This is a genomic window from Erwinia persicina (genome assembly GCF_019844095.1).
In the GTDB taxonomy this organism is placed as follows: Bacteria; Pseudomonadota; Gammaproteobacteria; order Enterobacterales; family Enterobacteriaceae; genus Erwinia; species Erwinia persicina.
Window position 1 is genome coordinate 3,561,135 of the sequence record NZ_CP082141.1, and the last position, 230,686, is coordinate 3,791,820.

Sequence of the window (230,686 nt, forward strand, 5' to 3'; positions counted from 1 at the left end):
CAGAGGTGCCTTCCCCGACCAGACGGGAGTCGATCACTTTCGTATCCACGGCAGAACAGAATGGGCAATACATGACGCGTCCTGTTAATTCTAAAGAGTAACGGCTAGTGTACCGCGAACCCGGCTGTGTGCCAAAGGCACGTCGGCAAAACCGCCCTGATTTTATGCGGCTTACGCAACAAAATCCCTTATTTCTTTGCAGGCGATCAAGACCCGTTTGCTCTAAGATAATGTCATTCGCTTTAATCAAAAGGAAATGAACAATGACAAGCACTTATCTTCGTCTGTCACTGGGTTCGCTGCTGTTGCTGGCGGGCTGTGCCAGCACGCCGCCTCAGCCAAAAATTAATCAGTTGCACAACGAAGTGGGTAAACTGACCCAGGAGATGCGAAAGCTCACTAAGCAGGCTGCCGCGCTTGAGCAACAGGGCAATCTGAACAGCGGTTCGGCACAGGGTGCCTGGCTGTTACCTGCAGCCAATACCGGCGTGATCCTGAAAAGTCAGGCCGGTGAGCTGAAGCTGTCGCTGAGTCATGTACAGCAGGAAGCCAACGGAACCCGTGCCATCCTGCATATTCGAGCCACCGGGGAGACGCCACTGCCGGCCTTTACGGCCCAGGTGGAATGGGGAGAACTTGACAGCACCACCAGTAAACCCCTGACGGTAAACAGTCAGGTACAGCCGATCGCGGTAGCCCGTGAACTGCTGCCAAAATCGGAAGTGACGCTGCCCCTGCGCTTGAGCAACCTCCCACCGGAGCAGTTGGGGTATGTCCGGATTCACGATGTCGTGGTCAGTCCGCCGCCTGCGGTGTCAGCACCATAAAAAAAGGGCCACGCAATGCGTGGCCCTTTCAGTCTGAAGCGGTTCAACCCATTAAGGCAGAATCGAAGGCTGGTCTGCGCCCTCTTTTTCCACTTTCTGCTGCAACATATGCTCGCGTTTCATGCCCAGCTTCAGCGCCAGCGCAGAAGAGACATAAATCGACGAGATGGTACCGATAGTGATACCGATCAGCATGGTTAACGAGAAACCTTTCAGTAACGCGCCGCCGAAGACAAACAGGATCATGACCATCGCCAGGGTTGTTACCGAGGTGATAATGGTACGACTCAGGGTCTGCGTCAGGGAGACGTTGGTGATGTCATAAGACGAACCGCGACGGATCTTGCGGAAATTCTCACGAATACGGTCTGATACCACGATTTTGTCGTTTAGCGAGTAGCCAATGACTGACATCAGTGAGGCAATGATAGTCAGGTCAATCTCCACGTGGAACAGCGACAGCAGACCGGCCGTGATAATCACATCGTGCGCCAGCGCCAGAACCGTTCCCAGGGCAAGACGCCACTCAAAGCGGAAACCGATATAGATCAGAATGGCAATCAGCGCGGATAACAGCGCCATCCCGCCAGCCTGAGCCAAATCGCTCCCCACGCTTGGGCCGACGAATTCGATTCGCTTAACCGTCGCCTGCTGCTGGGTGGTCTGATTGATCGTCGCCAGTACTTTCGCGCCCAGCTCCTGACCTGCATTCCCTTCACGCGGTGACATACGCACGATCACGTCACGGCTGCTGCCAAAGTTCTGCACCTGTGGCTCGTCAAATCCTGATTTCACCAGGCTGTCGCGCAGCAGATCCAGTTCAACGGGCTGCTCAAGGTTAATTTCAATCACCGTACCACCGGTGAAATCCAGACCCCAGTTAAAACCGCGCACGCCCATAATGGCTACGGATGCAATCAACAACAGCACCGAGATGGCGAAAGCCAGCGTGTCCCAACGCATAAAGTCATAGACTTTACGGCCGTGGTTCATTTGTTCAACACTATGTTCCTGTGACACAACGCACTCCTCAGATAGACAGCTTGTTGATGCGTTTGCCGCCGTACAACAGATTGGCGATGGCGCGAGTACCAATAATTGCGGTAAACATCGAGGTCGCAATACCGATTCCCGTGGTGATCGCAAAGCCTTTAATTGAACCTGTACCGACTGCGTACAGAATCAACACTTTGATCAGCGTCGTGACGTTAGCATCAACGATACTGGAGAACGCGCCTTTATAGCCCTCATGGATCGCCTGCTGAACGGAACGTCCGTTACGCAGCTCTTCCTTGATACGTTCGTTGATCAGTACGTTAGCATCGACCGCTACCGCCAGCGTCAGCACAATCCCGGCAATCCCCGGCATGGTCAGCGTGGCACCAGGCAGCAGGGACATGATACCGACAATCAGCACCAGGTTTGCCAGCAGCGCACTGGTCGCAATCAGACCAAACTTCTTGTACCACACCACCATAAAGATGATGGAGGCGATCAGGCCCCACAGGCAGGCTTCCAGACCCTGAGTGATGTTCTGCTGACCCATTGTCGGGCCAATCGTCCGCTCTTCAACAATCTGGATAGGCGCAATCAATGCACCGGCACGCAGCAGCAGCGAGAGCTGACGGGCTTCGTTCGGATTATTAATGCCAGTAATACGGAAGCTGTTACCCAGGCGGGACTGGATATTGGCGACGTTAATGACCTCTTCCTGCTTCTCAAGAATGGCGCGGCCGTTGGCGTCTTTCTTCCCGCTGTCTTTATATTCGACAAACAGGGTTGCCATCGCTTTACCGACGCTGTCCTTGGTGAAGTTGGACATGATGTTACCGCCCGCGCTGTCCAGGGAGATATTAACCTGTGGCTGGTTGTATTCATCCGTGCTGGAAGTGGAGTCAGTGATATGGTCACCAGTGAGGATCACACGCTTGTACAGCACAACAGGCTGGCCATCACGGGTGTCTTTCACTTCAGAGTCACCCGGTACACGGCCATTGGCCGCCGCCGTGGCATCCACGCTGGTATTCACCAGGCGGAACTCCAGAGTCGCTGTAGCGCCGAGGATCTCTTTCGCGCGAGCCGTGTCCTGAATACCCGGCAGTTCGACCACGATACGGTCAGAACCCTGGCGCTGTACCAGCGGTTCGGCCACGCCGAGTTGGTTCACACGGTTGCGCAGAATATTGATGTTCTGCTGCACCGCATATTCACGGGCTTCACGCAGACGTTCGTCACTCATTACCGCCGTCAGGGCATTGCTGCCGCTGCTGTTGATGACCATATCGCGGTGACGACCTGTCAGGTAAGTGACGGCCTGATCGCGTGCGGCGGCATCACGGAAACGAATTTCCATACCGTAATTGTTGGTTTTACGAACGTTAACGTAAGGAATGCTTTTCTCACGCAGATCGCTACGCAGGCTGTCGATATTCTGCTCCTGGAGTTTACCCAGAGCCGTATCCATATCCACTTCCATCAGGAAGTGAACACCGCCACGCAGATCAAGACCGAGTTTCATCGGTTCAGCGTTGAGCATGGCAAGCCATGATGGCGTTGCAGGGGCGAGGTTAAGCGCCACAACGTAACTATCGCCAAGCGTTTTGATAATCGCTTCACGCGCGCGCATCTGCACGTCAGTGTTGGCGAAACGCGCCATAATAGCGCCATTTTCCAGCGCCAGTGATTTGGCCTGAATATTATCTTGTTTTAATGCGGTCTGGATCTGAACCAGCGTTTGCTCACTGGCGGCGCTTCCGCGCGCACCAGTGATCTGAACGGCCGGATCCTCACCATACAGGTTAGGCAGTGCATACAGCAGACCGACGAGTAACACGACGATCAGCATGATGTACTTCCACAAAGGATAACGGTTTAACACGGCAGTTCCCTTAGGGAAATCGAAAATTAAAGCGCCTTCATTGTACCTTTCGGCAGAACGGCGGCAACGAAGTCACGTTTGACCACAACTTCAGTGGTTTCGTTCAGTGCGATAGCAACATAGCCGGTTTCAGCGACTTTAGTCACACGGCCTACCAGACCACCGGTCGTCAGCACTTCATCACCTTTAGAAATGGAGTCCATCAGTTTCTTGTGCTCTTTCGCACGTTTCTGCTGAGGGCGCAGGATCATAAAGTAGAAAATCAGACCAAACACAACCAGCATAATCACCAGAGAGTAAGGACTTCCCTGAGATGGTGCTGCGGCTGCTACGGCATCAGAAGTGAAAAAGCTCATTAAATTTCCCTCATTTGTTTAATTATCAGACGGTAATGGCGGAACCGCCAGACCCGTCCGTTGGTAGAATTCAGTGACAAACTGCTCTAAATGACCTGCTTCGATAGCCTGGCGTAACCCGGCCATCAGACGCTGATAGTAACGCAGGTTATGGATGGTGTTGAGACGCGCACCCAAAATTTCGTTACAGCGATCAAGGTGATACAGATAAGCACGGCTGTAATTGCGGCAGGTATAGCAGTCGCATTCGGCATCCAGCGGAGACGTATCATCTTTATATTTCGCATTGCGGATTTTCACCACGCCGTCGGTCACAAAAAGATGGCCGTTACGCGCATTACGGGTAGGCATCACGCAGTCAAACATATCGATACCCCGGCGCACGCCCTCTACCAGGTCCTGTGGCTTACCCACGCCCATTAAGTAGCGCGGCTTATCCTCGGGAAGCTGCGGGCAGACATGTTCCAGAATACGGTGCATGTCTTCTTTTGGTTCACCGACCGCCAGGCCGCCCACAGCGTACCCATCAAAGCCAATATCTACCAGTCCTTTAACTGAGACATCACGTAAATCTTCGTAAACTCCGCCCTGAATAATACCGAACAGCGCGTTCTTATTACCCAGTGAATCAAAGCGATCGCGGCTGCGCTGCGCCCAGCGCAATGACATCTCCATTGAGCGTTTGGCGTAATCCCAGTCAGCTGGGTACGGGGTACATTCATCGAAGATCATCACGATGTCAGATCCCAGGTCGAACTGGATCTCCATCGATTTTTCAGGATCAAGGAAGATCGCATCACCATTGATCGGATTGCGGAAATGCACGCCCTTTTCAGTGATCTTACGGATATCACCCAGGCTGAAGACCTGGAAACCGCCAGAGTCAGTCAGAATCGGCCCTTTCCACTGCATAAAGTCATGCAGATCACCGTGCAGTTTCATGATCTCCTGGCCCGGGCGCAACCACAGATGGAAGGTGTTGCCGAGGATGATCTGCGCACCGGTATCCAGCACTTCTTCAGGCGTCATTCCCTTTACCGTGCCGTAGGTACCCACCGGCATAAACGCCGGAGTTTCCACCACGCCACGCTCAAAAACCAGACGGCCACGGCGCGCGCGACCATCAGTTGTGTCTAATTCAAACTTCACATTGCCTCCATCAGAGAAACAGTCTGATGTTAATGGTTAAAAAGGGCCGGACGGTGCCGCCCCCCCTGGAAAGGATTACTGACCCGGAATTTCGCTGACAGCCTGCGGATTACGGGTAATAAACATCGCATCACCATAGCTGAAGAAGCGATATTTTTCAGCTACGGCCTGCTGATAAGCGTGCATCGTATGCTGATAGCCTGCAAATGCCGAAACCAGCATAATCAACGTGGATTCCGGCAGGTGGAAATTGGTCACCAGCACATCAATGATCTGATAGTGATAACCGGGATAGATAAAGATGCTGGTGTCGCCAAAGAATGGCGCAATCAGCGCATCCCGGGACGCCTGCGCGGCGCTCTCCAGTGAACGTACTGAGGTGGTGCCCACGGCAATCACCCGGTTGCCACGTGCTTTACATGCCAGCACGGCATCCACCACGTCCTGCGGCACTTCCGCATACTCGGCGTGCATGATGTGATCTTCAATGGTGTCTACGCGCACGGGCTGGAAAGTCCCGGCCCCGACGTGCAGGGTCACAAACGCGGTCTCAACGCCTTTCTCCCGCAGGGCGGCGAGCAGGGGCTCATCAAAATGCAGTCCTGCCGTGGGTGCCGCTACGGCGCCGGGTTTCTGGCTGTACACCGTCTGGTACAGCTCGCGGTCAGCGTCTTCATCCGGGCGATCAATATACGGCGGCAGCGGCATATGGCCGATGTCATTCAGGATATCCAGTACCGGACGCGGATCGTGAAATTCGATTTCAAAGAGGGCATCATGGCGGGCCTGCATGGTGGCCGACACGTTTTCCTCGTCGCCCAACAACAGCTCACTGCCGGGCTTGGGGGCTTTCGACGCGCGCACATGTGCCAGCACGCGTTTGTCGTCCAGCATACGCTCGATCAGCACTTCGATTTTACCGCCGCTGGCTTTACGGCCAAAAATACGTGCCGGGATCACCCGGGTATTGTTAAACACCAGCAGGTCGCCGGGATTGAGCTTATCCAGCAAATCGGTGAAGACCCCATGCGTCAGTTCGCCATCCGGGCCATTGAGCGACAGCAGACGGCAACCGCTGCGCTGGGCCTGCGGATAGTGGGCAATCAAAGATTCAGGTAACTCAAAGTTAAAATCGGCAACGCGCATGGTCATTTACAATCCGGGAAATCAGGGCGCACATTCTAGCTGAAAACTGCTCATAGCTAAACAATCTGCTGACTATCCCTGAAAACTATTGGCAAAATAAGTCCAATGCCGCCGGCACACCCGCTGCTTGAAGTCTGCCCGCTATAGGTTAGAATCCCGCCATGAATTATCTTGCCCACCTCCATCTTGCCACCCTTGCCGACAGCTCACTGCTGGGCAATATGATGGCCGATTATGTTCGCGGTAATCCTTACCAACAGTGGCCCGCGCCTGTTGCTGAAGGCATTGCCCTGCACCGCCGCATTGACGCGCTGACGGATGCACTGCCGGAAGTCCGCAGCGCGCGCCAGCTCTTCCGCAGTGAAACACGCCGTGTGTCCCCCATTACCCTTGATGTCATCTGGGATCATTTTCTGTCATCTCACTGGGATACACTGGTGCCGGAAATTTCTTTGCCAGCTTTTTTGTCACATGTCAGAAGTGTGATCGAACCTCAACTTGGTCCCACGCCGGAACGCTTCCAGACTCTTAACCATCACTTATGGAAAGGACGCTGGATGGAGCGCTACGCCGAAGCGCCGTTCCTGCAGAACGTGTTACAGGGTATGGCAAGCCGCCGTCCTAAGCTGGCCGCACTGGAAGAGAGTTACCGCGATTTTGTCGATAACTATCAGCGCCTTGAAGAGTTTTTCTGGCAGCTTTATCCGCGCATGATGACGCAGGCAGTACGGCGTGAACTCTAAAAGTCATTGCCACTTTTACACCTTGCCCTTTTTCAAAAAAGGGCTATTGTATGATACTGCTTTATAATTACTCGAATTTTGATAGGCACAACCTATCCGAATAATCGGTACAGCACGCTGGCCCGACACCGGGCACGCCCCGTATACTGCCTGCGTCTTGTCACCTTACTTCAACTTACTTTTACAGGAGTGAACATGGTCCTGGTTACTCGTCCAGCCCCAGATTTTACTGCCGCCGCCGTCCTGGGCAACGGTGAAATCGTAGAGAACTTCAACTTTAAAAAACACACCGCTGGTAAAGCCACCGTTGTGTTCTTTTGGCCAATGGACTTCACCTTCGTATGCCCTTCTGAGCTGATCGCTTTCGACAAGCGTTATGCCGAATTCCAGAAGCGTGGCGTAGAAGTTGTGGGTGTTTCCTTCGATTCAGAGTTCGTGCATAACGCATGGCGTAAAACGCCGGTTGATAAAGGCGGCATCGGCGAAGTTCAGTACGCGATGGTTGCTGACATCAAACGTGAAATCCAGAAAGCCTACGGCATTGAGCACCCGGATGCGGGCGTTGCTCTGCGTGGTTCTTTCCTGATCGACAAAGCCGGTGTGGTTCGTCACCAGGTGGTTAACGATCTGCCACTGGGTCGTAACGTCGATGAAATGCTGCGCATGGTTGACGCGCTGCAGTTCCACGAAGAGCACGGCGAAGTGTGCCCGGCTCAGTGGGAAAAAGGAAAAGAAGGTATGGGCGCATCACCGGAAGGTGTGGCTAAATACCTGTCTGAGAATGCTGCGAAGCTGTAATTACCGCTGCGTTTTCAATAAAGCTCGCTTCGGCGGGCTTTTTTTTCGTCTGTCCTCCCCTTCTCCGCACCTTTCGTCACACCTGTATGAAAAACTTTGTAATGATGCCCACTGGTACAGACACCACAACAAGGATGATCCTGATGAAAAAGCACGCTTTGCGTTTTTCCCTCGCCGCCCTGCTCAGTTCGCTCAGCCTGCTCGCTCAGGCCGCGCCCCATTACGTGCTGGAAAAAGTGGTGGAAGTCAGCCGTCATGGGGTGCGCCCCCCTACGGCAGACAACCGTAAAGAGATGGAAACCGGCAGTGGCCGCCCCTGGGCCACGTGGCTGACAGCTGACGGCCAGTTGACCGGCCACGGCTATACTGCGGCCTGGTTAAAAGGGCAATACGAGGGCAATGAATACCGCCGGGCCGGACTGATCGGGGCCGGTTGTCCCACTGAGAAGGATATTTTCGTCTGGGCCAGCCCGCTGCAGCGTACACGCGCTACCGCCGAAGCGCTGACGGACGGCGCGTTTCCCGGCTGCGGTCTGACCGTGCATTTCTCACCCGTGCATAACGACCCGCTGTTTCAGAACGACAGCCCGGGCGACGTCACGCTGGATGCACAGAAGCAACGTGCAGGCGCGCTTAAAGCCCTGGGGGGAAGCCTCAGCGAGGCACAAAAACGGCTTCAGCCGGAACTTTCCCTGCTGAAAAAAGCTGTCTGCCTGCCAGACCTGCCCTGCCCGGTGTTTGATAAGACGTGGGAAATTAAATTCGCCTCTGACGGGCGTATTATGATCACCGGCCTGGATACACTGGCCGCGATGGCCGAAACTCTGCGCCTGGAGTGGAGTGAGAATAAACCTCTCAGTCAGGTAGCGTTTGGTCATGCCTCCAGCGCCAGGGAGATGGGGAAACTGATGGCCATGCTGACACCGAAATATGACGCCACCAACGATCAGCCCTACGTTGCGCAGCGCGGCGGCTCCCTGTTTATGGATCAGATTGCCAAAGCGCTCCAGCAGGGGATTTCCCCTCAGGACAATGCGCCGCCGGATACCCGCTGGCTGCTGTACGTTGCCCATGATGTGAATATCGCCTATCTGCGTACCCTGCTGAACTTCAGCTGGCAGCAGGGGGACTATCCGCGCGGCACCGTTCAGCCTGCCGGAAGTCTGGTATTTGAACGCTGGCAGGATACAGACAGCGGTAAACGCTATATCCGCGTCGTGTTCCGCGGACAGAGCCTCAATCAGATACGCAATCTGACGCCACTCGGTGAGCAGCATCCACTGCTGGCCACCGAGTGGCACTATGCCGGCTGTCAGAAAACGGAGGCAGGTACCCTTTGTCCGTACGACAGCGCCCTGCAGCGCTTGCGCCAGCACATCGACCCATCGCTACTGCGCCCGGTCAGCTATGCGCAGTAAATCATTCCCGCAGTGATGCTGCCCTGAGGCCGGGAAGATATTGCCGGTGCCGCTTCCCGCCTCAGCACGCGAAAGGCGTGCTCTGGTGGTCAGGCTCCTGTAACAGCCTGTACCCGATACGCACAGCGGCGGGCCTGGCTGAGGATGTGCTCCACGCGAACCACCTCGGCCTCCAGGACTTCACTGAAAATGGCCTGCTCAGCGCGACAGAACCCCTGACAGCTGGCTGCGGCCGCGCAAATCGGGCAGTGGTTTTCAATCAGCAGCAGGCTGCCATCTTCCTGCACCGCGTATTCCGCCATATACCCCTCTGCAGAACGTATCTCTGCCAGACGCGCCACCCGCGCCGTCAGGTCTGAAAGGGCTGACAGCTCCTGGCGATAGAACTCACGGGTTTTCTCCTCGCGTCTGGCAATCAGCATGTCAATCGCCTGTTCACCGAAGGATTCACGCACCACATCCAGCAGTTGTACCGTGAGTTCAGGATGGGTATCCGGAAATTGTTTCTGCCCCTCCGGAGTAAGCTGCCAGAACTGGGAGGGACGCCCGACGCCTCGCGCCTGCGAAAATGCGGCCACCAGCCCTTCCGTTGCCAGCTTATTGAACTGCTGACGTGCCGCTTCAGCGGTCATGCCCAGCACGTTTCCCGCCTCAGAAGCCTGCTGCGGTCCACGCGTTTTCAGCAAATGAAGCAGTCTCTGTGATGTCGATAAATGCTCTTTAGCCTCGGCAGGCCAGGGATGTGTTGACAACATTTTTCTGCCTCAAATAATATAACAAGCGTTTTCTTGTTTTATTAATTTACCTCAGGGCATGAAAGCAGGCAACCCTGAGTGACTCACTATCGTCGTTTAAGGACGCCATTATGTCATCTCATGAAGGAAACTGGGGGGATCTTCTTTCCGGTAAGAATGCCCTGCGCTCTGTCGCGCTATCTGGTGGCGTGGCACTTCACGCTATTAATATTTACATCGCGACCACCGTGCTGCCTTCCGTCGTTAAAGAGATCGGCGGACTCACTCTCTACGCCTGGAATACCACGCTGTTTGTGGTTGCCTCAATTATCGGTTCGGCGCTGACCAGCCGGACGTTAAGTCGCGCCGGGTCACGAGGGACTTACGCTCTCTCCATTCTGCTGTTTGTTGCCGGTTCTCTGCTGTGCGCGCTGGCCCCCAATATGCTGACAATGTTAGTGGGGCGCTCCATTCAGGGCCTTGGCGGTGGTTTCATGTTTGCCCTGGGCTACAGCATAATTTACGAGGTCTTTGAAAGAGCGCTGTGGCCGCGTGCCTTTGCCCTGATCTCGGGGATGTGGGGGGTGGCCACGCTGATCGGCCCGGCGATTGGGGGCATCTTTGCCGATATAGATGCATGGCGGCTGGCCTTTGTTTTCCTGCTCCCCATGACAGCGATCTACGCCTGGGTGGTATGGCGGGCTTTGCCTGCGGAGAGTCGCCAACGCAGGCCAGCCGGCCGCCTGCCACTGATACAGCTGTTGCTGCTTACCGGCGCAGTCCTGGCCATCAGTATCGGCAGTACGAAATCACAACTGAGTGCCAACCTCACAGGGGTGGCCCTGGCCATGCTGATGATAGCGCTGTTAATCCGCCAGGAATGGGTGAGTGAGGCCTGCCTGCTGCCACGTAATGCACTGCGCCTGCGTTCCCCGCTGCTGAGTCTTTATCTCACCATCGGCCTGCTGGTGGTGGGCATGACCAGCGAAACCTTTGTTCCCTATTTCCTGCAGAACCTCCATGGTCAGACCCCGCTGATATCCGGCTATCTGGCCGCGCTGATGGCGGCAGGCTGGACGCTGGCGGAAATCTGGAGCTCAGGCTGGCGAGCGAAAAAAGTGTCGCGGGCTATCGTGTCCGGCCCCCTGCTTGTGCTGGCCGGGATGGTAATACTGGCTTTCTTCTTTCCGTTACAAAGCGACTCGGGTCGTATGCTGGTGGTGATCATTTCACTGGGGTTGTTGCTGGTGGGTTTTGGCATTGGTCTGGGCTGGCCCCATCTGCTGACGCGCGTGCTGGATGTCGCCACCCGTGACGAGCAGGATGCTGCTGCCGCCTCAATCTCCACGGTACAACTTTTTGCTACCGCGTTAGGTGCGGCACTGGCAGGGATGCTGGCCAATCTGGGAGGGTTGAATGTACCCGGCGGCGTGGAAGGTGCCAGCAGTGCAGCAAGGATCGTGTTTAGCGTGCTTGCTGTCGCACCTCTGCTGGCGTTCTTCAGTGCCCGACGGGCAGCGTTGTCTCAATAAGTAAGAAGGATAGTGCTGGTCAGTTAAGCTGACCAGCACTGAGGGTTTATCGATTTTTACGTTTCACCCACTGCCAGCTTATCAGCAACAGCAGGATCCAGCCCATCCCAACATAGAGCGATATGCGGGTGTCGGGAAAATAGCCGATCAGCCCAATCACAAACATCAGGAACAGGATGCCAACCATCGCGGTCGCCGATCCCCCCGGCAGCGCAAACTTCAGTGCGTTCTTTTGCTCAGGGGTCAGCGTGCGACGGAAGGCAATCTGAGAGAAGAGGATCATAATCCACACCCAGACGGTGGCAAAGGTTGCCAGCGAGGCAATAACCAGGAATACTTTTTTTGGCATCAGGTAGTTCAGGTATACCGCCACCAGCATCGCCATCATCATGGCCAGCACCGTCACCCAGGGAATACCCCGACGTGATACGCTGGCAAACACCTTCGGCGCATGCCCCTGCTCAGCCATACCATGAAGCATTCGCCCCACGCCAAATACATCGCTATTAATCGCTGACAGTGAAGCGGTGATGACCACAAAGTTCAGTATGGCTGCCGCTGCCGCAATGCCCAAATGCTGGAACGTGAGCACAAACGGACTGCCATTGGTTCCCACCTGATTCCATGGATAAATCGACATAATCACAAACAGCGTGCCGACATAAAAAATCAGAATTCGCAGCGGGACGGTATTTATCGCCTGGGGAATGGATACCTGAGGGTCTTTTGCTTCTCCCGCTGTAATACCAATAATTTCAATGCCGCCGAAGGCAAACATCACCACCTGCAGCGACAGCACCACGCCAATCCAGCCGTTAGGAACAAAGCCACCATGCGTCCACAGATTGCTGATCCCGGTGGCCTGGCCACCGTTGCCGATGCCCCAGAAAATGATGCCAAAACCGGCGACGATCATCACCATGATGGTGGCGACTTTGAACAGCGACAGCCAAAACTCGACTTCCCCAAACACTTTCACTGTGGCGAGATTCAGCGCGCCGATAATCAGCACGACGCTCAGTACCCAGATCCAGTGCGCCACATCCGGAAACCATACGCCCATGTAAATACCAAAGGCAGTCACATCGGCAATCGCGACAATAAGAATTTCAAAACAATAGGTCCAGCCAGTGATATAGCCAGAGAGAGGACCAAGGTAGTCACGTGCATAACGGGAAAAGGAGCTGGCCTGCGGGTTGTTCACTGACATCTCGCCCAGCGCACGCATAATAATATAGGCGGCGGCCCCGCCAATAAGGTAGGCGATCAAAACGCCTGGGCCAGCCATTCTGATGGCATCAGCCGAGCCGTAAAATAACCCAGTGCCAATGGCAGAACCCAGAGCCATAAAACGAATATGGCGGGTGCTCAGTCCTTTTTTGAGTGTTGTACTTGTCATATTTCCACCTGTCGGCCCCTTACCGGCAAGAAGGTAAGGGGGATTTTACAACGCTATTGCTGATGCGCAGTAACCGACTGGCGGCCTGAAACGCGATCGTACACGGCCGCCAATACCAGCATCACCAGAGAAGGCGGCAACCATGCCAGCCCCTGATCGGCTAAGGGCAGATTTTGGGTAATTGCTGGCAGCATTGCCTTAAAGTTGGTGCTTTTTATTGCATCGACAATGCCAAATACCAGACTGACCAGCATAACCGGAGCAATAATTATCGTGCTTTTCTTCCACCATTTCAGGGTAAAACTCAACAGTACCAGCACGATACAAGGCGGGTAAATCGCAGTTAACACTGGAATTGAGATCTGAATCAGATGGCTGAGACCAAGATTTGACACCACCATGGAGAACAGCCCCAGAATAAACACCAACTGACGGTAGGTTAGAGGCAATAACTGCTCAAAAAACTCCGCACAGGCACAGGTCAGCCCCACCGCCGTCACCATACAGGCTACAAAAATCAGCGCAGCAAGGAACAGGCTGCCCATGTTGCCAAACGTATGTTGAACATAGGCATGGAGAATGGCCGCACCATTCGCATCCTGGGCAACGATAGAGGCACTGTCAGAGCCGAGTTTAAACAGTGCAAGGTAGACCAGCGTCAGGCCCACCCCGGCAATCAGTCCGGCGATAACGGTGTAACGCGTCAGCAGTTTCGCATCGCTGATCCCACGTGAGCGGGCAGCGTTCACAATCACGATCCCAAACACCAGCGCCCCGAGAGTATCCATGGTCAGATAACCGTTCACAAAGCCGCTGGAAAAGGCCGCTCGCTGGTAATCCACCGTGGCAGGTGAAAGGCCCCCTGCTGGCCACAGCAGCGCTGCTACGCCCAGTACGGTCAGGGCAAAAATTTTCAGCGGGGCCAGTACGTGGCCAACGGTATCCAGCAGTTTGCCCGGATAGAGGGAAATACCAATGACCAGAGCGAAGTAAACCATGCTGTAAATGGCCAGTGGCCATTCGCCATCGCCCGACAGCGGTGCAATCCCCACTTCAAACGACACGGTCGCCGTGCGTGGCGTTGCAAACAGAGGTCCGACGGCCAGATAGCACACTGTAGCCAGCACCACGCCAGCGGCTTTTCCGATCGGTAAGCTGAGGGCATCAATACCGCCGCCGACGCGCGCCAGCGCAATGACGGTCATCACCGGCAGACCCACGGCCGTGATTAAAAAGCCAAGCGCGGCGATCCAGACGTGCTCGCCGGACTGAATGCCCACCATCGGTGGGAAGATGATGTTCCCGGCCCCCACAAACAGGGCAAACGTCATAAAGCCCAGTGCCAGAATATCTTTGGAAGTTAAACGATGTGTCATAAGAAATCGTGTTGCCCGTGATGGTGTGAAAAATCGTGTTATCAGGCTTTTTTATAAAGACCTGTGCCCCTGATGGCTCTAAATACGTGGTCTGATGCAACCTATGCAGTGGAAATCACTTACATTAGGTTTATCAACAGCGAATGTGAGCTGATTATTTTCTGTATGCAGAGGGATGACGAAAAAACGGGGGTAAGTAGAACGTTTATAGCGGCGAAAGGCAATACGGGATCGGAAAAGCAGGATGATATAGTGTAAAAAACTGCATAACCAGTGCATATATTTAGTTATAAGAAAAAATGCGTTACATGATTTGTATTTTTTTTGCCCGGTGCGGCGTTAATTTCTGCACTATATGTACTGCTGATGCACAAAGGGCGCGCAAAGTCGCGCCCCGTACACAGAATGATGCTGACCTACCAGACGCGGCTGGCGGCCTCCACGACCAGACGTACTTTTGCCCACTGCTGTTCTTCGGTCAGGCTGTTGCCCTCTTCGGTGGAGGCAAACCCACACTGCGGGCTGAGGCAGAGTTGATCCAGGCTGACAAAGCGAGCGGCTTCATGCAGACGTTTTTCCACTGTTTCCACCGCTTCCAGTTCACCGGTCTTGGTCGTCACCAGGCCCAGCACCACCTGCTGTTTGCCTGGCTTGATAAAGCGCAGTGGCTCGAAGCCGCCTGAACGTTCGTTATCATACTCCAGGAAGAAGGCATCAATGTTGACTCCGCCAAACAGAATTTCTGCCACCGGTTCATAGCCACCTTCAGAAATCCAGGTGGAACGGAAGTTACCGCGACAGACATGCAAACCGATCACCAGGTCGTCCGGCTTACCTTCAATCGCCTTATTCAGCACGCGGGCATAAGTGCGCGCCAGCGCTTCCGGATCGTCACCGCGCTCACGGATCTGCTGTTTCTGATCGTCAGAACAGAGATAGGCCCAGACCGTATCGTCCAGCTGCAGATAGCGGCATCCGGCCTTATAAAAAGCATTAATCGCATCACGATAAGTCCGGGCAAGATCGTCAAAATAGACATCAAGATCAGGGTAAACATCAGCATCAATGACTTTACGCCCACCGCGAAAATGCAGCACGCTGGGGCTTGGGATGGTCATTTTGGCGACGGCATCACCGCTGATGCTTTGCAGGAAGCGGAAATCATCCAGCATCGGATGGTCGCTGAAGCCAAGCTTACCGGTCACTTTCACGCCACGCGCTTTGGTCTGTACGCCGTTAAACTGAATGCCCTGTTCAGCCTCATAGCGCTCCACCCCATCCAGTCCGTCAAAGAAGTCGAAGTGCCACCAGGCGCGGCGGAACTCGCCATCGGTCACCACCTGCAGGCCGCTTTCACGCTGGCGAGCCACAACCTGACGGATCGCATCATCTTCCACCCGGCGCAGCGCAGCGGCATCGATCTCACCGGCTTCGAACTGCTTACGGGCCTGTTTAATTTCAGCGGGACGAAGGTAGCTGCCCACCACTTCGGCACGGTATGGGGTGAATGTTGTCATGATGAAAGCCTCCTGGCCTGCGCGTGGCCGCATAATTTAGTGACGAAATAGTTACCGTAGGTTATCCATGGACTTCCGGACGTCTACATGTCTGTCACTAAGAGTGTCATGAGAATCTTTCAGGGGCAAACGAGGAAATTTCATCGTACATGAATAAAATTCAACTCTGCTTATTGTCGCCGCTTGCTGTCACGGCGCTAACATTGCGCGGGCGCGCTGCATTTGCTGCTCCGACAGCGGCAGATAGCCCGCCTGGCTGACCAGCGCCTGCCCCTGCGGCGAGAGCGCTAAACGCAGGAATGCGGCGGTGAGGGGCTCCAGCGGTTTATCCGGGGCTTTATTGACGTAAATATAGAGGGGACGGGCATAGGGATAGCGTCCGCTGCGGATATTGTCGATGCTGGGCGCAATCCAGTCGTTGCCCTCTCGCGCCACCGGCACGGTTTTTACCCCGCTGATATGAAACCCGGCGCTGGCATAACCAATTCCGTTCAGCGTTCCTGCTACCGCCTGCACGACGGCTGCCGATCCGGGATACTCACCGACATCGTGGCGAAAATCGCCGTTACACAGCGCCTGCTGTTTGAAAAACCCCCAGGTTCCGGAGGCCGAGTTACGGCCAAAGCGCTGCAGGCCCCGTGTCGCCCAGCCGGGCTGAGTAAGCTGTAAATCCCCCCAGGTTCGGGGCACCGACAGGCCACCACAGCGGCGGGTAACAGAAAAAATGGCATCCAGCTGCTGTGCATTCAGGCCGGTAAGCGGATTGTCCTGATTGACCACCACCACCAGCGCATCCATTGCCACCGGAACGGCCAGTGGGGGATAGCCGTAGTTATCCTCAAACAGCTGACGCTCGGTGGCCTGCATCGGTCGGCTCATCGCCCCAAGCTGGGCGGCCCCGGCCGCCAGTGCGGTCGGAGCTGTTGATGAACCCGCCGCCTGGATCTGAACGTTTACCCCAGGGTACTGCCGGTTAAAGCTATCCCCCCACAAGGCCATCAGGTTACCCAGCGTGTCAGAGCCGACGCTGGTCAGATTGCCTGCCAGCATTCCCTCTTTCGCCGTCGCCGGTGACATCACCAGCACCAGCGCCAGCGCGATTAACGTTTTCATTGCATGGGTTCCGTAAGACTTAACGCAGCGCATTCTCAGCCAGTCCGGCACTGACAATCAATCGGAGTGGTAGCTGAAAGCTGAAACAGGTTTCGCTGCCGGGCTTGCTGGTGATATCCAGCCGCGTATTGTGGTGGCTGAGCGCGTGTTTGACAATCGCCAGCCCTAATCCGCTGCCGCCGGTCTGTCGGGAACGCGCTTTATCCACCCGGTAGAAACGCTCTGTCAGCCGCGGCAGGTGTTCCGGTGCGATGCCCGGCCCGTTATCTTTCACCTTAAACTGGGCCCCCTGGGGGTTGCGCAGCCAGCTGACATCAATGCGCGTCCCGTCCGGCGTATGATTGACGGCGTTATACACCAGATTAGAAATCGCACTACGCAGTTGCTCGTCATTGCCAAACACGCGCAAATGGGGGTCCGTGTGAAAATGAATCTCATGGCGGCCATTACTGAGGGTTTCCGCTTCCCGCTGCAGGACCCGGAGCATCATCGGCACATCCACTTTTTCCTGCAGATCGAGCGCCGGAGCCGCCTCAATGCGGGACAAGGTCAGCAGCTGTTTCACCAGGCTGTCCATGCGTTTGGTTTGCTCCTGCATGGTATGCAAGGCCTTGTCACGCAGACTGCCCTCCAGCACGGAGTCATTCATCATCTCCAGATAGCCCTGCAGCACGGTTAACGGCGTGCGTAGCTCATGGCTGACATTCGCAAAGAAATTGCGGCGTGCCCCCTCCAGTTGGTGCATCTGCGTTACATCTCGCGCCACCAGTAGCCACTGCCCTTCACTGTAGGGCATGACGCGGAACTCAAGATGACGGTGGCTGTTCAGCACCAGCGTCAGCGGACGGGTAAAATCGCGCTGGCGCAGATAACGGGTAAACTCAGGATAACGCAGTAAATTCAGGATGTTCTGGCCGTTATCTTCCGGCCAGCGCAGCCCCAGCATCTGCTGTGCCAGACCGTTACACCAGAAAATGGTGCCCTCTTCGGTGGTCAGTACCACCGCATCGGGCAGTGATTCGGCACCACTGCGAAAGCGCTTGATCAGATGGCCGAGCTCACGGCGGCGGCGGCGGTTACGCGCCTGCATTTGATACAGACCGTAGAACAGCGGTTCCCAGCTGCCACGGCCGCTGGGAGGCGTCATGCTGCGGTCAACCCACAGCCAGTGAGAGAGTCGAAGTAAGTTGTTGAAATGAAAACCCAGCACACACAGTACTGAGACTAACAGCAGCCAGGGCAGCCCACCCACCAGCAGCCCGAGGATCAGTGCGGGCAGACCGGCGAGCAACAGCTCAAGCAATAATCTCTTCCAGGAGAGGCGTTCCAACACGGTTCAGACTCCAGCGCGAACGATCAATAGCGTGCAGAGAAACGATAACCTGTACCGCGAACCGTCTGCACCATACGATCGTGCCCGGTCAGTTCCAGCGCTTTACGCAAACGACGGATATGGACGTCGACGGTACGATCTTCGACGTAAACGTTAGTCCCCCAGACGTGGTTTAGCAACTGCTCGCGGCTGTAGACACGTTCCGGGTGGGTCATAAAGAAGTGCAGTAATTTATATTCCGTCGGCCCCATTTCCAGCGGCTGCGTGTCGGACATCACGCGATGCGAGGACGGGTCAAGACTCAGCCCCTGCATCTCGATAACCTCTTCCACTGCCATCGGGGAGATACGACGCATCACGGCCTTGATGCGTGCCACCAGCTCTTTCGGTGAAAAAGGTTTGGTGATGTAATCATCCGCGCCCACTTCCAGGCCACGCACGCGATCCTCTTCCTCACCGCGCGCCGTCAGCATCATCACCGGAATATCCCGGGTCATGGCTTCACGCTTCAGGTGTTTGATAAACTGGATGCCTGAACCGCCCGGTAACATCCAGTCCAGCAGGATGAGATCCGGCCAGGGCTCAATCAGCAAGTTAACTGCGCTGTCATAGTCCTCGGCTTCGATCGGTTGATAGTCATTTTGTTCCAGAACGAAACACAACATCTCACGGATTGGGGCTTCATCTTCCACCACCAGAATTCGCTTGGCCATTATTGCTCCTGCTGCTGTGACAGGTTGTCACGGGGATATGCGGCGCCATTATGCGTCAGTTTTATGACACTTTTATGAAAAAAGCACCCCCTGAAGGCATTGATGGACTTAAATAAAATCCCCCGCACCGCATTAATCTGCCTGGCGTGAATAATTCGGCAGGCAGGACGGGTATACTTCCCGCCATGCATTTCCGCCATGAAAGGACCCCCATGCGCATCATTCATACTGCCGACTGGCATCTTGGCCAGTTTTTCTACACCAAAAGCCGGGCGGCTGAGCACCAGGCCTTTCTTGACTGGCTGCTGGAAAAAGCAGAAGCGCAGCAGGCGGACGCCATTATCGTCGCCGGGGATATTTTTGATACCGGCTCGCCGCCGAGCTACGCACGCGAGCTGTATAACCGCTTTGTCGTCAGACTCCAGCAAACCGGCTGTCAGCTGGTGATCCTGGGCGGTAACCACGATTCGGTGGCGATGCTGAACGAATCGCGCGAGCTTCTGGCGTGCCTGAATACCCGGGTGATCGCGGCTGCCAGTGACGATGTCAGCCAGCAGGTCCTGATGTTGAATCGCCGCGATGGCCAGCCCGGCGCGCTGCTCTGCGCGATCCCCTTTTTACGTCCACGCGATATTCTGCGTAGCCAGAGTGGACAGTCAGGGCGGGAGAAGCAGCAAAGCCTGCTGGAAGCCATTACCGATCATTATCAACGTTGCTGGCAGGAGGCGCTGAGGCAGCGGGAGGCGCTGGGACTGACGCTGCCTATTATAGCGACCGGCCATCTGACCACTCTGGGGGTGACCAAAAGCGACGCCGTGCGCGATATTTACATCGGCACACTGGACGCCTTCCCCGCCGACTGTTTTCCCCCGGCAGACTACATTGCCCTCGGCCACATTCACCGTGCCCAGCGCATTGCCAACAGCGACCATATTCGTTACAGCGGCTCACCCATTCCGCTCAGTTTTGATGAGTTGGGTAAAGCCAAAAACGTGTTTCAGGTCGACTTCGACGCGGGCCGTTTCGTTGCCGCTGAGGCGCTGCCGATCCCGTCCTTCCAGCCGATGCAGATGATTAAAGGATCGCTGGAGCAGATCGAACAGCAGCTGGCGGCGCTGACGCCCGATCCGCAGGGCAGAACCATCTGGCTGGATATTGAAATCGTCACCGAGGCCTATCTCAGTGAGTTACAGCGCCGCATTCAGGAGCTGACCGCACCGCTGCCGGTGGAGGTGGTGCTGTTGCGCCGCAGCCGCGAACAGCGGGAGCAGGTTATCGCCCGGCAAAATAATGAAACCCTTAGCGAACTGAGCGTTGAGGAGGTTTTTTCCCGCCGCCTGGCCCAGGAAACCGATGAACCGGAACGTCAGGCGCGGGCCAGCGCGCTCTTTGCTCAAACGCTCGAAGCGGTGCGCCATGAGGAGCAGCCCTGATGAAAATCCTGACCTTACGCTTTAAAAACCTCAATTCGCTCAAAGGTGAATGGAAAATTGATTTTACCGCTGAGCCGTTTGCCAGCAACGGGCTGTTTGCCATCACCGGCCCGACCGGTGCGGGAAAAACCACGCTGCTGGATGCCATCTGCCTCGCGCTGTATCACGAAACGCCACGGCTCAAGAGCATTACCCAGTCACAAAATGACCTGATGACGCGTGACACTGCCGAATGTCTGGCCGAGGTGGAATTTGAGGTAAAAGGGGTGGCGTGGCGCGCCTTCTGGAGCCAGAACCGTGCACGCGGTGCCGCTGACGGCAATTTACAGGCCCCGCGCGTGGAACTGGCGCGCTGCGATGATAATCAGATCGTGGCCGACAAAGTCAAAGACAAGCTGGAGATGATCGCCACGCTGACCGGACTGGACTTTGAGCGCTTTACGAAGTCCATGATGCTGTCGCAGGGCCAGTTCGCCGCCTTTCTCAATGCCGATGCCAATAAACGCGCTGAACTGCTGGAAGAGCTGACCGGGACCGAAATTTACGGAAGACTCTCTTCGGCGGTGTTTGAACGACACAAACAGGCGAAGGTGTTACTGGATACCCTGAGGGCGCAGTCCGGCGGCATGGCTTTGTTAAGCGAAGCGCAGCAGGACAGCCTGAATACGCAGCTGGCACAAAGCATTGCGGAGGAGCAGGCACTTACTTCGCAGCAGCAGGGCCGGCAGCAAAAAGTGCATGAACTGCAACAGCTTGAGCAGCTGCAACGGGAACGGCAGTTGCTGATCACCCGCGCACAGCAGCTGGACGAACAGCGGCAGCAGGCGCACACCGCACTGACGGCAGTGGCGGTGGCACAGCAGCAGGCTTTGCTGGCGCAGGAGCAGCACCAGACGCTGCATCTGCAGCAGGACACTCTGATAGCCGAAAAAGTGCTGCCGCTCGATCTGCAACTTAGCGCTCTGCGGGAGCAGGTTCAGCAGCTGGCGCGTGAGCAGAATGAGCATCAGCAGACTTTCGCTTCCCGTCAGCAGGAAAGCGTGCAGAACCTTCAGTTGCAGACGGAAAAACAGTTGCAGCAGCGACAGCTTAACGACTGGCGCAGCGCCCATGCGCAGTATGAACGTTACGGAGAGTCTCTGCCGCTGTGGCGGGAACGTTTCCGTCAGCAGCAAGAGAGTGAGCAGTCACTCACATCTTTGCGCCAGCAGGTGGCGACCCGCCAGCAGGCACTGGTGCAGTATGAACAGGCCTGCGAGCGGCTTCAGCAGCAGCAGACGCCGCTACAGCAGCAGCTCTCCGCCGCAGAACAGGCACTTGCTCAGGCCCGGCAGCAGCTGGTGCCGCTGCAACAGCAGCACCCGGAAGAAACCCTGCGCGCAGCGCTGGCGCAGTGTGCCCGGCAGCGGCCCCAGCGCCTGCTGCTGGCAACGCTGCTTCCGCAGGGTCAGCAGCTGAACGGCCGCCTGGTCCGGTTACAACAGGAACATCAGGCGCTGACGCAGCAGATCCAGAAAAACAGTGAGCAGTTACTTACGCTGCGTGCGTTATGGAAAGAGAAGTATCAGCATCAGCAGGATCTTGATAAACGCTGTGAGCTGGAACGGCGCATTGCCGATCTGGAGCAGCACCGGGCGCAGCTGGAAGCCGGCCAGCCCTGCCCGCTTTGCGGTTCAGAAACCCATCCGGCGGTGCAGGCGTATCAGGCATTACAGCTTTCAGAAAACCAGCAGCGGCTCGCCACCCTCAGGCGCGAAGTTGAACAACTGAAAGAGGAAGGAAGCACCCTCGGCGCACAGCTGAAACAGGCGCAGGCGCAGGAGGCCCGTCTGCAGGAGGAACGGGACGATCTGGGTCGTCAACTGCAGCAACTGGAACAGCAGTGGCAGAACGCCGCGGGCGCGCTCTCACTGACGCTGACCCCACAACAGCCTGCACAGGTCAGTGAATGGCTGGCAGAGCAGGAGCAGCAGGAAAGCACCCTGCAGCAGCAGTTGCAGCAGCTGGAGCAGGCCCTGCGCCACTGTCAGCAGCAGAAGGAAGGGCTTTATCAGCAACAGCAGGCCTGGCAACACCTGCAACAGCAGATCCAACTGCAGCAACAGGAGAGGGACGCCGCCGTGCAGGCCCTGAACGCACAGCAGCAGCAGCTTGAACAGGATGAAGCGCGTGCACAACAGCGCCTCAGCAGCCTGGCAGAAGCGCTGAGGGCGCTGGATCTGTCACTGCCGCAGGATGGCGACTATCAGGGCTGGCTGCAGCGCTGCGAACAGCAGTGGCAGGCATGGCAACGTAACAGCGAGGCGCTGGCCGCGCTGGTGCCCGAACTGGCCACTCTCGCCAGCCGCCAGCAGGCGCTGGAAGATGAACTGCAGCAGCAGCAGACACGACTGAACGCAGGGGATCAGCGCCTGCAGCAGCAGCAGTCGATGCTGAACCAACTGCAGCAGCAGCGTCAGGCGCTGTTTGGCGATCGACAGGTCGCAGAAGTTCAGCAGCAGCTGCGGGCGGCCGCCACGCAGCACGATCGGGACGTGCGCCAGGCTCAGGTGCAGTGGCAGTCGCAGCAGGACCGGATAAATACTCTGACCGGACAGCATAAATCACTAAATGAACAGTTGATTACTCTGCAGTCGAAATTAGACGATGCCTTAACCAAAACAGGCAAGGTCGACGACCTCCCTGCCCGCCGTGCCCTGCTGGAAGCTGAACTGCACGGGCTGAACCAGCAACTGCGTGAGCTGGCCAGCCAGCAGGGCCAGCTGCGTCAGCAGCTACGCGATGACAACGAAAGGCGAACTCGCCAGCAGGCGCTGCTGGCTGAGATTGCCGCTCACGAGCAACATCTTGAGGACTGGAGCTACCTGAATCAGCTGATTGGTTCCAGAGAGGGGGATAAATTCCGCCGTTTTGCACAGGGGCTGACGCTGGATCATCTGGTGTGGCTGGCGAACAATCAGCTGAACCGTCTGCACGGGCGCTATCTGCTGCAGCGAAAATCTCAGGAAGCACTGGAACTGCAGGTGATCGATACCTGGCAGGCGGATGCACAGCGCGATACCCGCACGCTGTCAGGCGGGGAAAGTTTTCTTGTCAGCCTCGCACTGGCGCTGGCGTTATCAGATCTGGTCAGCCACAAAACCCGCATTGAGTCGCTGTTCCTGGATGAAGGGTTTGGCACGCTGGATGCGGAGACGCTCGACAGTGCGCTGGACGCGCTGGATGCACTGAATGCCAGTGGGAAAACGATTGGGGTGATCAGCCACGTGGAGGCGATGAAAGAACGCATTCCGGTGCAGATCAGGGTGAAGAAGATTAACGGACTGGGCTACAGCAGGCTGGAAACGCCTGTGGCGTAGGGGCGTTCTAAGACGAACGCCCCAGCGGCATTGACGTTATAACGCCGTTTTCACTTTTGCACGCGGCCCCGGCAGAATGCTGCCGTTGCGGCCATCGGCGGTGAGCATGGTCGCTCCGGCGATGATGGCAATATCATGGCTTTTGTCAGACATGTTGCTGGACATCTGTTTCACCGCCGCGGTGATCAGCATCCCCAGCAGGCCGTTATTGCTGTTGTCCTGCGCGTCAGAAGCATAGCCCTTACCGGACCAGATTTGCTTACCGCTGCGCAGATCTACCAGCCGTGCAGTGGCGCTGACCTCAGTGACACTGTCCACGACCCGGTACTGGCTACCATAGCTGTCGATATCAATATACAGCGCCGCATCCGCATGGAAGATCTCATACAGTTTCGCGGTGCTGACTGCCTGAGCTTCCGCGCCGCTGGTCAGCCCGTTCTGCTCAAAGGTTTTGTCGACCACGGCGACCGGGAAGACATAGTAACCGGACTCGGCCAGCGGTGCGGTGACTACGGACACCAGGCTGCGGGCTGCTGTGATATCCGGGCTGCTGTTTTTTGCCGGCAGCACCACAATAGAACGTGGCTTACTGGCGCGGAACGCGCTGTAATCGTAAGGCGTTTGTTTCGCACAACCGCTCAGCACCAGCGTCGCGGCTACGGCAATAAGGGTCCATAGTTTCATTATTTTTTCACCTTATTGCGCATCAGGAAATCCATATAGGCCGCTGACTCAGGGAACAGGGTCTTTTCCATATTAAATTGCTGGAAGGCCTGGTCCGGATGGCCGGTTTCAACATAGAGCAAACCTGTCTGGGCATGGAGACCCGGCGGTACCGGTTTATTTTTCGCCTTCGCCTGCTCAACAATGGCATTCAGTGATTCAATCTGTTGTTCAGGCGATTTATCATTTTTGTAATAACTGTATATCGTGGACTGATAATCACCCCAGTAATACACGGTTTCTTTTTTTTCGGCGCAGGCGACCATCAGCAGCGCGACCAGGGTCACGCTGGCCATTTTAATCACGTTCATTATCTCATCCCTGTCGATTATTTTACCGGACGCCACGCGCCTGATTCGATTCCCTGCACCAGATGATTCACGGCTTCACGTACCGCTAAATCCATCACCTTACCATTCAGCGTGGAGTCATAGCTGGCCGTACCGCCGAAGCCAATCACTTCGCGGTTTGACAGGCTGTATTCACCCGCACCCTGCACGGAATAAACCACTTCAGAAGTGGCGACATCTACCACATTCAGATTCACCTTGGCATAGGCAACCTGAGACTTGCCGCGGCCAAGAATACCCCAGAGCTGCTGGTCTCCAACTTCTTTACGACCAAACTCGGTAATATCACCGGTGATCACATAGTTGGCCCCTTTGATGGTCTGCTGGCTGCCTTTGTACTGCGCTTCTGCTTTCAGCTCGTCAAGGTTGGCACGATCCAGCACGTTAAAACGGCCGGTCTGTTGCAGATGCGTAATAAGGATGGTTTTTGACTGATTGCCCAGGCGGTCAACCCCATCAGAGAAGACACCGTTCATATAAGAAGAGCGATTATCGAACTTACCGACGGCAATCGGGCTTTTCGCTCCCTGATATTGTGGCTGAGAAGCCGCAGCGACCTGAGGTGCTTCAATGGAACGGGAAGATTCGGTGGCACAGCCGGACAGCACCGACACGCTTAATAAAGATAAAGCAACAAGGCTTGTGGATTTCATTTCATTTCCCTGAAAGAATTCGTATTAAAATAATAACCCTGAACCTGATTAGCACGCAGATTATAGCCAGAATGGATTATTATAAAATAAAGGCGGGGCGCCTCTGGCACAGAAGATTACCACAGGGAAATTACAAAAATAAACGTAAACATTCAATTATTTTAATTTGTCACAGCCATAAATTATAAGAGCACTAAGCATTATCCTAACTTAATTCAAATAGGTCTTTCCCGATGTACATAAATAACACGACTTAGTTTTTACCCTGCCAGTTCATCCTGCCGCCACTGCCGGGGGCTGATGCCAAACCAGCGCCGGAAAGCGCGGGAGAAAGCGCTGACCTCTGAATAGCCCAGCAACAGCGCCATTTCAGAAATCGGCAGTTGCCTTTGCTGCAGGTAATGTTTAGCCATCTCACAGCGTACATTGTCCACCAGCAGGGTAAAACTGATACCTTCCTCTCGCAGACGTCGCTGCAGTGTCCAGCTCGACAGCCCCATTTTCTCCGCCACGTCCTCCAGTACCGGCTCCCCCTGCAGCATCGCCTGATGAACCTGCGCCCGAGTCTGATCGACAACATTTTGCTGTGGCGACCCGTTATTCAGACGTCGTATGGCATCCTGCATAACCCCCAGTAACAGCGGGTCGCTGTCCGGCATGGCGCGCAGCAGATCGCGTTTCGGGATTAGCAAAGAGTTAAACGGCTGGTCAAAATAGACCGGGGCGTCGAAGACTTTGCAGTGCTCGTGCCACTCGGAGGGGCGCGGATGTTCGAAATGGACTTCACGCGGTGCCCAGTTTTTTCCCGCAACGTGGCGAACCAGATTGAGGAACATCCCCAGCGTCAGCTCCGCGTCCTGACGGCGGCAGAGGATAGCGCCGTGTCTTACCTGATAATCCATACGCCAGCAGTCGCCCTTATCGACCAGTCGCGTGAGCGTATCGTGCTGATGCCACGGAAACGCAGTGGCGACGTTGTGCAGGGCCTGCTCCAGCGTGGCACTGCACAGACCGATATAACCAATCAGGCCTAATGACTGCGGTTTGAACTGCCGGCCATAATGCAAACCGAAGTTATCGCAACCGGAATAGCGTGCCGCCTCCTCCATGACACGGCAGTAGTTAATTAATCCGAGGCTGAGGGTCGGCTGCGCCAGCAGCTCCGGGTTGATACCGCTAACGCCAAAAATCTGATCAACATCCCCGCCGCTGTAGCTGATAAATTCGCTCAGTCCGCTGGCAGCCGCGGCCAGTACGCCGCGATTGCTGACGTTGCCGAGAGCATGGCTCATTTCTGGCCGGATCAGGTGATTTTGCATCATGGTGATTGCCTGTATGCTGCGATGAATATCCTGAATACAGCAAGTTTCATACCAGGCGGTAGAGTCAGCAAAATCATCTGCTTATTCTGTCAGTCGGGACCGTTAAGCACCGCCGGAGCGCAGGCTGCCCGCCAACGGTGCAAACCGATCACACCCCGACCGGCAGCTCGCGCCTTTCCAGATAGCGGCGGCACAGGCGCACGGAGTGATCGGCCCATTGCGATCCCAGACTCTGTGCCATCCCGGTTTCCGCATGCGATCCCACCCAGGCCAGCAGCTGAATGCGACGCTGGATCAGCAGCGTGGGCACCATCGCCATTTCAACATCGGTAATATGGTCGACCTGCTCGTAGCCCTGGATCCAGTGATCTATCCACTCCGCCGCACGCGGATGATGTTCGACAAAACTGATCGCTGCCGCCAGATCATGCAGATACCAGCCGAAACCGCAGTCATCAAAGTCAATCACCCGGGTTTCCCCGTTGTGCAGCAGCAAATTCGTCAGACGCAGATCGGCGTGGATCAGACCATAATACTGAGGATCCTGACCAAATCCGGCCAGGGCCGCCCCCACCCGGGCGACGGTTTCCTCAACAATGACGCCATCCTCCGCGCGTAAATTCGGTGCATCACGCCAGTCTCCCCAGTGGCTCTGCGGGCTGACCATCGTGTGATGATCCCAGATGATGCGCTGGAATCCCGCGGGACGCTGCCAGTTCCTGCTGTGCTGATGCAGACGGGCGGTAATATTGCCCAACTGGCGAAAGGCCCGGGGATCAACGTCGGTGCCTGGCATCTCTCCGTCTATCCAGTGGAACAATACGGCATGACGAACGGAACCCGCATTCAGCGTCAGCGTTTGCACCGTCTGCCCTTCGCGATCGGCCACCGCCTGCGGTACCTCAATACCGGTTTCACGCAGCGCATCCAGCCACTGCAGCTCACTTTCAATATCGGCACGCTGATGATAGTCCTCACGGTGCAGCCTCAGCGCATAACGCCTGCCCCCCGCCTCCAGTAAAAACGTGGCGTTTTCAGAACGACACAGCAGGCTGAGTTTGCCCTGCAACGCCACCGGATAGCGTAACAGTGTCATCTCAGCAAGGTGTTGCAGCTCGGCGTTGTTCAGCGTGTCATATTGTCTGGCAGTCATAGTCTGGCTCCGGGTCAGTTTCAGTCAGTACGTCCTGGCTGACAGCATCCGATCGCTTGCCCTTCTCCGGCTTGACCGCAGACTATCCTGTTTTGACCACAGCGTACCCCTGGCACTTTTTTGGCCTGCCAGTTGACTACAGAGCACAAAAATCCTCATGCCGGTGTCAAGTTTCACCCACCGGGCAGCGTCATTATCAGACCACACCTCTGCAAAGGTTCACGCGACCGTAAGCGACGACGTGTCCGATGGGGAAAACACACTGACGGGGATAACAGCATGACAATGAAATTAAAGCCCACGCTGGGCACCATACACCTCTGGGGCATCGCAGTCGGTCTGGTCATTTCCGGGGAGTATTTTGGCTGGAGCTATGGCTGGGGCGTGGCGGGTACGCTCGGTTTTTTGCTTACCACGCTGATGATTGCCACCATGTACACCTGCTTTATCTTCAGCTTTACCGAACTGACCACCGCCATTCCGCACGCGGGTGGCCCGTTTGCCTATAGCCGTCGCGCCTTTGGCGAAACCGGCGGTCTGATTGCCGGTATGGCCACCCTGATAGAGTTCGTTTTTGCGCCGCCGGCTATTGCGATGGCTATCGGGGCCTATCTCAACGTGCAGTACCCAACCCTGAATCCGAAGTATGCGGCCGTGGGGGCGTATATTGTCTTTATGACGCTGAATATTCTCGGCGTTAAGCTGGCGGCAATGTTTGAACTGGTGGTGACTGTACTGGCGGTGCTTGAGCTACTGGTGTTTATGGGCGTTGTCGCTCCTGGCTTCAGTATGGCGAATTTTGCCGCAAACGGCTGGGCAGGCGGTGAGCACTTCGGAATGCCTGCGCTTTCCGGTATTTTTGCGGCCATTCCTTTTGCCATCTGGTTTTTCCTGGCGATCGAGGGGGCGGCGATGGCCGCCGAAGAGGCTAAAGACCCGAAACGGACCATCCCCCGCGCCTATATCGCCGGGATCATCACGCTGGTGGTGCTGGCCATTGGCGTGATGCTGATGGCGGGTGGCGCCGGGGACTGGCGCGCATTATCCAATATCAACGACCCCCTGCCGCAGGCGATGAAAATGATCGTCGGTGAACACTCTAACTGGATGCATATGCTGGTGTGGATTGGCCTGTTTGGCCTGATTGCCAGCTTCCACGGCATAATACTTGGCTATTCACGCCAGTTCTTTGCCCTGTCGCGCGCCGGCTATTTGCCGGCGGGCCTGGCAAAGCTGTCACGCTTCCAGACGCCCCACCGCGCCATTATTGCGGGCGGCATTATCGGTATTGCCGCCATCTTCAGCGACAGCTGGATTAATCTGCAGGGTATGACACTGACGGCGGCCATGATTACCATGGCGGTGTTTGGTGCCATTGTGATGTACATCATGAGTATGTTGAGCCTGTTTCGCCTGCGTCGCACTGCGCCCGGACTGGATCGCAGTTTCCACGCGCCGGGCTACCCCATTGTCCCCGGCATTGCCCTGGTACTGGCCGTGGTGTGCCTGGTGGCCATGATATGGTTTAACGCTCTGATTTTTTCGGTTTTTTCTGCACTGATGCTGGTGGGCTATCTGTGGTTCCTGATGACCAGGAACCAGCGTGAAAATGCGCCGCATGATGCGATGTTACAGGGCGAATAACGCCCACTTATCTGCGCATTGCAGGGGCCGATCGACATCACGACCGGCCCCTGTTCAGATCATAACGGCCACAGCCAGGCCGCGCCGCGTACCCCGCTGGAATCTCCGTGAACCGCCTTGCGGACAGGCGTTTCACACTCTCCGCCAAATACCCATTTTTTGATCAGCAGCGGCAGCGTCTGATACAACCGATCGACGTTGCTCATCCCCCCACCCAGCACAATCATATCCGGGTCAAGAATGTTCACCACGTTAGCCAGCGACTTGGCCAAGCGAAGCTCATAGCGACTCATCGCCAGCTCTGCCACCGGATCCTGCTGTGCGACCCGCTGCATAATCTCCGCGCCCTTCAGATCGATGCCACTTAAGCGATGATAGTCGGTGGCAAAGCCGGTGCCAGAGATAAAGGTTTCAATACAGCCCTGCTTACCGCAGTAGCAGGGAACTTCAGCGCGGTAACGCAGCTCATCTTCATCCATCCATGGTAAGGGGTTATGCCCCCACTCTCCGGCATTACCATTGCCGCCGCTGTGTGCCTGACCGTTAAGCGCCACGCCTGCACCACAGCCGGTACCAATAATCACCGCAAACACCGTTTGCCGTCCCGCCGCAGCACCGTCAACCGCTTCCGATACCGCCAGGCAGTTAGCATCATTGGCGATACGTACTTCCCGGCCCAGCCGCTGCTGTAAGTCTTTATCCAACGGCTGGCCGTTGAGCCAGGTGGAATTGGCGTTTTTTACGCGCCGGGTAAAGGGCGACAGCGTGCCGGGGATCCCTATTCCGACGCTGCCCTGCTGACCGGTCTCCTGCTCTGCGCGCTGTACCAGCCCGATGATATTTTCCAGGGTTTTCGCGTAGTCGTCACGCGGCGTGGGCACGCGATAGCGGAACAGCTCCTCCCCCTGGTCAGATAAGGCAATCACTTCTGTTTTCGTGCCACCTAAATCGATACCGATACGCACTTGTTATTCCTCATTATTTAACGTGGAGATCATTACCTTAGAAGGTGCGGTGCGGAAAGGCAATGAAACGCCGCCGCCGATTCGCTATCATGCGCGCTGACTTTGAACTCGCGCGCCTTATTGCGCGCCCTGAGAGGGAATGCAGCATGCTGTGGTTTAAAAATTTGATGGTTTATCGTCTCAATCGCGACATTCCGCTGGTGGCAGACGAGATGGAAAAACAGCTCGATGCCTTCTCTTTCAGCCCCTGCGGTAGCCAGGATATGTCTAAAACCGGCTGGGTTTCACCGATTGGTCCGCGCAGCGAAGACCTGACTCACGTTACTAACGGTCAGATCCTGATTTGTGCGCGTAAAGAAGAGAAAATGCTGCCATCACCGGTGATTAAGCAGGCGCTGGATGCGAAAATCAGCAAGCTGGAAGCCGAACAGTCTCGCAAGCTGAAGAAGACTGAAAAAGACTCTCTGAAAGAGGAAGTGCTGCACAGCCTGCTGCCGCGCGCCTTCAGCCGTTTCAGCCAGACCTATGTGTGGATCGACACCGTCAACAACCTGATTATGGTCGACTGTGCCAGTGCAAAAAAAGCAGAAGATACGCTGGCCCTGCTGCGTAAAAGCCTCGGTTCGCTGCCTGTGGTTCCTCTGACGCTGGAAAGCCCGATTGAGCTGACCATGACCGAATGGGTGCGCTCTGGTGAGCTGCCTGCCGGATTTGCCCTGATGGACGAAGCCGAACTCAAAGCGATTCTGGAAGATGGCGGCGTGATCCGCTGTAAGAAACAGGATCTGGTGTGCGATGAGATCGCTAATCATATTGAAGCAGGGAAACTGGTGACGAAACTGGCCCTCGACTGGCAGGAACGTATCCAGATGATCCTGTCGGATGATGGCTCGATCAAGCGGCTGAAGTTCTCTGATATTTTACGCGAACAGAATGATGATATCGATCGTGAGGATGTCACCGGACGTTTTGATGCAGATTTTGTGCTGATGACGGGCGAGCTGGCGGCCCTGATCAGTAATACGGTCGAAGCGCTGGGCGGTGAAGCACAGCGTTAATGTGCGGGTTGCCTTGCTACACTTAACGGGCGATACAGGGGCTGACCTTATTCCGGTCAGCCCTGACAATATCAGTCTTTCAGATACCGGCACAGATAGGCAGATGACTCCGCTACCTGTAAATGGAATTCACTGTGGCCGGGCACATTAAACACCTGGCCTGGCTGGTAATGTTTCCACTCCACCTCGCCCGGCAGTAATACCTTCATCGAACCACTGACCACGGTCATCTCTTCTGCCTGACCGGTACCAAAGGTGTACTCACCTTCTGCCATCACGCCTACACTGGCGCGGCCGGTACTGGCGCTCTCATAACCAATCGACTTCACTTTACCGTCGAAATACTCACTAACGTTGAGCATATAAATTCCTTAAAATCAGAGACAAAGGTAAGTTTGCAGTGTAGAACCATAATTAACGGGCTGTCACGCACTATTGCGCGCCACGCGCAGCAATCGTGATTCAGGTCAGCAGTTCTGCCGCCCGTTGCCCCCACCATCCCCGGGCGTATCCTACTTTTTTCCAGGGATAAGAGTGTGATCCCCTGACAGACTCAACGATCTTTCTGAGATGATGTTGCTGCCTCTGAGCGGGCGTTTAAGATAATCATCCTGTAACGCATTGAGTGCCGTGGCCTTATACGGTGAGCCTGATGGTGCGAGGGACATGAGAGGAACAGCGCAATAGTTTCCCCCGGGGTATATTAACGATAGCCGTGGGGAAGATACTGATGCCCTGAAGCGTTTCCTCACGCGCCAGGGCTCATCCCTATTGGCGACTGCAAGCCGGTTCAGCCAGTAGGTGATCAACAGACTGTGGTGAGTGGGGTGAGCGGGACCGTCGGCATCCTTGCCCATGGACATTACTCTTTAGACTGATCTTCGTAGCGTTTTTTAGCATCCAGCGCTTCCTGCTCTGTTTCATGCTCGCTGATCAAGGTGTCAGGTTTCGGATGATCGGCACGCAGCTCGAACCAGATAACTGACTTGCCGGGTGCGCCTTTCTCTACCGGTACGATATTCGCTTCTCGTGGATATGGCGGTCTGCCTGGCATAATGCTCCCCTCTTTGATGTCAGTAAATTGCGTGGTCAGAATGATGACTCACAACACAGTATAGACAACCGTAACGGTTTAACCGCCAGGACAAGAGAAAAGGGGTCAGCATGATGCTAGTGTTAAAAACCGTTTAGCTGGCGCGGGCAAGGGAAAGCACGGTGAGGATCTGGCTGACAACGTCATCCGGGCACTGCATGGCATCAATAATATGGTGTGCAGACTGACGATATAACGCATCACGCACCGCCAGCACGTCGACCATCTCTTGCGCAATGGGGCGACCGGTAAGCGTCGGGCGCTGTTCCGCCTGTGGATAGGCTTCCAGGCGGTCAGCCAGTACAGCGGCATCGGCATGCAGATAGATGACCTGCCCCTGCTCACGCATAAACTGACGGTTTTCTTCCGACAGTACCATGCCTCCGCCGGTGGCGATCACCGTCGCTGCTGCGCTGACAGTTTTGAGCGCGGCGGTTTCACGCAGGCGAAAGCCGGGCCAGCCTTCACGGGTAACAATCTCCGCGACCGTCTGACCGCTGCTATTCTGAAGTGCGTGGTCGGTGTCACAGAAGCGATACCCCAGCGCCAGCGCAAGAGCGTGGCCAACGGTCGTTTTGCCGCAGCCGCGTGCACCGACCAGATAAATGGGTAATGACATAACAGGCCCTTCCTTAAGCAAACGCCAACACCGTTAATTGCATACGGCTGGCCAACCAATGATTAACGTTGCAGCGCATGATACCCGACATTATGCTGGCGAGCTATAAGTCACGTTTTATTTACAGCCAGCCGCCACAATTATCGATATAATGCATTGATTATATTAATATAAGCAGCGTAAAGAAAAACTTACACCGTCTAAATATCTTCCCTGTTAACCGCAACATTTCCTTACGCCAGCACGATTTACTTTCCCGCCACTCATGCCAATAGTAATGCTGTCGCCCGTTTTCGGAGAAACCTAATGCAGAACGAAGAACAGCAGTTAATTGACAGCCTGTTTACCCGATTGAAACAGGCAGAAGCTCAGTCCGGCCCCCGTGACAGCGCGGCAGAAAAACTGATCCAGCAGCAAATACAGCAGCAGCCCGGTGCCCCCTACTACATGGCCCAGGCTATCCTGATCCAGGAGGCGGCGTTAAAGCAGCTCAATGCACGCGTCAGTCAGCTGGAAAATGACCTGTCGCAGGCCCGGCAACCGCAGCAGAGCAGCGGCGGTTTTCTCTCTGGCCTGTTCGGCGGCGGAAAACCGGCTCAGAGTGCACCTGCTGCCCAGCCCTGGAGCAATAACGGTGCGCCCGCACCGGTACAGCAACCTGCCTATGCGGCCGCACCGCCTGCGGGGCGGGGCTTCCTGGGCGGCGCACTGCAAACGGCGGTGGGTGTGGCAGGTGGCGTAGTTATGGCCGAAATGCTGACCAGTATGTTCCAGCATCAGCAGCCAGAGGAAATCGTAAATATCATTAACGAACCGCCGCTACCTGATCCCGATCTCAATAACAATCTTGATACCTTTAACGGCAGCGACAATAACGCGTTCCTGGGCCAGGACAGTGGCCTGCAGCAGGATGACAGCAGTGACGATTTCAGCAATGACGCCTTTGCTGATAACGACTTTGATGACGATAATTTTGTCTGAGTGCGGAAAGCGTCTCTCCCCCACGGGAGAGGCTTGCTCACTGGCGCTGCTGCAGTAACCATTTATCCAGTTCATTGGCAAATTGCTGGCGGTCACGCTGGTTGAGCGCTGGCGGCCCGCCGGTCTGCACTCCACTGCCACGCAGGGTATCCATAAAGTCACGCATAGTGAGACGCTCACGAATGGTGGCATCACTGTACCGCTCGCCACGCGGGTTCAGCGCGACTGCGCCTTTTTCCATCACCTCCGCGGCCAGCGGAATATCTGCCGTTATCACCAGGTCACCCGCTTCCACTCGCTGCACAATTTCGTTGTCTGCCACGTCAAATCCTGCTGCAACACGCAGAGTACGCAGAAAACGCGAAGGGGGAACGCTCAGTGACTGGTTCGCGACCAGCGTCACCATTATCTGTTCGCGTTCCGCCGCGCGGTAAAGCACGTCTTTGATCACTTTCGGACACGCATCGGCATCCACCCAGATTGGCATGGCTGTTTCCTTTTAAAAATCGTGAAGGGTCAGATCTTCCCACTCTTTTCAAGAATGGCAAAGGGAATCTGCACCCTTTGTAGTGTAAGCCTGGTGAAAGCTGAGTTAAGGTGTACCTGTGGCATCTGACAGATTCTTACAGACTGATTAAGCAGGGAGATTATCATGGAAAAGAAAGTAGGCTTTATAGGCTGCGGCAATATGTCAAAAGCCATTATTGCGGGTCTGGTCAACGCTGGACACATTACACCGGAAAATATTCTGGTTTTTGACCACAAGCCGGAGACCAACCAGGCGATGCAGCAGCAGTATGGCATCACCCCGGCCGGTAGCGCCGAAGAGGTCGCCCGGGAGGCCAATATCCTGTTTGGTGCGGTGAAACCCAACGTGATCCTGTCGGTACTGAAAGATATTGCCGGTAGCCTGAATAAGGAGACGCTGATTGTTTCTATCGCGGCGGGTGTAACGCTGGACGCCCTGGCCACGGTACTCGGCCATGACCGTAAAATTGTCCGTGTGATGCCGAATACCCCAGCCCTGGTCAATGAAGGCATGACATCAGTCACGCCTAACGTGTTGGTTACGGCAGAAGAAGCCCGTGAAGTGGTCGAGATCTTTAATGGCTTTGGTAAAGCTGCGCTGGTACCGGAATATCTGATCCATGCGGTAGTGGGTGTCAGCGGTTCGGCCCCGGCTTACGTATTTATGTTTATTGAAGCGATGGCTGATGCGGCAGTGCTCGGTGGAATGCCTCGTGCGCAGGCCTATCAGTTTGCCGCTCAGGCCGTGAAAGGGGCCGCACAGATGGTGCTTGAAACGGGTAAACATCCTGCCGAGTTGAAGGATATGGTGTGCTCACCTGCCGGAACAACTATTGAAGCCGTGAGAGTATTGGAGCAGAAAGGCTTCCGATCTGCGGTGATCGAAGCAATGCACCAGTGTATGGCTAAATCAGAACAGATGAGCAGGCAACAATAACTTTTGCCAGTGCCGCGCCAGGCGCGGCACCATAACGTTTACGAACCGATACTGGGTAGAATAATCAGCAGTAAAATCAGGACAATCAGCGAGTGCTTTACCGCATAATATAACGCGCGATTACGCCTTTTCAGGTTCTGACCGGCATCTCTGACGTGATTGACGTATTTAAAAATGCGATTAATCCCCTCTACCCTGTCACCGTCATCATTCGGGGAACTGGCAGCGGACATCAGGGCATCTCCAACCCAGCGATTAACCGTCTGCGCCCAGCGCCATTTCATCGGCCTCTCAACGTCGCAAAACAGGATGATGCGCGTCTTTTCGCTGCTATTTTTTGCCAGATGTACGTAAGTTTCATCGAAAAACACCGCTTTGCCATCCCGCCAGCTGTGTCTGATGCCATCCACCTCAATAAAACAGCGGTCATCTTCCGGCGTCGACAGGCCCAGATGATAGCGTATCGATCCAGCGTAAGGGTCACGATGCTTACCAAGATGGCTCCCGGCAGGAAGTTCAGCAAACATGGCCGCTTTCACGCCGGGAATATCGCGCAATAAGGCGCAGGTTATCGGGCAGAGTGCTTGCGCAGAAGGGTGGACATCGCCATACCATTTTAAATAAAAACGTTTCCATCCCCGTTTGAAAAAAGTATTAAATCCCGCGTCATTATGCGTTTGTGCCGCTTTAATATGATCCTGCAAACGCACGGCCTCTTCCCGGATCACCTGCCAGTTATCGGTCAGTCTGGCTAATTCAGGAAAAGCGTCTTCATCAAAATAGGGTTGTTTTCCGGGCAAGGCAGACAGCCCGGTCATAAACATATTGACCGGTGCCATAAAGGTAGAGTGATCGAATAACTGTCGAGAAAACTTCAGTTTTTCTCTGCCACGCGAATGCGCATAAACCACACTAATAATAAAAATACCGATAATGATGATTGCCACCATACACCACGTCCTGTAGTTGTAAGTGAATAAGGGACGACAGCGTCCCGGCAGACCGATAATAACGTCGGGATAAAGGGAGATTATTTTAAAGAGAGGGTGGCACTGAATTTAACAATCAGTGCCATGATCGCGTAAAATCAGGAAAAAACACACGGTGAAGCCTGATAAATATCAGAAGGCCAGCTATTCAGCTCTTTTTCAGACAGGTGCTCATAAAGGTTTTACGATCGTCGCCTTTTAGCATTTTTTCACTTGCCTGGGCATTACAGGTTTTCATTTTCATCTGCTGCGGTGTCATTCCCTCCATCTTACTGTCCTTCTTAAGGCAGTTGCTCATAAAGGCTTTTCGGTCATCCCCTTTCAGCATTTTTTCACCTGCCTGCTGGTTACAGACGGTCATTTTCTGCTGCTGCGCGGTTTTCTCTGCGGCACTGACATATCCGGCGGTCGTCAGCGACAACAGAGCAGCTGCGATCAGTATTTGAATTTTCATGAATAACCCATCCCATTATTGTCATAAGTACGCACTGTTAGTGTGGCACGACTTTTTTTTTGAGCGAGTGAGGGAGCAAGAAAATTTAACCGGGTTAACATTAAAAGCGCCCATCGCCGCATACATGCGAGCAGGGGACGTGTTAAACGGAATGGAGATTACTGCCGGGGATGATTTAACAGACGCTGGATATAGTTTTCCAGCAATGGCGCATCTTTTGTATAGTCCGGAGCCATGGAGGTTGAGGCCATTCTCATTGCCTCAGAAATACTGGTCTGGATCGCCTGAAACTGGTCTCTCTCCAGCTTTCTCAGTAATGCCGTCACCACAATCTCCAGAGCTTCTACCTGCGCGACCAGTTCTTTTGACTCTTCTTCTTTTTCCGCCAGTCGGATCAGTAATTCGGCGATGAGGTTTTTCATGCGAATATCCTCGTAAGTTAAAGCCAAACGGTATCATCCGAATCCAAAAAAGAAAACTCATCTTTACGCTATATTTTCGCGACTTAGGCCCCAAAACAGAGCATTAAATGAGGCTTTATTACTCGAAACGTTTCGCTGGCAGTCCCCGCCGTAATACTTCGCACTTTTGTCTCTCAGGGGGCAGAAAACGCCCCCTGAGAGAGGGTGATTAACGCCCCTGCTCCGTAAAACCACCGCGCGGCCCGCCACCATGTCCGCCCCCCCAGCCACCGCCCCCTCCAGGTGGTGGGAACAGACAACCGCTTAATGCTGTTACCAGCGCCATGACGATGACCACTTTTACCGACCGAACCATGCTTCCCCCTGAACAACTGTGAATGACATACCGGCGCTGATAGTAAGCGGCGAAAGGGCGCTCCACAATGCAGATTTCTCCGGTTCCCCGCCCTGTTTACCGGCGGTAACACTGATTAACAGTTCCCTGCCATTTCCCTGTTCTGACCCTGCGTCAGGTGGGGAACTGCCACCTCCTGTGCACCGAAAATGTTGCGACAGGCATCGCATCCCACACTCTTTTTCCTTTACTTCATTTCGCTTCAGCATCAATGTGAGCGCATAACATTTATGAGGGATCTGGCATGACTGATATTACTCCACTCACCCTGCAGCAGCTTTTATCCATGCGCCACTGGGAAAACCCGGCCGTCACACAGCTTCATCGTCTGCCCGCCCATCCGCCCTTTGCCAGCTGGCGGGATCGCGATGACGCACGTCAGGATCGCCCCAGTCCCGCTGTGCAGTCACTGAACGGCGAGTGGAATTTCAGTTACTACCCGCGCCCGGAGGCGGTGCCGGACGAGTGGTTGCTGGGCGAACTGCCGCAGTCAGACCGCCTCAACGTGCCGGCAAACTGGCAAATGGCAGGCTACGATGCGCCGATCTACACCAACGTCCAGTACCCGATTCCGGTCGATCCACCGCGTGTTCCCGTCGATAACCCGACAGGATGTTACTCGCTCACATTCGAGTGCCACCCGGCGTTTCTGACTGAAGGGCAAACGCGGATTATCTTTGATGGCGTGAATTCGGCCTTTTATCTCTGGTGTAACGGCGAGTTTATTGGCTATTCGCAGGACAGCCGCCTGCCTGCCGAGTTCGACCTCTCCCAAAACCTGCAGCCGGGGAAAAACCGGCTTGCCGTGATGGTGCTGCGCTGGTGCGACGGCAGTTATCTGGAAGATCAGGATATGTGGCGTATGAGCGGCATTTTCCGCGACGTCACCCTGCTGCACAAGCCGGCCGTCCGTCTGTGTGATGTCCACATCGATACGCTTCTCAACCCCGAGTTCAGCTCCGCACAGCTTAACGTGATGGCACTGACCTCACTGACGGATGCCAGCGATTATCAGCTGGAAGTCACACTGTGGCAGGAAGACCGGGAGATTGCCCGCCACCAACAGCCTTTTGGCACGTCGGTGATTGACGAACGCGGGCGCTACCTCGATCGTACCCGCCTGACGATGCATGTCGATCGGCCACAGCTGTGGAGTGCTGAAACGCCTCATCTGTATCGCGCCGTGGTTGCGCTGCTGGATGCCAGCGGCACGCTGATTGAAGCCGAAGCTTACGACATCGGTTTCCGTAAAGTTGAAGTCAGCGGCGGATTGCTGAAGCTGAACGGTAAGCCCCTGCTGATCCGTGGCACCAACCGTCATGAACATCACCCGGATAACGGGCAGGTGATGGATGAAGCCACGATGGTCAAAGACATTCTGCTGATGAAGCAACATAACTTTAATGCCGTGCGCTGCTCCCATTACCCTAACCATCGACTCTGGTATCGCCTGTGCGATCGCTACGGTCTGTATGTGGTGGATGAGGCGAACATTGAAACTCACGGCATGCAACCCATGAACCGTCTGTCAGACGATCCGGCCTGGTTTAATGCCTTCAGCGAACGCGTGACCCGCATGGTTCAGCGTGACCGGAACCACGCGTGCATCATTCTCTGGTCGCTCGGCAACGAGTCCGGCCACGGCAGTACCCATGATGCGCTCTACCGCTGGATCAAAAGCCACGATCCCAGCCGTCCGGTGCAGTACGAAGGGGGCGGTGCCAATTCCGCTGCCACCGATATCATCTGCCCGATGTATTCCCGCGTCGATCAGGATCAGCCGTTCGATACCGTGCCGAAATGGTCGATTAAAAAATGGATTAGTCTGCCGGAAGAGACCCGTCCTCTGATCCTCTGTGAATATGCCCATGCGATGGGTAACAGTTTTGGCGGGTTCGATCGCTACTGGCAGGCGTTCCGTCAGTTCCCCCGCCTGCAGGGGGGATTCGTCTGGGACTGGGTTGATCAGAGCCTGACGCACAAAGATGAGCACGGGGAGAGCTTCCAGGCGTACGGTGGTGACTTTGGCGATACGCCGAACGACCGCCAGTTCTGTATGAATGGTCTGGTGTTTGCTGACCGAACCCCTCACCCGGCACTGTATGAAGCACAGCGCGCCCAGCAGTTCTTCCAGTTCGAGCTGACAGGCACCGCCCCCTTAACCGTGCGCGTCACCAGCGAATATCTGTTCCGCCACAGCGACAATGAACAGCTGCGCTGGTGCATTGAACATCAGGGGAGGCCGGTAGCAGAGGGTCAGCTTGACCTGGCTCTGGCTCCGGAAGGCAGTGTCGAACTGATTACCGGCGAACTGCCCTCCCTGGAAGGCGAGTTGTGGCTGCGTGTTGAAGTGATCCAGCCGCTTGCCACTGCCTGGTCGCCAGCGGGGCAGCGTGTCGCCTGGGATGGCTGGCGCCTTCCCGCCGCGCTGACCCTGCCTCTCGCACCAACTGCCGGCGAGTGCCCCCAGCTCCGCCAGGAGCCTGAGCATATAACGATCCAGCACGGTGAACAGCAATGGCAGTTCTGTCGCCAGAGCGGCGAGCTGGTGCAGTGGTTGCGTGGTGACAGGCCGCAACTGCTCTCCCCGCTGCGCGATCTGTTTGCCCGCGCACCTGTCGATAATGATATCGGCATCAGCGAAGTCACACGTATCGATCCAAACGCCTGGGTGGAGCGCTGGAAACGCGCCGGTCACTATCAGCTGGAGAGCCAGTTGCTACGCCTGCAGGCAGACACGCTGAGTGATGGTGTACAAATCAGTGCCGAACATGCTTTCCTGGCGCAGGGGGAAGTGCGTTTCCTCAGCCGTAAACGCTACCGGATCGACATGCAGGGTGAACTTCATCTTGAAGTGGAGGTGGACATCGCCGCAGGGCAGCCGGAACCGGCACGCATCGGTCTGCGCTGCCAACTGGCAGAGACGGCAGACGAGGTGAACTGGCTGGGACTGGGCCCGCACGAGAACTATCCCGACCGTCAGTTGGCGGCAGAGTTTTCTCGCTGGACGCTGCCGCTCGAAGGGTTGAGTACGCCTTACGTCTTCCCCGGGGAGAATGGCCTGCGCGGCGGCACTCAGGAACTGACCTTCGGCAACTGGCGCGTTAACGGCGCGTTCCATTTCTCACTCAGCCGACACAGCCTTGAACAGCTGCGGGATACCTCGCACCGCCATCTGCTGCGAAATGAGCCCGGATGCTGGCTGATTATTGATGGCTATCATATGGGGGTCGGTGGCGATGACTCCTGGAGCCCCAGCGTGAACGCAGACTTCCTGCTGTCAGCGCGGCAGTACCGTTATCAGCTTAGTCTGTCTGTGAATCACTGATCGTTAGCCCCGGCGCAGCATAGCGTTGCGCCGGGATCGACGATAGACCCAAATCAGCTGTACGCTGTTCACCAGGATCACCACCGCCGTCGCGGCAAATACCCAGCGGAAGCCTGCTGCAGCAGAAATGGCTGAGCCCATCAGTGGCCCGACAACGTTACCCAGGTACATAAAGGACTGGTTATAACCAAAAATACGTCCGGTAACCTGATCGCTGGAATAGCGCAGCAGCAGCGTCTGCACCGCAGGCATCATCGCCCCATCGGCAAATCCCAGCAGAAAACGAAAAATCCCCAGTTCCACCGCACTGTCTGCCCAGGACATGCCGACAAACAGCACCACAGAAAAAATCAGCGCGGCAAACAGAATACGTTCAGCTCCGATCCGATCACCCAGTTTGCCCAGCGTGGGCGCAGAGAGGAGCGCCGACACGCCAGGAATGGCAGCCACCATCCCACTGACAAAGGCGATATTTTGCACGTGCGGCTCAAGCTCGCGGACAAACAGCGTCAAAATCGGGCTGACCGAGCCGTTGCAGAGCTGGATAACCAGTGTGGTGACAAAAAGGCTGATCACCAGGCCCGGACGACTGAGCGTGTGAAATACCATGCTGCCGCTGAGTTTGTCCTCTTTTTTCACCCTCGGAGGGCCGCCCTCTTTGATCAGGAACAGGGTGATAAGAAAACTTATCATCAGCAGGCAGGCGGTGATAATAAACACTGCCTGCAACCCGAGCCAGTCTGCCAGCAGTCCGCCCATTAACGGGCCCATAATCACCCCGCAGATTTGTGCGGTACTGACCATGCTTAACGCCCAGCCGCTGCGTTCACGCGGAACCTGAGCCGCCACCAGTGCCATGGCGTTCGGGATATAGCCCGAGGTCAGCCCCATCAGCGCACGCAGTGCCAGCAGTTGCCAGACGCTGGAGACAAAGGCCTGAAGCAGGATCACCACGCCCATCCCGAGGGAGGCACGCAGCAGCATCAGTTTACGCCCTTTACGATCGGCAAGGCTGCCCCACATTGGCGAGACAATAGCAGAAACCAGGAAAGTGATACTGAAAATCAGGCCTGACCACAGTGTCAGGGCATCAGGGTCGGTAACGCCCAGCTGTTCAACGTAGAGGGGAAGAAACGGGATAATCTGACTGATAGCCAGCCCGGTAAACAAACAACCGAACCAGACGGAGATGAGGTTAACCTTCCAGGATTCCATCGTACTGTACGTAAAACCTGTCGCAGGGGGGACTGTATATTAAGTGTAACAACACTCTTCACGGCCGTCAGTCGCTTATGGCACAGTGTCAGAGAGAATTTTGTTAGCAAACGAATCTTACCGCTGATGTCTGGACGTTAAACGCAAAAAACCCGCCACGAGGGCGGGTTTTTCTTCACATCGAATCTGAGTTCATTACCGCCGAAGCGGAAAACAAACTTAGATAGCAGTTACGTTAGCAGCTGCTGGGCCTTTCTGGCCATTTTCGATAGTGAAAGAGACTTTCTGACCTTCTTCCAGCGTCTTGAAGCCGCCGTTCTGGATTGCAGAGAAGTGTACGAATACATCTTTGCTGCCGTCAGTTGGGGAAATGAAGCCGAAACCTTTCTCAGCGTTGAACCATTTTACTAAACCAGTCATTGACATGGGTCTTTCCTTCAAAATTGTAGTAAGCCACAGTGGGCACAGGGTTTGTCAACAGGGATTACTATGAGGCACTCAGAAGGAAGTCAGGAAGAAGCTTGAAATAACGCTTGAACTGAAGACTGCTTTACTAAAATTGCTCGCATACGTGGGTCTGTATCAAAACCAACGAGTGCATTTACTCATAACACCGACTTCAGTACAAGGGTTCGCGGAACAAAAAAACACGCAAACGCACAACCAATTGATTTAAAACATAAAATATTTTAAATTTTTATTCACTTTTTCCTGTGACGCTTCCTGTTTATTACTACCCTGCCCCATAAGCACCACGTAAGGCCTAATCCTAACGCCATGACTCAAGTTACACTTCGCATCCCTGTGGGGATAAGGCATGATGCTTTATCCCCTTTTATCGCGTAAGGATCCCCCAGCGATGTTAGAACTGATGAAAGCCATTAGCCTTGGCCTGGTGGTGCTGCTGCCGCTGGCGAACCCGTTAACCACCGTGGCTCTATTCCTGGGGCTGGCGGGTGACATGAACTATGAGGAGCGAAACCGCCAGTCGTTACAGGCTTCTATTTACGTCTTTATTATCATGGCCGTCGCCTATTACGCCGGTAATGTGGTGATGGATACCTTTGGAATCTCCATTCCGGGGCTGCGTATTGCCGGTGGGCTGATCGTTGCCTTCATCGGTTTTCGTATGCTGTTTCCACAACAGCAGGCAGGACAGTCGGTTGAAGCCGACCATAAAATGGATGAGATGAGCGAGCGTAAAGCAGTGAATATTGCGTTCGTGCCGCTGGCCATGCCGAGCACCGCCGGGCCGGGGACGATTGCGATGATTATCAGCACCGCCTCAACCATTCACAGCGGCACCACGTTTGAGCCCTGGGTGATCATGCTGGCTCCGCCTCTGACGTTTGCTGCCATTGGCGTTATTCTCTGGGGTTGCCTGCGCAGTTCCGGCACCATCATGCGCCTGGTGGGCAAAGGCGGCATTGAGGCGATTTCCCGCCTGATGGGCTTTTTACTGGTCTGTATGGGCGTGCAATTTATGATTAACGGTATTCTGGAAGTGATCTCCACCTATCATGTGTTGCCGGCCTAGCGCTGACAGAATTAAAAATATTTCTGTTTGTTACTGGCATTCCCCTCTCCGCCATCTAGAGTAATAGTCAACTCCCGCCTGTTTATCTTTTAAACAGGCGGCAGACTGCCGTTCTGGCAGTCTGAGTCATTGTCGCGAATATAATTAACCCGAACCTTCAGTGTCACCTCTGGTCACTGAAGGCGCGTTTGTGGAGGTTTGCCATGAGTCAGCAGCTACCCGGCGCGGGGCGCGCCATCACCGACTATTTCAACAGCCCGTCGTTTCATGCCCCGAAAGAGAGCGAACTACTGGAAGCCATTATGATGGAGCTGATGCAGAACGGAAAATCGCCCAGTAATAAAGCCATTATTGCCAACGTCATTGCACGTCTGGAGCATGAGGCTGATGAGTCGGTACTGGAAGGGTATCGTAACCTGCTGGCACAGATCCTGGAGAATCCTAAAGGGCGTCCGATCGGGTGAAGGGTTTCTGCGGAAGAGGGGTAAAAAAATCCCGCACAAGGCGGGAAAAGACGAGCATTGCATATTTTTCAGCGTCACGAGGAAATCACTGTTTTACCGGATGACCTTATCGCGCTGAGATTGCAGCCAGATGACAACTCACGCCCCTCCCTGCCCCCCTATACGAATGTTTACACGCGATAAGATTGCCATTCACCCTCGCCCCGTTAAGATATGCGCCGGACGCAGGCGGAGACAGGTAATGCGCAACTGGCACCAAAAACTCATAAATCAATTCAAGAAGGTGAGCCTTTATCTGCTGATGCCTGTCCTGTTACTGATCCTTTTTATCAGACTGGTGGATGCTTTTCGCTCCCCGGATCTTCCCGCCGATATTTCGACTCAGTCCCTGCATACAATAGACGGTCAGAATCTGACGCTGGCCGAATTGAGTGATAAAAAACCCCTGCTGGTCTGGTTCTGGGACCGCTGGTGTGGTGCCTGTAAAGACACGGTCCCCGTATTAATGCAGTTGAATGACAAACGCACCAGCGTACTGACTATCGCTCACCGTTCGGGCAATGACATTAGTATTGTTCGCTACCTGAATGGGCACCATCTGACCCTGCCTGTGGTTAACGACAGTCGGGGAGAGCTGGCCGCTCGCTGGAACGTGACCACAACACCAACCTTACTGATGGTGGCAAACGGGGAAGTCGTCGCGACCACCAGCGGCTGGACCAGCGCACCAGGGATCTGGCTGCGTCTGTGGTGGGTGAGGAAGTGGTATTACTGAGGGACGACCGGCACAGCGGGCGCCCCTGGGAATCAATCTGATGACAGGAGAGATCAGCCGCAGTAAACCTGGCTTATGTTACCCTGCTGATCGGCCATAAAGTTAATACGATTCAGGTTAAAATCCATCGTAACGGCAGAGTTATACGGAATGGCGCGCACAGCATTTTCAAAGCGCAAAGACGACACCGATGCCAGCGGCTTACCGACATATTGCTGATACTGAGAGGCGCCACATCTGTCCATCTCAGGATCGACCGGCGCGGCGGAAGCACTTTTATTGCTGCCCGACTGACAGCCTGAAAGCGCAACCAGCGCGGCAATTAAAGCCAGTTTCCCATAATATTTCACAGTTATTTCTCCTCTCTTTGCGTAGATATCCGGCAATTACCCTGAAAGGTTAACAGATTACACATTAATTGCGCAGCCAAAATCCCCCCTGACGCCTGGGCTTTTACGGGACACCAGCGCACATTCTGCTCAAATTTCAATCAGAGGAAGACTATAATTTTAACGGAATCCCCTGAGAGGATATTCTTATGGAACTGGCAATTTTTGTTACTTTTGCTGTCATCATGACGCTGGTGGCGGTAAGAATCCGTTAACCCTCTGAGCGCGCTTCTGGTCGACGGGAGCGCGCAATGTCGCTTAAGCTCCCGTGCCGTCCTGCATCGCGCCCCCGCGTAAAAAAATCTCCCTTTTTACACATTACGCTGCTGCCGTCGCCTTCTCGACAGCGTTCGTTGTGCTTGTTACCATCGCCTTCTTCACCGGCTATCGGACCCCCTGCCATGACACCCTCAACCGACCGGGTTAATCACACCCTGCTTTGCGCTGGCGTCTTTCTGGTCTGGTACAGCATCACGGTCATCGTCAGCAGTATTCCCCATTTCGCGGCGTTAAAGAGTCAGGGGCTGCTGATGCCGGTCCTCTGCCTGCTGGAGTTCGCCGCCCTGCTGCCCCTTTACCGCGCGTACTCGCGTCATTATTCAGATATCCCGCCAGGCAGACTTCGGCCGGGACAGACGCTGCTGTTCACCGGACTGCTGCTGGCTGTGATTGCCAGCCAGTCTCTCTATCTGCGTCAGGAAGGCTGGACCGGCGAGCAACTCAACGACAGCACCACCGTGCTGCTGGCCTTTGCCATCGCGGTCGTGTTTCTCGCGCCGGTATTTGAAGAGATCCTGTTTCGCGGCTTTATTCTTCAGGGATTCCTGCTGTGGGCACCCCGCCAGCGCGTGGCCTGTGCCCTACTGACCTCCCTTATCTTCGCGGCCATGCACACCCAGTATGCCCATCTGCAAACAGTGATTGCCCTGGTGGTACTCTCCCTGCTGCTGTGCGCCGCGCGCCTGGTTTCCGCCGGGCTGAAACTGCCCATATTCCTGCATATGCTTAACAATCTGCTCAGTATCAGCCCGATTCTGTGGAGCCACTTCAGCGGTCAGGGGGTCGGGGCATGATTCAATTTTATAACTGTTTCATTCACCTTATAACTTTCCAGCATAACGATAGCGAATAATCTACTATTGTTCTTAATGCTTGTTCCCTTACACTCGCGAAAAACGTCATTCCAGGAAACGTCATGAAAATTGCAGTCCCTTCCGTTCTTGCACTGGCACTGGCCGCCGCCTTTGCGGCCTCTGCCGCGACTCCGGCAGATACGCTGGTCATCGCTCAGTCTATTGATGATGCCAAAAGCTTCGACCCGGCAGACGGTTTCGAGCTGACCTCAGTTCAGGCGTTTACCAACCTCTATCAGCGCCTTGTCCAGTCCGATCCGCAAAACCCGATCGACCTGAAACCCACGCTGGCGACCCGCTGGACGCCAGGCAGCGATAACCGCAGTATGACGTTTACCCTGAAAGAAGGGGCTAAATTCGCTTCAGGGAATCCGGTGCGCCCGGAAGACGTCATCTTCTCCCTGTCGCGTGTGGTGAAGCTTAACCTCGACCCGTCGTTTATTCTCACCCAGTTAGGCTGGACTAAAGAGAACGTCGACGCCCAGTTTAAGAAAATCGATGATAATCAAGTAGAAATCCGCTGGAGTGCCGACGTCAGCCCAACCTACGTGCTCAGTCTGCTGGCCGCCCCGGTCTCTTCAATTGTTGATGAAAAAACCGTCATGGCGCATGAGCAAAAAGGCGATCTGGGTAACAAATGGCTGGCCCTGAATTCCGCAGGCAGCGGCCCGTATCAGATCCGCAAATACATACCGCATGAAGTCGTCCTGTTCAGCGCCAACCCGACCTCACCGGCCGGGGCACCTAAACTAAAAAATGTGCTGATCAAAAACGTCCCGGAGCCGGCGGCACGCCGTCTGCTGCTGGAACAGGGAGATGCCGATATCGCCCGTAATCTGGGGGCTGACCAGATGGCCTCCCTGAAGAATAAGCCGGGCGTGAAGACCCTCGCGGTGCCGATGGCCTCCCTGTACTACATTCAGTTCAACATTGATGCCAACCCGGCGTTGAAAAACCCGGCGCTGTGGGAAGCTTCCCGTTACCTGTTCGATTACAAAGGCATTGCTAACGATCTGCTGAAAGGCCAGTTCCAGGTGCATCAGTCCTTCCTGCCTGAGGGTTTCCTCGGTGCCCTCAATGACAACCCGTACAGCTATGATCCTGAGAAAGCCAAAGCCATTCTGAAGAAAGCCGGCCTGACCAACGTCAGCTTTAAGCTGTCTGTCAGCAATCAGCCGCCCTACCTCGACATTGCTCAGGCGCTGCAGGCCAGCTTTGCTAAAGGCGGGGTAAAAGTGGAAGTACAGCCAGGTATCAGCTCCGAAGTGGCGACCCGCGTGAAAGCGCACCAGTATGAAGCAACCCTGAATGCCTGGGGGGCAGACTACTTTGATCCCAATACTAACGCCGCCGCCTTTGCCTACAATCCTGAAGATGGCAGCAAAACCCTGGCATGGCGCTCTAACTGGCATATTCCGCAACTGAGCAAACAGACGCTGGCTGCGACGGCAGAAACCGACAAAGCGAAACGCGTCGAACTGTATGAAAACATGCAGCGCGAAGTGCAGAAGAACTCCCCGTATGTCATCGGCATGCAGGCCCGTAATCTGGTGGCACTGCGCGACAACCTGAAAGGCTACGTGCAGGGGATCAACCCGGATATGGTGTACTACAGCCAGGTCACCAAGTAATGGCGGTATCCGAACACAGCGCCGGGCCTTCTGCCCGGCTTTTCTGGCGCCGCAGCGGTGGGGCCCTTAGTGCCCTGCTTTCACTGGTGGTGACACTGCTCGGACTGCTGGTTTTCACCTTTGCCCTGTCTCATCTGTCTCCGGTCGATCCGGTGCTGCAAATTGCCGGCGATCATGCCAGCGAATCCACCTATGCTCAGGTCCGGGCCAGCCTCGGGCTCGATGAGCCGGTGCCGGTGCAGTTCTGGCACTATCTCGAACATCTGGTGCGTGGCGATCTCGGGATCTCCAGCATCACTAATCAGCCCGTTGCCAGCGATCTGCTGCGCACTTTCCCGGCGACCATTGAGCTGGCCACCTGCGCGATGATCTTCGGTGCCGTATTCGGTATTCTGCTGGCGCTGCTGGCCGCATGGAAACCGGGAAGCGTGCTGGATAACGTCGCCCGCCTGATCTCTCTGCTCGGCTACTCAGTACCGGTATTCTGGCTGGGGCTGCTGGGGCTGCTGCTGTTTTATGCCGTACTGCACTGGTCTGCCGGACCGGGGCGTCTGGATGATATCTGGATTTACACTCTGGAACCGAAGACCGGGCTGGTGCTGATTGACAGCTGGCTGTCCGGCGACCGTGAGATGTTCCGCAATGCCATCGCACACCTGTGGCTGCCGGTCGTGGTGCTGGGGCTGCTGTCGATGGCCACCATAACCCGCCTGCTGCGCGCGGCGTTACTGGAAGAGAGCAGCAAAGAGTATGTCACTCTGGCACGCGCCAAAGGGGCCAGCCGGGGGCGTATTCTGCTGCTGCATATCTTCCCTAACGTCCGTGGAACGCTGATCACCGTGCTGGCACTCTCCTATGCCACGCTGCTGGAAGGGTCGGTGCTGACAGAAACCGTCTTCGCCTGGCCCGGCGTCGGGCGCTATATGACCACCGCGCTGTTCGCCTCCGATACCCCGGCGATCCTCGGCTCCACCCTGCTGATCGGCGGCTGCTTTATCGCCATCAATGCGCTGGCGGATGCGTTAACTTATCTGACCGACCCGAGAACCCGATGACGCAATCTCTCTCTGATGCTGCAAGCGTCAAACCGCGCGCGCGACGTACCCGCCGCAATATTACGCTGATCGTTGGCCTGAGCCTGGTGGGGTTACTGATCTTCGCTGCCCTGTTTGCCCCACTGCTGGCCCCGTTTGATCCCAATGCCCAGGAAATGGCGGCGCGTCTGATGCCCCCCTCTGCCAGCCACTGGCTTGGCACTGATGGCTTTGGCCGCGACCTGCTCTCCCGGGTGATTTACGGCGCACGTCCGACCCTGCTGCTGGTGTCACTGATTCTGGTGCTGACCATTCCGGTCGGAATGCTGATTGGCATCAGCGCCGGTTATCTCGGCGGCTGGAGCGAACGTGTCCTGATGCGTATCACCGATATTTTCCTCTCACTGCCCAACCTGGTGATTGCCCTGGCGCTGGTGGCCATGATGGGGCCGGGCCTGATGAACGGTGCACTGGCGCTGGCGCTGACCAGCTGGCCTCCCTTTGCCCGCCAGGCACGCGCTGAAACGCTGGCGCTGCGCCGAAGCGACTATCTCGCTGCCGCACGTATGCAGGGCATCAACGGCCTTCGCCTGATGTTCGGGCACATTTTGCCCTTGTGCCTGCCCACCGCCGTGGTGCGTGCAGCGCTCAGCCTGGGTGGCATTATCCTCTCTGCGGCAGGGCTTGGCTTCCTCGGTATGGGTATTCAGCCGCCTACTGCGGAATGGGGCTCAATGGTCGCGGAAGGTAGCAAGGTCATCTTTGACCAGTGGTGGGTCGCTGCCGTTCCCGGCGGCGCTATTCTGTTCGCCAGCCTGGCGTTTAACCTGACAGGCGACGGCCTGCGTGACCGACTGGATACCCGAAATGGCAACTGATCCTTCTGCACAGATTGTCGCCGATGGTTTGACGATCGGCAGTGCCGACGGCACTGCGCTGGTAAAAAATATCAGCTTTACGCTGGGCCGCGAACGAGTGGCGCTGGTCGGCGAGTCCGGCTCCGGGAAATCGCTGACCGCGCGCGCACTGATGGGGCTGCTGGCGCCGTCACTGCAGATCCAGGCCAGAACGTTGAGCATCGCCGGGGAGAATGCCCTGACGCTGACCGAGCGACGCTGGAGCCAGTTGCGCGGCAGCGAGCTCGGCATGGTGATGCAGGATCCGAAATACGCCCTTAACCCGCTGCGGACGATCGGCTGGCAGGTGGCAGAGCCGCTCAGGCTGCATGGCCGCTTCTCACGGACTGAAATAAAAGAGAAGGTCTGCGATATGTTAGCGGCAGTGGGCCTGCCCCAGCCCGCAGAGCAAATGAAACGCTACCCCCACCAGCTTTCGGGCGGGATGGGCCAGCGCGTGATGCTGGCGATGGCGCTGATCGCTGAACCCCGTTTTCTGATCGCCGATGAGCCCACATCGGCACTCGATCACGCCATGCGCGATCAGGTGCTGGCGCTGATCCGCAATCTGGTGGAACAGCGTGATATGGGCCTGCTGCTGATCAGCCACGATCTGCAACAGGTCTCCGAACACTGTGACCGCGTAATGGTGATGTACCAGGGAGAAGTGCTGGATCAATTACCGGCCGCCGATCTTCCTCACGCCACGCACCCTTACACCCGCACACTGTGGTCGTGCCGCCCGAGTAAGTTGACGCGCGGCCAGCCGCTGCCGGTACTGGATCGTGACGCGCTGGCCGGGGGACTACAGCATGATTGATTTATCCCAACTGAGCGTGGCCCATAAGCAGGGTTACGATCTGCGCACCGTGGTGCATGATGTCACGCTGTCGGTGAAACCGGGCGAATGTTTTGGCCTGGTCGGCCCTTCCGGCTGCGGCAAATCATCGCTGCTGTGGGTGATGGCCGGTCTTAACCCCCACTGGCAGGGCGGGATGCAGCTGGCTGGCCATCAGGCAGCGCCGGGTAAGCCCTTCACCGGCCAGCTCAGGCGTGACGTGCAGATGGTATTTCAGGACCCCTATGCCTCACTGCATCCGCGCCATCGCCTGCGCCGGACGCTGGCAGAGCCGTTAAAGCTGATCCAGGCAGAGAATATTCACGATCGTATCGATCAGGGTTTCCGTCACGTCGGGCTGGATCCGGCGCTGGCCGACCGTTACCCGCATCAGCTTTCTGGCGGCCAGCGTCAGCGCGTTGCCATTGTGCGGGCGCTGCTGCTGGAGCCGAAAATCCTGCTGCTGGATGAACCCACCTCCGCACTGGATATGTCAGTGCAGGCGGAGATCCTCAACCTGCTCAATCAGCTGAAGCAGCAGGATAATCTGACAATGGTGCTGGTCAGTCACGATCCGGACGTTATCGATCATATGTGCGATCGCGCCGTGCAGATGGCGCAGGGGCGAATAGTCGCTTAACCGCTATACCCGGCCGGGATGCATCCGGGGTGACGCTTTTTTCGGCCGCCCCTTCGGATTGTGTCTTTAACAGCTAAGCATAGTCAGAACCGGCATTTCCGATGGCACGCTATCCGCCTATAGTCCTGATATCTTTCTCATTTCAGGACTTTTTATGCGCAACATCGTTCCTCTGCTCCTCGCCAGCACGCTGGCATTCACCCCTGTTGCTCAGGCCGCAACCCCTGCTGACACACTGGTGGTGGCCATCTCGCTTGACGGTATCATCAGCTTCGATCCGGCGGAGAGTTTTGAAACCGTCAGCACCAGTAGCCTGCGCAATGTCTACCAGACGCTGGTGTCACCGGCGATCCGTAATGAGCGCCAACTGTCACCAACGCTGGCCAGCCAGTGGCAGACAGGCAGCACAGAGCGTAGCCTGCGATTCACGCTCAAGCCGGGGCAAACGTTCGCCAGCGGCAACACGGTCACCAGCGACGATGTGATCTACTCACTCACGCGAGCGGTGAAGCTCAACAAAACGCCGGCGTTCATTCTTGGGGAGTTTGGCTGGACGCCGGAAAACATTGACGCGCAGTTCACCCGGCTCAGTGAGACGGAGTTTGAACTGCGCTGGGTATCCGACATTGGGCAGGATCTGGCGCTGCGTCTGCTCACCTCGCCCGTGGCGTCAACGGTCGACAGCAGGCTGGTCAAAAAGCACGTCAGTGAGCAGGATTATGGCAATACCTGGCTGCGAACGCATTCAGCGGGCAGCGGTGCCTTTGCTATCAGTCAATACATCCCCCAGCAGGCGCTGGTGCTGGAAAAAAATCCTCATGCCCGACCCGTCCCGCATCTGCAGCGGGTGATCCTGAAAAGCGTCACCGATACCGGTTCGCGCCGGTTGCTTCTTGAAAAAGGGGATGCCGATGTGGCCTATGACCTGGGTGCCGATCAGTTTGCCTCGCTGAAAAACCAGAAGAACGTGCGCGTCGCCAGTTATCCTTCCAGCCTGATTTACTACATCGGTTTCAACACCCAGGACAAACAGCAACCGGCGCTGGGTAATCCGGCACTGTGGCAGGCCGCTCGCTGGCTGGTTGACTATGACAGTCTGTCCACACAACTGCTGAAAGGCCAGTACCAGACGCATCAGACCTTCCTGCCTGCCGGTTTTGACGGCGCACTGACTAACCAGCCTTTCCACTACGATGTGGCAAAGGCGAAAGCCATCCTGGCTAAGGGGGGGATTAAGCCTGGCACCCGCTTCTCTCTGACCATTATTAATCAACCCCCCTATAGCGATGTCGCGCAGGCACTGCAGGCCAGCTTTGCCAAAGCCGATATCCAGATAGATATTCAGCCGGTGGCGGAATCAGAACTGTGGGGGAAAATGCGTGGGCGTAACTTCCAGTCCATCTTTATCTACTGGGGTGCGGACTATGTTGATGCCAACAGCAATGCCAGTACCTTCGCCTACAACGTGGCGGGTGGCCCCAAAACGCTCGCCTGGCGCGTGGGCTGGAACATCCCTGAGCTGAGTGCTAAAACGCGTGCAGCGGCGGCAGAAAGCGACGTCAAAAAGCGCACAGCGCTCTATCAGCAGCTACAAACTGAAGTGCAGCAGAATTCGCCGTATGTGGTGACATTACAGGGGCAGCAACAGGTTGGATTGGGTAACACTATTCAGGGCGACTATCAGGGGATCGGTATCAGTCTGCTCTATTTTGATCTGATCAGTAAAAAGTGATCGCCATCAGCTACGGGCTGTTGCCCGTAGCTGACACATTCAGGCATCTGAACAAGCGGCTCACGAGATCGCAGATTCAGAAGCGTGTTTATGCTTTTCCGCTTCAAAGTGCGTCTTAAACTGCTCATAGATCGAAATCATATTAGCCGCATCGCCCTGTAACGGGCTTAATTTCCCCGCGCGAACCAGTTCAATGACCAGCTGTAGGGCTGCTTGCTTCGGGCTGTTGGACGGGTGTGCAATTTCGTTCGACATATCTCATTCCGCTAATACAGTGTAACCCGCACTCTATCAAGGATAACCCGCCTGCGTCACTCTTTTTGCCAGCGATCCTGCGCAAACTTGTACATAAAAAAATAATGTTGTACAAGTTTACAGATGCAGGTAAAGTGAGCCCGTAACGAATTATGCATTTGCATGGCCTCGGGAAGTGTTCGTGGGTTTCCCACTTCCCGAGGCTTATTTTTCCCCTCCGCTTTCCCTCACCTCCTTCAATGATCTTTCTGTGCTTCTGACTCGCTATCTTTGATTTCAGACAAGGCAAAATCGCGCAAATAGATTAAATTTTAATCACCACAATGCAGTATGGGAGGGGATATGAAACGCCAAATGGTCGCCTCATCAGCGATTCACTCTGTCGGTTACGATGCCGAAAAACGAATACTGGAAGTGCAGTTACTGGGTCATGGCACCTGGACCTACCGCGATGTTCCACTGACCACCTGGCATTTTTTTATGGCCGCGCCATCGAAAGGCTCATTCTTCTATCAGCACATCAAGCATCAGTTTTTGCAGCAGTAGTCCCTGAGAAGTCAGGCGGAGACAGGCTGGTTTCCGCCTTTACTTCAGATCCAGCATAATTAAGAGTATTCTCATAGTGGTGCGCCCCCCTAAACGTCGATATTGCTTCAGCCTTATTACAGGCAACGGCCATAATGCGCAAAGGTCAGGGTGGCCTGCACTTATTGCCTGGAACAGTTAAGGCTAATGGAGGGCACACGATGTTGCAATTTCACGAAATACAAAGACTCTCCGAGCGCTGTGGTCTGATAGTGTTGCTCTCGGGCTTCAGTCTGTTCACGCCCTCTTCAACGGCAGAGAAAATTGTGATTTCCCTCTCGCAGGAGCAGGACGGCGGCGATGCTGGTCGAGCCTGTATCTATGTCCACCAGGGTAGCGCTGAGTTTCGTATCGTTAAACCCGACGAAACCTGTGCGGCAGAAATCACCGTTAATCAGCAGCGTAGTTAACCAGGCGGGAAATTTTACAGTAAAAGATCGGACTTCAACGCGGATATGATACCTTTAGTACAAGTGAACACCTGCAGATGCCATGCAGTGTAGCCCTCTGGCAAAGGAATCCGTTGTTTGAAAACGCTCAATATTAAATTGTTAACGCTTATCGCCACCTATCTGGTTATTCTGCTTCATACGGCAGCGATACCCTTCAGCACCTTTCATGGTGCCTGGTCGGTTGCGGTAATGTATGACGTACTGGGGAGAATTTCGTTTCCTCTTTATTTACTGATCGCCGGTTATATATCGCTAAATAAAAATGAATCTTTATTAAGCACGCTGAAAACGCGCGTAGTCGACTTACTGATCCCGCTTATTTTGTGGACGGTAATCTATTTCATTTATAACAGAAAAATAAACGAAAGCGCGACCCCCTTCAGCCTGCTGGACCTTCTGAGTACGCCAGCCTACGACCATCTGTGGTTTATCTATACGATGATTTTGCTGTTCCTGTTCACCCCGCTGTTGAACACCTTTATCCAGCACGGTAGCAGGCAGCGTATTAACTACATTCTTACCCTGTGGTTTGCGCTGGCATCGGTGTATATGCTGTTTGACCATTTTAAAGAGAGCGTGCTGGAAAATCACCCTGCACCGACACCCAGTAATATTGATATGGTAATCTACCTTTCAGGATTTTATATTATTGGAGGGGTCGTTCGCCGCTATAAATTGTCGCCAAAGGTCACTATCGCCAGTGTTATCTTTATTTTAAGTGCGGTATTAACTGCAGTGATGGGCTATTCTTTGTCGAAAAGCATTGGCGAACCCAATGATATCTTCCTGTTTTACTCTGCCCCGACCATCGTGGTGCTGGCACTGGCCTGCTTCTTTATGTTGCTGAATGCGCCACTGCGCTTTTCAAGACGAAAAAATCTGGTCATTCGCCATCTGGCCAGGCTGAGCGTGGGGGTGTTCTTTATTCATATGCTGGTATTGGAAACGGTACTCCGTGTCTGGAGCGTAAACTTTAACAACTACTACTCCGCATTAAGCATCCCACTGGTGGCTCTGGTCTGCTACGCGATATCAACACTGCTGATTGCCGTGCTGGAGCGCATCCCGGGACTCAGACGTTTGACCTGATGTCATGGCCGTTCAGCACCTTCCTGAACGGCCGCTGATAGCCGGTCGCAGACGTACCGGTTACTGGCCGGTTATCAGAACCGTGCCTCCGCAAATTTTTGCGGCTGATTGATTGCCCGACGGGCAATCCAGTACAGTAGTATGCGTTCGTCATCCTGATCCTGATCCGCCATCGCCAGTAGCTTTAAGCCCAGCGTGGATTTGTTAACGGGCTGTCCTGTAATACTCAGATCGACCACTGCTTTCCCAATGATATTGCACACTTCTTCTTCACTTGAAACCATCACTACATCATCAGTGCTCATTACATCCTCCTCTTGGGTTAAAGATTAAGCATAGCAAAGCTCCGCCTGTCTTTCGTCAGAGTCAGATCAATCTCATTTTTCGCTACGGTTCGCCCAGGGAAGCTGGGCCAGTGAGTGGCCACGGTAGACCCAGGCCGGTGGCAGGTTTGCCAGCACACGCGTACGATTCCAGGCAAAATAAGTGGAAAGCAGAGGCTCACAGAGTGAGGTGTACTGGAACTGCACGAACACACCATTAGCACTCAGTTGGGAGGCTGCCTGCTGCAAAATACGGTGGCGCACAGCATGAGGCAGCGACAGCAACGGCAGGCCGGAAAAAATGGCATCGAATTCTCCCTTCAGCGTTTCTGCCGACTCCCCAATCACCTGCAAGCGGGGATCCTGCAGTGCCATCAGTCGCGGATGAAAGCGCGGATTGGTCTCGAAGGTTAACAGCGTCGCCTCCGGCCGCATCCGGGTAAGCAGATGGCGGGTCAACACGCCATCACCGGCGCCCAGTTCAGCAATACGCAGACTTTCCTGCCAGTCCACAGCATCCGACATGGTTTTGCATAGGGCTTTTGATGAAGGCGCAATGGTACCGGTCTTGCGCGGGTCAGAAATAAACTCCTGCAAATAGCCGGTCTTATCTTTGATATATGACAGTGCGGATAGCAACATACTTCCCCTCAGTTCAACACGGCAGTCTTCAGTAGGCCATAAGTGACTCAACAAGTTCTTAAAAACCTGCTCTGTTTGGCTAAAACCAGGATTAATCGCAAATGGCCGCAGGAAGAGAGCGCGCGGTTCGGCGGGCGGAGAGGATATTCTGAAAATGAGACGGTGATTCCAGCTTCAGGCGGCCACATTTCACAACCAGCCTTATCCGTCCCTGACAGGAGAAAGTTCTTATTACGCGCTGTCCGTTGCTCGGCAGTAAAGATGACCGTTTGATGACAGCAGCGAAAGGTCAGTATTAGCTGGATCTTTTTTCCCGCCACGGTCGCTGGAGTCGGTCTGACACCATCGTGAGATGCCCATATCAACCCCTGTCAAATCTGATTATTCTTCTCCGGCAGCACCTGCTGTCTTCATGCCCGAGGATAATAAAATGAAATTCGCTAAATCAGTTTTTCTGCTGCTATTGCTGGCAGGAAGTGCCAATACCTGGGCCGTTACCGGTGCAGGTGAGGCAGCAGGAAGTAGTGCATCGACCATGTCAGACGGCACGTCAGATGCCGTTGGCGTCGGTGTGGTTGCCGCTTTGCTGGGCGTGGCGCTGGCCACATCAGGCGGCGGCGATGGCTCCAATACCGGCACCACGACCACCACAACATCGACGGTTTCACGTTAGTTATTTTTCAACACACAGCACTCAATGGCCCTGCGCATGCGCCGGGCCATTTCTGATCGCTCACACGACGTTGGGCATGTCTTTCAGTACCTGCTCAACCCGCCTGCGCTCTGCGCTGTCGAGCCCCAGCAACGGCCGGGGCAGAACCGGCTGGCAGATCCCCAGAATATCCGCTGCCGCATACATCACACGCAAACTGCTCAGGCTCTGAAAAAGCTGCCACAGCGGTTCAAACTGCTGGTTCAGCTCGGCGACCCGCTCTGCCTCTCCCGCCTGGGCGGCCCGGGTTAACGCCAGCGCTGGCTGCGGCAGCAGGCCGCCAACCACGCTAAACCACACATCGCCTCCGCCCAGCAATGCCCCGGCTGCAAACCAGTCGCCGCTGTAGCCGACCGCAAACTCCGCAGGAAACAGGTCGCGCAGCGCCGTCACATCCTGTTCACCGATACCACTCTGACCCGGCTGTTTCACCGCACGGATCTGCTTCAGCGTGCCCAGTCGCTGAAGCAGACGATGGCTAAAGGTAAAATGCGTGGTTCCCGGGTTATTGTAGACACAGACAGGCAGTCCGGTGGCACCGGCCACACTGGCATAGTGTTGAAACACTTCTTCTTCGCCCAGAGGGGTATAAGAAACCGGGGCCAGTAAAATACCTTTCGCCCCCGCGCTTTCAGCATCCTGCGCCAACAGGCAGGCTTCATCGGTGCGCAGTGCCCCGGCACTGGCGATAACCGGTATATCCGGCCCCAGACAGGCCACAGCAGCTTCAATGGCCCGCCGCTTCTGGTCACGGCTCAGATAAGCATACAACCCGGTGCTGCCGGGCAGGCCGACTGAGTCCACACCCGCCTGTTTCAACCGCAGCAACACCTTTTCCAGCGCCGGTATATCCACCACACCGGCTGCATCAGTCGGTGTGATGGGGAAAGCAGAAAGCCCCTTGAACTGCATGAATGACACTCCTGAAATGGCCAGCCTGACGCTGGCAATGGGTGGGTGAAATCAGAATCGTACAGCCGGGCACACGCGGAACACACCCGCTTCGTCCAGTCGCCTATACTTGAATCAGTTCCTAATCTGTCAAAGGAGTGAGTGATGTTAATCGGCTTCGTATTACTCGTCAGTGCCTGTGGATATGACGCCTGTGACGCACTGCCGGTATCCGAGCATATTTACCCCACCCGGTACGATTGTGAACAGATGGCCGAACGTATTCTTGCACGCCGCCCCAACGTCGTGCTGCTGTGTGGGGAGGTTTATCGTTAGCTGTTTTCTGTCGCCGCTGCGTCATCGACAAACCGCGTCACCGCCAGCAAACGGTTGACGTGCGTTAACAGCAGATCCACATCTGTCTGTAAAAAACCATCACCGCTCTGTGATGCAGCCAGAACAGCGTTCTGAATATTTTCGGAAATGGAGGCCGATCCGTCTTTACCCGCCGTTAGCAGCAGCGCGGCAATGAGCAGGGATTGGGCCTCGACCTGGGCTGTCAGCTCTTTAGTATCTACATCCATTTTGGCGAGCTTCATTAAAATATCGATGACCAGTTGCTTCATGTTGTTATTATCCTCATAAGATTATTCGTATGAAATTACCACCCTGATCGAAGCGGGTAAACAGGACAGTCCACAAGAAAGATCAATTCGTCGCATTTTCCGATAATGTCTGAGTGACGACTTTCACCCTCATCTGATAGCGCAATCGCTACTCTGCTGCCAGGCTTCCCCGAAACCCGCAAAGGAGAGACTATGTTCCGTTTTATTTGTTCACTGTTTTCCAGCCCTGAATCCCTGCTCCAGGTGATGAGCCAGCGTGATATCGCCGAATCCATTGAGGACGGTGATCGCATCCTGATTGATGAAGATGGCTGCGCTATGGTTAACTTTTCCAGCTATGAAGTGCATGAAGATTTTGCCCGGCACGTTAATACGTTAAAAGGGGCCTGAGATGGGAACAGCAATATTTATGGTGCTGATGGTGTGCGGCTACTGGTACACCAGCCGTGACCTTTCTACCCGGTTTAAAATCAAACGTTCATTTGGCTGGGATGTGTACTTTCTTGTCGCCCTGTACGGCTGTATCTTCGTCCTGCAGGGGGTGCTGGCGACCGGTCTGATCTGGCTGCTGCTGCTGGCGGCATCCGCCATTTTCAACGCGATTCCCCAACTGGCTGATGGCTTGCATCATCAGTGGCAAATCGAGTTTATGACCTGGAGCTTCTTAGGTATCCAGGCACCGGTCGTGGTCATGCTGGCGTTTGCCGTCGCGTTCTGCCTCTATCGTTCCAGCTGGTCTGGCAGTGCGCGGCTCGACAGCAACGGCCGAAAAAAACTGTATAAAAAGCTGTCACGCGCCAACGGCGTCGAAGGGTTACTGTTTCAGTGTATGGAAGAGGGGGAACTGGCATGGATCACCCTGAAGTCGCGACGAATCTATATCGGAATGATCCACGCGGCCTCGTATGACAATGTGGCCACCGCCAATGTGGTGCTGATCCCGATGCTGAGTGGCTACCGCGACGGTAAAAAACTCAATTTATGCATTGAGCACAACTACAGCCGCTGGTATGCCGAACACGACATCACGCTGGATTCAGAGCCAAAGTCAGCCATGGCTTTCCGCAAAGTGATTATGCTGGATCAGATAGAGAGCCTGTCACTGTTTGATCCGGCCAGCGCCAGCGCGCTGGCCAGTTGAGATTAAAACAGCACCGAGATCAACCAGAAGCCGGCAAAGGTCATCAGCAGCGATCCGATGACGTGGATCATGACAGACGCCATTGCCCAGAGATAGCTACCGGACTGCATCAGCGTGACCACTTCCAGCGAAAAGGTGGAAAATGTCGTCATACCGCCGCACAGTCCGGTGGTGATCAGCAGCTTCCATGCCGGGTCGATCCCTGGATGGCGGACAAACCAGGCCACCGTGGCACCAATGATAAATCCGCCCACCAGATTAACCAGCAGCGTACCGGGTGGCAGGTTGGGAAACAGGGCGTTGAGTCGTACCGCGAGCAGCCAGCGAATAACACAGCCCGCGCAGCCACCAATCATCACAGCCAGTAAAGGTTTCAGCATAAAGTCCTCAGGATAAAGAGGAAGGTGCCTGCAGGCAGATAACGAACAGCCTGATACACCGACCTCGTGAAAAGGGCCAGAGTTTCAGGCGTCATCAGCCCGGACAGTCGGGCGGTTGGGAAAGGTGGAACACCATCACCTTGTCGCCATTAAGATAATCAGCGAGCGCCCGTTTTGCAAGCCGCTCGCACACTGAAAAAAACAACATATTGTTGATTGCTAAACAGGGTGTTGATATTGTTCTTTCTCCCCTACTCTGCCGCCGAGTCACTATGTCCGCCCACTCTCCTGATATCGCCCATGAACGCGCCCTGATCCTGCAAACCCTGCACGCTGCCGTCACTGCACTCGGCAATGTGATCGGACGCAATACTGAAGTCGTCCTGCACGACCTTGAACACCCCGAGAAATCCGTGCTGGCCATCACCAACGGCCATGTTACCGGTCGTGTGCTGGGCAGCCCGGTACTGGATGTTCCTGCTCAGGATCGGGGGCTTCAGGCGTTAATTAACGAGACAACTCCTGCGAACGATAATGTCCCGACGGTGATCCCGGACTACCCGACCCGCGGTAAGCAGGGTCAGACGCTGCGAAGCGCAACTGCACTTTACCGCGACAGCAACGGCCAGGCATTTGCAGCACTCTGTATTAATACCGACAACAGTGAGCTTCTGGCAGCAAGACGCTGCCTCGACAACCTGTTGAACAGCCCGGACAGCCCGCCGCCTGCGGCTGAAGAAAGTGCAGATATGGCACAGCTGATGGCGGAGATTATTGCTGACTCGCTCAGTGAGCTGAATGGCGACCTGCGCCTTTCACGTAAACAGGCCAAGCTGGCAGCGGTGAGAAAAATGCAGGAACGCGGTATGTTTATTGTTAAAGGCGGTATCGAAAAAGCCGCTACAGCCCTTGGCGTTACCCGCTACACCATATACAACTACCTGGATGAAATCCGCGATGGGCAACAGCCCGGGAGTCCGTCATGAGTCTGCATATTGCCACCCCACTCCTTACCTCCCGCCCGCTGAGCATGCTGACCGGCCATAACGTGTTGCTAAAGATGGAGGCGTTACAGCCTCCGGGCTCGTTTAAAATTCGCGGCATCGGCCTGGCATGCGAAACCTGGCAACGCAGGGGTGCCCGACGATTTGTATCCTCATCAGGCGGCAATGCCGGGCTGGCGGTGGCCTGGGCAGGGCGACATCTTGGCGTACCCGTGACGGTCGTGGTGCCGGAAACCACTTCGCACTGGGCACAGACGCTGTTGCGGCAGGAACTGGCAGAGGTGATCGTCCACGGCAGCTCCTGGCAGGAAGCGAATCATTACGCGCAGTCACTGCTGGGTACGCAGGATGCCTTTCTTCACCCCTTCGACGATCCGCTGCTGTGGCAGGGCCATGCCACCATGATTGATGAAGTGGCGCAGAGTGGAATGCGTCCTGATGCCGTGGTGCTGTCGGTGGGCGGTGGGGGCCTGCTGGCCGGTGTGGTGGCAGGGCTGCAGCGTAACGGCTGGCAGGATGTGCCCGTACTGGCGGTGGAAACCGAAGGGGCCGCTTCATTTCACGCGGCAATGGCGGCCGGGTATCCGGTCGAACTGGATGGCATCCACAGTATCGCCTCATCGCTGGGTGCAAAACAGGTCTGTGACCAGGCACTGCGGTGCGCCCGCGAACATACTGTACAGAGTCTGCTGGTATCGGATCGGGCGGCGGTCAATGCCTGCACACGCTTTCTGGACGATCACCGGGTGCTGGTGGAACCGGCCTGTGGAGCCAGTCTGGCGGTGGTCTACGATATGCATCCGCAGCTCGCCGCGTATCACAATCTGCTGGTGATTGTCTGCGGCGGGGCGACCAGCAGTATCGCCCAGCTGCACGCGGCCTCGACCGCACTGAATGATTAGTGGTCTTCCACTTCATACTGCACGGATAACTGCCCTTTCTTCTCTTTAACACGGGTGATGTGTACCAGGCCAACCTGCGCGGTCGTCAGCACGTGTGTGCCGCCGCAGGCAAAGGCGGGAAGCGATCCCCAGGTCACGTTGCGCAATCCCGCCAGCTCACTCACTACCCGGGGGAGATCGGCGGCGACCAGCTCGCGTGTAAGCCGTTCCAGTGCCGCCCTCTCCACCTCAGCTGAGGTTATACCGGGTGCGAAAACTATCCGGCCCGCACCAGGACGGTGATCGCCTTTGGTGGCATGCCAGCCAAACTGTTCACCGGCCACGCCGATCAGATGCCCCGCAGAATGCATTTGCGTGTGCCGTCTGCGGACCTCTGCGTCGACGACCAGGGTAGTGGCCCCCGTAGGGACGGGCGTGGCCAGCAGGTGGATTACCTGACCCTCTTCCTGACTGATTTTCACCACCTCTGCCCCGCCCAGCGTGCCGCGATCGGAGGGCTGGCCACCGCCCTGTGGATGAAACAGCGTGGAAGCGAGAATGACACGGTAATGACCGCTGTCATCCGGTTCACAGCGCAGGACCTCAGTGGTCATTTCAAGGCTGTCGCTGTAGTAATAGGCTTTTTCTGTCATGGGGGGGTCAGACTCTCCAGGTGGACGGAATGCAGGCTGTAAATTAGCATCTCTCAATAACAAATTAAACAAAATGTTGAAATTGATACCTGAAAAACGCCATTAATCAACAACAGGGGTAATTTACTCGTTGTGACGTACGTCGCCGGAACAGAGACAATATGCCAGCCCATTCAGCGGTTTTTTATCTCGCTGTTTTAGTCCATGCTGGTTACCCCTTTTCTTTCAGAGACGATGCTATGACTAAAAATCTGAATAAAGACACCCAGGTCTGTATGTCACTGGCGGCGCGCCCTGGCAACTTTGGCACCCGTTTCCATAATTATCTGTACGATGCTCTCGATCTTGATTACCTCTATAAAGCCTTTACTACCCGGGATCTGACGGCGGCCATCGGCGGCGTTCGCGCGCTGGGTATACGGGGTTGCGCCATCTCAATGCCATTTAAAGAGGAGTGTATTCCGCTACTGGATGAGCTGGATGCCTCCGCCAGCGCCATCAACTCGGTCAATACCATCGTTAACACAGATGGCTATCTGAAGGCGTATAACACTGACTACATCGCCATCGTCAGCCTGCTGAAGCAGTATCAGGTGAACACCGGGCTGACTTTCGCCCTTCGCGGTAGCGGCGGTATGGCAAAAGCCGTGGCCTGTGCCTTAAAAGACAGCGGATTCAGTCAGGGAGTGATCGTTGCACGTAACGAGACCCGGGGCCGTGAGCTCGCTGCGCTGTACGGTTTTGAATGGCGTGCCAGCCTTGATGGATTACAGCCCGGACTGCTGATCAATGCCACCCCCACCGGAATGGCGGGTGGCATTGATGCCGACGTGCTGTCATTTGATACGACCACGATTGACGCGGCGAGCGTGATCTTTGAAGTGGTCGCGCTACCTGAGCTGACGCCACTGGTGCGCTATGCACGCAGTCAGGACAAAACGACGATCACCGGTTCTGAAGTGTTTGCTATTCAGGCCGTAGAGCAATTTGCCCTGTACACCGGGGTGCGCCCGGATGATGTGCTCTTTCGCAAGGCCGCAGAGCACGCGCGCCTGGGATAGGCGCTTCACTCAGAGATTAAGACTCTGGCTCAAAAGAGCGATCATGGTGCTGTCACTGCCGGACTGCTTAAGATGGCGATCGCTATCGTAGATCTCCAACGGCTCGTGCGGATAGTCCTCCGGTACAACAATAATAAACCGCCCTCCCTGGCGCTCGGCATTGCGTTTCGACGCAGTAATACGCATTGCTGAGCAGTCATTGACGATGCTCAACTGCGGGAAGGCGGCTCTCAGTCTTCGCCCCAGAGCCAGCGCACACGCCCTCACCGTCCATGAGCACGAGATAATCACCACATCGGTCATACGTGGCTTCAGCATCGTTTTATTAGTGAGCTGCTGAAGTCGCATTAATGGCTCCAGCATAAAGGCGAAACCAAAGGCAAATGTTTCCCGCCCGATGAGTTCGCTGGCGCAGCGATCGTAGCGGCCGCCGCGACACAGCAGGCTTCCCTCCTCCAGCCTGTCGCTGTGCCACTCAAAAAGGGTATGGCAGTAGGCATTAGCCGGGTAAAGCGCCTTATCCACCACAAAGGGGATACCTGCCCGGGTTAATGCAGCCATTAATGACTCAAAGCGCTGCATCGACGATGTCGAAATAAAATCGCCGGGCTCTGGTGCCTGGGTTTGCAACGTCGCCAGCAGGCTGTCGGTGGACTGCAGCAGTTGCTCCGGTCTGTCAGCAAGCCAGTCTATCCACTGCGCCTGGAAGAGAAAAATAAACGGCTGATAGTACTGACGCAATGCGTCTCGAAAAGCAGCAAACTCACGGGCACTGCCCAGCGTATTAATTTTTAGCTCAATATGGTTTTCCAGCCGCAGGGATTTGAAGAAATCATACTGCATGATGAACTGCTCAAGTTCGATATCCACCCTGGGATAACCAAAAGCCTCCACGCCAAGCTGCTGGTACTGCTCGACAGGGGTATGCTCGCCTCTGCGCACACGAAACATCGTCCCCAGATACCAGAGTTTGCTGGTTGACTGCAGATCCCGGTGCGCTTCAATCGCATGCAGACATCCCTGCGTCCCTTCGCGCCGTAATAAAGCCGAGTGCTCGCCACCAATACGGCACGCCCCCGCGTCTCCCTGAGCAAAGTCAGGGGGGCGTGTTAATGCTCCTTCTTTTTCCAGCAGAGGCAGGCGTATTTCCTGATAGCAGTAGCGCTGCAGCAGTTGCGATGCCTGGTTTTCAATCCACACCCAATCCAACACCTGATTATGATAATACTTTCTTGGCCGCCCACACTGACGCGGTCTGACCCGGCGATGAAGCGATATTTCCTGCTGCTGACAATACTGCGATGTACCCAGCACACAGTTTTGACTGAGACAATTTTTGATTTTGTCTGATACCGCCGCACTGAGCGGTGTCTGCATAAAGCGACGGTACTGTAACGCCCGGGCTGAGGGCGTTTTCCCGAGTTTTAGATACTCTTCATGGAAGGTGAGACGGGCTATATGCTCCTCACCAATATTGTGCCGGTAGCTACTTCCTTTTGATAAGTACGGCTTATCTTCTTTAGCACTGTCAACAAACTGTTGAGCCAGTAAAAAATAAGCCCCCGGTTCAATCAGGGAGCTATTGTAACGCCCCTCCCACAGCGCCCCACTACGATGATATCTTTGATTGAAATAGCGCACATAGCTGCGACCGATATGCTGAACAAGGCGGCTGAGATCCTCTTTACTGCCAGGCGTTAATAGCAGAAAAAACTCTTTTGCATGCAGAGAGTAAGCATGTAACTCACAGGAATAGAGTGCAAACGCCCGATCAAGACTAATAAGAAAAACATCACAATCCATCTTATCCATAAAGATAAAATTATGATTATGCCCTTTTAGCTGTATAAGCTGCGGCAGACCCTGAATATAGATTCGTTCTTTTCTGGACATATCACCCTGGAATTTATGTATAAAAAACTTAAGTGAATATCAAAAGATTCGGCGCTATTTATTTTTAATTAGCTATTGTGGCAGGGTGCATGAAAGCGTCTGTCATTGTCAATATATCAACTGTAAATTAATCACCCTCGCTTGATGTGAATTTATTGTTAATTAAAAAACACAAAAAGGAGATAGCTCCGCCCCCCTTGAATGAGAGGCAAATAAAAAAGGGGACGGAGTCATTAGTTTATATTTTGCATAAAAAACACACTATTTTCCGGCATTAAAATACATAATGTGCCTTTTATCCTCTCGGTCCTCTAAAAATATCGCTCCCCCTTTCTTAGAATCACTCCCATCTCGGTGAGACCACCTGGTTATCACTTTTTTTATGGCAACGACTACAGGACATTCAATATGGGAACCATGAGTGCGGCTAAAGCACATAAAATGGGCGTCGTGGCGCTTACGCTGGTTACCGCATCAAATATGATGGGGTCAGGGGTATTTATGCTACCGACTAACCTTGCAGGGGTCGGTTATATTTCTCTTTGGGGATGGCTCTTCACCATAATTGGTGTCATCGCCTTAGCCCTGGTTTTTTCTAAGACGAGTCTGATTACTCCGCGTACCGGGGGAATTGTCGCCTATGCCAGTGATGCCTTCGGTCCTTTCATCGGTTTCCAGACCACCGTGTGCTACTGGATCAGCGCCTGGGTCGGCAACGTGGCGTTGCTGGTCGCCGGGGTCGGTTATCTCAGCTATTTCTTCCCTGAATTGAAAAACCCGTCGATCGGCAGTGTCGTGGCGATTGTGATCCTGTGGGGATTTATCGTGCTCGCCAGCTTCGGCGCGCGGGTCGCCGGGCGCGCGCAGTCCTTTACCGCCAGCTGTATGCTGGTGGTGGTACTGGGCATTGGCGTGGTTGGCTGGTTCTGGTTCGATCCGACCCTGTTCTCTCAGGTGTATAACGGCACAGGAAAAAGCGACACCTCTGCCATTATCACGGCGGCATCTATCGCGCTCTGGGGTTTTCTGGGCGTTGAATCTGCAGTGGTCTCCAGCGGTCAGGTGGAAAAGCCGGAATACACCGTTCCGCGCGCGACGGTATACGGTTTACTCATTGCCTCCGTCTGCTATGTCGGAAGCTGTACCGTGATTATGGGTCTGGTGCCACATAATGAACTGGTGAACTCTGCGGCTCCCTTCGCCGATGCCGCACGCTATATGTTCGGCAAAACTGCCGGTAACGTCGCCTCTGCACTGAGTATTATTGCCTGCTTCGGCTCCATATCAGGCTGGTTGATTTTACAGTCGGAAGGCCCACGCGCAGGGGCTCAACAGGGCCTCTTCCCGAAATTTTTCTCTGACGTGAATAAAAATGACGTCCCCATGAAAAGCCTGATTTTTACCGGGATACTGATGACCCTGGTATTGCTGATGACGGCCTCTCCTAACCTGGCTAAACAGTTCGAGACCGTCATTCTGATGTCAGTCTTTGCCTCACTGCTGCCTTATATGTACGCCTTGATTTCCCTGCCCATTATTATGGTTTCCAAAAAGATGAACCGTGGACGCAGCTTTATGTTTTACAGCGTCATGGTTGTTATCGGAATGATTTACAGCATTTTCGCCATGCTTGGATCGGGCACGGACTCGATGTTCTGGGGTGTCGTCATGATCATGATCACCATTCCCCTTTTCTGCTTTGTTGCCGCAGGGCGCAGTAAAAAAGGCGTCGGCATCCTCTATCTGGATGAAAAATAAAAAAGTTACTTTATCCGTTAACTGTAAGAAGGAATAGCAAATGACGTTATCTATTGAAGATCAAAATAAGCTGGATGCTTTCTGGTCGTACTGTGTAAAAAACCAATATTTTAATATCGGATATCCTGAATCAGCGGACTTTAATTATACCAATCTCGAACGATTCATGCGGTTCTCTATCAATAACTGCGGTGACTGGAGTGAGTATTGTAATTATCTGTTGAACTCCTTCGACTTTGAAAAAGAAGTCATGGCGTATTTTGCGCAATTGTTCAAAATCCCCTTTGAAAAAAGCTGGGGCTATGTGACGAATGGTGGTACGGAAGGAAATATGTTTGGCTGCTATCTTGGCCGTGAGATTTTCCCTGATGGCACACTCTACTATTCAAAAGATACCCATTATTCCGTCGCTAAAATTGTTAAGTTACTGCGGATCAAGTCACGGCTGGTGGAATCGCTGCCAAATGGCGAAGTAGATTACGATGATTTGATTAAAAAAATCACAATGGATAAAGAGCAGCATCCGATTATTTTTGCCAATATTGGCACTACCGTTCGCGGCGCCATTGATGATATTGCTCTTATCCAGCAGCGCCTGAAAGATGCAGGCTTCAAACGTGAGGACTACTATCTGCACGCTGATGCCGCGCTGAGCGGTATGATCCTGCCTTTCGTCGACGATCCGCAGGGCTTCACCTTTGCAGACGGCATCGACTCTATCGGCGTCTCTGGCCATAAGATGATTGGTTCGCCTATCCCCTGCGGCATTGTCGTGGCGAAAAAAGCCAATGTGGATCGCATCTCCGTCGAAATTGACTACATTTCCGGCCACGATAAAACCATCACGGGCTCCCGTAACGGCCATACGCCGATGATGATGTGGGAAGCGATCCGCAGCCACAGCCATGCCGACTGGAAACGGCGTATCACCCACAGCCTGAATATGGCTCAGTACGCCGTCAGTCGTCTGCAGGAAGCAGGGATCAATGCCTGGTGTAATAAAAACTCGATTACAGTGGTCTTCCCCTGCCCGTCTGAGGCCGTCTGGAAAAAACACTGCCTCGCCACCTCTGGTGAGGTCGCCCACCTGATCACCACAGCCCACCATCTCGACACCAGTAAAATTGATGCACTGATCGATGATGTGATTGCTGACAGTGTCATGAACGCTGCCTGAACCGTCTGCCTGCCCGCCTTTGCCGGAAAAGCTTGTCAGACCGGCAGCCGGTGAGGCAGGCATCACTCGCTACAGAGGATAAGGATTTATCATGAGTAAAATTCAGTCCATCCGGGGAATGCGCAGCATCCTGCCAGAGGAAACCCCGATCTGGCAGTGGCTGGAAAATAAAGTGCGGACTGTCGCTCACCGATATGGCTATCAGGAAGTTCGCCTGCCGATTCTGGAGCCGGTCTCGCTTTTCGAGCGCGCGGTGGGAGAGTCGACCGATATCGTGTCGAAAGAGATGTATAACTTCTATGACAAAAGTGGTGAGCACATTACGCTGAGGCCGGAGGGCACCAGCGGCTGCGTTCGTGCCGTGGTGGAAAACAACATGTGCTACAACACCACGCAGCGGCTGTGGTATCAGGGGCCGATGTTCCGCTATGAACGACCGCAGAAGGGGCGCTTGCGGCAATTCACCCAGTTTGGCGTTGAAACCTTCGGCATGCCGGGAGCCGATATTGACGCAGAGCTGATCTACATGGCCTGGGATATTTTTAAAACGCTAAACGTGGATCGCTTCATACGCCTGGAAATTAACTCGCTGGGAACACTGCCCGAGCGCAAAGAGCACCGTCAGGCGCTGGTCAGATGGTTTAATCAGCATCATGAACAGCTGGACGAGGACAGCCTGCGCCGCCTGGAGAGTAATCCGCTGCGTATTCTGGACAGCAAAAACCCGGCGATGCAGGAGATGATTGAAGGGGCCCCGCAGCTGCTGGACTTTCTTGGTGAGGCCTCGCGGCAGCATTTCGCCACGCTGCGAACGCTACTGGACAATGCAGGCATCACCTACCGCGTTAATCCACGTCTGGTCAGAGGGCTGGACTACTATACCCGCACTGTTTTTGAATGGATTACGGATGAGCTGGGATCACAGGGAACGGTTTGTGGCGGTGGACGCTATGATGGCCTGGTTGAACTGTTCAGCGACAAGAAGCTACCGGCTTCAGGGTTTGCCATGGGTATTGAACGCCTGTTGCTGCTGTTGCAAACCACTGGCGGAGACAGCAACATCACCCACTCTCCTGATATCGTGGTGACTTACGAAGACCCGGAACACAACATTGATGCCCTCCTGCTGGCGAACACGTTACGTCAACAGCTACCCGCTCATAAAATATTCAGTGATTTCAGCGGATCGCGACTGAAACGTCAGCACAGTAACGCCCTGAAAAGCGGCTGCCAATTCATTGTCACTCTCAATGCCGATCGTCGGCTGGGTCTGTGGGATTTGGTGAACAATCGCCATGAAACGCTGAGACTGGAAGAGATCGGGAAAACCATCAGCACAACCGGAAAAACGCCCTCCCGCTGAACAGCCCCCGGTGGATCGGCGTAAAACAACGGGCGCTCAGGCCCGCACTTTCCCTAACCGGTCAGTAAAAAGGTTAACGCTTATCCACAACCATTTTGACCGCCAGCCCGGCCAGCACAGTTCCCATCAGCCAGCGCTGGGCCTTTTGCCAGCCTGGACGGCTGGCCAGGAAGGTGGCGATGGTGCCTGCCGCGAAAACGATCAGACCGTTGACCAGCATACTGGTGAGGATTTGGGTAAAGCCCAGCGTCAGGGACTGTGCCAGCACGTTGCCCTGCTCCGGGTGGATAAACTGTGGCAGCAGCGTCAGATAGATCACCGCCGTTTTAGGATTGAGCAGATTGGTCAGCAGCCCCATGGTAAACAGCTTACGCGGGCTGTCAGGCGGCAGATCGCGTAGCTGAAACGGTGATTTTCCACCGAACAGGGCCTGCCATGCCATCCACAGCAGATAGGCTGCCCCGGCAAAACGCAGTGCATCATAGGCTACCGGTACCGCCATCAGCAGTGCGGTGATCCCCAGCGCGGCGCAGACCATATAAAACATAAAGCCCAGCGCCACGCCGCAAAGTGAGATATATCCTGCCCGACGCCCCTGGCAAAGCGAGCGCGAGATCAGATAGATCATGTTCGGGCCGGGCGTCAGCACCATGCCGAGAGCGATGGCGGCAAAGGGGAAAAGCTGAGAAAGCGTGACCATATTCACCGCCTGTTTTTAGTAAGGTTAAGCGCGCACCGTGTCGTCACCCCAGGCCACCCACTTATAGGTGGTCAGTGCTTCCAGCCCCATGGGGCCACGCGCATGCAGTTTCTGCGTGCTGACCGCCACTTCAGCCCCCAGGCCAAACTGACCGCCGTCGGTGAAGCGTGTGCTGGCGTTCACATAGACCGCAGAAGAATCCACTTCATTCACAAAGCGGTCAGCGTGCCCGATGGTACGGGTCAGAATGGCGTCGGAATGGTGTGTGCCGTATTCGCGAATATGGGCGATCCCCTCATCCAGCGAGTCGACCAGCCTGACGTTAAGATCCAGCGCCAGCCACTCGTCGCGATACTGCTCTTCTGTTACGGCACTCACGCTGGCCGGGCCGTTCTGCAACAGCGGAAGCGATCGCGGATCGGCATGGAGAGTAATCCCCTCCCGGGCCATACGGTCGCTCAGTGCGGGCAGGAACGTATCGGCAATGGCTGCGTCTATCAGTAACGTTTCCACAGAATTACAGGCGCTTGGGCGCTGCTTCTTGGCGTTAACGATCACCTTCAGCGCCGCGTCCATTTCACAACTGCGATCCACATAGATATGGCAGACGCCAATCCCACCGGTGATCACCGGAATGGTGGATTGCTCGCGGCACAGCTTGTGCAGGCCGGCACCGCCGCGTGGGATCAGCATATCAACGTAGCGGTCAAGCTTCAGCAGCTGGCTGACCAGCTCACGATCCGGACTTTCAATCGCCTGCACCGCTCCGGCCGGCAGGCCGTGCTGTTGCAGTGCCTCCTGAATCACCCGCACGGTGGCACCGTTGGTGCGGTAAGTCTCTTTCCCGCCGCGCAGGATCACTGCATTACCCGTTTTCAGGCACAGGCTGGCGACATCGACAGTAACGTTCGGACGCGCTTCATAGATCACTCCCACCACGCCCAGCGGCACGCGACGGCGTTCAATACGCAGCCCGCTGTCGAGCTTACCACCATCAATCACCACGCCGACCGGGTCAGTGAGACGACAGACCTGACGCACATCATCGGCAATGCCTTTAAGCCGTGTCTGATCCAGCGTCAGACGATCCAGCAGCGCTGCACTCATACCATTCTGACGGGCATCCGCAAGGTCGAGTTCATTGGCCGCCAGAATCGAGGCGCTCTGCGCCTCCAGGCGATCGGCAATGGTCATCAGTACCTGATTTTTCTGCGCGGTCGAGAGTACCGACAGCTGATACGATGCAGCCTTCGCAGCCTTACCCATTTGTTCAAGCATCAGAGCTCCTTAAGCAACAATCATATCGTCACGGTGTACGGCAACCGGACCATATTCATAACCCAAAATTTCGCTGATCTGCTGGGAATGGTGCCCGGCAATCATACGCATGGCATCACTGTTATAGCGTGAGACACCATGAGCAACATCACGGCCCTGAAGGCTGCGAATACGGATCACCTCTCCCCTGGAGAAATTGCCGCTGATCTCGCGGATCCCTTTCGGCAACAGCGAACTGCCACGCTCCAGGATTGCCGACAGTGCGCCGTCGTCCACCACCAGCTCGCCCGCCGGGGGAGCACCAAAGATCCAGCGTTTGCGGTTCTCCAGCGGCGTTTCAAAAGCATGAAAGCGGGTGCCGACCGGCTGGGCGGCGATAACATCACCGATGACGCCAGGACGGCTTCCTGCCGCGATAATGGTGTCGATACCGGCACGGCAGGCCACATCAGCCGCCTGTAATTTGGTGGCCATTCCCCCGGTCCCCAGACCAGATACGCTGTCGCCCGCCAGCGCGCGCAGCGCGTCGTCAATACCGTGGACGTCGCGGATCAGCTCGGCATCAGGATTGTTACGCGGATCGGCGGTAAACAGTCCCTGCTGATCGGTGAGCAACAGCAGCTTATCGGCTCCGGCAAGGATCGCCGCCAGCGCCGAGAGATTATCGTTATCACCGACTTTGATTTCCGCGGTGGCCACTGCGTCATTTTCGTTGATAACAGGAACAATATGGTTGTCGAGCAGCGCCCGCATGGTGTCGCGAGCGTTAAGGAAGCGCTCACGATCTTCCAGGTCGGCACGCGTCAGCAGCATCTGACCGATATGAATGCCATAGATGGAGAACAGCTGTTCCCACAGCTGGATCAGGCGACTCTGCCCCACCGCAGCCAGCAGCTGCTTTGAGGCGATGGTCGGGGGCAGCTCCGGATAGCCAAGGTGTTCACGCCCCGCCGCCATCGCGCCTGAGGTGACAATCACAATGCGGTGGCCCGCCGCATGTTGCTGTGCGCACTGACGCACCAGCTCAACGATATGTGCCCGATTTAACCGACGTGAGCCGCCGGTCAGTACGCTGGTCCCCAGTTTCACCACCAGGGTCTGGCTGCTGCTCATTATTTCCTGCCATTTCGTAAAAAAGAGTACAAAGAAACGTTTTAGCAGGTGTGGTGCCTGAAGCCAACAGCCAGCGCGGGAAAAGGGCGAAAAAGGCCTGACCACTCGCTAGTCGAAAAGTTCGCAATTAACAAGAAGTGTTGAAAACTGTAATAAATCTTTAATAGGAAAAGGGTAAAAAGTCCGTGCTTCGAACAGAGCCTTCGGGCCGTTTATAAATTTTACTCTTTCGGGATTGATCGAAAATGATGAAGAAAAGCGCACTGGCAATCTTAACCGCAGCTCTGGCTCTGTCCACCGCTGCACAAGCCGCAGAAGTTTATAATAAAGACGGCAATAAGCTGGATTTCTACGGCAAAGTTAAAGCAATGCGTTACATGAGCGATGCAGATACCAACGCCAGCAACAACGCTGACAAATCTTACGTGCGTATTGGTTTCAAGGGGCAGACTCAGATTAATGACCTGCTGACCGGCTACGGCCAGTGGGAATATAACTTCAGTGCCAGCAACTCTGAAGGCGGCGCTGATGCGCAGTCGGGCAATAAAACCCGTCTGGGCTTTGCCGGTCTGAAAATGAAAGATATTGGTGCTATCGACTACGGCCGTAACTACGGTGTGATTTATGATGTCGAAGCATTCACGGACATGATGCCAGAGTTTGGTGCGACCGGTTATACCCGTGCTGACACCTATATGCTGACGCGCGGTAACAGCATGCTGACCTACCGTAATACCGACTTCTTCGGTCTGGTTGATGGCTTAAAATTTGCGTTGCAGTATCAGGGCAAAAACGATGCCTCGTCGACACGTAACGGCAACGTCTCTAACGGAGATGGTTACGGTGCCTCTGTTTCCTATCAAATCATTGATGGTCTGACAGTCAATGGCGCGATGTCCTCTTCAAACCGCCTGATTCAGACCCAGAAAGACGCGGCATTTGGTTCAGGCGATAAAGCGGAAGCCTGGGCGACTGGTTTAAAATATGATGCAAACGGTGTGTATCTTGCCAGCACCTATGCTGAAACCCGCAACATGAACCCGATCAACAGCGGTGCAACCTTTACCGCGGCAAACGGCACTACGTCGTCTGTATCAGGTTACGTGAATAAACTGCAAAACTTTGAAGTGGTCGCTCAGTACCAGTTTGACTGGGGCCTGCGTCCATCACTGGCTTATGTGCAGACCAAAGCTAAAGATATGGAAAATGGCATTGGTGATGCTGACCTGTACAAATTCGTGGATATCGGTGCCACCTATTACTTCAACAAAAACATGTCTACCTTCGTCGATTACAAGGTTAACCTGTTGAATGATGACAATAAGCTGGGACTGAATACCGACGATATCGTTGCCGTTGGTGTGATGTACCAGTTCTGATCCCACACTCGCTGCAACACGCCACTGCGGCAGCGGGTTAAGCGTTACCCCTCGTTATGTGTCTTAAAAAAAAGGCTGGAGCAATCCAGCCTTTTCCTTATTCTGCGCTGAGTGTGTTATTCGGTCAGCTTAACCGGCTGGTCAGCGAAGCCGTCGGCCGGGATCAGCCCCAGCTCAATTTCCGCCAGCTGTGCTTTTAAACGCACATGGAAGTTACGTAACGTCTCTTCAACGCGGGCATTATTATCCTTACCCTTCACCGCACCCGGCTTCCAGTTGCCTTCTTTATCGAACAGCCCAAAGTGATACTCATAGGTAAAATGGTCTGAATGTGCTTCCAGCTCCATCCACCAGCCCCAGAATTCACGTAATTCCGGTTCAGGTTTCACATTGACGCAAACTGCCAGGCAGTCAAAGAAGAAGCGCTCGCCTTCACACTTGCCTTCACGGATGTAAGGACCTAAAGAGTGAAAGCGCTTAATCAGCCTACTCTTCGGATGTCCACTCGGTAACGTCATCGTTTAAACTCCTTAGTTAAGCTTATAGTTGTAGCAAACTATTGAATATTAGCAACTCACTCGTCCAGCCGCTGCGCCAGCCAGTCACAAATATCGCGCAGCCCTTTATCGAAGTTCGCCATCGCCGGAGACGTATTAATTTTTAACAGCCGCCCGGCAGACGAGGAATTGGCGATCAGACGCGATTCCTCTTCCGGGCTGAACGGATCGTGAGCCCAGTAACCAGACAGCATTGGCGTCGGGCAACGGCGTCCCAGAAGCCCCTGAATTTTCAGCGAGAAACGGCTCAGTTCAGTGCGCAGCGCACTGTCTGAGGAGCCTGACATTCCCAGGCGGCTGGCCAGCATATCCATATACATCTCCGGCACCCTGTCCTGCAAATTGGTATTGCTTAACAGACTGTGGACCACCGGCCCCAGACAGGCCACGCCTCGCAGACGCTGGCTTTCCAGATAGGCCAGCCTGACCGCAATATTGGCACCAAAACGGAAACCGAAGGCCGCCACCCGGGTATGATCCACCCAGGCCACATTTTCCAGCTGTCGCAGCACCTGCTGATGCAGGAAGCTGGAGTCCTGGGTCAACTTCCACTTCGAAGAGAAGCCCACGGAGGGCATATCCAGCGTCAGCATCGCAATGCCACGCGGCGCAAGATAATCGTGGAACAGGCGGTAGTGGTCACTTTGCAACGCATCGAGGCTGCCACACAACAGCACCGTCGGATAAGGAGCTTTCACCTCTGGAGGCATATGCAGAAACCCGGTAACCGGACTGCCACCCTCGATGGCAAACTCCAGCTCTTTCAGCTCACCAGGCAGGCGGTGGGTAGCCTCCTGATAAGCGCGGCTGGCCAGCAGTTGCGCCTGTTCAGCCAGCTCATCCTCTTTCAAATGGGGGTAACCCGCCACGCTGTAAAGATGGGCCGCATGCAGCCAGTACTGGCCCGCCAGCAGATCGTCTTCACACTCGCTGGCTTTCTGCTGCCACTGCGCCGCCTGAGTAGACCATTCGTAAATCCAGTTACCGCCGCGATAGCCAATCACCGTATCCAGCAGCTGGTCGTCGGTATGCTCTACGGTGCTGACGGCAATACGCGCCAGCACTTCGCTCACTTCCTGCGGTGACAGGCCGCGCCAGGTCCACAGCAGGCGGTTGATCATGCGATACCAGCCGGCATGGGTTTCACCATCCAGCGCAGAGTGAATGCTCAACGGGCGATGGTGATGCAAACGTCGGACCAGCGATGAGGTTTCCGGGTGTTTGAAACGCGGCTTGAAGAGTTCTTCGCTGAGATTTTTCGGCGACATAACAGGGATTTCCTCCGGCGTACGGGTAGAAAATGAGTCTACCGTAGCCAGGAGATTGACGCGAAGGGTAAAAACAGACGTGCCCGACAGAATCGGGCACGGTTTGATCTGAACAGGCTAAATCGCGCTGAATAACAGGAAAAAGTATCAGCCCTTCACCAGCGGGGGAATAAAGGCGATGCCCATATCCCATGGCTGTTCAATCCAGGTGTTCTGCGGGATATCAATAACATAATCATCCACCAGCGGCCGACCGGCTGGTTTAGCGAAAATAGTCACGAAATGCGCTTTTGGATACATGTTGCGGATTGCCTGCGCGGTGCCCCCGGTATCGACCAGGTCATCAATCACAATAAACCCTTCTCCGTCGCCTTCGGCGCGTTTCAGGATAGTCATTTCACGCTGATTGTCATGATCGTAGCTGGAGATACAGACGGTATCGACATGGCGGATGCACAGTTCACGTGCCAGTAAGGCGGCAGGAACCAGCCCCCCACGGCTTACCGCAATAATGCCTTTCCACTGGTCGGCAGGCAGCAGGCGCTCGGCCAGTTTACGGGCATGAATTTGCAGCATGTCCCAGGTGACGATGTATTTTTCACTCATTAAAAGGATCCCGGCCAGTAAAATTGGCTTAAAAATTGTGCAAGGGGAGCGGTTGCGCGAAATTATAGTGATCTGAAGCACTAAAAACCAGCCCGCTGCGCCCTGTCAGCCCATTTTTCCTGGGGCAGCGTGAGCATGAGCCAGAAATCGGTGATATTCTTTTGCCATCGCGTCAGATTCGCTGGCGGGAGTTTTCCCAACCGATATCAAGGCATCCCCCCTGCCAGCACGGCAGCGCGGTGATGCTGACACAGGAGAGTTATCGTGTCTGAATTGTCTCAATTATCCCCACAACCACTGTGGGATATTTTTGCCAAAATCTGCTCCATTCCCCACCCTTCTTATCACGAAGAAGAGTTAGCAGCCCATATCATCGCCTGGGCGACGGAGCAGGGTTTATGGAATGAGCGCGACCAGGTGGGTAACATCCTGATCCGTAAACCGGCTACGCCGGGTTATGAAAACCGTAAGCCCGTTGCCCTGCAGGCGCACCTGGATATGGTGCCGCAGAAAAATAACGATACGGTGCATGACTTTACGAAAGATCCGATTCAGCCGTGGATAGATGGCGAGTGGGTGAAAGCGCGGGGCACCACGCTGGGTGCCGATAATGGTATTGGCATGGCTTCAACACTGGCGGTACTGGCTGATAACAGCCTGGAGCATGGCCCGCTGGAAGTGCTGCTGACCATGACCGAAGAAACCGGTATGGCGGGTGCATTCGGCTTGCAGGCCGGCTGGCTGCAGGCCGATATATTGATCAACACCGACTCCGAAGAGGAAGGTGAGATCTACATGGGCTGTGCGGGTGGGATTGACTTTACCAGCACCCTGCCGCTGACCTATGAAGCGGTTCCGGCAGACTACCAGACGGTCAAACTGACGCTGAAAGGCCTGAAAGGTGGACATTCCGGCTGTGATATTCATGTCGGTCTCGGTAACGCGAATAAGCTGCTGGCGCGCTTCCTGTTTACACATGCGCAAGAACTCGACCTGCGTCTGGTTGACTTTGCCGGTGGTACGCTGCGCAACGCGATTCCGCGTGAGGCGTTTGCCACGCTGGCGGTTTCGCCTGCCGGCCTCGACAAGCTAAAGTCCCTGGCGGCAGGCTATCTGCTGACACTGCAAAATGAGCTGGGCCTGAAAGAAAAAAATATCGCCGTCGCGGTGGAAGACCTGGCGCAGGCCCCTCAGGTGCTGGACAACACCAGCCGTGACCGCTTTATCGCCCTGCTGAACAGCACTCCGAACGGGGTGATCCGTCAGTCTGATGTCATGAAAGGGGTGGTAGAAACCTCCCTCAATGTGGGCGTGGTGACATTTGAAGGCAATGAAGCAAAAATTAACTGCCTGATCCGCTCCCTGATCGACAGCGGTAAAGAGTATGTGGTGGAAATGCTCACCGCACTGGGCCAGCTGGCCGGGGCGAAAACCCTTGCCAAAGGCAGCTACCCGGGATGGCAGCCGGATGCCAGTTCGCCGGTCATGGCGCTGGTGCGTGAAACCTATGAAAAACTGTTCGACAAAACCCCGAACATTCAGGTTATCCACGCGGGTCTGGAGTGCGGTCTGTTTAAAGAGCCCTATCCGCAGATGGATATGGTCTCGATTGGACCGACCATCACCGGCCCTCACTCCCCGGATGAGCAGGTACATATTGCCAGCGTCGGGCTTTACTGGCAGTTGCTGACCGCGCTGCTGAAAGCGATCCCGGCGAAGTAATATCAGGTATGACGGGCGGACCGGAAAGGAGGTCCGCCCTGCCTTTCTCTGCCCGGCCAGCCATTTTTTCGATCGATTCCTGTGGCACGTTTACAGCCCTAACAACAACTGCCTTTCCAACTGGGGATCGAGCAGCGTGACATGCAATCCCACCAGCCTGACGCCGCGACCTGCGCGACGCTCGTCCCAGCTTTTCCGCGCAATCTCAATTAAATCGTCTTTATTCAGTACCTGCCAGACATGTTCCTGGGTCGTCTGCTGGAAATCGTCAAACTTGAGTTTGACGCCCTGACGGGCAATCTGACGATCCGGTTTGATTTTATCCAGCCGCCGCGCCAGCTCGTCGTACAACAGGTCGATGATCGCCAGGCAGTCATCCCACTGATGGATGTCCTCCGACAGCGTCCGCTCGACACCCAGCGATTTCCGTTCACGTGAGGTAATCACTTCACGGTCGTCGATGCCGTTACAGCGCTCCCACAGCACGCGGCCAAACTTACCAAAACGCTTCAGCAGCCTGGCCAGGTCGGTTTTCTGCACATCTGCGCAGGTGGTCAGCCCCAGCTCTTCCAGCTTTCGCGCCGTCACTTTTCCCACGCCGGGGATCTTCGACAGCGGCAGGCCAAGCAGGAAATCGGACATCTCGGGCGGCGTGATCACAAACTGGCCATTGGGCTTATTGATATCGGAGGCGATTTTGGCCAGAAATTTAATCGGAGCCACGCCGGCAGATGCAGTAAGGTTCAGTTCCTGCTGAATGGTGTCCCGGATTTCACGCGCAATCAGCGTAGCGGAACCCTGGCAGTGCGGGCTGTCGGTGACATCCAGATAGGCTTCATCCAGCGAGAGCGGTTCAATCAGAGAGGTATAGCGGGAGAATATGTCACGGATATGGGTGCTGGCTTCTTTATAGGCATCATAACGGCCGCGCACCACCGTCAGATGCGGACACAGCTTCAGCGCCATCGCCGTCGACATGGCGCTGTGTACGCCATATTTTCGCGCCGGATAGTTGGCAGTGCTGATCACGCCGCGCTGCTTTTCGCTGCCGCCGATGGCGATCGGAATGTCGCGCAGACTGGGATTATCGCGCATTTCAACGGCGGCAAAAAAGCAGTCCATATCCACGTGAATAATTTTACGCATAACCCCTCCGACAATACTGGATAAGTATACAGTTAAATTATCAGAGTTCAATGCAGAGCAAAACACGCATAAAAAAAGGTTTTTGTTCTTCCCTGTCTTGATAAAAAAATAGACAATGCTAAGGTGACGCAGCGATAGCGGAATTGTCCGAGATTGCACGTCAACAGACGCCTCCGGCGTTGCTTCCAACCCCTACATTTCAAGGGAACCAGAATGGGCAAAATCGCACTGCTGTTTGCGATGATTTTTCTGCCAGCCGTTGTCTTTGCCAGCGTACCGGATTCGGTTACACCCCTGGCCCCGGTAAGCAAAGAGTTAAAGAAACAATTAATTGGCACCCCCGTGTACCTGCAAATCTTTAAAGAAGAGCGCACGCTGGAACTTTACGGCAAGATCGGTAACGAATACCGCCTGCTGAACAGTTACCGCATCTGTAATTTTTCCGGTGGTCTTGGGCCAAAGCGTGTTCAGGGCGACTTCAAAAGTCCGGAAGGGTTTTACAGCGTAGGGCTTTCACAGCTGAAACCTGACAGCCGCTTTTACCGCGCGATCAACGTCGGGTTCCCGAATGAATACGATCGTCAGCAGGGCTATCAGGGTAAATACCTGATGATCCATGGCAACTGCGTATCTGTAGGCTGCTACGCCATGACCGACGCCTATATGGATGAGATTTATCATTACGTGGAAGCGGCGCTACGCAACGGCCAGCCCCGTGTAGAGGTCAGCATCTATCCGTTCCGCATGACGGAAAGCAATATGCAGCGCCACCGGTACTCTACCTACATCAATTTCTGGAAGCAGCTGCAGCCAGGTTACGCCCAGTTCGTGCAGACGAAACAGCCGCCGTCGGTCAGCGTCAGTGCCGGCAAGTACGTCATGGGCAGCCCGATGATGGCCAGCCCTGGCGCACCGGAATCAGCCCTGGCGCTCACCCAGGCAAAATAGTGCCCATTCACCTGGCTCAATCTTGTGCCAGGTTTCATTCGCCGTCAGCGGCTGAGTGGCAACGACTGTGACCACATCATCTGGCGTGGTCTGCTTCTGAAAATCAATTTCCACGTCCTGATCCAGCAGCTTGGCCTTGCCGAACGGCGCACGCCGGGTGATCCAGAACAGATTGGTCGAGCAGAATGCCATCAGATACCGCCCGTCTGACAGCAACATGTTAAACACCCCTTTTTCACGCATCTCTCCTGCCAGCTCCGCAATATAGCGGAATACCGCCGGCCAGTTACCCGGCGTGCGGGGATAACGGGTGGTCAGCTTATGCAGCAGCCAGCAAAATGCTAACTCACTGTCCGTTTCGCCAATGGGACGGTACGGACCGGTATCCAGGTTTTTATAGCCTTTAAGCTGGCCGTTGTGCGCGTAAGTCCAGTTACGCCCCCACAGTTCCCGGGTAAACGGATGGGTGTTTTCCAGCGACACCTCGCCCCGGTTCGCCTGCCGGATATGCGCGACGACTGAACAGGATTTGATTGGGTAGTCCTGCACCAGACGGGCAATCGGTGACTGAAAGCTGGGCTGTGGATCTTTAAAGGTGCGGCACCCTTTCCCTTCATAGAAGGTGATACCCCAGCCGTCTTTATGCGGCCCCGTCCCGCCACCGCGCTGAACCAGCCCGGTAAAGCTAAAACAGATATCCGTCGGGACATTTGCGCTCATCCCTAATAGTTCGCACACAGGATTACCTCGTGAAAATAGATTCTATCCCCAATGGATTTCACGTTGCAGGAAGGCGGCAAACGCATGAATCCCCGGGAGCTTACACGAGTAAGTGACCGGGGTTGACGAGAGCAGCCAACGCACCTGCGGCGTGAAAGATGAAGGGGATTAAGCGACCATCTCTTTTTCGATGAGCAGCATCAGAATATGGATCACCTTGATGTGAATTTCCTGGATGCGGTCAGCATAGCCGAAGTGCGGCACGCGGATCTCCACGTCCGCCACACCATCCATTTTTCCACCGTCTTTGCCGGTCAGGGTGATCACCTTCATCCCTTTCGCACGCGCGGCCTCAACGGCTTTGATAATGTTGGCGGAATTGCCGGAGGTTGAAATCCCCAGCAGAACATCCCCTGCGCTGCCGACCGCTTCGATATAGCGGGAGAACACAAAATCGTAGCCAAAGTCATTGCTGACGCAGGACAGGTGGCTGACATCAGAAATGGCAATCGCCGGATAGCCTGGACGGTTTTCACGATAGCGGCCCGTCAGTTCTTCCGCAAAATGCATCGCATCGCAGTGAGAACCGCCGTTACCGCAGGAAAGGACCTTCCCGCCCGCTTTAAATGAATCAGCCAGCAAAACAGCCGCGCGCTGGATCGCATCGATGTTTGCCTCTTCACTTAGAAATTTATTCAGCGTGTCTGCCGCTTCGTTCAGCTCGGCGCGAATGATGTCCTGATACATAGGGGTGTCCTTTTTAGGAAAGAGTTACTGCGGGAGTTTACCAAGTTGCCAGGAAAGCGGGAAGCGATCTCCCTGAGGGGCGAAAGGATTAACGGTTCGTGCCCCCGCTTTGTGAGCCAGGTTGTAATTATTATGTAAACAGATTGCACCTGAAGCCGGGGTAATCTAAACCTATAACCAACAGGTCAGACCTCTTACTACTTACGGAGCAGACGTTATGATGGTTCTCAGTGTTGTGGCGACGATCGTCCTGGTCGGTGCCCTGTTTTATCACCGCGTCAGCCTGCTGGCTGCCAGCGCAATAGTATTTATCTGGACGGCGGCCTTCGGCATCGCCGGGCTGTGGACGTTGTGGCTGCTGGTTCCGCTGGCACTGATCCTGCTGCCGTTCACGCTGCCGTCGATGCGCCGTGCGCTGTTTTCTAAACCGACACTGGCCACGTTCCAGAAAGTGATGCCACCGATGTCGCGCACCGAGAAAGAAGCCATTGATGCCGGAACCACCTGGTGGGAAGGTGATCTGTTCCGTGGCACGCCGGACTGGAAAAAACTGCATGCGTATCCACAGCCGCGCCTGACACCTGAAGAACAGGCCTTTATTGACGGCCCGGTGGAAGAGGCCTGTCGTCTGGCTAATGACTTCCAGATCACGCATGAAATGGCCGATTTGCCCCCCGAGCTGTGGGCCTATCTTAAACAGCATCGCTTCTTCGCCATGATCATTAAGAAAGAGTATGGCGGACTGGAATTTTCAGCCTACGCACAGGCGCGGGTGCTGCAAAAACTGGCGGGGGTTTCCGGTATTCTGGCTATTACTGTGGGTGTACCTAACTCCCTTGGGCCTGGCGAACTGTTGCAGCATTACGGTACCGACGCGCAGAAAGATCATTACCTGCCCCGCCTGGCACGCGGCGAAGAGATCCCCTGCTTTGCCCTGACCAGCCCGGAAGCGGGTTCGGATGCCGGTGCCATTCCGGATACCGGGGTGGTCTGCATGGGTAACTGGCAGGGCGAACAGGTGTTAGGCATGCGCCTCACCTGGAACAAACGCTATATCACCTTAGCCCCTGTCGCCACTGTGCTGGGCCTGGCGTTTAAACTTTCCGATCCTGAGCGCCTGCTGGGCGACACAGAAGAACTGGGGATTACCTGTGCGCTGATCCCCACCCAGACGCCGGGCGTCGAAATTGGCCAGCGTCACTTCCCGCTCAACGTTCCGTTCCAGAACGGACCCACGCGCGGTAACGATATCTTTGTGCCCATCGACTATATCATCGGCGGCCCGGAAATGGCCGGACAGGGCTGGCGGATGCTGGTCGAATGCCTGTCAGTGGGCCGGGGGATCACCCTGCCTTCTAATTCGACCGGCAGCCTGAAAAGCATTGCGCTGGCCATTGGTGCCTATGCCCATATTCGCCGTCAGTTCCGCCTGTCGATTGGTAAAATGGAAGGCATTGAGGAACCACTGGCGCGCATTGCGGGCAATGCCTATGTGATGGATGCAGCGGCAACGCTGATCACCAGCGGCATTATGCTCGGTGAAAAACCGGCGGTGCTGTCAGCTATTGTTAAATATCACTGCACCCATCGCGGTCAGCGGGCGATTGTGGATGCGATGGATATTGCCGGGGGCAAAGGCATTATGCTCGGCAACAGTAACTTCCTCGCCCGTGCCTATCAGGGCGCCCCGATAGCCATCACCGTGGAAGGGGCAAACATCCTGACCCGCAGTATGATTATCTTTGGTCAGGGCGCTATCCGCTGCCACCCCTATGTGCTGGCCGAAATGGCCGCCGCACAGAACCACGATCTCACGGCGTTTGATAAGGCACTGTTCAGCCATATCGGCCACGTGGGCAGCAATACAATGCGCAGCCTGTGGCTGGGGATCACCGGTGGGCTGACCAGCGCCTCCCCGACGCGTGATGCCACCCGTCGCTACTACCAGCATCTGAACCGCATTAGTGCGAACCTTGCGCTGCTGTCGGATGTCTCGATGTCGGTGCTGGGCGGCAGTCTGAAACGCCGTGAGCGCATCTCCGCACGTCTGGGCGATGTCCTGAGCCAGCTCTATCTGGCGTCGGCCGCACTGAAACGGTATGAAGATGAGGGCCGCAACGAAGCCGATTTACCGCTGCTGCACTGGGGCGTTCAGGATGCACTGAACCAGGCGGAAACGGCCATTGACGACCTGCTGCGTAACTTCCCGAACCGCATGGTTGCGGGCCTGGTCCGCCTGGTGGTGTTCCCGACCGGTCGTCACAGCCGGGCACCGTCTGACCGTCTTGACCACCAACTGGCGAAGATCCTGCAGGTACCGTCAGCCACCCGCACCCGCCTGGGGCGCGGCCAGTACCTGACCCCGAGCGAGCATAACCCGGCGGGCCAGCTGGAAGAGGCGTTGCAGCATGTGATGGCCGCTGAAGTTATTCACGATCGTCTGTGTAAACAGCAGAAAAAACATCTGTCATTTACCCGCCTGGATGGGCTGGCGGCTGAAGGACTGCAAAAAGGATGGGTGACTCAGGAAGAGGCCGACGTGCTGATCCGTGCGGAAGCCAGCCGTCTGCGCTCGATTAACGTCGACGAGTTTGCTGCTGATGCGCTGGCGACCCAGCCAGTCAGAGAGGATGTGCCGCAGCGAAAGATTGAAGCGGCCTAGTGATTAACCCGTGGGCCGATCGTCAACGATCGGCCCCTGTTGTTAACCGTTCTGACGGATGCGCGCAATCAGCGCTTCACTGTCCGGAATATGATCAGCCAGCAGGATCAGACTGCGGCCCAGCGTTATCGCCTGACGCACGCATTCAACGCGCATCGCCTCATCGTCAATCTTCTTAATATCCGCCACCTGCGACATGCCAACGGTACGGCGGATCAGCTCAGTGCCGCAGTAGCCAATGGTGTCGCTCCATACCTTACGCAGAAACGCCTGTGCATAGCCTGACACCGCCAGCGCCCGATCCCGGCTCTTTTCTGCCGCCAGATCAAGGAAGCGATCGCTGAAACTCCGCCACACATCGCGCACATCGTTAAGGCGATTTTCACGCGCGGCTGCGGCTTCCCTCGGCGGCAGCAGCCCCGGTGCCGCGCAGTAGCTGATCAACAGATTGCCCAGCGCACTGCCGATATCAAAGCCCATCGGCCCGTAGAAACCAAATTCTGCATCGATAACCTTCAGACGGTTGTCTGCCACGAAGATCGAACCACTGTGCACATCACCGTGCAGCAGCGCTTCGGCATGGCAGTAAAACCGATGCTTCAGGCCCCCGACCGCCACCCGCAGTTCGGCGTCGTCACGCAAAGATTCTGCCAGCGGCTCCAGCTCACGCGGATACGCGTTGCGCTCGTGCACTTCATATGGCTCGTTGAAGAACAGCTCTTCGGTGATATCGCACAGCTCCGGGTTAGTAAAACGGATCACATCCGCTTTTTTCTGATACGGATGCTGGAAAAAATCGGAGGTGTGGAACAGGGTCTGTGCCAGATATTCCCCCAACTGCCCTGCCGCCTGCGGATATTCAACACCGTTCACCAGCTCACTCCGCCAGATAGCGTGGTCTGACAGGTCTTCCATAACCATCACCGCCAGTTGCGGATCGTAATGCAGAATATTCACCGTATGCTGCGGGCAAAATTTGCCATGCTCAATCAGCACTTCGGCTTCCAGCCTTGCGCGGTCAAGGGTGAGGGGCCAGGATTCGCCCACACAGCGCACATAAGGTAGCGCCTGTTTGACGATCACCCGGCTGACGCCTGAGGTATCGAAAATCTTAAATACCAGGTTGAGATTACCATCGCCCACTTCCTGCGAATCAACCAGAGACTGGGGATTATCCACGCCGCCAAACTGACGGGCATATTCCACGGCATCCGCTGCGGTGAACGTACGGTATTGCGACATTGACCTGACCCCCAAAATAAGACATGTTTCGTTGTAATAAGCCGTTCAGACGTCTATACATCCGTCAGTCATGTTGGCACAATATGACGCATTAAAGCAACCGGGATTTAACTCATGCAAACACTCAGCACCACCAGTTTACAGGTTCGTGACAATCAGCTCTGGATCCTTGACCAGCAGGCCCTGCCACAGCAGAAAATCTGGTGCCCGACGCCGGATGTTGCCGAACTGGTGAGCCATATTAAAGCGCTGCGGGTCCGCGGCGCACCGCTGATCGGCCTGTCGGCCAGCCTGCTGCTGGCACTGCTGGCTGAAAACGGCATGGCCAGACCGGCACTGGCGGAGGCGCTGGAGGTGCTGCGCGCTGCGCGTCCCACAGCCGTGAATCTGATGAATAACCTGGATCGCATGAAGCTGGCCCTGGCCCGGGAGGATTTTGTCAGCGCGCTGGGGGCAGAAGCACTGCGGCTGATTGATGAGGATAAAGCCCTGTGCGACAGCATTGCCGCCGCCGGCAGCGCCCTGATTACCCCCGGCAGCCGTCTGCTGACCCACTGCAACACCGGCGGGCTGGCAACGGCAGGCGTCGGCACCGCACTGGGTGTTATCGCCCGCGGCTGGACGGAAGGCAAGGTCAGCCAGGTATGGGTGGATGAAACCCGACCGCTGTTACAGGGTGGACGCCTGACGGCGTGGGAGTTAGGCGAACTGGGCATCCCTTACCGGTTAATCTGTGATTCGATGGCCGCCAGCCTGATGGCCCGGGGAGAGGTTGATGCAGTCTGGGTGGGGGCGGATCGCATTGCCGCTAACGGTGATGTGGCGAATAAAATCGGCACCTACAGCCTGGCAGTGCTGGCGAAATATCACCACATTCCGTTCTACGTCGCGGCACCGCATACCACGCTGGATCGCGAATGCCCGAACGGTGATGCCATCCCGATTGAACAGCGCGCCGCGCGCGAAGTGACAGGCGTTGCCGGCAGCTTTGGTGATGTGCAGTGGGCGCCGGAAGGGGCACAGGTGTACAACCCGGCGTTTGACGTCACGCCAGCCTCGCTGATTAGCGGCTGGGTGCTGGATACTGGCGTGGTCACACCGGCGCAGGTGAAGGCAGGCGAATTTCAGCCACGTCGTTAATGTGTGTAACCAGGGCGAGCGGCTGCAGCCAACGCCGCTGCAGCCTGAAGAATGACGGAAAATAATACCCTAAATTATTCGGGTTGCAGCAAGGCGGCAAAGCGGCGAGTCCCTGGGAGCCTAGATCACTGTGTGACCAGGGTGAGCGGCTGCAGCCAACGCCGCTGCAGCCTGAAGAATGACGGAAAATAATACCCTAAATTATTCGGGTTGCAGCAAGGCGGCAAAGCGGCGAGTCCCTGGGAGCATAGATCACTATGTAACCAGGGCGAGCGGCTGCAGCCAACGCCGCTGCAGCCTGAAGAATGACGGAAAATAATACCCTAAATTATTCGGGTTGCAGCAAGGCGGCAAAGCGGCGAGTCCCTGGGAGCATAGATCACTGTGTGACCAGGGTGAGCGGCTGCAGCCAACGCCGCTGCAGCCTGAAGAATGACGGAAAATAATACCCTAAATTATTCGGGTTGCAGCAAGGCGGCAAAGCGGCGAGTCCCTGGGAGCATAGATCACTATGTGACCAGGGTGAACGGCTGCAGCCAACGCCGCTGCAGCCTGAAGAATGACGGGTATTACGGTAAGCGCGGATAAGCATCAGCGATAGTATCGCCGGTAAACTTCGCCACCCAGCCTTCCTGATTGTCGAAAATGCGGATAGCGGTAAAATTAGGCGAGGAACCCATATCGAACCAGTGTGGCGTGCCTGCCGGGACTGAAATCAGATCGTTCTTTTCGCATAGGATCTGATAGATATGCCCGTCAAGGTGCAGGCAGAACAGCCCGGCCCCTTCAACAAAGAAACGAACTTCATCTTCCCCGTGGGTATGCTCAGAGAGGAACTTAGTGCGCAGCACTTCTTTCTGCGGATTGTCCGCACGCATGCTGATCACATCCCAGCTCTGATAACCTTTTTCTGCCACCAGACGATCGATCGCATGCTGGTACGCCTTGATCACGGTGTCCGCATCCGGGTTTTCACCCAGATCGCGGTCTGCTTCCCAGCGTTCAAAACGCACGTCCTTTGCCTTCAGTTTTTCAGCGATTGCGGCGGCGTCAGTGCTGTGCCACACCGGGGTGGTCGCTTCGGTATCGGTAAAAATAGTCAGTGCGCTCATGAGTTCAACAGTTCCTGGTTAATCTGATCAAAACCTGCCACCTGGCGGTGGCGGCTCTCAGCATCCGCGTCGCCGCGTATTAACTGCACGGTCTTCCAGCCTGCATCCTGCGCCGCATCCAGTTCCTGATGAATATCGGATAAGAACAGCAGTTCCTCTGCAGGTAAACCAATCTGGCTGGCAATGTTGCGGTAAGCATCCCTCTCACGTTTGGCGCCGACGTGGGTGTCAAAGTAGCCGCTAAACAGCCCAGTGATATCACCCGCATCGCTGTAGCCAAATAACAATTTCTGCGCAGCAACGGAGCCAGATGAATAAACATACAGCGCGATGCCCTGCTGCTGCCACTGTTTTAACGCCGGCAGCACGTCAGCATAGAGGTGCCCGGTAAAGCTGCCGCTCTCGTAGCCTGCCCGCCAGATCATGCCCTGCAGCGCTTTCAGCGCAGTGGATTTGCGATCCTGATCCATAAACCCGAACAACACAGCGACCAGGTCACCATTGCTGGCCTGCGGCTGATTAATCTCCGTACGCAGATCGTCCAGCACCTGTGCCACAGCAGGCTGTGTGTGATGTTCCGCAATAAAGCCCGGCAGATGCTGCCGCGCATAAGGAAACAGAACGTTATGGACAAAGCGAATATCGCTGGTGGTTCCTTCAATGTCGGTGACGATGGCGCGGATCATGATGTCTCCAGGATGCGGCGTTGTAATTCACACTGGAAGAGAAACTCCAGCCCTTCAAGATGACGACGTGCTTCGGCCACGTCTTTCCCCCAGCAGGTCAGCCCGTGGCCGCGCAGCAGGAAACCATAATGCAGCGGCGTATGCGCAGCAAACTGCGCAATCCGCTCTGACAGTCCGGCAATATCCTGATCGTTGTCGAACAGCGCCACCGCCACGCTGTCCTGATGCGAAGTCTGCCCGGCCAGCGTCTTTTGCATTTCATAACCCTGTAACACCAGCGCCGCGCTTTTTTCCACCCGGGACAGGACGGTGGCGTTCACCGTGTGGGTGTGCAGCACCGCGCCCGCCTCTGGAAACAGACGGTAGATCAGCGTATGCAAAGCGGTTTCTGCCGAGGGTTTACGGCCGGACGGAACGCGATTGCTGACAATTTCAACCTGGATAAAGTCGTCGCACGTCAGGCTGCCTTTGTCTTTGCCGGACTCACTCAGCAGGCAGAACTGCGCGTCCTGGCGTACGGACATATTGCCGCCGGTGGCCGGTGCCCAGCCGCGTGCGCCAATCCAGTGACAGGCATCAACTAATTGATCTAACTGAGAGCGTTGTGTCATCTCTTTCCTTAGTGTGAAAGATGATAAGGATGATTATAGACGTCTAAGCGTCTTGATTGCCAAATACTAACACCGTGTTATATTGGCAGCAATAACATCCATTTCCCCCCCACTCGCTGGGGTTGCAGCAAGGCGGCAAATCGATGCGTCCCGGGGACAGGCAGTGACCGGGAGAAATGCACCACCGCCGTTGCAGCTTCAGGCCGTAAGGGAAAAAACGCGCTACAAGGGTTGAGTCATATGAGCCAGACGTCGTTTACCCCAGAAAGCAAGCTACCTGCGCTGGGCACCACTATTTTTACCCAGATGAGCGCACTGGCGCAGCAGTACAACGCCATCAACCTGTCTCAGGGGTTTCCTGACTTTGACGGCCCGCTGTATCTGCAACAGCGCCTGGCACATCACGTCAGCCAGGGCGCGAATCAGTATGCACCGATGACCGGCGTGGCCCCGCTGCGTGAGGCAATTGCCCAAAAAACGGCTGAACTTTACGGCCACACCCCCGATGCAAACACTGAAGTTACCGTCACGGCCGGTGCTACCGAAGCTCTGTTCGCCGCCATCACTGCGCTGGTGCGTCCGGGGGATGAAGTGATCTGCTTCGATCCCAGCTATGACAGCTATGCGCCGGCCGTCACTCTGGCGGGTGGCGTGATGAAACGCATCGCCCTGCAGCCCCCGGGGTTTCGCCCCGACTGGCAGGCCTTTTCCGCCCTGCTGTCAGCGCGCACCCGCCTGGTGATCCTGAATACCCCGCATAACCCGACGGCCACGGTGTGGCAGCAGAGCGACTTCGCCCAGCTGTGGCAGGCCATTGCCCGGCAGGAGATTTACGTGCTGAGCGATGAGGTCTATGAACATATCTGCTTCGACGCTAACGGCCATGCCAGCGTGCTGGCGCACCCGGAACTGCGCGCGCGCGCGATTGCCGTGTCCTCATTCGGTAAGACCTTTCACATGACCGGCTGGAAAGTGGGCTACTGCGTGGCACCGGCGGCCCTGAGCGCCGAAGTACGCAAGGTACATCAGTATCTGACCTTCTCGGTGAATACCCCGGCACAGCTGGCGATGGCAGATATGCTGGCGCAGGAACCGCAACACTACCGGGAACTGCCGGAATTCTACCGGGCACGACGCGACCGCTTTGTGAAAGCCCTGTCGGGCAGCCGCTTTACGATCCTGCCTTGCGAAGGCACCTACTTCCTGCTGGCTGATTACAGCGCCCTTTCCGATCTTGATGATGTCGCCTTCTGCCAGTGGCTGACCAGAGAAGTCGGCGTGGCAGCCATCCCGCTGTCGGTGTTCTGCGCCGACGCCTTTCCTCATAAACTGATCCGCCTGTGCTTCGCCAAACAGGAAGCCACGCTGGACGCTGCTGCGGAGCGCCTGTGTCAACTTTAAACATCACTGTTCTTCAGCAGCCGCTGGTATGGATGGACGGCCAGGCTAACCTGGCCTTTTTCAACGACCTGCTGGACGATATCCAGGGCCGTGACCTGATTATCCTGCCGGAAATGTTCACCACCGGATTTGCCATGGAGGCGGCGACCCGATCACTGCCAGAAGTTGAAGTGATTGCCTGGCTGCAGGAGAAAGCCCGTGCAGCAAATGCGATGGTGGCGGGCAGCGCCGCCATTCAGGTTGAGCACGGGGCGGTAAACCGCTTCTTCCTTGTCGAACCGGAAGGCAAAGTGCATTTCTACGACAAGCGCCATCTGTTCCGCATGGCCGGAGAACATGAACACTATCTGGCCGGGGAGCGCCGCGAGGTGATTGAGTGGCGCGGCTGGCGCATCCTGCCTCAGGTCTGTTACGACCTGCGCTTCCCGGTGTTCTCCCGCAACCAAAATGATTACGATCTGGCACTGTATGTGGCTAACTGGCCTGCGCCACGCGCCCTGCACTGGCAGACGCTGTTACAGGCGCGCGCCATTGAAAACCAGGCGTATATCGCCGGGTGCAACCGCGTGGGCAGCGATGGCAACGGCCATCAGTACAGCGGTAACAGCCGGATAATCAGCCCGCAGGGGGAGATGCTGGCAGAAGGTGAACCGCACCAGCCTGCCCGCCTGGACGCCACGCTGTCGCTGGAGACGCTGCGCGACTACCGCGAGACATTCCCGGCGTGGCGCGATGCAGATAGCTTTAGCTGGTGAAATCGCTGGCAGGCCGGTTGAAACAGATGCCCCCCCTAGGAGCGGGCCACAACTTTTTCCGATCGCCCCGAGGATACCCGGTTAAACAGCAGGTTCAGCATCACCGATACCAGGCAGGTGGCGCTGATGCCGGAATGAAAAAGGGTCCGCACCCAGCCGGGAAACTGGTCGTAGAAGGTCGGCATGACAATCGGGATCATGCCGAAGGCAATCGAGGTGGCAACAATCACCAGGTTCATATTGTCTTTATAATCCACCTTTGCCAGGGTGCGAATGCCGCTGGCCGCCACGGTACCAAACAGCACCACGCCCGCCCCACCAAGAACGGGCAGCGGTATAGCCGCCACGACTCTGCCCAGCACCGGTAAAAAACCCAGCATCACCAGAATGACGCCTCCCGCGGCGACCACGAAGCGACTTTTCACCCCGGTCATCGCCACCAGCCCGATATTCTGCGCGAAAGCACTCTGCGGAAAGGAGTTGAACAGCGGCGCCAGTGCGCTGGTCAGCATATCGGCGCGCAGGCCGCGGGCGATGCGCTTTCCGTCCACCTCCGTACCCACAATATCGCCAATGGCTATCAGTCCGGCGGTGGTTTCGGTCAGCAGCACCAGCACAATCAGCGTCATCGAGACTATGGCCGCCACATCAAATACCGGCATGCCAAAGGTCATTACGCCCGGCAGAGCCAGCCAGTCCCCCTGCGCCACGCCGGCGAAGCTTGCCTGCCCGGTGAACAGCGCGACACCGGTTCCACAGGCCATTGCCAGCAGGACCGCCAGCCGTCTTACCGCGGCACTGCCCAGGCGATTTAACAGCAGTACCATCACCAGCGTCACCGCCGCCAGACCGATATTGTCGGTTGACCCCCAGCCTGCCGCATGAGGGTTGCCCCCCATCGCCCAGCGTGCCGCCACCGGCATCAGCGACAGGCCGATCACCGCTATCACCGTCCCGGTCACCACCGGGGGGAAAAAGCGAAGGATATGCGCAAACAGCGGGGCAATCAGCAGACCAAGCAGCGAGGACGCCATCACCGCGCCGAACACCACCGGCAGGCCGCCTTCACTGGTGACCAGCGTCACCATGGTGGCCACCCCGGCAAAAGAGACGCCCTGTACCAGCGGCAGCCGTGAACCGAATCCGGGCATACCCAGCGCCTGAAGCAGCGTGGCGCAGCCGCTGACAAACAGCGCAGCCGTCACCAGGATACCCAGCTCGCTGGCACTCAGCCCGGCGGCTGAACCAATAATCAGTGGGGGAGCAATAATTCCGCCGTACATGGTTAACACATGCTGTAAACCCCAGGCAAAAGCCTTGCCTGCCGGATAACGCGTATCTTCTGGCCTGACGCTCATAATGGTGCCTTTTCGTTTTATGCAGGTTGACGGGCGGCCCGGAAAAGCGGGTTCACCCAAGGAGGCTTTCCGGCCACCCGCTGCCGTCACGGGTACGGTTTATGACCCACGATAGGTGGACCAGGACCACGGGGTGATCAGAAAAGGTAAATGGTAGTGGCTGCCGGGGGCGGCAATGACAAAGTCGATGCGGGCGTTGACGTAGAGCGTTTCCCGTCCGTCGGCGGCAAAATAGTCGCCGATAGCGGCTGTCAGGCGATAGCGGCCCGCGGCCAGCCCGTCGGGCGTCAGATCGCTGACCCGGCCGTCGGCGTTGGTCATGCCAGATGCCAGCAGTTGCCAGCCCTCACTGCCCTTCTGTTCAAGGGCAATGGTCACGCCGGCGGCGGGTTTCCCCAGCGCCGTGTCCAGGATATGCGTGGTAAGGGTGCTCACCGGAATGTCTCCTCCAGACGTAAAAGCGTAATTTCACGCAGCTGGTCGAGCGCTTCTCGCTCCTCCTGCTGCGCGTCGTTGTTCAGGCGACGCTGTAACTCGGCCAGGATCTGCCGGCCGCTGCGCCCTTTGGCGCGGATCAGAAACACCCGGCCAAAACGCTGTTCATAGTCAGCATTGCCCGCGCGTAAGGCCCGGGCAAGTTCCGTATCGGCGCTGTTCACCAGGGCCTGTTCGTTACCCGACATGGCCGCTTCTTTTCCGCCGCCCGCCGCCCGCTCACCAATGCGCGGGTGAGCAGAGAGTGCCCGCATCAGCGCGGTACTGTCCCACTGCTGTGCCACGCTGTCCGCCTGTTTCAGCAGGGCTGCCAGCGAGGCGTAGGGCCGCGCATCTGTCAGACGCGCGGCCCACTCAGGCAGTGCCACGCAGTGCGCAATGCTACGCTGCGCCTCGTCAGCGCTGGCCTGGTTGAACTGGGTAAGATTCATTTTTCGGCCACCGCCGCCACGGCCTGCACGTAAGCCTGTACGGCCAGCGCCACATCCTGCGGGGTCACGGATTCCGCAGGATGGTGGCTGATGCCGCGATCGCAGCGCACAAACAACATCCCGACCGGCCAGCGTTCAGCGATGGCAATGGCATCGTGTCCGGCTCCGCTGGGCAGCGACAGGCTGCGGCCCTGAACGGTGCCGACGGCTTGCGTCAGCGCAGTCTGTAAGCCTTCATCACAGCGCGTGGCCGGGATCTGGTAATACTCCTCTGCGCTGAAGCTCAGGCCACGCCGCAGGGCAATGGCTTCGCCCTGAACCAGCAGTTCAGACAGCAGCGCCGCCAGCAGCTGGTCTTCCGGGCCGCGCACGTCCAGCGTCAGCGTCACCTCTCCCGGAATGACGTTCACCGCCCCGGGCTGGCACTGTAGGGTTCCTACCGTCGCGACCAGCTGTGGATCCAGCTGCGGTGTGCGCTGTTCGATAAACACCATCCACTCTGCCGCTGCTGCCAACGCATCTTTACGGTGGCTCATCGGCACCGTCCCGGCGTGTCCGGCCTCCCCGGTAAAACGACAGTTGAGACGCCGCGCGCCGTTAATTGCCGTCACGACCCCCAGCGCCAGCTGCGCCTGCTCCAGGCACGGGCCCTGCTCAATATGTAACTCCAGGTAAGCAACGAAATCCTCAACGTCGCGCGCCGCCTGCCACAGCAGATCGGGGTTGAAGCCAATATCTTTCATCGCCTGCCCGACGGTAATACTGTTGCCGTCCGGATGGGTCAGCCAGTGTGACGGCCAGGTGCCGGTCAGGCCCCGGCTGCCCAGCAGGGTAATGCCAAAGCGCGTGCCCTCTTCGTCCGCGAAGCCGATGATCTCGACCGCCAGCGGCAGGCGCTGGCCGCGATCGTGCAGATACTGCACCGTTTCAATCGCCGTCAGCACGCCCAGCATGCCGTCATAGCGCCCGGCGTTGCGTACCGTATCCAGATGCGAGCCCAGCAGTACCGCTTTCGCATCCTCACGCTGCCCTTCATAGCGTCCGCAGATATTGCCCACGCTGTCCTGCCAGACCTGCATGCCGGCGGCTTTCATCCACTTGCCGACCATCGCATTCGCACGCAGGTGCTCCGGCGACAGATAGACACGGGTCAGGTAACCCGGGGTTTCACTGATTTCAGCCAGCGCATCACAGCGGGCCATGACGCGCGCCGCAGCGGCGGCAGCGGCCGTGGCATTCATCAGGCACTCGCTCATCCGCGACTCCCGTTGTAGTGGTCCCAGGCGGCCTGCATCGCCGCCCCCTGAGTACTGCGGAAACCCACATAATTCAGCACCGACTCCAGCGCGCTCAGGGTCTGCATCACGCAGTCTTTACGGGCGTTATATCCCATGGTGCCGATGCGCCATACCTTGCCAATCAGCGGGCCAAAGGAGGTGCCAATCTCAATGCCGAAATCGTCCAGCATCAGCTGACGGACCTGATCGCCGTTAACCCCCGCAGGGATCATCACGCCCAGCACGTTATTCATTTTGTGGCTCAGATCGCCGAAGGTATCCAGTCCCATGCCCTGAATGCCTTTCAGCATCGCTTCTCCGTGCAGCTTGTGGCGGGCGATGCCGTTATCCAGCCCCTCCTCAAGGATCAGGCGGGCACACTCGCGGGCGCCAAACAGCGCCGACGTCGCTTCGGTGTGGTGGTTAAGACGTTCGGGGCCCCAGTAGTCCATGATCATGCCGAGATCGAAATAATTGGACCAGATCATCTCATCATCACCATCCTGATGAGCATCGGTGCGGATCCCCGCCTCCACGCATTTGCGCTTACGGATCGTTTCTTCCATCACCGGACTGAGGGTGATCGGCGAGGTCCCCGATGGCCCGCCCAGGCATTTCTGCATCCCCACAGAGACCGCATCCAGGCCCCAGGCATCAGTTTCCAGCCTGTTGCCGGCGAGTGAAGCGGTGGCATCGGTATAGAACAGCACGCCATATTTTTTACAGATTGCTCCCAGCTCTTCCAGCGGCTGCAGCATGGTAGTAGACGTGTCCCCCTGCACCGTCAGCAGCAGGCGTGGCCTGACTTTTTTAATCGCGTCTTCAATCTGGTCCGGGGTAAATACCTCGCCCCACGGCACGTCAATGGTGTGGACTTCCGCACGGCAGCGGCGGGCAATTTCGCAGAGCAGATGGCCGAAGCGGCCAAATACCGGTACCAGCACTTTATCGCCGGGGCGGATCGCTGACAGCAGGATCGCTTCAATTCCGGCGCGTGAGGTCCCGTCGATCAGCATCGTCCAGCGGTTTTCGGTACGGAACACGCCGCGATACAGCGCCATCACTTCGTTCATGTACTGCGTCATGGCCGGATCGTACTGCCCAAGCAGTTGGCTGGACATCGCACGCAATACGCGCGGATCGGCGTTGATCGGTCCCGGCCCCATCAGCAGGCGCTGCGGCGGGTTAATCTGGGTAAATGTAGATAAATCCATCATCGATTCCTGTATTGAAATAACCCCATAGGCGTTACTGGTGCAGGTAGTTTGAACACAGACAGCGCGCAAGAACCGGAGCGTACACGTCGTACGTGAGGATTCTGAGCACTGACCGGGTTCAAAACGACAAACAAAGTAGCCTAAAGCCCACGCACCGAGGAGATAAATTGTTTCAGTTCATGGGTTTGTGGATCAGAGAAGACGGTTTTACTGTCGCCCTGCTCCCACACCCGCCCCTGGTGCATAAACACCACGCGGTCACCGACCTCGCGGGCAAAATTCATTTCGTGCGTTACGAGGATCAGCGTCATGCCCTCTTTTGCCAGTTGCTCCAGCACTTTCAACACTTCCCCCACCAGTTCCGGATCCAGCGCGGAGGTGATCTCATCGCACAGCAGCACTTTAGGTGACATGGCCAGCGCACGTGCTATCGCTACGCGCTGCTGCTGCCCGCCGGAAAGGTTGGCTGGATAGTAATCTATCCGGTCGCCCAGACCGACTTTTTCCAGCATCCGGGCGGCCAGCTCGCGGCATTCCGCCTCTTTCTTTTTCAGCACCCGCCGGGGGGCCAGCATCACGTTTTCCAGCGCCGTCATATGCGGAAACAGATTGAAGTTCTGGAAGACCATCCCGACGGAGCGGCTGATATCCCGCGCCTGGGCATCGCGATCGGTAATGGTCATCCCGCCGAGTTTAATACTGCCCTCCTGATAGCCTTCCAGCCCGTTAATGCAGCGTAGCAGGGTGCTTTTCCCCGATCCGCTGCGGCCGATAATGGAGATCACTTCACCCATATCGACGTCGAGATCCACGCCTTTCAGTACGTGATTGTCGCCATAGTATTTCTGCACCTGATTAATGGTGATGAGCGGCATTGAATTTCTTCTCCAGATACTGGCTGTAGCGTGACAGCGGATAACACATCAGGAAATAGCCGAGGGCCACTAACCCGAAAACTTTAAAGGGCTGATAGGTCACGTTGTTCAAAATGGTGCCGGCCTTGGTCAGCTCTATAAAGCCGATAATGGAAGCCAGCGCGGTGCCTTTCACCACCTGGACGGCAAAGCCGACAGTGGGGGCGATCCCCACGCGCAGCGCCTGTGGCAATACCACACGCCAGAGCGTCTGACCAAAGCTCAGGCCGAGGCAGCGACACGCCTCCCACTGCCCTTTCGGCAGGGCTTTAATGCTGCCGTGCCAGATATCCACCAGAAAAGCACTGGTGTAGAAGGTCAGCGCCAGCGACGCCGCCGTCCACGGCGACACATCCAGACCAAACAGCGCCACACCGAAGAAGGCCAGGAAGAGCTGCATCAGCAGCGGCGTACCCTGGAACAGTTCGATATAGCAGCGGATCATCCGGTTTGGCCAGCGACGCCCACTCAGGCGCACCATCACCAGCGGCATTGCCACCAGCGTGCCGCCGAAAAAGGCCGTCAGCGACAGAGCGATGGTCCAGCGGGCCGCCAGCAGCAGATTGCGCAGAATGTCCCAGTCAGTAAAGGTTGTCATCATGGCTGCTCTCCAAACCACTTACGCCCCGCCGCCAGTAACAGCTGACGCATGGCAATCGACAGCGCCAGATACATCAGCGTGGTCACCAGATAAACCTCAAAGCTTAAAAAGGTGCGCGACTGGATCAGGTTGGCGGCAAAGGTCAGCTCTTCATAGGAGACCTGTGACACCACCGAGGAGCCCAGCATCACGATGATGCACTGGCTGACCAGCGCAGGATAAATACGCTTCATCGAGGGCGGCAGCACCACCCGGATAAAAGTCTGCGTACGGGTCAGGCCCAACACACGCCCTGCCTCCCACTGCCCTTTCGGCGTCACCTGAATACCGGCCCGGATAATTTCCGTACTGTAGGCGCCGAGATTAATCAGCATGGCCAGCAGCGCCGCTTCCCCGGCGGTCAGCTTCAGGCCGAGATTGGGCAGACCAAACACGATAAAAAACAGCTGTACGACAAACGGCGTATTGCGGATCAGTTCGACATACACGCCCCAGAGGCGGCTGAACAGCGAAGGCGTGCCGCTACGCAGCGCCGCTCCCAGAATGCCCAGCCCTACACCGCCCACCGTTGCCATCACTGTCAGTTGGATGGTCACCCACAGGCCGGAAAGTAATTCCGGCCAGAAGGGCCACAGCGCAGGAAAATTCAGTTGCCCAATCATTGGTCAGCCCTTACGCGCCGAGATCGGCGGGCAGCGGAGCCTTCAGCCACTGCTCGGAAAGCCCGTTCAGCGTTTTATCTTTAATCGCCTGAACGATCAGCGCATCCACTTTCGCTTTCAGCGCGGGCTCATTTTTCTTCATACCGATGAAGCACGGGGAATCTTTCAGCATAAATTTCGCGACCGGGGCTTTATCTGCCTGCTGGCGGGCGATGGCGGCCACTACCAGGTTTCCTGTGGCAACATACTCCACCTGACCGGAAAGGTAAGCCGACAGCGTGGTGTTATTGTCTTCGTAACGCTTCACCTGGGCATCTTTCGGTGCGATCCCGGTCAGCACCATGTCTTCGACGGCCCCACGAGTGACGCCAATGGATTTGCCGCTCAGACCTGCAGCCTCTTTCAGCGCCCCGTCTTTTGGCCCGAACACGCCGAGGAAGAACGGTGCATAGGCGCGGCTGAAGTCGATCACTTTCTCGCGCTCCGGATTTTTGCCCAGGCTGGAGATCACCAGATCCACTTTATCCGTCTGCAGATAAGGGACGCGGTTGGCGCTGGTGACCGGCACCAACTGCAACTTAAGTTTCATCTGTTTCGCCAGGTACTTTGCCATATCAATGTCATAGCCCTGCGGCTGTAAATCGGTGCCGACCGATCCAAACGGCGGGAAGTCCTGTGGGACCGCGATGCGGATAACACCACGTTTTTCAATGTCCTGCAGCTGGTCGGCATGGGCTACTATTGCCTGAGAAAACAGCACGGCACCTGCCAGTAATGCGAATAAGCCTTTTTTCATCTTCACTTCCCCGGTTAATACATCATGAAACGAAAGATTCTTAAAAAATTTAATTGCAACTAATGTGCCAGCGCGAGAGGTGGGCCAGAAATTTCTGCATTTCAGTGCAGGCCGGACGTAAAAAAGCCTGTAACAGCAGATTATTAATATAAAAAAAGCCGATTCAGGAAGAAAAAAGTAACCGTTTTGTCCATTAAAAGACGATAAAAAGGGGCGCAACAGGGCGCCCCAAAATCATGCAAAGCACCATAAGAGTGCCCCACTAACGTTGTTCCAGCTCATCCAGCTGCCCGTAAAGGTCGGCAATCTGGTGAATACGCTGGCGACCGTCACTTAATAATTGGTGCAATACGGCATTGGCCAGCAGGTTGATCAGACTGTTGGCTGCCGCATAGCTGTCAAAGGCCGACACGCTGTCCAGTGGGGCGCAGAGCTGCCAGCGCGCCAGCGCCATCACCGCCTGTGCCTGAGGCTCGCACAGCACCAGTGTTGGAATACCGTGATGCTGCAATTGCTGCAGCAGAGGCCGGATAATGCGTGGACGGCGGCGGAAAGCCATTACCACCACCATATCCTCCGGGGTAAGATCCACCAGCTCTTCAGACAGCGTCTGTCCTGGCTGCGGCAGCAGCTGAACCTGAGTCCGGGCCTGTAACAGCTGCTGGCGCAGATGCAGGGCAACCGGGTAGGCATTGCGCATGCCGATGATAAACAGGCGTTTACTGTTTGCCAGCGCCTGAACGACTTCACCAAAATGGCCGGCATCAACGTCGTTAACCCACCGGGTCAGGTTGGCCATTTCCTGTTTGTAATGGCGGGCCAGCAGCGTATTCCCCTGCACCGCATCGCGGTTGTCCGTCAGTGGCATCCCGCTCTGGCGCAGGGTTCGCAGCTCATCACGCATGTCTTTATATTTTTCATAGCCCAGGCGTTTAAACAGGCGGCTTACTGTGGCTTTGGACGCCCCGCTCAGGCGAGCCAGATCGGCACTGTTGTAGCTGATCAAATCATCGAAATGGTCGAAAACAAAATCAGCGATACGCTGTTCCTGCGGGGAAAGCTGCGCGTACTGACTGCGCAGGCGTTCATCAAGCTGCATCATGGTGTTTGACCCTGTAACGTTCGTTTCATCCTCAGGATGATATACAAATAACGTGCCTGTCTGTAGCAGGGGACGACGGCGGCGAAAAATCAGCAAACTTTTACCTCAAAACCGGAGCTGACCGACACATATTCAATTGGTAACAGCATGATGCTCGACAAACTGGAACGGCTATTGCTTTAGTCAACGCATCTGTAATCTGATTGATGGGAATGGAATGAATCAAAGCAATATGGCCCCTCTGGGGATGGCCGTGACGCCGCACCACCTGGCGAGTGAGAGCGCACTGGGTATTTTGCGAGAAGGCGGTAACGCGATTGAGGCGATGGTTGCCGCCGCCGCGACCATCGCGGTGGTTTACCCCCACATGAATGGCCTGGGAGGCGATGGTTTCTGGCTGATCGTCCCTCCCAAGGGTGATCCGGTGGCCATTGATGCCAGCGGGGCCGCCGGCGCGCTGGCTACGCCCGATTTCTACCAGGGCAGTAGCACCATTCCCCATCGCGGTCCGAAATCGGCGCTGACCGTAGCAGGGACAGTCAGCGGCTGGGCTGAAGCACTGACGATGTCACGGGAAATGGGCGGCGAGCAGCGCCCCCTGCCGCGCCTGCTGGCCGATGCAATCCGCTATGCCGCCGACGGCATTCCGGTCACCGCCTCTCAGGCTGATGCCACCGCCAGTAAACAGGCAGAGCTGATGCACCAACCCGGATTCGCGGCCACCTTTTTACCCGACGGCGAGGTTCCCCGCATCGGCAGCCGCTTCACCCAACCTGACCTGGCAAACACCCTGATTCATCTGGCGGAAGCGGGGCTGGACAGTTTTTATCGCGGCCCGCTCGCCCGACAGATGGCCACTGAAATGTCACGCCTGGGCATGCCCGTTACGCTGGAAGATCTGAACCGTCAGCAGGCAAAACGCCGCACGCCGCTGCGTATTCGCCACCAGTACGGTGACGTATTCAACATGACCCCGCCCACTCAGGGCGTGGTGTCACTGGCCATTCTCGGCATGACCGACCACCTTGAGATGGCGGATGCCGACGAAGCCCAGACTGTGCATCGCATTGTGGAAGCGACCAAGCTGGCCTTTGGCCTCCGCGACCAGTACATCACCGATCCCCTGCACATGCGTGAAGAGATGCAGACGCTGCTCGACAGCGATCTTCTGCGGCAGATGGCAGCACAGATCGATCTCAGTCAGGCGGCACCATGGGGCAGCGGTAAAGGGCCGGGAGATACGGTCTGGATGGGAGTGATGGACAGCAGCGGGCTGGCAGTTTCCTTTATTCAAAGCATATATCACGAGTTTGGCAGCGGCGTGGTCCTCCCCGGTACCGGTATCACCTGGCAAAATCGCGGCGCGGCCTTCAGCCTCGATCCCGACCATCTTCTGGCGCTGCTGCCCGGTAAGCAACCCTTCCACACCCTAAACCCTGCCGCTGCCAGGCTGAACGACGGCCGGACGATGGTTTATGGATCCATGGGAGGAGATGGTCAGCCCCAGACCCAGGCGGCGATATTCACCCGCCATGTGGTACAGGGCATGGGGTTACAGCAGGCCGTCAGCGCCCCCCGCTGGCTGCTTGGACGTACCTGGGGCCAGGCTTCCGATTCGCTCAAGCTGGAAGGCCGTTTTTCCACTGACACCGTTGCCACGCTCAGGGCGCTGGGACACGAGGTCGAGCTGCTGCCTGACTATAGCGAAGCCGTGGGTCACGCCGGGGCCATTGTCCGGCATATTAACGGGATGTTCGAAGGGGCATTCGATCCGCGCAGCAACGGCAGTGCGGCCGGGTTTTGACAGCATAAACAGGAGATGAGCATGACACCAACGACGCCCGACTGGGCAGACTATATCACCCAGATGGAGCAGGTGCTGGCGCTGGAAATTGACGATGCACGTCGTGCTGAACTGCGGGTGCAGTTCAGCCGTATTGCCGGAATGGCTGCTCCGCTGATGGCATTCCCGCTGGATGAGCGTCTGGAAGTGGCCGGAGTGTATAAAGCATGAATCTGGCCGCCCTTTCCATTGCCGAACTGACGCACGCGCTGGCCCGTGGCGATCTCAGCGCGCGCGAGATCGCCCGGCAAACGCTGACCCTGATTGAGCAGCATAATCCGACACTCAATGCCTGGACCCATATCACTCAGGATCGTATGTTGCAGGAGGCCGATCGCCTTGATCGCCTGAAACATCAAAACCAGTCCCTGCCAGCACTGGCCGGGATCCCCTACGCTGTCAAAAATCTGTTCGATGTCGCAGGGCACACCACGCTGGCAGGTGCCCGACTGTTCAGCGACCGTCCGGCGGCGCAGCAGGATGCATGGGCGGTACACAAGCTGGCCAGCTACGGGGGGCTGCTGTCAGGCATGCTGAATATGGATGCTTACGCCTACGGGTTCACCACGGAAAACACGCATTACGGTGCCACCCGCAACCCTCACGATCCGGCGCGGATTGCAGGAGGCTCGTCCGGAGGTTCCGCAGCAGCCGTCGCCGCAGGACTGGTTCACTTTTCCCTCGGCACCGACACCAACGGGTCGATCCGCGTCCCCGCTTCACTCTGCGGCATCTTCGGACTGAAACCCACGTTTGGCCGCCTGTCGCGCAGCGGCAGCCAGCCGTTTGTCGCCAGCCTCGATCATATCGGCCCGCTTGCCCGTCGCGTCAGCGACCTGACGCACGTCTACGATTTATTACAAGGTCACGACCCTGCTGACGGCTTCCAGGCCGATCGCCCTGTGCAAGCCGTCAGCCCGCAGCTGGAACAGGGCATTGATGGCCTGCGCTGCGGCGTGCTGGGAGGGTACTTTCAGCAGTGGTGCGATGACGATGCCCGTGCCGCAGTGGCACGGATCGCCGCCGCGCTTAACGCCCGCGAGGAGGTGGTGCTGCCGGATGCGGAACTGGCGCGAACCGCGGCATTTATTCTCACCGCGTCCGAGGGGGGGAATCACTACCTGCCCGCGCTACGCCACTCTCCGCAACGGTTTGAACCGCTGTCACGTGAGCGTCTGCTTGCGGGAGCGATGATCCCGGCGGCATGGTATGTGCAGGCGCAGCGTTTTCGTCGCCACTTCCAGCAACAGGTGCTGCCGATCTTTGAACAGGTGGATGTGCTGATTGCACCGGCGACACCGACCAGTGCGACGGTCATCGGCCAGGAGACGATGCGCATTAACGACACCGATCTGCCGATCCGCGCCAGTATGGGCATGCTGACCCAACCCATTTCATTTCTCGGCCTGCCGGTGACCACAGTTCCATTGCGTACCGCTCACGGCCTGCCCATTGGCCTGCAGCTGATTGCTGCGCCCTTTAACGAAGCCGCCTGTCTGCGGGTTGCCAGTGCGCTGGAGCAAATGGGCATCACGCAGGCGACCCCGGCCACGATGGAGCCACAACATGAACAGTGATGATATTGATCGTCCGACGATACTGGCTGAGGTCACCGCCGCTTTTTATCGTTACGAAGAGGCGCTGGTGAGCAATAATATCCCCGTGCTGGATGAGCTTTTCTGGCATGACCGGCGCACGGTGCGTCTGGGTGCCGGGGAGAATCTTTACGGTATTGATGCCATTCGCGATTTTCGCGCTTCACGCCCCTCCGCCGGCCTGGCTCGCCGTTTAAGAAATACGGTGATCACCACCTTTGGCGAGGACTTTGCCATATGCAGCACCGAGTTTACCCGTGAAAACAGCGACAGGATCGGCCGTCAGCAGCAGACCTGGGTGAAACTCCCCTGTGGCTGGCGCATCGTTGCCGCGCAGGTCAGTGTGATGAACTGATTGACGCCAAAGGTCTCCCTCAATTTTCTGTTACCGTAATTCTCACGGTGGTGCACGCTGACAGCCGATGATAAAACTCTCCTTCACTTATTCTTACAGGAGAGAAAGATGACGCTGTTAGCTCCCCTAAAAACCACCATGACAACCCCAGACGAGCCTCCTGCGGCAGACTGGCATCGTGAAGAAATAAAATGCGCTATACGACTGAAAGGTTATTCTATCGCCTCGCTGTCACGTGCCAACGGACTGGCTGGCGGCACGCTGGCTAATGCCCTGGCACGCCCCTGGCCGAAAGGAGAAAAGATTATCGCCGCACTGCTGGGACTTGACCCTGCGGATATCTGGCCAAGCCGATATGCAGCACGTAAAGAAAAAAAACATCGCCAGACAGTTTCCCAGAAAACCGTGCCATCAGGAGGGAAATGATGCCCCCTGATGGCGTCAAACTATCGCTCAAAAGGCATAATAGTTTCACACTGCTGAAAGATATTTTTGGGGATAAAATTATTAAACCCCTGTTCAATACAGTAATCAATTAGCCCACGTTTATTTCCAACCCCGGACTTCTTATAAATACGGCAAAGAATATCTTCAACCGTACGACTGGATACGCCAAGCGCCTTCTCGATCATTTTTGGCGTGAATGACTGACAGGTATAGAAAATAATGTCCCACTCTTTTTCAGTAAACTGGTTGCTGGGTGGCGTAAACACCAGTGAAGTGGGCATTTTTATTTTCGATAACCGTGTAATAAATACGGATTCAACCGGCCGACAGTGCGGGATGACGCCCAGCACATTCCCTTTCTCATCCATCAGTGGAATTTTGTCCGCATAATACGGTTGCAGATAATCCAATCCGTTAAATTTATGAATAACAATCGAGGTAACGCGATCGCGTACTTTCTCCACCATCCGGTCATGGTGTTGAAATTGTGCTTCAAATTCACTGATAGCCACCGGAAGCTCACCATCATAGCGCCCTTCTGGATTATAGCCCTCTGGCAAGCCGAGAAATTCACACAGCTTTTTATTCGCATACACAAATTGTGATTCTGAATTTTTCACCCACCAGGGCTCGCGACTGTTTTCCCAGAATTTAACCAGCGGTTTAATGATCCTGAGAATTTCACTGTCCTTTTTTTCTTTATTCATTTCGTAGTCCCTTAACAATCACTCACGCAGTATGGCTTAGAATAACTTCATCCATTATTCCAGATAGCGTCATAAGCGAAACGAGATAAACCTTATTTTTGTATCAATATAAATCCATTTTTCAGGGGGGATGAAACTGGGCGAGGGTGATCCTCGCCGCAGGGATTACAGCGTGGGGGCAGGATGTGTTGTGATCCAGTGGTCGGCGATCTGCTGTCGGGTACAGATCCAGACGCGATCATGCTGCTGGATATAGTCCAGAAAACGTTGCAGTGCGCGGAAACGGCCAGGGCGCCCCAGCAGTCGGCAATGCATGCCAATCGACAGCATCTTCGGCGCCTCATTCCCTTCTTCATATAACACATCGAAACTGTCTTTCAGATAGGTATAAAACTGCTCTGCGGTGTTAAAGCCCTGTGGCGTGGCAAAACGCATATCATTAGTTTCAAGCGTATAGGGAATAATAAGATGGGGTTTTACTGTCCCGTCCTGGCAGGTGATCTGAGTCCAGAATGGCAGGTCATCACCATAGTAATCGCTGTCATAGGTCAGCCCGCCCTGCTCAACCACCAGCCGCCGCGTGTTGGGGCTGTCCCGCCCGGTGTACCAGCCAGTGGGCGTTTTACCGAACAAATCCGTCAGCGTATCAAGCGCCTGTTGCATATGCTGCCGTTCAGTTTTTGCATCCATTCCCTGATAGTGGATCCAGCGCCAGCCGTGGCTCACCACATCATAATCCGCCGCTTTAATCGCCCCGACGATCTCCGGGTGCCGTGCCAGCGCCATCGCTACGCCGAATACGGTTAACGGCAGATTCCGCTTCTGAAATTCATTGTGGATACGCCAGAAGCCGGCACGGGAGCCGTATTCATACAGCGAGTCCATCGACATATGACGCTCAGGGTAACTGGCAGCACCTATAATATCGGAAAGAAACTGCTCGGAGCCTGCATCACCATGCAGTACGTTATTTTCTGCACCCTCTTCATAATTGAGGACGAACTGCACGGCGATCTTCGCCTTACCCGGCCAGGCCGCATGAGGAGGCTGACCCGCGTAACCGCGCAGATCGCGCGGGTAGTTCTTGTTGAAGCTGTACTCTTTTTTTTCCGAAGTATTACTCATCGTCTCAGTCCTTAACGTCGCAAAACAAAGGGGACCCGGCTTTTAGTTTAGGCGCTCAAACTGACCAGACAGATTTTTTCGCACCGGATAATCCAGATCGCCATGCTTGCTGGTGCCAAGGCCCAGTGCCACCAGCGACTCCACCATCTTTACCGCCGCCGTAACGCCGTCTATCACCGGCACTCCAAGCTCACGCGTCAGCGCCTGTGCCAGATCGGCCATACCACCGCAGCCCAGTACGATGGCACCACAGCCATCCTCACGTTTTGCCTGTATACAACGCTGACGTACTTTTTCCTGAGCCAGCCCGCTGCCGTCTTCCAGCGCCAGCACGGGAAGATCAATGGCGTGCAGTGCCGCACAGTGATGTTCAAAGCCATACTGCTGCAGCAGGTGACGGGCAATAATCAGCGTTCGTGGCAGTGTGGTGACGATGGAAAAGCGTGTCGCCACCAGCGTGGCCATATGCATGGCCGCTTCAGCAATGCCGACCACCGGCCCCTGCGCCACCTCGCGTGCAGCCAGCAGCCCCGGATCGCCGAAGCAGGCAATAACATGCCCGCACACGCCCTGCTCACGTCCGATTTTAATCTGCTCCAGCACGCCAATCGCGGCAATCGCCTCATCGAAATGACCTTCAATGGAAGGCACGCCCTGGGTCGGGCATACCGCCAGGATCTCAGTGTTCGCTGCGGCTACCGTCCTTGCCGCTGCAGCGATCGTCTCCGTCATCGCCAGGCTGGTGTTAGGATTGATGACCTGAATGACCTGCTTGCTACCCATCATCTATGCTCCTTTCGAGGCAAACAGCCGGGAGAAGTCCGGCAGTGTTTCACCACTGCGTTCAAAGCGCAGACTGGCGACAATATGATTAAAATGTTGCCGTAGTGAGTCAGCCAGTCTGGTCAGTGAGTTTTCCCGTAGCAGGCGCACTAACTGATCATGGTCGTCACAGCGGCAACCCTGCTGCCACGGAGCGCCGTAGGCCGCGACCACCAGCGAAGAACGCTGGGTCAGGCGCGTCACCATTTCGGTCAGTACCTGGTTACCGGATATCGCCTGTAGCTGAATGTGGAACCCCGCAGAGAGACGGATTGCCGCTGCCCCATCGTGCTGCTCATGCGCTTGCTGCTCCTGGCGATTTATCTTTTCCAGCGCGGCCAGATGGGGAGCCTGACAGTGTTTCAGGACGTCAGGCAGGTTGGCACATTCAATCAGACTACGGGTGCGAAAAATATCCTGCGCTTCCTCTACTGTTGGTGTGGCGACCTGTGCACCACGTTTGGGCGTCAGGGTGATCATTTGCACTGCGGCGAGGCGCTGTAGCACCTTGCGAATCCCGGTACGGCTGACGCCAAACACTTCTGAAAGCGCCTCTTCCGGTAATTTGCTGCCCGGTGGTAACTGATGTTCGACAATAGCGGTCATCAGTGCCTGGTAGATAGGCTCATCCTTGTCACTCAGGTCGGAGGCCGTTTTCAGCCCAATTTCACTCTTCATTCCTTACTCCGGTCATCCTCATTTCCGCCCACAATCGTACACAGGATTGCTAATTTTTGTATACATGAAATTCTATTCTGGCCTGGATCCTGCAATACCTCTCTTAACCCGGTTTATTGATTGCTGTATTCACAGGAGCAGGTTTCATGCCAAACACTCAAGGTTCTTCCCAGGCAGCGCCGACAGACGCCGCTGCACACTACAGCCCGCGGCTGTGCAACGAGGATCTGGCCCCGACACGTGACCAGAACTGGAGCTGGTACAACATCTTTTCTTTCTGGATGTCGGATGTACACAGTATGGGCGGCTATGTGGTGGCAGCGAGCTTCTTTACGCTGGGTCTCGCCAGCTGGCAGGTACTGCTCTGTCTGCTGGTAGGTATCTGCATTGTGCAGGTCTGTGCCAATCTGGTGGCCAGGCCGAGCCAGATGGCCGGCGTCCCTTATGCGGTGATCTGCCGCCAGGCGTTTGGCGTCTTTGGTGCCAATATTCCGGCGGTCATCCGTGGGCTGATTGCGTTTGCCTGGTATGGTATTCAGACCTATCTGGCGGCCAATGCGCTGATGCTGGTCTCGCTGAAGTTCTGGCCCGCTCTGTCGTCCCTGACACACGCCTCCTGGCTGGGTCTGTCACAGCTCGGCTGGATATGCTTCGGCATTATGTGGCTGCTGCAGGCGATGGTATTCTGGCACGGCATGAACGCGATTAAGCGTTTCATCGACATTGCCGGCCCGGCAGTCTACGTGGTAATGGTGGCGCTGGCAGGCTGGATTGTATACAAAACCGGTTTTGACGGCATTTCCTTTACGCTGGCGAGTAAAGCCCTCTCCGGGGGGGAACAGGCCTGGCAGATGCTGACCGCCACTGCACTGGTCGTCTCCTATTTCTCCGGCCCGCTGCTCAACTTTGGCGACTTCTCCCGTTACGGTAAGAGCATGGGTGAGATCCGTCGTGGTAACCGCTGGGGCCTGCCGTTTAACTTTCTGCTGTTCTCGCTGGTCACGGTGGTGATTGTATCCGGTACGCAGTCCCTGTTTGGACGCATGATCACTGACCCGATTGAAACTGTCAGTATGGTGGGTAACGATCTGGCAGTGGCGATTGGCCTGCTGACCATGATCACCGCCACCATCGGCATCAATATCGTGGCGAACTTCGTTTCCCCGGCGTTCGATTTTTCTAACTGCTCGCCGCAGAAAATTAGCTTCCGTACCGGCGGGATGATCGCAGCGGTCGGTTCCGTGCTGCTGACGCCATGGAACCTGTTCCAGTCACCCGAGCTGATCCACTACACACTGGACGTACTGGGCGCGTTTATCGGGCCACTGTTCGGCATCCTGCTGGCGGATTTCTATCTGATCAAACGCAGCCAGATCTCCGTAGATGACTTGTTTGATGCGACACCGAAAGGTAAATACTGGTATCGCGGTGGTTTTAATCCGAAAGCGATTGTGGCGCTGCTGCCGTCGGTGGCGATTGGCCTGGTGATCAGCTTTATTCCGTCGCTGCATGCGGTGGCAAACTTTAGCTGGTTTATTGGTGTGGCGCTGGGTGCGGGTAGCTATCGCTGGATTGCCCGGGGTGACGTGGCAGATCTTCCATTAAAAGGGTATAGCGGAAAAGTCGTGATGCAGAAAGAGTCCTGACAGAGAAAACGAAAAAGGCCGATTCTTTCGAATCGGCCTTTCTCTGAATGTTTGGCGGAACGGACGGGGCTCGAACCCGCGACCCCCTGCGTGACAGGCAGGTATTCTAACCAACTGAACTACCGCTCCACCGATGTTCCCCGTCGGGAACGAGGCGAATATTACGGGGCAGGCCGAACTTCGTCAACGCTTTTTACAGGGAAATATCTCAACTGCTCTCTTTTTCACCGTAACGCAGTTTTCATCCGCATTTTAATCACTTATCAATCACTGGCTTCAGCCGGACGCCATAAACAGCTGCCCCCTTTTTTCTGCACAAGGTCCAGACGCGACTCGTGTGCAGCAAGCTCCTGTTCGGTGGCACGCACCACACGCAGGCCGGATGCCGGACGCGCGATACGGTGAATAGTCTCCCCCCCTTCCTGCTCTTCACGATCGCCTTCCATGGAAAAGGTCAGTGAGGTCTGCCCGCCGGTCATGGTCAGGAAGACTTCCGCCAGAATTTCGGAGTCAAGCAGTGCGCCGTGCAGCGTACGTTTACTGTTGTCTATTTCATAACGAGAACAGAGCGCATCCAGGCTGTTACGCTTGCCGGGGAACAGCTTACGCGCCATAGCCAGGCTGTCGGTGATCTGACAGAAGGTTTCTGTTTTCGGAATGCCACGCTGGAGTTTAGCAAACTCGTAGTCCATAAAGCCGATATCGAACGAGGCGTTATGGATCACCAGTTCCGCGCCGTCAATATACGCAAGGAAATCATCTGCGACCTGCGCGAAGGTGGGCTTATCCAACAGGAATTCATCCGCAATACCGTGAACGCCGAACGCTTCCGGATCAACCAGTCGATCGGGTTTCAGATAAACATGGAAGTTATTGCCGGTCAGGCGGCGGTTGATGACCTCAACGGCACCAATTTCAATAATCCGGTGACCTTCATAATGGACACCGATCATGTTCATACCGGTGGTTTCGGTATCGAGAACGATCTGTCGCGTGGTATTTACTGTGCTCATAGGACCCGTTTATGGCAGACTTGGCGTTTTTACTTCAGGGAGTCTACCAGAGATGCTTAAGCAGGTAGAAATTTTCACCGACGGATCGTGCCTTGGCAATCCGGGTCCCGGGGGATTTGGTGCCATTATGCGCTATGGCAAACACGAGAAAATTTTCAGCGCAGGCTTCCACCTGACCACCAATAATCGCATGGAAATGATGGCGGCCATCGTCGCCCTGGAGGCGCTGACGGAGCCCTGCGCGGTGGTGCTCAGTACCGACAGTCAGTATGTGCGCCAGGGGATCACCACCTGGATCCATAACTGGAAAAAACGCGGCTGGAAAACCGCCGATAAAAAACCGGTGAAGAATGTCGACCTGTGGAAACGGCTGGATGAAGCCCTCAGCCATCATCAGATCGTCTGGAAGTGGGTTAAAGGTCACGCGGGGCATATCGAGAATGAGCGCTGTGATGAACTCGCGCGCGCAGCCGCCGGTAACCCGACGTCTGACGATATCGGGTATCAGGCCGGGGCGTAATCGCGGGCTGGCCTGGAAAGAAGGTCAGCCCCTACAATGAAACAAGACATTTTCCTGCATCTGCTGGTTTCGGGCTTACCGTTCTTACCGTTCCCGTTCTTCTCTGAACTGGCTGGTCACCCCAACGGCCTGGAGTTGTCGCTTGCTGGCGCTTTTCTTCGCGGGATTACGCGTCAGAGGGAACGTTCGTTTACGTGCAACGATCAGATTAAGACAGCCCAGAGCCGGTAAATGTGTGCTAATCATCCTGCCCCCCTGACGGTTCCACGGCAGTACCTGAAAACGGGTGCGCTGCATCACTTCATAATTGAGCAGACTGAGCCAGTCCAGCAGGCGCATCTGGGTAAACATTCTGCTGTTCCAGGGAACGCGTCGATGCAATCCGGGTATAAGCTTTCCTATCCCGAGCACGCTGAACAGGTTAAAACCGCTGATGATCATCCAGCCGTCATCGATCAATACCCGATCGACTTCGCGCAGGATGCGGTGTGGGTCACTGCTCCACGCCAGCGTATGCGCCAGCAGGCAGGCATCGACCGACTTTGACTCGAACGGCAAACTAAGGGGATCCCCCCTGACCTGTAACGACCCGCCGCCCAGCCCGACGTTCACCTGATGGGAAATAGCGCAGCACTCCGTATCAATCTCCGCACTCAAACTGCCTATCTTCAGCAGATGGAAGCCATAGAGTTTACCGAGGCAGGGGCGCAAATGGTGAGACAGTGCGTCACGATAAAATTCACCACAGGGGATCTGTGACCAGGACTCGGGTATCTGGCGGAATTGGCGTGTTTTAGCAGGCTTCATGCTTTACCATCTTCTTTCCCTTCGAGCATCCAGGAGTGACAAAAATGAATCTTACCAGTATTCCCGCCCTGCAGGATAACTACATCTGGACCTTAAATGATGATGCCGGTCGCTGTCTGATTGTTGACCCTGGCGAAGCGGGCCCGGTACTGCGCGTGATGGAGAAAAATCAGTGGCAGCCGGTTGCCATTTTGCTCACCCATCACCATCAGGATCATGTGGGGGGCGTGGCCGAACTGGTGTCCCGCTTCCCGCACCTGGAAGTCTATGGCCCGGAAGAAACCCGCTCTAAAGGAGCGAAAACCATCGTCGGAGAAGGGGATACCCTGTCCGTTTTAGGTCAAGATTTTACGATTTACGCTACACCCGGCCACACTTTAGGACATATCTCATATTTCAGCTTCCCTTACCTTTTCTGCGGGGACACCCTTTTTTCTGGCGGTTGCGGAAGGCTTTTCGAAGGTACCGCAAAGCAGATGTTTGATTCTTTTCAAAAGCTTAACCAGCTACCGGAAGAAACTCTGATTTGTTGCGCGCATGAATATACGTTATCTAATTTAACCTTTGCGCAGGCGGTTTATCCACAAAATGCCGAAATAGCTCGCTACTATCGAGAAATTAAGGAGTTACGCGCAAAAAACGGCATTAGTTTGCCCACAAAACTGGCTCAGGAGCGTAAAACAAATCTTTTCCTGATGACAAAAGATGTTGAATTACAAAGAAAAATTGGGATAGAAACAACTCCGCAACATGAATGGCAGGTATTTGCCGCTCTACGCGAGAAGAAAGACGCTTTTTGATTTTATAGGTTGTGTTGTCGGGGTCGAGCACGTATTATTGCTCGTCTTTTAAGCGAACTATTGACACACACATGAAGGCTAAAGCGATATTACTCGCCTCAGTCTTGCTGGTCGGATGCCAGGCGTCAAGGCACGATGCTAACATCCCCGAACAGCATGCACAGAGTTTGTCTTCGGCAGGTCAAGGTGAAAATGGACAGTACTCAGATGAGATGTTGTCGCCGCGCTGGCAGGACGATGGAACGACGCTTGCGGATGACAAAGATCTGTGGAATTTCATTAGCGACGAGCTGAAGATGAAGGTTCCGGATAATTACCGGATACGCGAACAAAAACAGAAGTACCTGAGTAACAAGAGCTATCTCCACGATGTAACATTACGGGCAGAGCCGTATATGTACTGGATAGTCGAGCAGATTAAGCAACGTAAAATGCCGATGGAACTGGTACTACTACCCATAGTGGAGAGCGCTTTTAATCCCCACGCTACATCACCTGCAAATGCCGCTGGCATCTGGCAGATTGTGCCGCAGACGGGACGTAATTATGGTCTGAAACAGACCCAGTGGTATGACGGACGACGCGATGTAGTGGCATCGACCAAAGTTGCTCTGGATATGTTACAGCGCCTTAACGGCATGTTTGACGGTGACTGGTTACTGACCATTGCCGCCTATAACAGCGGTGAAGGGCGTGTAATGAAAGCGATAAAAGCCAATAAGGCTAAAGGTCGACCTACGGATTTCTGGTCACTTGCGCTGCCACGAGAAACGACGGTGTATGTACCAAAAATGCTGGCTCTGGGGCAAATCCTCAAAAACAGCAAGCGTTATGGCGTACGTTTGCCGGCACCTAATGAAGCACGCGCGCTGGCGCGAGTGGAAGTAAGCCAGCAAATTGAGCTGACACAGGCCGCTGAAATGGCGGGTATGTCACTGAGCAAGATGAAGAGCTTTAACTCCGGCTATACGCGAGGAAAGACAGCCCCTAATGGTCCTCATTACATTATGGTGCCGAAATCCAACGTAGCAAAACTGCGTAACTCACTGGCAAGCGGTGATATCGCAGCGGTACAGCCCACTTCACTTGCGAAGAACAGTGTTTCTCCTGCCTCTTATAAGGTGCGCAGTGGAGATACGCTGTCAGGCATAGCTAAACGTCTTGGTGTACCGGTAAAAGATCTGCAGCGTGCAAATAACTTGCGTGGTGCCAGCATCAAACCGGGACAGACATTAAGCCTGGGCAGCAACGGTACGCGGCTGGCAGATAACGGCGACAGCATCACCTATAGGGTACGTAAGGGTGATTCTCTGGCCAGTATCGCAAAACGTCACGGCGTTAACATCAAAGATGTTGTGCGCTGGAATAGCGTCGCCAGTAATACGAAGAACATTCAGCCAGGCGATAAGCTTACGCTGTTTGTTTCTGATAATGCGACGCCAGACAGTTAGCAGTCATACCCCACTGTGCGAACAGCACAATAAAAAGCCCGTCTTTGACGGGCTTTTTTTATGGCCGGATGGCTTCTATAAACACGATATCAGTGCTGAAACTGCCATCAGGCTGTAACGCATAATACTTTTGCACTTCATCGGGTGCCGAACGCTGGTAGGCACGTATCGCCTGCACCATAACATCGGGGGTTCGCATCCGCGCCACCCAACTGCTGAACTCCAGCTTGAGTTTATCTTGGGACACACGCCTTATTGCCAGGCCACTTTCTGTCAGCATCGTTATCCAGTGTCCGGGGCTGTAATCCTGCACATGAGACGTATCACGCAAGGCTTCAACAGTTTGCAACCAGATATCGAGCACAGGATGACCCGGGGCCGTGACATCCATAAAGATAGCCCTTCCCCCCGGTTTCAGTACGCGCCGAACTTCACGCAGCGCACTGCCTGCATCATGCCAGTGATGTGCCGAGTAACGGCTAATCACAATATCGAATGCTGTATCTTCAAACGGTAAGTTCTCTGCAATCCCCTGTAGAGTTTGCAGATTATGACAGCCACGTTCCACTGCTGCATCCCGCACTACTGCCAGCATTTGTTCTGACAGATCGTAGGCCACAACCTCTTTTACATACGTGGCCGCAGTAAAACTGGCATGGCCGGCACCGCACCCCATATCCAGCACCCGCGCATCCGGTGATCCTGCCAGGCGGCTGGCGAGCCGTTCAAGATCCTGTCCACTGGCATGTACGGCACTGGTCAGATAAGCCCCTGCCTGCTCACCAAACTGTTTATCAACGTTGTCGTGGTGTTTCGTCTCCATCAGGCAGGTATCCTTCTCAGGGTGTTAATTGGGATGGGCATCAAACTCTACCAGCAGCGGGTTGTGATCGGAGGCGCTGGTGACCAGCACAGAAGCCTCGGCAACCCCCATCCCGCGATAAAAAACAAAATCGAGCGGGCGGCCAAAAGCTTTACGTCGGTGATCATCGGTGAATCGCACCTCACGCAGGCCCATCTCGCGGGAAAAACGGTACAGAGCATTGATGCGCTGACGGCTCCAGGCGTTAAAATCGCCGGCCATAATCACCGGCCCCTGATGGTGAATGATTTGCTCACCGATAGGCCCAAGCTGTTTACTGTACACATCAATCCCGAGGCTGAAATTCACCGCATGGATATTCACCACCATCAGCATCTGGTTCCCGGGCAGAGGATAGGCGGTTACCAACGCGGATTTAGCCAGTCGGAGCAGTGGCTCACGCTCACGCAGTGGGCAGCAGTAAACCGGATGCGCAGAAGCCAGCGTCATCACCCCTGAAGGGTGCTGAGGCAGAACGAACGCGGGTACCTGGTCGGCAGCAAGATAGTTTGAAGTCGCGAAACGCACCAGTTCTGGTGTGGTCTGAGCCTCCTGCAGCAATACAAGATGGGCATCTTTGCCGAAATTTTGCAGAACGGAGAGCCATTCAGCACGCTGTTGTTTGAAAATATTCCACACAAGCACCTTTAAACGAGCTTCGGTGGTGAGTGGGGCTCCTGGCGGTAATGCCTGACCGACATGAAGCATCGCCACGGGAGGGAAAATACGCTCCGCTGGCTGACCTGCTACGTATCTCATGGCATAAGTCTTTTTTTGCACGTTACCGCCTGCACTTTTAAAACCGGGTAGATTTACCATCTACCAGTTATAGGGACTTTAGCACTGACTTTCAATCGGCGGGCGCTAATTCGGCGTGGATTGTGCGTAAGGAAATGCAAATACAAAAAAGCCCTGACTCTTATGAGTCAGGGCTCTCTGTTTAAGTGGCGGAACGGACGGGGCTCGAACCCGCGACCCCCTGCGTGACAGGCAGGTATTCTAACCAACTGAACTACCGCTCCACCGATTCTGTACTGACTTCAGACTGCATCTGACTTCAGGTGTATCGCCCTTACCTTGTCAGGGGTAAGGTCACGACCCGGTTACGGGTCTTAAATTGATGCCTGGCAGTTCCCTACTCTCGCATGGGGAGACCCCACACTACCATCGGCGCTACGGCGTTTCACTTCTGAGTTCGGCATGGGGTCAGGTGGGACCACCGCGCTAAAGCCGCCAGGCAAATTCTTTGTGCTCTGTCCTGTGTCTTTTGTGCTCTGACGGCGTTGCCTGCGCTCGTAAGCTCAGTCACATACTTCTGTATGCTCCTTCTCTCACTTCACTGGCCGCCTTGTCACAGCGCAAAATCCTTCGGACTTAATTCCGGGAACAGGCTGAAAATTGTTTTGCGTCTCTCGAACGCGCGCCAGAACGCTTCTGGCGTTGTAAGGTTAAGCCTCACGGGTCATTAGTACCGGTTAGCTCAACGCATCGCTGCGCTTACACACCCGGCCTATCAACGTCGTAGTCTTCAACGTCCCTTCAGGGGGCTCAGGGCCCCAGGGAGAATTCATCTCGAGGCAAGTTTCGCGCTTAGATGCTTTCAGCGCTTATCTTTTCCGCACTTAGCTACCGGGCAATGCCATTGGCATGACAACCCGAACACCAGCGGTGCGTTCACTCCGGTCCTCTCGTACTAGGAGCAACCCCTCTCAATTCTCCAGCGCCCACGGCAGATAGGGACCGAACTGTCTCACGACGTTCTAAACCCAGCTCGCGTACCACTTTAAACGGCGAACAGCCGTACCCTTGGGACCTACTTCAGCCCCAGGATGTGATGAGCCGACATCGAGGTGCCAAACACCGCCGTCGATATGAACTCTTGGGCGGTATCAGCCTGTTATCCCCGGAGTACCTTTTATCCGTTGAGCGATGGCCCTTCCATTCAGAACCACCGGATCACTATGACCTGCTTTCGCACCTGCTCGAGCCGTCACTCTCGCAGTCAAGCTAGCTTATGCCATTGCACTAACCTCACGATGTCCGACCGTGATTAGCTAACCTTCGTGCTCCTCCGTTACTCTTTAGGAGGAGACCGCCCCAGTCAAACTACCCACCAGACACTGTCCCCACGCCGGATTACGGCGCCAGGTTAGAACATCAAACGTTAAAGGGTGGTATTTCAAGGTTGGCTCCACGCAGACTGGCGTCCACGCTTCAAAGCCTCCCACCTATCCTACACATCAAGGCTCAATGTTCAGTGTCAAGCTGTAGTAAAGGTTCACGGGGTCTTTCCGTCTTGCCGCGGGTACACTGCATCTTCACAGCGAGTTCAATTTCACTGAGTCTCGGGTGGAGACAGCCTGGCCATCATTACGCCATTCGTGCAGGTCGGAACTTACCCGACAAGGAATTTCGCTACCTTAGGACCGTTATAGTTACGGCCGCCGTTTACCGGGGCTTCGATCAAGAGCTTCTCCTTGCGGATAACCCCATCAATTAACCTTCCGGCACCGGGCAGGCGTCACACCGTATACGTCCACTTTCGTGTTTGCACAGTGCTGTGTTTTTAATAAACAGTTGCAGCCAGCTGGTATCTTCGACTGCCTTCAGCTCCGTCCGCGAGGGACTTCACCTGGTGGCAGCGTGCCTTCTCCCGAAGTTACGGCACCATTTTGCCTAGTTCCTTCACCCGAGTTCTCTCAAGCGCCTTGGTATTCTCTACCTGACCACCTGTGTCGGTTTGGGGTACGATTCGATGTTACCTGATGCTTAGAGGCTTTTCCTGGAAGCAGGGCATTTGTTACTTCAGCACCGTAGTGCCTCGTCATCACGCCTCAGCCTTATAGAGTTCCGGATTTGCCTGGAACTCAAGCCTACACGCTTAAACCGGGACAACCGTCGCCCGGCTAACATAGCCTTCTCCGTCCCCCCTTCGCAGTAACACCGAGTACAGGAATATTAACCTGTTTCCCATCGACTACGCCTTTCGGCCTCGCCTTAGGGGTCGACTCACCCTGCCCCGATTAACGTTGGACAGGAACCCTTGGTCTTCCGGCGAGCGGGCTTTTCACCCGCTTTATCGTTACTTATGTCAGCATTCGCACTTCTGATACCTCCAGCAGACCTCACAGTCCACCTTCGACGGCTTACAGAACGCTCCCCTACCCAACAATACTTGCGTATCGCTGCCGCAGCTTCGGTGCATGGTTTAGCCCCGTTACATCTTCCGCGCAGGCCGACTCGACCAGTGAGCTATTACGCTTTCTTTAAATGATGGCTGCTTCTAAGCCAACATCCTGGCTGTCTGTGCCTTCCCACATCGTTTCCCACTTAACCATGACTTTGGGACCTTAGCTGGCGGTCTGGGTTGTTTCCCTCTTCACGACGGACGTTAGCACCCGCCGTGTGTCTCCCGTGATAACATTCTTCGGTATTCGCAGTTTGCATCGGGTTGGTAAGCCGGGATGGCCCCCTAGCCGAAACAGTGCTCTACCCCCGAAGATGAGTTCACGAGGCGCTACCTAAATAGCTTTCGGGGAGAACCAGCTATCTCCCGGTTTGATTGGCCTTTCACCCCCAGCCACAAGTCATCCGCTAATTTTTCAACATTAGTCGGTTCGGTCCTCCAGTTAGTGTTACCCAACCTTCAACCTGCCCATGGCTAGATCACCGGGTTTCGGGTCTATACCCTGCAACTTAACGCCCAGTTAAGACTCGGTTTCCCTTCGGCTCCCCTATACGGTTAACCTTGCTACAGAATATAAGTCGCTGACCCATTATACAAAAGGTACGCAGTCACCTAACAAGTAGGCTCCCACTGCTTGTACGTACACGGTTTCAGGTTCTGTTTCACTCCCCTCGCCGGGGTTCTTTTCGCCTTTCCCTCACGGTACTGGTTCACTATCGGTCAGTCAGGAGTATTTAGCCTTGGAGGATGGTCCCCCCATATTCAGACAGGATGTCACGTGTCCCGCCCTACTCATCGAACTCACAGCAGGTGCATTTTTGTGTACGGGAGTATCACCCTGTACCCTGCGACTTTCCAGACGCTTCCACTAATGCACAAACTGATTCAGGTTCTGGGCTGTTCCCCGTTCGCTCGCCGCTACTGGGGGAATCTCGGTTGATTTCTTTTCCTCGGGGTACTTAGATGTTTCAGTTCCCCCGGTTCGCCTCATGCCACTATGTATTCATGACATGATAGTGTGACGTATCACACTGGGTTTCCCCATTCGGGTATCGTCGGTTATTGCGGTTCATATCACCTTACCGACGCTTATCGCAGATTAGCACGCCCTTCATCGCCTCTGACTGCCTAGGCATCCACCGTGTACGCTTAGTCGCTTAACCTCACAACCCACAAGCGTCCCGAAGGAACACGTGTTGTCGTTGCGAGCATTTGAGAGACTCGAACATATCGTAGATTTCATTCTTATTACGGAGAATGAAAACGACATGTCGTTTCAATTTTCAGCTTGTTCCGGATTGTTAAAGAGCATAATACTTCGCAGCATACTGTTAGCCAGTACACTCTGAAGTATTTTATTAGAAAAACAGTATGGTGGAGCTAAGCGGGATCGAACCGCTGACCTCCTGCGTGCAAGGCAGGCGCTCTCCCAGCTGAGCTATAGCCCCATACAGTCTTACAGAAACCTTTTACTACCATTACATTCCAGAAAGGAGATGTAATTTTTACTCAGGCAAGGCGTGTTTTCGCGACGCATAGTTCACTATGCGAGCCGTAAACATAACGCAGCATGAGTGAAAATTTGGTAGGCCTGAGTGGACTTGAACCACCGACCTCACCCTTATCAGGGGTGCGCTCTAACCACCTGAGCTACAAGCCTGTAGAGGTTTTTCTGCTCGTTACTTTTTTATCAGACAATCTGTGTGGACACTGCGCGGGAAGCTATCTTCAGGTAAGGAGGTGATCCAACCGCAGGTTCCCCTACGGTTACCTTGTTACGACTTCACCCCAGTCATGAATCACAAAGTGGTAAGCGCCCTCCCGAAGGTTAAGCTACCTACTTCTTTTGCAACCCACTCCCATGGTGTGACGGGCGGTGTGTACAAGGCCCGGGAACGTATTCACCGTAGCATTCTGATCTACGATTACTAGCGATTCCGACTTCACGGAGTCGAGTTGCAGACTCCGATCCGGACTACGACGCACTTTATGAGGTCCGCTTGCTCTCGCGAGGTCGCTTCTCTTTGTATGCGCCATTGTAGCACGTGTGTAGCCCTGGCCGTAAGGGCCATGATGACTTGACGTCATCCCCACCTTCCTCCGGTTTATCACCGGCAGTCTCCTTTGAGTTCCCACCATTACGTGCTGGCAACAAAGGATAAGGGTTGCGCTCGTTGCGGGACTTAACCCAACATTTCACAACACGAGCTGACGACAGCCATGCAGCACCTGTCTCACGGTTCCCGAAGGCACTAAGGCATCTCTGCCAAATTCCGTGGATGTCAAGGCCAGGTAAGGTTCTTCGCGTTGCATCGAATTAAACCACATGCTCCACCGCTTGTGCGGGCCCCCGTCAATTCATTTGAGTTTTAACCTTGCGGCCGTACTCCCCAGGCGGTCGACTTAACGCGTTAGCTCCGGAAGCCACGCCTCAAGGGCACAACCTCCAAGTCGACATCGTTTACGGCGTGGACTACCAGGGTATCTAATCCTGTTTGCTCCCCACGCTTTCGCACCTGAGCGTCAGTCTTTGTCCAGGGGGCCGCCTTCGCCACCGGTATTCCTCCAGATCTCTACGCATTTCACCGCTACACCTGGAATTCTACCCCCCTCTACAAGACTCTAGCCTGCCAGTTTCGAATGCAGTTCCCAGGTTGAGCCCGGGGATTTCACATCCGACTTGACAGACCGCCTGCGTGCGCTTTACGCCCAGTAATTCCGATTAACGCTTGCACCCTCCGTATTACCGCGGCTGCTGGCACGGAGTTAGCCGGTGCTTCTTCTGCGGGTAACGTCAATCGACGAAGCTATTAACTTCATCGCCTTCCTCCCCACTGAAAGTACTTTACAACCCGAAGGCCTTCTTCATACACGCGGCATGGCTGCATCAGGCTTGCGCCCATTGTGCAATATTCCCCACTGCTGCCTCCCGTAGGAGTCTGGACCGTGTCTCAGTTCCAGTGTGGCTGGTCATCCTCTCAGACCAGCTAGGGATCGTCGCCTAGGTGAGCCATTACCCCACCTACTAGCTAATCCCATCTGGGCACATCCGATGGTGTGAGGCCCGAAGGTCCCCCACTTTGGTCCGAAGACGTTATGCGGTATTAGCTACCGTTTCCAGTAGTTATCCCCCTCCATCGGGCAGTTTCCCAGACATTACTCACCCGTCCGCCACTCGTCACCCGAGAGCAAGCTCTCTGTGCTACCGTTCGACTTGCATGTGTTAGGCCTGCCGCCAGCGTTCAATCTGAGCCATGATCAAACTCTTCAATTAAAAGTTCGATTTGCTGCAACAAGTGCAGCGATGCTCAAGTGTAAAACGTCATAATGAATTTCATTATGTGTTCACTCTTAAGACTTGATATTTTTTGTCACCCGGAGGTGACTGATATCAATCCTGCGAGTGCCCACACAGATTGTCTGATAAATTGTTAAAGAGCGTTGCGAGCAGTGCCTTAAGCATCAGTCGCGAGGTGGCGTATATTACGCTTTCCTCCTTCGGAGTCAACTTCTTTTTGAGAAGTTTTTCCGGCGGTTCAGATACTTCATGAACCTCCTGAGCCGCTGGCCTGTAAGCCGTTGTGCCGTCTCAGTGGTTGCGCATTATAGACAGGCGCCTCTGGAACGCAAGCAGTAATATCGACTTTTTTACTGCCTGCTTAAACTTCGTGCGAAACGCTGTTTTTTAACCCTGTTTAATGCGTGCTGGCAGCGCTTTCAGGCTATCCAGTACCCAATCCGCCGCCATCTCACCTTCAGGCGTCACCGGCTTACCGCTGCGAACCAGCACCTTTTTCCCCACTCCGGCGGCTAAAGCAGCCTGCATATCCTCAATTTTATCGCCAACCATATAAGAAGCGGCCATATCAATGTTCAGATCCTGTCGGGCCGTCAGCAGCATTCCCGGCTGGGGTTTGCGGCAGTCACAGGACTGTCGGAACTCTTCAACTATTGCATCCGGATGGTGCGGGCAAAAATAGATGCCATCCAGATCCACTTCGCGGTCAGCCAGTGACCAGTCCATCCACTCGGTGAGATGCATAAACTGATCTTCGGTGAACATGCCGCGCGCAATGCCGGACTGGTTAGTGACCAGTACCAGCGCGAAGCCCATTTCCTTCAGTTCACGCAGGGCATCAATCACGCCGTCGATAAACTCAAAGTTGTCACTTTCAAAAACGTAACCGTGATCCACATTAATAGTGCCATCACGATCGAGGAAAATTGCGGGGACTTTCTCAGTCACGTAGGAACTCCTGCTTCAAAATTTGCCGTAGTGTATCGCATCATTGCGTTAAAAGAGAGAATGCCCGTTTGAATGACTTCGATTGATTTAGACGTCTGGATGCCCTACCATCCATTCAGTCCCGGTAATCAGGGATACCGTTTTTATTGAACGCCACGGATAACTCCCATCACGATAATAAATAAATCAATGATTAAACTTTCAAATATCACCAAAGTATTCCAGCAAGGGTCACGCAGCATTACCGCCCTGTCCGATGTCAGTCTGCATGTGCCTGCCGGACAAATTTATGGCGTGATCGGCGCTTCCGGTGCGGGTAAAAGCACCCTGATCCGCTGCGTCAATTTACTGGAGCGCCCTACGTCCGGCAGCGTGCTGGTTGATAACCAGGATCTCACTACGCTGTCCGAAGGGCAGCTCACCCTGGCGCGCCGCCAGATTGGCATGATTTTCCAGCACTTTAATCTGCTGAACTCGCGCACCGTTGCCGGTAATGTGGCGCTCCCGTTGGAACTGGGTAACCTGTCGAAGGCCGAGATCAAACATCGCGTGACCGAGCTGCTGGATCTGGTCGGCCTGTCCGACAAGCATGATTCATGGCCTGCCAACCTTTCCGGCGGGCAGAAACAGCGTGTGGCAATTGCCCGTGCGCTGGCCAGCAACCCGAAAGTGCTGCTGTGCGATGAAGCCACCAGCGCGCTGGATCCAGCCACTACCCGCTCCATCCTGGAGCTGTTGAAGGATATTAACCGCCGTCTGGGGATCACCATTCTATTGATCACCCATGAGATGGATGTCGTAAAACGTATCTGTGACTGTGTGGCGGTTATCAGTAACGGTCAGTTGATCGAGCAGGATACGGTGAGCGAAGTCTTCTCTCATCCGAAGACGCCGCTGGCACAACAGTTTATCCAGTCAACACTGCATCTGGACATCCCTGAAGATTATCTCAAGCGTCTGACGCCGGAAGCCAGCGCCACAACCGTTCCTTTATTACGGCTGGAGTTTACCGGCCAGTCGGTCGATGCGCCGCTGTTGTCTGAGTCAGCCCGCCGCTTCAATGTGAATAACAATATTATCAGCGCGCAGATGGATTATGCCGGTGGCGTGAAGTTCGGCATTATGCTGGCTGAGATCCACGGTGACGCAGCCGACACCCAGGCTGCTATCGCGTTCCTGCAAGAGCAACATGTCAAGGTAGAGGTATTAGGTTATGTCTGAGGCGATGATGTGGTTAATGGGCCGCGGCATCTGGGAAACCCTGATGATGACCTTTGTCTCCGGCTTTTTTGGTTTTGTGCTTGGCCTGCCGGTCGGCGTTCTTCTTTATGTGACCCGACCGGGCCAGATCGTGGCGAACGCGAAGCTTTACCGCGTGCTGTCAGCGGCGGTCAACATCTTCCGTTCTATCCCGTTCATTATCCTGCTGGTCTGGATGATCCCCTTCACCCGTATTATTGTCGGCACCTCGATTGGCCTGCAGGCAGCGATTGTTCCGCTTACCGTTGGCGCCGCACCTTTTATTGCGCGTATGGTAGAGAACGCCCTGCTTGAACTGCCTACGGGTTTAATCGAGGCTTCACGCGCCATGGGGGCTACTCCGTTACAGATTATCCGCAAGGTTCTGTTACCGGAAGCACTACCTGGTCTGGTGAATGCCGCTACTATTACTCTGATTACCCTGGTCGGCTATTCTGCAATGGGTGGTGCTGTCGGTGCAGGTGGTCTGGGTCAGATTGGCTATCAGTATGGCTATATCGGTTATAACGCGACGGTGATGAACACGGTATTAATCCTGCTGGTCGTTTTGGTGTATTTGATTCAGTTCTGCGGCGATCGCATCGTTCGTGCGGTCAGCCACAAGTAAACACAACAGTAATTTCTCTCTATTTAAGGAAGGGATATGTCTTTTAATGTTAAAACGCTTGCCGCTGTCGGCGCGCTTATCGGTACCCTGGCACTGGCTGGCTGTGACCAGAAAGAGAAAGATCCAAACCACATCAAAGTGGGCGTGATCGTCGGAAGCGAACAGCAGGTTGCCGAAGTGGCTGCGAAAGTCGCTAAAGATAAATATGGTCTGGACGTTGAGCTGGTGACCTTCAACGATTATGTGCTGCCTAACGAAGCGTTGAGCAAAGGCGACATTGATGCAAATGCCTTCCAGCACAAACCTTATCTCGATCAGCAGATCAAAGACCGTGGCTACAAGCTGGTGTCTGTCGGCAGCACGTTTGTCTACCCCATTGCCGGTTACTCTAAGAAGATCAAATCACTGGATGAACTGCAGAACGGCGCTCAGGTCGCAATCCCTAACGATCCGACCAACCTGGGCCGTTCTCTGCTGCTGCTGCAGAAAGTGGGCCTGATCAAGCTGAAAGACGGCGTTGGCCTGCTGCCAACCTCGCTGGATGTGGTTGAGAACCCGAAAAACCTGAAGTTGGTTGAGCTGGAAGCACCGCAACTGCCACGTTCCCTGGACGATCAGCAGATCGCGCTGGCGGTCATTAACACCACCTATGCCAGCCAGATTAACCTGACGCCGGCGAAAGACGGCATCTTCGTGGAAGATAAAGACTCCCCGTACGTGAACCTGATCGTCGCCCGTGAAGATAACAAAGACGCGGAAAACGTGAAGAAATTCGTCCAGGCTTATCAATCTGATGAAGTGAATGACGCCGCGAACAAAGTGTTCAACGGTGGTGCAGTGAAAGGCTGGTAAGCATCAACTGCGGGTGGCGCCTGCCATCCGCAACCTCATTTCTCATTATTATACGTGCTTTAGTGCGCGCTCCCCGCTTGTTATTTCTGCTCTGGCTTGGTTCAATAACGCCACTTTTACCGAACGTGAGGAATTTCACATGCGTGTTTTACCGCTCTGTCTGTTAGCACTGTCGCTGACAGGGTGTTCGTTGCTGCCGAAGCCCTATGAACCCGTTAAACCTTTTCCGCAGTCAACGCAAAACGACTCATCTCACTCTAAACCCGCAGCCCGCCCTGCTCCGGTAAAACTGTATACAAATGCGGCCGATTTGGTCAGCAAACCCTTCCGCGATCTGGGTGAGGTGTATGGTGATGACTGCCAGAGCAACGCACAGGATTCGCCACCTAATCTGGCGACCGCACGCAAACGTATGCAGATTCGAGCGTCCGGAATGAAAGCGAATGCGGTACTCGTTCATAAATGTGAAATTGTCAGTGGCGCTCAGGGTTGCCTGCGTCAGGCCGTGTGCCAGGGTTCTGCCCTGAAAGTCTCCAGCCAGTAATAACACTCTTTATCTGTACCGGGGGCAGTTCCTACCCCTGGTCCTGAATACGTCCCAACCTGTCATCGGTGAAAGACGTCCATCGCCTCAATCAATGAGACAATCCCTATATTTACGTGACTATTCAACCTGTTATTTGATAATAAAAACCATAGTGATAAACTCACGACTCAAATAACACGATACAAAGGAATTGTATAATGCGTAAATTGGCCTTTATTTTGGTATCATTAGCCCTCACTGGTTGTGCACACACCGCAGACCAAAATGCTCAAAAAAACACCCCATTAAAACCCGAGGCAAAAAGCACTATGTCGGTAGTGACCTCTCACTCCCCAGTTAAACTGCTGAGTCATCCTGATGAACTTTCGGGCAAATCTTTCCTGCCGTTAGGCCGGGTTACCGGTTCAGCCTGCCAGGTCAGAGCAGCAGATTTACCGACTGACATGAACATTGTGCGTCATCAGCTGCAGACCAATGCGGCTCCGCTTCACGCCAATGCTGTGCTGCTGAATAATTGCGAAATCACGGCCAGTATCCAGGGCTGCTATCGTCAGACCCTTTGCCAGGGCTCAGCCCTGAGAGTCGCCCAGTAATGACCACTTTTTCCTTCCAGCAAATAGGCCAGATTCATTCCCCGTGGAAGGAAAAGTTTGCTGTTCCCCGCCAGCCTGGCTTAATTCAGGATGGCGGCGGAGAGCTCCATTTCGATGCGCCTTATAATCACCCGGATGCGGTGCGCGGTCTGGAAGCATTCAGCCATCTGTGGCTGCTGTTTATTTTCCACCAGACGATGGAAGGCGGCTGGCGTCCGACGGTACGCCCCCCGCGTTTAGGCGGTAATGCGCGCATGGGTGTCTTTGCCACTCGTTCAACCTTCCGCCCTAATCCGGTCGGGATGTCTCTGGTGGAGCTGAAAGGAATTCGCTATGAGCGGCAGCAGGTCATCCTTGAATTAGGCAGCCTTGACCTGGTTGACGGAACTCCTGTCGTTGATATCAAACCCTATCTGCCGTTTGCCGAAGCATTACCTGACGCACGCGCCGGGTTTGCCCAGCAAGCCCCCGTTGCGGATATGCCGGTGAGCTTTACTCCCCAGGCACGGCTGCAGCTGATGCAGCATCAGCAGCGTTTTCCTCATCTTGAACGTTTTATTCATCAGGTTCTCGCCCAGGATCCGCGCCCTGCTTATCGCAAAGGCGAAGAACCCGATCGTGAATATGCGGCATGGCTGCTGGATTTCAACGTCCGCTGGCGTGTTATTCACTCAGGGACAGAAGTTATCGCCATCGACCCGCGTTAATTTCTCCCGGCACCTTTTGACTCTCCTGTCACACTGATACACTAGCGTCCACGTTTTTTTGGCTCTCTTTCCGTTCATATGGAATCGTAACTCATGCGTACTACTCAATATCTGCTCTCCACTCTGAAGGAGACACCTGCCGATGCCGAAGTGATCAGCCACCAGCTGATGCTGCGCGCTGGCATGATCCGTAAACTGGCATCCGGTCTTTATACCTGGCTGCCAACCGGTTTACGCGTGCTCAAAAAAGTTGAAAACATCGTGCGCGAAGAGATGAACAACGCCGGTGCGATTGAGATTTCCATGCCGGTTGTTCAGCCGGCAGATTTGTGGCAAGAGAGTGGCCGCTGGGAGCAGTACGGGCCGGAACTGCTGCGCTTCGTTGACCGTGGTGAGCGCCCTTTTGTTCTGGGTCCAACGCATGAAGAGGTGATCACTGACCTGATCCGTAACGAACTCAGCTCCTATAAGCAGCTGCCGATAAATCTGTTCCAGATCCAGACCAAATTCCGTGATGAAGTCCGTCCGCGTTTCGGCGTCATGCGCTCGCGTGAATTCATCATGAAAGATGCCTACTCGTTCCACACCACCCAGGAATCGCTGCAGGAAACCTATGAGGCGATGTATCGCGCCTACAGCCAGAGTTTCACCCGTATGGGCCTCGACTTCCGCGCTGTTGATGCGGATACCGGCTCTATCGGTGGCAGTGCCTCGCATGAGTTCCAGGTCCTGGCACAGAGTGGTGAAGATGATGTGGTGTTCTCTACCGAGTCTGACTACGCCGCTAATATTGAAAAAGCGGAAGCGGTCGCACCGGCCGGTGGGCGTGCTGCTGCCACACAGCCTATGGAGCAGTTCGCAACACCTGATGCGAAAACCATTGCTGAACTGGTCGAACAGTATGGCCTGCCCATCGACAAAACCGTGAAAACCCTGATGGTCCACGCGTCTAAAGAGAGCGGACATGCGCTGGTCGCCCTGCTGGTACGTGGCGATCACGAGCTGAACGAAATCAAAGCAGAGCATCTTGATATCGTTGCTTCGCCGCTCACTTTTGCGACCGAAGACGAGATCCGCACGCTGGTGAATGCCGGTCCTGGCTCTCTCGGCCCGGTCGGGCTGAATATGCCCGTCATCGCAGACCGCAGCGTTGCAGCGATGAATGACTTTAGCGCCGGTGCCAATATTGACGGGCAGCATCTTAAAGGCATTAACTGGGAGCGCGATCTGCCGCTGCCGCGCGTCGCGGATATCCGCAACGTGGTCGAAGGCGATGCCAGCCCGGATGGAAAAGGCACGCTGCTGATCAAGCGCGGTATTGAAGTGGGTCATATCTTCCAGCTCGGCACCAAATACTCTGAAGCGATGAAAGCGTCCGTACAGGGTGAAGATGGCCGTAATCAGATTATGACCATGGGCTGCTACGGCATTGGCATTACCCGTATCGTGGCGGCTGCGATTGAGCAGAACCATGACGAGCGCGGGATTATCTGGTCCCCTGCACTGGCTCCTTTCCAGGTGGCGATTCTGCCAATGAATATGCAGAAATCGTTCCGCGTGAAAGAACTGGCAGAAGAGCTGTATGCCACCCTGCGCGCCAGAGGCATTGACGTTATTCTCGACGATCGTAAAGAGCGCCCGGGTGTCATGTTTGCTGATATGGAACTGATTGGCGTGCCGCACAGCATCGTGATCGGCGACCGTAATCTGGACAGCGAAGAAGTGGAATACAAATCGCGTCGTACCGGTGAGAAACGGATGATCAAAACCAACGAAATCGTTGATTTCCTGGTGAGTGAACTGGCGATTTAACCTGTCGCAGGCAAGGAGGACGGCCTGACGTTACCGTTCCGATCAAAAAAAGCCACCGCATTTGCGGTGGCTTTTTTCATTTTAGGATTGAACGACGTTTGACTGCTCTTGCTCCTGCAGCGCCCGCACCGTCTGGTGCCGCTGCCAGTAGTAACCCAGGGTGTATTTAAACCCTTCAATGTCCTTATTCAGGCCCGGTAGCGGGATCTCACTGCGCTTTTTACCCTGTGCGTTGGGTTGAACATGTTGCAGATACAGCACTTCTTTCGTGAACCGCTTAATCACGTTGATATTCTTAATATTATCCCACGGCAGCAGTTCAGCCGTCTGCGGTTTAATAATGCCCAGATAGGTCAGTTCTATCGCACTGCCATCTTTCAGCGTCCACGAAACCGGCGGGAAGTATTTCAGAACCAGCGCCGTCTCCTCCTCCCCTTCAGGCTGATAGCGCCATGCCAGGCTCTCTTCATGCGCTGAGGAAAAATCACGCTCGTATTTCTGCCACAGTTGCTGTTCTATTTCCGCTGCCACTGGCATCAGATCGACCCAGCTCTCTGCCGGTAACTCCGCTGCGATGGCTGCATAACCTGTTTCATCAACGGTATAACCCACGTTGTGCATACGATCGGCCAGCGGTGGATGTGAATCAAATGGGTGCGGCACGTTTGACTGACGCATCATGCCAATAAAGTCCGGCGAACTGACATGCTGCGGCAGGCCCTGGGCAATGGCTTTACTGATCCCCAGCTCATTTTCATGCAGGGTTTTATTATCAAACAACGTTTGCTCAACTTCGCTGCGATAGCTGGCATAAGCAGAAATTTTAATCAGTGACTCAACAATTGCTTCAGGAGTAATCAGGGTGGCAGCATTGCGGTCTGCAACGAACTCACGCTCACGACTGTTACGCTGCCATGCCAGTTCAAACAACATGCGATACAGGCAAAGAGGATAGTAAACCATCACTGTCGAGATATCTTTTCTCATCAAATGAATGTACTGGTCGAAGCGGTACAGTTTTGGCCCCAGTAAGGCGCCCGACGCGGTATCGCCTTCATGCAGGTGCGTTAACTCATGCACCATCACCCCATCAGCCTGGGAAGTGGTTAGCTGACGCAGCAAGGGGATACTGACGTAGAGCTTGCGGCCCTTCAGCAACTGCTGGTTGACGCTTAACGGTGCTTCGGTTACATAAAAGTTAGTATCGATACCCGCAATAATATGGTCGGGGGGTGCCGTCCCTACCCGGGAAGCCAGCGCATCAATACGCGACCACAGCGCGGGTGCCGCGTCACGGGTTACGACTTCACCTTCAACATCGTCTTCAGGCGGCAGCTTTTTGAAGATGCCTTTGATCATATAAAACATTGCGGCCAGTACCAGCAGCCCCATGGCCATGACCAGCTTCGGATAATAGGTTTGGGTAAAGAATGCCGTTCCCCAGAAAGAGAGCCAGACCAGCATTCCGCCCTGAACCAGCACTTCCAGCGCGCTCGTCAGCATCAGGAAAGGACGGGCCAGCTTCAGGCTTTGCAGCTGTCCCTGACGGTTTTTAAAGGCCAGCATGGTGAACAGGACGATCATCAGCAGAATGACAACGCCACCAGCCAGGGTCCAGAAAGCGACTTTGTCCATCATCCAGAACTGCCAGAGTTCTGACTTTTCTGCACAGACCGCATTCTGATAGTCGCGGAGATCGTCCGGCACCGCACCACAAACGCTGGAAGGCGGGTTCTGTTGCAGGAATTCAGTCAGTTTATTCACATCCTGACTCTGACTGCGCGCATCATCAATAAAGATTTGACTATATTCCTGATCGAGCTGACGCGTGCCGTATTCAGCAAATACCAGCGTAATAGCGGGGATCAGGAAAAGCGTCACTAAAACCCATAGGAATACTTTCGCATACCCTTTTTTCAATGCCATTAATTCGTTCAAAATAATTAACCCGCAAACTGTGTGTGAGAAGACAAAGCTGCTTATATCAGGCAATACCTAAAGGGGAATCTACCGACATTAATGGAAATGGCGTGAGATCCGTCTCTGGCGTGCGTCAGCTATAGAGTGTTAATAAGGTGGTAATACAGGCGTATAAGACGATATTTCAACAAAGTGAACAAGAGGTTAACGGGTTTTTAGGATTATTTACCTGGCTTATTCTCTTTTTTCCCGTTGCGGAGATAAATATATTCTGTAATAACCGGTTTAATTTGACTTAATTCCAAAAAAGCCCCTTAAAGGGGCTTTTTTATTATTTCAGCGTCTTGTTAAGTGCCCGTCTTATTTGCCGTCAGACGCCAGCCGTGCGCATTGCTCACCGCCATTCCGCGCCCGGCAATCGCTTCAAGACCATTATTAATCGGGCGAAATCGTAGTTTCTCGCCGTTCATGGCGACCAGGGTCAGCGTATCTGCGGTGCGGGCCCACTGGCCATACTGCGCGCTGCGCAGGGTATGCTCCCCTGTCGCACGCTGCTCCAGGACATAGCTACCATCGGTGGCCAAAAACAGCGAGGACTCACTGTCCTCACAGGCGGGTCCACACGGCAGCAGGCCGGTGTAACTCTGCTGCATCGGCTCCAGCGGTGGGGGTTGCTGCGCGTTCTGCCGGTTATGGCAGCCCAACAGCCCTCCCAAAGCCAGAGTGGCAAATAATGTGAGAACAACTGCTTTCATGGTCGCTCCTGCATAAAAAGATAACGATTCAGTCGCCGCGAACTTTTCCACGCAGCGATTTCGTTGAGGCTTTGCGGGCTTTGCCTTCCAGCCGGCGTTTTTTTGAAGCCATCGTCGGACGCGTAGCGCGGCGGGTTTTCTCCACCACAGTTAACTCCTGAATCAGGTTTTCCAACCGTTTCAGTGCCGCTTCTCGGTTCATCTCCTGGCTACGATACTCCTGCGCCTTGATAATCACGATACCTTCCGGGGTAATCAGATGATGGCTGACCGCCATCATTCGCTCCTGATAAAACACCGGCAGGCTGGACGCGCGAATATCAAAACGCAAATGGATTGCCGTCGAACTTTTATTCACGTTCTGGCCACCGTTACCCTGCGCTCTGATCGCGGTGATTTCGATTTCGGCATCTGGAATAGTGACGCTACGTGACAATACAATCATACCCTTTTTCCTGCCTCCAGCCATGAATCAAACTGAATTTCCAGATGACTGCTGTCATCAGACAGCCAGATGGTGCCGTCCTGAATGGTGGCCTGCAACGTCATGGATCGTGAAGCCAGCTTAATCAGGGCACTAAGCTGTTCATCATTCAGGTAACGTATCGTCAGGTTATCATGCTGAGACAGCTTGCTCTGATGTTGCTGCCACCATGGCTGTGCGGCTCGCCAGTTATAGGTATACAACCAGACGTGCTGAGAACGGCTACAGGCTTTCTTGATCCTGCGCTCATCCGGCAAACCGAGGTCAATCCACACGTCAATACCGCCGTGATCGTTCAGTTGCCAGATTTCAGGCTCATCTTCCGCACTCAGCCCCCGGGTAAAGGTCAGACGCTCATTTGCGTGAACCAGCCAGGCGAGCAGACGCAGCATCATCCGCTCTTCCGTTTCCGAAGGGTGACGGGCCAGCGTCAGCGTCTGGTCAATAAACACGTTGCGGTCCATGTCTGCGACGTTAACCGTGGCTTTATAAATTGTTGCTTTCAGTGCCATAAGGATCCTTATCTCAGTTGCCCGCTATTGTAACCTGATGATGCAGCAAATCACCTGCTCACAGGCTGATTTCCCGTAAATGGCTGTGCTATAGTCGCATTATCGCCAGAGAGAACTCTGAAGGGGGGTGCATGTGCAAAAGTATTGTGAATTAGTTCGCCGGAAATATGCTGAAATTGGCAGTGGCGATCTGGGATACGTGCCTGACGCACTCGCGTGCGTGTTGAAAGCACTTGATGAGGTAGCGGGCAATCCTGAGCTACACTCTTCCATCAGGGAAAAGGCAGCCTTTGCTGCCGCCAACTTATTGGTGAGCGACTATGTTGACGAAAGATGAAGCCTACAGACCGATCAACTGCGATGACTATGACAACCTGGAACTCGCCTGCCAGAATAACTGGATGCTGACACTGGCGTTAAAAGACGGTGAGCAGCTTAAGGCAAAAGCCAAAGATATGCTGTCGCGTAAGAACGTAGAGTACCTGAGCATTGAGATTGCCGGGGAAAATCGCCAACTGCGCCTTGACCATATCGCCAGCTTCAGCCACCCGGATCTCGGCACCGTGGTGGTCAGCGAGTCAGACTAGTCACTTCCTGCCAGGCGGATCGCCGATCCGCCTTCCCTCTCAGGGTTTCAGACCCGCATAGTATGCCGCCAGATCCTCAATGTCCTGATCGCTCAGCCCCGCCACAAAAGCTTTCATCACCTCTGCCTGCCCGCCGCTGCGGCCGCCGCTTTTGTACGCCTGTAGCGCCTGCGCCAGATAGGGTTCATGCTGCCCGGCAAGATTGGGGTAGACTGGGGCTGCGGCTTTTCCTTCCGCGCCGTGGCAGGCCAGACAGCGGGCAGATTTCTCCTGTCCGGCACTGCTGTTGCCCGCTGCCAGCGCAGGCGCACAGCCGATCAGCAGCAAAGCCGCTATTATTCTGACGTTGTTCATTGCACTCTCTCGTCTTCTTTTATCGACACCAGTCAACTGACCAGCCGCTATCGGGACGGTCCGGGACACCTTCACGGGTGACAAAAACCCCTGCGGCCGCCATCAGGCGCTCGCCATAAAATATCAGCGGCGTGCGCTCACGCTCCCAGGGGGGAACGGCGAGTTCATGCCACAATTTTTTTAACGGCCGGCTGCCTGCCCGGCCGACAATATGAAACGATCCCTGCGCTTTAAAGCGCACGCTGACTGGTTCGTCCGGCTGCGGCAGGCGCAGTGTTACCGCCTCGCTGTCCGGCCGCAGCTGCCCAAGGCCTTCCGGCAAAATCAGCGGGCGTGAGATATCTGTCCACATCAGCCGGACAGCGGCCAGCGACGGCCTCAGCGGCAGCCAGTACAGGCGGTGGCGATAGCGACGCACCTCATGCCCGCCCAGCCGGAGGCGCGGTTCGGCATCCTCACGGCTACAGGCCACTTCCTGCCACAGGCGGCGCAGGGCATCACGCGACGGCATACTGCCCTGATGGCAGGCGATCCAGCGCCGCAGCAGCGCGCTGCGCCGGGCTTCACTCATCTCAAACAACGGAGCAACTGGCAACGTACCGGCAGAATCCATCAGCGATGACAGTGACTCCGCCAGCAGTTCGTCCAGTAGCTGCTCCTGCTCACCGCACAGCGAGGCGCTGCGGGCAACGGCGTGGGAAAAATGTGGCCAGCGGGCACTCAGTAACGGCATGACTTGCAGGCGCAAAAAATTGCGGTCATAGCGCGGATCGGCGTTACTTTCATCCTCAATCCACGTCAGACGGTGTTCCTGCGCCCAGTCTTCCAGCTGCAGGCGACCGAACGCCAGCAGCGGCCGCAGGTGACGATGCTGGCCCATCTGGCGATGTGCTGGCATGGCGGCCAGACCCGCCGGGCCGCTACCCCGTTTCAGTGCCAGCAACAGGGTTTCACTCTGGTCATCCTGGTGCTGGGCAGTTAACAGCGTTTCCCCCGCCTGAAGCTGTTGACTGAAAACCTGATAGCGTGCGCCGCGTGCCGCGGCCTCAATCCCGCCGTGGCGTGCATCGACCGTAACATGGCAGACCACCAGCGGCACCTGCCACTGCAGGCACTGTTGCCGGCAGTGAGCCACCCAGTCATCCGCACGCGGGCTGAGTCCGTGATGGATATGCACTGCCCGCAGCTGCAAGGCAGGACGCTGGCGGCGTAACAGCACCAACTGATGCAACAGCACGCTGGAGTCCAGCCCGCCACTGTAAGCCAGCAGCACGCTGTGCTCGTTAACCAGTTGGGCTTCAAGATGGGCAATCGATGACATGGTCATTCCAGAATACAGGGGACGCTATTATAACCCCATCAATCCTGATATATCTCCAGCGGCAGTCCATCCGGATCGTTAAAGAAGGTAAAAAGTTTGCCAGTGAGCGGATCGATACGCACCGCTTCACAACGCACGCCCTGGTCTTCCAGAGACTGCTTCGCGGCCTCAACATCATCGACACTGAAGGCAAGATGGCGTAAACCGCAGGCTTCCGGCTGGGTCGGACGCGCCGGTGGCAGGGGAAATGAGAACAGCTCAATCACATACTCACCGTTCAGCGTCAGATCGCCCTTCCAAGAATCACGCTCGGCACGATACACCTCCCCCATCAGGCCGAAGCCCAGAATATCGCAGTAAAACGCCTTACTCAGCGCATAGTCGCGGGCGATGATCGCTACGTGATGGATTTTTTTTAACTGTAATGCTGGCATACCGGCTCCTGATTAATCAATGCCTGACGACCCTACCCGTCAGGCACCAGAGCAGCAAGGGTAAAATTCTGGATCTCCGGCTACATTCCGACGTCGTTTTTCAGCACACGCACGCGATACTGGCCTTCGTCCGTCAGCGTGGTGCCGTGAATATCGGTTTCGAACCCAGGATAATGCTTACCAATAGCACACAACATCAGCAGAAAATCGAGCACCGCCCGGCTCTCTTCGGTGATCATCTCTCCGGGCATCACCACCGGCACACCGGGAGGGTACGGCAGGATCATATTGGCGGAGATGCGCCCGACCAGCGCAGAGATATCCACCGTTTCGATATTGCCTTTTACCTGCTGCTGGAACATCTGGTGCGGCGTCAGTTTCATCTCCGGTAGCGTGGAAAACGCCTTCAGCATCAGACGCGGCAGATCGTGCTGACGGATCAGCGTGTGGATCCCCTGGGCCAGATCCTGAATGCGCATATTGCGATAGAAGTCAGGATCTTCCGCATACAGATCCGGCAGCATGTTTTTGACCCGCAGATTAAGATCATAGGATCGTTTAAATTCGGTCAGACCGCGCAGTACGCTCATCGCTTTGGTTTTATCAATGCCGATGCTGAACAGGAACAGCAGGTTGTAGGGCCCGGTTTTCTCCACCACCACACCGCGCTCATCGAGGAATTTCGCCACCAGCGCCGCCGGGATCCCCTCTTCGGCCATGTCGCCCAGCTCACTCATCCCCGGCGTCAGGATGGTCACTTTGATCGGATCAAGATACATATGATCGGCATCCGCATCGCGGAAGCCGTGCCACTCCTCTTCACCGGGCTGGATCGGCCAGCATTCCGGCTCATCCACGCCTTCCGGCTGCCAGATGTCAAAGAACCAGCCCTCTGACTCTTCGCGCAGGCGCTGGACTTCGCGACGAAAATGCAGAGCCCGCTCGACCGAACGGTTAATCAGGCGCTTACCCGGATTACCGCGCAGCATCGCCGCCGCCGTTTCGATGGAAGCGACGATGGCATAGTTGGGCGACGTGGTGGTGTGCATCATATAGGCTTCATTAAAGGTCTGTTCGTCGTAATCCCCTTTAATATGGATCAGTGAGGCCTGGGAAAATGCCGCCAGCAGTTTATGGGTAGACTGGGTTTCATAGATGACCTTGCCCGGCGTTCGCTCCCCGCTCATGCCGCTCAGCCCCTGATAGATAGGGTGGAAGTTGGTATAGGGTACCCAGGCAGAGTCAAAGTGAATGGACGGCACGTCCAGTGTCTCTTTGATATAGCGGGTGTTGTACAGCAGCCCGTCATAGGTGGAGTTAGTGATTACGGCATGAACAGGCCAGCTGGCACGCGGGGTTTGTGCCACCTTCAGCGCAATACTCTCTTTCGTAAATTCGCGCTTCGGGATGCCGCCGAGAATACCGAGTGCATTCCGCGTGGGTTTCAACCAGATGGGGATGATATCGCTCATCATCAGCAGATGAGTTAATGACTTATGGCAGTTGCGATCCACCAGCACCGTGCTGCCTGACGGGGCGGCATACATCCCGACGATCTTATTCGACGTGGAGGTGCCGTTGGTGACCATATAACTCTGCTCGGCACCAAAGGTGCGCGCCACATACTCTTCTGCTTCAAGATGCGGGCCGGTATGGTCCAGCAGCGACCCCAGTTCAGTGACAGAAATCGAAATATCGGCCTTCAGGGTATTGGCACCAAAAAAATCATAAAACAGACTGCCCACCGGGCTTTTCTGGAAGGCGGTGCCCGCCATATGACCGGGCGTACAGAAGGTATACTTTCCCTCTTTGACATAGGTAAACAGCGCTTTCGTCAACGGGGGCGTGATGGTATCGATATATTCATCGGTATAATGACGGATGCGCTGGGCGATCTCTTCCGCTGCGTTCAGGGCGTATTCGAAGAACCAGATGGTCATGCGCATTTCATTAATGCTGACATCCATCGTTGAGTGGGTGTTGATAAAGGCATAAAGCGGAAGATATTCGTTTAACTGGTTAATTTCACAACACAGCTCCAGACTGTGTTCATCCCAGTCAAACACTACGCCGCAGATACGCGGATTGTGTTCAATCAGCTTCAGCAGGTCATTGGCGTCATGCGGGTAGATAGTCTGAAAGCCCTGGTTTTTTAAGGTAGTGTCCAGCTCACGGATGGGTTCATCTTTATAAAAGGCGTTATGCGGTCCCATGATCGCGATAATATTCAATGTTGTCTCCTGGTCTGTTTGCTCCAGTGTGTAAGCATAGTGGACGCAAAACAAAAAGGGCCAGACGATGTCTGACCCTTTGGGTAAGGAATGGTGAACAATCAGGCGTAGCCGTAGCTCATCAGACGCTGATAGCGGCGATCGAGCAGCTCTTCTTTAGAAAGCGTATCCAGATCGGCCAGATCGGCCAGCAGCTGGGCTTTCATCGATACGCCGATTGCCAGCGGATTACGATGCGCGCCGCCCAGAGGTTCCGGGATGACGGTATCAATCAACTTAAGCTCTTTCAGACGCGGTGCAATAATGCCCATCGCTTCGGCGGCCAGCGGCGCTTTGTCGGCGCTTTTCCACAGAATTGACGCACAACCTTCTGGTGAGATCACCGAGTAGGTACTGTACTGCAGCATATTCACTTTATCGCCAACGCCGATAGCCAGTGCACCACCGGAGCCACCTTCACCAATCACGGTGCAGATAACCGGCACGGTCAGGCCAGACATCTCACGCAGGTTACGGGCGATAGCTTCAGACTGACCGCGCTCTTCCGCACCCACGCCAGGATAAGCTCCAGGGGTATCAATGAAGGTGATGATCGGCATATTAAAACGCTCGGCCATCTCCATCAGGCGCAGTGCTTTACGATAGCCTTCAGGCGCGGGCATACCGAAGTTACGACGGATTTTCTCTTTGGTTTCGCGCCCTTTCTGATGACCAATAATCATCACCGGACGACCATCCAGACGCGCGGTGCCACCGACAATGGCTTTATCGTCGGCATAGGCACGGTCGCCCGCCAACTCGTCAAAGTCCGTGAACACATTGCGAACATAGTCCAGCGTATACGGGCGCAGCGGATGACGCGCAAGCTGCGCAATCTGCCAGGCACCTAAATCTGAGAAGATTTTACGGGTCAGCTCAACGCTTTTATCGCGCAGACGCTGAATCTCTTCATCCAGATTAATATCCAGTTTTTCATCCTGACGGCCAACCGACTTAAGCGAATCAATCTTCGCTTCAAGTTCTGCGATTGGCTGTTCGAAATCCAGGTAATTAAGACTCATAATAATCCTGTTTTAGTCAAACTCCAGTTCCACCTGCTCCGATCCTATCAACGATCGCAGATCGTTCAGCAAACGATCGCTCGGCGACACGCGCCAGGTTGCACCAAAGCGCAACTTCGCCCGCGCATCCTCTCTCTGATAGTAGAGATGTACCGGAATTGTCCCCGAACGATGGGGTTCCAGGGATTGACGGAGACGGTTCAAAAGCTGGTCATCAATTTGCCTGTCCGTCAGCGAGATAGCAAGCCCGCGTGCATATTTTTCACGTGCTTCATCGATGTCCATCATATCGCGGGCCATCATTTTAAGCCCGCCGTTGAAGTCATCGAAGCTGACCTGCCCACTGACGATCAGGATACGGTCCTTCTCCAGCATATGCTGGAACTTATCTAACGCATCTGTAAACAACATCACTTCCAGACGACCAGAACGGTCATCCAGCGTGCAGATGCCAATACGGTTACCGCGTTTTGTTACCATCACACGGGCCGCCACCACCAGACCGGCAGCCGTGGTCATCTTACCACGCTCGGTCGGGTGCATGTCTTTCAGGCGCAGTCCACCGACATAGCGCTCAATTTCTTTCAGGTACTGGTTGATTGGGTGACCCGTTAAGTAAAGCCCTAACGTTTCCCTTTCGCCATCCAGCTGGATCTGTTCCGGCCAGGGAGTGACATCCGAGTAAGACTTCTCAACCTGTTCCGGGGCTTCGGCCAGCACGCCAAACATGTCGGCCTGGCCGATGGCTTCCGCTTTCGCATGCTGATCGGCCGCTTTCAGTGCATCCGGTAGCGCACTCATCAGTGCCGCGCGGTGCGGGCCGAGGCGATCAAAGGCACCGGACATAATCAGCTTTTCCAGCACCCGCTTATTCAGCTTCTTCGTATCAGTGCGGGCGCACAGGTCAAACAGTTCGCGGAAATAGCCACCTTCGTTACGGGCTTCAATGATCGCTTCGATCGGACCTTCACCCACACCTTTGATCGCGCCAATACCGTAAACGATTTCACCCGCATCGTTAACGTGGAACTGATACTGTCCGGAGTTAATATCCGGCGGCAGCACCTTCAGCCCCATCCGCCAGCACTCATCAACCAGGCCAACCACTTTCTCAGTATTATCCATATCAGCGGTCATGACCGCCGCCATAAATTCAGCCGGATAGTGCGCCTTCAGCCACAGCGTCTGGTAGGAAACCAGCGCATAGGCGGCGGAGTGAGACTTGTTAAACCCGTAGCCGGCGAATTTCTCCACCAGGTCAAAAATTTTAATCGCCAGCTCACCGTCGATGCCGCGCGATTTCGCACCGTCTTCAAAGCCGCCGCGTTGCTTGGCCATCTCGACCGGGTTCTTTTTACCCATTGCACGACGCAGCATATCGGCACCGCCGAGGCTGTATCCCGCCAGCACCTGGGCTATCTGCATCACCTGTTCCTGATAGAGGATGATGCCATAGGTCGGTTCCAGCACAGGCTTCAGGGACTCATGCTGCCACTGAATATCCGGATAGGAGATCTCTTCACGCCCGTGTTTACGGTCAATAAAGTTATCCACCATGCCGGACTGCAGCGGGCCGGGGCGGAACAGGGCGACCAGTGCAATCATATCCTCAAAGCAGTCTGGCTTCAGGCGTTTGATCAGGTCTTTCATGCCGCGTGATTCAAGCTGGAAGACCGCAGTAGTCTCCGAGCGTTGCAGCATATCGAAACTTTTTTTATCTTCAAGCGGAATTGCCGCGATATCGATCGGCGGCTCACCCTGCTTTTCGCGGCGGGCGTTAATCATCGCCAGCGCCCAGTCAATGATCGTCAGGGTGCGCAGGCCCAGGAAGTCAAACTTCACCAGGCCGGCATATTCCACGTCGTTCTTATCAAACTGCGTAACCGGATGGTTGCCATTCTCGTCGCAGTACAGCGGCGCGAAGTCGGTAATTTTGGTCGGCGCGATGACCACGCCCCCGGCGTGTTTACCGGCGTTACGCGTCACCCCTTCCAGGATGCGCGCCATATCAATCAGCGCCTTAACTTCTTCATCTGCTTCATAAATTTCAGGCAGCTGAGGTTCGGCGGCAAAGGCCTTTTCCAGCGTCATCCCCGGGTCGGGCGGCACCAGTTTAGAGATGCGATCGACAAAACCATAAGGATGGCCAAGCACGCGCCCTACGTCGCGGATCACCGCTTTGGCGGCCATCGTACCGAAGGTAATGATCTGCGATACGGCCTGACGCCCGTACATTTCTGCCACGTGCTCAATCACCAGGTCGCGTTTTTCCATGCAGAAATCGACGTCAAAGTCAGGCATTGAAACACGTTCAGGGTTGAGGAATCGTTCAAACAGCAGATCGAATTCCAGCGGGTCGAGGTCAGTGATTTTCAGCGCATAGGCCACCAGCGAGCCCGCACCCGATCCACGTCCCGGGCCCACCGGGACATCGTTATCCTTCGACCACTGGATGAATTCCATGACGATCAGGAAGTAACCAGGGAACCCCATCTGGTTAATCACCGTCAGTTCAATGTCCAGACGTTCGTCATATTCACCGCGGCGCTCGGCGCGAACCTTCTCATCCGGGAACAGGAACGCCAGACGTTCCTCAAGCCCTTCTTTTGATTTTGCCACCAGAAAATCTTCTGTGGTCATCTCACCGGTGGGGAACTGAGGCAGGAAATACTCACCCAGACGGATGGTGACGTTGCAACGACGGGCAATTTCCACGCTATTTTCCAGCGCTTCCGGAATGTCCGAGAACAGCTCGCACATCTCCTCTTCACTGCGCATGTACTGCTGCGGGCTGTAGTTGCGGGGACGTTTAGGATCGTCGAGGGTAAAGCCGTCGTGAATGGCAACGCGAATTTCATGAGCATCAAATTCCGTTTCCGTCAGGAAACAGACTTCGTTAGTCGCCACCACCGGCACGCCCTGCGCGATCGCCAGCTCTACCGCCGCGTGGAGATACGTCTCTTCATCCTGACGGCCCGTACGGATCAGTTCCAGATAATAGCGGTCGGGAAAATGGTGCTGATAAAAGGCCAGACACTCGGTCACCTGTGCCGTATTACCGCGCAGCAACATTTTGCCGACATCACCACGGCGCCCACCGGACAGCAGGATGATGCCCTGCTGATGTTCTACCAGCCAGTCACGATCGATTGTCGGGCCTGCGGGACCATAACCCCGTTGGTAAGCGCGGGAAATCAGCAGCGTCAGGTTCTGATAGCCTTCATTATCAGCCGCCAGTACGGTGATTTGAGACAGCTCATCCCCCATGGCTTCGCTGCTGACGTTGAAATCGGCACCGATAATGGGCTTGATACCCTGGCTGTGAGCGGTACCGTAGAATTTCACCAGCCCGCACAGGTTCGTGAAGTCAGTGATGCCGATGGCCGGCATCCCCATTTTTGCCGCGTTTTTCACCAACGGGCCAGTTTTCGCTAGCCCATCGATCATGGAGTAGTCACTGTGAACGCGTAAATGAATAAAACGAGGTTCGGCCATCTGAGATTCCGTTAAAACCAGGGATAAAAATTACAGCGTACGGACAACCGTTGCGCTGACGTCGGCATCCAGCAGCGCGTTACGCACAGGAGCAAAACTGCGGCGGTGCAGTGGCGTCGCGCCAAACCGCGCCAGTTTTTCCATATGCAGAGCGGTCGGGTAACCTTTGTGCTGGGCAAAGCCATATTCAGGGTAAAGCCGGTCCAGCTCGGTCATTTCACGGTCGCGCGTCACTTTCGCAACGATCGACGCGGCGCTGATCTCGCGCACCAGGCTATCGCCTTTAACCACGGCCTGACTGGGCATGGCCAGGACCGGGCAGCGGTTGCCATCTATCAGCACAAAGTCCGGCGTCAGATGCAGTCCTGCCACGGCACGCTGCATCGCCAGCATGGTGGCATGAAGGATATTAAGCTGGTCGATTTCTTCCGGTTCAGCGCGTCCCAGGCTCCAGCTTAACGCTTTCTCGGTGATCTCATCAAACAATGCCAGACGGCGTTTTTCCGACAGCTTTTTAGAGTCGGCAAGGCCGGCAATCGGCCGGGCCGGATCGAGGATCACCGCTGCTGTAACCACCGCGCCCACCAGGGGGCCACGCCCCACTTCATCAACACCGGCAATCAGCGTGGCGTTGGGATAGATAAATTCATTCATGGGCACAGCTCCAGTACAGCCGCAGCAGCCTGCTCATCGGCGTTCCAGCGGATCTGATGATGCAGTTCAGCAAAGGTCGCCAGCAGCGTATCGCGGGTTTCACCTGCAGCCAGCAACGGCTCCAGCGCGGCGGCAAGCCGCTCAGGCTGACACTCATCCTGCAACAGCTCTTTCACCAGCTCACGTCCCGCCAGCAGGTTAGGCAGCGAGACATACTCCGTTTTCACCAGGCGCTTCGCCAGCCAAAAGGTGAACGGCTTCATTCGGTAGCCAACCACCATAGGACATTTTGCCAGCATACACTCCAGCGCGGCGGTGCCGGACGCCAGCAGTGCCGCATCGCTGGCCACCATGGCGGCCCGCCCTTTTCCATCCAGCAGGTGCATAATTAAATCAGGAGCCACTTCGGCTTTGATTTTCTCAAACTGTTCGCGACGACGCGGGTTTACCAGCGGCACGACAATTTGCAGTGCCGGGTATTTAGCCCGCAGTAGTACCGCTGTTCGCAGGAAATCGGCACTCAGCATTTCCACTTCGGCCCCGCGACTGCCGGGCAGCAGCGCCAGACACAGCGCATCCGGGGCAATACCGAGCTCACGCCGGGCGGCCTGTTTATCCGGTTCAATCGGCATGGCATCGGCCATCGTATGGCCAATAAAGCGGCACGGCACGTTGAAACGATCGTAAAACGCTTTTTCAAACGGCAGGAAGGCCAGCACCAGGTCTGTCGAGCGGCCAATCTTAAACACGCGGTTCTGCCGCCAGGCCCAGACAGAGGGGCTGACGTAGTGGATCGTGCGGATGCCCTGCTGTTTCAGCTTACCTTCAAGGGTGATATTAAAATCTGGCGCATCAATACCGACAAAGACATCGGGCCTGAGCGTAGTAAAGCGGCGGGTGAGGTCACGGCGGATATGCAACAGGCGACGCAAACGGCCCAGCACCTCAACAATGCCCATCACCGCCAGTTCTTCCATCTCATACCAGGCTTCACAGCCTTCGGCCTGCATCAGCGGTCCCGCCACGCCGACAAAACGGGCGTCAGGATGCTTTTCTTTCAGCGCACGGATAAGACCGGCACCAAGAATATCGCCGGAGGTTTCTCCGGCGACAAGGGCAATCGTTAAGGGATGCTTTGGCATGAGTTAACGAATCAGACCCCTTGTAGAGCGGGAAAAGAAGTCGTAAAACGGCTGCACTTCCGGATGCGCCTGGGCGATCTCAGCGATCTCCGGCTTCACTTCATCCAGCGTTTTTCCACTGCGGTACAACAGCTTGTACGCAGCGGTAATCGCATGCAGCGCATCTTTGCTGAAACCACGACGCTTCAGCCCCACCAGGTTAATCCCAAACGGTGTCGCATGGTTACCCTGAGCAATCACGTAAGGAGGAACATCCTGCGCAACACCGGAGCATCCGCCCACCATGACATGAGCACCGATAATACAGAACTGATGCACCGCCGTCATACCACCAATTATGGCATGGTCGTCAACCGTCACGTGGCCGGCCAGAGTGGCGTTATTCGCGAGAATGCAGTGACTTCCCACAACACAGTCGTGCGCAACATGGGCGTTGACCATCAGAAGATTGTCATCACCCACTTTCGTCAAGCCACCGGACTGCGCCGTACCACGATGGATAGTGACGCTTTCACGGATACGGTTACGGTCGCCGATCTCAACTCGTGTCGGTTCACCCGCGTATTTCAGATCCTGGTTCGCTTCACCAATCGAAGCGAACTGGTAGATAGTATTGTCTTTACCAATAACGGTATGACCATTGACCACTACGTGAGACTTCAGAACCGTGCCTTCGCCAATCGAAACGTTCGCACCGACCGTGCAAAACGGGCCAATCTGGACACCAGCGCCAATCACGGCGCCTTCTTCTACGATCGAGCTGGGGTGAATTACGGCGGTGCTATCAATCACGAATTAAGCCTCCCGGCTGCGAGCACACATCATCGTTGCTTCGCAGACAATTTTACCGTCTACGGTGGCCACACCTTTAAAGCGCGTCACACCACGGCGGGTTTTCTCGAAAGTGACTTCCATGATCATTTGGTCGCCAGGCACAACGGGGCGCTTGAAGCGCGCGTCGTCGATGCCGGCAAAGTAGTACAGTTCGCCCGGCTCAAGTTTCCCAACGCTTTTAAACGCCAGAATACCCGTAGCCTGTGCCATTGCTTCCAGAATCAGCACACCGGGGAAAATCGGTTTACCAGGGAAGTGGCCCTGGAAAAACGGTTCGTTAACCGAGACGTTTTTTACCGCACGCAGAAACTTGTTTTCTTCAAACTCAATCACGCGGTCAACCAGCAAGAACGGGTAACGGTGCGGTAAAAGTTCAATAATCTCTTCAATCTTCAGAGTATGAGTTTCAGTAGTCAAAATACTCTTCCTGTCCTAAAAATTCTGATGGCATCAATGACACGGCCCGCAACGATCATCCAATCGTCTGCAGGCCGCAAATTATATCTGTACGCTTACGCTTTCGCCTATTCTATTTATGAAAGCGGCGCAGCTTGGTGTTAACGTGCTTAGTCGTCTTTACCGACCTTGCGTTCGATGGCTTTTAAGCGTTTGCTTATTTCATCGATGTTCATCACCAGGGCTGCCGTTTTGCGCCAGGTTTTATTGGGCTGTAGCGGAATCCCGGAGGAGTATACTCCAGGTTCAGTGATTGGCCTCATCACCATTCCCATCCCTGTGACGGTAACTTTGTCACAAATTTCCATATGACCATTAATCACGCTGGCGCCACCAATCATACAGTAGCGACCAATTTTCAGACTACCAGCCATGATAACACCACCAGCCACTGCGGTATTGTCGCCAATCACCACATTGTGTGCAATCTGGCATTGGTTATCTATGATAACACCATTCCCTATTTGGGTGTTATCGAGAGCACCGCGATCAATGGTGGTACAAGCACCAATCTCTACACGATCGCCAATAATCACCGTGCCCAACTGCGGGATTTTCACCCAGTTGCCGCGATCATTAGCGTAACCGAAGCCATCAGAACCAATTACCGTACCGGACTGAATCAGACAGTCAGAACCGATTTCGACTTCGTGATAGACAGAAACATTGGCCCAAAGACGTGTCCCGGCACCAATTTTGGTTTTTTTACCGATGAAACATCCCGCGCCGATGACCACATTATCACCGAGGATCACGTCAGATTCGATCACTGCATTCGCACCGATCGAAACGTGTTGACCTAGCTGTGCGCTGGGATCAATTACCGCGCCGGGAGCAATATGGTTAGCCGGTTGCGGTGTGGTATCCAGCAACTGGGCCATACGGGCGTAGGTCAGATACGGGTTTTTAACCACCAGCGCAGCGCCAGGGAAAAATTCCAGATCCGCTTCAGTGAGCACCACGGCTGAAGCCTGACAGGCTGCGAGCTGCTCGCGGTAACGGCTGTTTGATAGAAACGTGATCTGACCATGTTGGGCGGATTGCATAGAAGCAATGCCGGAGATGGCGATATCGCCATCTCCGTGCAATTCTGCATCCAACTGCTGGGCTAAATCAGCCAGTCGAATTGAAGACATGACTTATTTAACCTGTTTCAGAACATCAGCGGTGATGTCTTTAGATTTAGCAGCGTAGGCAACCGCATTCTGGTCGATAACGACGTCGTAACCTTCGCTATCTGCCACTTTCTGCACGGCATCCTGAATGCGGCTCAGGATTTTGTTACGCTCTTCCATCTGACGACGGCGATTGTCCTGCTCGAAAGCCTGCGCTTTGGTTGAAAACGCTTCACGCTGCGCCATCACGTCTTTTTCCATGCGGCTACGTTCAGACGCCTTCATGGTAGAGCCGTCACGCTGCAGACGCTGCATTTTAGTTTGCAGATCGCGTTCCATACCCTGCAACTCAGTTGCACGGCCTTTGAACTCGTTCTCCAGTTGTTTCGCAACGGTCGCACGCGCTGGTAACTGTTGGAAAATGCTGGAAACGTTCACCACTGCAATTTTATCAGCAGCCTGAGCACCAGCGGAAACCGCCAGAGCAATACCCAGACCTGCGGCACACAACAACTTTTTCACTATAAAACTCCTTACCATCAACGTTTGTGTCACGGACACATAGGTTGCGCTTACATTGGTGTCTCAGACATCGCAGTAAGCGCGATACTCTCTTGCTGTGCTTCCATGCAGGTCCGAATTACCAGGTTTTACCAATGTTAAATTGGAACTGTTCGGCCTTATCTCCATCATACTTTTTGAACGGCTGGGCGTAGGAGAACACCAGCGGCCCCAGAGGTGACATCCACTGCAGTGCCAGACCGGCTGACATGCGGATGTTGCTTGGATCGCTATAGTCTGGAATACCTGCCGCACGCGTTGCTGCCGTATTTTCCCACTTGGTATCCCACACCGTACCTGCATCCACAAACAGCGACGTACGTACTGAGTTCGCATACTTCTCACTCAGGAACGGCGTCGGGGTGATCAGCTCTGCACTGGCAACAGCCATGGCGTTACCACCGATAGCATCATCAGAATTACAGACACGATTCACATCACTTCCTGAACAATCAGAAGAACCGTTGTTCAGGTAGGCGGCTTTAGGACCAATGTTATTGGAACGGAAACCACGAACGGTACTGGAGCCACCGGCATAGAAGTTCTCATAGAACGGCATCTCTTTGCCGCTCAGCCCATCACCATAGCCTACGCGTCCACGACCCAGGAGCACCCAGGTGCGATCCTGATTCAGCGGCAGATACTGCTGCGTATCCAGCGTCGCTTTATAGAAGGCGTTATCAGAACCCGGGATGGTCACTTTACCGTTCAGGTTGGTACGGTTACCCGATGTTGGGAAGAACCCACGGTCGAGGGTGTTGTACGTCCAGCCATAGTTAAAGGTGAAATCATCTGCAGAGTAATCTTCGTCACCGGAAAGGCTCGGATTCTGCCCGACAGATCGCAGGTAACGCCACATGGCGATCTGCGGCTGCATGTTAGACAGGCTGTTATGTACATAGCCCAGTCCCACGCGCAGCGTGTTGTTCTCATTCACCGGGAAGCCCAGCGTGCCGTCTACACCATAACTTTTGTTGGTGTAGTCAGACAGGTCGGCATCATCCGCTTTAAAGTCGTTGTAGAAAACGCGCCCGCCCAGGCTGACACCGTCGACCGTAAAGTACGGATCGGTCAGTGAGAACTCAGCATAGGTCTGGTAGTCATTCTTGGTGCCGCTGATGCCAACGGTGTTACCGGTACCCAGCCAGTTATCCTGAGTCACCCCCACCTGGAAGCTGACCCCACTTTCGGTGCCGTAACCGACGCCAAAGTTCAGCGTACCGGTGTTACGTTCTTTCACCTTATAGACGACGTCAACCTGGTCCGGTGAGCCCGGAACACGCTGAGTTTCTGTATCGACGGTTTCAAAATAACCCAGACGATTCAGACGCTCTTTGCCCTGCTCAACCAAATCGCTGCCCAGCCATGCCCCTTCCATCTGACGCATTTCGCGGCGCAGAACGGAATCTTTCGAGGTGTCATTCCCTTCGAAACGGACTTTGCGCACGTAGAAACGGTTACCCGCATCAACGTTAATACGCAGTTTAACGGTTTTGTTAGCGTCATCGATTTCAGGCTGCGTCTGCACGCGTGGGTACGCATAGCCATATCGGCCCAGCAGCTTCTTGATATCATCTTCAATGCGGGTCACTTTGGAACCGTTATACAGTTCACCCGGCGTGACTTTACTCAGGGTTTCAATTTCCGCTGAGTGTCCTGCCAGATTTCCGCTGACCGCTACACCAGAAAGCTTGTACTGATCGCCTTCGTTAATGTTAACGGTGATGTAGATACCTTTTTTATCCGGCGTCAGGCTGACCTGAGTCGAATCGATATTGAATCTTGCATAACCGCGGTCCAGATAGAAGCTGCGCAGGGTTTCAAGGTCACCGGCCAGTTTCTGTTTCTGGTATTTACGGTCGCCCACCACGTTCCACCATGGCACTTCATCACGCAACTGGAAGCGCGAGATCAGTTCATCGGAGCTGTACGCTTTGTTACCCACGATGTTGATCTGCTGGATCTTAGCGGACACGCCCTCGGTGAAGACCAGCTTCAGGTCAACACGGTTACGTGGCAGTGGCGTGACCACCGCTTTCACACTGGCGCTGTATTTACCGACGCTGTAGTAAAAGTCTTCCAGCCCTTTCTCAATCGAGGAGATGGTGGTGCGATCCAGTGCTTCGCCTACGCGCACGCCAGAGGCTTCCAGGTTCTGCTTCAGCATATCCTCTTTCACCGCTTTGTTACCGGAGAAAGTGATGCTGGCAATCGTCGGACGTTCTTTCACCTGGACGATCAGCGTATTGCCGTCGCGCAGGACCTGAACATCTTCGAAATTCCCGGTCGCAAACAGTGCACGAATGGTGTTACTGAGATCTTCATCAGAGACAGTGTCTCCAACGCGAACAGGCATACTGAGCAATGCCGCACCGACGGCGACTCGCTGCAGGCCTTCGAAATGAATATCATTCACTACGAATCCGTCTGCACCGTATACGGTTACGCTGCTAAACAGCAGCGACGCTATGAGCAACTTTTTCATCGCCATCGTTTTTATGCATTCTTCCTAACTGGTTCTCACGAACAGCTTGCCGACTGGCAAACTATAGCCTTGAGAAATCATTGAATAGCGCAAGCCCCATTAACAGCACCAGCACAATCGAGCCGATACGATAACTGAAGTCCTGAACTCGCTCGGAAACCTGCCCTCCTTTGATCTTCTCAATCAACAGGAACAGCAGATGACCACCATCTAACACCGGCAGTGGGAACAGGTTGATTATCCCAAGGTTCACGCTAATCAGAGCGAGGAACATCAGGTAGTAGATCAAACCATATTCCGCTGACATCCCAGCACCCTGGGCGATAGAAATCGGCCCGCTGAGATTGTTCAACTTCACATCACCGACAATCAGTTTGCCTAACATACTTACCGTCAGCTTCATCAGTTGCCAGGTTTTCGCACTGGCCTCGCCGATTGCCGCAAACGGGCCATACTGGCGCACCGTTCTGTACTCTTCAGGTAGCGGAATAATGCGCGGTATGATGCCCGCAAACCCTTCCGCCTTGTTGTGTGGATTAACGTCTGGCGTCAGCGTCAAATCGACCGTGCTGCCCTGCCTTTCCACCTCAATTGCTATTTGGTTGCCTGGGTTTTCACGAACAGTCGCCACAAAATTTTGCCACTGTTCCAAAGGCTGGCCATCGACTTTAACGATCCTGTCGCCTGCTTGCAAACCCGCTCGACTTGCTGCGGAGTCTTTTTGCACCTGCGCCAGTACCGATTCGATCTGAGGACCCCGGGGCTGAATGCCCAATGATGTGACCGGATCCTGCTTATCGGGCTCAAACTGCCAGCCCTGTAAATTCACCGTCTTATCACTGGTTTTTTCACTGCCAAAGGGCGCCACCGTGAAGATGGTGTTTTTATCGCCAATCTTCGCTACCAGTGCCATTCGCACAGCATCCCAATCAGGCGTTTCGATACCGTCAACGGCTTTAAGTTCCGTACCTGGGGTAATTTGAGCTTCAGCGGCGGGTGAACCGCTCACTATTTCGCCAACAACGGGGCGAACACCGGGAACGCCGATGATAAAGACCAGCCAGTAAGCAAAAATAGCGAAGATGAAATTCGCGACAGGGCCGGCACTGACAATCGCGGCACGTTGCAGAACCGTTTTGTTGTTAAAGGACTGATGACGAAGTTCAGGTGGTACGCTTTCGACGCGTTCGTCGAGCATCTTGACGTAACCGCCCAGCGGGATGAGCGCGATAACATACTCTGTGCCCTGCTTGTCACGGCGTCGCCACAGTGCTTTACCAAAACCAATAGAGAAGCGCTCGACTTTCACACCGCAGCGGCGGGCGACCCAAAAATGGCCGAATTCATGCACGGTGATTAAAATACCCAGCGCAACGATAAAGGCAGCAAAACTCCAGAGTATGCTCAACATAATGTTTCCCTACAGCGTCCCAAAGACCAGCAATAACAGGCAGGCAAACACCGGAACGGCGGCCGTGAGGCTGTCAATACGGTCAAGAATACCGCCGTGACCAGGGATTAAGCTGCCGCTGTCTTTAATGCCGGCTTCGCGTTTGAACATGCTTTCGGTTAAATCCCCCAGCACCGACGCCAGAGCAGCGATAATGGAGCAAATCAGCAGTGTCGATAGCGGTACCTGCAGCGGAGCAAACACGCTGAACAGCCAGGAAATTAACGCCGAGGTGACCAACCCACCAAAGAAACCTTCCCAGGTCTTGCCCGGTGAAACCTTCGGCGCCAGCTTATGCTTGCCAAACAGTTTACCGAACATATAAGCCCCGGAATCGGCTCCCCAGACGAGGAACATCACGTACAGCAGCCACCAGGCACCGGCATAGTGGTCAACGTCATAGTGATACTGACGCAGGGCCAGCATTCCCCAGAAGAACGGGACAATGGTCAGCAAACCAAAGATCAGACGTAGTACGCGTGAATGGCGCCAGAATGTGGCAGAACCGGGATAGGAAAGAACCAGAAGCAGTGCCACCATCCACCACCCCAGCGATACCCAAAGGGCACCGCCAATCTGAGGCAGATGCACAGAATGCTGGTAAGCCGGGAGCGTAAACAGCATAAAGGCCAGCAGCAGGCCGCAGAGCAAAGCCAGCCAGACGCGCTGTGAGCGCGCAGCAAAGCCAGCAAACTGGCCCCATTCCCATGCGGCCAGCATGCAGATCGCTAAAATAGTGATGGCAAACCCTAGCGGCGGCAGCAAAAAGAGGGCTGCAATGACGATAGGTATCAATATAAACGCGGTAATCAGGCGAGACTTCAGCAAAGATTACCCCCAGTGCGCTCAGGCGCCGCCGGGTGCTGCGCCGCCAAACCGACGCTCTCGTTGTGCAAACGCATTCAGTGCACCTTCAAAAACTTGTTCATCAAAATCAGGCCAAAGAGTATCGGTAAACCAAAACTCTGCATAGGCAACTTGCCAAAGCAGGAAGTTACTAATCCGATGCTCTCCCCCGGTCCTTATTACGAGATCCACAGGTGCCAGTTCATTCAGGCAGAGATAAGGATGAAGCGTTTCTTCTTCGATCTGGTCCGGACGAAGAAGCCCCTCTTGTACCTGTTCTGCTATTTTTCTGACTCCATGGATAATATCCCAACGTCCGCCATAATTCGCAGCAATGTTGAGTGTTAGTCCATTATTTTGTTGAGTAAGTTCCTCAGCACGGCGAATACGCTCCTGGAGACGGGAGTTAAATCGACTGATATCACCGATAATTTTCAACCGGACATTATGCTTGTGCAGACTTTTTACTTCACTGTCGAGTGCCCAGACGAACAATTCCATCAGCGCCAGAACTTCCTGATGAGGACGATTCCAGTTTTCACTACTAAAGGCATAAAGCGTGAGCGCATCAAGTTTATTACTGACCGCGAAACTTACGGCGCGCCGTACGGATTTCACTCCCGCTTTATGACCAGAAATACGCAGCTTGCCCTGGTTTTTAGCCCAGCGGCCGTTGCCATCCATAATGATGGCCACATGGCGGGGGCCTGTCCCCTGCTGGTCATCGGTTTGTAATTTATTTTCGGACGACATAATGCGTAACTATTTCCTTATTCAGAAATATACCCTTCATAGTTGAAGCTGCTACCGCAGCGGCTGCCGCATTCACCCCGGCCACTTAACTGCTTAAGCATCCGAACGTTCCTGCACCTGCCGCCTGACTTCAGCACCAACGACTTTGGGTATGCAACGGCTTCTGAAATATCTCACCTGCCCGGCGTATATAGCGTGCGATTGCGCAAGTTTAACCGCTAAATCACCCCGTGATACCGGAACGGTGGGGCAAGACTATACCACCTCCGCCCAGCGCTCACAAATGGCGACGCGTTAAATCGCGCTGACCCGACCCGCGGCAAAACGGGGCAGTAAAGCGCGTGCAGCGGCACGGGCTTCATGGTCAATAGCAATAACCTCGTCAACGCTCTGAGGCTCCTGACAAGATAACGTCTCCAGTACTGCAACATTTAATGCCGCAATATCGGTGAAGCGGATCGCTGAACCGAGGAACGCCTCGACGGCGATTTCATTTGCCGCATTCAGCGTCGTGGTCGCCGCCTGCCCCGCAATACTGGCATCAATGGCCAGCTTCAGGCAGGGGTAGCGCGCAAAGTCAGGTTCAGCAAAGGTCAGGGCCGACATGCGCGTGAAATCAAGCGGTTGAGCACCTGAGGTCACTCGCTGCGGCCACGCCATTGCATGCGCGATGGGGGTCCGCATATCCGGCGAACCCAGTTGAGCAATCACGCTGCCATCCCGATAGCGCACCATCGAATGGATCACAGACTGAGGATGCAGAACCACTTCCATCTGCGCATCGGTCGCATTAAACAGCCAGCGGGCTTCGATATATTCCAGGCCTTTATTCATCATGGTGGCCGAGTCGACAGAGATTTTTCTCCCCATCGACCAGTTCGGATGTGCACACGCCTGATCCGGCGTCATAAGACTTAATTCTGCCAGTGGTGTGTCACGGAACGGGCCACCCGATCCCGTAAGGATAATGCTGTCAATGCCATTATCTTCGAGAGAAGCGTACCCTAACTGCTGCTGGAGGGAAGCAGGCAAACTCTGAAAAATGGCGTTGTGCTCGCTGTCGATAGGTAACAGCTGCGCTTTCGAGGCGCTGACGGCCTCCAGGAAAAGGCGGCCGCAAGTGACAAGCGACTCTTTATTCGCCAGTAAGACCTGTTTTCCTGCACGAATTGCGGCCAGGGTAGGTAATAATCCTGCCGCACCCACAATCGCCGCCATGACCTGATCCACATCGTCCAGAGCAGCAAGGTCACAAGCCGCCTGATCTCCGCTGAGCACCTCGGTGTCCACCTGCAGATCTTTCAGACGAAGACGCAGCGCGTCGGCCGCCTGAGGGTCGGACATGGCGGCATAGGCTGGGCGGAATTCCAGACACTGCTCAACCATCAGTTCGACGTTACGCCCGGCAACCAGGGCTTTAATGGCGAACAGATGGGGATTAGCACGCACCACGCCCAGCGTGCTGGTGCCGATGGATCCGGTCGATCCGAGGATGGTCAATTGCTTCATGAGATTGCTCTGCGTAAACCCGCTCAGAAGAAAAACAGCGACTGCCGGGAAAGTTAACAAACGCAAAACGCCGCCAGATCAGCCCTTCATTTGAACGGCTGATCTGTGCGGCGTTTACCAGGATGAGGATGGATCAGAAATCCATCAGCTCCGCTTCTTTCTCAGCCAGAGCGCTATCAATTTTCTTGATAAACACGTCGGTCATTTTCTGCACGTCTTCCTGAGAGCGACGATCGTCGTCTTCGCTGATCTCTTTGTCTTTCAGCAGCGCTTTTACCTTGTCGTTAGCGTCACGACGAACGTTACGCACAGACACACGGCCCTGCTCGGCTTCACCGCGCACGATTTTGATCAGGTCTTTACGACGCTCTTCAGTCAGTGCGGGGAGCGGAACGCGAATATCAGTGCCCGCTGACATAGGGTTCAGACCCAGGTCAGAAGACATAATCGCTTTCTCAACGGCTGCGCTGATTGAACGGTCAAAAACGTTGATTTTCAGCGTACGGGAATCTTCCACCGTCACGCTGGCCAACTGACGCAGCGGGGTCGCTGAACCGTAATAATCCACCATGATGCCGTCGAGAATGCTCGGCGACGCACGGCCAGTGCGGATTTTGCTGATATGGTTTTTGAATGCCTCGACGCATTTATCCATGCGCGTTTCTGCATCTTTCTTGATGTCGTTAATCACGTGGGAACCCTTGGAATCTGTTTGATCCACCAGCCTCTGGCATCGCCAGAAGCCGTTCAAATACATGTAAAGATAATCCTGACAGACAGAATATACCTTATTTTAACCCTTTTAACCGCAGACTGATATTAATGCGTAATCAGCGTGCCTTCTTTTTCGCCCATCACTACGCGGCGCAGTGCGCCCGGCTTGTTCATATTGAACACACGGATAGGCAGTGAATGGTCACGCGCCAGGGTAAAGGCGGCCAGGTCCATCACTTTCAGTTCTTTATCCAGCACTTCAGTATAGGTCAGTTGATCGTGCAGGACAGCATCCGGGTTCTTCACCGGATCGGAAGAGTACACACCGTCAACTTTGGTGGCTTTCAGCACCACATCGGCTTCGATTTCGATACCGCGCAGGCAGGCTGCAGAGTCAGTGGTAAAGAACGGGTTACCAGTACCGGCAGAGAAAATCACCACGCGGTTGTTACGCAGCAGACTAATGGCCTCTGCCCAGCTGTAATTATCACACACGCCATTCAGTGGAATAGCTGACATCAGACGGGCGTTGACATAAGCACGATGCAGCGCATCACGCATCGCCAGGCCATTCATCACGGTCGCCAGCATCCCCATATGGTCGCCAACAACGCGATTCATCCCGGCCTGAGCCAGGCCCGCACCACGGAACAAATTCCCCCCGCCGATGACCACACCTACCTGAATGCCCAGCTCTACCAGTTCTTTCACTTCCTGAGCCATACGATCCAGCACGCTGGCATCGATACCGAAGCCTTCAGCACCTTGCAGTGCTTCGCCACTCAGTTTAAGCAGGATACGTTGATATACGGGTTTTGCATTGGTCGCCATGGTATTTTTCCTGGAAGATATCGTCGAAAAGGGGTGTTAACTGTGTGCGGTATCATCCTAAAAGCATCAGAGAAATACTATTGGGATGAGACTGAAAATGCGCTGTCGAAAGACAGGCAAAAAAGAACCGCCATCAGGCGGTTCTTCTTAAGCAATTAAGACTGCTTGGACATCGCCGCGACTTCTGCCGCGAAATCTGTCTCAGCTTTCTCAATGCCTTCGCCCACTTCAAAGCGGATGAAGTTGGTCACGTCTGCATTTTTTTCTTTCAGCAGCTGGCCCACAGTTTTGCTTGGGTCAATAACGAAAGGCTGACCAGTCAGAGAAACTTCACCGGTGAATTTCTTCATACGGCCTTCAACCATTTTCTCTGCGATTTCTTTCGGCTTGCCAGACTGCATGGCGATGTCCAGCTGAACCTGGTACTCTTTCTCTACCACTTCAGCAGACACATCTTCAGGCTTAACGAATTCTGGCTTGCTGGCAGCAACGTGCATTGCCAGCTGCTTAACCAGCTCTTCGTCAGCGCTTTTAGCCGCGATCAGGACACCGATACGCGCACCGTGCAGGTATGAACCCAGCACGTCGCCTTCCAGAGAAGACACACGACGGATGTTGATGTTTTCACCGATTTTAGCAACCAGTGCAACGCGCTCTTCTTCGAACTGTGCTTTCAGCACATCAACGTCAGTGATTTTGCCGGCAACAGCCGCATCCAGCACTTTGTCAGCGAAGGCCTGGAAACCAGAGTCTTTAGCAACGAAGTCAGTCTGGCAGTTTACTTCCAGAATCACACCGTAGTTGCCGTCGATCTTGGTTTTGATCACGCCATCAGCAGCAACGTTGCCTGCTTTTTTAGCGGCTTTGATCGCGCCAGATTTACGCATGTTCTCGATCGCCAGCTCGATGTCGCCGTTGGCTTCGGTCAGTGCTTTTTTACAATCCATCATGCCAGCGCCAGTGCGCTCGCGCAGTTCTTTTACCAGAGCAGCGGTAATATCAGCCATTCTCTAATCCTCGGTTAGCGTGCATCTGTCAGTGGGCCAGTAATGGCGTTCGCTACAGATGCCAGGTCTCGGGAGAAACATTCTGCCCCGCTGAATTTTCCTTCATCTTCCAGGCCGCAGATACGCTGGCTGTCTTCGGTCCCGCCAGTCACTAACGGATGTCAGCGCCTGAACGGCCCTCAGTGGCCCTCTTTCCTGCAACGTGAAATCTAGCGGAAAAATATGACATTCAGCAAAGCGAAGTCGAAAAAATAAAGGGGCCAATCAAGGCCCCTTCCTTACAGATTCACATCTGATGTACAAGGGCTCTCTAAAGAGCAAGCCTTATTACTCAGCTTCAGCGAAGGTTTCTTCTGCCTGCTGAGCCAGGTCCTGCGAGCGACCTTCACGTACAGTGGTAGCCACTGCAGTCAGGTACAGGCTAACAGCACGGATTGCATCGTCATTACCTGGGATAATGAAGTCTACGCCGTCTGGATCAGAGTTGGTATCAACGATAGAAAACACTGGGATACCCAGGTTGTTTGCTTCTTTGATAGCGATGTGTTCGTGATCTGCATCAACAACAAACAGTGCGTCTGGCAGGCCGCCCATGTCTTTGATACCACCCAGGCTGTTTTCCAGCTTGGCCAGTTCACGAGCGCGCATCAGTGCTTCTTTCTTGGTCAGTTTGTCGAAAGTGCCGTCCTGAGACTGGATTTCCAGGTCTTTCAGACGTTTGATTGACTGACGAACAGTTTTCCAGTTAGTCAGCATACCACCCAACCAGCGGTGATTAACGAAGAACTGGTCGCAGCTCAGAGCGTGCTCTTTTACCGCTTCGCTTGCAGCGCGCTTGGTACCAACGAACAGGATCTTACCTTTACGGGAAGAGATCTTGCTCAACTCAGCCAGGGCTTCGTTGAACATTGGTACAGTTTTCTCAAGGTTGATGATGTGAACTTTGTTACGTGCGCCGAAGATGAATGGCTTCATTTTCGGGTTCCAGTAACGGGTCTGGTGACCGAAGTGTACACCGGCCTTGAGCATGTCGCGCATGGAAACAGTTGCCATGATTACCTCTATAGATATAGTTTGGGGTTAAGCCTCCACGTATCCCGTACAACCGACCCATCGGCTCTTTCGAACCAGCAAGGCACCCCGGCGTAGGTGTCGATACGTGTGTGTTATTTACACATAGTGAGATTTATGCGTTTCTGAGCCTGGCGATGAAACTCACCGAACAGAGAATCGTCGGCGCGCTTTATACCATAAACCAGCCAGGGTAGCCAATATTTGTTACCTTTTTAGTGCGAACAGGAAAGCAGCTCCCCCCTCCCCGGTCGGGTGACGCCACAAACTGCATTGGCAGCATCCGGGCAGGCTGATACCATTACAGCACTTTCTTTATTATTGTCGAACATGACGACAAATTCGGACCTGATGAATGGCTATTTCAATTAAAACCCCTGAAGAAATCGAAAAAATGCGTGTGGCTGGCCGTCTGGCTGCTGAAGTGCTTGAGATGATCGAAGAACACGTTAAGCCCGGCATCAGTACGGGTGAGCTGGATCGCCTGTGCCACGATCATATCGTGAATAAGCAGCACGCCGTCTCCGCCAGCCTGGGCTATCACGGTTTCCCTAAGTCGGTATGTATCTCCGTTAACGAAGTGGTGTGTCACGGTATCCCCAGCGATGACAAAATCCTTAAAGACGGCGATATCGTCAATATTGACGTTACCGTGATCAAAGATGAGTATCACGGCGACACGTCCACCATGTTTATGGTCGGTAAGCCGACCATTCAGGGTGAGCGTCTGTGCCGCGTCACGCAGGAGAGCCTCTATCTGGCCCTGCGTATGGTGAAGCCAGGCATTCGTCTGCGCACCCTCGGTCGTGAGATCCAGAAATTTGTTGAGGCGCAGGACTTCTCCGTGGTTCGTGAATACTGCGGCCACGGCATCGGCAAAGGCTTCCATGAAGAGCCGCAGGTGCTGCATTACGATGCCGATGATGGCGGCGTAGTGTTACAGGCGGGGATGGCTTTCACCATCGAGCCGATGGTCAATGCCGGTGATTACCGCATCCGCAGCATGAAAGATGGCTGGACGGTAAAAACCAAAGACCGCAGCTTGTCCGCACAGTACGAACACACTATTGTGGTAACCGAAAACGGCTGCGAAATTATGACGCTGCGTAAAGATGACACCATTCCGGCGATTCTGGTCGCAGAATAATGTGCAGGGAGTGACCTGTTTCATTCGGTCCTCCCGCAATCAGCATATCAAGCCGGCAAATGCCGGCTTTTTTTATGGGCACACGAGCAGATCCCTGGTGGAGCGGTGAAATGAACAAAGACGTGACGGAAGCCAGTATCCTGAAAAAACTCACCAAAGCGCCACGCCGCTGGGAAGATGCGGAACTTAACCGCGACACGCTCAGGCATCATCTGGATGTGTTCCAACAGCATCTCGCCACGGCCTTTGACGCCGGGCAGGATGCGGAAACCCTGATTGATGCGCGCACGCTGTTTATTGACCGCCTGCTCAGGCGCCTCTGGCGCTTCTTTGGCTTCCCGGAAAAAGAGGGGATCGCCCTGGTAGCCGTTGGGGGCTACGGCCGGGGTGAGCTGCATCCTCTTTCAGACATCGATGTTCTTATCCTCAGCCGCCAACCGCTGTCAGAGGATGATGCCCGCCGTACCAGCGAATTACTGACCCTGATGTGGGATTTGAAGCTGGAAGTTGGCCACAGTGTGCGCACCCTGGAAGAGTGTCTGCTGGAAGGGCTTTCAGACCTGACGGTGTCCACTAATCTGATTGAATCACGGATGCTGACCGGCGACCTGGCGCTGTTCCTTGAGCTGCAAAAAAACGTCTTCAGTGACGGCTTCTGGCCTTCCGATCGTTTCTTCGCGGCTAAAATTGAAGAGCAGCAGGAGCGCCACCAGCGCTACCACGGCACCAGCTACAACCTTGAGCCGGATATTAAAAGCAGCCCCGGTGGCCTGCGCGATATTCATACTCTGCTGTGGGTGGCCCGCCGCCACTTCGGTGCCACCTCACTGGACGAAATGGTGGGTTTTGGTTTTCTGACCGAGGCTGAGCGAAATGAACTTAACGAATGCCAAAGTATGCTGTGGCGCATTCGCTTCGCCCTGCACCTCACCCTCCCCCGCTACGACAACCGCCTGCTGTTCGATCGTCAGTTGAATGTCGCACAACGCCTGAACTATCAGGGTGAAGGCAACGAGCCCGTCGAACGAATGATGAAGGATTTTTTCCGCGTCACCCGCCGCGTCAGCGAGCTGAATCAGATGCTGTTACAGCTGTTCGATGAGGCAATTCTGGCGTTGCCGACGGACGAGAAACCCCGACCGCTGGATGATGAGTTTCAGCTGCGCGGTACGCTGATCGATCTGCGCGATGAAACGCTGTTTGCGCGGCAGCCGGAATCGATTATGCGCATGTTTTATACCATGGTGCGCACGCCAAAAATTACCGGCATCTATTCCACCACCCTGCGCCACCTGCGCCATGCCCGCCGTCACCTGAAACAGCCGCTGTGTACCATTCCTGAGGCGCGGACGCTGTTCCTGTCGATTCTGCGTCATCCGGGTGCCGTCAGCCGGGCTTTGGTGCCGATGCATCGTCACAGCGTACTGTGGGCCTATATGCCACAGTGGAGCAATATCGTCGGCCAGATGCAGTTCGACCTGTTCCACGCCTATACGGTGGATGAGCATACGATCCGCGTATTGCAGAAGCTGGAAAGTTTTGCCGACGAGCGCACCCGCCCCCGCCATCCGCTGTGCGTTGAGCTCTGGCCCCGCCTGCCACAGCTGGAATTGCTGCTGATGGCGGCCCTGTTTCACGATATCGCCAAAGGTCGCGGCGGCGATCACTCCATCCTTGGGGCACAGGATGCGCTGGAGTTTGCCGAGATGCACGGCCTCAACTCGCGTGAAACGCAACTGGTGGCCTGGCTGGTGCGTCATCATCTGCTGATGTCCGTGACCGCCCAGCGACGCGATATTCAGGACCCCACCGAAATTCAGCAGTTTGCCGAAGTGATGCAGAATGAGAATCGTCTGCGTTATCTGGTCTGCCTTACCGTGGCCGACATCTGCGCCACCAATGAAACGCTGTGGAACAGCTGGAAACAGAGTCTGTTACGTGAACTGTTCTTCGCCACCGAAAAGCAGCTGCGCCGCGGCATGGAAAACAGTCCGGATCTGCGCGAACGCGTGCGTCATCATCGTCTGCAGGCCCTCGCCCTGCTGCGCATGGATAACATCGATGAGGAAGCATTGCACAGCATCTGGGGCCGCTGTCGCGCCGACTATTTCCTGCGCCACACGCCAAATCAGCTGGCGTGGCACGCCCGTCATCTGATGAATCATGACCTGACACAGCCGCTGATCCTGGTCAGCCCGCAGGCGACGCGCGGCGGCACGGAGATCTTTATCTGGAGCCCGGATCGCCCGTATCTGTTTGCGGCCGTGGCGGGAGAGCTGGACCGGCGAAACCTGAGCGTGCATGACGCGCAGATCTTTACCAGCCGTGACGGCATGGCCATGGACACCTTTATCGTGCTGGAACCGGACGGCAGCCCGCTGGCAACCGATCGTCATGAGATGACCCGCCAGGCGCTGGAACAGGCGATCTGTCAGACCAGCTGGCATCCGCCACGCACCCGACGCCAGTCCGCCCGCCTGAAGCATTTCAATGTGGATACGGCGGTAAACTTTTTACCCACACACACTGACAGACGAACGTATCTGGAATTAGTGGCGCTCGATCAGCCCGGTTTGCTGGCGCGGGTGGGAGAAGTCTTTGCAGATTTAAACGTGTCGCTGCACGGTGCACGCATCAGCACCATTGGTGAACGCGTGGAGGATTTATTTATTCTGGCCAACAGCGATCGGCGCGCATTAGATGCCGATTTGCGCGAACGGCTGCAACAACGGTTGACAGAGGCCCTTAATCCAAACGATAAAGTGTGACCCAGATTGACTTTTTAACCGTGCCGGCGCGGGATCCTGCTGCAGCGGAATCGTTTTCGTTCTAAAGCGCACGGCAAAACCAGGAAGAGATGATTTATGCAACAGTTACAGAGTGTTATTGAGGCCGCCTTTGAGCGCCGTGCAGACATTACCCCGGCGAACGCCGACAGCGCAACGCGTGATGCCGTCAATCAGACCATCGCCCTGCTGGATAGCGGTGCTCTGCGTGTGGCCGAGAAGATTAATGGCGAGTGGGTCACTCACCAGTGGCTGAAAAAGGCGGTACTGCTGTCATTCCGTATCAACGATAATCAGGTCATGGAAGGCGCAGAAAGCCGCTATTACGACAAAGTTCCGATGAAATTTGCCGATTATGATGACGCGCGCTTCAAAAAAGAAGGCTTCCGCGTGGTGCCACCGGCAGCCGTTCGTCAGGGCGCGTTCATCGCGCGTAATACCGTGCTGATGCCCTCGTATGTCAACACTGGTGCCTACGTTGATGAAGGTTCAATGGTGGATACCTGGGCCACCGTCGGCTCCTGTGCGCAGATTGGTAAAAATGTGCACCTGTCGGGCGGCGTGGGTATCGGTGGCGTGCTGGAGCCTCTTCAGGCTAACCCAACCATCATCGAAGACAACTGCTTTATTGGTGCACGTTCAGAAATCGTAGAAGGCGTGATCGTCGAAGAGGGTTCGGTGATCTCAATGGGTGTCTACATTGGCCAGAGCACCAAAATCTTCGACCGTGAAACCGGTGAAGTGCATTACGGCCGCGTTCCTGCGGGATCTGTCGTGGTATCAGGAAACCTGCCGTCAAAAGACGGGACTTACAGCCTGTACTGTGCGGTCATCGTGAAAAAAGTGGATGCTAAAACCCTGGGTAAAACCGGTATCAACGAACTGCTGCGTACCATCGACTAATCGTCGCACGGGCCATGTCAGTGGCCCGTAAAGCTATCTTGCCACTTCCACCGACGACTACCTCTTTCACCTTACGAAACAAGTGATGCTATTGTGCGCAATCCAGGCGTATAATCCGCGCCAGAAAATCATTGTTCTTAAATTAACCGATCCTTTGCCGTTTGACGGATAGCGACGACTCTGATCGCATCTGGATCGATAGTCTCCCAAAAGGAAAATGCTATGTACGACAATCTTAAAGGGTTGGGTATCTCTTCACCTGAAGATATCGACCGTTACAGCCTGCGTCAGGAAGCTAATAATGACATCCTGAAAATCTACTTCCGTAAAGACAAAGGCGAGTTTTTTGCCAAAAGCGTGAAATTCAAATATCCGCGTCAGCGTAAAACCGTGGTCGCCGATAATGCCAGCCAGGGCTACAAAGAAGTCCAGGAAATCAGCCCGAATCTGCGCTATGTGATTGATGAGCTTGACCAGATTTGCCAGCGTGACCAGGTCGAAGTCGATTTGAAACGTAAAATCCTTGATGATCTGCGTCATCTGGAAAGCGTTGTTTCTCACAAAATCGCTGAAATTGAATCGGATCTGGATAAACTGACCCGTAACGGTCGTTAATTTCCACCGTGATATAAAAAAGGGTGGCCTGAATACGGGCCACCCTTTTTTTATTGTGGCGGGTCTTTTCTGACCGACACGCCGGGGAGACCGTTTTTCAGATCCCCCCTTTTTTAGTCATTACTGCATCAACAGATAAATACTGGCATCCCCACGCTGAATATTCAGCGCCAGCACCGAGGGTTTGGTGTCGAGGATTTTACGCAACTCACCCAGATTCGCGATCGGCTGCTGATTCACACCCAGGATCACATCATCTTTCTTCAGGCCAATCCGCGCAGCCGCAGAGCCAGGTTTCACATTGTCGACTTTCACGCCCTTATTGCCTTTCACATCGTAGTTGCTGAGGTCTGCCCCTTCGATACCGTTATAGATGGTACCGGAGTCGACTTTATCTGCACTACTCTGCTGCAGTGCCACATTGACGCTCATTGGCTTACCGTCACGGATCAGGCCAAGTTCCATTTTCGTGCCGACCGGCAATGAACCAACCTCTGCGCGAAGGGCTGCAAAACTGGAGATCGGTTTATTATTGATAGAGACAATGACATCGCCGGCTTTAATCCCGGCCTGAGCCGCTGAGGACTTCGGCAATACCTGGCTGACGAAAGCACCGCGCTGGGCATCGACTTTCATCGCTTTCGCCAGTTCAGAGTTCAGTTCGGTCCCCATAATACCCAATTCACCGCGTTTCACCTGGCCATACTCGACCATCTGCGAAGTCAGGTTTTTCACCATATTACTCGGGATGGCAAAGCCAATGCCGATGTTGCCGCCGTCCGGTGCCAGAATGGCGGTGTTAATCCCGATCAGTTCACCCTTGAGATTGACCAGCGCGCCCCCGGAGTTACCCCGGTTGATAGCGGCATCAGTCTGGATAAAGTTTTCGTAATTTTCCACATTCAGACCGCTGCGGCCGAGTGCAGACACAATCCCTGAGGTCACGGTTTCACCCAGGCCATACGGGTTGCCGATCGCTACCGTATAGTCACCGACGCGCAGATTATCGGAGTCAGCAATCTTAATCGCCGTCAGATTTTTCGCATCCTTCAACTGGATGAGCGCAATATCTGACCGCGGATCTTTACCAATCACTTTCGCATCATAATGACGACCATCGCTTAACTGCACCTGAATTTTGGTGGCGTTATCGACTACGTGGTTGTTGGTGACCACATAGCCTTTCGCGGCATCGATAACCACACCTGAACCCAACGCGCGGAAGGTTTGCTGCTGGTCAGCGCCCCCATTTCCGTTGCCTTCAGGCCCGCCACCCTGGCACATTGGGGAACCCAGGAAGGGAGACCCCTCCTGGCAGAAAGGCGAGTTGCCGCCAAAGAATTGCTGGAACTGCTGAGACATACGCGGCGTGCGTACCGTGGTGCTCCCTTCAACATTGATGCTGACGACTGACGGCATCACCGTTTCCAGCATGGGGGCCAGACTCGGCAATGGCTGAGTGGAAGAGGAAGAGGCCGTTTCCGCAGCACTGGCAGCTAACGGGTTCAATGCCAGGCCCAGGCTCAGAGCCAGCGCGCTCAAAACTAACGTTGTTTTTTTCATTGGTCGGATTCTCAAGATAATTCAGTGAAGTAACCATTGCTGTGGTTGTCGTTGTGATATTGAGATTAATTTTTTAACGCTAAGTTCATGTTTAAACATAAAGTAATAGTAAAAAAGTATTGTACGTCTTTACAATTCTTAGCGCTTATCACCGCTATTCCACCGCCATCAGGCGTCGGTACTCATCCCATGCATATTGATCGGTCATGCCACTGATGTAATCCTGTAACAGGCGTACGCGATAATAGTATTCCCAGATCGCGCTCTCTTGCGGATGGTTATCCAGTGACGCAACCGCCTCCGTATAGGCAAGACGAAAACGTGTCGACAGTTTATGAAAAAGACGGGTTTCAATAGGGTAGCCTTTTAAATAATCCTTCGTCGTCAGTTCACTAAATTCGGCCTGTGAAAGCAGCAACAGCGGCCGGTAAATTTCCAGCAGTCCGCTGATCACCCGATAGCCTTGCAGCTCCAACTGTTCGACCTCAGGATGGTTAAATACATGACGGAACGCGACTTTTTTAAACACTTCCAGTAGCTGACTGTGTGGGCTACCGTCTTCCAGTAGTGCCTCGTTAAATTCACCGTGATACACGTCCGTCAGATGATCGATAAAGCGGCTGGCCGCATGAGGAACCAGCTCAGCCACCGTGTTGACGCGTAAATACATGAAAAACTGATCTTCGCTGCACAGCGCGGTGCGCGGATTACGCGACTTTTCCAGCGCGCGGGTGACCACGGTAGCAAAAAGATCGTCTTCCTGATGACCAGGCCAGAGCTGAAATAAGTGCTGATATAACTGTTCAACACTAAAAATATTTTTTTCGACTGCATCTTCCAGGTCCGCCACGCAATAGGAAATATCGTCTGCGGCTTCCATAATATAAGTCAGAGGAAAGCGGCAGTGCGGCTCAAGGTGTAATTGCTCTCGCAGCCGGGCGATATATTCCTCTTCCGCCAGATAATAGCCCGGTTTTTTCATTAAATAACTGTGGCTGGCGGGAACGGGCCCGTTATGCCAGGCCGGTCGGGTATATTTTAAAATGCAGCCCACCTGTGCCCAGGTGAGATTCATCTTCATCAGGGTATGCACCATGCGGATCGCCTGGGCATTCCCTTCAAAATGAGAGAGATCCTGACGCACTTTCCGGCGTAATTCGTTAAGCCCGTCATCGCGCTGATGCAGCACCGAAGGCACACAGCGGTCATCCCGCCCGCCATTCGGTACCCAGTCGGCATCCAGCTGCTGACGGAACCAGTCATTAATCGCCGATTCGCCAAAGTGACCAAACGGCGGATTACCAATGTCGTGCATCAGGCAGGCCATCTCAACAATGCTTTCAAAGGGGGCGGTCAGCTCCTTCAGCCCCAGCGCTTCAAGCTGCCCCATCTCCTGCAGACGCGTCAGGACCTCCTTGGCGATATAACGCCCCACCTGCTGCACCTCCAGCGAATGGGTTAGCCGGGTACGCACCGCTGCGTTCCGCTCCAGCGGGAAGACCTGGGTTTTTTGCTGCAAGCGGCGGATAGCCGCCGAATTAATGATACGCCCGCGATCGCTTTCAAAAATACGCAGGATTTCATGTTCATTCTTCGGCCCCTGATAAGGGCGAAACAGACGCTGCCAGTTAATCTTTTTGCGGAAGTCGATCCCGGTCATACCTTATTCCCTCTGGTTTACGACGCCGTGATTATCGCAGTACCGATTAGCGGATTATTTCTCTTGAGCTGCCATGATAGACTATGCGCTGAAATGAATGGCAAATTCCACTAATTCAGAGAGTATCCCTATGAAAGCAGGCATTATTGGCGCAATGGAACAGGAAGTGACGCTCCTGCGTGACAAAATTGAAAACCGTCAGACCCTGACGCTGGCAGGCTGTGAAATTTACACGGGTACGCTGAACGGTGTCGAAATCGCCCTGCTGAAATCCGGCATCGGTAAAGTCTCAGCCGCGCTGGGCACCACCCTACTGCTGGAGCTGTGCAAACCGGATTTTGTGATCAATACCGGTTCTGCTGGCGGTCTTGCCCCGACGTTGACGGTGGGCGATATTGTGGTTTCCGATGAAGTGCGCTATCACGATGCCGATGTGACCGCCTTCGGCTATGAGCCGGGTCAGATGGCAGGCTGCCCGGCCGCCTTCAAGGCAGATGAAAAATTGATTGCGGCGGCTGAACAGTGTATCGGTGAACTCAACCTGAACGCTGTGCGTGGCCTGGTCGTCAGCGGCGATGCCTTTATCAACGGCGCTGCGCCGCTGACGCGCATTCGCACCACCTTCCCGCAGGCGATCGCAGTGGAGATGGAAGCGACGGCAATCGGCCATGTTTGCCATCAGTTTGGCACCCCGTTTGTCGTCGTTCGTGCGATCTCCGACGTGGCGGATCAGGCGTCCCATCTGAGCTTCGACGAGTTCCTCGTGGTGGCTGCCCGGCAGTCCTCCCTGATGGTCGAAACCTTACTGACTCACCTTGCCCGTGGCTAAACACCTCCGGTGTCTGGTTCTGCTGTGGCTGGCCTGTGCCGCCACAGTTCAGGCCGCCCCCCGGGTGGTTACCCTGGCTCCCAACATCACTGAACTGGCCTTTGCTGCCGGGATCATCCCCGTTGGTGTCAGCGCTTACTCTGATTTTCCGCCGGCCGCACAGCATATCGAACAGGTGGCTAACTGGCAGGGGATCAATATCGAAAAACTGCTCAGGCTGAAGCCTGACGTGGTCATTGCGTGGCAGGGGGGGACACCGCAGCGCCAGGCCGATCAGCTCCAGGCACTGGGCATCCGCGTGGTCTGGCTGGCACCGGACTCGATTGCGCAATTAACAGACAGTCTGCGGCAGCTGGCCGCGTACAGTCCGCGCCCGTTACAGGCCGAACAGGCCGCAGCGGCGCTCCAGGCGCAGTTTGATACGCTACGGCAGCGTTACCGGTCACAGCCGGTGAAGCGCGTATTTTTACAGTTTGGCCTCAGTCCCCTCTTTACCGCATCGGGCCATACCCTGCAGGATGAGGTCTTGCGCCTGTGCAAAGGGGAAAATATTTTTGCCACGGCGTCAGCGCCCTGGCCACAGGTCAGCCGTGAGCAGGTATTATTACGCCAGCCCGCCGCCGTGGTGGCGCCCGGCGACAGCGCTCATGCCCGTCAGATTGCGCAGTTCTGGCAACCCCAACTCACCGTGCCGATCGTGGCCATTAATGATGACTGGATAAGTCGTGCAGGACCACGTATGATTCTCGCCGCACAAAAATTGTGCAGCGAATTAGCCACAGTCCCTCTTCCATCACACTCATAATCACCGCAAAAGGTGAGTAAAGATCCGGCGCTGGCTGCCGTTAACTAAGTGTAACGGCGATTTTTCGTTCGTTTTTTATCAGGGTATTTTGCCCTGTTTTATACCAGGAAATAGCACCATGAAAACCCTTTATCTGGCCCTCGGGCTAATGATGACGGGTCACGTCTTTGCTGCCTCAACCACCGGCAGCATTGGGGTGAAATTAACTATCTACTCACAGTGCAGTGTAGACGGGAGCACCCTTTCTGCTTCCCGCCTGCCCGGCATTGCGTGTGGATCGCAGCCTGATGCACAGCCTAAAATCACGCAAAGTGTTATTACGCGCGATGGGGTGAATCGTCAGGAGGCAAGGTTAGTTACCGTCGAATGGTAATTTACCCATCCAACGACAGGTTACAAATGCGTCAGTCGCACGAGAGAACCTGCATTATTTTGGGTAAAAAAAATGCTTCCCGGTAACGGGAAGCATTTTTATTTTGCAGGCCGGTTAAATGCTAAATGAAGAACCACATCCACAGGTGGTCTTGGCATTCGGGTTGGTCACGATAAAGCGCGATCCTTCCAGGCCTTCGGTATAATCGACTGCGCCACCCACCAGGTATTGCAGACTCATCGGATCCACGACCAGCGCAACGCCCGATTTCTCAATGGTCATATCCCCATCGTTAATCTTATCGTCGAAGGTAAAACCGTACTGGAACCCGCTACAACCACCGCCGGTGATATAAACGCGCAGTTTCAGATCCGGGTTATCCTCATCAGAAATCAGGTTTTTGACTTTACTCGCCGCGGCTTCAGTAAATTGCAGGGGCAGGACTACTTCGTCGCTCATAGGTCACTCCAGTATACGTACAGGCCGGTGCCTGACAGGTCACAATTCGACCATAATTAATGTCATTATCTAACACACTGCCATCGCAATCAAGTTCAGGCTGTACCACCCTGTGCGGTAACGGCTTCGTTTTCACGCTGCTGCTGCTTCGCTAAGGTGCGGGCAAGCAGAGAAGAATACAAGGGTTGCCCACCGAGAAACTGGGCCAGCAGCGTCGCCCCCAGGCAGGTAATGATCATCGGCAGGATCAACTGATAGTTGTCCGTCATCTCCAGCACCAGAACGATGCCGGTAAGCGGGGCACGGACAGAAGCGGCAAACAGCGCGCCCATACCGGCGATGGCAAACGTCGCAGCCTGCAGATGATAGTCCGGCAGCCAGGCGGCCGCACAGAGACCAAATGCCGTGCCCAGCAGCGTGCCCAGCGCCAGCATCGGGGCAAAAATACCGCCGGGGGCGCCAGAACAAAAACAGAGTAGCGTGGTGGCCAGCCGGACAATAAACAGAAACAGCAGCATCCCAATGGAGAAATTGCCCGCCGCCGCCAGCGGGATCAGGCTGGAACCGCCCCCGGCAGCCGCCGGTAACAGCAGGCCCAGCACTCCGCATCCGCCCCCCAGTAAGGCCCCCACCAGCAGTACCTTGCTTAAACGACCACCATGCAGACGCTGAAACAGATCCTGGATACGGAAAATTAATTGATTAAACGCCACGCCCACGACGCCAAATATCATCCCGAGCAGCAGATAGAGCCACAGCGTATTCACCGGCGCATCGGCGAGGCGGCCAATTTCAATCACCGCGTGTTCCCCGTTAAAAATACGGAACACGATGCTCGACATAATCACGCCAACGAACACCGCCTTAATGGAAATCAGGCTGTAGCGGAACTGCAAACGCATCTCTTCAATAATAAACAGGATCCCGGCCAGCGGCGCGTTAAAGGCCGCCGACAGACCCGCCGCCGCACCGGTCGCCAGCAGCGAATGGCGGGCCTCGGTACTTTTCATGCGGAAGATATCCAGCAGCATCCGGCCGATATTCCCCCCCAGCTGCACCGTCGGCCCCTCGCGCCCGAGTACCATTCCGGCCCCCAGCGTGCCCATGCCGCCGATAAATTTCACCGGGATCACCCGCCACCAGCGCACCGGACGCAGCTCCTCCAGCGCACCTTCAATTTCAGGGATACCCGACCCCGCCGCTTCGGGCGCAAAACGCCGTACCAGGTAATAGCCGCCTGCGGCCAGCAGGGCTGAGGCGAAAAAGGCCAGCACGATCATGACCAGCGGCTGGCCTTCGAAGGCGAGCACTCCGCTGGTTCGCAGGAAAATGATTCGATTTACTGCCTTTTCAAACGCCACCCCAACCAGGCCGGTCAGCGTGCCAACCATACCCGCCATGACCAGAATGGTCAGTGGGGTTTTATCACGCCGCAGCAGCAGACGCAGAAAATCACCGCGACGCACAGGCACCACGTTGAGCTCATCGGTAGAAGTCGATTGCTGTTTCATCGTTCGTTCATTTCAGGGTAAAGATGGGTCAATATACTAACCGTTCCCGCCATGAACACCCGCGCTTTAATTCTCTCTAATCGTGTCATAACCAGCATCAGTCTTTGGCTGCTCCGCCAAGTTCCCTTAGAATAGACGGGTTTTTCCATGAATGATCAGGAGCGGTTCCATGAGTAAGTCTGAAAACCTGTACGCTCAGGCGCAGCAGTTAATTCCCGGTGGCGTAAACTCACCGGTGCGAGCCTTTAACGGCGTTGGCGGCGTGCCGCTGTTTATCGAACGTGCTGACGGTGCCCTGCTGTACGATGTGGATGGCAAAGCCTACATCGACTATGTCGGCTCGTGGGGCCCGATGGTGCTGGGCCATAATCATCCCGCCATCCGTCACGCGGTGATTGAAGCGGCCGAGCGCGGCCTGAGCTTCGGTGCACCGACGGAGATGGAAGTCAAAATGGCGGCGCTGGTGACCGAACTGGTCCCCACCATGGATACCGTTCGTATGGTCAACTCCGGCACCGAAGCCACCATGAGCGCGATTCGCCTGGCGAGAGGTTTCACCCATCGCGACAAAATTATTAAGTTTGAAGGCTGCTACCACGGCCACGCTGACTGCCTGCTGGTCAAGGCAGGGTCAGGCGCACTGACGCTGGGCCAGCCAAACTCCCCGGGCGTTCCGGCCGATTTTGCTAAACACACCCTCACCTGCACCTACAACGATCTCACGACGGTACGCGCCGCCTTTGAGCAGTACCCGGAAGAGATCGCCTGTATCATCGTGGAGCCGGTTGCGGGCAACATGAACTGCATCCCGCCGCTGCCATCGTTCCTGCCTGGCCTGCGTGCGCTGTGCGACGAGTTTGGCGCCCTGCTGATTATCGATGAAGTCATGACCGGCTTCCGCGTGGCGCTCGCTGGCGCTCAGGCTCACTATGGCGTTAAGCCCGATCTGACCTGCCTCGGTAAAATCATCGGCGGCGGGATGCCGGTCGGTGCCTTTGGTGGCCGCCGCGAAGTGATGGACGCGCTCTCCCCTACCGGGCCGGTCTATCAGGCCGGTACGCTGTCCGGCAATCCGATTGCGATGGCGGCCGGCTTTGCCTGTCTGACCGAAGTGGCCCGCCCGGGCACGCATGAGGCGCTGACGCGTCTGACCACGCAGCTGGCCGACGGCCTGCTGGCAGCGGCAAAAGCGGAAAAAATTCCCTTCGTGGTTAACCATGTTGGCGGCATGTTCGGGCTGTTCTTTACCGATGCGGAAAGCGTCACCTGCTATGCGGATGTGACGAAGTGCGACGTGGAGCGCTTCAAGCGTTTCTTCCATCTGATGCTGGAAGAGGGTGTCTATCTGGCACCCTCGGCCTTTGAAGCGGGCTTTATGTCACTGGCGCACAGCCCGGAAGATATTCAGCGCACGATTGATGCCGCACGCCGCAGCTTTGCAAAGCTGTAAAGCGGAATAACGGGCCGGGCAAAAACGTTGCCCGGCCCGGCCTTGCCGTAAATCACCCGCAGGGTCGGCCTTTTCCGGTCGGCCCTTTTTTACACCTTGCGCAGCAGATAGACAAAGTACGGCGCGCCGATAAAGGTCGCCAGCAGCCCAGCCGGGATCTGATCCGGGAAAGCCAGCATCCTTCCACACCAGTCAGCCGCCACCATCACTCCGCCTCCCAGCAGCGCGGCCATCACCTGCTGCGGTAAGGCCCGGCGGAAACCGAGCATCCGTGCAATATGCGGCGCCATCAGCCCGACAAAGCTCAGTGGGCCGATAGTCAGCGTCGCCGCAGCGGTCAGCACGGCGGCCAGCAGCAGCAGCGCCAGCCGCGAGGGCGTCAGCGCGATCCCGACCGCCCGGGCGGTCGCGCCACCCAGCGGCAGTATGGTCAGCCAGCGGCGACACAGCGGCACCAGCGCCAGCAGAACCCCCATGATGATCAGCGTGCGCTTCGCCTGCAGGACGTCAATGTTATAGGTTGACCCGGAAATCCACGTCAGCAGATTCGCCATACGCGGATCGCCGCTGGCCAGCAGCAGCATCATCAGCGTGGTAAAGGCGGTACTCAGAGCCATCCCTGCCAGTAGCATCCGCTCTGGGGAGAAACCGCCACGCCCGGCGGCCACCGAGATCACCAGCAGGGTCAGCGCGGCGCCCAGGCTGCCCGCAGGCAGCAGCCAGCCAAAGGCATCGCCCGGCACGATAAACAGCATCACCACCACGCCAAAGGCCGCACCGGAGCTGATCCCCAGCACTTCAGGGCTGGCCATCGGATTACCGGTCAGCCGCTGTACAACACAGCCCGCGACGCCCAGCATCATTCCGGTCGCCATCGCTGCCACCATCCGCGGCCAGCGCCACGGTAACAGCTGCTGCCACAGTTCACCGCTGGCCCACACCCAGCCATGCGCATCGCGGCCAAAGCTTAACGCCACCGCCATCAGCAGCAGCAGGACGCCGCCACCGATCGCCGCCCACCACAGCAGGTTCTGCCGCTCGGAAGGCACACGATCTCCCTGATCCATCGCCGGTGGAACAGAGCCGGTTCGCAGGCGTGGCAGCAGCCACAACAGCAGCGGCGCACCGATGACGGCGGTCACCGTCCCGGTGGAGATCTCACCCATATGGGGAGTCAGCCACAGCACCGTCTGATCCGCCAGCCACAACAGCAGTGCGCCGATGATCGGGGCCAGCATCAGACGGCTGATCAAACGACGGAAGCCCAGCATCTTCGCCAGCAGCGGCGAAAACAGCCCGACAAAACCGATAATACCCACCGCATTGACCAGCGAGGCGCTGATTAAAATCGCCAGTGCCAGCACGCCGATGCGCGCCAGCGAAAGGGCCAGGCCCAGATTCTTTGCCACACCATCGTCCAGGCCCATCAGGGTCATCGGACGCAGCAGCAGCAGGGTCAGCAACAGCCCCACCAACAGACGCGGCCAGAGGAACGCCACGTTACTCCAGTCCATCTGATTCAGCGAACCGCTGCTCCACAGAAACATATTCTGCAGCTGATCGTGATTGAAGATGGCGAAGATCTGGTTCACCGCACCGCAGTACAGCGACACCACCAGCCCTGCCAGTATCAGTGTGACTGGCGACATGCGTTTACCCCAGGCGACGCCAAAGACGACGATCCCTACCAGCACCGCTCCCGTCATGGCTGCCAGTTGCTGCGTAACCATGCCACCCGCGACGCCCCAAAGCGTAACCACGGTCAACCCCAGCTGGGCCCCGCTGGCCACGCCCAGGGTCGCCGGTTCGGCCAGCGGATTGCGCAGCACCTGTTGAAACAGCAGACCGACCAGCCCCAGCCCCGCCCCTGCCAGCAGTGACAGCGTCAGGCGCGGCATCAGGCTGTAGTGAAACACCATCTGTTCAATACGATTGTTATCCGGGGTCAGGAGCGCCGTCAGCCAGAGTTGATGCGGCAGGCGCTGCTGCAGATTGACCAGTGTCAGGGCCAGTGCCGCAGCAAACAGCACGACAGGCAGCAGGAGCGGCAAACGAGAATGACGCATCATTTCACCTCCAGTGCATGGTCAAGGCTGTCAATCAGCTGCATGGCTGACAGTGTGGCCCCATAGAACCATACCCGGGGCATGGCTTTAAAACGGCCGCTACGGACAAACGGCAGCGATTGCCAGAGCGCCGTCGAGGTGACCTCGTCAACAATCGCCTGATTATCGTGCTCAAAGCCGATGGCATCGACATCGCCCAAATCGGCCAGTCTTTCAATGCCCACAATCACGCTCCCCCAGAAAGTACTTTCTGCTTTCCAGGCGTTTTCCAGCCCCAGATTATCCAGCACTTCCTGGAACAGTCCGTTGGCGGTGAAAACGATCACATGGCGCGGGTCAACAATGGACAGCAACAGCAGTGGGCGCGGCGGACGATGGGCCAGTTTATTTTTCAGTCGTGCCATCTGACTATCCAGATCGGCCAGGTGCGCCACCGCCTGGGGAACCCGGCCAATGTGTTTCGCCAGTACCATCAGCGAGCGACGCGCGCTGGTCAGCGGCTTGCCCGTTCCCCCCTCGTTAAAGGTGAAACCCAGCCCCGGTGCTATACGCATAAAGCGTGACGGATCCGGACCGTACCCCTGGGAATAGAGGATCAGCGTCGGTTTCATCTGGGTAATCAGTTCAAGATTGGGTTCGGTACGCAGCCCGACATCCACCACCGATGCGGGCAGAACAGGCTCACCCACCCACTGCCGATAACCATTCAGTTCGGCAGCCCCTGCAGGGATCACGCCAAGGGCCATCAGCAGCTCCAGCGGTAACCATTCCAGCGCAATAATGCGCTGCTCACCCGAGGCATGGGCCATAAGGGGAAACTGTGCCAGCAGGGGGGAAAAGGCCAGTGCCGTCAGCAGACGGCGACGCAAAATATCCGGCATCACAACATCCCATATTTAATAAACAAAACTCACCGGCGCTCCACCTTGCGGATGCGGCAAAATCCCCATCGGAATACCATAAATCTGTTCCAGCACGCTCCCGGTCATGATCGCCTCCGGCCCGCCCTGGGCAATCATTTCCCCGCCGCGCAGCGCGACCAGATGGTCGCAGTAACGCGCCGCCATATTGATATCGTGCAGCACCGCAATCACCGTCAGGCCGCGTTCACGGCTGAGACGCTGGATCAGCGCCAGCACGTCTACCTGATGGGCGATATCCAGTGCGGAGGTGGGTTCATCCAGCAGCAGGCAGCGGCTGTTTTGCGCCACCAGCATGGCGATCCACGCACGCTGACGTTCTCCCCCGGACAGGCTATCCACCAGCCGCTGGGCAAAAGGTTTCAGCCCGACCAGGGCGATCGCCTCTTCGACCCGCTCCCGATCGTCCACGCCGAAACGGCCCAGCGCGCCGTGCCAGGGGTAGCGCCCCACCGCCACCAGCTCACGTACCGTCATACCTTCCGCCGCAGGCAGTTGCTGTGGCAGATAGGCGACTTCGCGCGCAAATGCCTTGCTCTGCCAGCTGGCCACAGGCCGATCGTTAAGCAGTACCTGCCCTGACGATGCCGCGTGATGGCGCCCCAGCATTTTCAGCAGGGTCGATTTTCCGGAACCATTATGGCCGATCAGGCCACAGACTTTCCCGGCGGGAAAGGCCAGCGACAGCGGCTGTAACAGGGTGCGGCCTGGCACGCTAAAGCTGACACGGTCCAGGCTGAAGGTCGTTTCGGTGGAGTGCTGTTGCATGGTGATCTTCTGATTGGCGGGTGCGGTGAACCGCACCCGGTTAGACATTTAGAAACGGAAGGTGGCCGTGCCGACAATCTGGCGCTCCGCGCCCCAGTAGCAGGCGTGCTCACGGTAGCAGCTGGCAACATAATTACGGTCAAACAGGTTATTAACATTGATGCCAATGGAAGAACCTGGCAGGCCGAACCGCCCCAGATCATATTTCACCGCGGCATCAACCAGCGTATAGCCTGCGACGTCGAAGTTTTGGTCCTGCTTATCGCCGTTGCTGTCCTGATGGCGATACAGCCCCTTGCTTTCACCCACATAGCGCAGCCCGGTTCCCAGCGTCAGGCCGGAGAGTGCCGTCTCATTGAAGGTGTAATCGCCCCACAGGGACGCCATATGCTTAGGCACCTGCACCGGCGTTTTGCCACGCAGATAGTTGTCTTCAGTGTATTCCGCATCGGTATAACTGTAGGACGCCGTCACATTGATGTTGGCATTCACCGCAGCTTTAGCTTCAAACTCGAAACCACGTGAGCGAATTTCCCCGCCCTGTACGCTGAACAGCGGTGCCGCCGGGTCACCCATCAGGTTATTGTTTTTGGTCAACTGGTAAATCGCCCCGGTCAGCACGATCGGGCGATCTTTCGGCACATATTTCACGCCGGCTTCATACTGTTTGGCGCGTGAGGGCGTAAAGGTTTCTCCACCCAGAGTGGTGCCGCTGTTAGGAATAAACGACTCACTGTAGCTGAAATAAGGGGCGATGCCGTTATCGAAGACATAGTTCACCCCACCGCGCCAGGTAAAGGCCTGATCGTGGGTTTTGTTTTCACTGGCGTTGCGATCGAATGCTGACATGGTGAGATAGTCATAGCGCCCGCCCAGGGTTAACACCCAGCGGTCCCACTCCATCTGATCCTGCGCGTAAAGACCGGTCTGTTCCTGCTTGTTCAGGTACTGATACGGGTTATACAACAGGGTTGGCTGATCGTTGCCATACACCGGATTCAATGCATCCAGCGGGGCAGCTGCGCCAAAAATAGCATCGATATCGTTGCGTGAACGCTGATAATCCACGCCCATCAGCAGCGTGTGATCCACCTGACCCGTAGCAAATTTAGCCTGCGCCTGGGTGTCGACGGCAAACTGATTCAGCTTCTCCTGAGAGTGCGCGTAACCTCGATCGATGGTGTTATTGACGGTATTCAGGCCGTTGCCATAAATGCTCAGGTAATGGGTGCGCATCTGGGCGTAACGCAGGTTCTGGCGCACGGTCCAGGTATCATTAAAGGCATGGTCAAAACTGTAGCCGACCATTTTGGTGTTTCGCGAAATCTTGTTGCTGTCTTCGCCTTCATCAAAGTCCCTTGGCAGCTTGTGCTGATTGCCGTTGGCGTCGGTAATCGGGACGACCGTGCCTTCACGCGGCAACCATCCGTAATAGCCGGTTTCCGGTTCATTCTGGAAGTAGCTGAGGAAGGTAAAGTTGGTGTTCTCATCAGGCTGCCAGCTGAAAGAAGGAGCAACGGTATAACGCTTCTCTTTATTCATCTGCTGCTGCGCATCAGCACTGCGTGCCAGGCCTGTCAGGCGATAAGAGAATTCGCCGTTATTATCCAGTGCACCGCCAAAGTCAAAACCTGTTGAAAACAGGTTATCAGTGCCCATCTGGAACTGAACCTCACGTAAAGATTCGGTGGTCGGACGCTTACTCACCATGGATACGATGCCGCCGGGATTACTTTTCCCATACAGCACGGATGTCGGGCCGCGCATCAGCTCAACGCGCTCCAGGAAATAGGGATCAACCGCAAACTCTGAGTAATTGTCACCCTGTAGTTTCAGCCCATTGAGATACTGATTGGTATTTGTCTCACTAAAACCGCGGATGGATAAGGCATCAATCACGTTCGACGCACCGCGGTTACCCACCATCACCCCGGTGGTATAGCCCAGCGCTTCTTTCACTGATAAAGGCTGGTGTGTCTGCATTTCCTGGCTGGTAATGATCGACACTGACTGCGGGTTTTTCTCAATAGGCGTGTCGGTCTTGGTGCCGGTGGCGCTGTATTTTGCCGCAATCGTCGGAGCCGGACCCCAGGCACTTTCCTGCGGTTCGCTGCCGGCGGTGGCAGTGACGTTAATGGTTTGTTCGGCGGCAAAGGCGGTTCCGCTGGTAAGAGACAGAGCGACAAGCACCGCCAGCTGCCGTTTTGCTGTTTTCGCGTGGTTAAAATCAGTGGATAAATCGCGCAGATTGGCCATTTAGCATTTCTCTGAAAAAAGATTGTTGAATGTGAAACGAAACGATAATTATTATTATAACGGCCGGATAATATGCGAAACAAAGCCTGCTCTGCAAGGAAAAATGCCCCGCACAACTGGCCACACAACCCGCACGGGCATTGGCCTGATCGCTTAAAAATGCATGATTTTCGACTGCCGGGAAACGTCATTTCCCGGCAAAAAAAGAGGATGGGTTTTGGCCTGGCAGAAAGAATTAGCGATTAAGCTCCTGTTTTACTTCTTTTAATGCCGTCATAAAGGCGGGCAGGGTTTGCAGGCGGGCAAACTCTACGGCCCCGACGTAGCGTCCCGCATTGACGTCACTCTGCCAGTGCGCACCGCAGATGACCCGGCTCTGGCCAAACTCCCAGGCTCGCCTGGCCAGTTCCTGTGCACGTTCCGGCTTCGCCTCTGCCAGCACCAGCCCGAGCAGGGTTCCATAGGTGGTGTGGCCGGAGGGGTATGAACCATTTTTACGCAGCGCCGCCTCGTCACCGGGCTGGCAGGTATGGTGACCAAAAACGACAAAAGGACGCGTGCGCATATAATATTCTTTCGCACCGTCAGGCGCGTAGGTTCCCCCCATCAACAGCAGGTTCTTTAACATTGCCCAGGTCGCGGGTGTCTGGGCCTCACTCAGCGTCATGCCCAGCGCGGGAGAAAAGGTTTTGGCGATACTGGCCGCGTCCAGTCGCGCATCCTCCGTGGCCTGCTGCCAGCGCGGCGTACCTTTCATTGCGTATCCCGCCTGATAGGCTGCTTTATCAAGCGCAAAGGCGGGATCATTTTTGGCCGGCGGAGGCGGCAGATAATACTGGCTGTTTACCGCACCGGCGGCAGAATGAAACGGCGTAAATCCCTCGCCGGTTTTGGCCTGAGCCGGGATGTTAGCGAGCAGTACGCCCCCCAACAGAAGGCTGGAAAACAGAATGGTGTGTTTCATTTTTAAGATCCTTTTAAATTAATCAGCGCCCTTATCCTTGCTGAGCATTACCGTCAAAAAAGAGATCCGGATCTTATTTTATGGTGCTATCTGGAAATTTAGGGAAATTTAGCATGTAAAATCAAAAGCTTTAACGCCGAAGCTTTAAACGTAATAGTTAATAAATCCCCCTGATTCAGGCGAAAAAAAAGCCGGTTTCCCGGCTTTTTCATTCAGCACTGACCTTACTGGCCGAACATATCCTTGATCCAGCCAGCCACACCGTCAGCATCCTTTTGCTCATTTTGCTGGCCGGGCTGTCCCTGCTGAGTCTGCGGATTTTGCTGATTCTGCTGCTGCAACATCTGTTGTTGCTGCTGAACCTGCTGTTGCTGCTGCTGGCACAACGCATTCGCATCAGTGGTCCACACCGGCAGACTACGCCAGCTGCTGCTGGCGCTGCCGCACACAAAGTTACCGGCGGAGTCCACGTTCATCGGCGAGATATCTTCCGGTGGCGTGAGCATCAGCGGCATCGGGGCCTGATTCTCCAGATAGCGGCGATAGAGCTGCATCGCACCGCTGGCACCGTACAGCTTGGTAGGCTGGTTGTTATCACGACCAATCCAGGTGATCGCCACCTCTTTGCCATCAATACCGGCAAACCAGCTGTCCACCAGGTTGTTAGTGGTCCCGGTTTTACCCGCCAGGTGCGCTTTCGGGAACTTCGCGCCCAGGGCACGTGCGGTGCCGTGATCGGCGACCTGCTGCATGGTATACAGCGTCAGATAAGCCGCCTGCGCCGGAACCGCACGCTCGGCCTGTGGGAAGCTCTGATACAGCACGCTGCCATCTTCGGCAATCACGGAACGCAGTGCCGACAGTGGCGCACGGCTGCCGCCGCTGGCAATGGTCTGGAACGCCTGAGCCACTTCCACCGGGGTCAGGTTCAGCGCACCCAGCAGCATGGCCGGCACCGGGTGAAGCTGATCTTTTGGTACGCCCAGCTTAGTCCAGGTATCGACTACCTGCGGCAGACCCAGCGTCATGCCCAGATTAACCGTCGGTACGTTCATCGAGTTAGTCAGCGCGTCGACAAGCATCACCTGGCCGCTGAAACGGTGGTCATCGTTCTGCGGCTTCCACACCTGCCCGTTCGGCTGCTTCAGCGCGATCGGATTATCCGCAATCCAGGTATTCAGACGGTAGGTATCCGGCTGACTGAGCGCCGTCAGATAGGTCGCCGGTTTGGCCAGCGAGCCAATGGAACGACGCGCCTGCAGCGCGCGGTTGTAACCGGCGAACTGCGGATCGGCACCGCCCACCATCGCGCGGACTTCGCCGCTGAAGCGGTCGACCACCACCATCGCGGTTTCCAGATCGTTAACGCCGCGCTGTTTACGCAGCGCCGGGATGCCCTCTTCTACTGACTTCTCCGCGGCATCCTGTGACACCGAATCCAGCGTGGTGAAGATTTTCACCCCGGAAAGATCCTTCACTTTGTCACCGAGTTTCGCCTGCAGCTCGTTACGCACCATCTGCATAAACGCCGGCTGCGGAGTAATCACGCCCCCTTTTGGCTGCACGCCCAGCGGACGGGCACTCAGCATATCGTAGAGCTCCTGGTCGATAACCTTTTGCTGCTGCAGCAGGCGCAGCACCAGGTTACGACGCTCCAGCGACAGCTTAGGATTACGCCACGGGTTGTACAGGGAGGCACCTTTCACCATCCCCACCAGCAGGGCCTGCTGATCGAGGCTCAGTTCGTCCACCGGACGACCAAAGTAGTACAGGCTGGCCAGCGGGAAACCACGGATCTGATCGTTACCGGCCTGGCCGAGGTACACCTCATTCAGGTACAGCTCCAGAATGCGATCTTTGCTGTAACGTGCATCCATAATCAGCGCCATATAGGCTTCATTAGCCTTACGCCACAGAGAACGCTCGTTGGTCAGGAACAGGTTCTTCACCAGCTGCTGCGTCAGCGTACTGCCACCCTGCACAGCGCGTCCGGCGGTGATGTTGGCGAGGAAGGCACGGCCAATCGAATAGAGGCTGATACCGTCGTGCTGATAGAAATGACGATCTTCCGTCGCCACCAGGGTATCCACCAGCAGGTCAGGGAACCCGGCGCGTGGTACAAACAGCCGCTGTTCACCGTTAGGTGACTGCAGCATGGTGATCAGGCGCGGGTCGAGGCGGAAGAAGCCGAAGCTGCGTCCGTTATCGAGATTTTTAATGTCCGTCAGCTCATCGCCGCTGAAGGTCAGGCGGGCGCGGATCTGCCCCTCTTTGCTGTCCGGGAAATCAAACGGGCGGCGGATCATCTCAATGCTGTTGGCCTGGACGGTAAATTCGCCCGGACGCGTCATACGCGTCACTTCGCGATACTGTGTCCCCTCCAGCAGGGCAATCATCTCTTTTTTATTGTAAGACATGCCGGGCTCAAGGCTGACCATACGGCCGTAGACCGTCGCAGGAAGCTGCCAGACTTTGCCATCAATGCGGCTGCGGATCTGGGAATCAAGGTAGAAACCATAAATGGCCATCACCACTGCGAAGATCAGGAAAAGCTTAAACAGTAAGCCTAACCAGCCTCTTTTCTTGCGCGCAGCGCGTCCTTTTCCTTTACGTGGCATCGAGGTTACCTCTTCTTCATCCTGATCATCATAGTCATCGTATTCTTCTTCCTTACGGCGACCACGCCCCGCTTTATTACGCGCAGGCTGGGGCTGTTTTCCTTTTCGCCCGATAGGTTCGCGATCGTCAGACATGTCTTCTATTTCTCCAGGGGAAGGCGTCGGCCAGACCGACTACTCTCGTTGCACGACGGCAATTGCGGAACCAGAACCTTCTGAAAGCCTCTGGCCGACACGCAGGGGTTGTCGGAAGATGACGCACCGTCATCGCACTGACACCTTACTCCCCCTGCTAAAGCGCGACAGAATACCATTTATTACCGGCAGGCTTAACCTTGATTTTTTTATCGCCCGCCGGCCAGCGCAGAAAAAAACAAGCCTTGTCAGCGGGATACCTAATATCGTTTTTTAAATTGTTACGATTAAAAGTGTTGTCACTTCCCATTTCCCGGGGAAGCAAATCTTTTCACCCGGCTGGTGGGTGCGGTGTTGGCAGGATCGTCCGGCCAGAGGTGTTTGGGATAGCGCCCTTTCATCTCTTTCTGGACTTCCCGATAGGCCCCCGACCAGAAGGCCGCCAGGTCGCGGGTGATCTGCAGGGGACGGTGTGCCGGGGATAACAGCTCCAGCACCAGCGGCACGCGTCCGTTGGCCACGCAGGGGTTTTTCGCCTCACCGTACATCTCCTGCAGACGTACCGCCAGCGCCGGGGGCTTGTCCCGATCGTACTGAATTGGCAGACGGCTGCCGGTGGGCACCACATAGTGGGTGGGCAACAGGCTGTCCAGTTGCTGGCGCTGCGCCCAGGTCAGCCGTTGTAACAGGGCGCTGGTGAGATCAAGCTGACGCAGCCCTTTGCCATCCCGGATGCCCCGCATGGCCGGCAGCAGCCACTGCTCAAGTGCTGCCAGCAGCGCGCTATCCTGCATATCGGGCCACTCCCCTTCCGCCAGCCACTGCGCAGCGCAGCGCAGCCGCACCCGGAGCTGCTCTGCCTGCGGCGTCCAGTTCAGCACCGACAGGCCCTTACTGCGCACCCAGCGCAGCATGGCGGCGTGCAGTTCATCTTCGGCAGGTTTTGCCAGCGGCTGGGATTTCAGCACCAGTTGACCAATCTGCTCCCGTCGCCAGGCGCGCAGCGTGCCTTTTTCTTCATCCCACTCAACTTCCGTCTGCTGCTGTACCAGCCCGGGCCGCTGGCTGATCAGCCTGTCGATATCCAGTGGCAGCGCCTGTAAAATACGTGCGTCGGGTTGCCCACTTCCCTGCAGCAGCGCCGGGGCAATCAGCCACTCATAGCGGGTTAAACCGTCCTCACGATCCAGCGAGGCTCCGCTCCCGTTGGCTAACTGATAGCGTCCGTCTACCCCCCGACGCCGGGCGATACGGTCGGGAAATGCCGCCGCCAGCAGCGGCGCAATCAGATCTTCATCCGGCCGTCCGCCGCTGATGTTCAGTCGCTGTTGCAGCTGACGGGCGCGACGTTGCCACTGCGGCAGACGGCGATGGAAGCTGTCGCGCAGGTCGGCACTGCCGCGTACCGGATCCTCCAGTATTGCCACCAGCTCCGCCGCCGTCGCCACCGCACCGGCATCATTACCGGCGGCCATCAGCAGGGCCGCAAAGCGCGGCTCACTGCCCAGCGCGGCCATTTTACGGCCACCGGTCGTCAGCCTGCCGGTATCGTCCGTCGCACCCAGTTGCAACAGCAGCTGCCGCGCTGCCGCGATCCCGGCAGCGGGCGGCGCATCCAGCCACCGCAGCTGGCCCGCCTCCTGGCAGCCCCACTGCAGGAGATCGAGCCACAGGGAGGCAAGATCGCTGTGGAGGATCTCCGGGTCGCTGTGCGCAGCGGCGCGTTCAGCCTGCTCCTTTGCCAGCAGATGAACACAGATGCCGGGTTCAAGACGCCCGGCGCGTCCGGCACGCTGGGTCATTGATGCCTGGCTGACGCGCTGGGTTTGCAGGCAGGTCACCCCGCTGCGCACATCAAACTGCGCGCTGCGCTCCTGGGCGCTGTCCACCACCAGACGGATACCCTCAATCGTCAGGCTGGTTTCGGCAATATTCGTTGCCAGCACCACTTTACGCCGCCCGGCGGGCGCAGGCAGGATCGCCCGGCGCTGTTCGGCCAGTGTCAGCGCACCGTACAGCGGACAGAGGTCAACATCACCGTCCACCCTTTCCGCAAGCTGCGTTTGCACGCGCTGGATTTCCGCCACACCGGGCAGGAACAGCAGCATTGAACCTGACTCTTCACGCAAAAGCTGACTGGCCTGGCGGGCAACCGCCTCCTCAAAACGCAGGTGGCTTGCCAGCGGCTGATAACGACGCTCCACCGGGAATGAACGTCCCTCTGAACTGATTAAGGGGGCCTGCGGCAGCCAGTCCCGCAGCCGTGAATTATCCAGCGTTGCGGACATAATCAGCACGTTCAGGTCATCACGCAGGCCGCCCTGAACGTCAAGCAACAGCGCCAGCGCCAGGTCTCCCTGCAGGCTGCGCTCGTGGAACTCATCAAGGATCACCAGCGATACGCCATCAAGCATCGGATCCTGCTGCAGCATCCGCGTCAGAATACCTTCGGTGACGACCTCCAGCCGGGTATTTTTGCCGCAGCGGCTTTCGCCGCGCATACGGTAGCCCACGGTTTCGCCGGGTTCCTCACCCAGCAGCTCAGCCAGCCGCTGTGCCACATTGCGTGCGGCCAGCCTGCGGGGTTCGAGCAGCAGGATCCGCCCGTCAAATCCGGCCTGCTGCAGGATCTGTAGCGGGAGCCAGGTGGATTTTCCCGCCCCGGTGGGCGCGGCCAGTAACACCTGCGATGACGTCTGCAATGCCGCTAACAGCTCGGGTAGCACGGCACTGACCGGTAATAAACTCACGTTTTTGCTCCATAACAGCATGGTCTAATTCTTGCGGGCATTGTAGCATCCTCCGGGGCAGATTGACCGGGGGGCCGCAGGTGTTTACCGCCTTGCGTTCCCCGTCATCTGCCTGTCATATCAATGCGCAACGCTACGCAGTCTGTACTGCTGAAGCCGCGTAATTTTCGGGTCACTGCCCGTCGGCGTGTCGTGTGAATAGTGTCACGCCACGCCAGCAGGAGTTAACGGGCGGAAAATGACGATAAGGAATTCCTATGGAGTTTAGTCCCGGACTGCAGTCAGCGACGCTGGTTAAACGCTATAAGCGCTTTCTGGCAGATATTGTCACACCGGAAGGAGAAGCCCTGACCATCCACTGTGCGAACACCGGTGCCATGACCGGTTGCGCCACGCCGGGTGACATCGTGTGGTATTCAACATCGGTCAGTCTGACGCGGAAATATCCGCACAGCTGGGAACTGACGAGAACCCAGGAGGGACACTGGATCTGCGTCAACACCCTGCGCGCTAATGCCCTGGTGCGGGAAGCACTTACCGCCGCGACGATTCCGGAGTTATCCGGATACGATACGCTGTTACCGGAAGTAAAATACGGTAGTGAAAACAGCCGCATTGACTTCCTGTTACAGGCAGATAATCGCAGTAACTGCTATATTGAAGTCAAATCCGTGACGCTGTTACAGCAGGGTAAAGGGTATTTTCCGGATGCGGTGACCGAGCGTGGCCAGAAGCATTTGCGCGAACTGATACAAATAGCGCAATCTGGCCATCGGGCGGTACTGTTCTTCGCCGTTCTGCATTCGGGGATTGAGGACGTTTCCCCGGCGCGTCATATTGATGCACGCTACGCGGAACTACTGGCACAGGCACAACAGAGCGGGGTTGAACTACTCTGCTATAAGGCGCAGTTATCACCGGAGGGGATCCGCCTGCACAGGCCCCTGACGGTGGAGTTGTAAAATGTAGCGCGGTTTGCTTTTATACGGCCACCCAGCGGGCATTAAGTGACTGAGTCAATACAGGAAACTGATGCTGTTGCGGTGCCGGATGAATGAACAGGGCGCGCGCTAAATACGCTTTTCCTCACAGGCTTGTCAAGTCATGTTCAGGAATAATTGCTAACCTTGACCGCTTCTGTTATTTATAGCGGCCTGTTTTTTTCCCCACCGTGGGATCGATACCCGAATATGTCGGGTTGCAGGGTAGCTGCCAACGCCCTGCAGCTTAAAGATGAAGGGTGTAGTGCGTGTTATCCAGGAGAAACAACATGCAAGAAGGGCAAAACCGTAAAACATCGTCCCTGAGTATTCTCGCCATCGCTGGGGTGGAGCCGTACCAAGAGAAGCCAGGCGAAGAGTATATGAACGAAGCCCAGCTGGAGCACTTCAAGAAAATCCTTGAAGCCTGGCGCAACCAGCTTCGGGATGAAGTGGATCGCACTGTTTCGCACATGCAAGATGAAGCCGCTAACTTCCCGGATCCCGCTGACCGCGCCACTCAGGAAGAAGAGTTTAGTCTTGAACTGCGCAACCGCGACCGTGAGCGCAAGCTGATCAAAAAGATCGAGAAGACGCTGAAGAAAGTGCTCGATGACGATTTTGGCTACTGTGAATCCTGTGGCGTTGAAATCGGTATTCGTCGCCTTGAAGCGCGTCCTACTGCTGATCTTTGTATTGACTGCAAAACGCTGGCGGAAATCCGCGAAAAACAAATGGCCGGTTAACGGCGCATTGATTGTGCAGTGGAGCTGGAAACGGCTCCCGTTTCCGCTTCACTGCCGATCTTTTCTATTATGTCATCATCGTATATTGGGCGTTTCGCCCCTTCCCCGTCCGGCGACCTGCATTTTGGTTCTCTAATAGCGGCTTTAGGCAGTTACCTTCAGGCTCGTGCTGAAAAAGGTCTCTGGCGCGTGCGCATTGAAGATATTGATCCCCCTCGTGAAGTCCCCGGCGCCGCCACGCGTATTCTGCATCAGTTAGATCATTACGGCCTGGAATGGGACGGCGAGGTGCTGTGGCAGTCTCAGCGCCACGATGCTTATCGCGCGGTGCTTAATGACCTGCAACAGCAGGGCCTCAGCTACTACTGTACCTGCACCCGCCGCCGCATTCAGCAGGCCGGAGGGCACTATGATGGCCACTGTCGCACGCTGGGCCACGGCCCGGAGCGGGCAGCCGTGCGGCTTAACGTCGATCATCCTGTGACGGCGTTTGAGGATGGCGTGCGCGGCAGGGTCAAGGCTGACCCGCAGCTGGCCCATGAAGATTTTATTATCCACCGCCGTGACGGACTGTTTGCTTATAACCTGGCGGTGGTGGTCGATGATCATTTTCAGGGGATCACCGAGATCGTGCGCGGTGCGGACCTTATCGAACCGACCGTGCGCCAGATGACGCTGTACCATCTGCTTGGCTGGGATATCCCCCGACATCTGCATTTGCCGCTGGTGCTGAATCACGATGGCAACAAACTGTCCAAACAAAATCATGCTCCCGCCCTTCCCGGCGGCGATCCCCGCCCGCCGCTGGTGGAAGCCCTGCGTTTTCTCGGTCAGCCGGTGCCGACAGGCTGGCAGGATCTGACCACTGAAAAGCTGTTACAACAGGCGATCGCTCACTGGGCGTGCGCAAATATTCCAATTAATGATGCAAGGCTGGCGCATACGGCGACTTCGGCATTCTCAAACGGTTCACTCTGAGCTATGATTAGCCGCTGTTTTTACCGACCAGATTTCATTGTCACTATCGAGGTGTCCCATTTTTACCCGAGTTGCTAATTTTTGCCGTAAAGTCCTCAGTCGTGAGGTGGTGGCGCCTGCCGTAATCGAGGAAGTGCGTCAGATGGCCGTCGTTCCGCGTGACGCCCATAATATCTCACGCAAGGACATCAGTGAAAATGCCCTCAAGGTGCTGTATCGCCTGAACAAAGCCGGCTATGAAGCCTATCTGGTCGGCGGTGGCGTGCGCGATTTGCTGCTGGGTAAAAAACCGAAAGATTTCGATGTGACCACCAACGCCACCCCGGACCAGATGCGTAAGCTGTTCCGTAACTGTCGCCTGGTCGGCCGCCGTTTCCGCCTGGCACACGTGATGTTTGGCCCAGAGATCATTGAAGTTGCCACCTTCCGTGGTCACCACGAAGCCGAACAGCCAGTGACCGAAGACCGTAACAGTTCACAGCGCGGCCAGAACGGAATGCTGCTGCGGGATAACATCTTTGGCTCGATTGAAGATGACGCACAGCGGCGTGACCTGACCATCAACAGCCTCTACTACAGCGTGGCCGATTTTACGGTGCGCGATTATGTCGGGGGACTGAGCGATCTGCAGCAGGGTATTATCCGCATGATCGGTGACCCGGAAACTCGCTATCGCGAAGATCCCGTGCGTATGCTGCGCGTGGTGCGCTTTGCCGCCAAGCTGGATATGAGCATCGCAGCTGAAACCGGTGAACCCATCCCACGTCTGGCGACCCTGCTGAATGATATCCCGCCCGCGCGCCTGTTTGAGGAAACCCTGAAACTGTTGCAGGCGGGCTACGGTCACAGCACCTATCTGAAACTGCGCGAATATCAGCTGTTCCAGCCGCTGTTCCCGATCCTCACCCGTTACTTTACCGAACAGGGTGACAGTAATATGGAGCGGATGATCCTGCAGGTGCTGAAAAATACCGATAACCGCATCCACAATCAGATGCGTGTTAACCCGGCGTTCCTGTTTGCCGCCATGTTCTGGTATCCGCAGCTTGAAGCCGCGCAGAAAATTGCCCAGGAGAGCGGGCTTGCCTACTACGACGCCTTTGCGCTGTCGATGAACGACGTGCTGGATGAAGCCTGCCGTTCTCTGGCCATCCCGAAACGAATTACCACCCTGGTGCGTGATATCTGGACGCTGCAGCTTCGCCTGTCACGTCGCCACGGCAAACGCGCCTGGAAGCTGATGGAGCATCCTAAGTTCCGCGCCGCCTACGACCTGCTGGCCCTGCGTGCCGAAGTGGAAAAAAACCACGAGCTGCAGCGTCTTACTACCTGGTGGAGTGAATTCCAGGTGTCTGCACCGCCGCAGCAGAAAACCATGCTCAACACCCTGGGTGACGATCCGGTTCCGCGCCGTCGCACCCGCCGTCCGCGCAAACGCGTGCCGGGCGCACCACGCCGTGACCAAAATAACGACGCATGATCCGCGTCTATCTGGCACTGGGCAGTAATCTGGCCGACCCGTTGCATCAGGTGCACTCTGCACTGCATGCGCTGGCGGCCATACCTGATACCACGCTGGTTGCCACCTCGTCGCTTTACCGCACGCCCCCCTACGGCCCACCCGATCAGCCTGATTTTCTCAATGCTGCCGTGGCGCTGGATACCCATCTGGACGCCGAAGCCCTGCTGAACCATACCCAGCGTATTGAGCTGGAGCAGGGACGCGTGCGTAAAGCCCACCGCTGGGGGCCGCGCACCCTCGATCTGGATATCATGCTGTTTGGTGAGCAGACGCTGAGTACGCCACGTCTGACAGTACCGCACTACGATATGCTCAACCGCGCATTTATGCTGTTGCCGCTGCTGGAGATTGCTCCGGCGCTGTGCCTGCCGGACGGCACGCGGCTGGCCGATATCCTTGCCCGACTTGATACCGGAGCTATCTCCCGCTGGTAACCCGCCCGTTATCCCCCCTTTGCACTGCCCTTCCCTTCCTTTAAGATACGCCAACTCAGTTTTCTTAAGGTGAAATGATGAAACCGACAACTGTCTCTACCCTGCACCAGTGGAAACAACAGGGGCGAAAATTCGCTTCGATTACCGCGTACGATTTCAGTTTCGCTAAACTCTTTGCCGATGAAGGCATTGAGGTCATGCTGGTCGGGGATTCACTGGGGATGGTGGTGCAGGGCCACGACTCCACGCTGCCGGTCACCGTCGCCGATATTGTCTACCATACGCAGGCGGTGCGACGCGGCAGCCCGGCAGCCCTGCTACTCGCTGACCTGCCTTTTATGAGTTATGCCACTCCGGAGCAAACCTTTGACAACGCGGCGCAGCTGATGCGTGCCGGGGCCAATATGGTCAAACTGGAAGGCGGCAAATGGCTGGCAGAGACGGTCAGGCAGTTAACCGAGCGCGCCGTACCCGTCTGTGGCCACCTGGGCCTGACGCCGCAGTCGGTCAATATTTTCGGCGGGTATAAGGTGCAGGGGCGTGACAGCGCTGCTGCTGACCGTCTGCTGGAAGACGCACTGGCGCTGGAAGCCGCTGGCATGCAGCTGCTGGTGCTGGAGTGCGTGCCGGTGGCACTGGCACAGCGCATTACCGATGCGCTGACGGTACCGACCATTGGCATTGGTGCCGGTAACGTCACCGACGGGCAAATTCTGGTGATGCATGATGCCTTTGGTATTACCGGGGGCCATATTCCGAAATTCGCCAAAAACTTCCTCGCGGAAGCGGGCGAAATCCGTGCCGCAGTGCGTCAGTATGTGGCAGAAGTGGCAGACGGACGTTATCCGGCTGCAGAACACAGTTTCCAGTAACCGAGGAGAAAGTCCGTGCTGATTATTGAAACGCTGCCCATGCTGCGCCGCGAAGTCCGTCGCTGGCGTCAGGATGGCAAACGTATTGCGCTGGTTCCTACTATGGGCAACCTGCACGACGGGCACATGACACTGGTCGATGAAGCGCGTGAGCGTGCGGATATTGTCGTGGTGTCGATTTTCGTTAACCCGATGCAGTTCGAACGCGCCGATGACCTGGCGCGCTATCCGCGCACGCTGCAGGAGGACTGCGAAAAGCTGAACCGTCGTGGCGTTGACCTGGTCTTCTCTCCGGCCCCCGGCGACGTTTATCCGCTGGGCCTGAGTGAGCAGACCTTTGTTGACGTTCCCGTCCTGTCCACCCTGCTGGAAGGGGCCAGTCGGCCCGGCCACTTCCGGGGGGTTTCCACCATCGTCAGCAAGCTGTTTAACCTGGTCCAGCCCGATCTTGCCTGCTTCGGCGAGAAAGATTATCAGCAGCTGGCGCTGATCCGCAAAATGGTGGTGGATATGGGCTACGATATTGATATCGTCGGCGTGCCGACCGTGCGCGCTAAAGATGGCCTGGCGCTCAGTTCACGCAATGGCTACCTCACCGCCGCAGAGCGTAAGATTGCCCCCGTCCTCAGCCAGGTCATGCAGGATATCGCCGGCAAACTCAGCCAGGGCGAGCGTCACATCGAAACCCTGATCGATGAGGCAGAAAGCACCCTCAGCGAGCGGGGGCTTCAGCCTGATGGTCTGGCGATTGTCGATGCCGAGACGCTGCTGCCGCTGAATGTCGACAGCCGGCGCGCGGTGATCCTGATGGCCGCGTGGCTGGGCAAAGCGCGTCTGATTGATAACCAGCAGGTTGATCTGACCCAGTAGACAGACGCGCCCGCTCAGGCAATACTGTCGACCGATTTTTTGAATTGACTGCAGAGTAATTATTTATGAACCGTACTATGTTGCAGGGCAAACTTCACCGGGTCAAAGTGACTCAGGCTGACCTGAATTATGAAGGGTCCTGCGCCATCGACCAGGATTTCCTCGACGCTTCCGGCATTCTGCAATATGAAGCGATTGATATTTATAATGTGAACAACGGCCAGCGCTTTTCAACCTATGCGATCGCGGCTGAACGGGGCTCAAAAATCATTTCGGTTAACGGGGCGGCCGCGCGCTGCGCCTGCGAAGGCGATTTGCTGATTATCTGCTCTTACGTGCAGATGTCCGACGCCGAGGCGCGGGAGTGGCAGCCAAAAGTGGCCTATTTTGAGGGCGACAACCAGATGAAACGCGTGGCGAAAGCCGTGCCGGTTCAGGTCGCATAAAAAAGCAAAAGGGCCGATCGGTCATCACCATCGGCCCATGCGTTACGGGTAGGGGTTGACCTTCTTTTCCGGTCAACCCGATAAAACAGTTTTAATCAGGTCCGTAATCCACGCCCACGCTGAATCAACACCCACACCAGCGCGTAAAAGACCACGATAAACGCCACCAGCACGCCCAGCGTAAACGCCAGCGGTACGTCATGAATCCCCAGGAACCCGTAGCGGAAGCCGCTGATCATATACACAATAGGGTTCAGCTTAGACACCATCTGCCACACCGGCGGCAGCAGGGTCAGTGAATAGAACACGCCCCCTAAATAGGTCAGCGGCGTCAGCACGAAGGTCGGGATCAGGCTGATATCGTCGAAGGTACGGGCAAACACGGCGTTCAGCAGGCCCGCCAGCGAGAACAGGATCGCCGTCAGCAGCAGCGTCACCGCCACCATCAGCCACGAATGAACCTGGAACGGGACGAAGAACAGCGAAATAGCCGTGACCAGCACGCCCACACAAATCCCACGCGCCACACCGCCGCCGACATAGCCGGCGATAATCACATGCGTTGGCACCGGGGCCACCAGCAGCTCTTCAATGTTGCGCTGGAACTTGGCGCTAAAGAAGGAAGAGGCTACGTTGGCATAGGCGTTGGTGATCACCGCCATCATAATCAGGCCCGGCACGATAAACTGCATATAGCTGAAGCCGTGCATTTCACCAATGCGTGAACCAATAAGGTTACCGAAGATAATAAAATAGAGCGTCATGGTGATCACCGGCGGGACCAGCGTCTGGATCCAGATGCGGGCAAAGCGGTTCACTTCTTTACCCCAGATGCTTTTCAGCGCCACCCAATACAAATGTGTCATGCTTTATCTCCACTGTGACCGTTAACCAGGTCCACAAATAACTCCTCAAGACGGTTCGCTTTATTGCGCATACTGAGCACCTGCACCCCCTGATGGCTGAGCTGGCTGAACACGCTGTTCAGGCCCTGCTCGCGCAGCACTTCGACTTCCAGCGTTGAGGTATCCGCCAGGCGATATTTAAACCCTTCCAGCTTTGGCAGCGGGCTTTTCGGCGCGAGGTCGAGAATAAAAGTTTCTGATTTCAATTTGGAAAGCAGGCCTTTCATTGAGGTGTTTTCGACCAGCTCCCCACGCTGAATAATGCCGATATTGCGGCACAGCATCTCGGCTTCTTCCAGATAGTGGGTGGTCAGGATAATGGTGGTGCCCTGTGCATTCAGCTCCTGCAGGAAGGTCCACATGGAGCGACGCAGTTCGATATCCACCCCGGCGGTGGGTTCATCAAGGATCAGCAACTTTGGCTCATGCATCAGCGCACGGGCAATCATCAGGCGACGCTTCATGCCGCCGGAGAGCATCCGTGCACGTTCGTTACGTTTTTCCCACAGATCGAGCTGTTTCAGATACTTTTCAGCCCGTTTTTGCGCCTCGATTTTTTCCACGCCGTACAGCCCGGCCTGGCTGACCACGATCTGCAGCACGGTTTCAAACTGGTTAAAGTTGAACTCCTGCGGCACCAGGCCCAGCTGACGTTTGGCATTCACCACGTCCTGCTGCAGGTCGTAGCCAAACACCCGCACCTTTCCGGCGGTTTTATTGACCAGCGAACTGATGATGCCAATAGTGGTGGACTTACCGGCGCCGTTTGGCCCCAGCAACGCATAGAAATCACCGGCTTCAACCGTGAGATCGATTCCTTTTAGCGCCTGTACCCCACCTGCGTAGGTTTTGGTCAGCTTTTCAAGCTCCAGTGCATAAGTCATAGGTTAAAGAGTGCCCTGTTCTGTTGAGGTTTCTTGTTTGTGATTTTCAATCGTGCCGCATTGCCCTATATTACTGCATCGCATTTTGAGCAACGGGTCGACACCATTATGAAAGACATTGATACCCTTATCAGCAACAATCGCCAGTGGTCACGGTTGCTGAAAGAGGAAGACCCCGGCTTCTTTGAGCGCCTTTCTCTGGCGCAAAAACCCCGTTTTCTGTGGATTGGCTGTTCTGACAGCCGGGTACCTGCCGAGCGCCTGACCGGGCTGGAACCGGGTGAACTGTTCGTCCATCGCAATGTTGCCAACCTGGTGATCCACACCGATTTGAACTGCCTGTCAGTGGTGCAGTACGCGGTAGAGGTGCTGGAAGTTGAGCACGTCATTATCTGTGGCCACTATGGCTGCGGGGGCGTTCAGGCCGCCGTCGAAAATCCTGAGCTGGGCCTGATCGATAACTGGCTGCTGCATATTCGCGATTTGTGGTACAAGCATAGTTCGTTACTGGGTGAACTGCCGCCCGAAAAACGTTTCGATAAACTGTGTGAAATCAACGTCATTGAGCAGGTGTATAACCTGGGTCACTCGACGGTGATGCAGTCAGCATGGAAACGCGGACAAAAGGTCAATATTCATGGCTGGGTCTACGGCATCCAGGACGGTTATCTGCGCGATCTGGGCGTCAGTTCTGCCAGTCGCGAAATCCTTGAGCAGCGCTACCGCCACGGTATTGCCAATCTGCTGAACGACCCGGACCTCAACCCGTAAGCCGCCTGTTCTGGCGGCCGCGCCAGCCCCCTCACGCGGCATAATGACAGGCAGCGTGCGGGATCACGACCAGGCGAGATATGGTATATCAGGCCGGAGAACCCGGCCTTAGTCGATTGTGCTGTGCCTACACCTTACGAGTTACTCGTCCAGCATCACCACTTTACCCACATAGGGCAGATGACGATAACGCTGGGCGTAATCAATACCATAACCCACGACAAATTCGTCAGGGATGGCAAAGCCCACATACTCAACCGGCACGTCAACTTCACGACGCGAAGGCTTATCCAGCAGCGTACAGATCGCCAGTGACTTCGGTCCGCGCAGGCGGAAAATTTCCCGCACTTTGCTCAAGGTATTACCTGAATCAATAATATCTTCAACAATTAACACGTCTTTGCCACGGATATCCTCATCCAGATCCTTCAGGATCTTTACATCACGTGAGCTTGAGGTGCCATTGCCATAACTTGAGGCCGTCATAAAGTCGACTTCGTGCGACACCTCAATCGTGCGGCACAGGTCGGCCATAAACATAAACGAGCCGCGCAGCAGGCCAACCAGCACCATCTCGCTGCCGCTGTCACGGTAGTGGTCACTGATTTGTCTGCCGAGTTCGGCAACGCGGGATTTGATCTCAGCTTCGGAGATCATCACTTCAACGGTATGTTTCATAGGTAGCGGTTCGTCGATTGCTCAGGGAAAGCGGTGAAGTTTATCACACTTCGCTACGGCTTCGCTCACCGTTGCGCAACGGATTTTCCTGCTGCACAAAGCAGACATATAGACTGCTATACGTTCAGATAGCCGAATTTCATATGGCATTTTGATTTAACCATAGAGCGTTTAGGCATTTATGGCGGCACCCTGCCTCATGCTAGTTTATGCGCAACAATAATAGATCCTATGCCTGACGGCCGGAGTCCTCATGCCTTCCTCACATTCTAAAAAAACACACATCGGCACGCGCGAGCTGCACCCTGAAACCCAGATGCTTAACTATGGCTATGATCCGTCACTGTCAGAGGGCGCGGTGAAACCGCCGGTATTTCTCACGTCGACTTTTGTGTTTAACAGCGCAGAAGAGGGTCGCGACTTCTTTGACTACGTTTCCGGCCGCCGTGAACCGCCTGCCGGCGAAGGCAACGGGCTGGTGTATTCGCGCTTTAATCACCCGAACAGTGAGATTGTGGAAGACCGCCTGGCGATCTATGAGCGTACCGACAGCGCGGCACTGTTCTCTTCCGGCATGTCGGCCATCTCCACCACCCTGCTGGCGTTTGTCAAACCGGGCGATACCATCCTGCACTCCCAGCCGCTGTACGGCGGTACGGAGACGCTGCTGAGTAAAACCTTCCGCAACCTGGGTGTCTCGACGCTCGGGTTTGCTGACGGTGTGGATGAACAGGGAGTCCAGGCCGCTGCAGAGGAAGCGATGACGCTGGGTCGGGTATCGGTGATCCTGATTGAGTCCCCGGCCAACCCCACTAACAGCCTGGTCGATATTGCGCTGGTGAAGCGTGTGGCCGACCACATTGAACGCCAGCAGCAGCATCGCCCGATTATCGCCTGTGATAACACCCTGCTTGGCCCGGTCTTTTCACGGCCGACCGAACACGGGGCCGATATCTCGCTCTACTCGCTGACGAAATATGTCGGCGGCCATTCCGACCTGATTGCCGGCGCAGCCATGGGCAGCAAGGCGTTAATTCGTCAGGTGAAGGCCCTGCGCAGCGCCATCGGCACCCAGCTTGATCCGCATTCCAGCTGGATGATCGGCCGTTCTCTGGAGACGCTGGCGCTGCGTATGGAGCGCGCCAACGATAATGCCGCCGCGGTGGCCGCCTTCCTGCAAAGCCATCCACAGGTGGAAAAGGTGCACTACCTGCCGTTCCTTGACCCGGCCTCTGCCGCAGGCAGAGTGTTCAGCACCCAGTGCAGCGGTGCCGGCTCGACGTTCTCGTTTGATATTCGCGGCGGTGAGGCGGCGGCATTCCGCTTCCTCAACACCCTGCAGCTGTTTAAACTGGCGGTCAGCCTCGGCGGCACCGAATCCCTTGCCAGCCATCCTGCCAGTACCACCCACTCCGGCGTACCGATCGAAGTACGCAACCGTTTCGGCATCACCTCCTCCACCATTCGCCTGTCGATTGGCATAGAGAATAAAGAGGATTTAATCGAGGACGTACGGCTGTCGCTGGCGTAACGCTCTCGCGGTAAGGTCGCGGGTCGATCGCTGATCGGCCCCTGCGAAATGCCTCTTCCCCGGACACTCCCTGTAAGGCGTTCCACTCGCTTTCACGCTAACTGGCCACCCTGTTTTCTAAGCTGCCTGTACGGCAGTGAACAGTTGCACGTTAACCGCATAGCGCGGTCGGAATTTCTAAGCTGCCTGTACGGCAGTGAACCTGCGGATCACGCGCTGAATGTCCGTAAACGTTTTCTAAGCTGCCTGTACGGCAGTGAACCGTTAGCTTACGTCACGACCCCGTTGACTTCCTTAACTTTTATCACGAGGTTCGGGCAAAACCCTTTTTTCTTACCTTATTTAAATACTGATAATAATCAGTAAGATAAAAACCGGTTCAAAAAAAGGGTCTGCCGTGCCGGAGATTACGCCACGGTGAAGCCGAGCATCATGCCGGTGTCTTCATGCTCCAGCAGGTGGCAGTGGGCCATATAGGCATTGGCGGCGTCGGCCTGATGATTAAAGCGCACCAGTACCTCACTGCGCCAGCCTTCGACACGCACCGTGTCTTTCCAGCCGCTGCGGTGGGCCGCAGGGGGTTTGCCGTTTTCAGAGAGAATACGGAACTGGGTGCCGTGAATATGAAACGGATGCAGCATCATGTCGCCTTCGCCGGAAACGGTCCATTTCTCGAAGGCTCCCTGCTTCACTGCAAACGATGGCTTATCCATGTTAAACGCAACACCGTTAATCTTGTTAGCCTCATGGAAATCGTAAGCACCGGACGGCTTATCATGTGCCATTCCCGCCATTTTCTCGTGGTCCATACCGGGCATATTATGGTGCCCTGCCATCGCCATCTTGTTCGTATCAGCTGCTTTGTCGCTGTCGTGGGCATCCATCTTCATACCCGCCATTGAAGTATGGCCGTATTTTTCCATCATAGCTGCCATGCCAAGACGGTCCAGCTCAGGATCCATCATCAGCTGCAGCCAGCGGGTGTTCAGCCCTTCTGTGGGCGGGAACGCAGGCAGATCCACCAGCTTATCGGGCAGCGTGCCGCTGGCCAGCACCCGCAGGGGATTGATCGACAGCACCGGCAGCGGATGATCGAAGGGCTCCACCGTCATTCCCATCTGCCGCACGGGCAGGGTTTGCAGATCAAATGCTTTACCATCGGAGGTGTCTACCAGCACTTCGAAGCGTTCGCCCGGCATCATCGGCAGTTCGGTGACCGCCACCGGTTCAGCCAGCAGCCCACCGTCGCTGGCGATCACGTACATGGGACGCTGGTCGCTGGTGGTCAGATTAAGCGAGCGGGCGTTACAGCCGTTGAGCAGTCGCAGGCGTAACCAGCCGCGCGGTGCCGCTGTCTGTGGATAAATAGCTCCGTTGGTCAGCATCGTATCGCCAAACCAGCCCACAGCGGCACTCATCACATCCAGTTGGTAGTCAATCTGGCTGCCGTCAGCGCTCAGGCGTTTATCCTGTAAGACGACAGGAATATCATCCACTCCCCACAGGATGGGCAGCCGCAGTTTGCCGCTCTCCGGATCGTTAATCAGCACCAGCCCGGCCAGCCCCTGCGCCACCTGATAGCCGGTACGTCCATGCTGATGTGGATGGAACCAGCAGGTCGCTGCAGGCTGATCCGGGGTAAAGGTGACGCGGCGCTTTTTACCCGGCTCAATACGCGCCTGTGGCCCACCATCGACATTGCCCGGCAATTCCAGACCGTGCCAGTGTACGGTGGTGGCTTCCGGCAACCGGTTATAGATGTTGATGTTGATCTCTTTGCCGCGCTCCAGCTGAATAGCCGGGCCCAGCAGGCTGCCGTTATAGCCCCAGGTGGGAACCTTTTTGCCCCGCCACTGACTGGTGCCTGCCTGCGCCGTCAGGGTAATTTCACTGCGGGCATCAGCAGTCAGTAACGCGGGCACAGGCAGCAGCGGGCGCTGTTCCGCCGCCATTAATGAACGGCTCCACAGTGGCAGCGCGCTGGCTGCGCCAACGGCAGCGCTTAATTTAAGAAAATCACGACGTTGCATCATCCATTCCTTTTGTCAGATGTCGATATCCCCGGGATTTTTCAGTCACCGGGGTGAGTGTTATCCGCAGCATAAACCCTGCCCCAGCGGGAAGGTCAAGTCCGTAAAACGACGGTGCATCGGGTGCTTCAGGATTTTTCTGCCGCAAAAGTGGCTGGCACCCGGCGTGAACTGTGCTAACGTCTGCTTATTGCACACGTATGAGAAAAATCATGAAGAAAAGCATCAAGGCTCTGTTGCTGTTAGGGCTGTTTGGCTTCTCCTCCACCAGCTTCGCACTGAGCGAATCGGAAGCAGAAGATTTGGCAGATTTAACCGCTGTATTTGTTTATCTGAAAAATGATTGTGGCTACCAGGAACTTCCCGACGGCCAAATCCGCCGCGCGCTGGTCTTTTTTGCACAACAGAATCGTTGGGATCTGACCAATTACAACAGCTTCAATATGAAAGCACTAGGGGAAGACAGTTACCGCGACCTCAGCGGCATTGCCGTCCCGAACGATACCAAATGCAAATCTCTGGCTCGTGATTCACTGAGTCTGCTTGCCTACGTGAAGTAATCGACCATACTCATCCTCCTGCTGCCGCTGATTTGACCGTGCAACCACGGTCATAAATAGCTATGATACTGGCCCATTTTTTACGGCTGTGATACCCGTTTTTCAGTTGCCGGGGCGCGGGATGTCCGCGACCGCCTTGCTGTCGGGACGCACAGGCCGGCCTCGTTATCCCGGCCGGCACAGGTCAGGCAACCGCACCCCGTTCACACAGTGTTCACCGGGGTGCCGCCTGGCTGAAACCTGAATGACGCAAAGTCTATGAGGAGGAAAACCGACCATGAGCGATAATGAAATGTGGTATGAAACGCTTCATACCGGCTTCGGGCAGTATTTTACTGTCGATAAGGTACTGTATCGCGAGCAGACCGGGCATCAGGATCTGATCATCTTCGAAAATGCGGCACTGGGTCGCGTAATGGCGCTTGACGGTGTGGTACAAACCACCGAGCGCGATGAGTTTATTTATCACGAAATGATGACTCACGTTCCCCTGTTGGCACATGGCGCACCTAAACGCGTTCTGATCATCGGTGGCGGAGATGGGGCCATGCTGCGTGAAGTGAGCCGCCATAAAAATATCGAACAGATCACCATGGTCGAAATCGATGAAGGCGTCGTGACCTTCTGTAAGGAACATCTGCCCAACCACAGCCAGGGCGCTTATAATGATCCGCGCTTTACGCTGGTCATCGATGATGGTGTGAACTTCGTTAAGCAGACCCGCGAAAAATTCGATGTCATTATTTCAGACTGTACCGACCCCATCGGGCCGGGTGAAAGTCTGTTTACTTCAGACTTTTACGAGGGTTGCCACCGCTGCCTGAATCAGGATGGCATTTTCGTGGCGCAGAATGGCGTCTGTTTCCTGCAGCAGGATGAAGCGGTTAACAGTCATCGCAAACTCAGCCACTATTTTGAGGATGTCAGCTTCTACCAGGCGGCAATCCCGACCTATTACGGCGGCATTATGACCTTTGCCTGGGCAAGCGATAATCCGGCGCTTCGCCAGCTTGAAACCGCGACCATTGCTTCACGCTTTGCCGACGCGGGTCTGACCTGCCGTTATTATAATCCGGCGATCCACACTGGCAGCTTTGCCCTGCCACAATATCTGTTGAATGCGCTGGCTGACTAGCCGGGCATTTTAAGGGGGTGAGTGAAATTGCAAAAGCTTAAACTACATGGCTTCAACAACCTGACGAAAAGCCTGAGTTTTTGTATCTATGATATCTGTTACGCCAACACGGATGCTGAACGCGACGGATATATTGCATACATTGATGAGCAGTATAATGCCAACCGCCTGACTGAAATTCTGAGCGAAACCTGCTCGATTATCGGTGCTAACGTGCTCAACATCGCACGTCAGGATTATGAGCCTCAGGGTGCCAGCGTGACGATTCTGGTCAGTGAAGAACCGATCGACCCGCGCGACATCGATACCTCCGAACATCCCGGCCCGCTGCCGAATTCCGTGGTCGCTCACCTCGACAAGAGCCATATCTGCGTCCATACCTACCCGGAAAGCCATCCTGAAGGCGGCCTGTGTACCTTCCGCGCGGACATTGAAGTGTCGACCTGTGGGGTCATTTCGCCGCTGAAAGCGCTGAACTACTTAATTCACCAGCTTGAGTCCGATATTGTTACTATCGATTATCGCGTGCGTGGCTTCACCCGCGACGTCAACGGGGTGAAACACTTTATCGATCATGAGATTAACTCCATCCAGAATTTCATGTCAGACGATATGAAATCGATGTACGACCTGATGGATGTGAATGTGTATCAGGAAAATATCTTCCACACCAAAATGATGTTGAAAGAGTTCGACCTGAAACACTATCTGTTTAATACCAAACCGTCCGATCTCAGTCCGCAGGAGCACAAACGTATTACCGACCTGCTGTGGAAGGAGATGCGTGAGATTTATTACGGCCGCAATATTCCCTCTGTGGGGTTAAAAACGCAGTAAGGGGGGATGCCCCCTGTTTAGCGATAGCGGACTGGTGCGGGTCGATCGTCGATCGGCCCGACCTCTTTTTCCGCTTAACGCCCCTGCAGGAACGCCCGGTAGGCGGCAATCACCGCAAGAAAATCCTCTACGCCGCAGAACGCCAGGCTCTCTTCATCGTAATAGTTCATGCCCTCTTCCATCTCGTCGCCTTCAAAACCGAGCTGGTTTGAGCGGATCATCACTTCTTCTTCATCCAGCAGCAGGGTATATTCACTGCCCACGCGCTGCCACTGACGGACGCTGCCTTTCACCTCTGCGATGGCCGCTTCAACGTCATCCAGCAGCGCCATGTTTTCGTTCACCTCATCATTAAACCAGTGGCCGACGGCCTCGTGACCCATCGTCATGCGCACCTTCACACCACCGGTAATGTCTCTTAAAAATTCATATTCCATCGCGCCTTCCTCCCGGCCTGCCTGCTTAACCCCATTTTGCGCGCCTGCCGCGACAATACTGAGCTTTGGCGCGCATTATCGCAGCACGGCGCGGGAAAAGCAGCGGTTTTACGCAGGCATAAAAAAACCGGGCACTGGGCCCGGTTTGTTCAATACAGACTGACGCTTAAACTGCCGTCTGGAAAATCACACCGTCGGCTTTGTCGGTGTACTGACTCAGCTGGTCAAAGTTCAGGTAACGATAGGTATCAACGGCGGTTTTATCCACCTGATCCATAAACGTCAGATACTCTTCCGGCGTAGGCAGTTTACCCAGCAGTGAAGCGACCGCTGACAGTTCGGCAGAAGCCAGATAGACGTTAGCGCCGGTGCCCAGACGGTTAGGGAAGTTACGCGTTGACGTCGATACCACTGTCGCCCCATCGGCCACGCGCGCCTGGTTCCCCATGCACAGCGAACAGCCAGGGATCTCGATACGCGCACCGCTCTTACCGAACACGCTGTAGTAACCTTCTTCAGTCAGCTGTGCCGCATCCATCTTGGTGGGCGGAGCCACCCACAGACGGGTTGGCAGCTGGCCTTTATGCGCATCCAGCAGTTTGCCGGCGGCACGGAAGTGACCGATGTTCGTCATGCAGGAACCGATAAAGACTTCGTCGATTTTTGTACCCTGCACGTCAGACAGCAGACGGGCATCATCCGGATCGTTCGGCGCACACAGGATCGGCTCTTTAATATCGGCCAGATCGATATCGATCACTGCCGCATATTCCGCATCCGCATCGCCTTCCAGCAGTTGTGGATCGGCCAGCCATTTTTCCATGCCCTGAATACGGCGCTCGAGCGTACGACGATCGCCGTAACCTTCTGAGATCATCCACTTCAGCAGCACGATGTTAGAGTTCAGATACTCGATAATCGGATCTTTACTCAACTTGATCGAGCAACCCGCTGCAGAACGTTCAGCGGACGCATCTGACAGCTCAAAGGCCTGCTCAACTTTGAGATCCGGCAGACCTTCAATTTCCAGAATACGTCCGGAGAAGATGTTTTTCTTCCCTTTCTTCTCGACGGTCAGCAGACCCGCTTTAATTGCATACAGCGGGATCGCATGCACCAGATCGCGCAGGGTGATACCTGGCTGCATTTTGCCTTTAAAGCGCACCAGCACAGATTCAGGCATATCCAGCGGCATCACACCGGTCGCGGCGGCAAAGGCCACCAGACCTGAACCCGCCGGGAAGGAAATACCGATCGGGAAACGGGTGTGGGAGTCACCGCCAGTGCCTACGGTATCCGGCAGCAGCATACGGTTCAGCCAGCTGTGGATAATGCCATCGCCCGGACGCAGCGACACGCCACCGCGGTTCATGATGAAGTCAGGCAGCGTATGATGTGTAGTGACGTCAACCGGCTTCGGATAGGCGGCGGTATGGCAGAAGGACTGCATCACCAAATCGGCTGAGAAGCCCAGACAGGCAAGGTCTTTCAGCTCATCACGGGTCATGGGACCGGTAGTGTCCTGGGAGCCAACCGAGGTCATTTTGGGCTCGCAGTAAGCACCAGGGCGAACCCCGTTCACGCCACAGGCACGGCCAACCATTTTCTGCGCCAGTGAGAAACCACGGGTGCTGGCTGCCACGTCTTTCGCCTGCTCGAACACATCGCTATGCGGCAGATTAAGAGATTCGCGGGCTTTCGTGGTCAGGCCACGGCCAATGATCAGCGGGATACGGCCACCGGCACGCACTTCATCCAACAGTACATTGGTTTTCAGCTCGAAGTTAGCCAGCACTTCACCGGTATCATGATTGCGGACTTCACCTTTATACGGGTAGATGTCGATGACATCGCCCATATTCAGGCGGTCAACATCCACTTCAATCGGCAGTGCGCCCGCATCTTCCATGGTGTTGAAGAAGATAGGCGCGATTTTACCGCCGAGGCAGACGCCGCCGCCTTTCTTGTTCGGCACGTAAGGAATGTCGTCGCCCATAAACCACAGCACCGAGTTGGTGGCAGATTTACGCGAAGAACCGGTACCGACCACGTCACCGACATAGGTCAGCGGGAAGCCTTTAGCCTGTAATGCTTTAATCTGTTTGATCGGGCCAACGTTACCGGCATCATCGGGTTCGATGCCTTCACGGGCGTTTTTCAACATCGCCAGCGCATGCAGTGGAATATCCGGGCGAGACCATGCATCCGGCGCCGGAGAGAGGTCGTCGGTATTGGTTTCGCCGGTCACTTTAAACACGGTGACGGTGATTTTTTCTGCCAGTTTAGGGCGCTTCAGGAACCACTCGGCATCCGCCCAGGACTGGATGATTTTTTTCGCGTGCGGGTTACCGGCTTTGGATTTTTCTTCAACATCATAGAAGTTGTCGAACATCAGCAGCGTGTGGGACAGCGCTTCAGCGGCAATCGGTGCCAGCTTTTCATCGTCAAGCGCGTCAATCAGCGCATGGATGTTGTAGCCACCCTGCATGGTACCCAGTAGCTTAACGGCCAGTTCAGGAGTCACCAGAGGAGAGGTTGTTTCGCCTTTTGCGACGGCAGCCAGGAAACCGGCTTTTACATAGGCGGCTTCGTCAACGCCCGGCGGCACTCGATTGATTAACAGGTCGGACAGAAATTCTTCTTCACCCGCTGGAGGGGCTTTTAGCAGTTCAACCAGCGCGGCCATTTGGGAAGCATCTAACGGTTTTGGAACAATCCCCTGGGCAGCACGCTCGGCAACGTGCTTACGGTATTCTTCTAGCACGACGTTCTCCTCGCTCTCATTGTATTTGGCATCCCGGGCTACCTGATCCACCGTAAAGTGAAACAATCCATGTGTAGGGTATGGTGCCCGGTTCCGCGAGGGCCAGCATAGCAGGATTTCGGCTGCATGTTAATCCGTTTACAAAAAAGCAACATCATTAGCCTGATCGTTTTCATGGGCAAAAAAGCACTTTTCCAGCGGCTTTCACTACCTAATCATGCCGATTCTGCCGGTTATTCTTCATGCTGGAACAAAAAACAGCGTATGTTCCGCAAAGCCATCTCCCGCCTGTCGGTGTGGAAATAAATGCAGCTTATTATAACGCGTCGTTCAATAACTTATCAGGGGGCAAACCGGGGGGGACAGAGAAGCACAGGGGGGTGGGGACAAAAACAAAAAAAGCCGCACATGGCGGCTTTTTTATCACTGACGCTGCACTGCTCGGGCTGTTATGCCGTCATCGCGATCGTCTTTGTCAGTGAGGTTATCGCGAATTACAGCGCGACAACGTTTACTGCTGATGGACCTTTAGCGCCGTTCTCGATAGAGAACTCCACTTTCTGGCCTTCATCTAAGGTTTTGAAATCGCTGCTCTGGATTGCAGAGAAATGTACGAATACATCTTTGCTGCCGTCTGCAGGAGTGATAAAACCGAAGCCTTTATCAGCGTTAAACCATTTTACTAAACCAGTCATTTTGTTAGACATAATATTTCCTATTCATTTTTGAGCCACTTTATGTGGCGAACATGGCCTGTTCATCAGAATTTATCTTATGGGCACTTAGGAGGAGGCTCTCGATGAAGGGATATCTGTGATAACACTTGTACTGAGGACTGCTTTACTAAAACTGCTTTCATAAGGTCTGTATTCCAAACCGATGCAAACATAGTAGACCGGATACGCCTGAACAAGCAAGGATTCATTTCACTTATATTTTTGGAACTTTAGGCAGACATTGCTGTCAGTGAAAAGCGCCGAGGACAGGGTAAAAAGCAAGCTAATGAAAAAACCGCTTCTGAGGTCAAATGATAAAAGCCCTGACGAACATCGCCAGGGCTTTTAGGTTACTGCTAACTCAAATTTTAACATTAACGAACTTAACAAGTTTTACTGCTATTAATACTTCGTTGAATGTACGTGTTTATTACGGACAGTATTAGTGACTAAAATTCTAGCTTACCTCCATAAATGACAGTTAACATCATCATGCCAGTCAACAGACATGGCGGTTTAAACAAGTACACACCCATCGCGACGTAGACTCTTTGATACGTGGCTCGACTTCTGTTGTGACTAAGTAGCAAACGTCACAACCTCCAGACTTGCTTGCATCGGTAAAACATAGCCTTATGTCGTCGCGTTACGTTCCCATCCTGCGATTTTGCAACTGACTGCATGGCCTTAAAGCATCGTTGAAGTAAGTAAAATAAACCTGACACTTACGACAACCTTCCCAAACTAAAATACTTCGTGGCCTTCATCGCATCTATATTCATGACTCTTTACTGCATCACAGCCGGGTAATATTCGCCTGCTGTGGAATCTAATCTACTGCTTTAAAAAACAGAGTCAATACTGTTTTTAATAACATGTGATTATTATCAGTATTAAAGGGAGCGCCAGCTCACATAATGAAGCGATCTGATGATATTATCGGCATTTGTCAGTAATAACGGGCGATATTATTATCCTGAAAGGTGAAAAACCCGCTGGTGATCAATATTCATGCCACATCAGAAAGAACTGAAAATTAAATTATCGCGGGGATTTCTTATTTATTTTAAATCATTAATGGACAGCGCTGTCTGTGCCTGACCCGTGCACTCGTGACGTGATACACTCGCCCTCCCCTGCTGAACCGCTGCGAGCCGCTATGAATACCCCGCAACCTAACACCCAACTGATCCGCTGTGACCGCCCGACCGCACACGTGGCGCGCCTGACATTGAACCGTCCTACTGCCGGTAACGCCTACAATGCCGTGATGATTGCGGAGCTTGAACAGTGCCTTAACTGGTGCGAACAACAGCCCGATATCCGCACCGTGCTGCTGACCGGCAGCGGCACCGTGTTTTGCGGCGGAGCCGATTTGCAGGAGGCCTTTACAGATGGCGGTAAAGCGCTGCTTAACTCACAGGGCGGCTTTAATCCGCTACAGCATCTGCCCCGACGAAAAATTTGGGTGGCCGCCCTGAACGGTCATGCCTTTGGCGGGGGGCTTGAGCTGGCGCTGGAGTGTGATTTTATCGTGGCCACAGACCAGGTAAAAATCGCCCTGCCGGAAGTTAAACACGGCCTGTTACCGCTGGGTGGGGGGATCGGCCAGCTGGCGACGCGACTGCCTGCCAACCTGGCCCGGGAAATGCTCTTAACGGGTGAGCCTGTTGACGCTACACGTGCCCACGCGCTGGGTCTGTTTTATCAGGTTACCCCGGCAGAAGATCTGCTGGAGAGCGCACTGGCACTCGCAGCCCGCCTGAACCGCAACGCACCGCTGGCCGTTCAGGCCTGTAATGCGCTGCTCAGACAGGCGCTGGCAGTCGATCTCAGCCAGCAGAGCATGGCCGAGTTAGCGCAACTGCAGCAGAGTGAAGACTTTCAGGAAGGCCAGCGTGCCTTTACTGAGCAGCGCAGGCCGCTGTGGACAGGCAAATAGCGCGACTTCAGAGCGATACAGCCTGGAATAACGCGCTTAACCCCAGGCCCCCGGCGATGCCCAGCATGGCCAGGCCAAAGCCGTCTCCGTCTGGCTCCGCCAGCAGCTGGCTGAACAGTCGCGTGACCATGATTGCGCCGGAGGCACCGTAAGGATGACCCAGTGCAATCGCTCCGCCCTGTAAGTTAATACGCTGCTCATCAATGCCCAGCGCATCAAGCGATCCCAGCACCTGGGCGGCAAAGGCTTCGTTAAATTCAATCAACGCGATGTGGCGGGTGGTCAGGCCGGGCTGGCGGGCCAGCAATTTTTGCGTCGCGGGTACCGGCCCGAGGCCAAGCAGATTAGGGTCGACGCCGGCACTACAGGCATCGGCAAAAAGCAGCCCCCGGGTGAAACCGCACTCACGTGCTTTACGACGGCTCATCACCAGCAGTAACGATGCACCGTCATTGAGCGGGCAACAGTTGCCCGCCGTCACCGTCCCTCCGGCGACAAACGCCGGGGGCAGCGCCGCCAGTTTCTCCAGCGATGTGTTGGCCCGCGGGCACTCGTCCACCGCCACCCACTGGCCTTTCACGCTGACCGGTACGATTTCCTGTCGGAACGCACCCTGCTGTTGGGCGGCCAGCGCGCGCTGATGGCTGCGCAGGGCAAACTGATCCTGTCGTTCACGGCTGATACCACACTGGCGCGCCACGTTTTCCGCCGCGATACCCATTTCAGGGTCACCGATATCGTCCGGGGAAAACTGCGCGCGGCCGTAAAAGCGCGGCATCTGCTTCAGCGAGGTGGGCTTTTCCACCCGCCACGGGGCGGTACTGACGCTTTCGACGCCCCCCGCCAGATAACACTCCCCCGCCCGGGCCTGCACCAGCCGACAGGCCTGGATCACCGCTTCCAGCCCGGAGCCACACTGGCGATCCACCGTCACCGCTGGAACGGAGAGCGGCAAGCCCGCCGCCAGCGCCGCCAGGCGGGCAATATTGCCGCCGCCACCGGTCGCGTTGCCGATGATGACTTCATCAACAGGGGTAAACCCCGGCGGCAGCAGTTCAGTAATCTGCTCAAAAAGCGGCATCAGCAGATTTTCCATCGTTACGCCGGCAAAGACACCGTAGGCCCGGCCAACGGGCGTGCGCCGGGCCGCCACAATGACCGGCTGCGCGTCATCGTCAGGCTGATAACTCAGTAAGCTCTGTGCTGCTGCCATGTTGTGCGATCCTTTTTTCCAGCTCGGCGCGTTTGATTTTTCCGGCCGCCGTCAGCGGCCAGTGCGTAATATGATAAAAATGGCGGGGCTGTTTATATTTTGCCAGTACGTCACGACAGCGTTGGGGGAGCAGTCGCAGATCGTCCGCAGATGCTTCAACGACAGCGACCATCTTTTTGCCTGCATCCTCATCATCAACGGCAATCACCACCGCTTCAATAATGCCAGGCAGTGATTTAATCGCTGACTCTATTTCGGCAAGATAAATATTATTCCCACCGCTAAGGATCATATTTCCCCGGCGGCCAATCACATGCAGACGGTGTTTTTCATCCAGATAACCGATATCCCCAACCGTCGCCAGGGCTCCCTGTTTCACGAACGCATTGCTGTCATCACCCCATAAATACCGGTCAATAATTTGCTCACTGTGGATATAAATGGTTCCGGGCTGATTATGCGGCAGTCGCTCACCGTCATCATTACGGATGCTGATGTGCACACCGGGAAAAGCCTGCCCGACCGCAGCCAGCGAATCGCCTATATCTGCCTCATCAGGCGTGGACACGGCGATAAAGCCAAGTTCCGAAGCCCCGTAATACTCCTGTATCCGGGCTGCAGGAAACAGCGCCCGCGCCTGGCGATAGTGATTAATTTCCAGTTTCGCGCCGGCACTGACCAGACGACGCAGGCTGGGGCAGGCTGCGGCCCCCACCGCGCGCGCAAATCCGGCGATCATCGTGGGCACGACCACCAGCCGTTCAATCTGCTGCCGGGCGATCAGCGCCAGTACGGATTCCGGTTGCCACCGGCCGGGGCTGTAAAACGTGCCCCCCGAGTACAGCGTTTCGTTCAGGCAATACAGTCCAATGCCGTTTGAAAGTGGGCCGGGAAACAGCGTCGAAGGGGCTCCCTGCAGGCCAAAGATCGCCTCACCATTCTCCAGGCTGGCCCGCCAGGATCGCCGCGAACGGATAAAGGCTTTCGGCAGGCTGGTGGTGCCCGAGGTGAAGTTAATTAAGAACGGTGTCTCAGCCTGCATCCCGTCGCTAAAAGCGGCATCGTCCGGGACGTTTGCGTGACGTTGCCCATCGTCAATCACCTGCCAGCGAACCGACAAACGATCGGCCAGCGCTTTCAGCGCCTCATCCCCGGGACGTAACAACAGGAGTGCCGGATTCAGGCTGTGCAGGATGTCATTCAGCTGTGCTGCGGGGGCCTGCGGGTCGATAATGGCGGCAGTAAAAGGCTGGGCGCTGGCGGCCAGCCAGGCAACGGGAAAGGTAATGTCATTACCGGCCGCGATAGCGATAATACGGCTGCCGCTGGCACGCGGGTCCCGGGGAAGGGTCTGGTACAACGCCTGTGCGCTCTGCCACAGCTGCTGCCAGCTCAGGGTGGCACCGGCGATATTCACAGCGATCCGCGCGGGGTGGTTTTCCGCATGATATTTTACTTTGTCATGTACCGGCATAACACTCAGTCTCCGGCAAACGGAAAATGTTGCATCAGCGCCTGACGCGCCTCATCGGGGATCGGGCAGGGTTTATTATCCGAAAGATCCACGCACACCCAGACTAATTTCCCTTCGGCACTCAACGTGGTGTTATCTTCCAGCATTAAGCGGATAGTGAAAATTAAACTGCTGTTGCCGATTTTTTCAATCAACACCTGCGGTAACACCACATCATCCACCGACAGAGGATAAAAGAATGTGGCTTCGCATTTTTTCACATGGTAGGCAACGCCCGCCGTGTGCGGCCGAAACAGGGGCAGAATATCAGCGCGGCGGAACGCATTAACAACGGCATCTTCACAATAATCTAAATAGACTGAATTATGCACGTGACCGTTTAAATCTATATCGCGCATTGATACGCGAAATGCTTCGCTATTATACTGTTCCTGCATAAAAATCAAAAACCTGTCAACCGGACAACACGAAAGAAAATATACCATGAAAGAGACTTTATTCACCAGAGCCCTCGTCCGGGAGTTCGGCAATATCAGTCACGTTATGCAGCTTGAACAACAGGCTCTGCCGCCCTTAGCCGCAGGCCAGGTCCGGGTTAAAATGACATTCGCCACCATCAATCCCTCCGATATTATTACGATTTCCGGAGCCTATCGTTCGCGTATCGCCCTGCCCTTTGTGCCCGGGTTTGAGGGCATGGGGCGGATCAGCCAGAGCGACGATCCCAGCCTGCGCGTTGGTCAGCGTGTTCTGCCGGTAGGCAGCATGGGCGCGTGGCAACACTATAAAGACAGCGATCCGCAGTGGTGCTTTACCCTGCCTGACTTTGTCACCGACCAGCAGGCGGCAACCAGCTATGTTAACCCGATGACCGCGCTGCTGATGCTGACAGAAGCGCTTCAGCGCTCACCGGGGATGCGGATTATTATCAATGCGGCCAATTCGGCCATCGGCAAAATGCTGATCCGCATCGCCAACCACCTGGGGCTGACGCCGATCGCCATCGTACGAAAAGCTGAAAACCTCGGCCTGTTTCGCGGCTGTACCACCGAGCAGGTGTTGAACAGCAGTGCGGAGACGTACCCGCAGGCGCTGGCCGCCATTGCCCGTCAGGGGGGGGCAGCAGCCATCCTCGACTGCATTGGCGGTGAAGCGTCGCTGATGCTGGCACAGGCGCTGATGCCGGGCGGGCAGTTTATCCATTACGGCCTGCTGTCCGGCCAGCCGATACCGGCCACCTTCTGGCGCAGCCGTCCGGATATTCGTTTTTCCAACTTCCATCTGCGGTTATGGGTACATCATCATGATAAGGCGCTGGTACAGCGCAGGATCAATGAAGTGATGACACTGATCCGCGACGGTGTAATTGCCACCGATATAGTGGCCGAATATGCGCTGGAGGAGATCGATAAAGCGGTCAGAGACGTGCAGTCCGGCGAGCTGAAAGGGAAAATTTTACTGCGGCTCTGAGGCGGGATAGCTGTAATCAGGGCCGACCGAAAAGACGATCGGCCTCTTCAACTGCCTGTGGCTCAGCCTAACGTGGGGTACGCCCGGCGCACGGCACGGACAATCAGCACCGCCAGCACCACCTTCACCATATCCGCCGGCAGGAAACCCAGTGAGCCCAGCGCGGCCTGCTTAAGGGGTAACCCGGCCACCACGGCAATCCACGGAATGCCCGCAGAGTAAATCACCACGACGCCCCCCAGTGTCAGGATCAGCCCTTCCCTGACCGCCGTCAGCGAGCGCAGGAAGCGCTGGTAAAGATAACCTATCAGCAGCGCCGCCAGCGGCCACGCCAGAAGAAAGCCCCCGCTCGGGCCAAAGAAGATCCCCAGACCGCCACGGCCTCCCGCCAGCAGTGGCAGGCCAACCGCCACCAGCACGACAAACAGCACCATCGCCAGCGCGCCGCGTCTGGCACCAGCAATCGCCCCCGCCAGCATGGGGCCTAAGGTCTGTGCGGTGATCGGCACCGCAATCACCGGCAGGCTGAATGCCGGGAGCAAGCCCAGCGCAGCGGTGATCGCGGCGAAAAGCGCAATATAAACAATATCTCGGGTGGACATTAAGATCCTCTCACTTTCTCAGCATCGTTACGCTCAGGGCGCAGTTTGGGGTCCCAGGCGCGGGCTTCCAGCGCCGCTGCAATATCATCGGCCATCTTCAGGGTACGGACGATCACCGGGATAGCAATGGCAATGACACTGCGATCCAGTCCCCGGGCTTTTTGCGCTTCACGCACTTCAGCCACGATGGCTGCCAGTACCGGAATAAAGCGCATCGCCAGGGACAGCGCCAGGCTGACTTTTGCCGGGTTGATTCGCATATAGCGCAGCCAGAAAAGGCCTTTCTCCAGCGCCTCAATCATCGCCGTGGTACGGGTCGTCAGCGTCACCAGTGCCGCCATCAATAGCAGCGCCGCCAGCCGGGCAATCACCAGCACACCGGACTGCCAGCTGACCATCCACCACTGTACGGCGAACAACAGTACCAGCACCCACAGCAGCGGCTTGAGCTGCAGCAGCATGATGCGCGGTGAAATACGCGCCAGCGGGTAGCACAGCCCCACCAGCAGCAGAGCGACCAGCGAAGTTTCCAGGCGCGGGAAGATAAACAGCAGCGTGCCCAGCAGCGCCAGGGTGAGGATCTTCAGCCCCGGCGGCAAGCGATGTATGATCGAATGTCCCGGAATATAATCACTCAACATCATGACATCATCCTGACATACTCTTTCAATGCTATGTGAGGCAGGTCATCAATCACCACCTGACCGCGGTCAAAGACCAGTACACGGTCAAAATCCTGCAAAAATTCCAGATCGTGTGACACCACGATCGCCGTCTGGTCGAGATCGGCAATCGCCTGTGCAATACGCCGCTTGTTGCGCAGATCGAGCAGCGTGGTCGGTTCATCAAAAACGATATATTCCGGCTCCATGACCAGCACGCCAGAGATAGCCAGCAGCTGCTTCTGTCCACCGCTAAGCAGGTGGGCGGGATGCTGACGCAGGTCCTGCATATCGTAGCGCGCCAATGCCGCATCGGTACGTTCGCGGATCACCTGTTTCGACAGTCCGAGGTTTTTCATCCCGAAGGCGAGATCTTCCTCCACCACCGGGAAAACAATCTGGTTGTCCGGGTTCTGGAACACAAACCCAACCTTCCGCCGCACCGCTTTTCCCTGCTGACGGGTATTCAGCCCGTCGACCAGCACCTCCCCCTGTTGGGGTAATAACAGGCCGTTCAGCAGGCGGGCAAAAGTGCTTTTGCCACAGCCATTGCTGCCGACAATGCCAATGCGTTTTTCCGTGAGTTGCAAATTAATGTTATCGAGGACTTTCCGTTCGCCGTAAGCATGCGATACCCCTTTCAGTTCCAGCATAATACCTCCTGGTTCAGACAGGCTGACGCGGACGGTACTGCCGCCCAATGGTCAGTTGCTCCACCACTGCAGCAGGAGACAACGACATCACAAAGTCCACGGCGCGACAGAGGTCGTCGGTACTCAGCATCTCGTCGGCTGTCAGGCCCGAACCCTGTGCCATATCGGTGTCTACGACATCGGGGCACAGCGTGGTCACTTTAATGCCCTGTGCGCCCAGCTCACGGGCAATCGAACGGCTGTAGCCGACCAGCGCGTGTTTGCTGGCGGCATAGCTGGCAACGCTGCCGTAAGGCTGTACGCCACTGACGGAGGCAAGATTAAAGATGCGCCCCCCGGCGGATTTCAACAGCCAGGGAGTGCAAAGCTGGCAAAGATGGTGGATAGCGGTCACGTTAGTGGCAAGCAGCGCGCTGAAATCAGACAACGAGGTCTGCGTTGAGCCGGCGCGAAAGATGCCGGCGGCGTTAACCAGCACATCAAGTTGCCCGCTCACGGCCAGCGCCTGCGGCACCTGCTGTGCAATGGCAGGATAATCACACACGTCGAGCGCCAGCGTCTGCACACGGGCAGGATCGAAGGTGCTGGCTAAGGCGTTCAGCGCACGGGCATCCCGCGCGATTAAAATCAGATGATAACCCGCAGCATAAAAATGGCGGGCAAGATGGTGGCCGATACCGCGTGAGGCACCGGTGATCAGGGCAACTTTACTGGACACAACGAGCCTTTTGACCGGTCAGAAATTGCCAGCAAAGATACGCGATTTTGTGGCACTCTGCGCGGTTTTTTACGGAGAGACAGACAGCAAAACGGCCCCCGCAGGAGCCGTTATTTAAACCTTATGGCGAATTATTTCTTTTTCGCTTTCGGATTTGGCAGGTCGGTGATGCTGCCTTCAAAGATTTCCGCCGCCAGACCAACCGATTCGTGCAGGGTTGGGTGAGCGTGGATGGTCAGTGCCAGATCTTCAGCATCACAACCCATCTCGATAGCCAGACCGATTTCACCCAGCAGTTCGCCGCCGTTGGTTCCGACAATGGCACCACCGATGACGCGGTGAGTGGTTTTGTCGAAGATCAGCTTGGTCATACCGTCTGCACAGTCGGAAGCGATAGCACGGCCTGATGCTGCCCACGGGAAGGTGGACGTTTCATAGCTGATGCCTTTCTCTTTCGCTTCTTTCTCGGTCAGACCGACCCAGGCAACTTCCGGCTCAGTATAGGCAATCGATGGGATCACTTTCGGGTCGAAGTAGTGCTTCAGGCCCGAGATCACTTCTGCTGCCACGTGGCCTTCATGCACGCCTTTATGTGCCAGCATTGGCTGACCGACGATATCACCGATAGCATAGATGTGCGGCACGTTGGTACGCATCTGCTTGTCGACACGGATAAACCCGCGATCGTCCACTTCCACGCCGGCTTTGCCTGCATCCAGACCTTTACCATTCGGTACGCGGCCAATTGCCACCAGCACCGCATCGTAACGCTGTGGTTCTGAAGGGGCTTTTTTGCCTTCCATCGTAACGTAGATGCCATCTTCTTTGGCTTCTACTGCAGTCACTTTGGTTTCCAGCATCAGGTTGAACTGCTTAGAGATGCGCTTGGTGAAGACCTTCACCACATCTTTGTCAGCCGCCGGGATCACCTGGTCAAACATTTCGACCACGTCGATCTGCGAACCCAGTGCGTGATACACGGTACCCATTTCCAGACCGATGATGCCGCCGCCCATGACCAGCAGACGCTCTGGTACTTCTTTCAGCTCCAGCGCATCGGTAGAATCCCAGACGCGTGGATCTTCATGTGGAATAAAGGGCAGTTCAATCGGACGGGAGCCCGCGGCGATGACAGCGTTTTCAAACGTGATAACGGTTTTAGAACCGTCTTCTGCTGTCACTTCCAGGGTGTTCGCGCCGGTAAATTTACCCAGGCCGTTCACCACGCTCACTTTACGGCCTTTTGCCATACCGGCCAGACCACCGGTCAGTTGGGTGATCACTTTCTCTTTCCAGCTGCGGATCTTATTCACATCAGTCTGTGGCTTACCGAACACGATACCGTGTGCTTCCAGCGCTTTGGCTTCTTCAATCACCTTCGCCACGTGCAGCAGGGCTTTAGAAGGGATACAGCCAACATTCAGACAAACACCACCGAGGGTGCTGTAACGCTCAACGATCACGGTCTCCAGACCAAGATCCGCTGCACGGAAGGCTGCAGAGTAACCTGCAGGGCCTGCCCCAAGTACCACGACCTGAGTTTTAATTTCTGTACTCATCATGACCTCTTATTTGATTGTCCGGCGGGTCAGAGCTTATCCCCTTCATACTTGAATCTGCATCTGTGTTGGCTACGCTCGCTCACCCGAATCACTGACTTATGTAAGCTCATCAGGATTCACTCACTTGCCGCCTTGATACAGCTCCAATTATTTTGGATAGATTTTTCAACGTCCTTCTTCCACCGGGACGCGTTCACCGCAAGAGTTTACAGAATTGTTAATAAACTGCAAACCGCGGTGCCACGAATCACTACAACAACTTACAAGAAGGCCGGCTTCCGCCGGCCTTCTTCATGGTTACATCACCAGACGGCGAATGTCGGCCAGTGCGTTATTGATAATGGTAATGAAGCGCGCACCATCAGCACCGTCGATAACCCGGTGGTCGAAGGAGAGCGACATTGGCATCATCAGACGCGGCGTGAACTCTTTGCCATTCCAGACCGGCTCAATCGCAGACTTGGAGACACCGAGGATAGCCACTTCCGGCGCATTCACGATCGGCGCAAAGTGGGTTGTCCCGATACCGCCCAGGCTGGAGATGGTGAAGCAACCGCCCTGCATTTCGCCAGCGGTCAGCTTGCCATCACGCGCTTTTTTGGAGATAGCCATCAGTTCGCGAGACAGTTCCGTGATGCCTTTCTTATTCACATCTTTGAACACCGGAACCACCAGACCGTTTGGCGTATCTACCGCCACACCGATGTTGATGTATTTCTTCAGCGTCAGTTTCTGTGCATCTTCAGACAGTGAGCTGTTGAAGCGTGGCATCTGCTCCAGCGCCGCCGCCACCGCTTTCATGATGAACACCACCGGGGTGAACTTCACATCCAGCTTACGCTTCTCTGCTTCAGCATTTTGCTGCTTGCGGAATGCTTCCAGCTCGGTGATGTCGGTTTTGTCGAAGTGAGTCACATGAGGGATCATCACCCAGTTGCGGCTCAGGTTAGCACCAGAGATTTTCTGGATTCGGCCCAGTTCCACTTCTTCGACTTCGCCGAACTTGCTGAAGTCCACTTTCGGCCATGGCAGCATGCCAGGCAGACCACCACCCGCGGCAGCAGGGGCTTCAGCACGTTTCACCGCGTCTTTCACGTAGCTCTGCACGTCTTCTTTCAGAATACGGCCTTTACGCCCGGTGCCTTTGACTTTCGCCAGGTTGACACCAAATTCACGTGCCAGACGGCGGATCACCGGCGTGGCATGAACGTAAGCGTCGTTCTCTGCGAAATCTGACTTGGCTTCCGCTTTAGCAGGAGCCGCAGCCGCCTTCTCTTCCTGTTTAGCCGGAGCCGGAGCAGCAGCCTCAGTGCTCTGGGCAGGTGCGGCCGCTGGTGCAGCCCCCTCTACCTCAAACACCATCACCAGAGAACCGGTGCTGACTTTATCGCCCATGGCGATTTTGATCTCTTTAACCGTACCCGCAAATGGTGCGGGCACTTCCATTGAGGCTTTATCGCCTTCAACGGTGAGGATCGACTGTTCAGCTTCAACTTTGTCGCCGACTTTAACCATGATCTCAGTGACTTCTACTTCGTCGCCGCCGATATCCGGTACGTTAACCTCTTTCGCTGCGCTGGCCGCCGGGGCCGCTGCAGGCGCGGCCGGAGCCGCTTCTTCTTTCTTCTCTTCGGCCGCTGCCGGTGCAGCTGCACCGCCTTCCGCTTCGAAGATCATGATCAGTTTGCCGGTTTCGACTTTATCGCCGGTAGCCACTTTGATCTCTTTGACGACGCCAGCCTGTGGGGAAGGTACTTCCATTGAAGCTTTATCACCCTCAACCACCAGCAGTGACTGCTCAACTTCAACAGTGTCGCCCACTTTGACCAGAATCTCGGTGACTTCAACTTCGTCTGAACCGATGTCCGGGACATTAATTTCGATAGCCATTACTCTATTACCTCTTATGCCAGGCGTGGGTTAACTTTATCAGCATCGATCTCGAACTTAACGATGGCATCAGCCACCACTTTTTTGTCGATTTCGCCACGTTTAGCCAGTTCACCCAGGGCGGCAACCACCACGTAAGATGCGTCCACTTCGAAGTGGTGACGCAGATTCTCACGGCTGTCTGAACGACCGAAGCCATCAGTACCCAGCACGCGATAGTCGCTGGCAGGGATGTAGCTGCGAACCTGCTCGGCGAACAGTTTCATGTAGTCAGTCGATGCCACGGCAGGAGCATCGTTCATCACCTGAGCGATGTAAGGCACGCGAGGCTCTGACGTTGGGTGCAGCATGTTCCAGCGCTCACAGTCCTGACCATCACGGGCCAGTTCGGTGAAGGAGGTCACGCTGTAGATGTCAGAACCTACACCGTAGTCTTTCGCCAGGATATCGGCAGCTTCACGGACGTGACGCAGGATAGAACCTGAACCCAGCAGCTGAACTTTACCTTTGCTGCCTTCTTTGCTGTCCAGTTTATAGATACCTTTACGGATACCCTCTTCTGCACCGGCCGGCATCGCTGGCATATGGTAGTTTTCGTTCAGCGTGGTGATGTAGTAGTACACATTTTCCTGCGCTTCGCCGTACATACGTACCAGACCGTCATGCATGATGACAGCAACTTCATAAGCGTAAGCCGGATCGTAAGAAATACAGTTCGGGATAGTCAGAGACTGAATGTGGCTGTGACCATCTTCGTGCTGCAGACCTTCACCGTTCAGTGTGGTACGACCGGAGGTTCCGCCCACCAGGAAGCCGCGTGCCTGCTGGTCGCCTGCTGCCCAGCACAGGTCGCCGATACGCTGGAAACCAAACATGGAGTAGTAGATGTAGAACGGGATCATTGGCAGATTGTTGGTGCTGTAAGACGTTGCCGCCGCCAGCCACGATGCGCCTGCACCCAGTTCGTTAATCCCTTCCTGCAGGATCTGTCCTTTTTCATCTTCTTTATAGTAAGCAACCTGCTCACGGTCCTGCGGCGTGTACTGCTGGCCATTCGGACTGTAGATACCGATCTGGCGGAACAGACCTTCCATACCGAAGGTACGCGCTTCATCGGCGATGATTGGCACCAGACGATCTTTGATCGACGGGTTTTTCAGCATCACGTTCAGGGCACGCACGAAGGCGATAGTGGTCGAGATCTCTTTGTTCTGCTCATCCAGCAGCGCGCGGAAATCTTCCAGCACCGGCATATCCAGCTTCTCGCTGAATTTCGCTTCACGGGTTGGCAGGTAGCCGCCCAGTTTTTCGCGCTGGCCGTGCAGGTAGTTGTACTCTTCAGAGCCTTTTTCGAAGGTCACATACGGCAGTTTTTCAATGGCTTCATCACTGACCGGTACATTGAAACGATCGCGGATGTAGCGTACGCCATCCATGTTCATTTTCTTGACCTGGTGCGCGATGTTTTTGCCTTCTGCAGTCTCGCCCATACCATAGCCTTTGATGGTATGTGCCAGGATCACTACCGGTTTGCCTTTGGTATCCTGCGCTTTTTTCAGTGCGGCGAAGACTTTCTTCGGATCGTGACCACCACGGTTCAGAGACCAGATCTCGTCGTCGGTCATATCTTTAACCAGCGCTGCGGTTTCCGGATATTTGCCGAAGAAGTGCTCGCGAACATAGGCACCGTTGCGGGATTTAAAGGTCTGATAGTCACCGTCAACGGTTTCGTTCATCAGTTGGATCAGTTTACCGCTGGTGTCTTTACGCAGCAGTTCGTCCCAACGTCCGCCCCAGATAACTTTGATCACTTCCCAGCCAGCGCCACCAAAGATGCCGTCAAGCTCGTTAATGATCTTGCCGTTACCGGTGACCGGGCCATCCAGACGCTGCAAGTTACAGTTGATGATGAAGACCAGATTATCCAGTTTTTCACGGGTCGCGATGGTGATCGCCCCTTTAGATTCTGGCTCATCCATCTCACCGTCGCCCAGGAAGGCATAAACGGTCTGCTGAGATGTATCTTTCAGGCCACGGTGTTCCAGATATTTCAGGAATTTAGCCTGATAGATCGCGCCCAGTGGACCCAGACCCATGGATACGGTCGGGAACTGCCAGAAGTTAGGCATCAGTTTAGGGTGCGGGTAAGAGGACAGGCCTTTACCGTCAACTTCCTGGCGGAAATTGTTCATCTGGTCTTCGGTCAGGCGACCTTCCAGGAAGGCACGGGCGTACACGCCCGGCGAGATATGGCCCTGGAAGTAAACCAGATCGCCGCCGTCTTTTTCGGTGCGCGCACGGAAGAAGTGGTTAAAGCACACTTCATACACGGTGGCAGAAGACTGGAAGGAGGACATGTGGCCACCCAGATCCATATCTTTCTTTGACGCACGCAGAACGGTCATGATGGCGTTCCAGCGAATAGCGGAACGGATACGACGCTCTAAAGACGTGTTGCCCGGGTACTCCGGCTCATCTTCAACGGCAATAGAGTTAATGTAGTTACTGGCTCCCGTACCGGCAGCCACTTTCACGCCGCCTTTACGTGCGCCGCTCAACACCTGGTCAATCAGATACTGTGCGCGCTCAACACCTTCTTCACGGATGACCGATTCGATCGCTTCTAACCAGTCGCGAGTTTCGATCGGATCCACGTCATTATTTAAACGTTCTGACATGGGGGGTATTCCTTATCTGTGTCTAATTACGTTGAATTGTCTGGAGCCTGTCTCTTTGTGCTCTGGTTCACTTCAAAACACAAAGAGACAGGCCCGTCGTTTATACCTTTGCAGGTACGTGCCGCGTTATATTTACGCGTTAGTCCTTACGTTGCTGTAAACGTCTCAGGGAGCGCTCTCTACGACTTTGCTCCCGACTTCTGTCCAGCAATATTTCCTCGATAAACGCCAGGTGGCGGTGTGAAGCTTCGCGTGCCTGCTCGGGCTCACGTGCCACAATCGCCTCAAAAATACTGGCGCGGTGGCTACTTACTTTCTCCAGCATCTCACGACGCGAGTAGAGCAATTCAAAGTTCTGTCTGACGTTCTGTTCAAGCATTGGGCCCATGCTGCGGAGAAGATGTAAAAGCACCACATTATGAGCCGCTTCTGTGACAGCAATCTGATATTGCATCACCGCATCAGCTTCTGCATCGAGATCGCCGCTTTGCTGAGCGGTCTGAATCTGCAGGTGGCAGTCGCGAATACGGACCAGATCTTCGTCAGTGCCGCGCAGTGCGGCATAATAGGCGGCAATCCCTTCCAGGGCATGACGTGTTTCTAACAGGTCGAACTGGGATTCAGGATGGCCGGCCACTAATTCTACGAGCGGATCGCTCAGGGTTTTCCACAAATGGGTCTGGACGAAGGTTCCCCCCCCCTGACGGCGGAGTAAGAGACCTTTGGCTTCCAGGCGCTGTATCGCTTCACGCAGAGAAGGACGGGACACGTCAAACTGCACAGCCAGCTCTCGCTCAGGCAGCAATTTCTCTCCCGGGCGCAGTGTTCCCTCCATAATCAGGGACTCAAGCTGCTGTTCGATAGCATCAGAGAGCTTCGGTTGGCGGATCTTGCTGTAGGCCATCATCCCTTCTTTACGATTTGCCGGAGTAAATTGGTAATACCAATTGCAAAAAGGAGCCCGTAAAGTAACAAAGTATTCACCTGATGTCCATATGGCAACCCGCCTAAACCAGACTCTCGTCTCGTTCACAATCATAGCCTAAGGACGAAATCCAACAGCCATTTATCCGCAGTAGAAATGTTAAATTTCGTCACTTTTTCGAAAGACGGCAGCGAGTTAGTTGATAAATAACGACATCACCATAAGAGAATGTTATTCGTCATTCTTGCTGATTTGTGACAGAAAATGAGAATCATAAAACTGAGAGCGATCGTTGATTTTTTGGGCATACTTTCGCACAGAAAGCAAAAGCGAGTGCATTAGCGGTCACTTAACACTATTCTCTTCGCCAGGATAGGTTTTGCCCTATTTTCGCTTACACGACAGCGTAAAGTTTTTAATACATTAAAAAATAATAAGTACGAGGTTTCTATGGAACAACAGCAGGGCGAAACGCTGAAGCGTGGTCTGAAAAACCGCCACATCCAGCTGATTGCATTAGGCGGTGCCGTAGGTACTGGCCTGTTTCTGGGCAGTGCATCGGTGATTCAATCCGCAGGCCCCGGCGTGATACTTGGCTATGCCATCGCCGGTTTTATCGCCTTCCTGATTATGCGCCAGTTGGGCGAAATGGTAGTGGAAGAGCCTGTTGCAGGCAGCTTCAGCCACTTCGCCTATAAATACTGGGGCAATTTCGCCGGTTTCGCTTCCGGCTGGAACTACTGGGTCTTGTATGTGCTGGTCGCCATGGCGGAACTGACCGCGGTGGGCAAATATATCCAGTTCTGGTATCCCGACATCCCGACCTGGATGTCTGCTGCCGTCTTCTTTGTGCTGATCAACGCAATCAACCTCACTAACGTGAAAGTGTTTGGTGAAATGGAGTTCTGGTTCGCCATAATCAAAGTCGTTGCGGTGATTGCCATGATCCTGTTTGGTGGCTGGTTACTGTTTAGTGGTACCGGTGGTCCGCAGGCCAGTGTGCGCAATCTGTGGGAACAGGGTGGCTTCCTGCCTAATGGCTTTAGTGGCCTGATCATGATGATGGCCATCATTATGTTCTCTTTCGGTGGTCTGGAGCTTGTTGGTATCACGGCGGCAGAAGCCGATAATCCGGAAACCAGCATTCCCAAAGCCACCAACCAGGTGATCTACCGTATCCTGATTTTCTATGTCGGCTCACTGGCAGTACTGCTCTCCCTGATGCCGTGGACGCGCGTCACCGCTGACACCAGCCCGTTTGTATTGATTTTCCACGAGTTGGGTGATGCGCTGGTGGCCAACGCCCTTAACGTCGTGATCCTGACGGCGGCGCTGTCGGTGTACAACAGCTGTGTTTACTGTAACAGCCGTATGCTGTTTGGCCTGGCGCAGCAGGGCAACGCCCCGAAAGCACTGTTGAAAGTGGACGGTCGCGGTGTGCCGGTAATCTCTATCCTGTTCTCCGCGGTGGCCACCGCCCTGTGCGTGCTGCTGAACTACCTGATGCCCGGTGAAGCCTTTGGCCTGCTGATGGCGCTGGTGGTTTCTGCTCTGGTCATCAACTGGGCGATGATTAGCCTGGCACACATGAAATTCCGCCGTAAGAAGGATCAGCAGGGGATTAAAACCCGCTTCCCGGCCCTGTTCTACCCGCTGGGTAACTGGGTCTGCCTGTTATTCCTGGCCGGCATCCTGGTGCTGATGGCAATTACCCCAGGCATGGCAATCTCCGTCTGGCTGATCCCGGTTTGGGTACTGATCCTCGCTGTCGGCTATTGGGTGAAAAACCGTACTCAGCGCGGATAATCATCACCGTCGCTTCTGATTCGGCCAGCCTGAGCTGGCCGAATTGTTATCTGCCTCACACTTTCCCCTCCCCAGGCATTTTGTCCATCTCTGCGACGTTTTGCACCTGCGCACTGCGCACGATAAGCGTGAATACTCTCGATCACAAATGATACGCGGGAGAATAATCCATGAAGAGCACCAGGCTCTCAGTCAGAGAAAAAATTGGTTACGGGATGGGCGATGCCGGATGCAATATGATCGGCGGTGCCATCATGCTTTTTCTTAACTATTTCTACACTGACGTCTTCGGCCTTGCCCCGGCGCTGGTCGGGGTTCTGCTGCTATCGGTCAGGGTCATCGATGCCGTGACGGATCCGATTATGGGCGCGATTGCCGACCGCACTCAGAGTCGCTGGGGGCGGTTCCGCCCATGGCTGCTGTGGATCTCCCTGCCCTACGTGCTGTTCAGCGTACTGATGTTCACCACGCCAGACTGGACCTATAACAGCAAGGTAATCTGGGCATTCGCCACCTACTTCCTGATGTCCCTGACCTATACGGCGATCAATATTCCTTACTGCTCGCTGGGCGGGGTGATCACCAGTGACCCGGGTGAGCGTGTCTCCTGCCAGTCGTACCGCTTTGTGATGGTTGGCGTCGCCACGCTGATCCTCTCGCTGACGCTGCTGCCGCTGGCAGACTGGTTTGGCGGTGACAATAAGGCGCGCGGCTACCAGATGGCCATGGGCGTGATGGCGCTGGTCGCCCTGATGATGTTTTTGTTCTGCTTTGCCACGGTGCGCGAACGTATTCATCCGGCCGTCCCCACTCATGACGACCTGAAGGGGGATCTGCGGGACGTGTGGAAGAACGATCAGTGGGTGCGTATTCTGCTGCTGACCTTCTGCAACGTCTGCCCCGGCTTTATCCGCATGGCCGCCACCATGTACTACGTCACCTGGGTGATGCAGCAGTCGACCCACTTTGCCACGCTGTTTATCAGCCTGGGTGTGGTTGGCATGATGGTCGGCAGTACGCTGGCAAAGGTTCTGACCGACCGCTGGTGTAAACTGAAAGTCTTCTTCTGGACCAATATTGCGCTGGCGATCTTCTCGGGTGGGTTCTACTTCCTCGACCCGCAGGCCACCATGCTGGTGCTGGTCATGTACTTCCTGCTGAATATTCTGCATCAGATCCCGTCACCACTGCACTGGTCGCTGATGGCCGATGTGGATGACTACGGGGAGTGGAAAACCGGCAAACGTATCACCGGCATCAGTTTCTCCGGCAACCTGTTCTTCCTGAAAGTCGGGCTGGCAGTGGCAGGAGCAATGGTTGGCTTCCTGCTCTCCTGGTACGGCTATAACGCCGGGGCGAAACAACAGAGCCCGGCCGCTTTAAACGGCATCGTCCTGCTGTTTACCGTGATCCCGGCGGTGGGTTATCTGATCACTGCGGGCGTGGTGCGTCTGCTGAAGGTGGACCGTACGCTCATGCTGCAAATCCAGCGCGATCTGGAGCAGCGCCGCACCAACTATCAGGAACTGAACGATTACCACGACAGCAAAGAGCTGAAAACAAAACCACAAGGAGCCGTACGATGAGCCACTGGCCTAACCCCTTAATCGAACAGCGCGCCGACCCGTTTATTCTGCGCCATCAGGGAAGCTACTACTTTATCGCCTCGGTGCCAGAGTATGACCGGCTGGAGATCCGCTGCGCCACCACGCTGGCCGGACTGGCAGAGGCCCGGGCGGCAGTCGTCTGGCACAAGCCCGATCGTGGCCCGATGAGTGCATTAATATGGGCACCCGAACTGCATCTGATTGACGGGCAGTGGGTGATCTATTTTGCTGCCGCGCCGTCAAAGGAGATCAAACAGGGCCTGTTCCAGCACCGGATGTTTGCTCTCACCTGTGATGATGCCGACCCGCTTAGTGGAGAATGGATTGAGCGCGGGCAGATTCTGACCCCCATCGACAGCTTCGCGCTGGATGCCACCCACTTCGTTCATCAGGGGAAAAACTGGTATCTGTGGGCGCAGAAAGATCCGGCTATTCCCGGAAATTCCAACCTCTATCTGGCCGAGCTGGCCACCCCGTGGCAGATCAAAGGCTACCCGGTGATGCTCAGTCGTCCGCAGTATGAATGGGAGTGCGCCGGTTTTAGCGTGAATGAAGGCCCGGCGGTTATACGCCACGGCCAGCGGCTGTTTGTCAGTTATTCTGCCAGCGCCACCGATGAAAACTACTGCATGGGATTGCTATGGATTGATGCTGAAGCGGATCCGCTACAGGCAGAAAACTGGCAAAAATCCGCCGCGCCGGTCTTTACCACCAGCTGGGAAAACCACCAGTATGGTCCCGGGCACAACAGTTTTACCACGGGTGAAAACGGCGAGGACGTGCTGGTCTACCACGCCCGTAACTACACCGAAATTGAAGGGGACCCGCTGTACGATCCTAACCGCCATACACGCATAAAGACCTTCAGCTGGGATACCAGCGGCATGCCACAGTTTGGCACGCCCCCGGCAGACTCGCTGTCAGACCAGCGTGCCATAAATAGTCAGTAGCGCCACCACCACCACGATCATCAGCGAGACCTTTTTCGCCAGTGCAACCGCGATACGCGGGGTCTCCACCTTATCAAGGTGGGGATCGCGCGCCAGCGAGAACTGGGCAAGTTGGGTCAGCACCTGGTACTGTGGCGTATGGCGATCGCCCAGCGAGGCGAACCATGCAGGCAGCGCTCGCTCCCCGTGGCCCAACAGGGCATACGCTACGCCAACCAGGCGTACCGGGATCCAGTCAACCCAGTGCAGGATAGCATCCACGCCTGACTGTGCCCGCTCGAGCGGATTCTGCTGACGTGCAAGCCAGCTCTGCCAGGCTCGCAGAAACGCATAGCCGACCAGCAGCACAGGTCCCCATGGCCCACCGACCACAAACCAGAACAGCGGCGCCAGGTAAAACCGGTAGTTAATCCACAGGAGTGCATTTTGTAGCGCGGAAAGAAACTCACGCTCGCTGCACTCCGCAGGCACACCATGGATCAGCGTTAACTCTTCAATCATCGCCTGGTGCGCATCACTGTCATTGTGGCTGGCGGCTTTCAGATAGGCATGATAATGCAGTCGTACCGACCCCGCCCCGATGCACAACAGGCCAATTAATATCCAGAACAACAGTTTAGGCACGCCAAAAAACAGCCCTTTCAGCGCCAGCAGACACAGGGCAACCGCCGCCATGATCAGCACGGTCATCAGTAGCGTACGAATCAGAGAGAAATGACGGCGGGCACGAAATAGCGGCATCAAATGATGGTCGAGTTGCCAGTGCTCCCCCATTTTAAACAGTCGTTCCCATCCCAGAACCAGTAACAGACTGAATAACGTCATACTTTCACTCCCGCGTGCTCAAGTTCGGCGTAATAACGTGCCCAGTCAAAAGAGGGGCCCGGGTCAGTTTTACGTTCAGGCGCGATATCACTGTGACCGGTGATCTGCTGTGCCATCGCGGGATAGTGCTCTACCAGCAACGCCGTCACCGCACACAGCGACTGATATTGCGCATCGGTATAGGGCAGCGTGTCCGTCCCTTCCAGTTCAATGCCTACCGAAAAATCATTACAGGCTTCACGGCCCTGATAGCTGGATATGCCAGCGTGCCATGCACGCAGATGAAAAGGGACGTACTGCACGATTTCACCATCACGACGAATTAAACAGTGTGCCGAGACCTGCAAATGACTGATATCAGCAAAGTACGGGTGAAGGGTGGGATCAAGCTGTCCGGTAAACAAGTCGTCGATCCATGGGCCGCCAAATTCACCGGGCGGCAGACTGATATTGTGGATCACCAGTAGTGAAGGTGATTCATCATCAGGTCGCTGATTCATATGCGGCGACGGCACATGTCGCACTCCCGCAATCCACCCATCTTGCAACTGCATACCACTTCTCCTGTGTTCTGACTCCCGCAGATTAACATGATTTTTTTCTGCTTAATCAAACTTATCAATCTGGTCTTTTTAGAGGACAAAAATTATTTTCATTTTTTTGCATCCGATTTCCCTCTTCATCCGTAGATAACTCTGTGAGGCAAAAACGCCTTCTCTTACGCTAAGGAACTCATCATGAAAACGCTCATCCGCACCGCCCTGTGTGCTTCAGTGCTGTTCAGTGCCGCATCAATGGCGGAGATGTCCCAGAATACCGTGATGGTAGGTGGGGCTGCTATGTACCCTTCCCATAATATCGTTGAGAATGCCCTTAATTCGAAAGATCACACCACGCTGGTCGCTGCCGTAAAAGCCGCAGGCCTGGCGGATACGCTGCAAGGTCCTGGGCCGTTCACCGTCTTCGCACCGACCAACGCCGCCTTTGCTAAATTGCCCGCAGGCACCGTGGATAATCTGCTGAAACCGGAAAACAAAGCGACGCTGACCAGCGTGCTGACCTATCATGTGGTCGCCGGAAAATATGATATGAAAGCCCTGATGAAAAAGATTAAGCAGGGGAACGGCAGCGCTGAGCTGAAAACCGTTAACGGTGCCCCTCTGTGGCTGATGATGAATGGCCCCCACAATATTCAGCTAAAAGATGATAAAGGCAACGTCGCCAATATCAGCACCTATGATGTGCAGCAAAAAAATGGCGTGATTGATGTTATTGATACGGTACTGATGCCTTAATCCATCGTGTGCCAACACTCGGGAAAAAATAAATATACCCGCTGATGTTAAAATAAAGGGTATACAATTGGTGCAGCAGGTTTTTTTCACACTCCTTCCGCACCTCTTTTTTCAGGATGCTTCATGACGGACGACGTAACAGATAGCCAGATTTTATTTATGAAGGCCATCGCGGCCGGCGATAAACAGGCATTTGAGGCGACCTACCGCCGTTATTCACCTTATCTTTTTGCTATTGCACTGCGTATGTTACGCCGTCGCGACTGGGCAGAAGAGGTGCTGCATGACAGTTTCCTTGTCGTCTGGCAGCGTGCTGGCCACTTTGATCCTGCACTCAGCGCCCCGAAAACCTGGTTGACCAACATTGTGCGTAACCGCGCGATTGATTATCTGCGCCTGCAGGATAACCGTGTTGACGCTCTGGAAGAGGATGACGACCTTTTCGCCATGCCGCACTCCGGGGATGCGTTCCCTTCAGGATCAGAATCACGCAGGCTGACAGACTGCATGACACAGCTGTCGTCTGAACAGCGCCAGAGCATCACGCTGGCGTATTATCAGGGGCTGTCACACAGCGAAATTGCGCTGCACCTGGAACAACCTGCGGGAACCATTAAAAGCTGGATCCGCCGTGCATTAACTCAACTGAAAGAGTGTGTGGGCATATGAAAAGCAGACGCGATTTTGACTCAGCACTGGCCGCAGAATTTGCCCTTGGCACGCTGCGCGGTGCCGCACGCCAGCGTTTTGCCCGCCGCCTGTCACAGGAGCCTGAACTGGCGGCAGAAGTCAGCCGCTGGCAACACTCTCTGGCTGAACTTGACCAGCGGGTGACTCCGGTTCCCCCGCCGGAAGCCGTCTGGCAGCGGATTGCCCGTGGGCTGCCCGCCGATAATCCCCCCGCACAACGACCGCGCTGGCCATGGCTTGGCTGGGTTCTCGCCGCCTCCTTTGCCGGAGCGCTGCTCTATACCCAGTTCACCGTGCCCCCTGCCCAGCAGGCTATCGCGGTACTCAATGGTGACAGTCAGCAGGGATCCTGGGTCGTCAGCCTCAGCCCGGATAAAACGCAGCTGATGGTGGAAGCCGTCAATGCCTCGGCCATTCAGCCAGACCGCAGCCTGCAGCTCTGGCTCATCCCGCCTGGCGAGAAACCGCAGTCTCTGGGACTGGTGACAGAGCGGGAGCGTCAGCGCGTTGACGTGACAACACTCCAACTGGCCCAACTACCGACGCTGGCGATCAGCCTTGAGCCGCGCGGCGGTTCCCCGACCGGACAACCCACGGGGCCAGTACTGTATAGCGGTAAAATCATGCCTCTGTAGCCAGACTGGCCTGAGGGAATACCTGGGCCAGCTGCGCCATCAATATCGCGCGCAGGCGTGCGGCGGCAGGCGGTAATATCTCCTGCCCCTGAAGCAGCGCCATGCCCAAATCCCCGACCGGCGGCAGCAGCGGATGATGTAAAACCTGAAGCCCCAGCGGAAGCCCAAACTCAGTGCGTAAGGTCACGCCCAATCCGGCGGAGGCCGCGGCCCAGAGGCCACTCAGGCTTCTGCTGGTGAAGGCTACCCGCCACGGTATGGCGGCATGATCCAGGGTATCAATTGCCCGGGTGCGCATCTGGCAGGGAGCATCAAACAGCAGCAGCGGCAACGCCTCACCCTGCTCTAACCATTGTGCCAGCTGAAACCCTTCACGTCCTATCCAGCACAGTGCGGCTGCCGGTAGCGGCTGCGTAAAGCGCGATGAGTCCTCCCCCTGCCAGCACAATGCCAGGTCCAGCTCACCCTGACGTATCCCCTGCAGTAATTCACTATTACGGCCAATGCGTGCAGAAACCTGTATCAGCGGATGCGCCCGCGAAAACTGGCCCAGCAGTTCCGGCAGCAAGGTCTCGCCAAAATCTTCCTGCAACCCTATGCGCACGCTGCCGGCAATATCCCGCCCGGACAGCGCACTGAAGGCCTCGTCATTGAGCGCCAGCAATCGCCTGCCGTAAGCCATCAGCAGCTCGCCGTTATCCGTCAGTGCCAGCCGCCGCCCGGCCTTCTGTAACAACGGCAGCCCTGTTTGCTGCTCCAGTTTTTTTAGCTGTGCACTGACGGCGGAGGTCGAGCGACTCAACCGTTCGGCGGCCTGAGCAAAACTCCCCAGCTCAATCCCGAGCACAAACGCGCGTAACGCATCCAGATCGAAAGTCATACGTTTAAACGGCTGCATTAATCATCCTGTTTTTCGGGATTATTGATACGAATATATGCGATTTTATAAACTATTTTTGCGTTCTATGCTGCTGTCTTCTCCCACAAAAAAGGAACAGCCTCATGACAGCACCGCTCGACCGTGACAGTCTGGCCAGCGTGTCCCCTGTGCTTGCCGCCATTACAGAACAGACTCTTTTTGGCACGATCTGGCAGCGTAGCGAATTAAACAAACGTGAACGCAGCCTGATTACCGTGGCCGCGTTAATTGCGCTCGGCCGCCATCAGCAGTTACCCTGGCATCTGGATTTCGCCCGAACACATGGCATCAGCAATCCCGAACTGGCCGAAGTCATGACCCATCTGGCGTTCTATTGCGGCTGGCCTGCAGCCGTATCTGCACTTAGTCTGCTGCCAAAATCCGACAACAGCCTTCAGGAGTAAACGATGCCTATTAGCCGAATTGCCCTGCCTGTCGGAACAACGTCAGACTTTCGCACCAGCCTGTCAGAAATCCTGCACCGTACGCTGGTGGATTTTTTCGACGTCCCACCGGACGACTGCTTTCAACTGCTGGACGAATATGCGCCAGAACAGCGGGTGTTCCCACGCCATTATCTTGGCGGCCCGCGATCAGAGGGTTTTATCTGGTTTCATATCACTGCAGGCAGGCCCCGATCGGTGGAGCAAAAACAGCAGTTTTATCATCATCTGGCGCATCGGCTCTCCAGCGAGCTTGCGGTACGCCCGGAAGATGTCATGGTCACGCTGAGTTTTACTCAGCCTGAGGACTGGTCTTTCGCCTGCGGTAACGCTTTTCACTGGCCAGCGGAGAATACATTATGATCGCCATGCAATATCGTTTTCGCCTGCCCAGTGACTATGACATGGCAATCATCACCAACCGCATCTGCGAAAATGGCCACCGGCTTGATGGTTTCCCTGGCCTGCTTCTGAAAGCCTATTGCTACGCTGACGATAGCGGCCCACAACGTTCTTCCGATCCGCTGTATGCGCCTTTTTATCTCTGGCAGGACAGTGACAGCATGACGCGCTTTCTCACCAGCAGTGGGTTTCAGCGGCTGACTCAGGATTATGGCTGGCCGCAGATCGACAGCTGGCTGGTCCTGCACTATCAACCGGCGGCGGAACTGGCAAACGCCGGTTTTGCCAGGCGTATTATTACCCCCATAACCCCCTACACAGAACTCATACATTA

220 protein-coding genes, 4 tRNA genes, 3 rRNA genes and 1 riboswitch (2 of these 228 only partly in view) are annotated in these 230,686 nt (G+C 55.3%); of the genes, 93 read left to right on the forward strand and 134 right to left on the reverse strand.

The window, feature by feature from the left end:
- A protein-coding gene (gene nrdR, locus K6L24_RS16460) for a transcriptional regulator NrdR (RefSeq protein ID WP_062747795.1) crosses the window boundary here: on the reverse strand, window positions 1-73 show its start. Its footprint begins 377 nt before the window's first position; 73 of the gene's 450 nt are visible here — the first part of the coding sequence; it begins with the start codon at window positions 71-73; its stop codon lies beyond the left edge, outside the window.
- Window positions 74-263: 190 nt separating this feature from the next.
- Here nrdR and K6L24_RS16465 point away from each other — a divergent pair, with 190 nt between their 5' ends.
- A complete protein-coding gene (locus K6L24_RS16465) occupies window positions 264-827 on the forward strand; it encodes a SadB/YajI family lipoprotein (protein WP_222681656.1) in 564 nt (187 codons plus the stop codon).
- Window positions 828-878: 51 nt separating this feature from the next.
- Here K6L24_RS16465 and secF read toward each other — a convergent pair whose 3' ends face one another.
- The 5 genes from secF to queA form a co-directional block, all read right to left on the reverse strand.
- Window positions 879-1,820 (reverse strand): protein translocase subunit SecF, encoded by a 942-nt coding sequence (secF, locus tag K6L24_RS16470; protein WP_213014354.1) that lies wholly within the window; start codon window positions 1,818-1,820, stop codon window positions 879-881.
- Window positions 1,821-1,857: 37 nt separating this feature from the next.
- Window positions 1,858-3,705 (reverse strand): protein translocase subunit SecD, encoded by a 1,848-nt coding sequence (gene secD, locus K6L24_RS16475; RefSeq protein WP_072277477.1) that lies wholly within the window; start codon window positions 3,703-3,705, stop codon window positions 1,858-1,860.
- Window positions 3,706-3,731: 26 nt separating this feature from the next.
- Complete coding sequence (yajC, locus tag K6L24_RS16480) at window positions 3,732-4,061, reverse strand: preprotein translocase subunit YajC (RefSeq protein WP_062747803.1); 330 nt, start codon at window positions 4,059-4,061, stop codon at window positions 3,732-3,734.
- A gap of 18 nt (window positions 4,062-4,079) precedes the next feature.
- The gene (gene tgt / locus K6L24_RS16485; RefSeq protein WP_118664543.1) at window positions 4,080-5,210 is read right to left on the reverse strand and encodes a tRNA guanosine(34) transglycosylase Tgt; all 1,131 of its coding nucleotides are present in this window, start codon (window positions 5,208-5,210) and stop codon (window positions 4,080-4,082) included.
- A 75-nt stretch (window positions 5,211-5,285) separates the two neighbouring features.
- On the reverse strand, window positions 5,286-6,356 hold the full coding sequence (queA, locus tag K6L24_RS16490) for a tRNA preQ1(34) S-adenosylmethionine ribosyltransferase-isomerase QueA (RefSeq protein WP_062747965.1): 1,071 nt from the start codon (window positions 6,354-6,356) through the stop codon (window positions 5,286-5,288).
- Window positions 6,357-6,517: 161 nt separating this feature from the next.
- On the opposite strand from queA, the gene K6L24_RS16495 reads away from it, so the two are divergent.
- From K6L24_RS16495 to K6L24_RS16505, 3 genes are all read left to right on the forward strand, one after another.
- Window positions 6,518-7,099 carry an ACP phosphodiesterase gene (locus K6L24_RS16495; protein WP_062747808.1) on the forward strand — a complete coding sequence of 194 codons (582 nt, stop codon included), beginning with the start codon at window positions 6,518-6,520 and terminating at the stop codon, window positions 7,097-7,099.
- 195 nt (window positions 7,100-7,294) lie between these two features.
- The gene (locus tag K6L24_RS16500; RefSeq protein ID WP_056233921.1) at window positions 7,295-7,897 is read left to right on the forward strand and encodes a peroxiredoxin C; all 603 of its coding nucleotides are present in this window, start codon (window positions 7,295-7,297) and stop codon (window positions 7,895-7,897) included.
- Between the two features lie 143 nt (window positions 7,898-8,040).
- Window positions 8,041-9,315, forward strand: a complete 1,275-nt coding sequence (locus K6L24_RS16505; RefSeq protein ID WP_245006691.1) for a histidine-type phosphatase — start codon at window positions 8,041-8,043, stop codon at window positions 9,313-9,315.
- 89 nt (window positions 9,316-9,404) lie between these two features.
- On the opposite strand, the gene K6L24_RS16510 is transcribed toward K6L24_RS16505, so the two are convergent.
- Complete coding sequence (locus tag K6L24_RS16510) at window positions 9,405-10,070, reverse strand: helix-turn-helix transcriptional regulator (RefSeq protein WP_062747812.1); 666 nt, start codon at window positions 10,068-10,070, stop codon at window positions 9,405-9,407.
- Window positions 10,071-10,177: 107 nt separating this feature from the next.
- On the opposite strand from K6L24_RS16510, the gene K6L24_RS16515 reads away from it, so the two are divergent.
- Window positions 10,178-11,581, forward strand: coding sequence for an MFS transporter (locus K6L24_RS16515; RefSeq protein WP_425333075.1), 1,404 nt, complete (start codon window positions 10,178-10,180; stop codon window positions 11,579-11,581).
- A gap of 46 nt (window positions 11,582-11,627) precedes the next feature.
- On the opposite strand, the gene proY is transcribed toward K6L24_RS16515, so the two are convergent.
- From proY to phoB, 6 genes are all read right to left on the reverse strand, one after another.
- The gene (gene proY / locus K6L24_RS16520; RefSeq protein WP_062747816.1) at window positions 11,628-12,980 is read right to left on the reverse strand and encodes a proline-specific permease ProY; all 1,353 of its coding nucleotides are present in this window, start codon (window positions 12,978-12,980) and stop codon (window positions 11,628-11,630) included.
- Window positions 12,981-13,033: 53 nt separating this feature from the next.
- On the reverse strand, window positions 13,034-14,356 hold the full coding sequence (brnQ, locus tag K6L24_RS16525; RefSeq protein WP_062747818.1) for a branched-chain amino acid transport system II carrier protein: 1,323 nt from the start codon (window positions 14,354-14,356) through the stop codon (window positions 13,034-13,036).
- A gap of 416 nt (window positions 14,357-14,772) precedes the next feature.
- Window positions 14,773-15,873, reverse strand: a complete 1,101-nt coding sequence (locus tag K6L24_RS16530; RefSeq protein ID WP_118664549.1) for a cobalamin-independent methionine synthase II family protein — start codon at window positions 15,871-15,873, stop codon at window positions 14,773-14,775.
- 189 nt (window positions 15,874-16,062) lie between these two features.
- A complete protein-coding gene (locus K6L24_RS16535; protein ID WP_062747825.1) occupies window positions 16,063-16,986 on the reverse strand; it encodes a PstS family phosphate ABC transporter substrate-binding protein in 924 nt (307 codons plus the stop codon).
- 19 nt (window positions 16,987-17,005) lie between these two features.
- Window positions 17,006-18,319, reverse strand: coding sequence for a phosphate regulon sensor histidine kinase PhoR (gene phoR / locus K6L24_RS16540; RefSeq protein ID WP_062747828.1), 1,314 nt, complete (start codon window positions 18,317-18,319; stop codon window positions 17,006-17,008).
- A gap of 23 nt (window positions 18,320-18,342) precedes the next feature.
- Entirely contained in the window at window positions 18,343-19,032 is a 690-nt protein-coding gene (gene phoB, locus K6L24_RS16545) for a phosphate response regulator transcription factor PhoB (RefSeq protein WP_013200999.1), read from the reverse strand.
- A gap of 212 nt (window positions 19,033-19,244) precedes the next feature.
- Here phoB and sbcD point away from each other — a divergent pair, with 212 nt between their 5' ends.
- Window positions 19,245-20,465, forward strand: a complete 1,221-nt coding sequence (gene sbcD, locus K6L24_RS16550) for an exonuclease subunit SbcD (RefSeq protein WP_137269928.1) — start codon at window positions 19,245-19,247, stop codon at window positions 20,463-20,465.
- Window positions 20,465-23,824, forward strand: coding sequence for an AAA family ATPase (locus K6L24_RS16555; RefSeq protein ID WP_222681658.1), 3,360 nt, complete (start codon window positions 20,465-20,467; stop codon window positions 23,822-23,824). The genes sbcD and K6L24_RS16555 overlap by 1 nt, the downstream gene beginning before the upstream one ends.
- 36 nt (window positions 23,825-23,860) lie before the next feature.
- Here the strand turns inward: K6L24_RS16555 and K6L24_RS16560 are convergent, their stop codons facing one another.
- The 5 genes from K6L24_RS16560 to K6L24_RS16580 all read right to left on the reverse strand — a co-directional run bounded on the left by K6L24_RS16560 (window position 23,861) and on the right by K6L24_RS16580 (window position 28,025).
- Entirely contained in the window at window positions 23,861-24,508 is a 648-nt protein-coding gene (locus K6L24_RS16560; RefSeq protein ID WP_062747837.1) for a DUF799 domain-containing protein, read from the reverse strand.
- Entirely contained in the window at window positions 24,508-24,858 is a 351-nt protein-coding gene (locus K6L24_RS16565; protein WP_062747839.1) for a DUF4810 domain-containing protein, read from the reverse strand. Before K6L24_RS16565 ends, K6L24_RS16560 begins: the two co-directional genes overlap by 1 nt.
- 17 nt (window positions 24,859-24,875) lie before the next feature.
- Complete coding sequence (locus K6L24_RS16570; protein WP_062747841.1) at window positions 24,876-25,550, reverse strand: CsgG/HfaB family protein; 675 nt, start codon at window positions 25,548-25,550, stop codon at window positions 24,876-24,878.
- A 260-nt stretch (window positions 25,551-25,810) separates the two neighbouring features.
- Window positions 25,811-26,869, reverse strand: a complete 1,059-nt coding sequence (qhpR, locus tag K6L24_RS16575) for an AraC-like transcriptional regulator QhpR (RefSeq protein ID WP_420898691.1) — start codon at window positions 26,867-26,869, stop codon at window positions 25,811-25,813.
- A 151-nt stretch (window positions 26,870-27,020) separates the two neighbouring features.
- On the reverse strand, window positions 27,021-28,025 hold the full coding sequence (locus tag K6L24_RS16580; RefSeq protein ID WP_062747845.1) for a phosphotransferase enzyme family protein: 1,005 nt from the start codon (window positions 28,023-28,025) through the stop codon (window positions 27,021-27,023).
- 279 nt (window positions 28,026-28,304) lie between these two features.
- Between K6L24_RS16580 and eat the strand changes: the two genes are divergently transcribed.
- A complete protein-coding gene (gene eat / locus K6L24_RS16585; protein ID WP_118664556.1) occupies window positions 28,305-29,669 on the forward strand; it encodes an ethanolamine permease in 1,365 nt (454 codons plus the stop codon).
- Between the two features lie 59 nt (window positions 29,670-29,728).
- Here the strand turns inward: eat and mak are convergent, their stop codons facing one another.
- The gene (gene mak, locus K6L24_RS16590) at window positions 29,729-30,634 is read right to left on the reverse strand and encodes a fructokinase (RefSeq protein ID WP_062747849.1); all 906 of its coding nucleotides are present in this window, start codon (window positions 30,632-30,634) and stop codon (window positions 29,729-29,731) included.
- A 146-nt stretch (window positions 30,635-30,780) separates the two neighbouring features.
- Here mak and rdgC point away from each other — a divergent pair, with 146 nt between their 5' ends.
- Entirely contained in the window at window positions 30,781-31,692 is a 912-nt protein-coding gene (rdgC, locus tag K6L24_RS16595; protein WP_062747967.1) for a recombination-associated protein RdgC, read from the forward strand.
- A 71-nt stretch (window positions 31,693-31,763) separates the two neighbouring features.
- On the opposite strand, the gene ppnP is transcribed toward rdgC, so the two are convergent.
- From ppnP to aroL, 3 genes are all read right to left on the reverse strand, one after another.
- Complete coding sequence (gene ppnP, locus K6L24_RS16600) at window positions 31,764-32,054, reverse strand: pyrimidine/purine nucleoside phosphorylase (RefSeq protein WP_062747851.1); 291 nt, start codon at window positions 32,052-32,054, stop codon at window positions 31,764-31,766.
- Window positions 32,055-32,554: 500 nt separating this feature from the next.
- Window positions 32,555-32,746: a YaiA family protein gene (locus K6L24_RS16605; protein ID WP_062747853.1), complete on the reverse strand. Its 192-nt coding sequence runs from the start codon at window positions 32,744-32,746 to the stop codon at window positions 32,555-32,557.
- Between the two features lie 133 nt (window positions 32,747-32,879).
- Complete coding sequence (gene aroL / locus K6L24_RS16610) at window positions 32,880-33,404, reverse strand: shikimate kinase AroL (RefSeq protein WP_062747855.1); 525 nt, start codon at window positions 33,402-33,404, stop codon at window positions 32,880-32,882.
- A 306-nt stretch (window positions 33,405-33,710) separates the two neighbouring features.
- Here aroL and K6L24_RS16615 point away from each other — a divergent pair, with 306 nt between their 5' ends.
- Window positions 33,711-34,385, forward strand: a complete 675-nt coding sequence (locus tag K6L24_RS16615; RefSeq protein WP_062747857.1) for a DUF2076 domain-containing protein — start codon at window positions 33,711-33,713, stop codon at window positions 34,383-34,385.
- Between the two features lie 37 nt (window positions 34,386-34,422).
- On the opposite strand, the gene K6L24_RS16620 is transcribed toward K6L24_RS16615, so the two are convergent.
- Window positions 34,423-34,872 (reverse strand): YaiI/YqxD family protein, encoded by a 450-nt coding sequence (locus K6L24_RS16620; RefSeq protein WP_062747859.1) that lies wholly within the window; start codon window positions 34,870-34,872, stop codon window positions 34,423-34,425.
- 162 nt (window positions 34,873-35,034) lie between these two features.
- Here K6L24_RS16620 and proC point away from each other — a divergent pair, with 162 nt between their 5' ends.
- Window positions 35,035-35,850 (forward strand): pyrroline-5-carboxylate reductase, encoded by an 816-nt coding sequence (gene proC / locus K6L24_RS16625; RefSeq protein WP_118664557.1) that lies wholly within the window; start codon window positions 35,035-35,037, stop codon window positions 35,848-35,850.
- Window positions 35,851-35,888: 38 nt separating this feature from the next.
- Here the strand turns inward: proC and lpxO are convergent, their stop codons facing one another.
- From lpxO to K6L24_RS16645, 4 genes are all read right to left on the reverse strand, one after another.
- On the reverse strand, window positions 35,889-36,800 hold the full coding sequence (lpxO, locus tag K6L24_RS16630; protein WP_222681659.1) for a lipid A hydroxylase LpxO: 912 nt from the start codon (window positions 36,798-36,800) through the stop codon (window positions 35,889-35,891).
- A 187-nt stretch (window positions 36,801-36,987) separates the two neighbouring features.
- Complete coding sequence (locus K6L24_RS16635; protein ID WP_062747865.1) at window positions 36,988-37,293, reverse strand: PsiF family protein; 306 nt, start codon at window positions 37,291-37,293, stop codon at window positions 36,988-36,990.
- Between the two features lie 158 nt (window positions 37,294-37,451).
- Window positions 37,452-37,715 carry an anti-adapter protein IraP gene (gene iraP / locus K6L24_RS16640; RefSeq protein WP_062747867.1) on the reverse strand — a complete coding sequence of 88 codons (264 nt, stop codon included), beginning with the start codon at window positions 37,713-37,715 and terminating at the stop codon, window positions 37,452-37,454.
- Window positions 37,716-37,923: 208 nt separating this feature from the next.
- On the reverse strand, window positions 37,924-38,070 hold the full coding sequence (locus K6L24_RS16645) for a hypothetical protein (RefSeq protein ID WP_162900987.1): 147 nt from the start codon (window positions 38,068-38,070) through the stop codon (window positions 37,924-37,926).
- 283 nt (window positions 38,071-38,353) lie between these two features.
- Here K6L24_RS16645 and K6L24_RS16650 point away from each other — a divergent pair, with 283 nt between their 5' ends.
- Window positions 38,354-41,437: a beta-galactosidase gene (locus tag K6L24_RS16650; protein WP_222681660.1), complete on the forward strand. Its 3,084-nt coding sequence runs from the start codon at window positions 38,354-38,356 to the stop codon at window positions 41,435-41,437.
- Between the two features lie 3 nt (window positions 41,438-41,440).
- Here K6L24_RS16650 and K6L24_RS16655 read toward each other — a convergent pair whose 3' ends face one another.
- Window positions 41,441-42,652 (reverse strand): multidrug efflux MFS transporter, encoded by a 1,212-nt coding sequence (locus K6L24_RS16655; RefSeq protein ID WP_062747871.1) that lies wholly within the window; start codon window positions 42,650-42,652, stop codon window positions 41,441-41,443.
- A gap of 219 nt (window positions 42,653-42,871) precedes the next feature.
- Window positions 42,872-43,078: a transcription antiterminator/RNA stability regulator CspE gene (gene cspE / locus K6L24_RS16660; RefSeq protein ID WP_062747873.1), complete on the reverse strand. Its 207-nt coding sequence runs from the start codon at window positions 43,076-43,078 to the stop codon at window positions 42,872-42,874.
- A 433-nt stretch (window positions 43,079-43,511) separates the two neighbouring features.
- Between cspE and K6L24_RS16665 the strand changes: the two genes are divergently transcribed.
- The 3 genes from K6L24_RS16665 (at window position 43,512) to K6L24_RS16675 (ending at window position 45,428) form a co-directional block, all read left to right on the forward strand.
- Window positions 43,512-44,189 (forward strand): MarC family NAAT transporter, encoded by a 678-nt coding sequence (locus K6L24_RS16665; RefSeq protein WP_062747875.1) that lies wholly within the window; start codon window positions 43,512-43,514, stop codon window positions 44,187-44,189.
- A gap of 203 nt (window positions 44,190-44,392) precedes the next feature.
- On the forward strand, window positions 44,393-44,653 hold the full coding sequence (locus tag K6L24_RS16670; RefSeq protein WP_062747877.1) for a biofilm development regulator YmgB/AriR family protein: 261 nt from the start codon (window positions 44,393-44,395) through the stop codon (window positions 44,651-44,653).
- Window positions 44,654-44,936: 283 nt separating this feature from the next.
- Window positions 44,937-45,428 carry a thioredoxin domain-containing protein gene (locus K6L24_RS16675; protein WP_240343527.1) on the forward strand — a complete coding sequence of 164 codons (492 nt, stop codon included), beginning with the start codon at window positions 44,937-44,939 and terminating at the stop codon, window positions 45,426-45,428.
- 53 nt (window positions 45,429-45,481) lie between these two features.
- Here the strand turns inward: K6L24_RS16675 and K6L24_RS16680 are convergent, their stop codons facing one another.
- A complete protein-coding gene (locus K6L24_RS16680) occupies window positions 45,482-45,778 on the reverse strand; it encodes an I78 family peptidase inhibitor (protein ID WP_062747879.1) in 297 nt (98 codons plus the stop codon).
- Window positions 45,779-46,218: 440 nt separating this feature from the next.
- Here K6L24_RS16680 and K6L24_RS16685 point away from each other — a divergent pair, with 440 nt between their 5' ends.
- From K6L24_RS16685 to K6L24_RS16715, 7 genes are all read left to right on the forward strand, one after another.
- Window positions 46,219-46,890 (forward strand): CPBP family intramembrane glutamic endopeptidase, encoded by a 672-nt coding sequence (locus K6L24_RS16685; RefSeq protein ID WP_222681661.1) that lies wholly within the window; start codon window positions 46,219-46,221, stop codon window positions 46,888-46,890.
- 122 nt (window positions 46,891-47,012) lie between these two features.
- Complete coding sequence (locus K6L24_RS16690; RefSeq protein ID WP_062747883.1) at window positions 47,013-48,581, forward strand: ABC transporter substrate-binding protein; 1,569 nt, start codon at window positions 47,013-47,015, stop codon at window positions 48,579-48,581.
- Window positions 48,581-49,636, forward strand: coding sequence for an ABC transporter permease (locus K6L24_RS16695; protein WP_062747885.1), 1,056 nt, complete (start codon window positions 48,581-48,583; stop codon window positions 49,634-49,636). Before K6L24_RS16690 ends, K6L24_RS16695 begins: the two co-directional genes overlap by 1 nt.
- Window positions 49,633-50,493, forward strand: a complete 861-nt coding sequence (locus K6L24_RS16700) for an ABC transporter permease (protein ID WP_062747886.1) — start codon at window positions 49,633-49,635, stop codon at window positions 50,491-50,493. The genes K6L24_RS16695 and K6L24_RS16700 overlap by 4 nt, the downstream gene beginning before the upstream one ends.
- Window positions 50,483-51,331 carry an ABC transporter ATP-binding protein gene (locus K6L24_RS16705; RefSeq protein WP_062747887.1) on the forward strand — a complete coding sequence of 283 codons (849 nt, stop codon included), beginning with the start codon at window positions 50,483-50,485 and terminating at the stop codon, window positions 51,329-51,331. The genes K6L24_RS16700 and K6L24_RS16705 overlap by 11 nt, the downstream gene beginning before the upstream one ends.
- On the forward strand, window positions 51,324-51,989 hold the full coding sequence (locus K6L24_RS16710; RefSeq protein WP_062747889.1) for an ABC transporter ATP-binding protein: 666 nt from the start codon (window positions 51,324-51,326) through the stop codon (window positions 51,987-51,989). The genes K6L24_RS16705 and K6L24_RS16710 overlap by 8 nt, the downstream gene beginning before the upstream one ends.
- A 154-nt stretch (window positions 51,990-52,143) precedes the next feature.
- On the forward strand, window positions 52,144-53,721 hold the full coding sequence (locus tag K6L24_RS16715) for an ABC transporter substrate-binding protein (protein WP_222681662.1): 1,578 nt from the start codon (window positions 52,144-52,146) through the stop codon (window positions 53,719-53,721).
- Window positions 53,722-53,781: 60 nt separating this feature from the next.
- Here the strand turns inward: K6L24_RS16715 and K6L24_RS16720 are convergent, their stop codons facing one another.
- Window positions 53,782-53,976: a hypothetical protein gene (locus tag K6L24_RS16720; RefSeq protein ID WP_012442290.1), complete on the reverse strand. Its 195-nt coding sequence runs from the start codon at window positions 53,974-53,976 to the stop codon at window positions 53,782-53,784.
- A gap of 342 nt (window positions 53,977-54,318) precedes the next feature.
- Here K6L24_RS16720 and K6L24_RS16725 point away from each other — a divergent pair, with 342 nt between their 5' ends.
- The 3 genes from K6L24_RS16725 (at window position 54,319) to K6L24_RS16735 (ending at window position 56,102) form a co-directional block, all read left to right on the forward strand.
- On the forward strand, window positions 54,319-54,522 hold the full coding sequence (locus tag K6L24_RS16725; protein WP_118664565.1) for a KTSC domain-containing protein: 204 nt from the start codon (window positions 54,319-54,321) through the stop codon (window positions 54,520-54,522).
- A gap of 200 nt (window positions 54,523-54,722) precedes the next feature.
- On the forward strand, window positions 54,723-54,971 hold the full coding sequence (locus tag K6L24_RS16730; protein WP_222681663.1) for a hypothetical protein: 249 nt from the start codon (window positions 54,723-54,725) through the stop codon (window positions 54,969-54,971).
- A gap of 117 nt (window positions 54,972-55,088) precedes the next feature.
- Window positions 55,089-56,102: an acyltransferase gene (locus tag K6L24_RS16735; RefSeq protein ID WP_194715982.1), complete on the forward strand. Its 1,014-nt coding sequence runs from the start codon at window positions 55,089-55,091 to the stop codon at window positions 56,100-56,102.
- A gap of 74 nt (window positions 56,103-56,176) precedes the next feature.
- On the opposite strand, the gene K6L24_RS16740 is transcribed toward K6L24_RS16735, so the two are convergent.
- Both K6L24_RS16740 and K6L24_RS16745 read right to left on the reverse strand, forming a co-directional pair.
- Complete coding sequence (locus K6L24_RS16740; protein ID WP_062747898.1) at window positions 56,177-56,407, reverse strand: hypothetical protein; 231 nt, start codon at window positions 56,405-56,407, stop codon at window positions 56,177-56,179.
- A gap of 72 nt (window positions 56,408-56,479) precedes the next feature.
- On the reverse strand, window positions 56,480-57,067 hold the full coding sequence (locus tag K6L24_RS16745) for a class I SAM-dependent methyltransferase (protein ID WP_062747900.1): 588 nt from the start codon (window positions 57,065-57,067) through the stop codon (window positions 56,480-56,482).
- 430 nt (window positions 57,068-57,497) lie between these two features.
- Here K6L24_RS16745 and yjbE point away from each other — a divergent pair, with 430 nt between their 5' ends.
- Entirely contained in the window at window positions 57,498-57,740 is a 243-nt protein-coding gene (gene yjbE, locus K6L24_RS16750) for an exopolysaccharide production protein YjbE (protein WP_118664566.1), read from the forward strand.
- 60 nt (window positions 57,741-57,800) lie between these two features.
- Here the strand turns inward: yjbE and K6L24_RS16755 are convergent, their stop codons facing one another.
- Window positions 57,801-58,691: a dihydrodipicolinate synthase family protein gene (locus K6L24_RS16755; protein ID WP_191927289.1), complete on the reverse strand. Its 891-nt coding sequence runs from the start codon at window positions 58,689-58,691 to the stop codon at window positions 57,801-57,803.
- A gap of 144 nt (window positions 58,692-58,835) precedes the next feature.
- Between K6L24_RS16755 and K6L24_RS16760 the strand changes: the two genes are divergently transcribed.
- On the forward strand, window positions 58,836-59,006 hold the full coding sequence (locus K6L24_RS16760) for a hypothetical protein (protein WP_167550588.1): 171 nt from the start codon (window positions 58,836-58,838) through the stop codon (window positions 59,004-59,006).
- Here the strand turns inward: K6L24_RS16760 and iraP (K6L24_RS16765) are convergent.
- On the reverse strand, window positions 59,003-59,296 hold the full coding sequence (gene iraP, locus K6L24_RS16765; protein ID WP_062747906.1) for an anti-adapter protein IraP: 294 nt from the start codon (window positions 59,294-59,296) through the stop codon (window positions 59,003-59,005). The two genes, K6L24_RS16760 and iraP (K6L24_RS16765), sit on opposite strands and share 4 nt — an antisense overlap.
- A gap of 192 nt (window positions 59,297-59,488) precedes the next feature.
- On the opposite strand from iraP (K6L24_RS16765), the gene K6L24_RS16770 reads away from it, so the two are divergent.
- Window positions 59,489-59,686, forward strand: coding sequence for a hypothetical protein (locus tag K6L24_RS16770; RefSeq protein ID WP_062747907.1), 198 nt, complete (start codon window positions 59,489-59,491; stop codon window positions 59,684-59,686).
- 1 nt (window position 59,687) lies between these two features.
- Window positions 59,688-60,437, forward strand: coding sequence for a hypothetical protein (locus K6L24_RS16775; RefSeq protein ID WP_062747909.1), 750 nt, complete (start codon window positions 59,688-59,690; stop codon window positions 60,435-60,437).
- Window positions 60,438-60,439: 2 nt separating this feature from the next.
- Here the strand turns inward: K6L24_RS16775 and crcB are convergent, their stop codons facing one another.
- Window positions 60,440-60,817, reverse strand: coding sequence for a fluoride efflux transporter CrcB (gene crcB / locus K6L24_RS16780; protein ID WP_062747912.1), 378 nt, complete (start codon window positions 60,815-60,817; stop codon window positions 60,440-60,442).
- Window positions 60,818-60,895: 78 nt separating this feature from the next.
- A riboswitch (Fluoride riboswitch) is annotated at window positions 60,896-60,966 on the reverse strand.
- A 123-nt stretch (window positions 60,967-61,089) separates the two neighbouring features.
- Here crcB and K6L24_RS16785 point away from each other — a divergent pair.
- Window positions 61,090-61,803: a helix-turn-helix transcriptional regulator gene (locus K6L24_RS16785; protein WP_222681664.1), complete on the forward strand. Its 714-nt coding sequence runs from the start codon at window positions 61,090-61,092 to the stop codon at window positions 61,801-61,803.
- Window positions 61,800-62,723 (forward strand): pyridoxal-phosphate dependent enzyme, encoded by a 924-nt coding sequence (locus K6L24_RS16790; protein WP_222681665.1) that lies wholly within the window; start codon window positions 61,800-61,802, stop codon window positions 62,721-62,723. The genes K6L24_RS16785 and K6L24_RS16790 overlap by 4 nt, the downstream gene beginning before the upstream one ends.
- Here the strand turns inward: K6L24_RS16790 and K6L24_RS16795 are convergent.
- A complete protein-coding gene (locus K6L24_RS16795) occupies window positions 62,720-63,355 on the reverse strand; it encodes an alanyl-tRNA editing protein (RefSeq protein ID WP_062747919.1) in 636 nt (211 codons plus the stop codon). The two genes, K6L24_RS16790 and K6L24_RS16795, sit on opposite strands and share 4 nt — an antisense overlap.
- A 239-nt stretch (window positions 63,356-63,594) precedes the next feature.
- Between K6L24_RS16795 and K6L24_RS16800 the strand changes: the two genes are divergently transcribed.
- The gene (locus tag K6L24_RS16800) at window positions 63,595-64,416 is read left to right on the forward strand and encodes a shikimate 5-dehydrogenase (protein ID WP_118664570.1); all 822 of its coding nucleotides are present in this window, start codon (window positions 63,595-63,597) and stop codon (window positions 64,414-64,416) included.
- 9 nt (window positions 64,417-64,425) lie between these two features.
- On the opposite strand, the gene K6L24_RS16805 is transcribed toward K6L24_RS16800, so the two are convergent.
- Complete coding sequence (locus K6L24_RS16805; protein WP_222681666.1) at window positions 64,426-66,309, reverse strand: ATP phosphoribosyltransferase regulatory subunit; 1,884 nt, start codon at window positions 66,307-66,309, stop codon at window positions 64,426-64,428.
- 408 nt (window positions 66,310-66,717) lie between these two features.
- On the opposite strand from K6L24_RS16805, the gene hdcC reads away from it, so the two are divergent.
- The 3 genes from hdcC to hisS all read left to right on the forward strand — a co-directional run bounded on the left by hdcC (window position 66,718) and on the right by hisS (window position 70,607).
- Entirely contained in the window at window positions 66,718-68,067 is a 1,350-nt protein-coding gene (gene hdcC / locus K6L24_RS16810; protein WP_062747927.1) for a histidine-histamine antiporter, read from the forward strand.
- A gap of 40 nt (window positions 68,068-68,107) precedes the next feature.
- A complete protein-coding gene (locus K6L24_RS16815; protein ID WP_062747929.1) occupies window positions 68,108-69,244 on the forward strand; it encodes a histidine decarboxylase in 1,137 nt (378 codons plus the stop codon).
- Window positions 69,245-69,332: 88 nt separating this feature from the next.
- Window positions 69,333-70,607, forward strand: a complete 1,275-nt coding sequence (gene hisS / locus K6L24_RS16820) for a histidine--tRNA ligase (protein ID WP_240043869.1) — start codon at window positions 69,333-69,335, stop codon at window positions 70,605-70,607.
- Between the two features lie 73 nt (window positions 70,608-70,680).
- On the opposite strand, the gene K6L24_RS16825 is transcribed toward hisS, so the two are convergent.
- The 3 genes from K6L24_RS16825 to proB are packed head-to-tail and all read right to left on the reverse strand — an operon-like array spanning window position 70,681 to window position 73,698.
- The gene (locus tag K6L24_RS16825) at window positions 70,681-71,307 is read right to left on the reverse strand and encodes a LysE family translocator (RefSeq protein ID WP_062747932.1); all 627 of its coding nucleotides are present in this window, start codon (window positions 71,305-71,307) and stop codon (window positions 70,681-70,683) included.
- A gap of 24 nt (window positions 71,308-71,331) precedes the next feature.
- Entirely contained in the window at window positions 71,332-72,585 is a 1,254-nt protein-coding gene (proA, locus tag K6L24_RS16830; protein WP_062747934.1) for a glutamate-5-semialdehyde dehydrogenase, read from the reverse strand.
- Between the two features lie 9 nt (window positions 72,586-72,594).
- Window positions 72,595-73,698, reverse strand: coding sequence for a glutamate 5-kinase (proB, locus tag K6L24_RS16835; protein WP_062747936.1), 1,104 nt, complete (start codon window positions 73,696-73,698; stop codon window positions 72,595-72,597).
- A gap of 248 nt (window positions 73,699-73,946) precedes the next feature.
- On the opposite strand from proB, the gene K6L24_RS16840 reads away from it, so the two are divergent.
- The gene (locus tag K6L24_RS16840; protein ID WP_137269946.1) at window positions 73,947-75,077 is read left to right on the forward strand and encodes a porin; all 1,131 of its coding nucleotides are present in this window, start codon (window positions 73,947-73,949) and stop codon (window positions 75,075-75,077) included.
- Window positions 75,078-75,193: 116 nt separating this feature from the next.
- Here K6L24_RS16840 and crl read toward each other — a convergent pair whose 3' ends face one another.
- From crl to gpt, 3 genes are all read right to left on the reverse strand, one after another.
- Complete coding sequence (crl, locus tag K6L24_RS16845) at window positions 75,194-75,595, reverse strand: sigma factor-binding protein Crl (RefSeq protein ID WP_062747940.1); 402 nt, start codon at window positions 75,593-75,595, stop codon at window positions 75,194-75,196.
- 56 nt (window positions 75,596-75,651) lie between these two features.
- The gene (gene frsA / locus K6L24_RS16850) at window positions 75,652-76,902 is read right to left on the reverse strand and encodes an esterase FrsA (protein ID WP_062747942.1); all 1,251 of its coding nucleotides are present in this window, start codon (window positions 76,900-76,902) and stop codon (window positions 75,652-75,654) included.
- Between the two features lie 147 nt (window positions 76,903-77,049).
- Complete coding sequence (gene gpt, locus K6L24_RS16855; RefSeq protein WP_062747945.1) at window positions 77,050-77,508, reverse strand: xanthine phosphoribosyltransferase; 459 nt, start codon at window positions 77,506-77,508, stop codon at window positions 77,050-77,052.
- Between the two features lie 264 nt (window positions 77,509-77,772).
- Between gpt and pepD the strand changes: the two genes are divergently transcribed.
- Complete coding sequence (gene pepD, locus K6L24_RS16860; RefSeq protein WP_118664572.1) at window positions 77,773-79,230, forward strand: beta-Ala-His dipeptidase; 1,458 nt, start codon at window positions 77,773-77,775, stop codon at window positions 79,228-79,230.
- A 90-nt stretch (window positions 79,231-79,320) separates the two neighbouring features.
- Here the strand turns inward: pepD and dinB are convergent, their stop codons facing one another.
- Window positions 79,321-80,376, reverse strand: coding sequence for a DNA polymerase IV (gene dinB, locus K6L24_RS16865; protein ID WP_062747949.1), 1,056 nt, complete (start codon window positions 80,374-80,376; stop codon window positions 79,321-79,323).
- A gap of 213 nt (window positions 80,377-80,589) precedes the next feature.
- Here dinB and dpaA point away from each other — a divergent pair, with 213 nt between their 5' ends.
- Window positions 80,590-81,324, forward strand: a complete 735-nt coding sequence (gene dpaA, locus K6L24_RS16870) for a peptidoglycan meso-diaminopimelic acid protein amidase (protein WP_062747951.1) — start codon at window positions 80,590-80,592, stop codon at window positions 81,322-81,324.
- Here the strand turns inward: dpaA and K6L24_RS16875 are convergent.
- Entirely contained in the window at window positions 81,295-82,062 is a 768-nt protein-coding gene (locus K6L24_RS16875; protein ID WP_062747953.1) for a class II glutamine amidotransferase, read from the reverse strand. The two genes, dpaA and K6L24_RS16875, sit on opposite strands and share 30 nt — an antisense overlap.
- 150 nt (window positions 82,063-82,212) lie before the next feature.
- Window positions 82,213-82,791, reverse strand: coding sequence for a D-sedoheptulose 7-phosphate isomerase (gene lpcA / locus K6L24_RS16880; protein ID WP_062747955.1), 579 nt, complete (start codon window positions 82,789-82,791; stop codon window positions 82,213-82,215).
- Window positions 82,792-83,008: 217 nt separating this feature from the next.
- On the opposite strand from lpcA, the gene fadE reads away from it, so the two are divergent.
- Window positions 83,009-85,453 carry an acyl-CoA dehydrogenase FadE gene (gene fadE / locus K6L24_RS16885; protein WP_222681667.1) on the forward strand — a complete coding sequence of 815 codons (2,445 nt, stop codon included), beginning with the start codon at window positions 83,009-83,011 and terminating at the stop codon, window positions 85,451-85,453.
- A 42-nt stretch (window positions 85,454-85,495) separates the two neighbouring features.
- Here the strand turns inward: fadE and mtnK are convergent, their stop codons facing one another.
- Window positions 85,496-86,695: an S-methyl-5-thioribose kinase gene (gene mtnK, locus K6L24_RS16890; RefSeq protein WP_062747959.1), complete on the reverse strand. Its 1,200-nt coding sequence runs from the start codon at window positions 86,693-86,695 to the stop codon at window positions 85,496-85,498.
- 114 nt (window positions 86,696-86,809) lie between these two features.
- On the opposite strand from mtnK, the gene mtnA reads away from it, so the two are divergent.
- Window positions 86,810-87,835: an S-methyl-5-thioribose-1-phosphate isomerase gene (mtnA, locus tag K6L24_RS16895; RefSeq protein WP_062747961.1), complete on the forward strand. Its 1,026-nt coding sequence runs from the start codon at window positions 86,810-86,812 to the stop codon at window positions 87,833-87,835.
- A gap of 569 nt (window positions 87,836-88,404) precedes the next feature.
- Here mtnA and K6L24_RS16900 read toward each other — a convergent pair.
- From K6L24_RS16900 to K6L24_RS16910, 3 genes are read right to left on the reverse strand one after another with little or no spacing between them, the layout of a single operon-like run.
- Window positions 88,405-88,947: a 1,2-dihydroxy-3-keto-5-methylthiopentene dioxygenase gene (locus tag K6L24_RS16900; protein WP_062749294.1), complete on the reverse strand. Its 543-nt coding sequence runs from the start codon at window positions 88,945-88,947 to the stop codon at window positions 88,405-88,407.
- On the reverse strand, window positions 88,944-89,633 hold the full coding sequence (gene mtnC, locus K6L24_RS16905; RefSeq protein WP_222681668.1) for an acireductone synthase: 690 nt from the start codon (window positions 89,631-89,633) through the stop codon (window positions 88,944-88,946). The genes K6L24_RS16900 and mtnC overlap by 4 nt, the downstream gene beginning before the upstream one ends.
- The gene (locus K6L24_RS16910; RefSeq protein WP_062749290.1) at window positions 89,630-90,244 is read right to left on the reverse strand and encodes a methylthioribulose 1-phosphate dehydratase; all 615 of its coding nucleotides are present in this window, start codon (window positions 90,242-90,244) and stop codon (window positions 89,630-89,632) included. Before K6L24_RS16910 ends, mtnC begins: the two co-directional genes overlap by 4 nt.
- A 240-nt stretch (window positions 90,245-90,484) precedes the next feature.
- Between K6L24_RS16910 and K6L24_RS16915 the strand changes: the two genes are divergently transcribed.
- Both K6L24_RS16915 and K6L24_RS16920 read left to right on the forward strand, forming a co-directional pair.
- Entirely contained in the window at window positions 90,485-91,645 is a 1,161-nt protein-coding gene (locus K6L24_RS16915; protein WP_062749288.1) for a pyridoxal phosphate-dependent aminotransferase, read from the forward strand.
- Window positions 91,633-92,400: an amidohydrolase gene (locus K6L24_RS16920; RefSeq protein WP_062749286.1), complete on the forward strand. Its 768-nt coding sequence runs from the start codon at window positions 91,633-91,635 to the stop codon at window positions 92,398-92,400. The genes K6L24_RS16915 and K6L24_RS16920 overlap by 13 nt, the downstream gene beginning before the upstream one ends.
- 35 nt (window positions 92,401-92,435) lie before the next feature.
- On the opposite strand, the gene K6L24_RS16925 is transcribed toward K6L24_RS16920, so the two are convergent.
- The 10 genes from K6L24_RS16925 to hpxU form a co-directional block, all read right to left on the reverse strand.
- Window positions 92,436-93,758, reverse strand: a complete 1,323-nt coding sequence (locus K6L24_RS16925; RefSeq protein WP_222681669.1) for a nucleobase:cation symporter-2 family protein — start codon at window positions 93,756-93,758, stop codon at window positions 92,436-92,438.
- Window positions 93,759-93,857: 99 nt separating this feature from the next.
- Window positions 93,858-94,193 carry a hydroxyisourate hydrolase gene (uraH, locus tag K6L24_RS16930; protein WP_062749282.1) on the reverse strand — a complete coding sequence of 112 codons (336 nt, stop codon included), beginning with the start codon at window positions 94,191-94,193 and terminating at the stop codon, window positions 93,858-93,860.
- Window positions 94,190-94,684 (reverse strand): 2-oxo-4-hydroxy-4-carboxy-5-ureidoimidazoline decarboxylase, encoded by a 495-nt coding sequence (gene uraD, locus K6L24_RS16935; protein WP_118664577.1) that lies wholly within the window; start codon window positions 94,682-94,684, stop codon window positions 94,190-94,192. Before uraD ends, uraH begins: the two co-directional genes overlap by 4 nt.
- Complete coding sequence (gene hpxK / locus K6L24_RS16940; RefSeq protein ID WP_062749278.1) at window positions 94,681-95,940, reverse strand: allantoate amidohydrolase; 1,260 nt, start codon at window positions 95,938-95,940, stop codon at window positions 94,681-94,683. Before hpxK ends, uraD begins: the two co-directional genes overlap by 4 nt.
- Window positions 95,937-97,175: a pyridoxal-phosphate-dependent aminotransferase family protein gene (locus tag K6L24_RS16945; RefSeq protein ID WP_222682338.1), complete on the reverse strand. Its 1,239-nt coding sequence runs from the start codon at window positions 97,173-97,175 to the stop codon at window positions 95,937-95,939. Before K6L24_RS16945 ends, hpxK begins: the two co-directional genes overlap by 4 nt.
- A 143-nt stretch (window positions 97,176-97,318) precedes the next feature.
- The gene (locus tag K6L24_RS16950) at window positions 97,319-98,053 is read right to left on the reverse strand and encodes an amino acid ABC transporter ATP-binding protein (RefSeq protein WP_062749274.1); all 735 of its coding nucleotides are present in this window, start codon (window positions 98,051-98,053) and stop codon (window positions 97,319-97,321) included.
- Entirely contained in the window at window positions 98,034-98,690 is a 657-nt protein-coding gene (locus K6L24_RS16955; protein WP_062749269.1) for an amino acid ABC transporter permease, read from the reverse strand. Before K6L24_RS16955 ends, K6L24_RS16950 begins: the two co-directional genes overlap by 20 nt.
- A complete protein-coding gene (locus K6L24_RS16960) occupies window positions 98,690-99,355 on the reverse strand; it encodes an amino acid ABC transporter permease (protein ID WP_062749267.1) in 666 nt (221 codons plus the stop codon). The genes K6L24_RS16955 and K6L24_RS16960 overlap by 1 nt, the downstream gene beginning before the upstream one ends.
- Before the next feature lie 10 nt (window positions 99,356-99,365).
- Window positions 99,366-100,151 carry a transporter substrate-binding domain-containing protein gene (locus tag K6L24_RS16965; protein ID WP_062749265.1) on the reverse strand — a complete coding sequence of 262 codons (786 nt, stop codon included), beginning with the start codon at window positions 100,149-100,151 and terminating at the stop codon, window positions 99,366-99,368.
- Window positions 100,152-100,413: 262 nt separating this feature from the next.
- Window positions 100,414-101,253, reverse strand: coding sequence for a MurR/RpiR family transcriptional regulator HpxU (hpxU, locus tag K6L24_RS16970; RefSeq protein ID WP_062749263.1), 840 nt, complete (start codon window positions 101,251-101,253; stop codon window positions 100,414-100,416).
- Between the two features lie 217 nt (window positions 101,254-101,470).
- Here hpxU and K6L24_RS16975 point away from each other — a divergent pair, with 217 nt between their 5' ends.
- The 5 genes from K6L24_RS16975 (at window position 101,471) to K6L24_RS16995 (ending at window position 105,472) form a co-directional block, all read left to right on the forward strand.
- Window positions 101,471-103,057, forward strand: coding sequence for a gamma-glutamyltransferase family protein (locus tag K6L24_RS16975; protein ID WP_062749261.1), 1,587 nt, complete (start codon window positions 101,471-101,473; stop codon window positions 103,055-103,057).
- A gap of 21 nt (window positions 103,058-103,078) precedes the next feature.
- Window positions 103,079-103,267, forward strand: coding sequence for an oxalurate catabolism protein HpxX (gene hpxX / locus K6L24_RS16980; RefSeq protein WP_062749259.1), 189 nt, complete (start codon window positions 103,079-103,081; stop codon window positions 103,265-103,267).
- Complete coding sequence (locus K6L24_RS16985; RefSeq protein ID WP_191928337.1) at window positions 103,264-104,673, forward strand: AtzE family amidohydrolase; 1,410 nt, start codon at window positions 103,264-103,266, stop codon at window positions 104,671-104,673. Before hpxX ends, K6L24_RS16985 begins: the two co-directional genes overlap by 4 nt.
- Entirely contained in the window at window positions 104,663-105,046 is a 384-nt protein-coding gene (gene hpxZ, locus K6L24_RS16990; protein WP_062749255.1) for an oxalurate catabolism protein HpxZ, read from the forward strand. Before K6L24_RS16985 ends, hpxZ begins: the two co-directional genes overlap by 11 nt.
- A gap of 108 nt (window positions 105,047-105,154) precedes the next feature.
- Window positions 105,155-105,472, forward strand: coding sequence for a helix-turn-helix domain-containing protein (locus K6L24_RS16995; protein WP_306304618.1), 318 nt, complete (start codon window positions 105,155-105,157; stop codon window positions 105,470-105,472).
- Window positions 105,473-105,492: 20 nt separating this feature from the next.
- Here the strand turns inward: K6L24_RS16995 and K6L24_RS17000 are convergent, their stop codons facing one another.
- From K6L24_RS17000 to K6L24_RS17015, 4 genes are all read right to left on the reverse strand, one after another.
- Window positions 105,493-106,200: a helix-turn-helix transcriptional regulator gene (locus tag K6L24_RS17000; protein ID WP_187509892.1), complete on the reverse strand. Its 708-nt coding sequence runs from the start codon at window positions 106,198-106,200 to the stop codon at window positions 105,493-105,495.
- Between the two features lie 165 nt (window positions 106,201-106,365).
- Window positions 106,366-107,325, reverse strand: coding sequence for an allantoinase PuuE (puuE, locus tag K6L24_RS17005; protein WP_062749251.1), 960 nt, complete (start codon window positions 107,323-107,325; stop codon window positions 106,366-106,368).
- Window positions 107,326-107,367: 42 nt separating this feature from the next.
- Entirely contained in the window at window positions 107,368-108,111 is a 744-nt protein-coding gene (gene hpxA / locus K6L24_RS17010) for an allantoin racemase (protein ID WP_062749250.1), read from the reverse strand.
- Window positions 108,112-108,825: a GntR family transcriptional regulator gene (locus tag K6L24_RS17015; RefSeq protein ID WP_222681670.1), complete on the reverse strand. Its 714-nt coding sequence runs from the start codon at window positions 108,823-108,825 to the stop codon at window positions 108,112-108,114.
- Between the two features lie 146 nt (window positions 108,826-108,971).
- On the opposite strand from K6L24_RS17015, the gene K6L24_RS17020 reads away from it, so the two are divergent.
- Window positions 108,972-110,471, forward strand: a complete 1,500-nt coding sequence (locus K6L24_RS17020) for an NCS1 family nucleobase:cation symporter-1 (protein WP_062749248.1) — start codon at window positions 108,972-108,974, stop codon at window positions 110,469-110,471.
- 52 nt (window positions 110,472-110,523) lie between these two features.
- On the opposite strand, the gene K6L24_RS17025 is transcribed toward K6L24_RS17020, so the two are convergent.
- Window positions 110,524-110,600, reverse strand: a tRNA-Asp gene (locus tag K6L24_RS17025).
- Between the two features lie 134 nt (window positions 110,601-110,734).
- Complete coding sequence (gene dnaQ / locus K6L24_RS17030; protein ID WP_062749247.1) at window positions 110,735-111,484, reverse strand: DNA polymerase III subunit epsilon; 750 nt, start codon at window positions 111,482-111,484, stop codon at window positions 110,735-110,737.
- On the opposite strand from dnaQ, the gene rnhA reads away from it, so the two are divergent.
- On the forward strand, window positions 111,435-112,004 hold the full coding sequence (rnhA, locus tag K6L24_RS17035) for a ribonuclease HI (protein ID WP_161975977.1): 570 nt from the start codon (window positions 111,435-111,437) through the stop codon (window positions 112,002-112,004). The genes dnaQ and rnhA overlap by 50 nt on opposite strands.
- An 84-nt stretch (window positions 112,005-112,088) precedes the next feature.
- Here rnhA and K6L24_RS17040 read toward each other — a convergent pair whose 3' ends face one another.
- On the reverse strand, window positions 112,089-112,811 hold the full coding sequence (locus K6L24_RS17040) for a class I SAM-dependent methyltransferase (protein ID WP_062749242.1): 723 nt from the start codon (window positions 112,809-112,811) through the stop codon (window positions 112,089-112,091).
- 44 nt (window positions 112,812-112,855) lie between these two features.
- Here K6L24_RS17040 and gloB point away from each other — a divergent pair, with 44 nt between their 5' ends.
- Both gloB and mltD read left to right on the forward strand, forming a co-directional pair.
- Window positions 112,856-113,611 carry a hydroxyacylglutathione hydrolase gene (gene gloB / locus K6L24_RS17045; RefSeq protein ID WP_118664586.1) on the forward strand — a complete coding sequence of 252 codons (756 nt, stop codon included), beginning with the start codon at window positions 112,856-112,858 and terminating at the stop codon, window positions 113,609-113,611.
- Between the two features lie 71 nt (window positions 113,612-113,682).
- Window positions 113,683-115,062, forward strand: a complete 1,380-nt coding sequence (mltD, locus tag K6L24_RS17050) for a murein transglycosylase D (protein ID WP_222681671.1) — start codon at window positions 113,683-113,685, stop codon at window positions 115,060-115,062.
- Window positions 115,063-115,120: 58 nt separating this feature from the next.
- On the opposite strand, the gene K6L24_RS17055 is transcribed toward mltD, so the two are convergent.
- The 9 genes from K6L24_RS17055 to gmhB all read right to left on the reverse strand — a co-directional run bounded on the left by K6L24_RS17055 (window position 115,121) and on the right by gmhB (window position 123,357).
- The gene (locus K6L24_RS17055) at window positions 115,121-115,885 is read right to left on the reverse strand and encodes a class I SAM-dependent methyltransferase (protein WP_222681672.1); all 765 of its coding nucleotides are present in this window, start codon (window positions 115,883-115,885) and stop codon (window positions 115,121-115,123) included.
- Between the two features lie 24 nt (window positions 115,886-115,909).
- Window positions 115,910-116,704 (reverse strand): endonuclease/exonuclease/phosphatase family protein, encoded by a 795-nt coding sequence (locus K6L24_RS17060; protein WP_118665857.1) that lies wholly within the window; start codon window positions 116,702-116,704, stop codon window positions 115,910-115,912.
- A gap of 165 nt (window positions 116,705-116,869) precedes the next feature.
- Window positions 116,870-116,946 (reverse strand) — tRNA-Asp (locus tag K6L24_RS17065).
- A gap of 100 nt (window positions 116,947-117,046) precedes the next feature.
- Window positions 117,047-117,162 (reverse strand): 5S ribosomal RNA (rrf, locus tag K6L24_RS17070).
- A 206-nt stretch (window positions 117,163-117,368) separates the two neighbouring features.
- A 23S ribosomal RNA gene (locus K6L24_RS17075) occupies window positions 117,369-120,274 on the reverse strand.
- Window positions 120,275-120,483: 209 nt separating this feature from the next.
- A tRNA-Ala gene (locus tag K6L24_RS17080) sits at window positions 120,484-120,559 on the reverse strand.
- 135 nt (window positions 120,560-120,694) lie between these two features.
- Window positions 120,695-120,771, reverse strand: a tRNA-Ile gene (locus K6L24_RS17085).
- Between the two features lie 73 nt (window positions 120,772-120,844).
- Window positions 120,845-122,385 (reverse strand): 16S ribosomal RNA (locus K6L24_RS17090).
- The 16S, 23S and 5S rRNA genes sit together here with 3 tRNA genes alongside, the layout of an rRNA operon.
- 411 nt (window positions 122,386-122,796) lie before the next feature.
- A complete protein-coding gene (gene gmhB / locus K6L24_RS17095) occupies window positions 122,797-123,357 on the reverse strand; it encodes a D-glycero-beta-D-manno-heptose 1,7-bisphosphate 7-phosphatase (protein ID WP_187509261.1) in 561 nt (186 codons plus the stop codon).
- Window positions 123,358-123,546: 189 nt separating this feature from the next.
- Here gmhB and metN point away from each other — a divergent pair, with 189 nt between their 5' ends.
- From metN to proS, 7 genes are all read left to right on the forward strand, one after another.
- Window positions 123,547-124,578 carry a methionine ABC transporter ATP-binding protein MetN gene (metN, locus tag K6L24_RS17100; protein ID WP_062747044.1) on the forward strand — a complete coding sequence of 344 codons (1,032 nt, stop codon included), beginning with the start codon at window positions 123,547-123,549 and terminating at the stop codon, window positions 124,576-124,578.
- Entirely contained in the window at window positions 124,571-125,224 is a 654-nt protein-coding gene (locus tag K6L24_RS17105) for a methionine ABC transporter permease MetI (RefSeq protein WP_062747046.1), read from the forward strand. Before metN ends, K6L24_RS17105 begins: the two co-directional genes overlap by 8 nt.
- Before the next feature lie 36 nt (window positions 125,225-125,260).
- Entirely contained in the window at window positions 125,261-126,076 is an 816-nt protein-coding gene (locus tag K6L24_RS17110; protein ID WP_062747048.1) for a MetQ/NlpA family lipoprotein, read from the forward strand.
- A 139-nt stretch (window positions 126,077-126,215) separates the two neighbouring features.
- A complete protein-coding gene (rcsF, locus tag K6L24_RS17115; protein ID WP_062747050.1) occupies window positions 126,216-126,620 on the forward strand; it encodes an Rcs stress response system protein RcsF in 405 nt (134 codons plus the stop codon).
- 200 nt (window positions 126,621-126,820) lie between these two features.
- Entirely contained in the window at window positions 126,821-127,216 is a 396-nt protein-coding gene (rcsF, locus tag K6L24_RS17120; RefSeq protein ID WP_062747052.1) for an Rcs stress response system protein RcsF, read from the forward strand.
- Window positions 127,216-127,923 carry a tRNA (N6-threonylcarbamoyladenosine(37)-N6)-methyltransferase TrmO gene (tsaA, locus tag K6L24_RS17125; protein WP_062747054.1) on the forward strand — a complete coding sequence of 236 codons (708 nt, stop codon included), beginning with the start codon at window positions 127,216-127,218 and terminating at the stop codon, window positions 127,921-127,923. The genes rcsF (K6L24_RS17120) and tsaA overlap by 1 nt, the downstream gene beginning before the upstream one ends.
- Window positions 127,924-128,016: 93 nt before the next feature.
- Complete coding sequence (gene proS, locus K6L24_RS17130) at window positions 128,017-129,735, forward strand: proline--tRNA ligase (RefSeq protein ID WP_191927786.1); 1,719 nt, start codon at window positions 128,017-128,019, stop codon at window positions 129,733-129,735.
- Window positions 129,736-129,816: 81 nt separating this feature from the next.
- Here proS and K6L24_RS17135 read toward each other — a convergent pair whose 3' ends face one another.
- The 4 genes from K6L24_RS17135 to K6L24_RS17150 form a co-directional block, all read right to left on the reverse strand.
- Window positions 129,817-131,661 carry a M48 family metallopeptidase gene (locus K6L24_RS17135; RefSeq protein WP_062747058.1) on the reverse strand — a complete coding sequence of 615 codons (1,845 nt, stop codon included), beginning with the start codon at window positions 131,659-131,661 and terminating at the stop codon, window positions 129,817-129,819.
- Between the two features lie 341 nt (window positions 131,662-132,002).
- Entirely contained in the window at window positions 132,003-132,410 is a 408-nt protein-coding gene (locus tag K6L24_RS17140) for a copper resistance protein NlpE N-terminal domain-containing protein (protein WP_062747060.1), read from the reverse strand.
- Window positions 132,411-132,438: 28 nt separating this feature from the next.
- Entirely contained in the window at window positions 132,439-132,855 is a 417-nt protein-coding gene (arfB, locus tag K6L24_RS17145; protein WP_062747062.1) for an alternative ribosome rescue aminoacyl-tRNA hydrolase ArfB, read from the reverse strand.
- Window positions 132,852-133,406 (reverse strand): YaeQ family protein, encoded by a 555-nt coding sequence (locus tag K6L24_RS17150; RefSeq protein WP_062747064.1) that lies wholly within the window; start codon window positions 133,404-133,406, stop codon window positions 132,852-132,854. The genes arfB and K6L24_RS17150 overlap by 4 nt, the downstream gene beginning before the upstream one ends.
- A 133-nt stretch (window positions 133,407-133,539) precedes the next feature.
- Between K6L24_RS17150 and K6L24_RS17155 the strand changes: the two genes are divergently transcribed.
- Window positions 133,540-133,743 (forward strand): YaeP family protein, encoded by a 204-nt coding sequence (locus K6L24_RS17155; RefSeq protein ID WP_062747067.1) that lies wholly within the window; start codon window positions 133,540-133,542, stop codon window positions 133,741-133,743.
- Window positions 133,727-133,993: a Rho-binding antiterminator gene (gene rof, locus K6L24_RS17160; protein WP_062747070.1), complete on the forward strand. Its 267-nt coding sequence runs from the start codon at window positions 133,727-133,729 to the stop codon at window positions 133,991-133,993. The genes K6L24_RS17155 and rof overlap by 17 nt, the downstream gene beginning before the upstream one ends.
- A gap of 39 nt (window positions 133,994-134,032) precedes the next feature.
- On the opposite strand, the gene K6L24_RS17165 is transcribed toward rof, so the two are convergent.
- From K6L24_RS17165 to rpsB, 21 genes are all read right to left on the reverse strand, one after another.
- Complete coding sequence (locus K6L24_RS17165) at window positions 134,033-134,347, reverse strand: c-type cytochrome (RefSeq protein WP_062747072.1); 315 nt, start codon at window positions 134,345-134,347, stop codon at window positions 134,033-134,035.
- A 19-nt stretch (window positions 134,348-134,366) separates the two neighbouring features.
- Complete coding sequence (tilS, locus tag K6L24_RS17170; protein WP_187509263.1) at window positions 134,367-135,668, reverse strand: tRNA lysidine(34) synthetase TilS; 1,302 nt, start codon at window positions 135,666-135,668, stop codon at window positions 134,367-134,369.
- Between the two features lie 38 nt (window positions 135,669-135,706).
- Window positions 135,707-136,102: a VOC family protein gene (locus tag K6L24_RS17175; RefSeq protein WP_062747076.1), complete on the reverse strand. Its 396-nt coding sequence runs from the start codon at window positions 136,100-136,102 to the stop codon at window positions 135,707-135,709.
- An 80-nt stretch (window positions 136,103-136,182) separates the two neighbouring features.
- Window positions 136,183-138,333: a lysine decarboxylase LdcC gene (locus K6L24_RS17180; protein ID WP_062747078.1), complete on the reverse strand. Its 2,151-nt coding sequence runs from the start codon at window positions 138,331-138,333 to the stop codon at window positions 136,183-136,185.
- 101 nt (window positions 138,334-138,434) lie between these two features.
- Window positions 138,435-139,394: an acetyl-CoA carboxylase carboxyl transferase subunit alpha gene (gene accA / locus K6L24_RS17185; protein ID WP_062747080.1), complete on the reverse strand. Its 960-nt coding sequence runs from the start codon at window positions 139,392-139,394 to the stop codon at window positions 138,435-138,437.
- Window positions 139,395-139,406: 12 nt separating this feature from the next.
- Window positions 139,407-142,889, reverse strand: a complete 3,483-nt coding sequence (dnaE, locus tag K6L24_RS17190; RefSeq protein ID WP_222681673.1) for a DNA polymerase III subunit alpha — start codon at window positions 142,887-142,889, stop codon at window positions 139,407-139,409.
- A 30-nt stretch (window positions 142,890-142,919) separates the two neighbouring features.
- On the reverse strand, window positions 142,920-143,543 hold the full coding sequence (rnhB, locus tag K6L24_RS17195) for a ribonuclease HII (RefSeq protein ID WP_137269087.1): 624 nt from the start codon (window positions 143,541-143,543) through the stop codon (window positions 142,920-142,922).
- Window positions 143,540-144,685, reverse strand: a complete 1,146-nt coding sequence (gene lpxB, locus K6L24_RS17200) for a lipid-A-disaccharide synthase (protein ID WP_222681674.1) — start codon at window positions 144,683-144,685, stop codon at window positions 143,540-143,542. Before lpxB ends, rnhB begins: the two co-directional genes overlap by 4 nt.
- Before the next feature lie 3 nt (window positions 144,686-144,688).
- Entirely contained in the window at window positions 144,689-145,477 is a 789-nt protein-coding gene (lpxA, locus tag K6L24_RS17205) for an acyl-ACP--UDP-N-acetylglucosamine O-acyltransferase (RefSeq protein WP_062747089.1), read from the reverse strand.
- Between the two features lie 3 nt (window positions 145,478-145,480).
- The gene (fabZ, locus tag K6L24_RS17210; RefSeq protein WP_062747091.1) at window positions 145,481-145,936 is read right to left on the reverse strand and encodes a 3-hydroxyacyl-ACP dehydratase FabZ; all 456 of its coding nucleotides are present in this window, start codon (window positions 145,934-145,936) and stop codon (window positions 145,481-145,483) included.
- A 149-nt stretch (window positions 145,937-146,085) separates the two neighbouring features.
- Window positions 146,086-147,111, reverse strand: coding sequence for a UDP-3-O-(3-hydroxymyristoyl)glucosamine N-acyltransferase (lpxD, locus tag K6L24_RS17215; protein WP_062747093.1), 1,026 nt, complete (start codon window positions 147,109-147,111; stop codon window positions 146,086-146,088).
- A 3-nt stretch (window positions 147,112-147,114) separates the two neighbouring features.
- On the reverse strand, window positions 147,115-147,612 hold the full coding sequence (skp, locus tag K6L24_RS17220; protein WP_062747096.1) for a molecular chaperone Skp: 498 nt from the start codon (window positions 147,610-147,612) through the stop codon (window positions 147,115-147,117).
- 118 nt (window positions 147,613-147,730) lie between these two features.
- Window positions 147,731-150,142: an outer membrane protein assembly factor BamA gene (bamA, locus tag K6L24_RS17225; protein ID WP_062747098.1), complete on the reverse strand. Its 2,412-nt coding sequence runs from the start codon at window positions 150,140-150,142 to the stop codon at window positions 147,731-147,733.
- Between the two features lie 55 nt (window positions 150,143-150,197).
- Window positions 150,198-151,547 carry a sigma E protease regulator RseP gene (rseP, locus tag K6L24_RS17230; protein ID WP_062747101.1) on the reverse strand — a complete coding sequence of 450 codons (1,350 nt, stop codon included), beginning with the start codon at window positions 151,545-151,547 and terminating at the stop codon, window positions 150,198-150,200.
- A gap of 9 nt (window positions 151,548-151,556) precedes the next feature.
- Window positions 151,557-152,414, reverse strand: a complete 858-nt coding sequence (gene cdsA / locus K6L24_RS17235) for a phosphatidate cytidylyltransferase (RefSeq protein ID WP_118664594.1) — start codon at window positions 152,412-152,414, stop codon at window positions 151,557-151,559.
- A gap of 18 nt (window positions 152,415-152,432) precedes the next feature.
- Complete coding sequence (gene ispU / locus K6L24_RS17240; RefSeq protein ID WP_062747107.1) at window positions 152,433-153,185, reverse strand: (2E,6E)-farnesyl-diphosphate-specific ditrans,polycis-undecaprenyl-diphosphate synthase; 753 nt, start codon at window positions 153,183-153,185, stop codon at window positions 152,433-152,435.
- 294 nt (window positions 153,186-153,479) lie between these two features.
- The gene (gene ispC / locus K6L24_RS17245) at window positions 153,480-154,694 is read right to left on the reverse strand and encodes a 1-deoxy-D-xylulose-5-phosphate reductoisomerase (RefSeq protein ID WP_137269086.1); all 1,215 of its coding nucleotides are present in this window, start codon (window positions 154,692-154,694) and stop codon (window positions 153,480-153,482) included.
- A gap of 133 nt (window positions 154,695-154,827) precedes the next feature.
- Window positions 154,828-155,385 carry a ribosome recycling factor gene (gene frr, locus K6L24_RS17250; RefSeq protein ID WP_062747304.1) on the reverse strand — a complete coding sequence of 186 codons (558 nt, stop codon included), beginning with the start codon at window positions 155,383-155,385 and terminating at the stop codon, window positions 154,828-154,830.
- A 128-nt stretch (window positions 155,386-155,513) separates the two neighbouring features.
- The gene (gene pyrH / locus K6L24_RS17255) at window positions 155,514-156,239 is read right to left on the reverse strand and encodes a UMP kinase (protein ID WP_062747112.1); all 726 of its coding nucleotides are present in this window, start codon (window positions 156,237-156,239) and stop codon (window positions 155,514-155,516) included.
- Between the two features lie 155 nt (window positions 156,240-156,394).
- Window positions 156,395-157,246: a translation elongation factor Ts gene (tsf, locus tag K6L24_RS17260; protein WP_062747115.1), complete on the reverse strand. Its 852-nt coding sequence runs from the start codon at window positions 157,244-157,246 to the stop codon at window positions 156,395-156,397.
- A 327-nt stretch (window positions 157,247-157,573) separates the two neighbouring features.
- Window positions 157,574-158,299, reverse strand: a complete 726-nt coding sequence (gene rpsB, locus K6L24_RS17265) for a 30S ribosomal protein S2 (RefSeq protein ID WP_062747118.1) — start codon at window positions 158,297-158,299, stop codon at window positions 157,574-157,576.
- A gap of 373 nt (window positions 158,300-158,672) precedes the next feature.
- Here rpsB and map point away from each other — a divergent pair, with 373 nt between their 5' ends.
- The 4 genes from map (at window position 158,673) to K6L24_RS17285 (ending at window position 163,768) form a co-directional block, all read left to right on the forward strand.
- On the forward strand, window positions 158,673-159,464 hold the full coding sequence (map, locus tag K6L24_RS17270; protein ID WP_062747120.1) for a type I methionyl aminopeptidase: 792 nt from the start codon (window positions 158,673-158,675) through the stop codon (window positions 159,462-159,464).
- A 110-nt stretch (window positions 159,465-159,574) separates the two neighbouring features.
- Entirely contained in the window at window positions 159,575-162,232 is a 2,658-nt protein-coding gene (gene glnD / locus K6L24_RS17275) for a bifunctional uridylyltransferase/uridylyl-removing protein GlnD (RefSeq protein WP_187509415.1), read from the forward strand.
- Between the two features lie 96 nt (window positions 162,233-162,328).
- Window positions 162,329-163,153: a 2,3,4,5-tetrahydropyridine-2,6-dicarboxylate N-succinyltransferase gene (dapD, locus tag K6L24_RS17280; protein ID WP_222681675.1), complete on the forward strand. Its 825-nt coding sequence runs from the start codon at window positions 162,329-162,331 to the stop codon at window positions 163,151-163,153.
- A 222-nt stretch (window positions 163,154-163,375) separates the two neighbouring features.
- Window positions 163,376-163,768, forward strand: coding sequence for a DUF3461 family protein (locus K6L24_RS17285; RefSeq protein ID WP_062747126.1), 393 nt, complete (start codon window positions 163,376-163,378; stop codon window positions 163,766-163,768).
- 120 nt (window positions 163,769-163,888) lie between these two features.
- Here the strand turns inward: K6L24_RS17285 and degP are convergent, their stop codons facing one another.
- Window positions 163,889-165,331 carry a serine endoprotease DegP gene (gene degP, locus K6L24_RS17290; protein WP_062747128.1) on the reverse strand — a complete coding sequence of 481 codons (1,443 nt, stop codon included), beginning with the start codon at window positions 165,329-165,331 and terminating at the stop codon, window positions 163,889-163,891.
- A gap of 154 nt (window positions 165,332-165,485) precedes the next feature.
- Complete coding sequence (gene dgt / locus K6L24_RS17295; protein WP_187509268.1) at window positions 165,486-166,991, reverse strand: dGTPase; 1,506 nt, start codon at window positions 166,989-166,991, stop codon at window positions 165,486-165,488.
- A gap of 130 nt (window positions 166,992-167,121) precedes the next feature.
- Here dgt and mtnN point away from each other — a divergent pair, with 130 nt between their 5' ends.
- The 3 genes from mtnN to K6L24_RS17310 all read left to right on the forward strand — a co-directional run bounded on the left by mtnN (window position 167,122) and on the right by K6L24_RS17310 (window position 168,998).
- A complete protein-coding gene (mtnN, locus tag K6L24_RS17300; RefSeq protein ID WP_191927778.1) occupies window positions 167,122-167,820 on the forward strand; it encodes a 5'-methylthioadenosine/S-adenosylhomocysteine nucleosidase in 699 nt (232 codons plus the stop codon).
- Window positions 167,813-168,625, forward strand: coding sequence for a vitamin B12 ABC transporter substrate-binding protein BtuF (gene btuF, locus K6L24_RS17305; protein ID WP_191927777.1), 813 nt, complete (start codon window positions 167,813-167,815; stop codon window positions 168,623-168,625). Before mtnN ends, btuF begins: the two co-directional genes overlap by 8 nt.
- 118 nt (window positions 168,626-168,743) lie before the next feature.
- Window positions 168,744-168,998 (forward strand): hypothetical protein, encoded by a 255-nt coding sequence (locus K6L24_RS17310; protein WP_062747138.1) that lies wholly within the window; start codon window positions 168,744-168,746, stop codon window positions 168,996-168,998.
- A gap of 114 nt (window positions 168,999-169,112) precedes the next feature.
- Here K6L24_RS17310 and erpA read toward each other — a convergent pair whose 3' ends face one another.
- Both erpA and clcA read right to left on the reverse strand, forming a co-directional pair.
- A complete protein-coding gene (gene erpA, locus K6L24_RS17315; protein WP_062747140.1) occupies window positions 169,113-169,457 on the reverse strand; it encodes an iron-sulfur cluster insertion protein ErpA in 345 nt (114 codons plus the stop codon).
- A 95-nt stretch (window positions 169,458-169,552) separates the two neighbouring features.
- Window positions 169,553-170,968, reverse strand: a complete 1,416-nt coding sequence (gene clcA, locus K6L24_RS17320; RefSeq protein ID WP_187509270.1) for a H(+)/Cl(-) exchange transporter ClcA — start codon at window positions 170,966-170,968, stop codon at window positions 169,553-169,555.
- A gap of 169 nt (window positions 170,969-171,137) precedes the next feature.
- Here clcA and hemL point away from each other — a divergent pair, with 169 nt between their 5' ends.
- Window positions 171,138-172,418, forward strand: a complete 1,281-nt coding sequence (hemL, locus tag K6L24_RS17325) for a glutamate-1-semialdehyde 2,1-aminomutase (RefSeq protein ID WP_062747144.1) — start codon at window positions 171,138-171,140, stop codon at window positions 172,416-172,418.
- An 89-nt stretch (window positions 172,419-172,507) separates the two neighbouring features.
- Here hemL and fhuB read toward each other — a convergent pair whose 3' ends face one another.
- The 7 genes from fhuB to hrpB form a co-directional block, all read right to left on the reverse strand.
- Window positions 172,508-174,484, reverse strand: a complete 1,977-nt coding sequence (gene fhuB / locus K6L24_RS17330; protein WP_191927791.1) for a Fe(3+)-hydroxamate ABC transporter permease FhuB — start codon at window positions 174,482-174,484, stop codon at window positions 172,508-172,510.
- The gene (fhuD, locus tag K6L24_RS17335) at window positions 174,484-175,365 is read right to left on the reverse strand and encodes a Fe(3+)-hydroxamate ABC transporter substrate-binding protein FhuD (protein ID WP_062747146.1); all 882 of its coding nucleotides are present in this window, start codon (window positions 175,363-175,365) and stop codon (window positions 174,484-174,486) included. Before fhuD ends, fhuB begins: the two co-directional genes overlap by 1 nt.
- 15 nt (window positions 175,366-175,380) lie before the next feature.
- Window positions 175,381-176,172: a Fe3+-hydroxamate ABC transporter ATP-binding protein FhuC gene (fhuC, locus tag K6L24_RS17340; protein ID WP_062747148.1), complete on the reverse strand. Its 792-nt coding sequence runs from the start codon at window positions 176,170-176,172 to the stop codon at window positions 175,381-175,383.
- A gap of 48 nt (window positions 176,173-176,220) precedes the next feature.
- Window positions 176,221-178,428 carry a ferrichrome porin FhuA gene (gene fhuA / locus K6L24_RS17345; protein WP_222681676.1) on the reverse strand — a complete coding sequence of 736 codons (2,208 nt, stop codon included), beginning with the start codon at window positions 178,426-178,428 and terminating at the stop codon, window positions 176,221-176,223.
- 235 nt (window positions 178,429-178,663) lie between these two features.
- Window positions 178,664-179,392, reverse strand: coding sequence for an acid phosphatase (locus tag K6L24_RS17350; protein WP_084344212.1), 729 nt, complete (start codon window positions 179,390-179,392; stop codon window positions 178,664-178,666).
- 224 nt (window positions 179,393-179,616) lie between these two features.
- Complete coding sequence (gene mrcB / locus K6L24_RS17355; protein WP_222681677.1) at window positions 179,617-182,145, reverse strand: bifunctional glycosyl transferase/transpeptidase; 2,529 nt, start codon at window positions 182,143-182,145, stop codon at window positions 179,617-179,619.
- A gap of 299 nt (window positions 182,146-182,444) precedes the next feature.
- A complete protein-coding gene (gene hrpB, locus K6L24_RS17360; RefSeq protein ID WP_222681678.1) occupies window positions 182,445-184,895 on the reverse strand; it encodes an ATP-dependent helicase HrpB in 2,451 nt (816 codons plus the stop codon).
- A gap of 257 nt (window positions 184,896-185,152) precedes the next feature.
- On the opposite strand from hrpB, the gene sfsA reads away from it, so the two are divergent.
- From sfsA to panD, 8 genes are all read left to right on the forward strand, one after another.
- Window positions 185,153-185,857, forward strand: a complete 705-nt coding sequence (gene sfsA / locus K6L24_RS17365; RefSeq protein WP_062747158.1) for a DNA/RNA nuclease SfsA — start codon at window positions 185,153-185,155, stop codon at window positions 185,855-185,857.
- 308 nt (window positions 185,858-186,165) lie between these two features.
- On the forward strand, window positions 186,166-186,621 hold the full coding sequence (dksA, locus tag K6L24_RS17370) for an RNA polymerase-binding protein DksA (protein WP_062747161.1): 456 nt from the start codon (window positions 186,166-186,168) through the stop codon (window positions 186,619-186,621).
- Between the two features lie 69 nt (window positions 186,622-186,690).
- Window positions 186,691-187,599: a tRNA glutamyl-Q(34) synthetase GluQRS gene (gene gluQRS, locus K6L24_RS17375; RefSeq protein ID WP_062747310.1), complete on the forward strand. Its 909-nt coding sequence runs from the start codon at window positions 186,691-186,693 to the stop codon at window positions 187,597-187,599.
- A 58-nt stretch (window positions 187,600-187,657) separates the two neighbouring features.
- A complete protein-coding gene (gene pcnB, locus K6L24_RS17380) occupies window positions 187,658-189,079 on the forward strand; it encodes a polynucleotide adenylyltransferase PcnB (protein ID WP_204695070.1) in 1,422 nt (473 codons plus the stop codon).
- On the forward strand, window positions 189,076-189,555 hold the full coding sequence (gene folK, locus K6L24_RS17385) for a 2-amino-4-hydroxy-6-hydroxymethyldihydropteridine diphosphokinase (RefSeq protein WP_118664607.1): 480 nt from the start codon (window positions 189,076-189,078) through the stop codon (window positions 189,553-189,555). Before pcnB ends, folK begins: the two co-directional genes overlap by 4 nt.
- 77 nt (window positions 189,556-189,632) lie before the next feature.
- Window positions 189,633-190,427, forward strand: a complete 795-nt coding sequence (panB, locus tag K6L24_RS17390) for a 3-methyl-2-oxobutanoate hydroxymethyltransferase (protein WP_062747167.1) — start codon at window positions 189,633-189,635, stop codon at window positions 190,425-190,427.
- 15 nt (window positions 190,428-190,442) lie between these two features.
- Entirely contained in the window at window positions 190,443-191,297 is an 855-nt protein-coding gene (gene panC / locus K6L24_RS17395) for a pantoate--beta-alanine ligase (protein ID WP_062747170.1), read from the forward strand.
- 65 nt (window positions 191,298-191,362) lie between these two features.
- On the forward strand, window positions 191,363-191,743 hold the full coding sequence (gene panD / locus K6L24_RS17400) for an aspartate 1-decarboxylase (RefSeq protein ID WP_062747172.1): 381 nt from the start codon (window positions 191,363-191,365) through the stop codon (window positions 191,741-191,743).
- 95 nt (window positions 191,744-191,838) lie between these two features.
- Here panD and K6L24_RS17405 read toward each other — a convergent pair whose 3' ends face one another.
- Entirely contained in the window at window positions 191,839-192,609 is a 771-nt protein-coding gene (locus K6L24_RS17405; RefSeq protein WP_062747174.1) for an ABC transporter permease, read from the reverse strand.
- Complete coding sequence (locus K6L24_RS17410) at window positions 192,606-193,532, reverse strand: ABC transporter ATP-binding protein (protein ID WP_062747176.1); 927 nt, start codon at window positions 193,530-193,532, stop codon at window positions 192,606-192,608. The genes K6L24_RS17405 and K6L24_RS17410 overlap by 4 nt, the downstream gene beginning before the upstream one ends.
- Window positions 193,533-193,640: 108 nt before the next feature.
- Between K6L24_RS17410 and can the strand changes: the two genes are divergently transcribed.
- Window positions 193,641-194,303, forward strand: a complete 663-nt coding sequence (can, locus tag K6L24_RS17415) for a carbonate dehydratase (protein ID WP_118665867.1) — start codon at window positions 193,641-193,643, stop codon at window positions 194,301-194,303.
- A gap of 141 nt (window positions 194,304-194,444) precedes the next feature.
- Here the strand turns inward: can and hpt are convergent, their stop codons facing one another.
- Window positions 194,445-194,981, reverse strand: a complete 537-nt coding sequence (gene hpt, locus K6L24_RS17420; protein ID WP_062747178.1) for a hypoxanthine phosphoribosyltransferase — start codon at window positions 194,979-194,981, stop codon at window positions 194,445-194,447.
- Window positions 194,982-195,234: 253 nt separating this feature from the next.
- Here hpt and K6L24_RS17425 point away from each other — a divergent pair, with 253 nt between their 5' ends.
- On the forward strand, window positions 195,235-196,512 hold the full coding sequence (locus K6L24_RS17425; protein WP_062747181.1) for a cystathionine gamma-synthase family protein: 1,278 nt from the start codon (window positions 195,235-195,237) through the stop codon (window positions 196,510-196,512).
- 407 nt (window positions 196,513-196,919) lie between these two features.
- On the opposite strand, the gene cueO is transcribed toward K6L24_RS17425, so the two are convergent.
- A complete protein-coding gene (cueO, locus tag K6L24_RS17430; protein WP_222682339.1) occupies window positions 196,920-198,542 on the reverse strand; it encodes a multicopper oxidase CueO in 1,623 nt (540 codons plus the stop codon).
- Between the two features lie 212 nt (window positions 198,543-198,754).
- Here cueO and K6L24_RS17435 point away from each other — a divergent pair, with 212 nt between their 5' ends.
- From K6L24_RS17435 to speD, 3 genes are all read left to right on the forward strand, one after another.
- Window positions 198,755-199,102 carry a YacC family pilotin-like protein gene (locus K6L24_RS17435; protein ID WP_062747186.1) on the forward strand — a complete coding sequence of 116 codons (348 nt, stop codon included), beginning with the start codon at window positions 198,755-198,757 and terminating at the stop codon, window positions 199,100-199,102.
- A gap of 277 nt (window positions 199,103-199,379) precedes the next feature.
- Window positions 199,380-200,237: a polyamine aminopropyltransferase gene (gene speE, locus K6L24_RS17440; RefSeq protein WP_062747189.1), complete on the forward strand. Its 858-nt coding sequence runs from the start codon at window positions 199,380-199,382 to the stop codon at window positions 200,235-200,237.
- A gap of 27 nt (window positions 200,238-200,264) precedes the next feature.
- Window positions 200,265-201,074 (forward strand): adenosylmethionine decarboxylase, encoded by an 810-nt coding sequence (speD, locus tag K6L24_RS17445; RefSeq protein ID WP_062747316.1) that lies wholly within the window; start codon window positions 200,265-200,267, stop codon window positions 201,072-201,074.
- Window positions 201,075-201,148: 74 nt separating this feature from the next.
- Here speD and yacL read toward each other — a convergent pair whose 3' ends face one another.
- Both yacL and acnB read right to left on the reverse strand, forming a co-directional pair.
- Complete coding sequence (gene yacL / locus K6L24_RS17450; RefSeq protein ID WP_222681679.1) at window positions 201,149-201,511, reverse strand: protein YacL; 363 nt, start codon at window positions 201,509-201,511, stop codon at window positions 201,149-201,151.
- Between the two features lie 166 nt (window positions 201,512-201,677).
- A complete protein-coding gene (gene acnB / locus K6L24_RS17455; protein WP_072277473.1) occupies window positions 201,678-204,275 on the reverse strand; it encodes a bifunctional aconitate hydratase 2/2-methylisocitrate dehydratase in 2,598 nt (865 codons plus the stop codon).
- 126 nt (window positions 204,276-204,401) lie between these two features.
- On the opposite strand from acnB, the gene K6L24_RS17460 reads away from it, so the two are divergent.
- Complete coding sequence (locus K6L24_RS17460) at window positions 204,402-204,581, forward strand: hypothetical protein (protein WP_118664613.1); 180 nt, start codon at window positions 204,402-204,404, stop codon at window positions 204,579-204,581.
- A gap of 188 nt (window positions 204,582-204,769) precedes the next feature.
- On the opposite strand, the gene cspG is transcribed toward K6L24_RS17460, so the two are convergent.
- Complete coding sequence (gene cspG / locus K6L24_RS17465) at window positions 204,770-204,982, reverse strand: cold shock protein CspG (RefSeq protein ID WP_062747198.1); 213 nt, start codon at window positions 204,980-204,982, stop codon at window positions 204,770-204,772.
- 1,168 nt (window positions 204,983-206,150) lie between these two features.
- Between cspG and K6L24_RS17470 the strand changes: the two genes are divergently transcribed.
- Entirely contained in the window at window positions 206,151-206,933 is a 783-nt protein-coding gene (locus K6L24_RS17470; RefSeq protein WP_062747200.1) for an enoyl-CoA hydratase/isomerase family protein, read from the forward strand.
- Window positions 206,934-206,940: 7 nt separating this feature from the next.
- Here K6L24_RS17470 and K6L24_RS17475 read toward each other — a convergent pair whose 3' ends face one another.
- Genes K6L24_RS17475 through K6L24_RS17485 form a run of 3 tightly spaced genes read right to left on the reverse strand, consistent with a single transcriptional unit; the run spans window position 206,941 to window position 210,057 of the window.
- Window positions 206,941-208,146, reverse strand: coding sequence for a thiolase family protein (locus K6L24_RS17475; RefSeq protein ID WP_222681680.1), 1,206 nt, complete (start codon window positions 208,144-208,146; stop codon window positions 206,941-206,943).
- On the reverse strand, window positions 208,109-209,620 hold the full coding sequence (locus tag K6L24_RS17480) for a class I adenylate-forming enzyme family protein (protein ID WP_222681681.1): 1,512 nt from the start codon (window positions 209,618-209,620) through the stop codon (window positions 208,109-208,111). The genes K6L24_RS17475 and K6L24_RS17480 overlap by 38 nt, the downstream gene beginning before the upstream one ends.
- 5 nt (window positions 209,621-209,625) lie before the next feature.
- Window positions 209,626-210,057 (reverse strand): acyl-CoA thioesterase, encoded by a 432-nt coding sequence (locus K6L24_RS17485; protein WP_222682340.1) that lies wholly within the window; start codon window positions 210,055-210,057, stop codon window positions 209,626-209,628.
- Window positions 210,058-210,103: 46 nt separating this feature from the next.
- Between K6L24_RS17485 and K6L24_RS17490 the strand changes: the two genes are divergently transcribed.
- The gene (locus K6L24_RS17490) at window positions 210,104-211,090 is read left to right on the forward strand and encodes a zinc-dependent alcohol dehydrogenase family protein (RefSeq protein ID WP_222681682.1); all 987 of its coding nucleotides are present in this window, start codon (window positions 210,104-210,106) and stop codon (window positions 211,088-211,090) included.
- A gap of 62 nt (window positions 211,091-211,152) precedes the next feature.
- Here K6L24_RS17490 and K6L24_RS17495 read toward each other — a convergent pair whose 3' ends face one another.
- The 8 genes from K6L24_RS17495 to pdhR all read right to left on the reverse strand — a co-directional run bounded on the left by K6L24_RS17495 (window position 211,153) and on the right by pdhR (window position 220,759).
- Complete coding sequence (locus K6L24_RS17495) at window positions 211,153-211,692, reverse strand: biotin transporter BioY (RefSeq protein WP_222681683.1); 540 nt, start codon at window positions 211,690-211,692, stop codon at window positions 211,153-211,155.
- A complete protein-coding gene (locus K6L24_RS17500; RefSeq protein ID WP_222681684.1) occupies window positions 211,692-212,336 on the reverse strand; it encodes an energy-coupling factor transporter transmembrane component T family protein in 645 nt (214 codons plus the stop codon). The genes K6L24_RS17495 and K6L24_RS17500 overlap by 1 nt, the downstream gene beginning before the upstream one ends.
- Entirely contained in the window at window positions 212,333-213,007 is a 675-nt protein-coding gene (locus K6L24_RS17505) for an energy-coupling factor ABC transporter ATP-binding protein (protein ID WP_062747215.1), read from the reverse strand. The genes K6L24_RS17500 and K6L24_RS17505 overlap by 4 nt, the downstream gene beginning before the upstream one ends.
- 13 nt (window positions 213,008-213,020) lie before the next feature.
- Window positions 213,021-213,725, reverse strand: a complete 705-nt coding sequence (locus K6L24_RS17510) for an SDR family NAD(P)-dependent oxidoreductase (protein WP_062747217.1) — start codon at window positions 213,723-213,725, stop codon at window positions 213,021-213,023.
- A 131-nt stretch (window positions 213,726-213,856) separates the two neighbouring features.
- Entirely contained in the window at window positions 213,857-215,284 is a 1,428-nt protein-coding gene (gene lpdA / locus K6L24_RS17515; RefSeq protein WP_062747219.1) for a dihydrolipoyl dehydrogenase, read from the reverse strand.
- A 300-nt stretch (window positions 215,285-215,584) separates the two neighbouring features.
- Entirely contained in the window at window positions 215,585-217,177 is a 1,593-nt protein-coding gene (gene aceF, locus K6L24_RS17520; protein WP_222681685.1) for a pyruvate dehydrogenase complex dihydrolipoyllysine-residue acetyltransferase, read from the reverse strand.
- Between the two features lie 14 nt (window positions 217,178-217,191).
- Window positions 217,192-219,855, reverse strand: a complete 2,664-nt coding sequence (aceE, locus tag K6L24_RS17525) for a pyruvate dehydrogenase (acetyl-transferring), homodimeric type (protein ID WP_062747223.1) — start codon at window positions 219,853-219,855, stop codon at window positions 217,192-217,194.
- Window positions 219,856-219,994: 139 nt separating this feature from the next.
- Window positions 219,995-220,759, reverse strand: a complete 765-nt coding sequence (gene pdhR, locus K6L24_RS17530) for a pyruvate dehydrogenase complex transcriptional repressor PdhR (RefSeq protein ID WP_062747226.1) — start codon at window positions 220,757-220,759, stop codon at window positions 219,995-219,997.
- Window positions 220,760-221,230: 471 nt separating this feature from the next.
- Here pdhR and aroP point away from each other — a divergent pair, with 471 nt between their 5' ends.
- From aroP to K6L24_RS17545, 3 genes are all read left to right on the forward strand, one after another.
- The gene (gene aroP / locus K6L24_RS17535) at window positions 221,231-222,586 is read left to right on the forward strand and encodes an aromatic amino acid transporter AroP (protein ID WP_062747229.1); all 1,356 of its coding nucleotides are present in this window, start codon (window positions 221,231-221,233) and stop codon (window positions 222,584-222,586) included.
- Window positions 222,587-222,756: 170 nt separating this feature from the next.
- Window positions 222,757-224,172 (forward strand): glycoside-pentoside-hexuronide (GPH):cation symporter, encoded by a 1,416-nt coding sequence (locus K6L24_RS17540; RefSeq protein WP_062747231.1) that lies wholly within the window; start codon window positions 222,757-222,759, stop codon window positions 224,170-224,172.
- Window positions 224,169-225,143 carry a glycoside hydrolase family 43 protein gene (locus tag K6L24_RS17545; protein WP_062747233.1) on the forward strand — a complete coding sequence of 325 codons (975 nt, stop codon included), beginning with the start codon at window positions 224,169-224,171 and terminating at the stop codon, window positions 225,141-225,143. The genes K6L24_RS17540 and K6L24_RS17545 overlap by 4 nt, the downstream gene beginning before the upstream one ends.
- On the opposite strand, the gene ampE is transcribed toward K6L24_RS17545, so the two are convergent.
- Both ampE and ampD read right to left on the reverse strand, forming a co-directional pair.
- Complete coding sequence (ampE, locus tag K6L24_RS17550) at window positions 225,114-225,968, reverse strand: beta-lactamase regulator AmpE (RefSeq protein ID WP_062747235.1); 855 nt, start codon at window positions 225,966-225,968, stop codon at window positions 225,114-225,116. The two genes, K6L24_RS17545 and ampE, sit on opposite strands and share 30 nt — an antisense overlap.
- A complete protein-coding gene (gene ampD, locus K6L24_RS17555; RefSeq protein WP_222681686.1) occupies window positions 225,965-226,522 on the reverse strand; it encodes a 1,6-anhydro-N-acetylmuramyl-L-alanine amidase AmpD in 558 nt (185 codons plus the stop codon). Before ampD ends, ampE begins: the two co-directional genes overlap by 4 nt.
- Before the next feature lie 183 nt (window positions 226,523-226,705).
- Here ampD and K6L24_RS17560 point away from each other — a divergent pair, with 183 nt between their 5' ends.
- From K6L24_RS17560 to K6L24_RS17570, 3 genes are all read left to right on the forward strand, one after another.
- The gene (locus K6L24_RS17560) at window positions 226,706-227,263 is read left to right on the forward strand and encodes a fasciclin domain-containing protein (protein ID WP_062747239.1); all 558 of its coding nucleotides are present in this window, start codon (window positions 226,706-226,708) and stop codon (window positions 227,261-227,263) included.
- A gap of 123 nt (window positions 227,264-227,386) precedes the next feature.
- A complete protein-coding gene (locus tag K6L24_RS17565) occupies window positions 227,387-227,932 on the forward strand; it encodes an RNA polymerase sigma factor (RefSeq protein WP_062747241.1) in 546 nt (181 codons plus the stop codon).
- The gene (locus K6L24_RS17570; RefSeq protein WP_062747243.1) at window positions 227,929-228,588 is read left to right on the forward strand and encodes an anti-sigma factor; all 660 of its coding nucleotides are present in this window, start codon (window positions 227,929-227,931) and stop codon (window positions 228,586-228,588) included. Before K6L24_RS17565 ends, K6L24_RS17570 begins: the two co-directional genes overlap by 4 nt.
- Here K6L24_RS17570 and K6L24_RS17575 read toward each other — a convergent pair.
- A complete protein-coding gene (locus K6L24_RS17575; protein ID WP_062747245.1) occupies window positions 228,575-229,486 on the reverse strand; it encodes a LysR substrate-binding domain-containing protein in 912 nt (303 codons plus the stop codon). The two genes, K6L24_RS17570 and K6L24_RS17575, sit on opposite strands and share 14 nt — an antisense overlap.
- A 104-nt stretch (window positions 229,487-229,590) precedes the next feature.
- Between K6L24_RS17575 and K6L24_RS17580 the strand changes: the two genes are divergently transcribed.
- The 3 genes in view from K6L24_RS17580 to K6L24_RS17590 are tightly spaced (at most 3 nt apart) and all read left to right on the forward strand, a layout consistent with a single transcriptional unit that may run on beyond the window.
- On the forward strand, window positions 229,591-229,911 hold the full coding sequence (locus tag K6L24_RS17580; RefSeq protein ID WP_062747247.1) for a carboxymuconolactone decarboxylase family protein: 321 nt from the start codon (window positions 229,591-229,593) through the stop codon (window positions 229,909-229,911).
- A 3-nt stretch (window positions 229,912-229,914) separates the two neighbouring features.
- A complete protein-coding gene (locus tag K6L24_RS17585) occupies window positions 229,915-230,313 on the forward strand; it encodes a tautomerase family protein (RefSeq protein WP_118664626.1) in 399 nt (132 codons plus the stop codon).
- A protein-coding gene (locus K6L24_RS17590) for a DUF4865 family protein (protein WP_062747253.1) crosses the window boundary here: on the forward strand, window positions 230,310-230,686 show its 5' portion. It continues 169 nt past the right edge of the window; 377 of the gene's 546 nt are visible here — the first part of the coding sequence; it begins with the start codon at window positions 230,310-230,312; its stop codon lies beyond the right edge, outside the window. Before K6L24_RS17585 ends, K6L24_RS17590 begins: the two co-directional genes overlap by 4 nt.

Coding starts and splice junctions, on each gene's coding strand:
- dapD (WP_222681675.1), top strand. CDS start 162,329: ATGCAACAGTTACAGAGTGTTATTGAGGCCGCCTTTGAGCGCCGTGCA.
- K6L24_RS16925 (WP_222681669.1), bottom strand. CDS start 93,758: ATGAGCGTCAGGCCAGAAGATACGCGTTATCCGGCAGGCAAGGCTTTT.
- arfB (WP_062747062.1), bottom strand. CDS start 132,855: ATGATTGTATTGTCACGTAGCGTCACTATTCCAGATGCCGAAATCGAA.
- K6L24_RS17490 (WP_222681682.1), top strand. CDS start 210,104: ATGAAAGAGACTTTATTCACCAGAGCCCTCGTCCGGGAGTTCGGCAAT.
- K6L24_RS16725 (WP_118664565.1), top strand. CDS start 54,319: ATGAAACGCCAAATGGTCGCCTCATCAGCGATTCACTCTGTCGGTTAC.
- K6L24_RS16690 (WP_062747883.1), top strand. CDS start 47,013: ATGAAAATTGCAGTCCCTTCCGTTCTTGCACTGGCACTGGCCGCCGCC.
- K6L24_RS16825 (WP_062747932.1), bottom strand. CDS start 71,307: ATGGTCACGCTTTCTCAGCTTTTCCCCTTTGCCGCCATCGCTCTCGGC.
- K6L24_RS16645 (WP_162900987.1), bottom strand. CDS start 38,070: ATGGTTCGGTCGGTAAAAGTGGTCATCGTCATGGCGCTGGTAACAGCA.
- K6L24_RS16915 (WP_062749288.1), top strand. CDS start 90,485: ATGAGCCAGACGTCGTTTACCCCAGAAAGCAAGCTACCTGCGCTGGGC.
- K6L24_RS17435 (WP_062747186.1), top strand. CDS start 198,755: ATGAAGAAAAGCATCAAGGCTCTGTTGCTGTTAGGGCTGTTTGGCTTC.
- K6L24_RS16715 (WP_222681662.1), top strand. CDS start 52,144: ATGCGCAACATCGTTCCTCTGCTCCTCGCCAGCACGCTGGCATTCACC.
- lpcA (WP_062747955.1), bottom strand. CDS start 82,791: ATGTATCAGGACATCATTCGCGCCGAGCTGAACGAAGCGGCAGACACG.
- ampE (WP_062747235.1), bottom strand. CDS start 225,968: ATGACGTTATTCAGTCTGTTACTGGTTCTGGGATGGGAACGACTGTTT.
- K6L24_RS16685 (WP_222681661.1), top strand. CDS start 46,219: ATGACACCCTCAACCGACCGGGTTAATCACACCCTGCTTTGCGCTGGC.
- K6L24_RS17020 (WP_062749248.1), top strand. CDS start 108,972: ATGCCAAACACTCAAGGTTCTTCCCAGGCAGCGCCGACAGACGCCGCT.
- lpxD (WP_062747093.1), bottom strand. CDS start 147,111: ATGTCTTCAATTCGACTGGCTGATTTAGCCCAGCAGTTGGATGCAGAA.
- K6L24_RS16655 (WP_062747871.1), bottom strand. CDS start 42,652: ATGGAATCCTGGAAGGTTAACCTCATCTCCGTCTGGTTCGGTTGTTTG.
- K6L24_RS16695 (WP_062747885.1), top strand. CDS start 48,581: ATGGCGGTATCCGAACACAGCGCCGGGCCTTCTGCCCGGCTTTTCTGG.
- lpxB (WP_222681674.1), bottom strand. CDS start 144,685: ATGCCAAAGCATCCCTTAACGATTGCCCTTGTCGCCGGAGAAACCTCC.
- K6L24_RS16805 (WP_222681666.1), bottom strand. CDS start 66,309: ATGTCCAGAAAAGAACGAATCTATATTCAGGGTCTGCCGCAGCTTATA.
- K6L24_RS16710 (WP_062747889.1), top strand. CDS start 51,324: ATGATTGATTTATCCCAACTGAGCGTGGCCCATAAGCAGGGTTACGAT.
- hpxZ (WP_062749255.1), top strand. CDS start 104,663: ATGAACAGTGATGATATTGATCGTCCGACGATACTGGCTGAGGTCACC.
- dgt (WP_187509268.1), bottom strand. CDS start 166,991: ATGACCGGGATCGACTTCCGCAAAAAGATTAACTGGCAGCGTCTGTTT.
- puuE (WP_062749251.1), bottom strand. CDS start 107,325: ATGAGTAATACTTCGGAAAAAAAAGAGTACAGCTTCAACAAGAACTAC.
- qhpR (WP_420898691.1), bottom strand. CDS start 26,869: ATGCAAAATCACCTGATCCGGCCAGAAATGAGCCATGCTCTCGGCAAC.
- K6L24_RS16945 (WP_222682338.1), bottom strand. CDS start 97,175: ATGGATTTATCTACATTTACCCAGATTAACCCGCCGCAGCGCCTGCTG.
- K6L24_RS16785 (WP_222681664.1), top strand. CDS start 61,090: ATGTCCGCCCACTCTCCTGATATCGCCCATGAACGCGCCCTGATCCTG.
- K6L24_RS17405 (WP_062747174.1), bottom strand. CDS start 192,609: ATGACACATTTGTATTGGGTGGCGCTGAAAAGCATCTGGGGTAAAGAA.
- K6L24_RS16465 (WP_222681656.1), top strand. CDS start 264: ATGACAAGCACTTATCTTCGTCTGTCACTGGGTTCGCTGCTGTTGCTG.
- ampD (WP_222681686.1), bottom strand. CDS start 226,522: ATGCAGTTGCAAGATGGGTGGATTGCGGGAGTGCGACATGTGCCGTCG.
- K6L24_RS17565 (WP_062747241.1), top strand. CDS start 227,387: ATGACGGACGACGTAACAGATAGCCAGATTTTATTTATGAAGGCCATC.
- aroP (WP_062747229.1), top strand. CDS start 221,231: ATGGAACAACAGCAGGGCGAAACGCTGAAGCGTGGTCTGAAAAACCGC.
- hemL (WP_062747144.1), top strand. CDS start 171,138: ATGAGTAAGTCTGAAAACCTGTACGCTCAGGCGCAGCAGTTAATTCCC.
- K6L24_RS16960 (WP_062749267.1), bottom strand. CDS start 99,355: ATGATTGGGCAACTGAATTTTCCTGCGCTGTGGCCCTTCTGGCCGGAA.
- K6L24_RS16530 (WP_118664549.1), bottom strand. CDS start 15,873: ATGACAACATTCACCCCATACCGTGCCGAAGTGGTGGGCAGCTACCTT.
- lpdA (WP_062747219.1), bottom strand. CDS start 215,284: ATGAGTACAGAAATTAAAACTCAGGTCGTGGTACTTGGGGCAGGCCCT.
- K6L24_RS16800 (WP_118664570.1), top strand. CDS start 63,595: ATGACTAAAAATCTGAATAAAGACACCCAGGTCTGTATGTCACTGGCG.
- fhuC (WP_062747148.1), bottom strand. CDS start 176,172: ATGCAACAGCACTCCACCGAAACGACCTTCAGCCTGGACCGTGTCAGC.
- degP (WP_062747128.1), bottom strand. CDS start 165,331: ATGAAAAAAACAACGTTAGTTTTGAGCGCGCTGGCTCTGAGCCTGGGC.
- mrcB (WP_222681677.1), bottom strand. CDS start 182,145: ATGTCTGACGATCGCGAACCTATCGGGCGAAAAGGAAAACAGCCCCAG.
- hpxX (WP_062749259.1), top strand. CDS start 103,079: ATGACACCAACGACGCCCGACTGGGCAGACTATATCACCCAGATGGAG.
- K6L24_RS16975 (WP_062749261.1), top strand. CDS start 101,471: ATGAATCAAAGCAATATGGCCCCTCTGGGGATGGCCGTGACGCCGCAC.
- K6L24_RS17495 (WP_222681683.1), bottom strand. CDS start 211,692: ATGTCCACCCGAGATATTGTTTATATTGCGCTTTTCGCCGCGATCACC.
- K6L24_RS16670 (WP_062747877.1), top strand. CDS start 44,393: ATGAGTCAGCAGCTACCCGGCGCGGGGCGCGCCATCACCGACTATTTC.
- folK (WP_118664607.1), top strand. CDS start 189,076: ATGATCCGCGTCTATCTGGCACTGGGCAGTAATCTGGCCGACCCGTTG.
- sbcD (WP_137269928.1), top strand. CDS start 19,245: ATGCGCATCATTCATACTGCCGACTGGCATCTTGGCCAGTTTTTCTAC.
- mtnK (WP_062747959.1), bottom strand. CDS start 86,695: ATGTCGCAATACCGTACGTTCACCGCAGCGGATGCCGTGGAATATGCC.
- aroL (WP_062747855.1), bottom strand. CDS start 33,404: ATGTCATTACCCATTTATCTGGTCGGTGCACGCGGCTGCGGCAAAACG.
- mtnN (WP_191927778.1), top strand. CDS start 167,122: ATGAAAGCAGGCATTATTGGCGCAATGGAACAGGAAGTGACGCTCCTG.
- rnhB (WP_137269087.1), bottom strand. CDS start 143,543: ATGAATGAATTTATCTATCCCAACGCCACGCTGATTGCCGGTGTTGAT.
- K6L24_RS17165 (WP_062747072.1), bottom strand. CDS start 134,347: ATGAACAACGTCAGAATAATAGCGGCTTTGCTGCTGATCGGCTGTGCG.
- rdgC (WP_062747967.1), top strand. CDS start 30,781: ATGCTGTGGTTTAAAAATTTGATGGTTTATCGTCTCAATCGCGACATT.
- cspE (WP_062747873.1), bottom strand. CDS start 43,078: ATGTCAATGACTGGTTTAGTAAAATGGTTCAACGCTGAGAAAGGTTTC.
- K6L24_RS16815 (WP_062747929.1), top strand. CDS start 68,108: ATGACGTTATCTATTGAAGATCAAAATAAGCTGGATGCTTTCTGGTCG.
- K6L24_RS16955 (WP_062749269.1), bottom strand. CDS start 98,690: ATGACAACCTTTACTGACTGGGACATTCTGCGCAATCTGCTGCTGGCG.
- K6L24_RS16615 (WP_062747857.1), top strand. CDS start 33,711: ATGCAGAACGAAGAACAGCAGTTAATTGACAGCCTGTTTACCCGATTG.
- fhuD (WP_062747146.1), bottom strand. CDS start 175,365: ATGCCGGATATTTTGCGTCGCCGTCTGCTGACGGCACTGGCCTTTTCC.
- fhuA (WP_222681676.1), bottom strand. CDS start 178,428: ATGGCCAATCTGCGCGATTTATCCACTGATTTTAACCACGCGAAAACA.
- K6L24_RS16535 (WP_062747825.1), bottom strand. CDS start 16,986: ATGAAAACGTTAATCGCGCTGGCGCTGGTGCTGGTGATGTCACCGGCG.
- rpsB (WP_062747118.1), bottom strand. CDS start 158,299: ATGGCAACTGTTTCCATGCGCGACATGCTCAAGGCCGGTGTACACTTC.
- panD (WP_062747172.1), top strand. CDS start 191,363: ATGAACCGTACTATGTTGCAGGGCAAACTTCACCGGGTCAAAGTGACT.
- K6L24_RS16770 (WP_062747907.1), top strand. CDS start 59,489: ATGTTCCGTTTTATTTGTTCACTGTTTTCCAGCCCTGAATCCCTGCTC.
- ispU (WP_062747107.1), bottom strand. CDS start 153,185: ATGTCGTCCGAAAATAAATTACAAACCGATGACCAGCAGGGGACAGGC.
- dnaE (WP_222681673.1), bottom strand. CDS start 142,889: ATGGCCGAACCTCGTTTTATTCATTTACGCGTTCACAGTGACTACTCC.
- ppnP (WP_062747851.1), bottom strand. CDS start 32,054: ATGCTCAACGTTAGTGAGTATTTCGACGGTAAAGTGAAGTCGATTGGT.
- mtnA (WP_062747961.1), top strand. CDS start 86,810: ATGCAAACACTCAGCACCACCAGTTTACAGGTTCGTGACAATCAGCTC.
- speE (WP_062747189.1), top strand. CDS start 199,380: ATGAGCGATAATGAAATGTGGTATGAAACGCTTCATACCGGCTTCGGG.
- K6L24_RS17505 (WP_062747215.1), bottom strand. CDS start 213,007: ATGCTGGAACTGAAAGGGGTATCGCATGCTTACGGCGAACGGAAAGTC.
- K6L24_RS17540 (WP_062747231.1), top strand. CDS start 222,757: ATGAAGAGCACCAGGCTCTCAGTCAGAGAAAAAATTGGTTACGGGATG.
- K6L24_RS16720 (WP_012442290.1), bottom strand. CDS start 53,976: ATGTCGAACGAAATTGCACACCCGTCCAACAGCCCGAAGCAAGCAGCC.
- K6L24_RS17570 (WP_062747243.1), top strand. CDS start 227,929: ATGAAAAGCAGACGCGATTTTGACTCAGCACTGGCCGCAGAATTTGCC.
- K6L24_RS16950 (WP_062749274.1), bottom strand. CDS start 98,053: ATGCCGCTCATCACCATTAATCAGGTGCAGAAATACTATGGCGACAAT.
- brnQ (WP_062747818.1), bottom strand. CDS start 14,356: ATGACACATCGTTTAACTTCCAAAGATATTCTGGCACTGGGCTTTATG.
- K6L24_RS16995 (WP_306304618.1), top strand. CDS start 105,155: ATGACGCTGTTAGCTCCCCTAAAAACCACCATGACAACCCCAGACGAG.
- K6L24_RS17580 (WP_062747247.1), top strand. CDS start 229,591: ATGACAGCACCGCTCGACCGTGACAGTCTGGCCAGCGTGTCCCCTGTG.
- K6L24_RS17485 (WP_222682340.1), bottom strand. CDS start 210,057: ATGCAGGAACAGTATAATAGCGAAGCATTTCGCGTATCAATGCGCGAT.
- pdhR (WP_062747226.1), bottom strand. CDS start 220,759: ATGGCCTACAGCAAGATCCGCCAACCGAAGCTCTCTGATGCTATCGAA.
- aceE (WP_062747223.1), bottom strand. CDS start 219,855: ATGTCAGAACGTTTAAATAATGACGTGGATCCGATCGAAACTCGCGAC.
- K6L24_RS16795 (WP_062747919.1), bottom strand. CDS start 63,355: ATGACAGAAAAAGCCTATTACTACAGCGACAGCCTTGAAATGACCACT.
- K6L24_RS16650 (WP_222681660.1), top strand. CDS start 38,354: ATGACTGATATTACTCCACTCACCCTGCAGCAGCTTTTATCCATGCGC.
- fhuB (WP_191927791.1), bottom strand. CDS start 174,484: ATGCGTCATTCTCGTTTGCCGCTCCTGCTGCCTGTCGTGCTGTTTGCT.
- dpaA (WP_062747951.1), top strand. CDS start 80,590: ATGGGCAAAATCGCACTGCTGTTTGCGATGATTTTTCTGCCAGCCGTT.
- accA (WP_062747080.1), bottom strand. CDS start 139,394: ATGAGTCTTAATTACCTGGATTTCGAACAGCCAATCGCAGAACTTGAA.
- K6L24_RS16730 (WP_222681663.1), top strand. CDS start 54,723: ATGTTGCAATTTCACGAAATACAAAGACTCTCCGAGCGCTGTGGTCTG.
- map (WP_062747120.1), top strand. CDS start 158,673: ATGGCTATTTCAATTAAAACCCCTGAAGAAATCGAAAAAATGCGTGTG.
- bamA (WP_062747098.1), bottom strand. CDS start 150,142: ATGGCGATGAAAAAGTTGCTCATAGCGTCGCTGCTGTTTAGCAGCGTA.
- mtnC (WP_222681668.1), bottom strand. CDS start 89,633: ATGATCCGCGCCATCGTCACCGACATTGAAGGAACCACCAGCGATATT.
- proS (WP_191927786.1), top strand. CDS start 128,017: ATGCGTACTACTCAATATCTGCTCTCCACTCTGAAGGAGACACCTGCC.
- K6L24_RS16495 (WP_062747808.1), top strand. CDS start 6,518: ATGAATTATCTTGCCCACCTCCATCTTGCCACCCTTGCCGACAGCTCA.
- K6L24_RS17500 (WP_222681684.1), bottom strand. CDS start 212,336: ATGATGTTGAGTGATTATATTCCGGGACATTCGATCATACATCGCTTG.
- K6L24_RS16565 (WP_062747839.1), bottom strand. CDS start 24,858: ATGAACGTGATTAAAATGGCCAGCGTGACCCTGGTCGCGCTGCTGATG.
- K6L24_RS17285 (WP_062747126.1), top strand. CDS start 163,376: ATGTACGACAATCTTAAAGGGTTGGGTATCTCTTCACCTGAAGATATC.
- K6L24_RS17175 (WP_062747076.1), bottom strand. CDS start 136,102: ATGCCAGCATTACAGTTAAAAAAAATCCATCACGTAGCGATCATCGCC.
- K6L24_RS16760 (WP_167550588.1), top strand. CDS start 58,836: ATGTTAATCGGCTTCGTATTACTCGTCAGTGCCTGTGGATATGACGCC.
- secF (WP_213014354.1), bottom strand. CDS start 1,820: ATGAACCACGGCCGTAAAGTCTATGACTTTATGCGTTGGGACACGCTG.
- proY (WP_062747816.1), bottom strand. CDS start 12,980: ATGACAAGTACAACACTCAAAAAAGGACTGAGCACCCGCCATATTCGT.
- gpt (WP_062747945.1), bottom strand. CDS start 77,508: ATGAGTGAAAAATACATCGTCACCTGGGACATGCTGCAAATTCATGCC.
- lpxO (WP_222681659.1), bottom strand. CDS start 36,800: ATGGTGGCAATCATCATTATCGGTATTTTTATTATTAGTGTGGTTTAT.
- rof (WP_062747070.1), top strand. CDS start 133,727: ATGTTGACGAAAGATGAAGCCTACAGACCGATCAACTGCGATGACTAT.
- pyrH (WP_062747112.1), bottom strand. CDS start 156,239: ATGGCGACCAATGCAAAACCCGTATATCAACGTATCCTGCTTAAACTG.
- K6L24_RS17350 (WP_084344212.1), bottom strand. CDS start 179,392: ATGAAACACACCATTCTGTTTTCCAGCCTTCTGTTGGGGGGCGTACTG.
- K6L24_RS16510 (WP_062747812.1), bottom strand. CDS start 10,070: ATGTTGTCAACACATCCCTGGCCTGCCGAGGCTAAAGAGCATTTATCG.
- K6L24_RS17110 (WP_062747048.1), top strand. CDS start 125,261: ATGTCTTTTAATGTTAAAACGCTTGCCGCTGTCGGCGCGCTTATCGGT.
- yajC (WP_062747803.1), bottom strand. CDS start 4,061: ATGAGCTTTTTCACTTCTGATGCCGTAGCAGCCGCAGCACCATCTCAG.
- K6L24_RS17055 (WP_222681672.1), bottom strand. CDS start 115,885: ATGGAGACGAAACACCACGACAACGTTGATAAACAGTTTGGTGAGCAG.
- rcsF (WP_062747050.1), top strand. CDS start 126,216: ATGCGTGTTTTACCGCTCTGTCTGTTAGCACTGTCGCTGACAGGGTGT.
- K6L24_RS17410 (WP_062747176.1), bottom strand. CDS start 193,532: ATGACTTATGCACTGGAGCTTGAAAAGCTGACCAAAACCTACGCAGGT.
- K6L24_RS16755 (WP_191927289.1), bottom strand. CDS start 58,691: ATGCAGTTCAAGGGGCTTTCTGCTTTCCCCATCACACCGACTGATGCA.
- K6L24_RS16560 (WP_062747837.1), bottom strand. CDS start 24,508: ATGAAACTATGGACCCTTATTGCCGTAGCCGCGACGCTGGTGCTGAGC.
- dinB (WP_062747949.1), bottom strand. CDS start 80,376: ATGCGTAAAATTATTCACGTGGATATGGACTGCTTTTTTGCCGCCGTT.
- dnaQ (WP_062749247.1), bottom strand. CDS start 111,484: ATGAGCACAGTAAATACCACGCGACAGATCGTTCTCGATACCGAAACC.
- K6L24_RS16840 (WP_137269946.1), top strand. CDS start 73,947: ATGAAGAAAAGCGCACTGGCAATCTTAACCGCAGCTCTGGCTCTGTCC.
- proA (WP_062747934.1), bottom strand. CDS start 72,585: ATGCTTGAACAAATGGGTAAGGCTGCGAAGGCTGCATCGTATCAGCTG.
- K6L24_RS16635 (WP_062747865.1), bottom strand. CDS start 37,293: ATGAAAATTCAAATACTGATCGCAGCTGCTCTGTTGTCGCTGACGACC.
- K6L24_RS17310 (WP_062747138.1), top strand. CDS start 168,744: ATGAAAACCCTTTATCTGGCCCTCGGGCTAATGATGACGGGTCACGTC.
- sfsA (WP_062747158.1), top strand. CDS start 185,153: ATGGAGTTTAGTCCCGGACTGCAGTCAGCGACGCTGGTTAAACGCTAT.
- phoB (WP_013200999.1), bottom strand. CDS start 19,032: ATGGCCAAGCGAATTCTGGTGGTGGAAGATGAAGCCCCAATCCGTGAG.
- K6L24_RS17425 (WP_062747181.1), top strand. CDS start 195,235: ATGCCTTCCTCACATTCTAAAAAAACACACATCGGCACGCGCGAGCTG.
- K6L24_RS17470 (WP_062747200.1), top strand. CDS start 206,151: ATGAATACCCCGCAACCTAACACCCAACTGATCCGCTGTGACCGCCCG.
- K6L24_RS16745 (WP_062747900.1), bottom strand. CDS start 57,067: ATGTTGCTATCCGCACTGTCATATATCAAAGATAAGACCGGCTATTTG.
- hpt (WP_062747178.1), bottom strand. CDS start 194,981: ATGAAACATACCGTTGAAGTGATGATCTCCGAAGCTGAGATCAAATCC.
- hpxU (WP_062749263.1), bottom strand. CDS start 101,253: ATGATGCAGCTTGATGAACGCCTGCGCAGTCAGTACGCGCAGCTTTCC.
- K6L24_RS17575 (WP_062747245.1), bottom strand. CDS start 229,486: ATGCAGCCGTTTAAACGTATGACTTTCGATCTGGATGCGTTACGCGCG.
- proB (WP_062747936.1), bottom strand. CDS start 73,698: ATGAGCAGCAGCCAGACCCTGGTGGTGAAACTGGGGACCAGCGTACTG.
- K6L24_RS17105 (WP_062747046.1), top strand. CDS start 124,571: ATGTCTGAGGCGATGATGTGGTTAATGGGCCGCGGCATCTGGGAAACC.
- K6L24_RS16700 (WP_062747886.1), top strand. CDS start 49,633: ATGACGCAATCTCTCTCTGATGCTGCAAGCGTCAAACCGCGCGCGCGA.
- cueO (WP_222682339.1), bottom strand. CDS start 198,542: ATGCAACGTCGTGATTTTCTTAAATTAAGCGCTGCCGTTGGCGCAGCC.
- K6L24_RS17560 (WP_062747239.1), top strand. CDS start 226,706: ATGAAAACGCTCATCCGCACCGCCCTGTGTGCTTCAGTGCTGTTCAGT.
- K6L24_RS17140 (WP_062747060.1), bottom strand. CDS start 132,410: ATGAAAGCAGTTGTTCTCACATTATTTGCCACTCTGGCTTTGGGAGGG.
- K6L24_RS17480 (WP_222681681.1), bottom strand. CDS start 209,620: ATGCCGGTACATGACAAAGTAAAATATCATGCGGAAAACCACCCCGCG.
- K6L24_RS17460 (WP_118664613.1), top strand. CDS start 204,402: ATGTTAATCCGTTTACAAAAAAGCAACATCATTAGCCTGATCGTTTTC.
- uraD (WP_118664577.1), bottom strand. CDS start 94,684: ATGAATCTTACCCAGTTCAACCAGGCCAGCGCTGACGAGGCGCAGCGT.
- K6L24_RS16580 (WP_062747845.1), bottom strand. CDS start 28,025: ATGACTGCCAGACAATATGACACGCTGAACAACGCCGAGCTGCAACAC.
- K6L24_RS16740 (WP_062747898.1), bottom strand. CDS start 56,407: ATGAGCACTGATGATGTAGTGATGGTTTCAAGTGAAGAAGAAGTGTGC.
- can (WP_118665867.1), top strand. CDS start 193,641: ATGAAAGACATTGATACCCTTATCAGCAACAATCGCCAGTGGTCACGG.
- metN (WP_062747044.1), top strand. CDS start 123,547: ATGATTAAACTTTCAAATATCACCAAAGTATTCCAGCAAGGGTCACGC.
- yjbE (WP_118664566.1), top strand. CDS start 57,498: ATGAAATTCGCTAAATCAGTTTTTCTGCTGCTATTGCTGGCAGGAAGT.
- eat (WP_118664556.1), top strand. CDS start 28,305: ATGACAATGAAATTAAAGCCCACGCTGGGCACCATACACCTCTGGGGC.
- rcsF (WP_062747052.1), top strand. CDS start 126,821: ATGCGTAAATTGGCCTTTATTTTGGTATCATTAGCCCTCACTGGTTGT.
- K6L24_RS16605 (WP_062747853.1), bottom strand. CDS start 32,746: ATGCCAGGCAGACCGCCATATCCACGAGAAGCGAATATCGTACCGGTA.
- dksA (WP_062747161.1), top strand. CDS start 186,166: ATGCAAGAAGGGCAAAACCGTAAAACATCGTCCCTGAGTATTCTCGCC.
- frsA (WP_062747942.1), bottom strand. CDS start 76,902: ATGTCGCCGAAAAATCTCAGCGAAGAACTCTTCAAGCCGCGTTTCAAA.
- gloB (WP_118664586.1), top strand. CDS start 112,856: ATGAATCTTACCAGTATTCCCGCCCTGCAGGATAACTACATCTGGACC.
- K6L24_RS16620 (WP_062747859.1), bottom strand. CDS start 34,872: ATGCCAATCTGGGTGGATGCCGATGCGTGTCCGAAAGTGATCAAAGAC.
- cspG (WP_062747198.1), bottom strand. CDS start 204,982: ATGTCTAACAAAATGACTGGTTTAGTAAAATGGTTTAACGCTGATAAA.
- clcA (WP_187509270.1), bottom strand. CDS start 170,968: ATGAAACAGCAATCGACTTCTACCGATGAGCTCAACGTGGTGCCTGTG.
- K6L24_RS16900 (WP_062749294.1), bottom strand. CDS start 88,947: ATGAGCGCACTGACTATTTTTACCGATACCGAAGCGACCACCCCGGTG.
- K6L24_RS17475 (WP_222681680.1), bottom strand. CDS start 208,146: ATGGCAGCAGCACAGAGCTTACTGAGTTATCAGCCTGACGATGACGCG.
- panB (WP_062747167.1), top strand. CDS start 189,633: ATGAAACCGACAACTGTCTCTACCCTGCACCAGTGGAAACAACAGGGG.
- K6L24_RS17545 (WP_062747233.1), top strand. CDS start 224,169: ATGAGCCACTGGCCTAACCCCTTAATCGAACAGCGCGCCGACCCGTTT.
- K6L24_RS16965 (WP_062749265.1), bottom strand. CDS start 100,151: ATGAAAAAAGGCTTATTCGCATTACTGGCAGGTGCCGTGCTGTTTTCT.
- K6L24_RS16775 (WP_062747909.1), top strand. CDS start 59,688: ATGGGAACAGCAATATTTATGGTGCTGATGGTGTGCGGCTACTGGTAC.
- fadE (WP_222681667.1), top strand. CDS start 83,009: ATGATGGTTCTCAGTGTTGTGGCGACGATCGTCCTGGTCGGTGCCCTG.
- crcB (WP_062747912.1), bottom strand. CDS start 60,817: ATGCTGAAACCTTTACTGGCTGTGATGATTGGTGGCTGCGCGGGCTGT.
- K6L24_RS16790 (WP_222681665.1), top strand. CDS start 61,800: ATGAGTCTGCATATTGCCACCCCACTCCTTACCTCCCGCCCGCTGAGC.
- K6L24_RS16555 (WP_222681658.1), top strand. CDS start 20,465: ATGAAAATCCTGACCTTACGCTTTAAAAACCTCAATTCGCTCAAAGGT.
- rseP (WP_062747101.1), bottom strand. CDS start 151,547: ATGTTGAGCATACTCTGGAGTTTTGCTGCCTTTATCGTTGCGCTGGGT.
- aceF (WP_222681685.1), bottom strand. CDS start 217,177: ATGGCTATCGAAATTAATGTCCCGGACATCGGTTCAGACGAAGTTGAA.
- K6L24_RS17015 (WP_222681670.1), bottom strand. CDS start 108,825: ATGAAGAGTGAAATTGGGCTGAAAACGGCCTCCGACCTGAGTGACAAG.
- K6L24_RS17150 (WP_062747064.1), bottom strand. CDS start 133,406: ATGGCACTGAAAGCAACAATTTATAAAGCCACGGTTAACGTCGCAGAC.
- K6L24_RS17135 (WP_062747058.1), bottom strand. CDS start 131,661: ATGGCATTGAAAAAAGGGTATGCGAAAGTATTCCTATGGGTTTTAGTG.
- crl (WP_062747940.1), bottom strand. CDS start 75,595: ATGACGTTACCGAGTGGACATCCGAAGAGTAGGCTGATTAAGCGCTTT.
- gluQRS (WP_062747310.1), top strand. CDS start 186,691: ATGTCATCATCGTATATTGGGCGTTTCGCCCCTTCCCCGTCCGGCGAC.
- iraP (WP_062747906.1), bottom strand. CDS start 59,296: ATGAAGCAACTGGTCATCGATATTTTAATGAAGCTCGCCAAAATGGAT.
- K6L24_RS16910 (WP_062749290.1), bottom strand. CDS start 90,244: ATGACACAACGCTCTCAGTTAGATCAATTAGTTGATGCCTGTCACTGG.
- glnD (WP_187509415.1), top strand. CDS start 159,575: ATGAACAAAGACGTGACGGAAGCCAGTATCCTGAAAAAACTCACCAAA.
- mltD (WP_222681671.1), top strand. CDS start 113,683: ATGAAGGCTAAAGCGATATTACTCGCCTCAGTCTTGCTGGTCGGATGC.
- hdcC (WP_062747927.1), top strand. CDS start 66,718: ATGGGAACCATGAGTGCGGCTAAAGCACATAAAATGGGCGTCGTGGCG.
- K6L24_RS17040 (WP_062749242.1), bottom strand. CDS start 112,811: ATGAAGCCTGCTAAAACACGCCAATTCCGCCAGATACCCGAGTCCTGG.
- K6L24_RS16500 (WP_056233921.1), top strand. CDS start 7,295: ATGGTCCTGGTTACTCGTCCAGCCCCAGATTTTACTGCCGCCGCCGTC.
- hpxK (WP_062749278.1), bottom strand. CDS start 95,940: ATGAGCGAGTGCCTGATGAATGCCACGGCCGCTGCCGCCGCTGCGGCG.
- K6L24_RS16985 (WP_191928337.1), top strand. CDS start 103,264: ATGAATCTGGCCGCCCTTTCCATTGCCGAACTGACGCACGCGCTGGCC.
- K6L24_RS16570 (WP_062747841.1), bottom strand. CDS start 25,550: ATGAAATCCACAAGCCTTGTTGCTTTATCTTTATTAAGCGTGTCGGTG.
- K6L24_RS16705 (WP_062747887.1), top strand. CDS start 50,483: ATGGCAACTGATCCTTCTGCACAGATTGTCGCCGATGGTTTGACGATC.
- ispC (WP_137269086.1), bottom strand. CDS start 154,694: ATGAAGCAATTGACCATCCTCGGATCGACCGGATCCATCGGCACCAGC.
- K6L24_RS16505 (WP_245006691.1), top strand. CDS start 8,041: ATGAAAAAGCACGCTTTGCGTTTTTCCCTCGCCGCCCTGCTCAGTTCG.
- hpxA (WP_062749250.1), bottom strand. CDS start 108,111: ATGATGGGTAGCAAGCAGGTCATTCAGGTCATCAATCCTAACACCAGC.
- tsf (WP_062747115.1), bottom strand. CDS start 157,246: ATGGCTGATATTACCGCTGCTCTGGTAAAAGAACTGCGCGAGCGCACT.
- iraP (WP_062747867.1), bottom strand. CDS start 37,715: ATGAAAAACCTCATCGCCGAATTACTGATCCGACTGGCGGAAAAAGAA.
- queA (WP_062747965.1), bottom strand. CDS start 6,356: ATGCGCGTTGCCGATTTTAACTTTGAGTTACCTGAATCTTTGATTGCC.
- K6L24_RS17000 (WP_187509892.1), bottom strand. CDS start 106,200: ATGAATAAAGAAAAAAAGGACAGTGAAATTCTCAGGATCATTAAACCG.
- erpA (WP_062747140.1), bottom strand. CDS start 169,457: ATGAGCGACGAAGTAGTCCTGCCCCTGCAATTTACTGAAGCCGCGGCG.
- K6L24_RS17585 (WP_118664626.1), top strand. CDS start 229,915: ATGCCTATTAGCCGAATTGCCCTGCCTGTCGGAACAACGTCAGACTTT.
- tsaA (WP_062747054.1), top strand. CDS start 127,216: ATGACCACTTTTTCCTTCCAGCAAATAGGCCAGATTCATTCCCCGTGG.
- K6L24_RS16665 (WP_062747875.1), top strand. CDS start 43,512: ATGTTAGAACTGATGAAAGCCATTAGCCTTGGCCTGGTGGTGCTGCTG.
- tilS (WP_187509263.1), bottom strand. CDS start 135,668: ATGTCATCGATTGCCCATCTTGAAGCCCAACTGGTTAACGAGCACAGC.
- yacL (WP_222681679.1), bottom strand. CDS start 201,511: ATGGAATATGAATTTTTAAGAGACATTACCGGTGGTGTGAAGGTGCGC.